239 protein-coding genes, 1 tRNA gene and 3 rRNA genes (2 of these 243 only partly in view) are annotated in these 220,880 nt (G+C 70.8%); 172 read left to right on the forward strand and 71 right to left on the reverse strand.

The window, feature by feature from the left end; genetic code table 11:
* From HEP81_RS22785 to HEP81_RS22800, 4 genes are all read left to right on the forward strand, one after another.
* On the forward strand, nucleotides 1-221 hold the 3' portion of the coding sequence (locus tag HEP81_RS22785; RefSeq protein WP_037653681.1) for a hypothetical protein. 124 nt of this gene lie to the left of the window's left edge; the window shows 221 of its 345 coding nt (coding positions 125-345); its start codon lies off the left edge, out of view; its stop codon occupies nucleotides 219-221.
* Nucleotides 218-715: a hypothetical protein gene (locus HEP81_RS22790; protein WP_051850038.1), complete on the forward strand. Its 498-nt coding sequence runs from the start codon at nucleotides 218-220 to the stop codon at nucleotides 713-715. The genes HEP81_RS22785 and HEP81_RS22790 overlap by 4 nt, the downstream gene beginning before the upstream one ends.
* On the forward strand, nucleotides 712-1,575 hold the full coding sequence (locus HEP81_RS22795) for a hypothetical protein (protein WP_037653680.1): 864 nt from the start codon (nucleotides 712-714) through the stop codon (nucleotides 1,573-1,575). Before HEP81_RS22790 ends, HEP81_RS22795 begins: the two co-directional genes overlap by 4 nt.
* Nucleotides 1,576-1,735: 160 nt before the next feature.
* Complete coding sequence (locus HEP81_RS22800) at nucleotides 1,736-2,536, forward strand: hypothetical protein (protein ID WP_207748331.1); 801 nt, start codon at nucleotides 1,736-1,738, stop codon at nucleotides 2,534-2,536.
* Nucleotides 2,537-2,628: 92 nt separating this feature from the next.
* On the opposite strand, the gene HEP81_RS22805 is transcribed toward HEP81_RS22800, so the two are convergent.
* A complete protein-coding gene (locus tag HEP81_RS22805; RefSeq protein ID WP_051850037.1) occupies nucleotides 2,629-3,912 on the reverse strand; it encodes a helix-turn-helix domain-containing protein in 1,284 nt (427 codons plus the stop codon).
* Nucleotides 3,913-4,164: 252 nt separating this feature from the next.
* On the opposite strand from HEP81_RS22805, the gene HEP81_RS22810 reads away from it, so the two are divergent.
* The 3 genes from HEP81_RS22810 to HEP81_RS22820 are packed head-to-tail and all read left to right on the forward strand — an operon-like array spanning nucleotide 4,165 to nucleotide 7,560.
* Nucleotides 4,165-5,187 (forward strand): dTDP-glucose 4,6-dehydratase, encoded by a 1,023-nt coding sequence (locus HEP81_RS22810; RefSeq protein WP_051850036.1) that lies wholly within the window; start codon nucleotides 4,165-4,167, stop codon nucleotides 5,185-5,187.
* Nucleotides 5,180-6,406 carry an ATP-grasp domain-containing protein gene (locus HEP81_RS22815; RefSeq protein WP_078967250.1) on the forward strand — a complete coding sequence of 409 codons (1,227 nt, stop codon included), beginning with the start codon at nucleotides 5,180-5,182 and terminating at the stop codon, nucleotides 6,404-6,406. Before HEP81_RS22810 ends, HEP81_RS22815 begins: the two co-directional genes overlap by 8 nt.
* On the forward strand, nucleotides 6,403-7,560 hold the full coding sequence (locus HEP81_RS22820; protein ID WP_037653677.1) for a DegT/DnrJ/EryC1/StrS family aminotransferase: 1,158 nt from the start codon (nucleotides 6,403-6,405) through the stop codon (nucleotides 7,558-7,560). The genes HEP81_RS22815 and HEP81_RS22820 overlap by 4 nt, the downstream gene beginning before the upstream one ends.
* Nucleotides 7,561-7,622: 62 nt before the next feature.
* On the opposite strand, the gene HEP81_RS22825 is transcribed toward HEP81_RS22820, so the two are convergent.
* Complete coding sequence (locus HEP81_RS22825; RefSeq protein ID WP_051850035.1) at nucleotides 7,623-8,834, reverse strand: UDP-N-acetylglucosamine--N-acetylmuramyl-(pentapeptide) pyrophosphoryl-undecaprenol N-acetylglucosamine transferase; 1,212 nt, start codon at nucleotides 8,832-8,834, stop codon at nucleotides 7,623-7,625.
* Between the two features lie 675 nt (nucleotides 8,835-9,509).
* Here HEP81_RS22825 and HEP81_RS22830 point away from each other — a divergent pair.
* Entirely contained in the window at nucleotides 9,510-9,770 is a 261-nt protein-coding gene (locus tag HEP81_RS22830; protein WP_157854382.1) for a hypothetical protein, read from the forward strand.
* 300 nt (nucleotides 9,771-10,070) lie between these two features.
* Here the strand turns inward: HEP81_RS22830 and HEP81_RS22835 are convergent, their stop codons facing one another.
* Nucleotides 10,071-10,412, reverse strand: a complete 342-nt coding sequence (locus tag HEP81_RS22835; RefSeq protein ID WP_051850034.1) for a hypothetical protein — start codon at nucleotides 10,410-10,412, stop codon at nucleotides 10,071-10,073.
* 186 nt (nucleotides 10,413-10,598) lie between these two features.
* Here HEP81_RS22835 and HEP81_RS22840 point away from each other — a divergent pair, with 186 nt between their 5' ends.
* The 14 genes from HEP81_RS22840 to HEP81_RS22905 all read left to right on the forward strand — a co-directional run bounded on the left by HEP81_RS22840 (nucleotide 10,599) and on the right by HEP81_RS22905 (nucleotide 17,332).
* Complete coding sequence (locus HEP81_RS22840) at nucleotides 10,599-10,991, forward strand: hypothetical protein (RefSeq protein WP_037653674.1); 393 nt, start codon at nucleotides 10,599-10,601, stop codon at nucleotides 10,989-10,991.
* Complete coding sequence (locus HEP81_RS22845) at nucleotides 10,988-11,137, forward strand: hypothetical protein (RefSeq protein WP_157854380.1); 150 nt, start codon at nucleotides 10,988-10,990, stop codon at nucleotides 11,135-11,137. Before HEP81_RS22840 ends, HEP81_RS22845 begins: the two co-directional genes overlap by 4 nt.
* Before the next feature lie 38 nt (nucleotides 11,138-11,175).
* A complete protein-coding gene (locus HEP81_RS22850) occupies nucleotides 11,176-11,373 on the forward strand; it encodes a hypothetical protein (protein WP_157854378.1) in 198 nt (65 codons plus the stop codon).
* Nucleotides 11,370-11,558 carry a hypothetical protein gene (locus HEP81_RS22855; RefSeq protein ID WP_037653670.1) on the forward strand — a complete coding sequence of 63 codons (189 nt, stop codon included), beginning with the start codon at nucleotides 11,370-11,372 and terminating at the stop codon, nucleotides 11,556-11,558. Before HEP81_RS22850 ends, HEP81_RS22855 begins: the two co-directional genes overlap by 4 nt.
* 17 nt (nucleotides 11,559-11,575) lie before the next feature.
* The gene (locus tag HEP81_RS22860; RefSeq protein WP_037653669.1) at nucleotides 11,576-11,782 is read left to right on the forward strand and encodes a hypothetical protein; all 207 of its coding nucleotides are present in this window, start codon (nucleotides 11,576-11,578) and stop codon (nucleotides 11,780-11,782) included.
* A complete protein-coding gene (locus HEP81_RS22865) occupies nucleotides 11,782-11,973 on the forward strand; it encodes a hypothetical protein (protein WP_037653667.1) in 192 nt (63 codons plus the stop codon). Before HEP81_RS22860 ends, HEP81_RS22865 begins: the two co-directional genes overlap by 1 nt.
* Before the next feature lie 93 nt (nucleotides 11,974-12,066).
* A complete protein-coding gene (locus HEP81_RS22870) occupies nucleotides 12,067-13,224 on the forward strand; it encodes a hypothetical protein (protein ID WP_051850033.1) in 1,158 nt (385 codons plus the stop codon).
* Nucleotides 13,224-13,364 (forward strand): hypothetical protein, encoded by a 141-nt coding sequence (locus tag HEP81_RS22875; protein ID WP_157854376.1) that lies wholly within the window; start codon nucleotides 13,224-13,226, stop codon nucleotides 13,362-13,364. Before HEP81_RS22870 ends, HEP81_RS22875 begins: the two co-directional genes overlap by 1 nt.
* A complete protein-coding gene (locus tag HEP81_RS22880) occupies nucleotides 13,361-14,053 on the forward strand; it encodes a nuclease-related domain-containing protein (RefSeq protein ID WP_037653665.1) in 693 nt (230 codons plus the stop codon). Before HEP81_RS22875 ends, HEP81_RS22880 begins: the two co-directional genes overlap by 4 nt.
* A 2-nt stretch (nucleotides 14,054-14,055) precedes the next feature.
* Complete coding sequence (locus HEP81_RS22885; protein WP_037653663.1) at nucleotides 14,056-14,235, forward strand: hypothetical protein; 180 nt, start codon at nucleotides 14,056-14,058, stop codon at nucleotides 14,233-14,235.
* Nucleotides 14,232-15,170, forward strand: a complete 939-nt coding sequence (locus tag HEP81_RS22890) for a hypothetical protein (protein ID WP_037653662.1) — start codon at nucleotides 14,232-14,234, stop codon at nucleotides 15,168-15,170. The genes HEP81_RS22885 and HEP81_RS22890 overlap by 4 nt, the downstream gene beginning before the upstream one ends.
* An 11-nt stretch (nucleotides 15,171-15,181) precedes the next feature.
* Nucleotides 15,182-15,652 carry a hypothetical protein gene (locus HEP81_RS22895; RefSeq protein ID WP_051850032.1) on the forward strand — a complete coding sequence of 157 codons (471 nt, stop codon included), beginning with the start codon at nucleotides 15,182-15,184 and terminating at the stop codon, nucleotides 15,650-15,652.
* Between the two features lies 1 nt (nucleotide 15,653).
* Complete coding sequence (locus HEP81_RS22900; protein ID WP_037653661.1) at nucleotides 15,654-16,766, forward strand: hypothetical protein; 1,113 nt, start codon at nucleotides 15,654-15,656, stop codon at nucleotides 16,764-16,766.
* Between the two features lie 314 nt (nucleotides 16,767-17,080).
* On the forward strand, nucleotides 17,081-17,332 hold the full coding sequence (locus HEP81_RS22905) for a hypothetical protein (RefSeq protein ID WP_037653660.1): 252 nt from the start codon (nucleotides 17,081-17,083) through the stop codon (nucleotides 17,330-17,332).
* Nucleotides 17,333-17,398: 66 nt separating this feature from the next.
* Here the strand turns inward: HEP81_RS22905 and HEP81_RS22910 are convergent, their stop codons facing one another.
* Nucleotides 17,399-18,010 carry a hypothetical protein gene (locus HEP81_RS22910; RefSeq protein ID WP_037653658.1) on the reverse strand — a complete coding sequence of 204 codons (612 nt, stop codon included), beginning with the start codon at nucleotides 18,008-18,010 and terminating at the stop codon, nucleotides 17,399-17,401.
* A gap of 165 nt (nucleotides 18,011-18,175) precedes the next feature.
* Between HEP81_RS22910 and HEP81_RS22915 the strand changes: the two genes are divergently transcribed.
* The 39 genes from HEP81_RS22915 to HEP81_RS23105 all read left to right on the forward strand — a co-directional run bounded on the left by HEP81_RS22915 (nucleotide 18,176) and on the right by HEP81_RS23105 (nucleotide 49,789).
* Entirely contained in the window at nucleotides 18,176-18,346 is a 171-nt protein-coding gene (locus HEP81_RS22915) for a hypothetical protein (protein WP_157854374.1), read from the forward strand.
* Between the two features lie 110 nt (nucleotides 18,347-18,456).
* Nucleotides 18,457-18,945 carry a hypothetical protein gene (locus HEP81_RS22920; protein WP_037653657.1) on the forward strand — a complete coding sequence of 163 codons (489 nt, stop codon included), beginning with the start codon at nucleotides 18,457-18,459 and terminating at the stop codon, nucleotides 18,943-18,945.
* Nucleotides 18,946-19,018: 73 nt separating this feature from the next.
* Nucleotides 19,019-19,783, forward strand: coding sequence for a PP2C family protein-serine/threonine phosphatase (locus HEP81_RS22925; protein ID WP_037653656.1), 765 nt, complete (start codon nucleotides 19,019-19,021; stop codon nucleotides 19,781-19,783).
* Nucleotides 19,784-19,926: 143 nt separating this feature from the next.
* A complete protein-coding gene (locus tag HEP81_RS22930; RefSeq protein ID WP_037653655.1) occupies nucleotides 19,927-20,280 on the forward strand; it encodes an SWIM zinc finger family protein in 354 nt (117 codons plus the stop codon).
* Nucleotides 20,281-20,291: 11 nt separating this feature from the next.
* On the forward strand, nucleotides 20,292-20,447 hold the full coding sequence (locus HEP81_RS22935) for a hypothetical protein (RefSeq protein WP_157854372.1): 156 nt from the start codon (nucleotides 20,292-20,294) through the stop codon (nucleotides 20,445-20,447).
* 20 nt (nucleotides 20,448-20,467) lie between these two features.
* The gene (locus HEP81_RS42185) at nucleotides 20,468-20,938 is read left to right on the forward strand and encodes a hypothetical protein (protein WP_037653654.1); all 471 of its coding nucleotides are present in this window, start codon (nucleotides 20,468-20,470) and stop codon (nucleotides 20,936-20,938) included.
* Nucleotides 20,939-20,960: 22 nt separating this feature from the next.
* Nucleotides 20,961-21,887: a hypothetical protein gene (locus tag HEP81_RS22945; RefSeq protein ID WP_037653653.1), complete on the forward strand. Its 927-nt coding sequence runs from the start codon at nucleotides 20,961-20,963 to the stop codon at nucleotides 21,885-21,887.
* A gap of 36 nt (nucleotides 21,888-21,923) precedes the next feature.
* The gene (locus HEP81_RS22950; RefSeq protein ID WP_037653652.1) at nucleotides 21,924-22,307 is read left to right on the forward strand and encodes a hypothetical protein; all 384 of its coding nucleotides are present in this window, start codon (nucleotides 21,924-21,926) and stop codon (nucleotides 22,305-22,307) included.
* A 150-nt stretch (nucleotides 22,308-22,457) separates the two neighbouring features.
* The gene (locus tag HEP81_RS22955; protein ID WP_037653651.1) at nucleotides 22,458-23,072 is read left to right on the forward strand and encodes a hypothetical protein; all 615 of its coding nucleotides are present in this window, start codon (nucleotides 22,458-22,460) and stop codon (nucleotides 23,070-23,072) included.
* A 117-nt stretch (nucleotides 23,073-23,189) separates the two neighbouring features.
* Nucleotides 23,190-23,819: a hypothetical protein gene (locus tag HEP81_RS22960; RefSeq protein WP_037653650.1), complete on the forward strand. Its 630-nt coding sequence runs from the start codon at nucleotides 23,190-23,192 to the stop codon at nucleotides 23,817-23,819.
* Between the two features lie 86 nt (nucleotides 23,820-23,905).
* The gene (locus tag HEP81_RS22965; protein ID WP_037653648.1) at nucleotides 23,906-24,436 is read left to right on the forward strand and encodes a hypothetical protein; all 531 of its coding nucleotides are present in this window, start codon (nucleotides 23,906-23,908) and stop codon (nucleotides 24,434-24,436) included.
* Between the two features lie 104 nt (nucleotides 24,437-24,540).
* Nucleotides 24,541-25,065, forward strand: a complete 525-nt coding sequence (locus HEP81_RS22970) for a hypothetical protein (RefSeq protein WP_037653647.1) — start codon at nucleotides 24,541-24,543, stop codon at nucleotides 25,063-25,065.
* Between the two features lie 112 nt (nucleotides 25,066-25,177).
* Nucleotides 25,178-25,435: a hypothetical protein gene (locus HEP81_RS22975; protein ID WP_037653806.1), complete on the forward strand. Its 258-nt coding sequence runs from the start codon at nucleotides 25,178-25,180 to the stop codon at nucleotides 25,433-25,435.
* A 56-nt stretch (nucleotides 25,436-25,491) separates the two neighbouring features.
* Nucleotides 25,492-28,239, forward strand: coding sequence for a DUF3560 domain-containing protein (locus HEP81_RS22980; RefSeq protein WP_051850031.1), 2,748 nt, complete (start codon nucleotides 25,492-25,494; stop codon nucleotides 28,237-28,239).
* 116 nt (nucleotides 28,240-28,355) lie between these two features.
* Nucleotides 28,356-28,643, forward strand: a complete 288-nt coding sequence (locus HEP81_RS22985; RefSeq protein WP_037653646.1) for a hypothetical protein — start codon at nucleotides 28,356-28,358, stop codon at nucleotides 28,641-28,643.
* A gap of 16 nt (nucleotides 28,644-28,659) precedes the next feature.
* A complete protein-coding gene (locus HEP81_RS22990; RefSeq protein WP_037653645.1) occupies nucleotides 28,660-29,130 on the forward strand; it encodes a hypothetical protein in 471 nt (156 codons plus the stop codon).
* 18 nt (nucleotides 29,131-29,148) lie between these two features.
* A complete protein-coding gene (locus HEP81_RS22995) occupies nucleotides 29,149-30,174 on the forward strand; it encodes a DUF3560 domain-containing protein (protein WP_051850030.1) in 1,026 nt (341 codons plus the stop codon).
* A gap of 151 nt (nucleotides 30,175-30,325) precedes the next feature.
* The gene (locus HEP81_RS23000) at nucleotides 30,326-30,721 is read left to right on the forward strand and encodes a hypothetical protein (RefSeq protein WP_037653644.1); all 396 of its coding nucleotides are present in this window, start codon (nucleotides 30,326-30,328) and stop codon (nucleotides 30,719-30,721) included.
* A 77-nt stretch (nucleotides 30,722-30,798) separates the two neighbouring features.
* Nucleotides 30,799-31,626 (forward strand): methyltransferase, encoded by an 828-nt coding sequence (locus HEP81_RS23005; protein WP_037653643.1) that lies wholly within the window; start codon nucleotides 30,799-30,801, stop codon nucleotides 31,624-31,626.
* A gap of 115 nt (nucleotides 31,627-31,741) precedes the next feature.
* Entirely contained in the window at nucleotides 31,742-32,038 is a 297-nt protein-coding gene (locus tag HEP81_RS23010; protein ID WP_051850029.1) for a hypothetical protein, read from the forward strand.
* 67 nt (nucleotides 32,039-32,105) lie between these two features.
* Nucleotides 32,106-33,209, forward strand: a complete 1,104-nt coding sequence (locus HEP81_RS23015; protein WP_051850028.1) for a hypothetical protein — start codon at nucleotides 32,106-32,108, stop codon at nucleotides 33,207-33,209.
* A gap of 28 nt (nucleotides 33,210-33,237) precedes the next feature.
* Nucleotides 33,238-34,125, forward strand: coding sequence for a Hint domain-containing protein (locus HEP81_RS23020; protein ID WP_037653639.1), 888 nt, complete (start codon nucleotides 33,238-33,240; stop codon nucleotides 34,123-34,125).
* A gap of 114 nt (nucleotides 34,126-34,239) precedes the next feature.
* Entirely contained in the window at nucleotides 34,240-35,124 is an 885-nt protein-coding gene (locus HEP81_RS23025; RefSeq protein ID WP_051850027.1) for a hypothetical protein, read from the forward strand.
* Nucleotides 35,125-35,240: 116 nt separating this feature from the next.
* A complete protein-coding gene (locus HEP81_RS23030) occupies nucleotides 35,241-37,037 on the forward strand; it encodes a DNA cytosine methyltransferase (RefSeq protein ID WP_106979878.1) in 1,797 nt (598 codons plus the stop codon).
* A gap of 119 nt (nucleotides 37,038-37,156) precedes the next feature.
* Nucleotides 37,157-37,429 (forward strand): hypothetical protein, encoded by a 273-nt coding sequence (locus tag HEP81_RS23035; protein WP_037653637.1) that lies wholly within the window; start codon nucleotides 37,157-37,159, stop codon nucleotides 37,427-37,429.
* A gap of 107 nt (nucleotides 37,430-37,536) precedes the next feature.
* Nucleotides 37,537-38,337 (forward strand): magnesium chelatase domain-containing protein, encoded by an 801-nt coding sequence (locus HEP81_RS23040; protein WP_037653636.1) that lies wholly within the window; start codon nucleotides 37,537-37,539, stop codon nucleotides 38,335-38,337.
* Nucleotides 38,338-38,452: 115 nt separating this feature from the next.
* On the forward strand, nucleotides 38,453-38,671 hold the full coding sequence (locus HEP81_RS23045) for a hypothetical protein (protein ID WP_037653635.1): 219 nt from the start codon (nucleotides 38,453-38,455) through the stop codon (nucleotides 38,669-38,671).
* Nucleotides 38,672-38,793: 122 nt separating this feature from the next.
* Entirely contained in the window at nucleotides 38,794-40,020 is a 1,227-nt protein-coding gene (locus tag HEP81_RS23050; RefSeq protein WP_037653634.1) for a magnesium chelatase domain-containing protein, read from the forward strand.
* A gap of 82 nt (nucleotides 40,021-40,102) precedes the next feature.
* A complete protein-coding gene (locus HEP81_RS23055; RefSeq protein WP_037653633.1) occupies nucleotides 40,103-40,834 on the forward strand; it encodes a hypothetical protein in 732 nt (243 codons plus the stop codon).
* Entirely contained in the window at nucleotides 40,827-41,171 is a 345-nt protein-coding gene (locus HEP81_RS23060) for a hypothetical protein (RefSeq protein WP_037653632.1), read from the forward strand. Before HEP81_RS23055 ends, HEP81_RS23060 begins: the two co-directional genes overlap by 8 nt.
* Before the next feature lie 100 nt (nucleotides 41,172-41,271).
* The gene (locus HEP81_RS23065; protein WP_037653631.1) at nucleotides 41,272-41,586 is read left to right on the forward strand and encodes a hypothetical protein; all 315 of its coding nucleotides are present in this window, start codon (nucleotides 41,272-41,274) and stop codon (nucleotides 41,584-41,586) included.
* Nucleotides 41,587-41,754: 168 nt separating this feature from the next.
* Nucleotides 41,755-42,918 carry a ParB/RepB/Spo0J family partition protein gene (locus HEP81_RS23070; RefSeq protein WP_037653630.1) on the forward strand — a complete coding sequence of 388 codons (1,164 nt, stop codon included), beginning with the start codon at nucleotides 41,755-41,757 and terminating at the stop codon, nucleotides 42,916-42,918.
* Between the two features lie 125 nt (nucleotides 42,919-43,043).
* On the forward strand, nucleotides 43,044-43,556 hold the full coding sequence (locus HEP81_RS23075) for a hypothetical protein (RefSeq protein WP_037653628.1): 513 nt from the start codon (nucleotides 43,044-43,046) through the stop codon (nucleotides 43,554-43,556).
* Between the two features lie 132 nt (nucleotides 43,557-43,688).
* Nucleotides 43,689-43,765, forward strand: a tRNA-Arg gene (locus HEP81_RS23080).
* 892 nt (nucleotides 43,766-44,657) lie between these two features.
* On the forward strand, nucleotides 44,658-46,115 hold the full coding sequence (locus HEP81_RS23085; RefSeq protein ID WP_157854370.1) for a putative antirestriction adenine methyltransferase: 1,458 nt from the start codon (nucleotides 44,658-44,660) through the stop codon (nucleotides 46,113-46,115).
* Nucleotides 46,079-46,942: a ParB/Srx family N-terminal domain-containing protein gene (locus HEP81_RS23090; protein ID WP_078967247.1), complete on the forward strand. Its 864-nt coding sequence runs from the start codon at nucleotides 46,079-46,081 to the stop codon at nucleotides 46,940-46,942. Before HEP81_RS23085 ends, HEP81_RS23090 begins: the two co-directional genes overlap by 37 nt.
* Nucleotides 46,943-47,075: 133 nt before the next feature.
* Nucleotides 47,076-47,765 (forward strand): hypothetical protein, encoded by a 690-nt coding sequence (locus HEP81_RS23095; RefSeq protein WP_063755212.1) that lies wholly within the window; start codon nucleotides 47,076-47,078, stop codon nucleotides 47,763-47,765.
* Nucleotides 47,762-49,348 (forward strand): hypothetical protein, encoded by a 1,587-nt coding sequence (locus HEP81_RS23100; RefSeq protein WP_037653625.1) that lies wholly within the window; start codon nucleotides 47,762-47,764, stop codon nucleotides 49,346-49,348. Before HEP81_RS23095 ends, HEP81_RS23100 begins: the two co-directional genes overlap by 4 nt.
* Nucleotides 49,349-49,519: 171 nt before the next feature.
* Nucleotides 49,520-49,789: a hypothetical protein gene (locus tag HEP81_RS23105; RefSeq protein WP_157854368.1), complete on the forward strand. Its 270-nt coding sequence runs from the start codon at nucleotides 49,520-49,522 to the stop codon at nucleotides 49,787-49,789.
* A gap of 23 nt (nucleotides 49,790-49,812) precedes the next feature.
* Here HEP81_RS23105 and HEP81_RS23110 read toward each other — a convergent pair whose 3' ends face one another.
* Nucleotides 49,813-50,016, reverse strand: coding sequence for a hypothetical protein (locus HEP81_RS23110; protein WP_037653624.1), 204 nt, complete (start codon nucleotides 50,014-50,016; stop codon nucleotides 49,813-49,815).
* 117 nt (nucleotides 50,017-50,133) lie between these two features.
* On the reverse strand, nucleotides 50,134-51,390 hold the full coding sequence (locus tag HEP81_RS23115; RefSeq protein WP_051850026.1) for a PIN domain-containing protein: 1,257 nt from the start codon (nucleotides 51,388-51,390) through the stop codon (nucleotides 50,134-50,136).
* A 354-nt stretch (nucleotides 51,391-51,744) separates the two neighbouring features.
* On the opposite strand from HEP81_RS23115, the gene HEP81_RS23120 reads away from it, so the two are divergent.
* From HEP81_RS23120 to HEP81_RS23145, 6 genes are read left to right on the forward strand one after another with little or no spacing between them, the layout of a single operon-like run.
* The gene (locus HEP81_RS23120; protein WP_037653622.1) at nucleotides 51,745-52,089 is read left to right on the forward strand and encodes a DUF1360 domain-containing protein; all 345 of its coding nucleotides are present in this window, start codon (nucleotides 51,745-51,747) and stop codon (nucleotides 52,087-52,089) included.
* Nucleotides 52,089-53,846, forward strand: coding sequence for a hypothetical protein (locus HEP81_RS23125; protein WP_037653620.1), 1,758 nt, complete (start codon nucleotides 52,089-52,091; stop codon nucleotides 53,844-53,846). Before HEP81_RS23120 ends, HEP81_RS23125 begins: the two co-directional genes overlap by 1 nt.
* 22 nt (nucleotides 53,847-53,868) lie before the next feature.
* Entirely contained in the window at nucleotides 53,869-54,066 is a 198-nt protein-coding gene (locus tag HEP81_RS23130) for a hypothetical protein (RefSeq protein ID WP_037653619.1), read from the forward strand.
* Nucleotides 54,059-54,544, forward strand: coding sequence for a hypothetical protein (locus HEP81_RS23135; RefSeq protein ID WP_037653618.1), 486 nt, complete (start codon nucleotides 54,059-54,061; stop codon nucleotides 54,542-54,544). The genes HEP81_RS23130 and HEP81_RS23135 overlap by 8 nt, the downstream gene beginning before the upstream one ends.
* Entirely contained in the window at nucleotides 54,537-58,406 is a 3,870-nt protein-coding gene (locus tag HEP81_RS23140) for a phage minor head protein (protein ID WP_037653617.1), read from the forward strand. Before HEP81_RS23135 ends, HEP81_RS23140 begins: the two co-directional genes overlap by 8 nt.
* Nucleotides 58,406-58,639: a hypothetical protein gene (locus HEP81_RS23145; RefSeq protein ID WP_037653616.1), complete on the forward strand. Its 234-nt coding sequence runs from the start codon at nucleotides 58,406-58,408 to the stop codon at nucleotides 58,637-58,639. The genes HEP81_RS23140 and HEP81_RS23145 overlap by 1 nt, the downstream gene beginning before the upstream one ends.
* A gap of 62 nt (nucleotides 58,640-58,701) precedes the next feature.
* Here the strand turns inward: HEP81_RS23145 and HEP81_RS23150 are convergent, their stop codons facing one another.
* Nucleotides 58,702-58,959 carry a hypothetical protein gene (locus tag HEP81_RS23150; RefSeq protein WP_037653615.1) on the reverse strand — a complete coding sequence of 86 codons (258 nt, stop codon included), beginning with the start codon at nucleotides 58,957-58,959 and terminating at the stop codon, nucleotides 58,702-58,704.
* Nucleotides 58,960-59,488: 529 nt separating this feature from the next.
* Between HEP81_RS23150 and HEP81_RS23155 the strand changes: the two genes are divergently transcribed.
* From HEP81_RS23155 to HEP81_RS23255, 21 genes are all read left to right on the forward strand, one after another.
* Nucleotides 59,489-61,120, forward strand: coding sequence for a major capsid protein (locus tag HEP81_RS23155; RefSeq protein WP_037653614.1), 1,632 nt, complete (start codon nucleotides 59,489-59,491; stop codon nucleotides 61,118-61,120).
* A gap of 85 nt (nucleotides 61,121-61,205) precedes the next feature.
* On the forward strand, nucleotides 61,206-62,045 hold the full coding sequence (locus tag HEP81_RS23160; RefSeq protein ID WP_037653613.1) for a hypothetical protein: 840 nt from the start codon (nucleotides 61,206-61,208) through the stop codon (nucleotides 62,043-62,045).
* Nucleotides 62,042-62,578 (forward strand): hypothetical protein, encoded by a 537-nt coding sequence (locus HEP81_RS23165; protein WP_243279558.1) that lies wholly within the window; start codon nucleotides 62,042-62,044, stop codon nucleotides 62,576-62,578. The genes HEP81_RS23160 and HEP81_RS23165 overlap by 4 nt, the downstream gene beginning before the upstream one ends.
* Nucleotides 62,579-65,707 carry a hypothetical protein gene (locus HEP81_RS23170; protein ID WP_037653611.1) on the forward strand — a complete coding sequence of 1,043 codons (3,129 nt, stop codon included), beginning with the start codon at nucleotides 62,579-62,581 and terminating at the stop codon, nucleotides 65,705-65,707.
* Entirely contained in the window at nucleotides 65,704-69,720 is a 4,017-nt protein-coding gene (locus HEP81_RS23175; protein ID WP_157854366.1) for a hypothetical protein, read from the forward strand. The genes HEP81_RS23170 and HEP81_RS23175 overlap by 4 nt, the downstream gene beginning before the upstream one ends.
* Nucleotides 69,720-69,962, forward strand: a complete 243-nt coding sequence (locus tag HEP81_RS23180; protein WP_037653608.1) for a hypothetical protein — start codon at nucleotides 69,720-69,722, stop codon at nucleotides 69,960-69,962. Before HEP81_RS23175 ends, HEP81_RS23180 begins: the two co-directional genes overlap by 1 nt.
* Complete coding sequence (locus HEP81_RS23185; protein WP_051850025.1) at nucleotides 69,962-70,612, forward strand: hypothetical protein; 651 nt, start codon at nucleotides 69,962-69,964, stop codon at nucleotides 70,610-70,612. Before HEP81_RS23180 ends, HEP81_RS23185 begins: the two co-directional genes overlap by 1 nt.
* A gap of 95 nt (nucleotides 70,613-70,707) precedes the next feature.
* Complete coding sequence (locus HEP81_RS23190; RefSeq protein ID WP_157854364.1) at nucleotides 70,708-71,259, forward strand: hypothetical protein; 552 nt, start codon at nucleotides 70,708-70,710, stop codon at nucleotides 71,257-71,259.
* The gene (locus tag HEP81_RS23195; protein ID WP_037653605.1) at nucleotides 71,259-71,948 is read left to right on the forward strand and encodes a hypothetical protein; all 690 of its coding nucleotides are present in this window, start codon (nucleotides 71,259-71,261) and stop codon (nucleotides 71,946-71,948) included. Before HEP81_RS23190 ends, HEP81_RS23195 begins: the two co-directional genes overlap by 1 nt.
* Entirely contained in the window at nucleotides 71,948-72,580 is a 633-nt protein-coding gene (locus HEP81_RS23200) for a hypothetical protein (RefSeq protein ID WP_037653604.1), read from the forward strand. The genes HEP81_RS23195 and HEP81_RS23200 overlap by 1 nt, the downstream gene beginning before the upstream one ends.
* Nucleotides 72,577-73,047 carry a hypothetical protein gene (locus HEP81_RS23205; protein ID WP_051850024.1) on the forward strand — a complete coding sequence of 157 codons (471 nt, stop codon included), beginning with the start codon at nucleotides 72,577-72,579 and terminating at the stop codon, nucleotides 73,045-73,047. The genes HEP81_RS23200 and HEP81_RS23205 overlap by 4 nt, the downstream gene beginning before the upstream one ends.
* A gap of 27 nt (nucleotides 73,048-73,074) precedes the next feature.
* Nucleotides 73,075-73,557: a hypothetical protein gene (locus HEP81_RS23210; RefSeq protein ID WP_037653603.1), complete on the forward strand. Its 483-nt coding sequence runs from the start codon at nucleotides 73,075-73,077 to the stop codon at nucleotides 73,555-73,557.
* Nucleotides 73,557-73,862 carry a hypothetical protein gene (locus HEP81_RS23215; RefSeq protein ID WP_037653602.1) on the forward strand — a complete coding sequence of 102 codons (306 nt, stop codon included), beginning with the start codon at nucleotides 73,557-73,559 and terminating at the stop codon, nucleotides 73,860-73,862. The genes HEP81_RS23210 and HEP81_RS23215 overlap by 1 nt, the downstream gene beginning before the upstream one ends.
* A gap of 86 nt (nucleotides 73,863-73,948) precedes the next feature.
* Nucleotides 73,949-75,877, forward strand: coding sequence for a hypothetical protein (locus tag HEP81_RS23220; RefSeq protein WP_037653601.1), 1,929 nt, complete (start codon nucleotides 73,949-73,951; stop codon nucleotides 75,875-75,877).
* Nucleotides 75,878-75,891: 14 nt separating this feature from the next.
* Nucleotides 75,892-76,158 (forward strand): hypothetical protein, encoded by a 267-nt coding sequence (locus tag HEP81_RS23225; RefSeq protein WP_037653600.1) that lies wholly within the window; start codon nucleotides 75,892-75,894, stop codon nucleotides 76,156-76,158.
* Nucleotides 76,159-76,163: 5 nt separating this feature from the next.
* Nucleotides 76,164-78,125 (forward strand): glycosyltransferase family 4 protein, encoded by a 1,962-nt coding sequence (locus HEP81_RS23230; RefSeq protein WP_037653599.1) that lies wholly within the window; start codon nucleotides 76,164-76,166, stop codon nucleotides 78,123-78,125.
* A gap of 111 nt (nucleotides 78,126-78,236) precedes the next feature.
* The gene (locus HEP81_RS23235; RefSeq protein ID WP_037653598.1) at nucleotides 78,237-78,938 is read left to right on the forward strand and encodes a hypothetical protein; all 702 of its coding nucleotides are present in this window, start codon (nucleotides 78,237-78,239) and stop codon (nucleotides 78,936-78,938) included.
* 2 nt (nucleotides 78,939-78,940) lie between these two features.
* On the forward strand, nucleotides 78,941-79,651 hold the full coding sequence (locus HEP81_RS23240) for a hypothetical protein (protein ID WP_106979876.1): 711 nt from the start codon (nucleotides 78,941-78,943) through the stop codon (nucleotides 79,649-79,651).
* Nucleotides 79,651-80,454: a hypothetical protein gene (locus HEP81_RS23245; RefSeq protein WP_037653597.1), complete on the forward strand. Its 804-nt coding sequence runs from the start codon at nucleotides 79,651-79,653 to the stop codon at nucleotides 80,452-80,454. The genes HEP81_RS23240 and HEP81_RS23245 overlap by 1 nt, the downstream gene beginning before the upstream one ends.
* Nucleotides 80,445-81,026, forward strand: a complete 582-nt coding sequence (locus HEP81_RS23250; RefSeq protein ID WP_037653596.1) for a hypothetical protein — start codon at nucleotides 80,445-80,447, stop codon at nucleotides 81,024-81,026. Before HEP81_RS23245 ends, HEP81_RS23250 begins: the two co-directional genes overlap by 10 nt.
* Nucleotides 81,023-81,400, forward strand: a complete 378-nt coding sequence (locus HEP81_RS23255; RefSeq protein ID WP_037653595.1) for a hypothetical protein — start codon at nucleotides 81,023-81,025, stop codon at nucleotides 81,398-81,400. Before HEP81_RS23250 ends, HEP81_RS23255 begins: the two co-directional genes overlap by 4 nt.
* 30 nt (nucleotides 81,401-81,430) lie before the next feature.
* Here HEP81_RS23255 and HEP81_RS23260 read toward each other — a convergent pair whose 3' ends face one another.
* Complete coding sequence (locus HEP81_RS23260; RefSeq protein ID WP_157854362.1) at nucleotides 81,431-82,228, reverse strand: hypothetical protein; 798 nt, start codon at nucleotides 82,226-82,228, stop codon at nucleotides 81,431-81,433.
* Nucleotides 82,229-82,359: 131 nt separating this feature from the next.
* On the opposite strand from HEP81_RS23260, the gene HEP81_RS23265 reads away from it, so the two are divergent.
* From HEP81_RS23265 to HEP81_RS23330, 14 genes are all read left to right on the forward strand, one after another.
* On the forward strand, nucleotides 82,360-82,914 hold the full coding sequence (locus HEP81_RS23265) for a hypothetical protein (RefSeq protein WP_037653593.1): 555 nt from the start codon (nucleotides 82,360-82,362) through the stop codon (nucleotides 82,912-82,914).
* Between the two features lie 26 nt (nucleotides 82,915-82,940).
* Nucleotides 82,941-83,156 (forward strand): hypothetical protein, encoded by a 216-nt coding sequence (locus HEP81_RS23270; protein ID WP_157854360.1) that lies wholly within the window; start codon nucleotides 82,941-82,943, stop codon nucleotides 83,154-83,156.
* 65 nt (nucleotides 83,157-83,221) lie between these two features.
* The gene (locus HEP81_RS23275; protein WP_051850023.1) at nucleotides 83,222-87,670 is read left to right on the forward strand and encodes a hypothetical protein; all 4,449 of its coding nucleotides are present in this window, start codon (nucleotides 83,222-83,224) and stop codon (nucleotides 87,668-87,670) included.
* The gene (locus tag HEP81_RS23280; RefSeq protein ID WP_037653591.1) at nucleotides 87,670-88,995 is read left to right on the forward strand and encodes a hypothetical protein; all 1,326 of its coding nucleotides are present in this window, start codon (nucleotides 87,670-87,672) and stop codon (nucleotides 88,993-88,995) included. Before HEP81_RS23275 ends, HEP81_RS23280 begins: the two co-directional genes overlap by 1 nt.
* A gap of 35 nt (nucleotides 88,996-89,030) precedes the next feature.
* Nucleotides 89,031-90,035, forward strand: a complete 1,005-nt coding sequence (locus HEP81_RS23285; protein ID WP_243279561.1) for a hypothetical protein — start codon at nucleotides 89,031-89,033, stop codon at nucleotides 90,033-90,035.
* On the forward strand, nucleotides 90,035-90,481 hold the full coding sequence (locus tag HEP81_RS23290; RefSeq protein ID WP_037653589.1) for a hypothetical protein: 447 nt from the start codon (nucleotides 90,035-90,037) through the stop codon (nucleotides 90,479-90,481). Before HEP81_RS23285 ends, HEP81_RS23290 begins: the two co-directional genes overlap by 1 nt.
* Nucleotides 90,482-90,595: 114 nt before the next feature.
* Nucleotides 90,596-91,264 (forward strand): glycine-rich domain-containing protein, encoded by a 669-nt coding sequence (locus HEP81_RS23295; RefSeq protein WP_243279564.1) that lies wholly within the window; start codon nucleotides 90,596-90,598, stop codon nucleotides 91,262-91,264.
* A gap of 363 nt (nucleotides 91,265-91,627) precedes the next feature.
* Nucleotides 91,628-92,302, forward strand: a complete 675-nt coding sequence (locus HEP81_RS23300; protein ID WP_157854356.1) for a hypothetical protein — start codon at nucleotides 91,628-91,630, stop codon at nucleotides 92,300-92,302.
* A 10-nt stretch (nucleotides 92,303-92,312) separates the two neighbouring features.
* Complete coding sequence (locus HEP81_RS23305) at nucleotides 92,313-92,678, forward strand: hypothetical protein (RefSeq protein ID WP_037653587.1); 366 nt, start codon at nucleotides 92,313-92,315, stop codon at nucleotides 92,676-92,678.
* Nucleotides 92,679-92,736: 58 nt separating this feature from the next.
* Complete coding sequence (locus tag HEP81_RS23310) at nucleotides 92,737-93,858, forward strand: peptidoglycan recognition protein family protein (RefSeq protein ID WP_243279567.1); 1,122 nt, start codon at nucleotides 92,737-92,739, stop codon at nucleotides 93,856-93,858.
* A gap of 3 nt (nucleotides 93,859-93,861) precedes the next feature.
* A complete protein-coding gene (locus HEP81_RS23315) occupies nucleotides 93,862-94,122 on the forward strand; it encodes a hypothetical protein (protein ID WP_037653586.1) in 261 nt (86 codons plus the stop codon).
* A gap of 2 nt (nucleotides 94,123-94,124) precedes the next feature.
* The gene (locus tag HEP81_RS23320) at nucleotides 94,125-94,409 is read left to right on the forward strand and encodes a hypothetical protein (protein ID WP_037653583.1); all 285 of its coding nucleotides are present in this window, start codon (nucleotides 94,125-94,127) and stop codon (nucleotides 94,407-94,409) included.
* A 252-nt stretch (nucleotides 94,410-94,661) separates the two neighbouring features.
* Entirely contained in the window at nucleotides 94,662-95,087 is a 426-nt protein-coding gene (locus HEP81_RS23325; protein WP_037653582.1) for a hypothetical protein, read from the forward strand.
* Between the two features lie 219 nt (nucleotides 95,088-95,306).
* The gene (locus HEP81_RS23330) at nucleotides 95,307-95,765 is read left to right on the forward strand and encodes a hypothetical protein (RefSeq protein ID WP_157854354.1); all 459 of its coding nucleotides are present in this window, start codon (nucleotides 95,307-95,309) and stop codon (nucleotides 95,763-95,765) included.
* A gap of 127 nt (nucleotides 95,766-95,892) precedes the next feature.
* On the opposite strand, the gene HEP81_RS23335 is transcribed toward HEP81_RS23330, so the two are convergent.
* The 3 genes from HEP81_RS23335 to HEP81_RS23345 form a co-directional block, all read right to left on the reverse strand.
* Entirely contained in the window at nucleotides 95,893-96,066 is a 174-nt protein-coding gene (locus HEP81_RS23335; protein ID WP_157854352.1) for a hypothetical protein, read from the reverse strand.
* A gap of 308 nt (nucleotides 96,067-96,374) precedes the next feature.
* Entirely contained in the window at nucleotides 96,375-96,914 is a 540-nt protein-coding gene (locus tag HEP81_RS23340) for a GNAT family N-acetyltransferase (protein ID WP_190276026.1), read from the reverse strand.
* Nucleotides 96,911-98,188 (reverse strand): NsdA family TPR-like regulatory protein, encoded by a 1,278-nt coding sequence (locus HEP81_RS23345; RefSeq protein WP_051850021.1) that lies wholly within the window; start codon nucleotides 98,186-98,188, stop codon nucleotides 96,911-96,913. Before HEP81_RS23345 ends, HEP81_RS23340 begins: the two co-directional genes overlap by 4 nt.
* Nucleotides 98,189-98,562: 374 nt before the next feature.
* Here HEP81_RS23345 and HEP81_RS23350 point away from each other — a divergent pair, with 374 nt between their 5' ends.
* The 14 genes from HEP81_RS23350 (at nucleotide 98,563) to HEP81_RS23410 (ending at nucleotide 108,203) form a co-directional block, all read left to right on the forward strand.
* Nucleotides 98,563-98,961: a hypothetical protein gene (locus HEP81_RS23350; RefSeq protein WP_157854350.1), complete on the forward strand. Its 399-nt coding sequence runs from the start codon at nucleotides 98,563-98,565 to the stop codon at nucleotides 98,959-98,961.
* A gap of 58 nt (nucleotides 98,962-99,019) precedes the next feature.
* Complete coding sequence (locus HEP81_RS23355; protein WP_157854348.1) at nucleotides 99,020-99,520, forward strand: ATP-binding protein; 501 nt, start codon at nucleotides 99,020-99,022, stop codon at nucleotides 99,518-99,520.
* 17 nt (nucleotides 99,521-99,537) lie between these two features.
* Nucleotides 99,538-99,984 carry a hypothetical protein gene (locus tag HEP81_RS23360; RefSeq protein ID WP_167739841.1) on the forward strand — a complete coding sequence of 149 codons (447 nt, stop codon included), beginning with the start codon at nucleotides 99,538-99,540 and terminating at the stop codon, nucleotides 99,982-99,984.
* A 42-nt stretch (nucleotides 99,985-100,026) separates the two neighbouring features.
* Nucleotides 100,027-100,884 carry an endonuclease/exonuclease/phosphatase family protein gene (locus tag HEP81_RS23365; RefSeq protein ID WP_037653577.1) on the forward strand — a complete coding sequence of 286 codons (858 nt, stop codon included), beginning with the start codon at nucleotides 100,027-100,029 and terminating at the stop codon, nucleotides 100,882-100,884.
* 20 nt (nucleotides 100,885-100,904) lie between these two features.
* Nucleotides 100,905-101,162 (forward strand): hypothetical protein, encoded by a 258-nt coding sequence (locus HEP81_RS23370; RefSeq protein ID WP_037653576.1) that lies wholly within the window; start codon nucleotides 100,905-100,907, stop codon nucleotides 101,160-101,162.
* Nucleotides 101,150-101,737: a hypothetical protein gene (locus HEP81_RS23375; RefSeq protein ID WP_157854346.1), complete on the forward strand. Its 588-nt coding sequence runs from the start codon at nucleotides 101,150-101,152 to the stop codon at nucleotides 101,735-101,737. The genes HEP81_RS23370 and HEP81_RS23375 overlap by 13 nt, the downstream gene beginning before the upstream one ends.
* Nucleotides 101,628-102,029: a helix-turn-helix domain-containing protein gene (locus tag HEP81_RS41620; RefSeq protein WP_243279568.1), complete on the forward strand. Its 402-nt coding sequence runs from the start codon at nucleotides 101,628-101,630 to the stop codon at nucleotides 102,027-102,029. The genes HEP81_RS23375 and HEP81_RS41620 overlap by 110 nt, the downstream gene beginning before the upstream one ends.
* The gene (locus HEP81_RS23380) at nucleotides 102,026-102,733 is read left to right on the forward strand and encodes a hypothetical protein (RefSeq protein WP_051850020.1); all 708 of its coding nucleotides are present in this window, start codon (nucleotides 102,026-102,028) and stop codon (nucleotides 102,731-102,733) included. The genes HEP81_RS41620 and HEP81_RS23380 overlap by 4 nt, the downstream gene beginning before the upstream one ends.
* A gap of 289 nt (nucleotides 102,734-103,022) precedes the next feature.
* Complete coding sequence (locus HEP81_RS23385; RefSeq protein ID WP_157854344.1) at nucleotides 103,023-103,430, forward strand: DUF6302 family protein; 408 nt, start codon at nucleotides 103,023-103,025, stop codon at nucleotides 103,428-103,430.
* A gap of 265 nt (nucleotides 103,431-103,695) precedes the next feature.
* On the forward strand, nucleotides 103,696-104,805 hold the full coding sequence (locus HEP81_RS23390) for a radical SAM/SPASM domain-containing protein (protein WP_037653574.1): 1,110 nt from the start codon (nucleotides 103,696-103,698) through the stop codon (nucleotides 104,803-104,805).
* Complete coding sequence (gene tmk, locus HEP81_RS23395; RefSeq protein WP_037653573.1) at nucleotides 104,802-105,416, forward strand: dTMP kinase; 615 nt, start codon at nucleotides 104,802-104,804, stop codon at nucleotides 105,414-105,416. Before HEP81_RS23390 ends, tmk begins: the two co-directional genes overlap by 4 nt.
* Nucleotides 105,413-106,225: an endonuclease/exonuclease/phosphatase gene (locus HEP81_RS23400; protein WP_037653783.1), complete on the forward strand. Its 813-nt coding sequence runs from the start codon at nucleotides 105,413-105,415 to the stop codon at nucleotides 106,223-106,225. Before tmk ends, HEP81_RS23400 begins: the two co-directional genes overlap by 4 nt.
* A gap of 21 nt (nucleotides 106,226-106,246) precedes the next feature.
* Nucleotides 106,247-106,576, forward strand: coding sequence for a MazG-like family protein (locus tag HEP81_RS23405; RefSeq protein WP_037653572.1), 330 nt, complete (start codon nucleotides 106,247-106,249; stop codon nucleotides 106,574-106,576).
* A gap of 739 nt (nucleotides 106,577-107,315) precedes the next feature.
* A complete protein-coding gene (locus tag HEP81_RS23410; RefSeq protein WP_037653571.1) occupies nucleotides 107,316-108,203 on the forward strand; it encodes a Bax inhibitor-1/YccA family protein in 888 nt (295 codons plus the stop codon).
* A gap of 76 nt (nucleotides 108,204-108,279) precedes the next feature.
* On the opposite strand, the gene HEP81_RS23415 is transcribed toward HEP81_RS23410, so the two are convergent.
* A complete protein-coding gene (locus HEP81_RS23415) occupies nucleotides 108,280-108,510 on the reverse strand; it encodes a DUF4287 domain-containing protein (RefSeq protein ID WP_037653570.1) in 231 nt (76 codons plus the stop codon).
* A 99-nt stretch (nucleotides 108,511-108,609) separates the two neighbouring features.
* Between HEP81_RS23415 and HEP81_RS23420 the strand changes: the two genes are divergently transcribed.
* Nucleotides 108,610-108,921 carry a hypothetical protein gene (locus HEP81_RS23420; RefSeq protein WP_078967244.1) on the forward strand — a complete coding sequence of 104 codons (312 nt, stop codon included), beginning with the start codon at nucleotides 108,610-108,612 and terminating at the stop codon, nucleotides 108,919-108,921.
* Between the two features lie 65 nt (nucleotides 108,922-108,986).
* Here the strand turns inward: HEP81_RS23420 and HEP81_RS23425 are convergent, their stop codons facing one another.
* The 3 genes from HEP81_RS23425 to HEP81_RS23435 form a co-directional block, all read right to left on the reverse strand.
* Nucleotides 108,987-109,766: a hypothetical protein gene (locus HEP81_RS23425; RefSeq protein WP_037653567.1), complete on the reverse strand. Its 780-nt coding sequence runs from the start codon at nucleotides 109,764-109,766 to the stop codon at nucleotides 108,987-108,989.
* Between the two features lie 306 nt (nucleotides 109,767-110,072).
* Nucleotides 110,073-111,293 (reverse strand): acetyl-CoA C-acetyltransferase, encoded by a 1,221-nt coding sequence (locus HEP81_RS23430; RefSeq protein WP_037653566.1) that lies wholly within the window; start codon nucleotides 111,291-111,293, stop codon nucleotides 110,073-110,075.
* Between the two features lie 153 nt (nucleotides 111,294-111,446).
* Nucleotides 111,447-112,466, reverse strand: a complete 1,020-nt coding sequence (locus HEP81_RS23435; protein WP_190276027.1) for an SGNH/GDSL hydrolase family protein — start codon at nucleotides 112,464-112,466, stop codon at nucleotides 111,447-111,449.
* 157 nt (nucleotides 112,467-112,623) lie between these two features.
* Here HEP81_RS23435 and HEP81_RS23440 point away from each other — a divergent pair, with 157 nt between their 5' ends.
* Complete coding sequence (locus tag HEP81_RS23440) at nucleotides 112,624-114,015, forward strand: cystathionine beta-synthase (RefSeq protein WP_037653564.1); 1,392 nt, start codon at nucleotides 112,624-112,626, stop codon at nucleotides 114,013-114,015.
* A gap of 60 nt (nucleotides 114,016-114,075) precedes the next feature.
* On the opposite strand, the gene HEP81_RS23445 is transcribed toward HEP81_RS23440, so the two are convergent.
* The 3 genes from HEP81_RS23445 to HEP81_RS23455 are packed head-to-tail and all read right to left on the reverse strand — an operon-like array spanning nucleotide 114,076 to nucleotide 115,288.
* Nucleotides 114,076-114,264: a DUF397 domain-containing protein gene (locus HEP81_RS23445; RefSeq protein WP_037653563.1), complete on the reverse strand. Its 189-nt coding sequence runs from the start codon at nucleotides 114,262-114,264 to the stop codon at nucleotides 114,076-114,078.
* A complete protein-coding gene (locus tag HEP81_RS23450; protein ID WP_037653561.1) occupies nucleotides 114,261-114,455 on the reverse strand; it encodes a DUF397 domain-containing protein in 195 nt (64 codons plus the stop codon). The genes HEP81_RS23445 and HEP81_RS23450 overlap by 4 nt, the downstream gene beginning before the upstream one ends.
* Nucleotides 114,452-115,288: a helix-turn-helix domain-containing protein gene (locus HEP81_RS23455; protein WP_037653560.1), complete on the reverse strand. Its 837-nt coding sequence runs from the start codon at nucleotides 115,286-115,288 to the stop codon at nucleotides 114,452-114,454. The genes HEP81_RS23450 and HEP81_RS23455 overlap by 4 nt, the downstream gene beginning before the upstream one ends.
* Before the next feature lie 121 nt (nucleotides 115,289-115,409).
* On the opposite strand from HEP81_RS23455, the gene HEP81_RS23460 reads away from it, so the two are divergent.
* Genes HEP81_RS23460 through HEP81_RS23475 form a run of 4 tightly spaced genes read left to right on the forward strand, consistent with a single transcriptional unit; the run spans nucleotide 115,410 to nucleotide 116,615 of the window.
* Entirely contained in the window at nucleotides 115,410-115,868 is a 459-nt protein-coding gene (locus HEP81_RS23460; RefSeq protein ID WP_037653559.1) for a hypothetical protein, read from the forward strand.
* The gene (locus HEP81_RS23465; protein ID WP_167739843.1) at nucleotides 115,868-116,017 is read left to right on the forward strand and encodes a hypothetical protein; all 150 of its coding nucleotides are present in this window, start codon (nucleotides 115,868-115,870) and stop codon (nucleotides 116,015-116,017) included. The genes HEP81_RS23460 and HEP81_RS23465 overlap by 1 nt, the downstream gene beginning before the upstream one ends.
* Nucleotides 116,018-116,028: 11 nt before the next feature.
* Nucleotides 116,029-116,202: a hypothetical protein gene (locus HEP81_RS23470; protein ID WP_157854342.1), complete on the forward strand. Its 174-nt coding sequence runs from the start codon at nucleotides 116,029-116,031 to the stop codon at nucleotides 116,200-116,202.
* A 35-nt stretch (nucleotides 116,203-116,237) separates the two neighbouring features.
* Nucleotides 116,238-116,615, forward strand: a complete 378-nt coding sequence (locus HEP81_RS23475) for a hypothetical protein (RefSeq protein ID WP_037653557.1) — start codon at nucleotides 116,238-116,240, stop codon at nucleotides 116,613-116,615.
* Here HEP81_RS23475 and HEP81_RS23480 read toward each other — a convergent pair.
* Nucleotides 116,605-116,802: a hypothetical protein gene (locus HEP81_RS23480; protein WP_037653556.1), complete on the reverse strand. Its 198-nt coding sequence runs from the start codon at nucleotides 116,800-116,802 to the stop codon at nucleotides 116,605-116,607. The two genes, HEP81_RS23475 and HEP81_RS23480, sit on opposite strands and share 11 nt — an antisense overlap.
* Before the next feature lie 2 nt (nucleotides 116,803-116,804).
* Between HEP81_RS23480 and HEP81_RS23485 the strand changes: the two genes are divergently transcribed.
* Nucleotides 116,805-116,948, forward strand: a complete 144-nt coding sequence (locus tag HEP81_RS23485; RefSeq protein WP_167739842.1) for a hypothetical protein — start codon at nucleotides 116,805-116,807, stop codon at nucleotides 116,946-116,948.
* A 306-nt stretch (nucleotides 116,949-117,254) separates the two neighbouring features.
* Here HEP81_RS23485 and HEP81_RS23490 read toward each other — a convergent pair whose 3' ends face one another.
* From HEP81_RS23490 to HEP81_RS23500, 3 genes are all read right to left on the reverse strand, one after another.
* Nucleotides 117,255-117,698, reverse strand: a complete 444-nt coding sequence (locus tag HEP81_RS23490; protein ID WP_037653555.1) for a hypothetical protein — start codon at nucleotides 117,696-117,698, stop codon at nucleotides 117,255-117,257.
* A 104-nt stretch (nucleotides 117,699-117,802) separates the two neighbouring features.
* A complete protein-coding gene (locus HEP81_RS23495; RefSeq protein WP_078967243.1) occupies nucleotides 117,803-118,456 on the reverse strand; it encodes a carbonic anhydrase in 654 nt (217 codons plus the stop codon).
* A 99-nt stretch (nucleotides 118,457-118,555) separates the two neighbouring features.
* Nucleotides 118,556-119,011 carry a MerR family transcriptional regulator gene (locus HEP81_RS23500; protein WP_051850018.1) on the reverse strand — a complete coding sequence of 152 codons (456 nt, stop codon included), beginning with the start codon at nucleotides 119,009-119,011 and terminating at the stop codon, nucleotides 118,556-118,558.
* A gap of 62 nt (nucleotides 119,012-119,073) precedes the next feature.
* On the opposite strand from HEP81_RS23500, the gene HEP81_RS23505 reads away from it, so the two are divergent.
* The 3 genes from HEP81_RS23505 to HEP81_RS23515 all read left to right on the forward strand — a co-directional run bounded on the left by HEP81_RS23505 (nucleotide 119,074) and on the right by HEP81_RS23515 (nucleotide 121,990).
* A complete protein-coding gene (locus HEP81_RS23505; protein WP_037653554.1) occupies nucleotides 119,074-120,291 on the forward strand; it encodes an MFS transporter in 1,218 nt (405 codons plus the stop codon).
* Between the two features lie 154 nt (nucleotides 120,292-120,445).
* Nucleotides 120,446-121,288: a MurR/RpiR family transcriptional regulator gene (locus tag HEP81_RS23510; RefSeq protein ID WP_190276028.1), complete on the forward strand. Its 843-nt coding sequence runs from the start codon at nucleotides 120,446-120,448 to the stop codon at nucleotides 121,286-121,288.
* A 147-nt stretch (nucleotides 121,289-121,435) separates the two neighbouring features.
* Nucleotides 121,436-121,990: a hypothetical protein gene (locus HEP81_RS23515; protein ID WP_037653551.1), complete on the forward strand. Its 555-nt coding sequence runs from the start codon at nucleotides 121,436-121,438 to the stop codon at nucleotides 121,988-121,990.
* Between the two features lie 15 nt (nucleotides 121,991-122,005).
* On the opposite strand, the gene HEP81_RS23520 is transcribed toward HEP81_RS23515, so the two are convergent.
* From HEP81_RS23520 to HEP81_RS23540, 5 genes are all read right to left on the reverse strand, one after another.
* Complete coding sequence (locus HEP81_RS23520; RefSeq protein WP_037653549.1) at nucleotides 122,006-122,380, reverse strand: roadblock/LC7 domain-containing protein; 375 nt, start codon at nucleotides 122,378-122,380, stop codon at nucleotides 122,006-122,008.
* 11 nt (nucleotides 122,381-122,391) lie between these two features.
* Nucleotides 122,392-122,880, reverse strand: a complete 489-nt coding sequence (locus tag HEP81_RS23525; RefSeq protein ID WP_037653548.1) for a roadblock/LC7 domain-containing protein — start codon at nucleotides 122,878-122,880, stop codon at nucleotides 122,392-122,394.
* Nucleotides 122,881-122,911: 31 nt separating this feature from the next.
* Nucleotides 122,912-123,793 (reverse strand): transcriptional regulator, encoded by an 882-nt coding sequence (locus HEP81_RS23530; protein WP_182787937.1) that lies wholly within the window; start codon nucleotides 123,791-123,793, stop codon nucleotides 122,912-122,914.
* Nucleotides 123,790-124,173 carry a hypothetical protein gene (locus HEP81_RS23535; RefSeq protein WP_037660931.1) on the reverse strand — a complete coding sequence of 128 codons (384 nt, stop codon included), beginning with the start codon at nucleotides 124,171-124,173 and terminating at the stop codon, nucleotides 123,790-123,792. The genes HEP81_RS23530 and HEP81_RS23535 overlap by 4 nt, the downstream gene beginning before the upstream one ends.
* 180 nt (nucleotides 124,174-124,353) lie before the next feature.
* A complete protein-coding gene (locus HEP81_RS23540) occupies nucleotides 124,354-125,727 on the reverse strand; it encodes a type III PLP-dependent enzyme domain-containing protein (RefSeq protein ID WP_037660930.1) in 1,374 nt (457 codons plus the stop codon).
* A 138-nt stretch (nucleotides 125,728-125,865) separates the two neighbouring features.
* Between HEP81_RS23540 and hutU the strand changes: the two genes are divergently transcribed.
* From hutU to hutI, 4 genes are all read left to right on the forward strand, one after another.
* Nucleotides 125,866-127,530 carry a urocanate hydratase gene (hutU, locus tag HEP81_RS23545; protein WP_037660924.1) on the forward strand — a complete coding sequence of 555 codons (1,665 nt, stop codon included), beginning with the start codon at nucleotides 125,866-125,868 and terminating at the stop codon, nucleotides 127,528-127,530.
* Nucleotides 127,531-127,637: 107 nt separating this feature from the next.
* The gene (locus tag HEP81_RS23550; protein ID WP_037660922.1) at nucleotides 127,638-128,837 is read left to right on the forward strand and encodes an allantoate amidohydrolase; all 1,200 of its coding nucleotides are present in this window, start codon (nucleotides 127,638-127,640) and stop codon (nucleotides 128,835-128,837) included.
* The gene (locus HEP81_RS23555) at nucleotides 128,834-130,168 is read left to right on the forward strand and encodes a formimidoylglutamate deiminase (protein ID WP_037660920.1); all 1,335 of its coding nucleotides are present in this window, start codon (nucleotides 128,834-128,836) and stop codon (nucleotides 130,166-130,168) included. Before HEP81_RS23550 ends, HEP81_RS23555 begins: the two co-directional genes overlap by 4 nt.
* A gap of 50 nt (nucleotides 130,169-130,218) precedes the next feature.
* Complete coding sequence (hutI, locus tag HEP81_RS23560) at nucleotides 130,219-131,394, forward strand: imidazolonepropionase (protein ID WP_037660919.1); 1,176 nt, start codon at nucleotides 130,219-130,221, stop codon at nucleotides 131,392-131,394.
* Between the two features lie 97 nt (nucleotides 131,395-131,491).
* Here hutI and HEP81_RS23565 read toward each other — a convergent pair whose 3' ends face one another.
* Nucleotides 131,492-132,388 (reverse strand): RNA polymerase sigma factor SigF, encoded by an 897-nt coding sequence (locus HEP81_RS23565; RefSeq protein WP_037660917.1) that lies wholly within the window; start codon nucleotides 132,386-132,388, stop codon nucleotides 131,492-131,494.
* Nucleotides 132,389-132,635: 247 nt separating this feature from the next.
* Between HEP81_RS23565 and HEP81_RS23570 the strand changes: the two genes are divergently transcribed.
* The 6 genes from HEP81_RS23570 (at nucleotide 132,636) to HEP81_RS23595 (ending at nucleotide 138,158) form a co-directional block, all read left to right on the forward strand.
* Nucleotides 132,636-133,022, forward strand: a complete 387-nt coding sequence (locus HEP81_RS23570) for an STAS domain-containing protein (RefSeq protein WP_037660945.1) — start codon at nucleotides 132,636-132,638, stop codon at nucleotides 133,020-133,022.
* Nucleotides 133,023-133,381: 359 nt separating this feature from the next.
* Nucleotides 133,382-133,975, forward strand: coding sequence for an ATP-binding protein (locus tag HEP81_RS23575; RefSeq protein WP_037660914.1), 594 nt, complete (start codon nucleotides 133,382-133,384; stop codon nucleotides 133,973-133,975).
* 245 nt (nucleotides 133,976-134,220) lie between these two features.
* On the forward strand, nucleotides 134,221-134,940 hold the full coding sequence (locus HEP81_RS23580) for an LPXTG cell wall anchor domain-containing protein (protein ID WP_037660912.1): 720 nt from the start codon (nucleotides 134,221-134,223) through the stop codon (nucleotides 134,938-134,940).
* Nucleotides 134,941-135,001: 61 nt separating this feature from the next.
* Nucleotides 135,002-135,844 (forward strand): hypothetical protein, encoded by an 843-nt coding sequence (locus HEP81_RS23585; RefSeq protein WP_037660911.1) that lies wholly within the window; start codon nucleotides 135,002-135,004, stop codon nucleotides 135,842-135,844.
* On the forward strand, nucleotides 135,841-136,896 hold the full coding sequence (locus tag HEP81_RS23590; protein ID WP_037660908.1) for a hypothetical protein: 1,056 nt from the start codon (nucleotides 135,841-135,843) through the stop codon (nucleotides 136,894-136,896). The genes HEP81_RS23585 and HEP81_RS23590 overlap by 4 nt, the downstream gene beginning before the upstream one ends.
* A 2-nt stretch (nucleotides 136,897-136,898) precedes the next feature.
* Nucleotides 136,899-138,158, forward strand: a complete 1,260-nt coding sequence (locus HEP81_RS23595) for a hypothetical protein (RefSeq protein WP_051850488.1) — start codon at nucleotides 136,899-136,901, stop codon at nucleotides 138,156-138,158.
* Between the two features lie 119 nt (nucleotides 138,159-138,277).
* On the opposite strand, the gene HEP81_RS23600 is transcribed toward HEP81_RS23595, so the two are convergent.
* A complete protein-coding gene (locus HEP81_RS23600; RefSeq protein WP_037660907.1) occupies nucleotides 138,278-139,783 on the reverse strand; it encodes a peptide MFS transporter in 1,506 nt (501 codons plus the stop codon).
* A gap of 499 nt (nucleotides 139,784-140,282) precedes the next feature.
* Between HEP81_RS23600 and HEP81_RS23605 the strand changes: the two genes are divergently transcribed.
* Both HEP81_RS23605 and HEP81_RS23610 read left to right on the forward strand, forming a co-directional pair.
* Nucleotides 140,283-140,960: a response regulator transcription factor gene (locus tag HEP81_RS23605; RefSeq protein ID WP_020940464.1), complete on the forward strand. Its 678-nt coding sequence runs from the start codon at nucleotides 140,283-140,285 to the stop codon at nucleotides 140,958-140,960.
* Nucleotides 140,961-141,001: 41 nt separating this feature from the next.
* Nucleotides 141,002-142,273, forward strand: a complete 1,272-nt coding sequence (locus tag HEP81_RS23610) for an ATP-binding protein (RefSeq protein WP_037660906.1) — start codon at nucleotides 141,002-141,004, stop codon at nucleotides 142,271-142,273.
* Nucleotides 142,274-142,328: 55 nt separating this feature from the next.
* On the opposite strand, the gene HEP81_RS23615 is transcribed toward HEP81_RS23610, so the two are convergent.
* On the reverse strand, nucleotides 142,329-142,835 hold the full coding sequence (locus HEP81_RS23615; RefSeq protein WP_037660905.1) for a GtrA family protein: 507 nt from the start codon (nucleotides 142,833-142,835) through the stop codon (nucleotides 142,329-142,331).
* Between the two features lie 218 nt (nucleotides 142,836-143,053).
* Here HEP81_RS23615 and HEP81_RS23620 point away from each other — a divergent pair, with 218 nt between their 5' ends.
* From HEP81_RS23620 to HEP81_RS23630, 3 genes are read left to right on the forward strand one after another with little or no spacing between them, the layout of a single operon-like run.
* Nucleotides 143,054-144,193, forward strand: coding sequence for a 5-(carboxyamino)imidazole ribonucleotide synthase (locus HEP81_RS23620; protein ID WP_037660899.1), 1,140 nt, complete (start codon nucleotides 143,054-143,056; stop codon nucleotides 144,191-144,193).
* Nucleotides 144,190-144,711 carry a 5-(carboxyamino)imidazole ribonucleotide mutase gene (gene purE, locus HEP81_RS23625; protein WP_078967599.1) on the forward strand — a complete coding sequence of 174 codons (522 nt, stop codon included), beginning with the start codon at nucleotides 144,190-144,192 and terminating at the stop codon, nucleotides 144,709-144,711. The genes HEP81_RS23620 and purE overlap by 4 nt, the downstream gene beginning before the upstream one ends.
* Before the next feature lie 5 nt (nucleotides 144,712-144,716).
* The gene (locus tag HEP81_RS23630) at nucleotides 144,717-145,895 is read left to right on the forward strand and encodes a dipeptidase (protein ID WP_037660939.1); all 1,179 of its coding nucleotides are present in this window, start codon (nucleotides 144,717-144,719) and stop codon (nucleotides 145,893-145,895) included.
* Nucleotides 145,896-145,967: 72 nt separating this feature from the next.
* Here HEP81_RS23630 and HEP81_RS23635 read toward each other — a convergent pair whose 3' ends face one another.
* Nucleotides 145,968-146,360 (reverse strand): VOC family protein, encoded by a 393-nt coding sequence (locus tag HEP81_RS23635; protein ID WP_037660895.1) that lies wholly within the window; start codon nucleotides 146,358-146,360, stop codon nucleotides 145,968-145,970.
* Nucleotides 146,361-146,385: 25 nt separating this feature from the next.
* Nucleotides 146,386-146,754 (reverse strand): VOC family protein, encoded by a 369-nt coding sequence (locus HEP81_RS23640; protein ID WP_037660894.1) that lies wholly within the window; start codon nucleotides 146,752-146,754, stop codon nucleotides 146,386-146,388.
* 89 nt (nucleotides 146,755-146,843) lie between these two features.
* Here HEP81_RS23640 and HEP81_RS23645 point away from each other — a divergent pair, with 89 nt between their 5' ends.
* Nucleotides 146,844-147,350 carry a CGNR zinc finger domain-containing protein gene (locus HEP81_RS23645; RefSeq protein WP_037660892.1) on the forward strand — a complete coding sequence of 169 codons (507 nt, stop codon included), beginning with the start codon at nucleotides 146,844-146,846 and terminating at the stop codon, nucleotides 147,348-147,350.
* Between the two features lie 148 nt (nucleotides 147,351-147,498).
* Here HEP81_RS23645 and HEP81_RS23650 read toward each other — a convergent pair whose 3' ends face one another.
* The gene (locus HEP81_RS23650) at nucleotides 147,499-148,842 is read right to left on the reverse strand and encodes a UDP-glucose dehydrogenase family protein (protein WP_037660889.1); all 1,344 of its coding nucleotides are present in this window, start codon (nucleotides 148,840-148,842) and stop codon (nucleotides 147,499-147,501) included.
* A gap of 199 nt (nucleotides 148,843-149,041) precedes the next feature.
* Here HEP81_RS23650 and HEP81_RS23655 point away from each other — a divergent pair, with 199 nt between their 5' ends.
* From HEP81_RS23655 to HEP81_RS23665, 3 genes are all read left to right on the forward strand, one after another.
* On the forward strand, nucleotides 149,042-150,199 hold the full coding sequence (locus HEP81_RS23655) for an acyl-CoA dehydrogenase family protein (protein ID WP_037660888.1): 1,158 nt from the start codon (nucleotides 149,042-149,044) through the stop codon (nucleotides 150,197-150,199).
* A gap of 152 nt (nucleotides 150,200-150,351) precedes the next feature.
* A complete protein-coding gene (locus tag HEP81_RS23660; RefSeq protein ID WP_037660886.1) occupies nucleotides 150,352-150,717 on the forward strand; it encodes a four-helix bundle copper-binding protein in 366 nt (121 codons plus the stop codon).
* Nucleotides 150,718-150,796: 79 nt separating this feature from the next.
* Nucleotides 150,797-151,645, forward strand: a complete 849-nt coding sequence (locus HEP81_RS23665; RefSeq protein WP_037660935.1) for a class I SAM-dependent methyltransferase — start codon at nucleotides 150,797-150,799, stop codon at nucleotides 151,643-151,645.
* Here the strand turns inward: HEP81_RS23665 and HEP81_RS23670 are convergent.
* Nucleotides 151,642-152,895: an LCP family protein gene (locus HEP81_RS23670; RefSeq protein WP_037660883.1), complete on the reverse strand. Its 1,254-nt coding sequence runs from the start codon at nucleotides 152,893-152,895 to the stop codon at nucleotides 151,642-151,644. The genes HEP81_RS23665 and HEP81_RS23670 overlap by 4 nt on opposite strands.
* A 119-nt stretch (nucleotides 152,896-153,014) precedes the next feature.
* Here HEP81_RS23670 and HEP81_RS23675 point away from each other — a divergent pair, with 119 nt between their 5' ends.
* Entirely contained in the window at nucleotides 153,015-153,572 is a 558-nt protein-coding gene (locus HEP81_RS23675) for an acyl-CoA thioesterase (protein ID WP_037660879.1), read from the forward strand.
* Nucleotides 153,573-153,659: 87 nt separating this feature from the next.
* Here HEP81_RS23675 and HEP81_RS23680 read toward each other — a convergent pair whose 3' ends face one another.
* Nucleotides 153,660-155,165: an LCP family protein gene (locus tag HEP81_RS23680; protein WP_172624760.1), complete on the reverse strand. Its 1,506-nt coding sequence runs from the start codon at nucleotides 155,163-155,165 to the stop codon at nucleotides 153,660-153,662.
* A gap of 126 nt (nucleotides 155,166-155,291) precedes the next feature.
* Between HEP81_RS23680 and HEP81_RS23685 the strand changes: the two genes are divergently transcribed.
* Nucleotides 155,292-156,317, forward strand: coding sequence for a glycosyltransferase family 2 protein (locus HEP81_RS23685; protein ID WP_037660873.1), 1,026 nt, complete (start codon nucleotides 155,292-155,294; stop codon nucleotides 156,315-156,317).
* A gap of 78 nt (nucleotides 156,318-156,395) precedes the next feature.
* Here HEP81_RS23685 and HEP81_RS23690 read toward each other — a convergent pair whose 3' ends face one another.
* The 4 genes from HEP81_RS23690 to HEP81_RS23705 form a co-directional block, all read right to left on the reverse strand.
* A complete protein-coding gene (locus tag HEP81_RS23690) occupies nucleotides 156,396-158,021 on the reverse strand; it encodes an LCP family protein (protein WP_051850486.1) in 1,626 nt (541 codons plus the stop codon).
* Nucleotides 158,022-158,156: 135 nt separating this feature from the next.
* On the reverse strand, nucleotides 158,157-160,001 hold the full coding sequence (locus HEP81_RS23695) for an LCP family protein (protein WP_037660871.1): 1,845 nt from the start codon (nucleotides 159,999-160,001) through the stop codon (nucleotides 158,157-158,159).
* Between the two features lie 232 nt (nucleotides 160,002-160,233).
* Nucleotides 160,234-161,412 carry an LCP family protein gene (locus HEP81_RS23700; protein ID WP_051850485.1) on the reverse strand — a complete coding sequence of 393 codons (1,179 nt, stop codon included), beginning with the start codon at nucleotides 161,410-161,412 and terminating at the stop codon, nucleotides 160,234-160,236.
* Nucleotides 161,413-161,511: 99 nt separating this feature from the next.
* Nucleotides 161,512-162,258, reverse strand: coding sequence for a TIGR03089 family protein (locus HEP81_RS23705; RefSeq protein WP_037660870.1), 747 nt, complete (start codon nucleotides 162,256-162,258; stop codon nucleotides 161,512-161,514).
* A gap of 183 nt (nucleotides 162,259-162,441) precedes the next feature.
* On the opposite strand from HEP81_RS23705, the gene manB reads away from it, so the two are divergent.
* Nucleotides 162,442-163,524 (forward strand): mannose-1-phosphate guanylyltransferase, encoded by a 1,083-nt coding sequence (gene manB, locus HEP81_RS23710; protein WP_037660869.1) that lies wholly within the window; start codon nucleotides 162,442-162,444, stop codon nucleotides 163,522-163,524.
* Between the two features lie 86 nt (nucleotides 163,525-163,610).
* Here manB and HEP81_RS23715 read toward each other — a convergent pair whose 3' ends face one another.
* From HEP81_RS23715 to HEP81_RS23730, 4 genes are all read right to left on the reverse strand, one after another.
* Nucleotides 163,611-164,639, reverse strand: a complete 1,029-nt coding sequence (locus HEP81_RS23715) for a DNA-3-methyladenine glycosylase family protein (RefSeq protein WP_172636947.1) — start codon at nucleotides 164,637-164,639, stop codon at nucleotides 163,611-163,613.
* A gap of 152 nt (nucleotides 164,640-164,791) precedes the next feature.
* A complete protein-coding gene (locus tag HEP81_RS23720; protein ID WP_037660863.1) occupies nucleotides 164,792-166,114 on the reverse strand; it encodes a coenzyme F420-0:L-glutamate ligase in 1,323 nt (440 codons plus the stop codon).
* Nucleotides 166,111-167,070, reverse strand: a complete 960-nt coding sequence (gene cofD, locus HEP81_RS23725; RefSeq protein WP_037660860.1) for a 2-phospho-L-lactate transferase — start codon at nucleotides 167,068-167,070, stop codon at nucleotides 166,111-166,113. The genes HEP81_RS23720 and cofD overlap by 4 nt, the downstream gene beginning before the upstream one ends.
* Nucleotides 167,071-167,104: 34 nt before the next feature.
* Nucleotides 167,105-167,623: a cysteine dioxygenase gene (locus HEP81_RS23730; protein WP_037660858.1), complete on the reverse strand. Its 519-nt coding sequence runs from the start codon at nucleotides 167,621-167,623 to the stop codon at nucleotides 167,105-167,107.
* 621 nt (nucleotides 167,624-168,244) lie between these two features.
* On the opposite strand from HEP81_RS23730, the gene HEP81_RS23735 reads away from it, so the two are divergent.
* The 3 genes from HEP81_RS23735 (at nucleotide 168,245) to HEP81_RS23745 (ending at nucleotide 173,957) form a co-directional block, all read left to right on the forward strand.
* Nucleotides 168,245-168,508, forward strand: coding sequence for a WhiB family transcriptional regulator (locus HEP81_RS23735; RefSeq protein WP_003975777.1), 264 nt, complete (start codon nucleotides 168,245-168,247; stop codon nucleotides 168,506-168,508).
* A 224-nt stretch (nucleotides 168,509-168,732) separates the two neighbouring features.
* On the forward strand, nucleotides 168,733-172,452 hold the full coding sequence (locus tag HEP81_RS23740) for a glycosyltransferase family 2 protein (protein WP_037660856.1): 3,720 nt from the start codon (nucleotides 168,733-168,735) through the stop codon (nucleotides 172,450-172,452).
* On the forward strand, nucleotides 172,449-173,957 hold the full coding sequence (locus tag HEP81_RS23745; protein WP_037660854.1) for a DUF5719 family protein: 1,509 nt from the start codon (nucleotides 172,449-172,451) through the stop codon (nucleotides 173,955-173,957). Before HEP81_RS23740 ends, HEP81_RS23745 begins: the two co-directional genes overlap by 4 nt.
* A gap of 94 nt (nucleotides 173,958-174,051) precedes the next feature.
* On the opposite strand, the gene HEP81_RS23750 is transcribed toward HEP81_RS23745, so the two are convergent.
* A complete protein-coding gene (locus tag HEP81_RS23750; RefSeq protein WP_037660852.1) occupies nucleotides 174,052-174,510 on the reverse strand; it encodes a MarR family winged helix-turn-helix transcriptional regulator in 459 nt (152 codons plus the stop codon).
* 98 nt (nucleotides 174,511-174,608) lie between these two features.
* Here HEP81_RS23750 and HEP81_RS23755 point away from each other — a divergent pair, with 98 nt between their 5' ends.
* Nucleotides 174,609-175,001, forward strand: coding sequence for a nuclear transport factor 2 family protein (locus HEP81_RS23755; RefSeq protein ID WP_037660846.1), 393 nt, complete (start codon nucleotides 174,609-174,611; stop codon nucleotides 174,999-175,001).
* A gap of 104 nt (nucleotides 175,002-175,105) precedes the next feature.
* Here the strand turns inward: HEP81_RS23755 and HEP81_RS23760 are convergent, their stop codons facing one another.
* On the reverse strand, nucleotides 175,106-175,561 hold the full coding sequence (locus HEP81_RS23760) for a metallopeptidase family protein (protein WP_078967597.1): 456 nt from the start codon (nucleotides 175,559-175,561) through the stop codon (nucleotides 175,106-175,108).
* Between the two features lie 294 nt (nucleotides 175,562-175,855).
* Between HEP81_RS23760 and HEP81_RS23765 the strand changes: the two genes are divergently transcribed.
* From HEP81_RS23765 to HEP81_RS23800, 8 genes are all read left to right on the forward strand, one after another.
* On the forward strand, nucleotides 175,856-176,278 hold the full coding sequence (locus HEP81_RS23765) for a DUF3499 domain-containing protein (protein ID WP_078967596.1): 423 nt from the start codon (nucleotides 175,856-175,858) through the stop codon (nucleotides 176,276-176,278).
* Between the two features lie 171 nt (nucleotides 176,279-176,449).
* Nucleotides 176,450-177,814, forward strand: a complete 1,365-nt coding sequence (locus HEP81_RS23770) for a phosphomannomutase/phosphoglucomutase (RefSeq protein ID WP_037660840.1) — start codon at nucleotides 176,450-176,452, stop codon at nucleotides 177,812-177,814.
* 112 nt (nucleotides 177,815-177,926) lie between these two features.
* Nucleotides 177,927-178,097 (forward strand): Trm112 family protein, encoded by a 171-nt coding sequence (locus HEP81_RS23775; RefSeq protein WP_007450268.1) that lies wholly within the window; start codon nucleotides 177,927-177,929, stop codon nucleotides 178,095-178,097.
* 119 nt (nucleotides 178,098-178,216) lie between these two features.
* Nucleotides 178,217-179,344, forward strand: a complete 1,128-nt coding sequence (locus HEP81_RS23780) for an SIS domain-containing protein (RefSeq protein ID WP_037660839.1) — start codon at nucleotides 178,217-178,219, stop codon at nucleotides 179,342-179,344.
* 123 nt (nucleotides 179,345-179,467) lie between these two features.
* Nucleotides 179,468-180,619, forward strand: coding sequence for a mannose-6-phosphate isomerase, class I (manA, locus tag HEP81_RS23785; RefSeq protein ID WP_037660837.1), 1,152 nt, complete (start codon nucleotides 179,468-179,470; stop codon nucleotides 180,617-180,619).
* Nucleotides 180,620-180,748: 129 nt separating this feature from the next.
* Nucleotides 180,749-181,729: a cation diffusion facilitator family transporter gene (locus tag HEP81_RS23790; protein ID WP_037660836.1), complete on the forward strand. Its 981-nt coding sequence runs from the start codon at nucleotides 180,749-180,751 to the stop codon at nucleotides 181,727-181,729.
* Nucleotides 181,730-182,025: 296 nt separating this feature from the next.
* Complete coding sequence (gene ahcY / locus HEP81_RS23795) at nucleotides 182,026-183,483, forward strand: adenosylhomocysteinase (RefSeq protein WP_190276029.1); 1,458 nt, start codon at nucleotides 182,026-182,028, stop codon at nucleotides 183,481-183,483.
* 184 nt (nucleotides 183,484-183,667) lie between these two features.
* The gene (locus HEP81_RS23800; RefSeq protein WP_037664591.1) at nucleotides 183,668-184,279 is read left to right on the forward strand and encodes a hypothetical protein; all 612 of its coding nucleotides are present in this window, start codon (nucleotides 183,668-183,670) and stop codon (nucleotides 184,277-184,279) included.
* Nucleotides 184,280-184,327: 48 nt separating this feature from the next.
* On the opposite strand, the gene HEP81_RS23805 is transcribed toward HEP81_RS23800, so the two are convergent.
* On the reverse strand, nucleotides 184,328-185,290 hold the full coding sequence (locus HEP81_RS23805; protein ID WP_037664590.1) for an RDD family protein: 963 nt from the start codon (nucleotides 185,288-185,290) through the stop codon (nucleotides 184,328-184,330).
* Nucleotides 185,291-185,434: 144 nt separating this feature from the next.
* On the opposite strand from HEP81_RS23805, the gene HEP81_RS23810 reads away from it, so the two are divergent.
* From HEP81_RS23810 to rrf, 4 genes are all read left to right on the forward strand, one after another.
* A complete protein-coding gene (locus HEP81_RS23810) occupies nucleotides 185,435-186,442 on the forward strand; it encodes a stage II sporulation protein M (RefSeq protein ID WP_037664588.1) in 1,008 nt (335 codons plus the stop codon).
* A 556-nt stretch (nucleotides 186,443-186,998) separates the two neighbouring features.
* Nucleotides 186,999-188,523, forward strand: a 16S ribosomal RNA gene (locus HEP81_RS23815).
* Between the two features lie 308 nt (nucleotides 188,524-188,831).
* A 23S ribosomal RNA gene (locus tag HEP81_RS23820) occupies nucleotides 188,832-191,953 on the forward strand.
* A gap of 71 nt (nucleotides 191,954-192,024) precedes the next feature.
* Nucleotides 192,025-192,141, forward strand: a 5S ribosomal RNA gene (gene rrf / locus HEP81_RS23825).
* Together the 16S, 23S and 5S rRNA genes form the textbook arrangement of a ribosomal RNA operon.
* A gap of 115 nt (nucleotides 192,142-192,256) precedes the next feature.
* Here the strand turns inward: rrf and HEP81_RS23830 are convergent.
* The 5 genes from HEP81_RS23830 to HEP81_RS23850 form a co-directional block, all read right to left on the reverse strand.
* Nucleotides 192,257-193,567: a DUF58 domain-containing protein gene (locus tag HEP81_RS23830; RefSeq protein WP_037661667.1), complete on the reverse strand. Its 1,311-nt coding sequence runs from the start codon at nucleotides 193,565-193,567 to the stop codon at nucleotides 192,257-192,259.
* A complete protein-coding gene (locus tag HEP81_RS23835; protein ID WP_037661666.1) occupies nucleotides 193,567-194,559 on the reverse strand; it encodes an AAA family ATPase in 993 nt (330 codons plus the stop codon). Before HEP81_RS23835 ends, HEP81_RS23830 begins: the two co-directional genes overlap by 1 nt.
* Nucleotides 194,556-195,752, reverse strand: coding sequence for a DUF4350 domain-containing protein (locus HEP81_RS23840; RefSeq protein ID WP_037661664.1), 1,197 nt, complete (start codon nucleotides 195,750-195,752; stop codon nucleotides 194,556-194,558). Before HEP81_RS23840 ends, HEP81_RS23835 begins: the two co-directional genes overlap by 4 nt.
* On the reverse strand, nucleotides 195,749-196,402 hold the full coding sequence (locus tag HEP81_RS23845; RefSeq protein WP_037661688.1) for a DUF4129 domain-containing protein: 654 nt from the start codon (nucleotides 196,400-196,402) through the stop codon (nucleotides 195,749-195,751). The genes HEP81_RS23840 and HEP81_RS23845 overlap by 4 nt, the downstream gene beginning before the upstream one ends.
* A 133-nt stretch (nucleotides 196,403-196,535) precedes the next feature.
* A complete protein-coding gene (locus tag HEP81_RS23850) occupies nucleotides 196,536-197,894 on the reverse strand; it encodes a DUF7847 domain-containing protein (protein ID WP_037661662.1) in 1,359 nt (452 codons plus the stop codon).
* 140 nt (nucleotides 197,895-198,034) lie between these two features.
* Between HEP81_RS23850 and mtnA the strand changes: the two genes are divergently transcribed.
* Nucleotides 198,035-199,177, forward strand: coding sequence for an S-methyl-5-thioribose-1-phosphate isomerase (mtnA, locus tag HEP81_RS23855; RefSeq protein WP_037661660.1), 1,143 nt, complete (start codon nucleotides 198,035-198,037; stop codon nucleotides 199,175-199,177).
* 227 nt (nucleotides 199,178-199,404) lie between these two features.
* Here mtnA and HEP81_RS23860 read toward each other — a convergent pair whose 3' ends face one another.
* From HEP81_RS23860 to HEP81_RS23920, 13 genes are all read right to left on the reverse strand, one after another.
* Nucleotides 199,405-200,610, reverse strand: coding sequence for a tyrosine-type recombinase/integrase (locus HEP81_RS23860; RefSeq protein ID WP_037661658.1), 1,206 nt, complete (start codon nucleotides 200,608-200,610; stop codon nucleotides 199,405-199,407).
* The gene (locus tag HEP81_RS23865) at nucleotides 200,610-200,798 is read right to left on the reverse strand and encodes a helix-turn-helix domain-containing protein (protein ID WP_037661656.1); all 189 of its coding nucleotides are present in this window, start codon (nucleotides 200,796-200,798) and stop codon (nucleotides 200,610-200,612) included. Before HEP81_RS23865 ends, HEP81_RS23860 begins: the two co-directional genes overlap by 1 nt.
* On the reverse strand, nucleotides 200,795-202,189 hold the full coding sequence (repSA, locus tag HEP81_RS23870) for a replication initiator protein RepSA (RefSeq protein ID WP_037661654.1): 1,395 nt from the start codon (nucleotides 202,187-202,189) through the stop codon (nucleotides 200,795-200,797). Before repSA ends, HEP81_RS23865 begins: the two co-directional genes overlap by 4 nt.
* Nucleotides 202,186-202,365 carry a hypothetical protein gene (locus tag HEP81_RS23875; RefSeq protein ID WP_037661652.1) on the reverse strand — a complete coding sequence of 60 codons (180 nt, stop codon included), beginning with the start codon at nucleotides 202,363-202,365 and terminating at the stop codon, nucleotides 202,186-202,188. Before HEP81_RS23875 ends, repSA begins: the two co-directional genes overlap by 4 nt.
* Nucleotides 202,362-202,544: a hypothetical protein gene (locus HEP81_RS23880; RefSeq protein ID WP_037661651.1), complete on the reverse strand. Its 183-nt coding sequence runs from the start codon at nucleotides 202,542-202,544 to the stop codon at nucleotides 202,362-202,364. The genes HEP81_RS23875 and HEP81_RS23880 overlap by 4 nt, the downstream gene beginning before the upstream one ends.
* A gap of 94 nt (nucleotides 202,545-202,638) precedes the next feature.
* On the reverse strand, nucleotides 202,639-203,184 hold the full coding sequence (locus HEP81_RS23885; RefSeq protein WP_037661649.1) for a GGDEF domain-containing protein: 546 nt from the start codon (nucleotides 203,182-203,184) through the stop codon (nucleotides 202,639-202,641).
* Nucleotides 203,185-203,188: 4 nt separating this feature from the next.
* Nucleotides 203,189-203,506: a hypothetical protein gene (locus HEP81_RS23890; RefSeq protein WP_037661646.1), complete on the reverse strand. Its 318-nt coding sequence runs from the start codon at nucleotides 203,504-203,506 to the stop codon at nucleotides 203,189-203,191.
* Between the two features lie 18 nt (nucleotides 203,507-203,524).
* Nucleotides 203,525-203,680 (reverse strand): hypothetical protein, encoded by a 156-nt coding sequence (locus HEP81_RS23895; protein WP_167739873.1) that lies wholly within the window; start codon nucleotides 203,678-203,680, stop codon nucleotides 203,525-203,527.
* Between the two features lie 18 nt (nucleotides 203,681-203,698).
* Nucleotides 203,699-203,887, reverse strand: coding sequence for a mobile element transfer protein (locus HEP81_RS23900; RefSeq protein WP_037661643.1), 189 nt, complete (start codon nucleotides 203,885-203,887; stop codon nucleotides 203,699-203,701).
* 17 nt (nucleotides 203,888-203,904) lie between these two features.
* Entirely contained in the window at nucleotides 203,905-204,579 is a 675-nt protein-coding gene (locus HEP81_RS23905; protein WP_037661640.1) for a DUF2637 domain-containing protein, read from the reverse strand.
* Nucleotides 204,580-204,624: 45 nt separating this feature from the next.
* Nucleotides 204,625-204,801, reverse strand: a complete 177-nt coding sequence (locus HEP81_RS23910; protein ID WP_167739872.1) for a hypothetical protein — start codon at nucleotides 204,799-204,801, stop codon at nucleotides 204,625-204,627.
* An 82-nt stretch (nucleotides 204,802-204,883) separates the two neighbouring features.
* Complete coding sequence (locus tag HEP81_RS23915) at nucleotides 204,884-206,224, reverse strand: FtsK/SpoIIIE domain-containing protein (protein ID WP_037661638.1); 1,341 nt, start codon at nucleotides 206,222-206,224, stop codon at nucleotides 204,884-204,886.
* 2 nt (nucleotides 206,225-206,226) lie between these two features.
* Nucleotides 206,227-206,556, reverse strand: a complete 330-nt coding sequence (locus HEP81_RS23920; RefSeq protein ID WP_037661636.1) for an SCO3933 family regulatory protein — start codon at nucleotides 206,554-206,556, stop codon at nucleotides 206,227-206,229.
* A 190-nt stretch (nucleotides 206,557-206,746) separates the two neighbouring features.
* Between HEP81_RS23920 and HEP81_RS23925 the strand changes: the two genes are divergently transcribed.
* Nucleotides 206,747-207,505, forward strand: coding sequence for a GntR family transcriptional regulator (locus HEP81_RS23925; protein ID WP_037661634.1), 759 nt, complete (start codon nucleotides 206,747-206,749; stop codon nucleotides 207,503-207,505).
* Here HEP81_RS23925 and HEP81_RS23930 read toward each other — a convergent pair whose 3' ends face one another.
* From HEP81_RS23930 to HEP81_RS23950, 5 genes are all read right to left on the reverse strand, one after another.
* Complete coding sequence (locus HEP81_RS23930) at nucleotides 207,506-208,075, reverse strand: nuclease-related domain-containing protein (protein WP_243279573.1); 570 nt, start codon at nucleotides 208,073-208,075, stop codon at nucleotides 207,506-207,508.
* 239 nt (nucleotides 208,076-208,314) lie between these two features.
* On the reverse strand, nucleotides 208,315-209,424 hold the full coding sequence (locus tag HEP81_RS23935; protein ID WP_182786078.1) for an IS630 family transposase: 1,110 nt from the start codon (nucleotides 209,422-209,424) through the stop codon (nucleotides 208,315-208,317).
* Between the two features lie 889 nt (nucleotides 209,425-210,313).
* Nucleotides 210,314-210,775, reverse strand: a complete 462-nt coding sequence (locus tag HEP81_RS23940; protein WP_078967645.1) for a hypothetical protein — start codon at nucleotides 210,773-210,775, stop codon at nucleotides 210,314-210,316.
* Complete coding sequence (locus HEP81_RS42190) at nucleotides 210,772-211,188, reverse strand: helix-turn-helix domain-containing protein (RefSeq protein WP_078967644.1); 417 nt, start codon at nucleotides 211,186-211,188, stop codon at nucleotides 210,772-210,774. Before HEP81_RS42190 ends, HEP81_RS23940 begins: the two co-directional genes overlap by 4 nt.
* Before the next feature lie 56 nt (nucleotides 211,189-211,244).
* Nucleotides 211,245-211,601, reverse strand: coding sequence for a type II toxin-antitoxin system RelE/ParE family toxin (locus HEP81_RS23950; RefSeq protein WP_063755278.1), 357 nt, complete (start codon nucleotides 211,599-211,601; stop codon nucleotides 211,245-211,247).
* 273 nt (nucleotides 211,602-211,874) lie between these two features.
* Between HEP81_RS23950 and mtrA the strand changes: the two genes are divergently transcribed.
* From mtrA to HEP81_RS23980, 6 genes are all read left to right on the forward strand, one after another.
* On the forward strand, nucleotides 211,875-212,564 hold the full coding sequence (gene mtrA, locus HEP81_RS23955) for a two-component system response regulator MtrA (protein WP_187279108.1): 690 nt from the start codon (nucleotides 211,875-211,877) through the stop codon (nucleotides 212,562-212,564).
* A 1-nt stretch (nucleotide 212,565) separates the two neighbouring features.
* Complete coding sequence (gene mtrB, locus HEP81_RS23960; RefSeq protein WP_078967643.1) at nucleotides 212,566-214,671, forward strand: MtrAB system histidine kinase MtrB; 2,106 nt, start codon at nucleotides 212,566-212,568, stop codon at nucleotides 214,669-214,671.
* Nucleotides 214,661-216,493 carry an LpqB family beta-propeller domain-containing protein gene (locus HEP81_RS23965; RefSeq protein ID WP_172636949.1) on the forward strand — a complete coding sequence of 611 codons (1,833 nt, stop codon included), beginning with the start codon at nucleotides 214,661-214,663 and terminating at the stop codon, nucleotides 216,491-216,493. Before mtrB ends, HEP81_RS23965 begins: the two co-directional genes overlap by 11 nt.
* Nucleotides 216,494-216,638: 145 nt before the next feature.
* Nucleotides 216,639-217,484, forward strand: a complete 846-nt coding sequence (locus HEP81_RS23970; protein ID WP_037661680.1) for a ComF family protein — start codon at nucleotides 216,639-216,641, stop codon at nucleotides 217,482-217,484.
* A gap of 314 nt (nucleotides 217,485-217,798) precedes the next feature.
* Complete coding sequence (gene hpf, locus HEP81_RS23975) at nucleotides 217,799-218,491, forward strand: ribosome hibernation-promoting factor, HPF/YfiA family (RefSeq protein WP_037661628.1); 693 nt, start codon at nucleotides 217,799-217,801, stop codon at nucleotides 218,489-218,491.
* Between the two features lie 205 nt (nucleotides 218,492-218,696).
* Nucleotides 218,697-219,452 (forward strand): response regulator, encoded by a 756-nt coding sequence (locus HEP81_RS23980; protein ID WP_037661626.1) that lies wholly within the window; start codon nucleotides 218,697-218,699, stop codon nucleotides 219,450-219,452.
* A gap of 14 nt (nucleotides 219,453-219,466) precedes the next feature.
* Here HEP81_RS23980 and HEP81_RS23985 read toward each other — a convergent pair whose 3' ends face one another.
* Together HEP81_RS23985 and HEP81_RS23990 are read right to left on the reverse strand one after the other, a co-directional pair.
* A complete protein-coding gene (locus HEP81_RS23985) occupies nucleotides 219,467-220,642 on the reverse strand; it encodes a winged helix-turn-helix domain-containing protein (protein ID WP_037661622.1) in 1,176 nt (391 codons plus the stop codon).
* A gap of 49 nt (nucleotides 220,643-220,691) precedes the next feature.
* Nucleotides 220,692-220,880, reverse strand: the 3' portion of a protein-coding gene (locus tag HEP81_RS23990; protein ID WP_037661678.1) for a GNAT family N-acetyltransferase. 384 nt of this gene lie beyond the right edge of the window; 189 of the gene's 573 nt are visible here — the last part of the coding sequence; the start codon falls outside the window, past its right edge; it ends in the stop codon at nucleotides 220,692-220,694.

Genomic DNA, 220,880 nt, shown 5'->3' on the forward strand with positions numbered 1-220,880 from the left:
GCAGCTACATCGCGTCGGCCGGGACGCACACGTGGGAGCAGCCGACCCGCGCGCAGGTCCTCGCCCGCATGAAGGCCCGCCGCACGGCCCGCCGTTACGCCCGTCGCATGGCGCCGATCCTCGCTGCGTTCGAGCGGGGCGCCGAACTGGTCGGCCCCCGGGAACGCCGCCGCCGCGACCGCACCGAACCCACCCGCCCGACCAGCGAGAGGACCGCATGAGCACCCAGGCACCGCCTCGGATCGTCGGCCACGCCGACCCCACGCCAGTGGAGTTGGCCGTCGTCGTCGGCGTCACCGCCGACCGAGACCCTGAGTCGTACGTCGCGTTCACGTTCTTCCGGCCCGGCGGCGGCGCCCGGCTCTGGTACGCGTGGACCGAAGGCGGCCACGCCCTCGGCGACCGGCTCGACGAGCTGGCGCTCGCGGGCGGGCTGGACGCGGCGGACTGGCTGCACATCGGGGACCGGCACCACCGCATCGAGTACCGCGGCCGGATCCGCATCGAGACGATCCCGCTGCGCGCCGCCCTCGCCGACGTCCAGGCCGGTGAGCGCTGCCTCGAAGACCGCCGGCACGGTCTGCAACGAGTCCTCGACTTCGCTGCCGTCCGGACCGGACGCACCGGCCCCGTCAGCCTGCCCCGCTGGGTCGGCTACGGGCCCACCCTCGTCAACCGGACGACCGCCATCCACCCCGCCCCGGAGATCCGATGACCGATCCCACCACGCCAGCGGACCGCCGTCCGGACAACGTCCGGACAACTGCGGGCAACCGCACAGCCCCCCTGGATGACGCCCTCGGCGCCCTCCTCGGCATCCCGCTGCGCGACCGCATCGACCGGCACCTCCTCGAAGGGCAGCGCGCCGAGGCCACCGTGCAGCGCGTCCGCCAGGTGCCCCGCCGACCCGAATCCCAGATGGACGCCGGGGCGTACGCGCGCGGTTGGGAAGCCTGCCGCAACGCCGTGGACCAGGCGCTCGCCGACCCGGACACCGCCGCGGCCGACGCCGACAGCCGGCCGTTCTCCGACCTGTCCCGCTCGGGCCTGCTGTGGCTGATCAACCACAGCCTGCTCCACCCCAGCGGGCTCGCCCTCACCCTGCACACCGACGACTTCGGCCACGCCATCGGTTGGAGCCTGGTCCGAAGCCCCGACGGCGGACCGTGGACGTTCAGCGACGCCATCGACGCCGACGGCGAACGACGTGCCCGCGCCACCCTCGACACCGCCCTGCGCTCCGGCCCGGACAGCGTCCGGACAGACCAGGACGACCGTCCGGGCGTGGGCGGGATCGTGACCGGGACGGCGCTCGTCGGCGGGACGGGGTGCGAGCTCACCAGCGCGGACACTGTCCGGACAGTGTCCGGGGGCACGCGTCCGGACAGTCCGGACACCGGCTCGTCCGGGTTCCGGTTCGAGTACCGCGCTCGGGTGTCCCGCGACCTCGCCGGCGCCGCGTTCGCCGAAGGATTCGCCGCCCTGCGCCAGGAGATCGACGCCGCCCAGATGCAACCCGGCGAGGACGCCGCGCCCGCCGTCCTGCCCGACACCGGCCCCTCGCATGCTGGGTGAAGGACCCCGGCCCCCTCCACGCCGTCACCTGAACGTAACAAGCCAAACGACAGCCCCCTTCGGGTCACCCCGGCGGGGGCTTCGCCGCATTGCAAGCCCCAACCAGCCACACATAGAGGAGACGTCTGCCGTGACGGACACCCGAGCGACTCAGGTCCAGATGCACGTTGATGACCTGCTGCTCCTGATGAACACGAGCCGGATCAAGAAGGACACGTTCGAGTACGGCGGCCGGGAGATCCGACTGCGCGCCTTCGACAAGGCCGAAGCGTTCAGCCTGGTCGACGCCACTCACGCCGACGTCGAAGAGAACGTCGACATCTTCACCGACGCGACGCTCGCCGACCTGAACCACCGTGTGGACTGCACGGTTCTTGGCGCGATCACCGAGGGCCGCTTCCAGGTCGGAGTCCGCCGGTACGTCACCGTCCGCCGCCCCCACTTGCCCCTGCCGAAGCTGACCCGGCACATCGTCGCCTCACAGCGGCTCATGCTCGACCGCAAGGAACAGGTCGGCTACACCTCAATCGTCTACTACGGCACCCACGGCGGAGGCCCTGAAAGCTGGGTCGACCTCGGTTCCGGGCGCCCGCTCGCCGAGGCCCATCCGGGGGAGTGGCGGGCGCTGCAGATCGCGCTCGGCATCCAGTTCAACCGTGACTACCTGTGGTACGTCCACCTCAAGCGGCCACAGGGCGAAGCCGGAGTGATGATCCCCACCACCCCGGCCGGCGCACACCAGCTGTTCCGGCTCCGCGACGTCGAGCCCGGAGAGACCCGTCGCCGCGCCCTGATCCACTGGGTGGCCGAGCACTCCCGCCGCATCCGCAAGGACACCGCGGACGAGACCCGCACCTGGGTGAAGGAGCACGTCCGCGGCGAGGTGAACTTCAACTGGGGCGACATCGCGGGCACGATCTTCCCGGCCCCCGCTGATCTGCGCAGGCTCCAGCACGGCTGATGCGGCGCCGGCCCCGGACAGCCACGAGGCCCTTCCCTGGACGGGGAAGGGCCTCGCCGCGTTGCGGTCGAGCGGGCGGGACACCCGAGCGGTCAGGCCGCCAGAGCACCGGTGCGGGCCGCGAACTCGCGGACGCCCTCGATGCGGGTCGGCCCGTACAGCAGTCCGGCCGTCAGCGCCCGCAGCGAGGGCCGCCGCACCTCCTGCGGAGCCTCCTGCTCCACCCGGCGCAGCGCGGTGAACGTCTGCTTGCCGTCACCGAGCGCGTTCCACATGCGGGCCACGTCGGTCCACGCCCGCGCCCGCCGCTCCGCCGTCGGCATCCGGTCCACGTTCAGCCGGGCCGCCACGCTCACCGCCTCGTCCGGCGTGCCCAGCGCGTTCAGCACACCGATCCGGTACACGTCGACCTGCGTCCGCGACGCCTCCACCGTGAAGAAGCCTTGTACCGCCGGTCGCCGCCCAGCCTCACGCTCGGCCTCCTCCAGCAGCGACAGAGCCATGGACCGGTCCCGGCCGGTGGCCGCCGAGTACGCCCCGGTCAGCAGCAGCGTCGTCCGCACAGCACCGGTGTGGTCGCGGGAGGCATCCAGGTCCTCGGCCTCCTTCGTGAGCAGGTGCACCGCGGCAGTGGAGCGGCCCGAGCGGCGCATGGCGATCGCCAGCTGCCGCGAGGCCTCGCCGACGGCCACCGGCATGCCGCTGCAGCGCGCGGCCGCCAACGCCCGGTCGGCCGCCACCCACGCCGCATCGGAGTGCCGCTTCGTCGCCAGCTCGGCCGCGAGCACGTAGGAGCGGGCCAGCGCCAGGTCGGCCTCCTCGCGCCTGCGGCCCGAGGCGGCGTCGCGCGTGGCGGTCGCCGTTGCGATCAGGCTGGGCAAGGTCTGCCCGAGCCGCGCGTACTGGGTGGCGCAGAAGTCGCGCCGCGCGGCGGCGACCTGTCCGACCAGATGGGGGAGCGCTACAGGCTCCGCCTCGGGCAGCCGGAACAGCGCCACTTCCAGATCGGCATCGACCGGTGTGGCAGCGGCGGAGGCCGGGCCGGCGCCGACGACAACTGTCGCCCCCGCTGCCACCACTCCCGTCAGCAGCTCCCTACGACGCACCTCGTCCTCCTCGTCCGACCGGCAACCTCCGGCCACCGTAGCGACATTGGTCATGCCGGGTACGGCAGACGCACGCAGCTGCTCCGGTGCGATACCGAGGAACGCCGCGAACTTCAGCAGGGTCGGATAGTCGACGCTCATCCGCCCGCCCTCGATGCGGGAGACCGCCGACGCCGAATAGCCACAGGCATCACCGACCTGTGTCTGTGTCAGGCGCGCGGCACAGCGCGCCCCGCGTAACAGAGCGCCGATCCGAGCATCCGCGCCCATGGGCACCTCCTTGGACCCGGTTGGGTGGGGGAGAACCTAGCGCCACTCGGAAGGTGTCGGCAGGGGCGTGCGGATGCACACCGTGTGCCGGATCCGCACACCGGTTGCCGATGCGCGCCCGCCGGCTCCGCACCGGTCTTGCAGCCGCCAAGGTGAGGACCGCACCCGGCAGCAGCCGGGCGTCTCCTCGACCGGCCCCCAACCTGCGGCACACCCATGCCGCCAGCCGGTCATCCTCATCGGAGGCACGACATGCAGCTGTTGGTTACCGGCGGCGCCGGTTTCATCGGCTCCCACTTCGTCCGGCGCATGCTGCGCGCCGACGACGTCGAGCGGGTCACCGTCCTCGACGCGCTCACGTACGCAGGCAGCAGGGGCAACCTCGGACAGGCCTTCCTCAACCCGAAGCTGGACTTCGTCGTCGGCAACATCTGCGACGCTGCCCTGGTCGAAGACCTCATGGCCCAGCACACCGCGGTCGTCCACTTCGCCGCCGAGTCCCACGTCGACCGCTCGTTCACGACCGCCGGGACGTTCGTGACGACGAACGTCATCGGCACGCAGACCCTCGCCGACGCCGCCATGCGGCACGGCATCACCAAGTTCGTGCACGTCTCCACGGACGAGGTGTACGGGCCGCTCCTGGAAGGCGCGGCCACCGAGGACTACCCGCTGCGCCCGACCGTCCCCTACGCCGCCTCCAAGGCCGCCAGCGACCTGGTCGCCCTCAGCTACTGGCACACGTACGGAGCGCCGGTCTGCGTCACCCGCTCCTCGAACAACTACGGGCCCTGCCAGCACCCCGAGAAGATCATCCCGTTGTTCGTGACCCGCCTGCTGCGCGGCGAGCAGGTCACCCTCCACGGCGAGGGCCAGCACATCCGTAACTGGCTGCACGTCGAGGACAACTGCGCCGGCGTCGAACTCGTTCTGCGCCTGGGCGCGCCGGGCGAGGTCTTCAACATCGGCGGCGGCACCGACCTGTCCAGCAAGGAGCTGGCAGGCGAACTGCTGCGGATCTGCGGCGCCGACTGGGACCGCGTCACCTACATCCCCGACCGGCTGTCCAACGACCTCCGCTACGCCATGAACTGGGGCAAGCTCGCCGCCCTCGGCTACAAGCCGGTCCACGACTTCGAGGCCGGACTGGAGGAGACCGCCGACTGGTACCGCTGCAATCCGGACCGGTGGGCGCCGCTCTCGCGCAGCCACCTCCCGGCCATGCCCTCCCCGCGCGTCGCCCCCGACACGACCCTGGAGCCGCAGCATGTCTGAGCAGTGGCCGCAGGACGCGCTGATCGTGCTCGGCGCGTCGGAGGAGCAGATCGCGCTGTACCAGGAGGCGCGGCGCCGGGGTATCCCGACCATCGCGGTGGACATGCGGTCGGACGCCCCCGCGCTTCCGTTCGCCGACACGGCTCTGCAGATCTCCACCCGGGACACCGACGCCATCGCCGATGCGCTGGGCGACGTCCACCCCGCCGGGCTCGTCTGCGGTGCGAGCGACGCCGCGCTGGCCAGCTGGCACGCCCTGGGCATGCGGTACGGCACCGCCTACGTGTACCCCAAGAGCGCACTCGCCGCCTGCGACAAAGCTGCCTTCCACGCGCTCGCCGCGTCCTGCGGCGTCGCCGGATACGGATGGGTCGCGTCGGACGACCCGGAGCAGGCCGTCGCCGAGGCCGCGGGGCTGCGCTTCCCCCTCGTGGTCAAACCGGCGGACGGATCAGGCAGCAAGGGCGTCACCCGCGTCACCCGCCCCGACGAGCTGCCCGCCGCCGTCGCCAACGCCCGCTCCCACTCCGCATCCCGGACGGTGATCGCGGAAGAGTTCGTCCAGGGCCGCCCGCTGACCATCGAGGTCTTCATGCAGGACGGCAGGGCGCTGATGACCTCCGTCAAGGACGAGGAGTTCGTCGACGGAACTCTCGTGCTCGGGCGGCTGCGCACTGCTCAGCTGCCCCCTGCGACGCGCGCCCGACTCGAAGCCACCGCCGAACGGCTGTGCCGTGCACTCGGCATCGTCAACGGGCCGGCGAACTTCGACGTCGTCCTCGACGAGGACGGCAAGGAACGCTTCATCGAGGCCAACGCACGCCTCGGCGGCGCCGGCATCCCCCGACTGCTCGCCGCCGCCTACGGCGTGGACGTCGTGCGTGCGCTCATCGCGCTCGTACTCGGTGAGCCGTTCGGCGGCCACCTGACGCCAACGCGCGCCGAGCATGCGGCGCTGGAGCTGATCGGCTCACCGCTCGCCGCTGAAGGCGAACTGGTCGCCTGGGAGGGCATCGCCGAAGCCCGCAGCGTCCCTGGAGTCACCGATGTCGAGCTGTATGCCAAGCCAGGCGACCACGTACGGCCTCATGACCAGGGCTCCCACAAGATCGGCCTGCTCGTCGCCGCCGGACCGTCGGCTGCGGACGCCGCTTTGGCCCTGGAGAAGGCCAGCGCGCTGATCCGACCGATCGTCCAGCCGATCACGGAGGCGAAGTGACCACGCACACCAGCTCGCCCAGCCCGGACGCCGGACGCAACGCCAGCCCGTACCTGTACGGGGAAGAGGCCGCCGCGGTCGCCGAGGTACTCCAGCGCGGACAGTACGGGCACACGGACGTCACCGAGCGGTTCGAGCAGAAGGTCGCCGAATTCCTCGGCGTCCGCGACGCCATCGCCGTCATGTCCGGCACCGCCGCCCTGCACACCGCGCTGCTCGCCGCCGGGGTCGGTCCCGGCCACGAGGTGGTCGTGCCGTCCATGACGTTCTGCGCGAGTGTCCAGGCGATCCTGGCCACCGGCGCCACTCCGGTCTTCACGGACGTCGACCCGGCCACCCTGTGCGTCACCGATCAGCTCGTCATGGAGGCCGTCACTGACCGCACTCGCGCCGTGATGCCGGTCCTGTTCGGCGGCCGGGCCGTCAACCTCTCCGGCGTCCGCAAGGAACTGGCCGGCCGGGACATCGCCATCGTGGAGGACGCCGCGCACGCCTTCGGCTCCCACAACGGCGCCCGCCGCGTCGGCGCCACCGGAGACCTGACCTGCTTCAGCTTCGGCCCGATCAAGAACCTCACCTGCGGTCAAGGCGGCGTCGTCATCCCGCGCAGCCTCCCCGAGGCCGCCACGCTCCGCCGCCTGCGCATGCTCGGCGTCGACCAGTCGCAGGCCGAACGCGGCCAGACCACCAGCTACGGCGTGGAGGGCTTCGGACTGCGCTACCAGATGTCCGGCATCAACGCCACGATCGGCCTCGTCCAGCTCGACCACTTCGACAAGGCCGAGACGACCCGCCGGATCCTGTGGCGCGCCTACCGGCGGGCCCTCGCCGCCCTGGACGGCGTGCGCCTGGTCGACGTCGATGTCGACCACTCCGTGCCGCACCTGTGCCAGATCCTCATCCCGAACAGGGACGAGGTACACAAGCAGATGAAGGCCCGCGGTGTCGGCGTGGGCGTCCACTACCCGCCGAACCACCTGCAACCCGCGTTCGCCCAGTGGCGCCGCGACTTGCCCGCCACCGAGCAAGTCGGGCGCGAGGTCCTGACGCTGCCGTTCCACCAGCACCTCTCCGAGAACGACATCGACCAGGTCGTCACCGCCCTCGGGCAGGCCCTCAAGACCGCGGGAGCCGCATCATGCGCCAGGCCCTGATCGGGAGGCGGCAAGGGAAACCGACGAGTCGGTGACCGCCGCCCGCCGGCACTGCGCGACCCTCATCGCGGCAGAGACGGCTCACCACGTCGGCCGACCCCAGCCGTGACCGGCCGGCCCGCCGCGGCGGCCAGGACCTCGTCCACGAGCCTGTCTGCCGCGTCCGGGCGGCCGTACGCACGGGCCCGCTCCGCCATGCGCCGCCGCACGTCGGCATCGGCCAGGAGCGGGCCCACCGCTGTCTGCAGCTGGGCCGCCGTCACCTCGCCGGTCAGCGCGACCGCCGCCCCGGCCTCCTCCAAGTGCCGGGCGTTGTGCACCTGCTCGTTCCCGGCCGAGGACGCCAGCGGCACGAACACGGCCGGCTTGCCCAGCGCGGTCAGCTCCGCCAGCGTCCCCGCCCCACTCCGTGACACCACGACGTCCGCGAGGGCCAGGACGTCGGGCAGCTCGCCGCTGACGAACCCGGCCAGGTGGTAGCGGGCCGCCAGTTCGGCCGGGAGCCCGGCCGCCCGCGCCCGCAGCCCCGCCTCGTTCGCCGGGCCGCACTGGTGGATCACGTTCGCCCGCTGCAACAGCCACGGCAGCGATTCGCCGACCAGCTCGTTGATCTGCTGCGAGCCCTGCGCCCCACCGGTCACATACACGGTCGGCAGTCGCTGGTCGAAGCCCCACAGGCCCAGCGCCTGGACGGCTTTGTCCGCCTGTCCGGACAGCACCTCGGGCCGCACCGGGTTCCCGGTCACCACCGCGATCGCGCGCGCCGACTCCGACAGCAGCCCGAGCGTCGACTCCGACGACACGCAGATCCGCGCCGCCGCCGACGCGAGCTTCCGGTTCGCCAGCCCCAGCCGCACCGTCTGCTCGTGCAACACGAGCGGCCGGTGGCACATCCGCGCCGCCAGCCCGGCCGGAACCGCCACGTACCCGCCTGTCGCGAGGACGACATCCGGCCGGAAACTGTCGATGGCCCGCCGCGCCTGCAACACGCCGAGCGGCACCCGGGCCATGTCCCGCACGTTCGCCGGCGAAGCCAGCTTGAGCGGGTTCTTCGAGCGGCGGATCTTGCCGGTCGCCACGGTGGTGAAGGCGATGCCCTCGGCCGGGGCGACGCGCGCCTCCAGACCGTCGGCCGTTCCGATCCACAGAGTCTCGAGCGCCCGCCCCTCGGCGGCGAGCCGAGCCTCCAGCGCGCGCACCGCGGTCAGCGCGGGATACGTGTGTCCACCGGTCCCACCGCCCGTGACGACGAGACGGAAAGGGGCGCTGTGCATCGGGACCGCTCCTCGGCGAAAGGGAGATCAGACGACGCCACGATAGCGGCTACGCGTGCCCCGCCCGCCCGGCTCGCACAAATCTACGCCACGCGGTCACCGCACCCGGGTCACTGTGCACACCGCGTGCCGCGTCGTCCCCGCCAGCACCTCCACCACGATGCCTGTCGCCGCCGCGGTGTAGGCGTCTCCCGCCGACGTCCTCGCCCGCCCCACCCCCGGGCCGCGACCCCGACCGATCACAGACTGGTGACGAGCGCCCCGTTCCCGCAGAAGGTTGGTCTCCTCGCCCCGCCAACCCGGCACCGCACGCTCTGAGCGAAAGCATTCAGCCAAAGTCCGCCAGACCGTCAGCGGCCTTTTCAACCTGCGGTTTTGATAGATCGTCAGTTTCTATAGGGTAGGTTCTAGGCCCTCTGACCTGCGGTTATCCCGGCACCGATCCGCGCCGATGGACGCCCGGGGTTGATCTCGCCCCTCGAAGATGGCCGACGGAAAACGCTAACGACGTCAAGGCCAGATCCCGTCGCATACCGTCGTACGACATCAAGCCACCGCGCCCTCTGCGCGACAAACGCTTGAGCCCCACCACGCAGGAGCGGGGACCGCCTCGCCCGGCGGCCCCCGCGGTGTCCTGCATCGAAAAACCTGGAAGTGATCCGGAAGGACATGTCTATGCAATCACAGGCCTGGCGGCCCCTGGGAGTCGTGTGGCGGCCCCCCGCCCCCGCCATCGTCTTCCTCGCCGCCGCAGTCTCCGCCCTGCTGCTCCATTCCTACGGACTCCGCATCGCGGCCGGCGCCTTCACCACCGCCGTTGCCCTCGACTGCATCCGTATCCCCAGAAAGAGGACGACCATCCCGCAGCAGCCCGTACCGGAAATTAACGGGACGATCCTCACGAAGCGCCTCCAGCGCGAGCGCCACAACTACTGACGCTGCTACGGTCCCCCGACCCCCCGGCGGCCGGGCGTCTACCTCCCCCCGTAGAGCCCGGACGCCCCCACCGCCACAGCGCCCCCGCATCCAAGAGCGGGGAGGCGGGGGCGCTGCACGGCGGACGCACACAGGGTGACCGCACTGCTACCGTAGGTGCTGGCAGCCTTCGGGAAAGCGCCGCAGCCGGTGACCGAGCAACCATCGGCGTCCACGCAGAAGCCCCCCGCCTGCACCGACGGGGGGCTTCCTGCTGCTTGGGCCGGCTCCTCCTTGCAGGTCACCGTCCGGCCGGCGGGCTCACTCGGTGGGCGGTTCGGGCGTCCCCTGCTTCTTCCGTGGGTTCTTCGCCTCGGGTCGCTTCGTGCCGCGCAGCCCCTTGCTGATCTGCTGGGCACGCTCCGGCGTCACCTCGCCGATGATGGCCGCAATCTCCGGCCAGGTCTTCCGTTGCTTCTGGCGGAGCGCATTCACGCGATCCTCCCGCAGCTGGCGAAGCTCCGAGTGCAGATCGGGCCACTCTCGCAGGGCCTCGGAGACGGCGGCCGTGCAGGCGGCGTCGTCCTCGATCAGGGCGAACGCCGCGATGGCCTCACGCAGTCTGGTCACCTCCTCGGGCACCTCCTTCGACTCTTCGGCCAACGCCCCGCTCCTTCCTCCCGCGCAGGCGCGACCGCGCGACACAAACCCTAGGGCTTGCTTTGGTGAAAGCCAAGCCCTAGGGTTTGTGTCTGCGAGGCCGCCTCCCGCTGTCTCGTACGTACAAGTCGGCCCCCGGTCGGGGCCTAGGAAACGCCGACCGGGGGCCACGTCAGATGGAGCTGACGCATGGCACAGATTACTGATCGACGCCTGGGTTCTCCCCAGGGTGTCGCCAGTGAACACGAGTCCAAGGCCGCCGAGGTCTTGGCGACGGTCGCGGGTGTGCTCGCGACGGAGGACCCGAAGGACGCCGTCGACTCGATCGAGTTTGCCGTCCTGGTCGGCGCGAAGGCGTACGCGCAGGCCGGCCGGTCCTGCTACGGCGGCGGGGTGAACGTCTCGCGCCTGGCGCTGCAGACGGTCGGTAGGGTCCCCGCGGGCGTGTCCCGTGAGGAGTTCTCGGTGGCCGTCGCGCAGGCCGCGCGGGCGCTGGGTTACGACTGGGCGGCCGACGACAACCGCAGGGTCATCCCGACGATCCCGGCTCCGCGTCCGGGGCAGGGGAGGGCCGCCCGGTGAGCGCGCAGAGCGAGCAGGCGCGGGCCCGGCAGGCGTACGCCGGGGGCCGGGAGCAGCGTGACAGCGGGAACGTGCAGCGGGCCCAGGACAACGCGCGCATCAACGGCGGTGCCACCGCAGGAAGCCAGAGCGGGGGTGCCCGGTGAGCGCGCGGTCGGGTAGTGCGGAGGAGATCCGCGCGAAGGTGATCGAGCTCGCGGACCGGCTTGAGCGGGACCAGCCGTCCGTGCCGCTGCTGGAGAGCCGGTTGCAGGAGCTGGTGGCGGAGCCGACGGGTGAGCCGGGCGTTGAGGCGCGGCTGCTGGGCGTCATGCCGAAGATCGCGGCCGGTGAGCTGCGCGAGGCCTTCGGCAAGCGTGTGCGGGAGGTGTGGGCCCGATGACGCGCCGCATCGACACGCATACGCCGAACAGCGTGGCGGCGGAGCCCGCGACGGTGGCGGCCTGCCAACGCGACCTGGGCAGCCCGCAGGACCGGGCCAACCGGGCGGACGCCGCAGCCCGGCAGTCCGAGGCCACGAGCAAGGCCATTGCGGAGCGCTCCGACGTCTGGGGTGGTCGCCAATGACCTGCTGTGGAAAGCCGATGCGCCGCGAGGGCCAGCGGTTCGTGTGTACGAAGTGCGGGAGCTACTTCGACCAGGGCGGCGTCGCGCCGACGCGGCGCCTGGTCGCCGCCGGGATCATCGCCCGCCGCACCGGCGGCCGGTCCCTGCGCCTGACCTGCACCCCGGCCGGGGTCACCGGCCACCTGCGCAGCGTGGCCCCGGCCGCCACCGGGAGGTGCTGCTGATGGACGCCGACGCTGTGGGGCGGTTCGTCCGCTCCCTCATGCCGGGTGACGACCAGGCGCTGGCCGACCGGGACTACCCCGGCCAGAAGTCCGCGAGCCAGGCGGGCCACGAGGCCCGCGTCGCGCGGCACCGCGCGGGGGTCGCCAAGCAGGCGGCCAAGACGCGGCAGGAAGCCACCCGCAGAAGGTAGTTGCCGCTCTGGACCGGCCCGGCCTCCCCGTCATCCCCCTTCGGGGGCGCCGGGCCTCTCTCCTGAACGATCACGAGCCCGAAGGGCACAGCCATGTCCCAGACACCCGAGACGCCGCAGCCCCGGCAGCCCGGCGTGCGCTACAGGAAGGTCACGCGGTACCGGGAGGAGACGACCGTCATCGACGGCCGCCCGTCCACCCGGCGCGTGCCCTATCTCGCGTACGTCCCGGTCCCGCCGCGCGACTGGGACGAGATCATTCGGCGCGGGGTCACGGGCGTAGCGATCGTCGTCACGGTCCTGGCCGCCGCGGGTACGACCGCCAGCATCGGCGGGCTGCTGTCCCGGATGCTGCACCCGGCCGTCGCGTACGCGGTCGGCGTCGTCTTCACGTCCTCGTGGCTGGCCTGCCTCGGGGTCGAGCACATCGAGCGAGTCGACGCCAAGCGAGCGCAGCGGGCCCGGGCCGGCGGCTGGGTGGCCTTGCTCATCAGCATGGGGTCGGTCATCACGTACGGCGACCAGCTGCACCAGCTGCCCGCCGGCGTCGTCGGCTCGTGCCTCGACCTGCTCGCCAAGGGCCTGTGGTTCCTGGTGATGGGCCTGGACCGCGTGAACCTCGACCCGGGCGTCGCGCACTGGGTCACCCAGGAGGAGCAGGCGCTTGCCGGGCGGTTCCTGCTCGGCACGCGCCTGGCCCGCCTGAACCGGCGGGCCGCCGCGATGCGGGCCGTGGAGACACCGGAGTTCCGAGCGGCCGAGGCGATCCTCAACGAGGCCGGGCAGGCGCGGCAGATCGCCGCGCCGGACACGTCCGGACAGGCGGCCGAGGTGTCCGGGCAGGCTGTCCAGACGCCGCCCGAGCCGCCGGTGCCGCCGCCGTCCGGACAGGGGCCGTCGCTGTCCAAGACGGTGACCGGACAGCCGCCCGCGCCGCCGGCGCCGGTGCCCCCGGCCGCACCGGTCCCGCCCGCCGCGCCGGTGGGCGCGGGCGCGCCGACCGGCCAGGCCACGCCGCCGCCCGCGCCACAGGCCGGGGGAGCGCACCCCATCGGCCAGTCGATCGCCGCGACCGTCCGCGACCTGCTCGACAAGAACCCGGCCTGGGCCGTCGACGCGCCGCTGGAAGAGGCCGAGCTGGAGGCGATGACGGACGCGGTGCGCCAGGCGCACGGCGACCGGAAGGGCCTGCAGGAGACGACCCGCCGCACCCGCGACCGCGAGCTGAAGAAGCGAAGGAAGACAGCCTGATGACGTGCCTGCTCGTGGCCGAAGGCGTTGTCGGCCTGGTCCTGGCTCTGCTGGCCCGTAACGGCCTCGTGCGCGCATACGGGCTGCTGATGCTGCTCATCGCGCTCGTCGCAGAGATGTCGGGAGTGGGGCCGTCGTGAAACCCCTGCTGCTGCTCGGGGCCGCGGCCGCCGCCTACTGGTGGTGGCGTTACCGCGGCCCCGGCCGCCAGATCACTGGCGCCGGTGCGTCGGCCGCCGCCCGGGCGCGGCAGTTACGCACCCCGCTGGTCCGCCTCGCGACCGCACTCGACATCCGCACCCAGGCGGAAGCCGACGCCAAGAACTGGGAGCACGGCGCCCAGGGGGAGCGGCTCGTCTTCAAACTCCTGCAAGATCTCGTCCGCGAAGGCTGGGTGTTCCTGCCGGACCGCGGCATCCCCGGCAAGCGCACGAACATCGACCTGCTCGCCGTCAGCCCGCGCGGCTGGCTGTACGTCCTCGACTCCAAGAGCTGGGACGCCAGCCGACGGCTGTCCATCCGGGCAGGCCGGCTCTACCGCGGCCGCCCCGGAGGCCAGCTGCAGGACGTGACCGACTGGCTGGGCGGCCTGCACCGCGGCGCCCGCGCCGTGGAAACCCTCCTCGGCGTCCGCCCCGAGGCCATCGCCGTCATGGACGGCCCCATGCGCAGCGGCGAGCGGCTGCAGTTCCAGGGCCTGCGCCTGGTCCCGGCCGCCGACATCTGCGCCGTCCTGCGCGCGACCGACCGCAAGAAGCTCCGCACGAACCGTGCCGCCCGGCTCGCCGACACCGCAGCCCGCGTGCTGCCCCCCTACCTCGGAGACTGACCGTGCTCACCAACCTCGACGTGCTGATCCTGACCATCCTCGGCGGCCTGTTCATCAACCCCCGCCGGTACCGCAGTTGCTGGACCGCCGTACTGGCCGCCCTGGCGACGGGAATCGCCACCGGCGCCGTCTACATGCTGGTCACCCGAGTCCTGCTGCCCTGGCTCGGAGTGACGCCGTGACGCCGCGCGAGCGCTGGCTTCAGCGCATGCTGCACGCGCGCGGTGTCCGCCCCGTCGGCCACGCCGACCCCGCCGATGAGGACCAGGACGACACGACCGTCCAGGCCGCCCCGGTTGTCCCCGTTCAGCCGAAGGCGCCCGCCCCGGGCTGGCCCCCGGCCGGCGCGCGCCGCGTCGTGAGTGCAGGAGGCGGCCGTCTGCCCGCCCCGGGACAGACGATCACCCTTGGCGACGAGGACGACGAGCAGGGCCCCGAGGTGCCCGTCGACGGCGAGGACCAGGTCGACGCGGACCCCGTCGAGGACGTCGCCGAAGAAGAGGCACCGGCCACTTCCCCGGCCCCGACCGAGCCTGTCGCGAAGGTCCCGGCCAACGCCAAGCCCGTCCGCAGCACACTCCAACGACGGGCCGGGGCGACGAAATCCGGGAAGTCCGGCAAGGACCTGACGGACGATCCCAGCCTGCGCATCGCTGTGTTCAACCTGAGCGCCGCGGCGGTCGGCTACATGCTGTCGCTCGCAGAGATCGTGAACACCTACCTTCGCGGCGCCGAGCATGCAGCGCGCGGCGTGTTCGCGTTCGTCCTCGCGGCCGCCGCGGCCCTCGGGGCCTGGTGGATCACCCGGCACCCGGCCGTGCGGCTCGTCCTGCCGTACGCGCTCGTCACCCGCCCCCTGGTCATCGCCGGGTGCGCCGAAGTGGGCCGCCGTATTGCGCCGGTCCCGGTCGCCTGGCTCAACCAGAACGGCGCGCGGTGGGGGCTCGGCCCGGACGCGGTCTCACTGCTGATCACCACGGGAGGGATCTCCTTCGCCCTGTGGTGGGGCATCGACCGCCGCCTCCGCCGCTTCCACTGGCTCGTGCGCTGGTTCTTCCGCATCCCCCTGGCGACCACCGTCGTCTGCACCCTCCGCTACGGCAACCCCATCCACTGAAAGGCACCGCAGTGCACGCGCACGCCCTGACGCTCGCGGCCGGACTCGGCGGGGGTCAGTTCCTCGGCTCGATCACCGTCGTCGGCATCGCCGGCGGTCTCACCCTCATGTTCATCGCTGGCCTCCGAGGCAGCGACACCATCAAGATCAACGACAAGAAGAAAGCGCTGATCTGGGGCTGCCTCATCGGTCAGCTCTGGGCGGCCGCAGGCGGCACCCTCGCTGAGATGGGCCAGGGAGTCCACCAGGTCAGCAACAGCGTGTTCGGCGGCTCCGGGCTGCTGGGTTCCTCTCCCGGGCAGGGAGGCGTGTGCTTCATCCTGTTCGCCATCGCCTACGCCTTCCGGTGGAAGCGCCTCGTCTGGCCCGCCCTGTGCGGCCTGGCGATCGGTATCGGCGCCGCCGAGGCCGGAGGCATCTGGTCCCTCGCCGCCAACGTGTTCCACATGCTCCTGGCCACCGTCGTCGGAAAGGTGGTGTGAAGTGGACGTCGTAGACGAGTTGCGCGAGGAGTTCCGCGAGGGATGGCGCGCGGGCGTCGAACGCGGCGGACTCCGCGACGAGCTTCACCGGCTCACCGCCTGGACCCGCCGCCAGCCGGGCAGCCTCGCCCGGTTCGCCCTCAAGCAGATGCACGCCCTGTGGCACGTCACCGTCTCCCTGATCCGTGACGCATTCCGAGGGACCCCGGTCCTCGCCGGGATCCTCGTCCGCGCCCTGGCCCGAGGGGTCCGGGCCGCGGTCCGCGCCAGCACGGGCGGGGGAGCGGCTGCCTCAGCGAAGCCGGCGGACCCGGCCGCCGCCGAAGAATGCCAGGAGCCCGCTCCCACCGAGGAGGCGCAGTTCACCGCCGACGCTCCGGCAGGACCGCCCTGGAAGCGCCGCAAGGGCGCGGCGCAGTCCCCCGGCAAGCAGGCACCGCCGACCGCGTCCTCGGCGCCTGCCAAGGTCGGCCCGGCGGACGCCCTCGAACGGGTCGCGATCGGCTTCCTCGTCCTCACCGTCGGCGCGACCTTCGGCGGGATGGCCCTCGGGGCCCTCGGCGGCCTCCTCGCTCCGTACGAGTCCGGGATCATCCTCGGTCTGGCCGTCGTCTGGTGCCTGGTCGCCGCGATGGTCGCCCCCCGCGACGAGGAGCCCACCGCCGACGTCGAAGAAGACGCTGACGACGAGGACCCCACCGAAAACGATCACGAGATGTCGGCGGGGGAGCAGGCCCACGAAGTAGACGCGTGGCCCACCCTGCGCGCGGCCATCCGGAATTGCGTCGAGCAGGAGGCCGCGGCCGGCGCCGGGGGATTCAAAGAGGCCAAGGGGAGGGGCGTCATCGTTGATGACCTCGTAGCCCCATTGCAGCGCAGGGGAGTTACACAAGCCACTGACCGGAAGGCCGTCATCGGCCTCCTCGAAAGCGCCGAGATCCGTTGGCGCGAGCAGATGAAATTCCGGATCGGCGGAAAGCAGAAAAACCGTCCCGGCGTCCACGTCGCCGACCTTGCGGAAGACCTCGGGAGGCGGCCCCGTCTCCCCGCCGAATTGGTGCCCGATCTCACCCCTCAGCCGGGCCCCTCCCGAGAGCTGAAATCCACCCTCTGACCGGCCCCGTTCGGCCCGGATTCCGGCCCCCGCCCAGGCCCCGCACACGGGCCCGTACGGGGGGCCCGTCATGGGTGCCGTTCGGCCGGCTGTAGGGGAGTGGTGCGGCCCCCTCCCCTCCCCCGCCCCGGAAGAGGCCCCGTACCCCTACTTACTACCGCCTACCTACCTCCCTACCGGGGTGAGGGGAGGGGTTGGCGGCCGCCCGAGTCCGTTCGATAACGCCTCGAAAATAAGCGGAGTTGATGCGTCGGCCAGGTCGCTGCCGCTACCGTGAAAACGTCCTAACCGTCCAAGTCCACCAGGAGAAGGCCGTGCTCGGCCCGTACCGCTACTTCTGCCCGGCGTGCAACCTGGAATCCGACCCGTACTTCTTGAAGCGCACGGCGGACGACGTCGGGGAAGATCACCGCCACAAAAGGCACGGCGGTCTGCACCCGGTGGGGGAATGCATTCTGACGTCCGGTGAACTCCGTGCCCCTCAGGGTGGCGAGCGTTCAGCCGTCGTCGCATTCGCCGTGATCATGCTCCTCGCATTCGGCGCGAAGATTCTCGGACTCGTCTGACGGCGCGAACGCCGAAGGGGCCGCACGCATTTCGCGTGCGGCCCCTTCGGCGTTCGCAGGTGTCCGTTACCGCTTCACGATGCTCGGGTCCGCGCCCGGCTGCTGGACGTACCAGTCGTACGGGACAACGACCGACTTCGGGCGCCCCTTGTCCTCGATCAGCTTGTGCTCCGAGCCCCGCTTACGGCGGCGCGGCACGTTGTGCGCGCGAGCGATGAGCCGCACCTGCTCCTCAGCCCACGGGACATGGTCCGCCATCTCCGCGTTGGTCAGGGTCGGGTTCGCCTTCAAGTCGTCGGCAATGGCCTCGTCCACCGCCGCGCGGGCCTTCTTCTCGCCGTCCAGGACCTGGTGCCAGTCGGCGAGCAGGTCGCGGAGCTGCTCGCTGGGCGTGTAGACCGGCGGGTCGCCCTCCTCCTTGCGGTGCCGCTCGCGCGGCGGCACGCCCCGGCCGGCCATCAGGAGGCGAATGTTCTCGTCTGACCACGGCAGGTGCTCGGCGAGCGTCGGCAGGTTCAGCCGCACGTTCTCCGTCAGCTCCCGCGCGATGCCCGCAAGCAGCGCCTCGCGGGCCTGCGGCTCCGTCTCGTCCACGATGGTCCGCCAGGCGGCGAGGCGTTCCCTGAGCCGGTCGCTGGGCTGGTAGCCGCTCGGGGGCGGGCTGTCGGTGGTGGCCATACCGCGAGTCTTGCACAAGGCCTCCGGGGTAAACACGGATGACCGACCAAAGGCAAGGTCAAACCCGGTTTGACGTGGCATTTTCTCGCCCAAATGAGGGTGGACAACGGTGGGTGGGGGAGGAATGAAGTACGACAAACAGCACGACACCCCAGGGAGGGACCGATGAGCGCCCCCATCATTGCGGCCACCACCGTCAGCATTCCGGCCATCCGGATCACCCAGCCGCTGCCGGAACTGCCCGACCTCGGCATGTGCGACTGCGGGCGCGAACTGGTCTGCCTCATCGACGGCAGCGGCATCGTCTTCTGCGAGCGCTGCGACCTGGGCGCCTGAACGGCCGTCAACCCACCACTTTTCGACCAACTTATTTGGGATAACGTCCACAATCCTGGTCCACATGGTCCAAGATGGGCAAGGAACACCCACCCACGAAGGAGCAGCCCATGTTCGAAGTCACCATCGAGCACCCCGGCATCGAGGACCGCACCTACTTCGCCGACCGCCAGGGCGAGCTGCGGAACATCGTCTGGGGCGTCGCCCGCGCTCAGGGCAAGCCCACCACCAACGACCGCGAGATGATCGCCATCGTCGGCGGCATCGCCTCGGACTGGGCCATCCGTGGCGAGGCCACGCTCAAGGTCCACGACGTCACCGTGATCGTCCGAGACCCCGCGGGCTGCGACGGTCACGCCGGCGAGGACGGCGTGCTCCTCGGTGGCCCCGAGACCTGCGACGGCTCGTGCAAACCCCGCCCCCGCTTCAGTCTGGCCGCAGCCGCCGACCTGACCTGTGCGCTCGACGACGCCGAGCTGGACGCGACCGGCGGCTGCGGCCCTTGCGGGTTGGAGGCCGGGCAGATGTGCGCGGGCTGCGGGAAGTGCAACTGCCACACCCACGAGACCTGCGTCCGCCCCGCCGGCGAGCGCGCCTGACCGAGCCGACGGCGCCGCGCGGCCACCCGGCCGCGCGGCGCCCCCTCACCCCTCACTGAACGGAGAACGATCCATGCGCAGTTACGCGACCGCCCAGAACACCGGCGGCAGGGGCCTCCAGTGCGACGCGGCAGCCGTCCGTACCGCCCCCGACGGCACCCGCGCCTACGTGGTCCTCGACGGCATCGGCACCTCCGAGGCGATCCGCGACTGGACCCGCCGGACGGCCGCCCGCCTCGCCATCCGGGCCGCCCGCCGCGGCGACGCCGAGAGCGCCCTGCGCTCCCTCTACGAGGAGATCGCGGCCGACCCCGACCGTCAGGACCCGTACACCCGGCGGTACATGCCCAGCGCGGCCGCCGTCGTCGCGGTCGCCGCCCCCGGCCGTTCCCTCGGCCTGGCCTGGGCCGGGGACTCCCGCGCCTACCTGCTCCGGCGCGGCATCGCCTACCGGCTGACCGACGACCACAACGAGCGCCGGGTCCTCCCGCCCGCCGCCACCAACCCCGAGGGCGGCAGCCGCAACGTCATCACCTCCTACCTGGGGGCCGTCTACACCGACCAGGAAGCCCTGGACATCTACGGCCACCCGGCGATCGAGGCCGCCGCCCGCCCGCTGGTCGACGGCGACCGCCTTGTCCTGGCCAGCGACGGCGCGTACGAGCCGCACGACGAGGCCGGGCATGACCTGTACGTGGAGCTGGACGACGGTGACCTGCGGGGCATCGCGCAGGGCTTCGTGGACCTGGCCGTGGAGACGTCCCGCAAGAGCCGGCCGGAGGGCGAGTGGAAGTACGTGGACAACGCCACGGTGCTGATCGCCGAGCTGACCGACTGAGGTGGGCGCCCCGCCGCTGACCTGCGGCGGAGTACTCATCCCTTGAAGATTCTTTGACCAAATAAACCAGGATAACACGGTAATCCCGGATTATTCGGTCAATGATGAATGCACGACACACCACCCACCCCAAGGGAGCCGCCATGGACAACAAGCCGGAGACCCGGTGCACGCGATGCCACACGCGGCTCCGCAACACCTCGCCCGACGGTCTCGGGCCCAAGTGCAGGCGGATGGTGCGCAAGGCCGGACGCTCCGAGCAGATCACCCGCCGCTACAAGACCCACCTGGTCGAGCGGGCGGTCGAGTTGCTGGAACAGGGCGGGATCATCCACCTCCGCGACACCGGCAAGAACCGCGTGTTCCTCGCGGTCAGCAGCGACGGCAGCACCGCCTACCGCACCACCCACTCCGCCTGCACCTGCCCGGCCGGACTCCGGTCGAAGTGCGACTGCAAGCACCGAATCGCCGCGCACATGATCGCGCTGGCCAGCTGAGAGGGCTCCCCATGCCGGATCAGACCAAGCCCCCCGAGATCCGAAACGCCATCGAGCAGCCCGAGCCGTCCCGCTGGCGCACCACCCGCTGCGACGGCTGCGGCGACCAGATCGAGGTCGACCAGTTCGGCTGGAAGACCGTCTGCTCCTGCCTCGCCTCCTACTGACCGACCACGGAAGGACCCCCGTGAACAAGCTGCCCCACCTCCACACCGTCCGGCGGGACTGGCCCGACCTGGCCGCCCCCGGTGACTTCCTGCCCGACGACCAGCCGGTGCCCGTCGACCAATGGCCGCCGCTGAACCTGCGCTGGTACGAGATCCGCCCCCAGCTCCTTCACTTCGACCAGCGCAACGGCGCTCTCACCGAGAGCCTGCTGGAGGCCGTGGGCGCCCCGGCCCCCGTCGCGCTCGTCTCCTACCGGCAGGAGCCCGGCAGCCGGCGCGGCCGGTGGATCTGGCGCTGCGAGGTCCACGTCATCACCGGCGAGACCGTCGCCGCCGACGGCTACAACTTCGACTGCCCGACCATCGGCCGCTCCTCCACCACCCGCGACGGAGCCCGCCAGGCGGCCTTCGACCACATCACCCGCCAGCACCCCGATGCCGCGGTGCCCTACCGCGGCCGCCGCCAGTCCGCCCTGCGCCGCTGGGCTTGACCACACCACCGGAAGGAGCACCGTGACCACCGCCACCGCCACCGCCACCGAGACCGTCGCCCGACGGCTGCGCATCCTCGCCGGGATCGTCCAGGACCGCGCCCACCACCCCGACCGCGCCTACATCGGCCGCCTCGTCGCCCACCTCCGCTTCGCCTCACTGACCGCACCGACCTACCCGATCGAGGACGGCCGCCGGCTGCCCGTCGAGACGCTGGAGGTTCTGCAGGAGGCCCGCGACCTCATGGAGGCGCATGACTTCCACCTCTCCCCGGCCGGTCTGGACTACGCGGTCGCCCCCGCCCTCGGCCAGGTCGGCGACCTCAAACCGCTCGGCGCGGTCAGCGAGAAGCTCGCCCGGGACGACTTCGAGCTCCTGAAGCGCCGCAACACCGTCATCCACAGCGGCGGGCTCGACTCGGACGACGACGAGGCCGTGGCCTGGGCGCTGCGCGCCCTGACCGCCATCCACTACAAGCGCGAGCAACTCGCGAAGGTGGTCGCCGTCGACAACGCCCGCCCGTGCAACCAGAGCGTGATCCCGTACCACCTGGCCGCGCAGCGCAGTTACGCCGAGAAGGCCGCCGCACGGGCCCGCACCCACGAGGGCGGGAAGCTCGTGGTCGCCCTCAACGAGTTCGGCATCCCGGCCTTCCTGCACGAGGACCGCGGCGTCTCCTGCGCCCTGGTGGCCGTCGACCGCAGCGCCGACGAGGGCGAGGCCCACACCGGGCCGCGCGTGCTGATCTCTTCCGGCGAGCACGCCATGCGGGCCGCCGGCGAGCACGACGAGCCATGGGCGGGCCACCTGTACGACAGCGACGGCGGCCACGTCGCCGAGGTCTTCGAGTCCCCGTCCGGGCTCAGCCTGGCCGCCGAGTGCGCGGAGGCCGCGCTGCGCCTGGCCATCTGGCTGGACGCCCACGCCGACCGCCACCTCCGCACCTGACCCCACCACCCCACCACCCCACCCGAAGGGACCGCCATGAACATCAACTGGATCCGCACCTACGAGCACCGCATCAGCACCCCGATGCAGTGCGTCCGCCACCTGCTGGGCGGTGAGAGCGTCGAGGCGTACCTGCTGGTGTACGCCAGCAGCGGCTACGGGCTCGCCACCTGCGACGAACACAGCGAGGCCACCGGCAAGGTCGTGCGCGAGCTGCTGGAGGACGACGACAAGCTGAAGGCCCTGTTCGCCCGCCACGGCGCGCCGGTCGAGGAGGCCGGGCCCGAGCAGGCGGAGCGGCAGCCCGAGCCGGACGACGAGCGCGGCCCCGGCGAGGGAGCGCTGTACGGGAAGCTGCCCGGCTCGGGCAGGCCGGGCCCGTCCGTGGCCGACGTCATGTTCGGCAAGCTGGACCGCTGACCAGCAGCTTCCTTGTCGATCCCTTGACCAAATCGGCCGGTGTAGGGAGGTTAACCGGTTGGGCTTGGTCAAGGATGAATGTACGACACACCACCCAGGGCTCGGCCACGGACCCGGCCGGGCCCACCCCGACAGCAAGGAGCGGCCACTATGTTCACCGAGACCGTCGACAGCGGCAGCAGCATCACCACCGGCAGCGTCAGTGAGCCCCACGCCCTGCTCCTCCTGCGCCGGGCCTGTAACCGCGGCTACGCCATCGAGCCCCAGCGCACCGGCGGCGCCGTCATCCGCTGGCGTCGGATCGACCCCGCCACCCGTGCCCGGGTCGTGCGCTCCATCACCCTCACCCCGCGGGTCCCCGCCGACCCCAGCGACTACGACTTGGCCAACCTGCGGGTCATCGCCTCCGTCCCCGCCGTCCGGCTCGTCGACTCCGAGCGGTACACGATGCCCGTCATCGCGGCCGGCTCGTACGAAATTCCGCCCAGCCAGGCCGACCGGCTCCTCGCGCAGGGCTTCCTCCTCAACGGCGACAACGAGCACCTGCGGCTCACCCTGTCTGCTCGCCTCAGCCTGGTGGCCGCCAAGCATCAGCGCATGGAATCCAGCGACCGCACGACCGCCTGGTGCTCGTGCGGCCTGGCCGCCCACGCCAAGAATGCCGAGCAGGCCGATGCTCGCCAGGCCGCCCACCTCGCGGCCGTCGGCGCGGACTTCGTCCAGTCCCTGGACGCCGCCTTCACCGCCGCCGCCACCTCGGTCTGACCGGCGGCTTCCTTGTCGACTTCTTGACCAAATCCATCGGGGTAATGAGGTTACCCCGATGGGTGGGGTCAGTGAAGAAGGTGTCACCACCCACCACCCCAGATCGGAGCAGCAGCCATGACCGCCACCCACTTCGAGCAGTTCCTCACCGACGGCACCAACGACGTCCACTACAACCTCCGCCTCGCCGACGGCCAGGTCATCAGCATCAAGGCCGCCTCCTGTGCGGCCACCGTGGACGTCTACCTGCCGAACGAGATCGGCACCCCCGACGGCGAGAGCTGGGAGCTGGAAGACCCGTGGGAGGCGTGGCTGACCGCCGGCGACGAGCCGGTCGACGGCCGCTACTTCTACGAGGTGGCCGTGGCCAAAGTCCGCACGCTCATCGAGGAGCACGGCGGCGAGCACGCCGACCAGAGCGCCCCCGTCACCGACCGCTTCGACCAGGCCGTCACCGACGGCACCGGCACCGGCCGCCGCCCGATGCTCCGCATCCGCCTGGCCGACGGCGAGGTCATCGCCATCAAGGCCGACGCCGGCGGCGGCTACGTGGACGTCTACCTGCCCGAGGCGATCGAACCGCCCGCCGATGACGCCTGGGAGCAGGAGGAGCGCGAACTCCAGCTGACCCGCCTCAACGGCCAGCCGCTCCCCGGCCGCCTCTTCTACGAGGTCCCCGCGGCCCACGTCCGCGCGCTCATCTGGAAGCGCGGCGGCGAGCACACCGACCAGACCAACTTCGCCTGACCCACTGTCCGGACGGCGTCCGGACAGTGTCCGCCCAGCTCAGCGGCCGCCGTCCGGACCCTCCTCCGCCCCCACGAAAGGCCGCCATGCAGGTCACCGAAACCACCATCCGGGGCGTCTACGCCGCCGCCGCCACCTACCTCCCCGACACCGACACCCAGGCCGCCCCCCGGCACCTCTTCCGCGCGCTGGACGACGCGATCCACCGCCGCTACGAGGACGAGCCGCTCACCCCGCTGGAACTGCGCCAGCTCCGCGAGGCCAGCGCCGAACGGCTCGGCTGGACGTCCACCTGGACCCTCCGCTCGCTCGCCGAGGAGCTGCGGGACCTCTCCCTCGAAGGGCTCGACCTCTCCGAGCTGGTCGGCATGCGCTACACCAACGTGGCCGGCCGGATCTGGTTCCACGGCGCATGGAGCGGGCGCAGGGTCCTCCCCGGCCGCCCGGTCCCACCGATGAACGGGCGCTCGATCTCCGGGCGGCCCTGGGTGCATCTGTGGGTGGACGACAGTTGGCGGCGCAACCCGATCGTTCTGCACGCGGACACCCGGCCGGACAGCGTCCGGACGGGATGTCCGGACAGTGTCCGCGCAGGTCACGCCGCCCTCATCTGGTAGCGGCCCCGCAGTGTCCGGACAGCACCCGGACTCCGTCCGGACAGCACCCGGACTCCGTCCGGACAGCATCCGGACACCCCTACACCGGCGAAGGAAGGACCCCGATGACCGGGAAGTACCTGGAGACGCCCGAGCGCTACGGCGGCGAGCCCCTGTACGGCAATCTGCCCGACGACTACCGGCAGGCGGAGCGGCCGTTCACCGTGACCGTCCGAGGCCCCGAGCGGCACGACTGCAGCGGCCGCAGCGGCAGCGCCACCCGGTACGTGCTCGACGCCTGCTCGACGGAGAAGGCGTGGGCGGCAGCGCTCGCCTGGCACATGGCAGGCGAGGAGACGCCCGACTGCTACGTGGTCGCCGACGAGTCGTACGAGGGTCTGCCTCAGGGGCAGCACGAGCTCGGGCACGTCGATCTGCGTCCCGAGCATGAACGGCGGCGCGGCCTCGATGAACTCGCTGACGACGCCACCGAGCTGTTGGGCCGGTACGACGGCCTCACCGGCACGTACACCCGAGGTGACGGCCGGGTCCCGCCCGAGTGGCAGGAGGCGTACGACAACACCCGCCGTTCCTTCTGGCGCGACGGCTGGGGGCTAGTCCGCCAGCTGGCGAGTCTCGACGGCCGCTGACCTGCCTATACTTGCCGACCTTTTGACCAAATCCATCGGGCTAACGAGGTTAACCCGATGGATGGGGTCAATGAAGAAGGTGTCACCACTCACCACCCCCAGGGAGCCGGACATGGACACCACCACCACCGACATGGTCTTCACCCTGGCCATCGGCGCCACCAGCTGGAAGCGCACCAACCTCGGCCTGACCACCACCGTCAGCCACGCCGGTTACACCTGGACCGTCCGCCTCCCCAAGGGCCACGGCAAGGCGTACATCGACGGCCGCGAGGGCTACGGCGGCTCCGAGTTCGCCCAGGCCGAGGCCAGCTGGGCCCAGACCGGCCTCATCGTGGACGCCGCGATGGCCGCCACCCGCGTCCACTGACCGCCCGGCCCGGCCCCCGCGGGGGCCGGGCCGCCCGCATCTCCGAAGGAGGAATCATGGCCACCACCCCACCCGCCAAGACGCCCAGCATCGCCATCGCCCGCGCCCTGCGGCGCCTCGGCCTCACCCAGGGCAAGGGCAAGGACTTCCGCATCGACGGCGACTACAACGGCGCCGGCGAGCGCATCCGGACCTACGTCCTCACCCTCACCGGGCACGCGGACGAGACGGTCGCGGCCCGCGCAGACGACATCGAGCGCTGGGCGCTCGAAGACGGCGGCTGGTCGTTCACCGTGTGCGTCCGGTACAGCGACAAGGGCCGCCCGCACTGCACGATCAGCAACGGGGCCGTCGAGAAGGTCCGCGAGGAACCGCCCGCCCAGCCCGCCACCGCCCCCGAGCCGGAGGAGCCCGCCGGTGAGACGGCGGTCCTCGAGGACCCGGCGCAGCCGGAAGAGGGCGAGCAGCCCCCGGCCGACGAGCCCCCGGCTGAGGAGCCCCCGACTGAGGAGCCGTCCTTCAAAGGCTCGCTCACCATCACCCACACCCGCGCGGACGGCACGCTCTTGGAGGGCTCCCGCAAGCACGACGGCGTCTGGGAGATCGTCCGCCCGATCGGCTTCCGCTCCTCCCGCAACCTCGGCGCGCTCTACATCCGCAACTCCCGCGACCGGGAAGCCGACCGCTTGCGCATCAACCGGGCGGTCAAGGCCCTGCGCGAGGCCGGGTGGGAGGTGACCGTCGACATCGACGAGACCCAGCGGCGCAGCTTCAAGGAGGCCGAGGCTGAGCGGCTGGAGCGGGCCGAGAATCGGGCCGAGCGGCACAGCGACTACGCCGGCCGCGCGGCCGCCCGCTCCGACGCCCGCCACAAGGCGGCCCTCGGGGCGCTCGACGGCATCGAGCCCGGCCAGCCGATCCTCGTCGGCCACCACAGCGAGCGCCGCCATCGCCGCGCCATCGAGCGCAGCGACAACAACATGCGGGCCTCGATCGAGGAACACGGCAAGGCCCAGTACCACAGCGACCGCGCGGAGGCCGCCGCGAAGTACGAGGCCCGCCGCTACGACCCGAACCGCACCCGCCGGCGGCTGGAGAAGCTGAACGCGGAGCTGCGCCAGCAGGAGCGCTGGAGGGACGAGCAGCTGGCCGCGGGCCGGGACGCGGGCCGGTACGAGCGGCGGATCGAGGACCTGACCGAGGAGATCGCCGGTTGGGAAAAGGTGGTCGAGGAGGCCCGCCAGAACGGCGTGAAGCTGTGGGAGGCCGACGACTTCGCCCCCGGCGACTTCGCGCTCTACAGCGGCACCTGGTACCAGATCAAGCGGGCCAACCCCAAGACGCTGTCCATCGCGTGGAATTTGAGGCTGGCGCCGAAAGCGGTGATGACGCTGGAGGACGCCACCGAAGGCGGCAGCACCTGGACCTTCGGCATGGACTACACGAAGATCCGGGCCCGCTGTCCGGAGGCCGCGATGATGGCCTTCCTCGCGGACGGCAAGGTGCCCGGCACGAAGTCGGCGGAGAAGGCCCACCTAGCGCAGCCGGCGAGCGAGGTCCGCGCCGCGCAGGCCGCGAAGCCGAAGACGAAGAAGCGCAGCGACCCGAAGATCCCGAAGAAGGTCAAGGTCGAGTGCGGGTGGGACGCCACCGAGGCGACGCTGACGTTCCTCGACGGCAAGGGCCAGCCGCACAAGCTGAGGCAGCCGGTCACCATCACGGCGCCCGAGGGCACGAAGTTCACGGACGCGGTCTACTCGGCGGCACTGAAGCGGGAGGTCTGGCGGCTCCTGGTGGCGGAGGGCTTCCGGTACCGGGGCAGCAACTGGAGCGGCAGCGTGGGAAGCGGCATCGTCCACGGCATCGAGCCCACCGAACCCACCGAGGCCGCGCCCGAGCAGCCCTCGGCCGACCAGGCCGCGCCGGTCGACCCCCCGGCCGAGGAACCCCCGGCCCCCGAGCCGCCCGCCGAGGTGGCCGCACCAGTCGACGAGCCCGAGCAGCCGGTCGACGAGCCCCCGGCCCCCGAGCCCGAGCAGCCGATCGACGAGCCCGCCCCGCCCACCGAGGACCCGAAGGAGCTGCGTCTGCAGCGCGAGCAGGCCGCCGCGCTCGGCTGGTCGACCGGCCAGGCCGAATTCGTCATCGCCGCGGCTGCCGGACGGCTCTACCTCCATCAGTTCGGCTCGCTGTACTGCCGGGACATCCCCGGCACCGCTGGCCGCCTGATGTCGGTCCACCGGCTGAGCGCCCTGCAGAAGGCCGGGTTCGTCACCGTCGGCGCGGCCGACGCCAACCGTGAGCGGCCGGTGCTGGTGACAGTCGACGGCCGCCGGGCGGTGGCCGTGTGGAAGCGGTGGAAGCCGCGCCCGGTGGAGAAGAACCGCGAGCAGGAATGCGAGAAGCTGCGTCCGCTCCTCCATGGGGTCCAGGCCCGCAGGCTCGCCGAACAGGCCGCCAAGGACGCGGCCGACCGGAAGGCAGCGAGCGCAGAGTTCCGGGAGGCCCACAAGCGGCTGATGGAGTGGGAGGACCGGGAAGACCGGCTCTGGGCGGCCTGGGCGAAGGTGCACGGCATCGTCTTCCGGCTCCAGCGGCGGCCGGCCGGATGGGTGCCGAGCGACGAGGAGATCGAGACGCACGATCTGGACGCCGCGGTAGTCGCCGAGCTGCGGGAGGACGCCGAGAACCCGCAGCCGCGGCCGGTGCTGCCGGACCTCAAGCAGAAGCCGATGGCGGAGCTGCCCCCGCTGGAGGCCGACGACCAGACGCCGGAACAGTTGGACCTGTTCGCAGTGGCCTGACCTGCGGTTTCCCTGACGATTTCTTGACCAAATCAATCAGGGTAGTGAGGTTACCCCGGAAGGTATCGGCAATGAAGAGGATGATGCCAACCACTACAAACCCCCAGGAGCCCGACATGGCCACCCCCGCCCACAAGCCCCTGACCGCCGACCAGATCGGCGAGGCCGTCGGCCGGATCGCCGGATTCGCAGCCCTCTCCCTCCATGAGTCGTTCCCGCACCTCAGCCTCGACGGCCTGGTGGAGACCTTCACCCGGGACAGCGCCACCGCGTTCCTCGCCAGCCGCTACCTCTCCGGACTCCACGACGGCAAGACCCCCGGCGAGGCCGCCGGCGAGGCCGGAACCGCCCTCATCCGGGCATGGGCCGACGCCCGCAACGCCGCCCACGCCGCCACCGCCTGACGGAAGGAACCGCAGCATGGCCACCCGACCCACCCCTGCCCAGACGAGGGGCCTTGCCCTCATCGCGGGCGGCCGAGTTCGCCTCACGGCGACCGGACTCGACGGCGCCCGAATCGACAGCCCCGACGGCCCTCTCGCAACCACCACCCTCGAAGTCCTGCTCCGTGAGGGCTGGGTGAAGGCCACCGGACCGCAGAGCCAGCCGCTCGGCCTCACGACCGCCGGCCAGTCACTCCTGCCCGACCGCACGCCGGAGGCCAAGGTGCCCACGAGCACCGGCGGCACCCTTGGCAACCGCGTCCTCGCGAAAGCGATGCGCAAGGCCGTCCGCAGCGGCGACATCGCCATCGACATGCACGCCAGCTGGATCGATTTCGTCGGCGGCGGCGACGACCTGCTGTACCGCCTGAGCGGCAGCTTCGGCACCGTCGCCGAACTGGCCAGATTCCTCGGCCTCGACCCCGCCGACATCACCGACGCCCGCTGAACCAGGAGGGAAACCGGCATGGCAGACATCACGATCACCCACACGCGGGCAGATGGCACCCTCGTCCACGGCTCCGAGCCCGGCGACGGCATCCTGGAACTGCTGAACCCGTGGGGCTTCCGCTACGCCCGCAGCGTCGGATTCATCTACCTGCGAGGCTCACGGGACCGGGCGGCCGACATGCGCCGGCTCCGAGGCGCACAGGCCGTCCTGGAGGCCGACGGACACGCGGTCACCCTCTCCATCGACGAATCCGTACGGCGCTCCTTCCAGGACGCTGAGTCCGAGCGGTACCGGCGGGCGGGGGAGCGGGCCGAACGGCTCGGCGCCCGAGCCGACCGCCTGCAGGAGTCCTCGGATGAGAAGTGGGCGGAGGGCCGCCGGATCGGCGCGAGCTACCAGGGCGAGCCTGTCAAGGTCGACCACTACTCGGCCGGACGGCACATCCGTGACCTGGAGCGGGCGCAGAAGCTGTTCGGCCAGTCCGTGACCGAGCAGCAGGAGGCGGACCGCTGCCGGAACCTGGCGGACGCCGCGGCCACCTTCGAGGACGGCCGCAAGCACGTGGGCACGACGCTGCGCCGGCTGGACCGGCTGCGGGCCGACCTCGGGCGCATCGAGCGGCAGATGGAATCCACTGTCCAGGCCGCCGTGCAGGTGGGCGGCACACGGCAGGCGGTGGACCCCGAGACGCTCGCCGACAACCTCGCCCGGCTGGACGCCGACCACCTCGACCTGTGTGAGCAGATCGCCGCGTGGGAGGCCCACATCGAGCGGGCCGAGGCCGATGGCGCGAAGGTCTGGCGGCCGGACGACTTCACGCCCGGTGACTACGTCGGGCTGGGCGGCCGCTGGTACCTGGTCCTCCAGGTCAACAAGAAGTCGCTGACCGTCCCGAAGTCGGTGGACTGGAGGGCCCGGGTCTACAACCGCGCCAACCAGCTCGGCAAGAAGACGAGCACCCTGCCCTACGACAAGGTCACCGGCCGGATGAGCGGCAACGAGATGGCCGCCCAACTCGCGGCGGAGGCCACCACCGCATAGCGGGCCGGGGCCCGCGCAGCGGACCACCGGCCGGGAGGTTCCGCTGGCGATTACTTGACCAAACTCAACAGGTTACGGAGGTTAACCCGGCGGGCGGGGTCAATGAAGAGGATGCGACACAACACGCCAAATCCCCCGGAAAGGGGCAGTAATGGACGCCAGTAGCAAGGTCATCCCCATCGAGATCGCCCAGCAGATCGCCAACCAGATCGACCAGGCCCACGGCACCCCCATGGTCGAGGCCCGGATCTACGGCCTCCTCGCCGACGCCGGATACACAGCCGAGGAGATCGGCCCCATGACCCGCGTCCACTGGGCCCGCGTCCTCAACCGGCTCGCGCTCCGCAAGCTCTCCGCCGGCGCCCAGGCCATGGTCGACCACGGCGCCCTCTCTGGGGACAGCGGCTATCACATCGCCCAGCTCGGCCCCGAGGGCCAGGCCGGCATGCTCGCCCGAATCCGCAACGGCGAGTTCGCCACCGACAACGACCTCCAGTGCGCGGCGCTCGACATCCAGGGCGACGAGGAAGCCGCCATCCCCGCCTGACCCGCCCCACCTCCTCAGCGCCCCGCCCTCAGTGGCGGGGCGCCCCCAGTTCTGCCCGCACGCGCGAAGGAGCACCGATGCAGATCCCGGCCGACGTCCTCACCGTCCTCACCGACTACCGCACGATCATCAGCGGCGACCGCGTAGCCGTCCCCTTCGAGCTCGACCGCGCTCTGTACGGCCGGATGAACCAGATGCTCAAGGACATTGGCGGCCGGTGGGACGGCCGCAAGGCGGTTCGAGCCCACGTCTTCCCCTTCCCGGTGGAGCAGTTCATGCGCGACTGCCTCGCGGCCGGCGAGTGGCCGTCGAAGTTCGAACAGGGCTGGTACCCGACCCCGCCCGCCGTGGTGTTTGACATGCTGGAGCACGCCTCGATCCGAGTCGGCCACACGGTGCTGGAACCGTCGGCCGGTGTCGGCTCGCTCGCCAAGCGGGCCGCCGAGGAGATGGGCATCGTGGACTGCGTCGAGATCGACCCCCGCCGAGCCCACGTCCTCCGGGAGCTCGGCATCGCCCGCCAGGTCGTCCAGGGCGACTTCCTCGACCTCGACCCGCTCGCCATCGATGAGCCGTACGACCGCATCCTGATGAACCCGCCCTTCGGCAACGCCACCGCCCACGTCATGCACGCCCTGGGCTTCCTGAAGGACGGTGGCACCCTCGTGGCCGTCATGCCCGAGTCGATCACCTGGCACCTCGACCGGCCCGCGCAGGAGTTCCGCAAGCTGATCGCCGACAACGAGGGCGAGATCGTCCCGCTGCCCGACGACGCGTTCAAGCCGTCCGGGGCGGACGTCAGGACCGTCCTCCTGTGCCTGGATGCCGACCCTGACGGCACCCTCCCCACCCACGGCTGGCACCAGCGCCAGCCGTTCCAGCTCGACCTGTTCGCGATGGCCTGAACCAGCGGCTTCATTGTCGATTCCCTGACCAAATCAACCGGGATATCGAGGTTATCCCGGCAGGTGGGGTCAATGAAGAAGGTGTCACCACCCACCATCACCCAGGGAGCCCGGCATGGCCACCATCACCGTCACCACCGAGGCCCAGGCAACGGCCGTGGCCCTGACCGGCTACGGCACGGTCGCCGGCGCCCGCGCCGACCTCCTCGGCTTCGGCTGCGAGAAGGAAGCGATGCGGGCGGCCGCCATCAAGGCCCACTCCCTGGCCCAGGCGCTGGAGCGGGGCGAGCACTTCACCCCCGAGCGGTTCGAGCTGCTCGCCCGCCAGATCGACGACGAGATGGCCTGGGCGGGCAAGGACACGCGCCTCCCGGCCCGCGCGAACGAGTGGCTGGCCCTCTTCACCGGCTGAACCACCCACGGCGCCCCGCCCGCCCGGCGGAGCCCCCACCATCCACCCCACGAGAGGTACCACCGTCATGACCAGCACGACCCCAGACGTCACCCAGACCGAACTGGCCGCAGCCCTCGTCATCGTGGCCCGGATCGCCCAGGCCCGCGCCATGCAGGCCACCGGCGACCCCAACGCCACCGTCCACCTCGACCGCAGGGTCTGCCTCCAAGCAGCCGCCGGCATGCCGCCCGCCGCCCGCTTCGACAGGCACGCCTGGATGAAGGCATGGCAGGCCGCCCGCGAGGACGGCAGCCTCCCGCACCGCAAAGCGCTCTACCGGCAGCTCTCCCGGACCCTGGCCGACGAACTCGACTTCGACGGCGACAGCTGGGAGGGGGAGCACCGGCAGGCCGAGATTTACCGGATCGCCTCCCGCCTCCGCACCGTCGACACCAAGGTCTGCATCGACGACACCCTCGGCCCCCTCGACGCCAAGGTCGACCCGCACAACCTCTGGAACGGCTTCGTCTCGCCCCGCTTCACCCTGGACGCCGCCCTCCAACTGGCCGCCCAGACCCAGCAGCTGGCCGAAGAGTTCAACGGCGACGGCGTCGACACCGTGCACGTCATCGACTGCGGCGCGAAGGACCACGACGGCAAGCCGCTGGCGTTCGTCCTGCGGGTCTCCTGGACGTACATGGAGGACGAGGGCGCCGAGCAGTCCACCCTCATCATCGAGCCCGACGACGAAGGCCGGTACAGCATCGGCGGTTGGGAGTGGTGCTGGAGCTACGCCCACTGGAACTGCGTGTGCGGCCGGTACTCCGACTGGCACGAGCGGTGCTGGTGCGGCCTCACCCGCGACCACCAGCCGACCGCACCCCTGGAGATCGCCCGCTGGACGGCCGCGGCCGCCCTGCGGCGGCTGGCCCCGTCGGCGACCTCGGCGCTGATCGACATCCACGAAGGCCGCCCCCACATCGTCCAGGTCTACGCCGGAGACACGGAGCTCGACACGGCCGACGACGGCGGCGTCTTCGACACCGAGACCCTCGGCGCCGCAGACGCCTACCTGCATCACGCCATCGACAGCAGCGAGCCGGCCGACCTGGCGGCGGCACCCGGCTGGGAGCACATCCCGGACGAGCGGTCCGCCAACGTCTACCGAATCACCTTCCCCACCCTCTGACCCCCGCCCGACGAGACAAGGACGCCACATGAGCAACCAGACCCCCCTGGAGCCCGCCCCCGAGGGCTTCGCCGCCGGAACGATGATCCTGACTCTGCGCGGCCTCACCCCCATCGAAACCGTCACCGCCGGGGATGAGGTGTTCACCCACGAGCGCCGGTGGCAGCCGGTCACCGAGACTATGAGCGCCATCGCCGACACTGTCCGCGTCCACTGCGCCACGCTCGCCACCGGCCTCGTCACGACGGCCGACCACCCGTTCCACGCGCGAACCGCGCCCGTCCTGCTGGACGGTGGCCCGGCCGGTGAGCTGTCAGCTGCGGGCTGGACCAGGGTCCGCGACCTGACCGACCGACACCGGCTGGCCTCACCCCTCCACTTCGGGGATCCGCTGGCGATCCCCGACCTGCCCGCCCCCCTCGCCGACGCCGACCCCGTGGACGTCTTCCGCACGGCCGGGGCCATGATCCGGCTCAAGGGCTCAGCCGCGGCGGCACTGCGGCCCGAGCTGGTCGACTGGCTCGCCGAGCACTTCGGCCAGTACGGGGCCGGACGCCGCTTCCCGGCCTGGGCGCTGACGATGCCCGAGACGCTGCGGATCGCGTTCCTCGTGGGCCTCGTCCACGGCGCCCCGCACCGTGAGCGGAACCAGGTGCGCATGCACTCCAAGGCGTTCATGGTCGGGCTGCGGCTGCTCGTCTGCTCGCTCGGGTTCGCCGGCGGGCTGAGCGACTCCAGCAAGCCGGGTTGGCCCGGATGGCAGCTGCACTGGCAGAACGAAGGCGGCCGACGGCCCGACTTCGACGGATACCGCTGGCACGGCGCCCTGCGCGCCGAGCGCGGCCCGAAGGCCGAGGTATTCGCCCTGCGTGTGGCTGACGGTGGCTCGTACCTGGCCGACGGCATCACGGCCTGACCAGCGACTTCCTGACGCTTCTTTGACCAAATCGGCCGGGGTAACGAGGTTACCCCGGATGGTGGGGTCAATGATCGAGGATGCAACACCCACCACACACAGAACGGACCCGGCATGGACCGCCAGCCCCCTTCTCGCCCCGCCTACGAACTGCCCGCCAGCAGCGCGCTCGGCGCAGCCGTCGACCAGGCCCTGAACGACAACCAGACCGCGCACGAGCAGCTCGGCCGCGTCATGCTCGTCGTCACCGCCGCGGCCGTCCGCGACATCCTCACCGGCCACCAGCCCGGCGCCCCCTTCGATGCCGCCCGCCTCGAACTGGTCGCAGGCGAGGACTCGCTGTTTCCCACCGGCCGCTACTGGACGACGGCCGGCGCCGAGCGCACCTTCACCGACGACGTCGGCCAGACCGAGGCCGGGAACGCCCTGCACGACCTCAGTGGCTGGACGGCATACCTGGACGACAACACCCGAGGTGTCTGGCGCCCACTGTGCGACGAACTGCCCGACCGCTACGGCCGACCCGCCTTCACCCTCGACCTCATGCGGGCCGCCTCCCTCACCCTCGACCCGCCCAGCCCGGCCGCCCCGGAAGCCGCCCCCGGCTCGATGGTCGAAGTCCTGGTGTGTGCCAACGACCGCGACCACTACCCGGCGCTCATCGACCCCGCTGACCAGCGCGACGGCTACGTGCGGCCCTGGCTCGACCTCCGCACCGTCCGCCGGATCGCCGCCGACACCCAGCGAGACGCCGCCAGGTACGGGCACGGCTCGATCGACACCGTTCACGTCCTGAGCGGCAGGGTCAACCGCACCCGGCACGCGGTCGTCATCGTCACCTGCTGGATGCACCTCGCCGGCGAGCGGCGCGAGCAGGCGGTCGAGGTCCTCCACCCCAACGCCGACGGCCGGTACGCCATCGGCGGCCACGAGTGGGGCTGGTACGCGCTCGACCGGGACCTTTTCCCCCTGATCCCGTTCCGGCCGGACGGCATCTGACCCGCGGCTTCACTGACGATTCTTTGACCAAACCCATCGGGATAACGAGGTTATCCCGAGGGGTGGGGTCAATGAAAGAGGACGACACACCCACCCACCCGGAAGGGACGGACCGAATGCCCTACATCTCCTCCACCACCCGCGCGATGGCCTCGGCCTCCAGCTCGGCCCAGACCTACGCCCTGCGCCGGCGAACCAAGGCGTACAGGCACGACGGCACCGAGCTGTCGGTCATGGACTGGTTCTGCGGGGCGGGTGGCTCCACCCAGGGCGCGGACGCCGTCCCGAACGTCAAGGTGACCCGGGCCGCGAACCACTGGCGGCGGGCGATCGAGAGTCACGAGCGGAACTTCCCCGGCGTCGCCCACTACATCGGCGACATCCGCAAGGCCCCGGTCTGGGCCTGGCCGATCACCGACATCCACTGGGGCTCGCCCGAGTGCACTCGGTGGAGCATTGCCCAGGGCAAAAAGCGGGACTTCGCCAAGGCCGTCCAGGGCGACCTGCTCGACCTGTACGCAGACCTGGAGGCGGATAAGTTCCAGACGGAGGACGAGAGGGACAGCGGCCCGACGGCGGAGGATGAGGCCAGTCGGGCGCTGATGGAAGAGATCCCGCTCTACCTGCGAGGCGTAATCGAGCGCGGCGGCCTGGTCAAGGCGGGCGTGGTCGAGAACGTGGTCGACGTCCGGCAGTGGGCCGAGTGGGACCGCTGGATCGCGGAGTTCCACAAGATGGGCTACCGGACCCGGCTGGTCGCGCTGAACTCGATGCACGCCGAGCCGCGCTCGGTGCACCGCGCCCCGCAGTCCCGCGACCGTCTCTACCTGGTCTACTGGCACCAGAGCCTCGGCCGCACCCCGAACTTCGAGAAGTGGCTCGCCCCCTCAGCGTTCTGCACCGGCTGCGACCAGATGGTCAAGGCCCGGCAGGTCTTCCGGAAGCCCGGCGTCGACATGGGCCGGTACAAGAGCCAGTACGACTACCGGTGCCCGAACACGAAGTGTGGCCACCAGATCGTGGAACCCGAGACGCTCCCCGCGGCGGCGGCCATCGACTGGTCGATCGCGGGCGGTCGGATCGGCGACCGCAAGACCCCGCTGGCCGAGAAGACGATGCGGCGCATCCAGGCCGGGCTGGACAAGTTCGCCCGCCCGCTGATGGTGCCCACCGGCGGCACCTGGCGGGACTCGGCCACCGACCTCCTCGACCCGATGCCGACCCGCACCACCCGCGAGAATGACGCGCTGGCGGTACCGCCGCTGCTCGTCCCGTGCGACGGCCGCGAAGGCAAGAACGCCCGCACGGTCTACGGGCCGATGCAGACCCAGACCGCCAGGGCCGAGGCCGGGCTCGCGTGGCTGCCGTTCATCACCGAGATCCGGGGCGGCAGCAGCGACGTCCGCGCGATCAGCGACCCGCTCGCGACGGTCTGCGCCAGCGGCAATCACCACGGCCTGGCCGCGGTCCCGATGCCGGGCATGATGATGCGGAACAACGGCTCCACCGGCGACGGCGGCGAGCACTGCACCGACCTGGCCGAGCCGATGCGGACCCTCACCACCACCGGCCACCAGTCCCTCGTCACCTGGGAACCCTTCCTGGCCCCGTACTACGGCAACGGGACCCCGCGCCCGGTCAGCGAGCCCGTCGGCGCGATCTCCACCCGTGACCGCTTCGCCCTGGTCCAGGGGGACATCAAGATCGAAGACGTCCTGTTCCGGATGCTCCAGCCGCACGAGATCCAGCGCGCGATGGCCTTCGCCGACGACTACGTGGTGCTGGGCTCGAAGCGCGACCGGGTGCGCCAGCTGGGCAACGCGGTCACCCCGAACGTCTCGGAGGTCCTGATCTGCATGCTCGCCGAGTGCATCACCGGCGAGGAGATCGACCGCTACGACCTGGCCGCCTGACCAGCGGCTTTCCTGACAATCCTTGACCAATTCAGCCGGGATAGCGAGGTTATCCCGGCTTGTTTGCGGAAAGATGAAGGCAGGACACACCACCACCCATCAGGGACGGAGCGCCAGACATGGACCAGACCCGGACCCCCCTCCTCCATCTGTACTGGGACCTGGAGGACAGCGACATCTCCGACGGGCTGTTCGAGGGCCCGTGGAACACCCGGACCCTGGCCTACGAGCTGGCTGCCACGTTCAGCCCGAACGCGGCGCACCCGAAGCGGCGCCAGTTCCTCGCCGAGTACGAGTCGGACGGCTGGGGCGGGTGGGTGCGCGGCAACATCTGCCGGGCCCTGGCCGCCGAGGGCGTCACCCTCCACACCATCAACCGCCGCAAGTCCTGACGGCCGGGCGGCCGGGCGGCTGCCTCCGGCGCAGGCGGCGCGACGGGCCCCGAGCCCGGTGCGCGCCGCCCGCCCCGGAACCGCCACCTCACCCCAGGGAGAAAGCCATGATCACCACCCGCACCCCCGAGTTCATCATCGTCGGCCGCAGGGACGCCGCCAGCTACACCCTGTGGGACATCGCCCCCGCGCCGGCCGACCTCATTCGCAGGCGCAGGGCGGTCGAGGAGCTGGACGTCGAAGCGGGCGACGCCCTCGGCCAGGTGGACATCATCCAGGGCGCCACAGGGGCCGAGGCCCTCGACAGCTTCATCGACGGCCTGCGGCGGGCATCCGGCAACCCCGACTACGCGCTCGCCCCGACCAGCAACCTCAGCAACCTGGCCGCCACCTCCGCCCACACCAACGGCGCCGCCAGCACCGGGATGGTGCTGGTCGAGGCCACGGTCTGGCCCGGCCCGGACAGCTTCCGGATCACCGGATGGCACACCTTCGACACCGCGCCGGAAGGGCGGATCCACGGCGCGATCGTCAGCAGCGGCTTCACCTTCCCCGACGGCGCGGTGACGGTCCGGATCAACGACCACCATAACGTGACCAGCACGCTCGACCTCGCGACAGCCTGCACCGTCCTCGCCGCCAGCGGCCAGCTCGACTCCCGCGTGCTCGGCCAGGTCGTGCTCCTCGGCGAGCTGCGCGGCTTCGACGGGGCGATCAACGGTCTCCCCGGCGTCACCGACGCGGCCCGCACCGCGCACATCAACGGCCACCGCACCGTCCTCGTCCCCGCCCGTCAGGCTCACGACGTCCGCGCCCTCGGCCTCGATCTCAACGTGATCGCCGTCCGAGACCTCGCTGCGGCGGTTACCGCCCTCCGGGCCCTGGCGGAGCTGGCGGGCCGGGCCTGACCAGCGGCTTTCCTGCCGCTTCTTTGACCAAACCCACCGGTGCAGGGAGAGTAAACCGGGAGGTTTGGTCAATGAATGAAGTGCGACACACCACCTCACCTCCAGGGAGCACACGATGGCGATCCTCCTCATCAGCAACAGCACCGGCTCGGTCACCGCGACGGTCAACGCCAGCCCCGCGCCCGTCCTCACCCCCGCAAAGCCGGTCACCACCCCCATCCCGGCAACGGGCCTCGGCGAGTGCGAGGACTGCAGGTCGGAGCTGGTGGCGCTCACCAACAACAAGGGGGAGGTGCGGACGGCGTTCTGCGAGTACTGCGAGTTCGGCTTCTGACCCGGCCGGGCGGCCAGCCGGCCGCCCCCGGAGCGGGCAGCGCGACGGGCCTCGGCCCGGTGCGCGCCGCCCGCCCCGGAGCCGCCACCCCGGCACTCCACAACCCACCGAGGGAATCGACCATGAGCTACGAGCCCCGCATGACCGACCGCCAGCCGCCGAGCTACACGCCGAGCGAGTCGATCACCGGCATCCCCGCCCGTCCACCGGTCCTGGCCACCGACCACTCGGCCCACACCACCCGGACCGACTCCACGACCGCCGCCCTCTCCCACGCCGCCAACAACGCGCTGGACAACGCCGCGCGCGCCCGCACCGTCCTCCACCGCAGGACCCTCGAATACGTCGCCCGCCTCATCCGCGAGGCCCTGCCCGACGCGACCACGATCACCGCAGACACCGAAGCATGCGAGCTGCACGAGGTCCGCGACGGCAACGGCAAGACCCTCTTCCACACCGACGACAGGTACCTCTCGACCAGCCCCCTCACCGACAGCTACGCCGACGACATCGACCACCTGCTCGCGGAGGCGTTCCCCTTCGGCGGCCTCCTCGCGGCCGGCTGGGAGGTCGCAGCCGAAGGCGAGCCGTACCGGTCGGTGACCCTGCCCACGGTCGACGTCACCGGCAGGCGCACCGCGGCCACCTCGTTCCCCACCCCCAGGGGCATGGCCTCGATCCGCGCCGAGTACCACCGGGGCGCCACCGCGGCCATCCAGATCACCGACAACCCGGCCTCCCCCTTCGTCCGCGAAACCCGCGACCAGGCCCGCGAGACCCGCGATCGCATCCGCGCGGCCATCGTCAACAGCGACCTGGGATGGGAGCCCGGCGCGATGGACATCGCAGCCGAGTGGCCGGCGCTGCGCTTCGGCTCCGCCTCCGACCTGGCGTTCGCCTGCACCGCACTCGCCGCCGCGGGCGCCTTCGACCCGGCCGCACTGAACGGGGTGGTCCTGATCGGCGAGCTGGGGCTCGACGGCCGGGTCCGCTACGTGGAGGACGTCACCGCCCTCATCCGCACCGCCCAGACCGCCGGATACCGGAAGTTCATCGTGGCCGCCGACGACTTCGACGAGGCCAGCCAGAACGAGGACGTCACCGTGGTCGGCGCGAACAACCTCGCGGCAGCGGTCGACTTCCTCGAGGAGATGCACGCCGACACCACCACCCCCGCAGACGAGGCCCGGCCGCACGGGACGCCGGGGGAGGACGCCGGCCCGTGCGCCCAGTGCGAGAAGCCGCTGATCTGGGACGGCACCGGCAACCGGCTGCACGACGAGTGGGGCGAGTACATCTGCACCGGCCCCAAGACGGCCAGCAGCAACGTCCACGTCCTGGCCAAGTAGCAGCCGCCGGCGGGCCGGGGAGCAGGCAGCGCTCCCCGGCCCGCTCTCATCCTCCACCCGACACCCAAGAAAGGGCGCACCGATGGACTGGAAGCCGCTCATCATCCGCCTCCCCGACGCCCACCTTCCCCGCGGCCTGGACGACGGGCCCACTTGCCGGTCCTGTGGCACCGCCTGGCCCTGCGCGACCGCCGCCGAGCACCTCACCGAAGGCCGCTGCCAGTGCGGCGCCCCCACCTGGTGGGAGAAACGCGGCCCCCGGAACTGGCACGTCGGCCCCAGCTGCTACACCGCCGCCGACGTTGTCATGGCCCAAGCCGCCGAACTGAGCGCAGCCCGCCCCGCCAGCTACCCGCCGAGCCACTTCTACCCGCCCAAGCCCAGTCGGCGCCGTCGGCAGGAGCCGCCCTACCAGTACACACCGGCCGGACCCGGCGACATCGCACCCGGCACGTGGGTCTGGGTGAAACCAGGTGGCCTACACCCCGGCTGGGGCGACATCCACCGCTTCGCCATGGTGACCGCCCTCGGCACCCCGAAGTGCGAGGTCTGGCTGCACTGCGACGGCACCGTGCACCAGGTGCTGGCCGATCACCTCATCCTCGAAGGAACCGCTGCCCGCCAGGCCGCCCGCGCGGCCGGGATGACGACGCTGTGCGGCCCCGCCCGGGACGGCCGCCCACTGCTCCCGGGATGGGAGTGGGTGGACTGGACGGTCGCCGAGCACCTGGTCCATGCCCGGCCCGCCGCAGCGGCGGCGCCCGAGCCGGTACAGGCCGAGCTGTTCGCCACGCTGGAGCCCGCCGATGCCTGAGACCCCGGCCGGACAGATCGCCCTCTTCGGTGCCGCGCCCGTCTCCCCGCTGGCCCCCCGGTTCGTGCCCGCGCCGGTCGGCGAGCTGGGCCGCCAGCAGACGGCGAGGCCCCGCCGCGAGCCCCGCCGCAGGACGACCGCCGCGGACCTGTCGGCCCGGCTCGGCGGCGCCACCCACCTGGCGGTCACGTTCGCCCCCGGCATCCTGTGGCCCTGGCTGGAGCAGCTGCGGCCCGAGCTGGTGCGGGCCGACGGGGACCCGTCACCCGTCCTGGAGCCCGGCACCCTCCACGTGCACGTCAACCGTCGCCCACCGGCTGACCTGCGGGTTTCCTGACGATCCTTTGACCAAATCCACCGGGACAACGAGGTTGGCCAGGTGGGCTGGCGGAAGGATGAATGCACGACATACCACCAACCCCCCCAGGGAGCGAGCGATGGACATCACGGCCCTCACCGAGGAAATCGAGCTGATCGCCGGCGCGGGCGACGCGGGTGACGCACTCGACCTCGTGAAGCGACTGCTCCGCACCGAGCAGGTGGAATGGGCGATCGAGATCCGCCGGAGCGTCCGCAAGGGCGAGCTGGACCACGAGAAGCTGATCGCCTCCGGTGAGACGCTCCGCCAGAGGGTCATCCAGCACCGCGAGCAGGCCCGCCGCGACCTGATGGCTGCCACCCGCGCCCTCCTCCGGGGTGGCGGCGACGACGTCATCACCCGCGGGGCCCTGGCGCTGGCCCCCTTCATCTAGCGAACACCCGGCCCGCGCCCTCTCGGCGTGGGCCTCCGGCAGGGCTCTGACCTGGGCACGCTTGCCAACTGTACGGCCAAATCCATTGGCACACCGAGGTTACCCCGAGAGCTTTGGTCAATGATGACTGCGCGACACACCACCCATCCACTCACCACGGAGGGCGCCATGACCGCCACCACCGCCACCATCAAGAAGGCCACCGCGAAGGCCCCCGCCAATAAGGACGCGGCGAAGAAGCCGACCACCCGCAAGGCCCCGACCAAGAAGGCGGCGGCCCCGGCCCCGGCGGCGCCGGCCGCGGTCAAGACGGCGTTCAAGACGGTCCCGCTCGACCGGATCGACCGCGACCCGAACCAGCCTCGCGAAGTCTTCGACCAGGAGAAGCTGGAGGAGCTGGCCGCCAGCATCAAGGAGATCGGCGTCCAGCAGGCGGTCAGCCTCCGCTACATCCGGGGCACCAAGCGGTACATGCTGATCGCGGGCGAGCGCCGGTGGAGGGCCTCCCAGATCGCAGGCAAGGCCGACATCCCGGCGATGGTGACCCACGGCCTGGAGGGCGGCTCGGAGACGCTGGAGGGCTTCGAGCGGTCGGTGGCGGAGAACCTCAGCCGCGAGAACATGACCCCGCTGGAGGAGGCGCGGGCCTTCAAGAAGCTGATGGACTTCGGGCTGACCCCCGAAGCGGTCGCCAAGCGGGTCGGCAAGAGCTGGAACTACGTGGACCTGCGACTCTCCCTCCTCAAGCTCGTGCCCGCCGTGCAGGAGGCGCTGCTCAAGGGCCACCTGCCGGTCGGCCTGGCCTGGTACGCCTCGCAGATCAGCCCGGCCAACCAGAACGCGTTCATCGCCCGCTGGACCCGCGGCCAGTTCAACAGCCCCCGCGAGGCCGAGATGTTCTGCACGAGGGTCCGCAACGAGGAGCAGGAAGCGGCCAGCCAGAGCGTCATGTTCGTCCTGGCCGAGGACGCCCCCGGCGCCGACAAGGTCGACGACAGCATGTTCCCCGAGCTGGCCGTGGACGTCGACAAGCGCGAGCAGATCGTGGCCGACCGCAAGAAGCTCGTCGGCAAGATCGGCAGGCTGGAGGACGCGGGCAAGATCCTCCAGGAGATCGCCGACCTGGATCCCGACACGCTGGCGCTCCTCCTCTCCGGGGCGCACGGTGGCATCCCCGGCAACAAGATGCGGATCGACCACCTGCGGCAGGTCGCCACGAAGGCCGCCCAGAACCTGGCCAAGGCCGCCACCGCGGCCACCGTCCTGGCGGGAGCGCTCCGGGTCGCCCCCGAGGCGGAGGCCACCAACACCCCCAAGACCAGCGCCTCCTGACGTAGTGGCGCAAGGGCCCCGCACCAGTCGGGGCCCCTGGGCCAAGCCAGTCGGGACACGAGGGTAAACCCGGCCGGTTGGTCAAGAATGAAAGCAGGACACACCACCACAGAAAGGCAAGACCAGTGATCGACCTCAAGAGCCTCGGCCTCGACGGGCCCGAACCGGACGTGGAACGCATCCAAGTCGCCCAGCCGCTGGAGCTGGTGACCAGCCGTTACCAGAACTGGCAGGAAGACGCCGGAATCCCTATCGGGATCACCGTGGGACGGCCCCGCTTCGTCCGCTACAACTTCATCCAGATCAAGGCCCTAGCCCCGTGGGAGCTGATGAAACCGCCCCTCAAGGGCATCGACAACATCCCCATCGAGCGCCGGGTGTACCGGCAGCGGCTCGTACGCCACGAGGCCGAAATCCTGGCCGCGCTGGACGAGGTCGCCCAGTCGTACCCGAACCTGCCCGGCGTCCTGATGTGCTTCGAGAACGTCAACGCCGGGGAAGCCTGCCATCGGCAGTGGGCGGCCGAGTGGTTCCAGCAGCGCTACGGCTGGGAGGTCCTCGAACTCCCCAACCCGGGCGGAACGCGCCGGCCGACGGCCCCGAAGCCGACGGCCACGCCACCACAGACCCTGTTCTGACCGCGGGGCACCGCACCGACCGAGGGTCGGGGGAGCATCACCTTCCCCCGGCCCTCGGTCACACCGCCGCCCAGAGGCCGCCAAGAGGGCATACCCGGCAGACCGGTTGAACTGCTACCATCCCCCCACTGTCCGCGAGCAGCTCGATTGGATGGAGCATCACCTCTCGAAGGTGAAGGTTGGAGGTTCGAGTCCTCCCTCGCGGTCCATATGGTTCGCCCCCTGTGACCCCGCTTCCGGGGCAGGGGGCGTTCGCATGCCCGGTAACGAGCCGGCCTGGATCGATGGAAGCCGGCAACCGAGACTAGAGCTTTCGATATGTAGCCAATTCTGATCGATTTTGATCCGATTATGGAACGGCTGTTGCCGCAACTTCCGGATGAGCACCGAAGATTGGGGATTCGTCCAGGCCGCGCTGTACATTGCTGCTTACTCCTTCAGGGGGATGACGGACCGCACCCGACACGTGGGGGCGCGACCGCGTCCCTTGTGGTGCCGGGGTAAACCCGGCTTCGCCGAAGGGAGCCGATCTTGAAGCTGTTTCGGTGGCTGAAAGATCGGTGGGAGAAACACGTACGTGCGCACGTCTCCTCGGAGCGTGTGAGCGCGAGCTGCGAGGTCTTCCTCGTGGTCGCGTGGCTCATCGAGCACCGTACGTGAAACGCGTGAGCCCCAGCTGAGCACTCAGCTCGGCCAGGGCTCACACCACCAAGCCAGGGCCTCGTCCTCGCGATCCGTAGGGTCGCAACCTACGGGAGGGCGGGGCCTTGGTCGTTTCACGGATTACGCATTCAGAAGACGTAATCAGGAAGTGCTTCCGAGACTACCGCAATTCTTGGAGACACGAGACAGTTGGTCGGGTGCGTAGTTTGCATCCAACTGCTGCACCGAAGACTGCGAACAGCATCGCGGATCTCATCCCGGAAACCATCACGGACTGGACCAGCCGAAACAACGACGGCTACTGGGGCACTCCGGCGAAGCTCGGGTGCAACATTGTCGCGAACCATGGCCACCAGCCCCTAGCAGGTCAGCGACTACCCTTGCCCGACGCTGCTGGTTGTGGGCCGAGCGATCCGCCACCTTCCCCCAGGGACAGGCATGCCCGCAGGATTCGCCGCACCCGGAGTGCTGTTCGCCGGCAACTCCTCAGCGCCAGACCGCGCCTTCTACCGGCAGGTCTTCAACAGGCTCCCCCGCGACCAGTACACCCGCTACGTCGAGGTCGGCGTGGGCTCGTTCGCCGCGGCGCTCGTCGCCGCCAACGCGGGCATCCCACCGTCGTGCATGGAGACGTCCGACGTCACCCTCTACACCGGCATCGTCGGCACCTGCGTGTCAGGCGGCGACCTCACGTCGCTGGGCATGACCCTGGACGGCGAGCCGGTCGAGCTGCCCGACGCCCCGATCGTGGAGCAGGCCGCGCACCTCCTGTACGTCCACTGGCTCGCGCGCATGCAGGCCAAGCCCGAGGTGGACTACTGGACGAACCTCGTCACCGACATGATCGAGCGGGAAGACGAGCACAAGGCCCGCCTGGTCGGCTCGCTCCAGCAGATCGCAGACCGTCTCCCCGGCGTCAAGTTCACCCCGAAGTGCATGTGGGACCACATCGCCGAGGCCGAGGACGACCCGCACGCGATCATCATCGCCGCCCCGCCGACGTACAAGGCCGGCTTCGAGAAGTTCTTCGACACCGGCGGCCGCGTCGAGTGGAACGAGCCCCCCTACTCGGTGTTCGACCCCGACGTCGACATGCAGCGGCTCGCCGACCACATGCGGGACAAGGCCGCCCTGCTGATGTTCCTGCAGGAGGAGCGCTCCGGCATCGCGGCCCACGAGACCCCGGTGTTCGCGCACCCGCTCGGCGACGTCGCCCGCGCCTTCGTCATCAGCAACCGGCCGGAGGAGATCTTCAAGCTCACCGGAGGGCCCAAGGTCGCCCTGGGCATGTCCCGGTCCACCGCGCCTACCTCTCTACCGATCATCCCCCCGGACCACCAGGTCACCGACCAGTCCCGCGTCGAGGTCGTCCCCGCCAAGGGCACCGAGGTGGACTACTACCGCGACCTGTGGATGCACCGGCTCGCCGCGGCGCCCGGCTCGTACAACATGCTCGTCATCGTGGACGGCTTCGTCGCCGGCGTCATCGGCTACGGCGCGGAGACGATGACCCGCCCGTACCCCGGCGCCACGAAGTACACGACGCACCTGCTGATGCGGTTCGCGTTCGGCGCCCCCCACTACGAGCTCCGCCTGACCCGCCTGGCGACGATGCTCGCGCTGCGCCGCGACAGCGCCAAGCTCGTGTTCACCGGCGCCTCGGAGATCCTGCTGGCAGCATCGAACGGCCTCGTCACCGTCGAGTACACCCGCCACCCCGAGGCCAAGGGCCTGCGCGGGCTCATGCAGCTGGAATCGCGGGCCAAGCACCCGGACGGCTACAAGCTGTCGTACCGCGCCGACTGGTCCACCACCGACATCCCCACCACCCTCACCGCGTTCATCACCAAGGAGCAGGCATGGCGCGCAAGCCGCAGCAAGGCGAAGAAGAAGTGACCACCCCGGCCCCCCAGGACCAGGAGCCGGCCCAGGCCCCGGACCCCGACCCGACCGGCATGTCCTGGAGCACCGAGAACCCGGCCCGCGACGTCATGCAGATCGGGGAGGACCTGTTCATCCGCTGGGTCGACGTCGCCTCCCTCCGTGAGCAGGACATCAACGCCCAGGTCATGCAGCCCCGCCACTTCGAGCGGCTCACCGGCAACATCCGCAAGCGCGGCATGGTCGAGTCCCTGCCCTACTGCCACCAGCCCGGCGGAACCGGCCCGATCGAGGTCATCTCCGGCCACCACCGCTCCCGCGCCGCACGCGCCGCCGGCCTCCAGCAGATCCCCGCCATCATCGACACCCGCACGATGCGCCGCTCCGAGGTCATCGCCAAGCAGATTGCCCACAACGAGCTGCACGGCGATCCCGACAAGGACGTCCTCGCACAGCTCGTCTCCATGATCGACAACGTGGACGACCTGATCGCCACCGGCCTGGACGAGAACCAGCTCCCCACCGTCGAACCCGACGACACCAAGCTGGCCATCCCACACGGCGAGTTCGACTGGCGCTCCGCCACCCTCATGTTCCTCCCGCACCAGATGGAGGACTTCAAGGACGCCATCACCGCCATCGCCAACGGCACCGACCTCGTCGGCGCCGCCCCCGTCGAGATGTTCGAGGACTTCGCCGCCGCGGTGTACGCCTTCGGCCGCTGCAAAGACGTCCGCAACTTCACCACCATGATCGCCCTCCTCACCGACATCGCCCGCCGCGAAGTCGAGCAAGCCGCCAAGGAAGCCGAGGAAGCCGCCAAGGCCGACACCACGGCCTAGCCACGCCCGACGCACCCACGCATGGCCACAGCCCGCAAAGCCCCCACCCCCACACCGGCTTTGCGGGCTCGCGCCTACCACCGGAGCACCCGCCCACCCCCCCCGGGCCGGGACAGAAGGACCGTGAGCACCCATGAGCGACCGCATCACCCTCGACCCCACCCTCGACCCGTGGGAGCGACAGCCCGGCGAGACCCCCAAGCGGCACTCCCGCTTCCTCGTCTTCCGCGACCTCGGCCTCACCAGAACCCTTGCAAAAGCGTCAGACCAGCTAGCACTTTCGTACAGCCACGTCCGAGCCCTCGCCGCCCAGTACCGCTGGCAGGACCGGGCCGCAGCCTGGGACGCCCACCAGCAGCAGCAGTACACCGCCGAGATGGAAGAGGAGCGCCGCAAGTCCGCCCGCGACGACGCGAAGATCCTGCGGATCATGACCGGCATGGTCGGCCAGGCGCTGCCCCACATCCAGCAGCAGGTCGGCTCGATGACCGTCATGGAGTTCACGCGGTTCGTGGAGACCACGATGCGGCTGCGCCGGAACCTGTTCGGCGACCCGACGGAGACGATCGCGGTCACCGGGCCCGGCGGCGACCCGCTGACGGTCCAGGTCGAGGAGTTCCAGAAGCTGCCCCCGGAGCAGCGGCGCGTACGGCTCGCCGAGCTGGCCGCGACGGTCGCCCGCCGCGCGCACGCCCTGGACGACACCGACGACGAGGATGACGGCACGTACGACCCCGGCGACGACCAGGACGACGACGAGCCAGGCGAGGCGGCCGGCGAGCGGGGCGCGGAGCCGGTGGACGAAGACAGCGGTGAGTCATGACCACGCTCGCCCCGGAGCTGGGCCACCTGAACGACGCCGCGGTGTACGCGCGGCTGCAGGCCGCGAAGCGGGCAGCCGCCCGGGACCTGCTGCGGGACCCCGCGACGCTCGCGCGCGGCCTGGACCCCAGCTACCGGATGCGCCCGCACCTGAAGGTCATCAGCGATGCGCTCGTGGACCTGGAGCGCGGCGAGTACGACCGGCTCCTCGTGATCACCCCGGCGCAGGTGGGCAAGAGCACCACGACGGCCGAGTGGTTCCCGTTCTGGTGGCTGTGTCTGCACGGCGAGGACCGGGTGGCGGTCACCTCGTACTCCGACGACCTGGCGCTGCGCCGAGGCAAGACGATCCGGCAGTACATCGGCGAGTACGGCGGCGAGTTCGGGCTGTCCCTGCTGCCCGGGTCGGAGGCCGCACAGGACTACGACACGAACCAGGGCGGCGGCGTCCGCTCGGTGTCCCTCGGCGCGGGCCTCACCGGCTTCTCCGTGAACCTGCTGGTCGTGGACGACCCGCACAAGGACCGTGCCGAGGCCGAGTCGAAGAAGATGCGCGAACGCGTCCACGACTGGTGGTCGTCGGCCGCGCTGAAGCGTCTGCAGCCGGACCGCAACGCGGTGGTGGCGATCCAGACCCGCTGGCACCCGGACGATTTCGCGGGCCGCCGGCTGGAGGAGGACGGCCGGCTGGAGGAGGGCGGCCGGTGGAAGGTCGTCCACCTCCCGGCGATCGCCAACCCATCGAAGTTCGGGCCGGATCCGCTCGGCCGGCAGGACGGCGACCCGCTGCCGCACCCGAAGATCCCCACGAGGAACCGGCGGGCGCTGCTGGCCTGGTGGAGCGACGTGAAGCGGACGTCGACGGTGCGGGACTGGCACGCCCTGTCGCAGGGCGACCCGCAGCCGTCCGAGGGCGCGCTCGTCTCCCGGGACCTGCTGCGGTCGATCCGCGACGGCATCACCGTGGTGGAGCCGCAGAAGATCGCCGTGTCGATCGACCCGTCCGGCGGTGGCCGGGACACCGCGGGCGTCATCGGCGGCTTCCTCGGCGCCGACAACCGGGTGTGGATCACGCACGACAAGACGAAGGCGATGTCGTCGGCCGAGTGGTCCCGCACCGCCTGCCTGCTCGCGCACGAGACAAACGCCGGCGTGATCTACGTCGAGTGGAACTACGGCCGAGACATGTGCACGTTGGCAATCAGCACCGCCTGGCAGGCGCTTCAGGATGAGGGCCGCATCCCCAAGGGCAAGCTGATGCCGATGATCGACGCCGTCAGCGCCAAGCAAGGCAAGTTGCTCAGGGCGGAGCCGATCGCCCAGCAGATGGTCGAGGACCGCATCCGGCTGCGCGGCGCGTTCGTGGACCTGGAGAACGAATGGGCGACGTGGCAGCCCACCGACTCCGACAGCCCTGGCCGGATCGACGCCTCCTGTGTCCTGGTGTACGGCCTGATCCCGGAGGTCAACCAGGGCGCTATCGTGCACGCCCCGCTGCCGACCGCGCCGCAGCCCGGCCAGTACGGGCGCACCGGCCGGCCGGGCGGCCCGGCCCAGGCGTACGGACGGAGGATCGGCAAGTGAGCATGACAGAACGCATCTACCGCCTGCTGCGAGACGTCCGCGACAGCTACCGCAGCGGGGCCGACTACCTGTGGTTCTGCCGCTGGATCCCGTAGAGGTACGCCGGCCCGCACGGGCCCGGGTGCCCGGTCTGCTGTACGCGGCAGGCCGGGCATCGGCACACTAACCGGTGTGAAACTGCCCCGAGTCCACTGCAGGGAGTGCCAGCGGCCGATCGCGGCCGGGCCGGTAGCCGGAAGTCTCAGCAAGGGCCGGCTGTGTCGGCACGACCCGCCCGACCGGCGCGCCCGCTACGGGGACTCCCTGGTGTCCTGCCCCGGCTCGTTGGCCATCGTGGACCTGCCGCGTCCGGCCGAGCAGCTGGAGTTCATGGAGGCCGGGGAGGGCCAGGAGCTGGACGAGATGCCGGTCGGCCCGTTGGGCACCGTGGCGCTGTTCTGACCCGGCGTACACCTGCCGGGTGATCAGCCCTTCTCAGCGTAGGGCTGGACCGCCAGTACATGCTTTTCGTGGCGGGTGAGGATGCTGTCCGCGAACTGCGAGGCGATCTTGACGTCGCCGTCGACCGTTATCTCCAGCACCTCGCCCACCTTCAGCTCGTCGCCCTCGGCGTAGTAGACCTTCTCGCCCTCGCCGAAGATGTTCTGTGCGATATCGCTGGCGGCCATGCAGGGTCCTTCCGCTGTGGTGGGTAGGTCGGAGTGCCAGTGTGAGGCAACGGTGACCGGCGGCAGTACCTGTGTGCGCTGCCACGCGACGGTCTGAGCCCGTGACACGCGCCCTGTTCAGCCTTCGTGGGTCTCGCCCATGTGGATGTCGGAGATGGCCGACAGCGGTTTGGAAAGTCCGGTGGTCAGCATCGTGGTAGCTGCCAGGACCCTCATCCACAGCTTCGTGTCCCCATCCGCGACGATCTTGGCGAGCGCGGCTTGGTCCACCCCCGTGCGTGCCCGCAACTCGTCCGCGCTCAGCAGAAAGTTCCACGTCAGTACGGGTTTCAGCTCGGTGAACTCGGCGTCCGTAGCGGGCTCGAAGGGGGAGTGGCGGAGGACCGTCAGGCGGGGGTCGTCATTGTCTGGAGCGAACAGAACCCGTGCCTCGAAGGCGCAAGCCGCCATCTTCGGGAAGCTGCCGAAGAGAGCGGTGCCATAGACAAGCCATCGGACGGTAGCCGTGCACCAGACATGATCGCCGACGCGGTACGACTCCACGTCGCTGATCGTGGTGGGCCGAGTCCTCAACGCATCGTGGAGCCAGCCGTCTGCGCTGACGTGAATGGGCTCCTGATTCTCATCAGCCACCTTGCACGGGAACGCGCTGCCGCCGATCGCCTGGAGCCAGGCAGTGCTCTTCCCGCCGCCTCCAAGGGTGTGCGCGAGACGACTGATGGCGCTGAGGGCAGCCTCGGACTCCACGGCGCGCTGGATGACGTCTTGCTCGACGGTCGTGGATTCCGTGAATCGGTCGATGACCTCGCCCAGGCCGGTCAGGTGGACGAACCGCTCCCCAAGTTCGGCGATGTCAGTGCGCATCGGATCCGCGTAGCTCGTGCCGTCCCCGAAGTCCCGGGTGTTGTCGCTGACGAAGTAGACGGTCTGATCCGCGTGTTCCTTGGCGTACTCGACGGCCGACAGCCATATGGCCGCGTCCCGTGCCCCGGTCTTTCTCCCGTCGTCCCTGCAAGGAGCCAACCCGTTCGCCTCGCGGAACGCCCCCTCCCGAAGCGCGGCTTCGCTGGTGGGGATCACATCGACAACGCTCGACCACTGCTTACGCCAGTGCTCCCGGAGTCGGTCAAGGTCCATGTCCGGCATCGGGTAGCCCAGCCCCCACGGCGTCAGCTTGCCCAGGGACTCGATCGCCTGTGCCGCCGCCTCGTACTGCTTGCGGTACTTGATCGCCTGCTGCGCGGAAAGCTCCTCCATGACCATCCACGGGACCGCGACGCCCTCGACACCAGCAGTGCGTATGGCCCGCAGGACATCCGTGCTGCTGCTGTTCAGGCCGGATCCGCGAAGAATGCACGCATCAAGAATGATCACGCTTCGGCTCCTGTCCACCTCGTGACTCAGCACGAAGGATCCCAGGAAAGCCCAGGTGACTGTACGGAAATTGACTACGCGAGCGGATGTGTGAAGAGGGCGTCGGCGGCTGGGGTTGCGCGACACCTGCCGTCCGGACGCTGTAGCGGCATAGCCGCCGACGCCCGTGAACGTCACTCCCGGCCGAGGAGGACGGAGGCCGAACCGTAGCAGAGCAGACAGACCGGCACGGGATGTATAAACCTGGCTGATGATCAAAGTATTGCGGTGGAAGATCAGTTTTAGAGCAGGATTTACGGCGTATGCCTATAGTGAGCCGCCGCATTCCGAAGGATCTTCAGCAAGGGGTTGGGAATGATCGGCGTTCCGGAGCTAGTCGTCCTCGCTGCCGCCGGGTACCGGGCAACGCAGCTGGCCGTCCACGACGCCATCCTGGAACCGGCGCGCGGCGCCGTCTTCGACTGGCAGACCCGCAAGCCCGACAGCAAGCCCCGCGAGTGGGTCGTCTCCCTCATCAGCTGCGTGTACTGCATGGGCTGGTGGATCAGCGGCGCCACCCTCGTGACCTGGCTCCTCGCCTCCGGTCAGTGGGACGACAGCCCGCTGCTCGTCCACGGCCTGGAGTGGCTGGCGGTCGCTGGCGCCTCCGTCTTCCTGAACCGCGTGGACGACACGCTCGGCGACCTCACGGCCCGCTGATGCGCGGCGAGATCGCAGCGGCAGCGTCCCGCTACATCGACAGGAAGGTCGGACGCGGCAAGGCCACCGCCACCGACCAGGGATGGCAGAACCGCGCCTGGGACCTGTACCACCTGGTACCCGAAGTCCGGTTTGCCGCCAACTACATCGGCAACGCCATGTCCGGCGCCGTCCTCTACGCTGGCCGCCGCGCCGAAGACGGCTCGATCGAACGCGCCCCCGACAACCACCGCGCCTCGGAGATCGTTGCTCAGATCGCGGGCGGCCCCGACGGACAGTCCAAGCTCCTCGGCACGTTCGGCAAGCACCTGACCGTGCCCGGCGAAGGCTGGATCGTCATCCGCCCGAACGACGAAGTCCTCTCGCCGGACTCGCCCGAGGACGGCCATGACTGGCGGGTGCTGTCCACCCGCGAGATCCGCCAGCAGTCCGGGAAGCTCACCGCCGAAGTCGACGGCGACGACATCGTGATTCCGGCCGGCGACCCCGAGAACCTCGACCCGGACGGCCCCGTAGCCCTCCGCGTGTGGGAGCCCGACCCCGAGCGGGCCATCGAAGCCGACAGCCCCGTCCGCTCCAGCCTCGACCTGCTGGAAGAACTGCTTCTGCTGAACGCTGCCGTCAAGGCGATCGCCCGCTCCCGGCTGACCGGGCGCGGCATCCTCCTCGTCCCCAAGGGCACCAGGTTCCCGACCACCCCGACGCAGAACGACGCCGAGGACGACCTGATCGAGATCCTGATGACGGTCGCCGAGACCGCCATCCGCGAACCCGAGTCGGCCGCCGCCACGGTCCCGATCGTCCTTGAGGTCCCCGCCGACTCGATCGCCGACTTCAAGCTCCTCACGTTCGAATCGAACTTCGATGAGCTGGCGCTGAAGCTCCGCGAGGAAGCCATCAAGCGGTTCGCGAACTCGCTGGAGATCCCCGCCGAGATCCTCCTCGGCCTCGGTGACGCCAACCACTGGGGCGCCTGGATGCTCACGAGTGAAGCCATCCGCATGGGCATCGAGCCCAAGCTCGCCACCGTCTCCTACGCGCTGACGCAGCAGTGGCTGCGCCCGCTCCTGCAGGCCGAGAACATCGACGACTGGCATCGCTGGCTGGTCTGGTTCGACACCGCCCCGCTGCGCGTGCGCACCAACCGCTCCGAGACGGCCCTGCAGGCCTTCGACCGGGGCGTCATCTCCGCCGACGCCCTCCGCCGGGAGACCGGCTTCACCGACGACGACGCCCCCACCCCGGAGGAGATCGCCGCGCGGCAGAAGCAGACCGCCGACCAGACACAGCAGGACCAGCAGCAGGGCCAAGAGCAGAACCCGCCGACCAGGCCGGACCTGCCGGTGGACGAGACCGCCGACGAGCCGGGCACCCTGCCCGCTTCGGCCGCAGGCCGCCCCCGCGAGGGCCTCCTCGCCGCTGCAGACGGCCTGATCTGGGCCGCCCTGTCCTCAGCGGGGGAGAAGCTGATGCGGACTCCCGTCTGCCCGCGCCCCGAGCGGGCGAGGGCCCGGGACCTCCAGCCCGCCGCCCTCCACACCGTGTGGAAGGTCGAGCCCGGCCAGGTCGAGCAGTACCGGCTCCTGGACGGCGCATGGCGGCGCGTCCCCGAGATCGCCGCACGATACGGCCTCAGCCCGGACTGCCTGACCGCCTCGCTCGACTCCTACGCCCGGGAGCTGATCGCCGCCGGTATCGAGCACTCCTACGACGTGGTGCCCGGCGTCCTCACCTCGTGCCTGGGGCTGGCCGCATGACCGCCGCGCAGGGAGACCCGCCATGCCGCAACCGGCACCGCTCACCGTCGCCATCGACCCCGGCACGCCACGCGAGGACTGGTGCCCGGCCTGCAAGGCCTACACCCGCCTCGTGGGCCACGTCGTGGTCCTCACCGCTGACGGCGTCTCCACGGTCGGCGACTGGTCGTGGTGCGAGATCTGTTCCGATCCCGACGACCGAGAGGTGAGCCGTGGCTGACCCCCAGTACCAGGCGCCGCTCGGGCACTCGGTGGCCTCCCACCGCGTGCACGGCTGGTGCTCCCACTGCCCGGGCCGCTACCCGGTTGAGGAGATGGCCGCCTGGCGCCACCACGAGAACGACCGCTACGAGGTGTCGAAGCACGTCGTCACGCCCGCCCCGGAGACAGACGTCACCGTGGCCCACGAGCAGCTGTGCCCCGAGTGCGGCCGTGAAGCCCTCATGGTCGTCACCGCGCAGGTCCGTGACGACGACGGGCCCAAGCCGGCCGGTGGCTGGGCGGTCTGCCTGCACTGCGACGCCCTGCCGCACCCGTGCTGGGAGCACGCCGGCCTGATCGCCGCCGTCGCCCGTCTGCGGGCCCTGCACACGGACGACTTCGGCGGCTGCGCGCACTGCACCCGCGAGGACTTCGTGCCGTACCCGTGCCCGACCATCACCGCCCTGGACGAGTTCAAGGAGTCCGATCGTGGCTGACCTGCATGCGCTCCTCGACCAGGCGGAGGAGGACGTCGCCCAGGAGGTGAGCGCCGTCCTGACCGAGGTGGCCGACGAGTTCGCCCAGCAGCTCGCCGACGCCACCGAGCTGGTCGCGGCCCGCTTCTCCGTCTCCCGGATCGCCCGCATGTTCACCGACCGGATGCCGCGCATCGTGCGCCGCCTCCTGCGGGTCTCCGAGACCGCCGCGCAGCAGGCCGCCGACGACACCGGCGGCGAGCTGCCCGAGGAGTGGAACGACCTGCCAGGCCGGTACGACGACGGCCGCGGCCTGCCCCCGGCCATGTCCAGCTACGTCACGACGACCGAGCACCTGATGCGCGCGGTCGGTGACCGGCTGGCCGAGGCCGCCCGCCAGGAGCTGGCCGCCGGGGTCGACGCCGGCGACAGCATCGAGCAGCTGCGGGCCCGGCTGCGGGAGCGGTTCGCCCGCGAGGGCGCGCAGCTCGGTGACGCCCGCGAGGAGCGCATCGCCCGCACCGAGGCCGGCCGGGCGTGGAACACGGCCACGCTCGGAGCAGCACGGGCCGTGACCGGCACGGACGCCCCGATCGTGAAGCAGTGGATCAGCCAGCGCGACGACCGCGTACGGCACGCCCACAAGGAAGCGAACGGGCAGATCCGCCTCCTCGACGAGCAGTTCACCGTCGGCGGTATCCCGATGGATGCTCCGCACGACCCGACCGCCCCGGCCAATCAGGTCGTCAACTGCCGGTGCGTCCTCGCCGTCCACCCGCAGGTACGCGCCTCCGCCTTGGAATCGCAGGACAGCCCGCGCGGCGAAGTCTTCGATTTGAAGGCAATGGGGCGGATTGTGCAGGATGCCGTGCGCCGCGCCATGTCCACGACCCGTGCCGACTACGAGCTGGTGCCCAGCGGGCCCGAGACGGTCACCGCGGCGGGCGGCCACACCGGCGCGATGATCGCGCTCGTCCCGTCCGACGCAGACCTGGCCCGCCTCGCCGTCGACGGCGGCGAACCCGCCGAGGAGCTGCATTGCACGCTGTACTTCCTCGGCAAGGCCGACGCCTTCCCCGCCCACCAGCAGGCCAGCCTCATCGACCTGCTCCGCCAGGAGCTGCAGGACCGCGGGCTCGGCCCGGTCCCCGGCCGGATCTTCGGCGTGAACCGGTGGAACGGCAACGGCGACGAACCGTGCTGGGTGTGGGCCGTCAGCGACGACACCGGCGACGACCGGCCCGAGGCCAGCCCGTACCTGCACGAGGTGCGCAACGTCGCCGGGTACGCCATCCGCCAGAGCGAGCTGGACGACGAGCAGGTCCCCGCCCAGCACTCCCCGTGGGTCGCCCACGTCACCGCCGCGTACGGCGACGGCGACCTGCTCGCCGAACTCGAAGACCGCCTCGGCGCAGTCACCTTCGACCGTGTGCGGGTCGCCTTCGCCGGCGAGTACACGGACATCCCTCTCGGCCCCCAGCAGGAGGAAGACACCATGCCCGCAACCGCTCAGGCCGACGTCATGGCCGAGCCGATCACGACGCGTGCGTGGTCGACGCCCGGTGATACGGCCATCGCGTTCGAGAACGAGCAGACCGGCGACGGCCGCGTGTTCACGCCCGGCTCGCTGTACTGGGACCGCGATCCCAAGCCGCTGCAGTACGCCGAGGAAATGGGCATGGGCCATGACGGCGCCGAGCTGTGCGGCGCCATCAACACGGTCATGCGCGACGGCAACCGGATCACGGCGGCCGGGGTCCTGTACCTGAACCGGCACACCGGGCAGGACGCGGTAATGCTGCTGGAGCAGGAGGCACCGCTCGGCGTGAGCGTCGACCTGGACGACGTCGACGTGGAGTTCGTGGACAAGACCCTCACCCCGGAAGACGCCGACTGGCTGTTCGCCTCCGCGCACCTCGCCGAGGCGAGCGTGCTGCGCATGGAGGACGGCTCGATCATGCTGTCCGGCGCCACCCGCCCCGAGTGGACCGCCTCGACCGGCGGCCACATCGCCCGCAACCGGTTCGACCTGCAGGTCATCACCGGCCCCGGCGGCGTCGTCAACGCGGCCACGATCCGCACCGCGTTCGCCCGCTCCGGTGCGCTCACCGCGGCGGCCGGCGACCCCGACAACCCCGACGAGGGCCTGGTCGTGCACTCGGAGAAGTCCGGCGACTTCCTGATCCGCATCACCAAGGCCAGGCTGCGCGGCGCCACCCTCGTGGCGATGCCGGCCTACAACCGGGCCCGGATCGTCCTCGACCCGGTGCAGGAGGCGGCGTCGGCGGCCCCGGCGGTCGTCCTCACAGCGGCCTCCGAGACGCACGAGCGGGTCGTCACCTACGTGTGCACGTCCCCGGTCGCGGTCGGCGCCCGAGAGGTCGCCAACGCCCTGGACATCAGCATGCAGTCGGCGCGCGGGCACCTCGGGCGGGCCGCGAAGAACGGGCGGATCGTCCGGCTCGCGCCCGGCCAGTACGTCGGCGCCTCCGACCTGCCCGAGGGCGAGGTCAGCGCGGCCGTCTCGGGCAGCACCGACCTGCCGGTCCACGAGGACCGCGAGGCGAAGTGGGAGGGCGACCAGGCGCGCAGCCGCGTCCTGGACTGGGCCACCGACGACCAGGGCAACGTCGATGCGGACAAGCTCGGGTCGGCGTTCCTGTACCGCGACCCGGAAGGCGACCCCGCCACCGCCGACGCGTACAAGCTGGGCTACGCCGACGTCTTCGACAACGGCGGCAGTCCGCGCCTGGAGATCGTCGCCAACGGCGTGTACGCGGCCGCCGGTGTCCTGCAGGGCAGCATGGGCGGCGCCGACATCCCCGAGGACGAGATCCCCGACCTGCGCGACCAGGCGGACAAGCTGTACGCGGCACTCGCCAAGGCGTACAAGGACGACTCGATCCGCCCGCCGTGGGCCGACGAGACCGCCTCGCTCGGCCTGCCCCCGGAGATCGAAGCCTCGGCGTGGCACGCCCTGCAGCAGATGCCGCCGATGCCCGCCGCCTGGTTCCAGGAGCCGACCGTCGAGGAGCTGCCCGACGGCTCCGGAGGCGTCCACTACAAGGACGGCCGCGTGTTCGGGTTCGTGGCCACGATGGACGAGCCGCACGCCGGCTACCCCGGCAAGAACCTGACCGTGCGCAAGCTGTCCGCGCAGGGCCTGGACCTGACGCACTTCCTGCGCGCCAAGAGGCAGCTGGACGACGGCACCACCGTGCGCGTCGGTGCGATGACCATGAACGTGGGCCATCACAGGGACGGGGCCGAATGCGAGACCGCGTCCTGCCAGTTCGATGACACGAGGACCGTCGGGGCGATCGTCACGGTCGGCCTCAGCTCGCGCGGCCTGTGGTTCTCGGGCGCAGCGGCGCCGTGGCTGTCTGAGTGGGACCGGTCGGTGTTCGCGGCCTGCCAGCCCAGCTACCACCTGAAGCAGGGCCGGGACGGCAAGTGGCAGCTCCGCGCGGTCCTGACGGTGCCGGTGCCCGGCCACTCCACGCCGCTGCTCGCCGCGATGCACGCCGTTGCCGAGCGCGCCGAACTCGCCCTCGCCGCGTCGGCCGCCGGCCTCCTGCCCGCCACGGACACCGTGCCCGGACAAGATCAGGACACCGCCCGGACAGCGTCCGAGCCCGGCCCGGACAACGGCGTTGACCTGCCGGGACAGCGTCCGGACAGCGTGTCCGGACAGCCGCCGGCCCCGACCGGTGACGAGCTGGCCGCAGCCCTGCTGACCGACTCGTTCGTGGACCGGCTCCTCGACGCGATGGCCGAGCGGGAGGCGGCCCGCCGCGCCGAGATCGAAGCCCTGCAGGCCTCCCTCGCCATCACCCCCGAAGAGATCACCGCAAGCGCCGCGACACCGAAGGAGAACGACTGATGGGATGCAACTGCGGCAAGAACCGCCAGGCCCGCCAGAACGGCGACACCAGCAGCGTGCCGAAGCCCGAGATGTTCGAGGCCGTCATCCCCGGCGGCAAGGTCGTCTTCAAGCACTCCAACGTCGAGACCGTGAAAGCCATCGCCAACCGGTACCTGGACGCGCAGGTCCGTGAGCAGTCCAGCGGTCGCATCGTGCACACCTCGACCAAGCAGTCCGCCACCACGCAGTGAGTGGGCCGGCTACGCGGTGAGGGGCTGAGGCGTGGCGTCCGAGCCCCTCACCGCGGGCGGTGCTACTTACCGAGGGCGACGCCGCCCGGACCCGAGCCGGGGCCGCGGCGCATCACGAGCGCCACGACGTACGCAGCCGAGCTGCCGACCTTGGACAAGGCGGTCGCCTCGTCCGGGGTGACGGCGTGAACGACCACGCAGAAGCCGAGGCCCAGACCGGCCGTGGAGACGGCTGCAGCAGCGAGGAGACGCCGCCGGCCCGGAGTGAGCCGCGTCTCGTGCCCTTTGCGCTCGGAGCGGTCGCTATTACGGTGGAACACGGGTTACCTGACCTTCTTGGTCTCGCGCAATGACCCGGCGGCCCCCTGTGCCATCAGGGGGCCGCAGTCATGCCAGGGGCACGACTGCGGCTAAAAGCCTGTGGGAGAACCCCGGTTGGGGCGCTGGAACAAGTGAGGCACTTCGGCCATTTGACAGGCAACAAAGGTGATCTCGGCCACAACGCCTTGAGGGCAGTACCGAACCCCGGGCGTGTCGCCGTTTCTTGACGTCCCGTCGGGCGGTGTGCGGCCTCTCCGAAGTGCATCGATGCCCGCTCGGTCAACAGGTGGCGTCTCGGTAGAGTCGGCAAGCCCTAGCACCTTGCAAGAGCGTTCCGTGTGACCGAGTACACACGCTCGTGGAATTCGGGTGGGGGCCAAGTCACATGCTCCGTCCCGGTCCGCCGGCCGGATGACCGTACGTAACGACACCGGCAGCGCGTACTGATCCATGGCTATGCTGTGCTATCAGCGCGCTGCTGGTTTTGGGCCGAGCGACTCCAAGATCGATCTTTTGGAGCCCGGCCCCATGGACGAGTTCTCCCTTCCCGAGGACATCACCGCCCTCAGCGACGAGGAACTGGACACCCTGCTCGACGGCGCCGTGAAGGCCTTCGACGCCAAGGCGGGCAGCAGCACCGTCACCACCGACGACCTCGCCAAGCTCCGCGAGCTGGCGACCGCCGTCAACGACATCCGCGCGGAGAAGGCCGAGCGCATCGAGGCCGCCGAGCAGGCCGCGGCCGAGATCGAGCAGCTGGCCGCCGCAGTGCGCGGCGACGACGGCGAGGAGGCCACCGCCGCGGCGACCGAGCCGGAGGAGCCGGCCGAGCCCGAGCCGGCCGTCGAGCCCGAGCCCGAGAAGCCGATCACCGCTTCAGGTGCGGTCGCCAAGTCCCGTGCCCTCGACCTGTCCCGCGTCCGCGTGCACCAGCCGCGTGTACTGCCCCCGGACCCGAACCCGCGCCCCGAGATCACCGCGTCCGTCGACGTGCCCGGCTACCAGCCCGGCCAGCCGCTCGACATGGAGGGCGTCACCGAGGGCATCATCCGCCGCGCGAACGCCCTCAAGACCGCAGGCGGCGGCGTCGGCCTGTGCGCCTCGTACCGGCTGCCGTTCGACAACAACCTCATCATCAACGACAGCTCGTCGGGCACCGAGGGCACCCGGGCGGTCCTGCTGGCCGCCGACCAGTCCCGCCTGCCGCAGGGCAACATCGTCGCCTCCGGCGGCTGGTGCGCCCCGTCCGAGACCGTCTACACGCTGACCGACATCGCGTGCCCCGAGATGCTGTGGGACGCGCCCGAGATCCAGCTCGCCCGTGGCGGCCTGCGGTTCTTCAAGATCCCGTCGCTGGACGTCGGCTCGATGACGTTCGTCCACACCGAGGCCGACGACATCTCCGGTGCGGTCAAGCCGTGCTTCAAGATCCCCTGCCCGGAGCCGGACGAGATCCGCTGTGACGCGGTCGGTGTCTGCCTGGAGGCCGGCATCCTGACCCAGAGGCATTTCCCCGAGCTGGTCGCCTGGTACCAGCGGAACACGATGGTCGCCCACGAGCTGCGCGTCCGTCAGGTCCTCTTCGACCAGGCCGTGGCCGCGTCCACGCCGGTCACCATCGCCAAGACGTTCGGCGCGTTCTCCGCGATCTTCGCGGCGGTCGCCCTGCAAGCCGCCGACATGGTCGAGCGGCACTCCCTGTGTGAGTCGATCTCGATCGAGGTCGTCTTCCCGTGGTGGAGCAAGGCGATGTTCCTCGCCGACATCGCCCGCCGTAACGGCGTCGCCTGCGACGAGATCGACGAGTCCTGCATCATCAACGCGTTCGCCACCCTCGGTGTCCGCGTGCAGTGGGCGCGCGGCCTGTCGCCGAACGTCCCGACCCAGATCGGCGGCCCGACCCCGGCCACCGACTGGCCGGACAGCATCCCGTTCCTGATCCACCCGGCGGGCACGTTCCAGATCGGCCGCGGCGGCGAGATCTCGCTGGGCGTGATCCACGACTCGACCAAGTTCCAGACCAACGACTACACGGCGGCCTTCTCCGAGGAGTGCGTGGCGCTCATCGCCCGCGGCCCCGAGTCCCGCGTCGTGACCGTCCCGGTCTGCCCCGACGGCCGCACCGGCGAGCAGCTCGGCATCGCCTGCCCGATCGCCTGACCCACACCCGCCCCAGCGCCGAGACCCGCCCCCGGCGGGCTCGGCGCGCACAGTATGAGGAGGTGGGCAGGTGCCACCCGCCGGCATGCGACGCCGCGTCGAGGCCATCCCAGGCACGCCGTTGCCGTACGGGATCCTCGGCGGCTGCACGAACGTCATCGACGTCACCGACGAGCACGAGCTGCTTGGTGTCGAGTGGATGGCACTGGGCTGCTCCCCAGTCCGTGACACCGACTGGTGCCCGCCCGGCGAGTCCCCCGGTGACCAGTCCCCGGGCGAGTCGCCAGGCCCTCTACCGGGCCAGAAGGAGTTCTATCCGCCGATCCACGAAGAGGCCGATCCGGTCACGATCTACGCCGGGGCGATCTGCTCGACCATCGGCTGGTCGTACCAGGAGGCCATCGACCACGTCCGGATGTCGCTGGAGCTGGGGGAGCAGCAGGCCGTCGAGTCGGCGTTCATGCGGTACACCCTCGCCCCGCGCGCGATCGACCTGACCCCCTCGCAGGGGCCGGTGTCGATCGCGCAGGGCGTGGCCGCGCTGGAAGGCTGCCTCGCCGAGATCTACGGCGGCATGGGCACTCTCCACGTCCCGACGGGCGCAGCCGCGCTGCTGGGCTGCTGCAACATCGCCTACGTCGACGGCAACCGGCTGTCCACGCTCGCCGGGAACTGCGTCGTGGTCGGCTCCGGATACTCGGCCGCGAACTCCGGGCCCGACGGAACGCCGGCCCCGCCCGGCACGGCCTGGCTGTACATCTCCGGGCCCGTCGTGGTGCGCCGCGGCCCGATCGACCTCATCCCCGACAACGCGGGCGCCTCCATCGACCGGAGGGTCAACACCCGGCGCGTACTCGCCGAGCGCACCTACGTACCCGCGACCACCTGCACCGTGTGCGCGGTGCTCGTCACCACCTGCCCGTGAGGACCGCCATGCCACCCGAGCTGATCCGTGTCCAGCCCACCGCCGCGCTGCGCCGCGAGTTCGCCCTATGGGCGGTCGCCCAGAACCCGAAGGTGCGGACCGCGTCGCACTACGACTTCGCGGTGCCAGCCGACCAGTTCATCCACATGCCCGAGCACCTGCTGATCGGCTCCGTCGTGGACGGCCACCGCTACGTCAGCCCCGACGAGGACCAGGCGCAGAAGGAGCCAGCCGACAGCGGCGGCGCCGAACTTCTCGGCGTGGGCCTGCCGGAGCGGGAGGGGATCCCCGGCGAGCCGCTGCCCGAGGTGCCCGCCGAGGCGTACCCGGCCGGCGCTGAGCCGACCCCGGCCGCCGACACCACGGCGCTCGAGGACGCCCAGCCGGGCGAGGGCAGCGACTCAAGCGACCAGGCCGACGGCAACGACGACCAGGGCGACGGCGGCGAGTTCACCTGCGACGTCTGCAGCCGCCCCTTCAAGTCCGAGCGCGGCCGGGACACCCACCGCCGCCAGGCACACCCGGAGGCGTAAGTGCCGGTCGAGCCGATCCCCTGCGCGCCCGGCGAGGGAGGCACGCCAGGCACCTGCGCCTGCGCGCCGTCGATCGCCTCCGCGCCACTGTGCCGCGACGACGGCACGACCGTTCTCCTCGTCATCCGCTCCGAATGCGCCACCTGCGGCAGCCCGGCCGCCGATCCGGCCGTCGTCGGCTGGATCGACCCGGCGACCGGCACCTACACGCCCGGCGCGGCACCGGCCGACGCCGGGCCGTGCACGCTGGGCTGCAGCTGCTCGCCGTCCATCACGACGGCGCCGCTGTGCCGGGCGGACGGGACGACGATCCTGGTCGTGGTCCGGTCGGACTGCGCGGACTGCGACACCCAGGCTCCGGACCCGGTTGTCGTCGGATGGGTCAACCCGCTTACGGGCATGTTCATGCCGGGACCGGCCCCGGCTGACGCGGGCCCCTGCACCACCGACTGCATCGACACCGTCTGCCGCCAACGCTGCGACGACACCGACGGCGACGGCGTAGCAGACGCCACCTACAGCGAGCTGTGGTGCATCAAGGCCGACGGCACCGCCACCCTCGTCCTCACCTACCAGGACGACCCGTCCGTCCCGTACACGCCGACCTCGCCGGTCGACTGCACCTACGACTGCCCCCAGTCCGAAACGGTGATGCTGTGCGACGACAGCGGCCCCTTCCTGCGCCGGTACACCTTCCTCGCCGGGACAGCCTCCTACGAGGACGTCGCAATCGACGGGCAGACCCCGCACGTCGTCACCGGCACCGTCGGCGCATGCAGCGGTAGCGGCGGCCCCGCTCGAGACGCCTGCTGCGCCCCCTCGATCACGTCCACCGCGCTGTGCCGCGCCGACGGCACCACCGTGCTCCTGGTCGTCCGCTCCGGCTGCGCCGACTGCGGCTCGACCCCCGCCAATCCGGTCATCGCCGGATGGCTCGACACCGCGGGCGTGTTCACCGCCGGCCCGCCCCCGGCCGACGCCGAGCCGTGCACCGCGGGCTGCGTCGACACCGTGTGCCGCCAGCTGTGTGACGACACCGACGGCGACGGCGTAGCGGACGCCGCCTACAGCGAGCTGTGGTGCATCAAGCCGGACGGCAGCGCCAGCCTCCTCCTCACCTACCAGGACGACCCGTCCGTCCCGTACACGCCCGTCGCCCCGGTCGCCTGCACGCTGGGGTACGCCGACACCGAGACGGTGACCCTGTGCGACGCCAGCGGCCCCTTCCTGCGCCGCTTCACCTGGGTCAACGGCGCAGTCACCTACGATGACGTCGCCCTGGACGGCCAGACCCCGCACGTCATCAACGGCACCGTCGGGGTGTGCACCGGCGACGGAGGCAGCCCCGCCACCCCGTGCGCCGAGCAGACCACCCCGGCCGCCACGCTCGGCCTGTGCCTCGCCGACGGCACACCGATCGCCGTGGTCGTCACCCGCGACTGCGACGGCACGCTCACCCAGGACGGCTGGCTCAACCTCGCGACCGGCGCCTACGCGGCCGGTGACCCGCCCGCCGGGACCACCGCATGCGGCGACAGCCGCTCCATCCAGGTGTCCGGCACTTTCTGCGATGTCGACCCGGCCACCGGCGATGTCCTCGGCCTGGTCCTGGTCGAGTACTCCTACGCCGCCGACGGCTCGATCGCTTCCGTACGCCTGGTCGACGCCACCACCGGCACCACCTACACCCCGCAAGGCGAGGTGACGACCTGCCCGGCCGGAATCGCCCAGCCCGAACGCGACCTGGTGCAGCTCTGCGACGTCGCAGCTGACGGCACCTCCACCCCGTTCGTACGGGACTTCGCCCGCGACGAGCACGGCACGATCACCGGCCACAGCGACTACCGCCTCGACGGCACCCCGTACACGCCGGCCGGCACCGTCGGAGTGTGCGCCTCCCCACCCGAGCCGTGCCGCAACTCCAGCTCGCTGCTGCTGTGCGACCTGCCCACCGACGGCGCCCCGGCCCCGACCGTCACGGACACCCCCGGCGGGCCGTACTACCCGTACACCACAGGCGTGGCCACCCCAGGGGCGCAAGCCCTGTGGGATGGCGGCACGTTGAACCTCCCGGCCGCAGCAGGCCCGCAGCCGGGCACGGGCGGCACCGTACGAACCGCCGCGGCGGTCATCCAGGCCCCGCGGCCCGCCTGTGACGCCGGCACCGCGCACGTGAAGGTGCAGGTCGACGTCACCCAGCTCGGCCCCGACGCCGGATGCCGTGCCACCGGGTTCCTCGGCCTCTACAACGGCCCCGGCGACGCCAACCGGGTGGCCCTCGCGCTGGCCCCACCCGACACCCCCGTCGGGTGGGCCGGAACGCTCACCGCCGAGGCCGACGTCCCGGCCGCCGATCTCGCCGCCGGGCACATCGTTGTCGTGGTCGCGTTCGACGCCTACGACGACAGCGGCGCGACCTGCCCGCCGCCGCGCCACACCGCATGGCAGCTGTCCGCCTTCACCGCGACGACGGTCTACGACCAGACCGGATGCGCACGCCAGTTCCTCCGCAACGTCATCACCGACTGCGAGACCGGCGCCGTCACCGCCGTCACCGACACGACCCTGGACGGCCAGCCGTACACGGTCACCGGGCAGGCCGGCCAGTGCACGGCGGTCGGGGGCGGCGCCTGCTGCCCCGAGCAGCCCTGCCCGGCGCAGAACGTCATCGAGGTCTGCCGGTGCGACGACACCGACGGCGACGGACTGCCGGAAGTCGGCTACGTCGAAATCCTCGGCGCCGACTGCACCGGCGCCCTGACCAGCCTCGGCACCTACACCGAGGATCTCGCCGCCCCGTACACGCCGGTCTCCCCGGTCGACTGCAGCACGCTGGACGACACCGCGGGCGCTCCGCCCGCGTTCGGTGTCCAGGCTCACCGCGTGGAACTGACAGGCGGTGGCACGTGGACGGCCGACTCGTGGCCGACTCTCCAGTCCGTCACCGCGGTCGCCCACAGCGGCACTGGCCGCATCACGACCGGCGACGGCTCCTCGACCTTGCACCAGGGCGAAGCCGCCACGTGGAGCATCGCGCGGGACGACGACGCCCGCCTCATCGGCCCGCTGGCCATCACGCCGGACACCGGCACCGTAACCATCACCTTCACGACAGGAGTCCAGCTGTGAGCGGATGCTGCGGGCAGGGGCCCGTGATCGTCAGCTCGGCCGCCGTACCGACCGCCCGCGTGGACGTCGAGCCGCTGCTCCTGTGCGACGTCCTGCCGGACGGTACGGTCGCCGGGGTCGCGCAGGTCGAGTCCATCTACGACGCGAACACCGGCGCCCGGCTGAGCACGCGCATCGTCAACCCGACGACGGGCGCCACCTACACGCCGACCGGCACGCTCACCGTGTGCCAGCCGCCGGCCGACTGCGCCCGGCAGGTCACGCAGGTGACCCGCTGCGACGACACGACCGGTGACGGCGTCGGTGACACCGAGTACGTCGAGGTGTGGTCGCTGGACCCGTGCGACGGAGGCGCACCCCAGCTGGTGGGCACCTACCTCGCCGGGGACTTCACCAGCTCCTACACGCCGACCTCGGCCGCCCCGTGCCCTGTCGACGCCCCGGACACCCCCGTCGTCCTCGGCACCGTCTGCTACACGGCCAGCGGGGGCGGCACCAGCACCGCGGCGGTCCTGAAGTGCCAGGCATGCGCCGACCCAGCCGTCACCTACGTCGACCTCGCCACCGGGGCCGTGCTGACCGCGCCGACGATCGTGCCCTGCCCGGTCGCCGCCGACCGCTCGGCCCAGCTGCTGTGCGACGTTCAGGCCAACGGCACCAGCACGCCGTTCCTGCGGACGTTCGCCACCGACGACACCGGCACCACCCACACCGACACCCAGCTGGACGGTACGACCGCCTACACCCCGACTGGCACCGTCGGTGCCTGCCTGCCCGTCAGCGACTGCGCCTCACCGACCACCCCGACGGCCACCATCGGCCTGTGCCTGCCGGACGGCACTCCGATCGCCGTCACCGTCGTCCGCGACTGCAACGGCACGGTGACCTCCGAGGGATGGATCAACCTCCAGACCGGCGCCTACAGTGCGGGCGCGCCGCCGGTCGGCACCGTCGCCTGCGGCAACTCCCAGTCCGTGCAGGTCTCGGGAACGTTCTGCGACGTCCTGGCGGACGGCACAGTCGCCGGCCTGGTCCTGATCGAGTACAGCTACGCCGCTGACGGCACGATCGCGTCCGTCCGCCTGGTCGATGCCACCACCGGCGCCACCTACACGCCGACCGGAACCGTCACCACCTGCCCGGTCGGCGTCGAGCAGCCGGAACAGGACGTCGTCCAGCTCTGCGACACGGCCGCAGACGGCACTGTCACCCAGATGGTGCGCGACTACCGGCGGGACGAGACAGGCGCCATCGTCGGGCACTCCGACTACCTCCTGGACGGCTCTCCCTACACGCCGACCGGCACCGTGGGCGACTGCCAGCCCGTGCCGCAGCCGGAGCGCGATCTGACGGTCCTGTGTGACGTCCAGGCGGACGGCAGCGTGACGACGTTCCTTCGGGATTACCAGCGCGACGTGGCTGGCACTGTCACCGGCCATGCCGACTACGTTCTCAACGGCTCCGCCCCGTACACCCCGACGGGCACCGTGGGCGTCTGTCAGCCCAAGCCGTGCAAGGACTGCGAAACGCTGGTGCTGTGCGACCTGCCCACCGGCGCACCCGTCACCATCAGCGGGACCGCCGCATCCGGCACCCTGTCCAACGGCGTCGGCTGGACGTCCACCGGCGCCACGAACAACACGGCGATGGCGGCCAACCTCAGCAACACAGACGGCTCCTGGTGGGGGCTGCACTCCTTCCCCCACTCCGTCACCGCGCCGACGAAGTGGACGTTCTCCCGGCCCTCGACCGTCGAATTCTCCGTGTACGTCCGCTACTTCGCGCCGGACCCGACGATCAGCCACGCGCAGCTCCCGCCAGGGCTGGACGTCGTGAGCCTGCCGGACGGCTACACCTACGACGAGACCACCGGAGTCCTCACCCGCACCTCGGACGCCGCACCGATCGACCCGTGCTCGTACGTCACGGACCCGCGGATCGCGAGCAGCGCCCGGTTCCGTACCGCCGGCCCGGTCACCACGTTCACCACCGCCCCGGCAGCAAACAGCCGCATCGCCTCGTGCGGGACGTTCTTCACCTACTGGGCCGGCGCCGTGTCCGTGGTGCCCGGAGGCCCGTTCCTGCGGCAGATCTGCCGCTCCTGTGACGGCACCGCCACCGTCACGGACACCCTCCTGGACGGCATCACCCCCTACACGGTGGCCGGGACCGCCGGGGTGTGCGACTCGTCCGAACCGCGACAGTGCGACACAACGGTCATGGGCGAGTGCGTCTACTCCCTGCCCGACACCATGACCGGCTTCGACACGGCCAACACCGGCTTCCCAGACTGCTGGCTCGGCACCGCCACGAACCCGACATACACCTTCGGCGACCGCGTCACCTCCTGGGAAGGCACCTACCAGTCGAGCACGGGCACCCCGTCCGACATGGGGTTCACCAGCCCGGACCTCGGCGGCGCTATCTCCTTCGCCGCCTTCACGCCGGCCATGCCGGCCTCCCCGACGCCGACGCCCCCGCCCTACGTCGGCACGGCCACGTTCAACGGCGTCACGGTCACGCTGCGCGTGCTTGCCGGTGACGGCGTGATCAACCAGGGCACACAGGTAGCCGTGAGCCCGGGGGACCGCTTCAGGATCGAGTTCTCCACGCCGGTCCGGCTGGCCGTCACGACGACGAACTTCGCTGACCCGCCGACCCCGCACATGGAGCGGCTGTGCGGCGTCGTCGCCGAAACGGTGCCGTGGACGGCGCTCAAGCTGGCGGACTGCGAGGGCGCCATCACCACCGTTGACGCGGACACACGGGCGCCGCTCCCGGCGAACGCGACCGTCACGTGCGATGACGACTGCTGCCAGCCGGTCCAGGTCTGCATCCAGCAGGACACCACCCAGAGCGTCGAGTTCATCTCGAATGAGGGTCACCTCAACGACAACTCGGTGGATCCGGTGTGGAAGTGGACGCCGAACCTGAGCGTGGCCAACCCGCCCTGGTACGACATGTACGAGTTCCAGTACTCGACGGCCTGGTCGGTCGTGGACTCCGACACCGCCCGCCCCGCCTGGTGGGTCTCGCCGCACCCGTCCGGCGCCTCGGCGCAGTCGAGCCCGGCCAGGCCGAATGAGGGGCCGTCGCTCCTCAACGCCCACTGGTTCCCGCGCGCGTTCTTCGACCTGCCGGACAACGCCGACCCCGCGACGATCAAGATTCAGGCCACCGTACTCAACGCCGACCAGATCGGCAGGGCGTTCCGGCTCAACGGCGGTGCCTGGCAGAGCCTCCCGGCGACGGCCACGCACAACGGGACGACGTACACCTTCGGTCCCGCCACCATCCCGGGCGCCCAGGCCGGGCGGAACTTCCTCTACCTCGACGTGGAGGAGACCGTCGGCGGCGGCTCCGGCCTGATGGTGCACCTCAAGGTCACGTACGAGGTCATTCCCGAGACCCGCTCGTGGACGCGGATGATCTGCTGCGACGGCACGATCTACTACCTGGACGAGGACGGGGCGCGTCAGGACGCCATCCCGGAGGGCTGGCACCTGGCGCCGTGCGGCGGAGAGGCAGGCAGCAGCAAGTCGTGCGCCAAGCAGGTGGTGGAACGGTGCGGCTGCGATGACACCACCGGCGACGGCGTCGGCGACGTCCAGTACACCGAGCTGTGGGCCGTCGACCCGTGCAACGGCGCCGCCCCGACCCTGCTGGGTACCTTCCTCGACGGTGACCTCACCCAGCCGTACACGCCGGCCGCGCCAGTCGACTGCACTGCGGCAGAGCTGCTGCCGAGGCCGCTGAGCACCGGCGTACGGGCGGTGACCGGAACCGCGGCGCAAAACATCGCGAGCAGCTTCCCCGGCGTCCAGAGCGTCAGCCTCACCGTGCTCGCCGGCGCGGTCAACGTCACCATGTCGGACGGCGCGGCCGTCCCGGTCCCGGCCGGGGTCACGATGACGTGGTCCGTCGCCCAGGACAGTGACACCGCCCTCGCCGCGGCCTCCTTCGCCGGGGCAACGGCCGCAGCGAGCTACCTCCTGAACTGGACGTACCGCTGATGGCCGTCCCCCTTCCCCAGACCGCCGACCAGGAGGCGCTGATGAGCGACGACAAGACCGAGGCCACGCCCGGCCCGCGCTACTTCACGAAGGAGGGCGAGGGCGTGCAGGTCGTCTACAACCTGCGTGACGACGCCCCGTACCTGGAGCTCGGCTACACGGAGGTGGACGAGGCTGCCTACCTCGCGAGCCTGCCGGACGTCTTCGCCTCGCCGCTCCCCACCGCCCCGGAAGGTGACTGATGGCGGGGAGCTGCTGCGGGTCCGCCCGGGTCGTCCCGCGCCTGGACCCGGCACCGTGCAACGCGCTCACACAGGCGGCGGCCGGGCTCCTCGTCCCACACGCCGAGGTCGCCGGAATCGCCCCCGGTGGCGCGGTCTCGGCGACCCGCTCGGTCGACGTCGACGTACAGGCGCCGGCCGCCGGCGCCTGCCCGGCGACCTGGACAGTCGGGGCGCGCCTCACCCCCGTCAGCGGTGAAGTGTTCGGAGCAGATGCGAACCTGCAAGCCGTGGCCTCCGGAACCTGGGTGGCGACCAGCGCCCAGGCCGTGCTTCCCGAGGCCGGGACGTACGCCCTGTCCGCCGACTTCTACTCCCACATCAACGCGACCACGCCGTGGGCGGTGGCGATCAACGCCCGCCTGTTCAACGTCACCGCAGGGGCACCCGTGCCCGGCACCAACCGGCGCATCCAGTTCGGCAACATCAACGATCCCGGCGGTGGCACGGTCATGTCGCTGCAGAACGCTGGCAGCCTCAGCACCTTCCTCACCGTCACCGGGCCGACGACGATCCGCGTGGAAGGCCTGCGGCAATACGTCGGCTTCAACGACTCCACCCAGGCGGTCCTCGGAAGCCCACGCCTCGGTTTCGTGAAGGTGAGCGACTGATGGCCGGTAGCTGCTGCGGTCGTACGTACCGCGTCGACGCGCCCCTGGACCCTGCGCCGTGCAACGCCCTCACCCGCACGGCAGGCGGGCTCCTCGTGCCGCACACCGTCCTTCAGGGCGTCGCCCCCGGCGGCGCGGTGTCGGTGCAACGCTCGGTCGACATCGACGTCACGCCGCCCGCCGCCGGGGCGTGCCCGGAGACATGGCAGGTCGGCGGCCGGCTCACTCCGGTGAGCGGGCAGACGTCCGGCGCTGTCGGCATTCAAGGTTCCCCGTTCGACACGTGGATTCCCGTCACCGGGGCGCAGTTGACGCTTCCGGAGGCGGGCGTCTACGAAGTGATCGCCGACTGTCAAGGCGGCGTGATCATGAACGGCAGCGTCTCCAACGCGATCATCCAGGCGCGGATCTTCGACGTCACCGCCAACGCCGTCATCCCGCTCACCACGCGGACCATCCTGCTATTCGCCGCGACACCCGCCGCCAGCGTCCACACGCTTCAAGCCACGGCCTCGGCCTCGGCGCTGTACCAGGTGGCAGGGCCGAGAACGATTCGAGTCGAGGGCCTGAAGCACGTCGACAGCGGGACCACGAGCGGAGAAGCCGTCTGGGCACAGAACTTCCGCTTCAAGAAGGTGGCCGACTGATGGCCGGGGCCTGCGGGCGTACGTACCGCATCGACCCGAAGCTGGACCCGGCAGCGTGCAACAGCCTGTCGCAGACCGCGAGCGGCCTCCTCACGCCGCGCACCGAGGTCACGGGCATCGCCCCCGGAACGGCGGTCGGCACCGAGCGGTCCGTCGACGTGGACGTGACACCCCCGGCCACCGGGGCGTGTCCGGCGAACTGGACGGTTGGGGCGCGGCTCACGCCAGTGTTCGGGACCCGGAACGCCGGCATGGCGGACCTGCGGACGTCGGCTCAGGGGCAGCAGGTGGTGTTGCCGTTCAGTCAGGTGCTGTTGCCCGAGCCGGGCGTCTACCGGCTCACCGCCCACCTGTTCGGCATCGCCACCTGGAACTTCAGCGGCAGGCACATCGCGTCCATCTCGGCCCTGTGGGTCAACACCACGACGAATGCCTTCGTACCCGGCAGCCCGCGGTGGGTGCTCCTCCACGACGAGCCCGGCACGGTGAACTCGGACACCGGCCTCAAGAGCATCGGCGGGAACGCGGTCTGCGAAGGGTTCGTCACCATCGCCGCCCCGACCACGTTCGAGATCCGAGCCCTGCGGGCCACCGGCGACGGGAGCACGCTCGCCAACGCCAACCTCCAGCACTACCTGACCGGCGGCATTCCCCAGCAGGGAATTCTCTGGCAGAAGGTGAGCGACTGATGACTGGAACGGCAGCCGGTATCGGCACCCGGCCCGATCCTGCTCCGTGCAACGCGCTGACCGCTTCGGCCAGCGGCCTCCTGGTGCCGGGCGTGCTGATCCAGGTGGACCCGGGCCTCACCGTCACGCCACCGGCCGCAGGGGCCTGCCCGCAGGTGTGGCGGATCGGCGTGGACGCGGCATGGGTGCAAAACGGCACGCTCAACTTCCTCCACACGCTCACCGGGGCACTCCGGGCGTGGGAGACCGTGCCCGAGGTGCCTTTGCTGACCATCCCGCGCGCCGGCGTATGGGAGGTCAACTTCCAGGTGCGCGGTGTCGCGTCGCTCCCAGCGCCCGGCGCGGCGGCCACCGACACAGGCGTCGTGGTCGGCATGTACAAGAACGGGGCCCTCGTGCCCGGCACAGAGGCCATGGTCATCTACCACAGCGAGGCGGCAGGCGACCAGGGCAAGCAGATCCAGGCGACGGGCTCGCGGCAGTTCATGCACACGTTCGCCGCCGGGGACACGGTGGGCCTCGGCGCCTACCGCCTCGGCACGTCCGGCAGCGCCGCGGTGGTCAGCAACGGCGACGGCCGCACATACATCTCGGCCCACTGGGTCGCCCCGGAAGGAGACAGCCCAGCATGACCGGAACCGCCGCCAGTATCGATACAGGCGGTAGCGGCTTCGCTGCCCTACCGGCAGGCGTCGACCTCACGTCGGCCGCTTCCGGCGCATGGGTTGATCTCGGGCTGTCCCTCGCGCTGCCCGCGGCTGGCACCTACCACCTCGACGCGGTCGTCCGGGGAAACATCGGCAGGATGAGCACGGGCGAGAACGCGCTCATCACCGCCCGACTGTGGGACGTCACCGCGGGCGCCATCGTCCCCGACAGCCAGGCCATCGTCGTACAGATCGCCGAGTTCGCCACGGGTGCCGCGACCGCCTTGCAGTGGAACAGCTCCGCCGCGATCAGCGTCGAGTACAAACCCACTTCACCGAGGACGATCCGGCTCGAAGCCGCCCGAACCGACATCGCGGGCACCACCGAGGTTGCCGGGATCGGCTCCGACACGCTCCAACGCACCACCCTGCGATACGCGCGCGTCGCGTAACCCCTCACCCCTCTCGGAGGTCTCCCCATGTCCGGAACCAGCGGAAGCGTCTCGGCAGCAGCCGCGGCCGATGCCGAGTACGAGATCCTGTGCGACGTCCAGGCCGACGGCACGAGCACGCCGTTCCTGCGGCACTACACCACCAGCGGCACCGGCGCCCCGTCCGTGTCGGACACTGCGCTGGACGGAACCACGCCGTACGCGCCGAACGGCAGCGTCGTACGGTGCGGCACCAACCCGAACCCGCAGATCGACAGCAAGGCGCAGAGGCAGACCGGCGCGGGCACCGTCACCATCGCCGCGGGGGCGAGGTCGGTGACGCTCCTCGTGTTCGCCGGCGCCCCCACCGTGGCCATCGGCGGGGACCCGGCCGTCGCCTTCCCGGCCGGCAGCACGGGCACCTGGTCCGTCGACCAGGGCGGCAAGAACGGCGAGAAGCTCGCCGACGCCTTCGTGGTCACCGGCGTCGCAGGGGCGGACTTCATCGTCCTGTCCACGCGCGAGATCTGATGGCCACCACCGGCGGCTACACGGCGCCTGCGCCCCGAGTGGAGCGCCAGACCGTGGTGACGGACGCCAATGGCAACGCGGTCTTCAACTGGCCCGCTGGCGCGTTCGCCGCTCCGCCGGTCGTCACCATCGGCGTCCAGGGAGGCACGGCGTTCCGCTCCCACGCGATCACCGCGAACACCGCGGCGTCGACCACGGTCAACGTTCTCGTCGCGGCCGGCGTGACCCTGCTCGGCATCGGCGTCCTCGCGGTCGGCGCGCCCGCTGCCGGGATCACCGTTCACGCGCACGCTGTCGCCCCGTAGCGGCGGCCGTAACCACCTAAACTCGCTATGTCGCCGCTGGTTGTGGGCCGGGCGTCTCCTCCCTCGCATCGAGCCAGGAGCGCCCCATGAGCAAGTGCTGCGGCGTCAGCCCCTGCAACTGCCGCGTCACCGCTGGGACGGGAACGACCGTCACCGGCAACGGCAGCGCCGCCAACCCGTACGTCGTCTCGGCGGCCGGAGGCGGCGGCGCAACCGCGATCGCCGTCACCGACAGCGAGACGATCGACTTCGACCTGACGGGCACCGGCACGGCCGGCGACCCGTACGAGATCACCGGCAGCGTCATCCTCGACCCCGCGCCGCCCGGTGGTGGCAGCAACCTCCTCCACGAGGGCCCGAACGGCGTGTACGCCGAGTGCGCTGACGTCCGGACCTGCTTCTCAGCCACCGATGGCGCGACCTACGACGCGTCTACCGGCGAGATCGGCGCCAAGGTCTCCACCGACGCCGGGAACCAGACGAGCATCGGCAGCGACGGCGGGATTTACACCCCCGCGGGCTCCCCCCTCGTCCAGGCGCAGGACTCCACGACGGTCGACGTCACGGTGTCCGGCACCGGAACCGCCGCCGACCCGTACGAGGTGGGCGCGGCCGTCATCCTCGATCCCACCCCGCCGCAGGGCGGTACGAACCTGATCGGGTCGGGGCCCGAAGGGCTGTATCTGGAATGCGCCGACGTGCGCGGCTGCATCTCGGCAGGGGAGGGCGCGAGCTACGACCCGGCGACCGGCGTTGTCGAGGCCCGCCTGTCGACAGATGCCGGGAACTCCGTCTCCTTCGGCAGCGACGGTGGCCTGTACGCGCCGCCGGCGAGCGGCGGCGGGACGACCATCGTCCAGGCGAAGGACTCGCCGACCGTGGACGTCACCGTGAACGGCACCGGCAGCGCGGCCGACCCGTACAAGGTGAGCGCGGCGGTCATCCTCGACCCCACCCCGCCGCAGGGCGGGACGAACCTGATCGGGTCGGGCCCCGAGGGCCTGTACCTCGAATGCGCGGACGTCCGGGGGTGCTTCACCGCCGGTGACGGCATCACCTACGACCAGGCCACCGGCGAGATCGCCGCGAAGATCAGCGGTGATGCGGGCAACCAGACGAAGATCGGCACGGATGGTGGGATCTTCACGCCGGCCCCGGCCGCGACGGTGGTCCAGGCCGCCGACACCACGACGCTGAACGCCACGGTGACCGGCACCGGGACCGCCTCGGACCCGTATGTCGTCTCCGGTGACGTCATCGTGGCCCCCGAGCAGAACGGCGTCGAAGCCTCCCCGTCCGGCCTCCTCGTCGCCCCGTCATCGGACACGGGCAACCGGCTGGCGTTCGGAGCCGACAACCGGCTATACGTGCCGCCGGACACGGTCGGCTGCGGCCTCCAGGGCGACGGCAGCGCGGCCAATCCGCTGCGCGCCAAGCCCGCCGCGGGGTCCGCCGCCTGGGCAGCTACCTGGTCCTGCGCCGACAGCCAGTACTCGACGCTGAAGTGCGACCCGAACACGGGCTCGCTGTGGACGCCGCCCGAGCACTACACGGCAGCCGACCACCTCTACCAGGAGCACATGAACCCGGTGGTCTCCAACATCGGGCCCACTGGCGGCTGGGCGATCCTCACGCCCGGCGGCAACCCGGCCGTGGTCGCGTTCGATGTCCCCGCGAACTTCCTCGGCAACCAGTGCCGCCAGTGGTCGTACACGTCACACGTCCACGCCTCCATCGACGTCAGCGCCAGCTCGACCGCGACGTTCGAACTCGGCTACATCTACCAGGAGGACGGCGGCGCCCTCCAGACCCGGCCCATCGAGGGCGTGCTGACGGCGTTCGGGTCTGCCCGGCGTGAGCGCTACGCCGGCAGCGTCTCGGAGGCCGGTTTCGGCAAGCCGGCCTCGTCCACCTTGGCACTGCACTACTTCGTCGCGGTCCGGGTCATCGCCGGGACCATCACGATCAACAGCTGGACGTCGGACGCGACGATCCACACCACCACGCAAGGCTGACCTGGAGGCCACCCATGACGCGCTACTTCACAGACGGCACGGGCGGGTTCCAGACCCGCAGCGACGGCCCGCTCTCGCCCCCGGAGGGCTGGGAGGAGATCACCGCCGAGGAGTACCAGACGCAGATCGCGGAGGCTCGCACGGCGGCCGACGCCCACGCGGACGAGTTCTTGGCCGCTGACGGCGAGCTGCCGCCCCCGCCCGAGGGGACGCCACCCCCCGTCATCCCGGTCGACGAGCTACCGATCGGCGGTAGCGACCAGCCCGACGGCGGCAAGTAGGCGGCGTGCACATCCTGGCCCTGCTGCCCGTCTACGGGCCCACGCCGACCGGCGCCCACGTCACCACCCGCGAGTACCTGGGCGCCCTGGTCGCCGCCGGCCACCAGGTCGACGTCGTCACCACCAGCAGCGGCCAGCCCGCCGCCGTCCGCACCGAGGACGGCGTCAGGATCTGGCCGCTCGGCTACTGGTGGCGTGCCGCGCAGACCAGCCGACCCGATCTCGTCATCTCCCATCACGGCGACCGCCGCGCACCCGCCATCCAGGCCCAGGTGCGCGGTGTGCCGCACCTGCTCCTCGTCCACGGCATGTCCGCGAACCGGCACCTCGGCCGGCCGACGCTCGCCTGGTTCCCGTCGCAGGCATGCCGCGACCACTACCTGGCCTACCGCGGGCCCTCGCTCGTCCTGCCCCCGCCGATCGACCCGGAGCGGTACCGCGCCACGCCCGGCCGGCTCGTCACCCTGAACGGCTCCACCGCGGGCAAGGGCGCCGACGTCCTCGCGGCCGTCGCCGAACAGCTGCCCGAGACACGGTTCCTGATGGTCCGGTCGGACGGGCACACGGGTGGCCCCGTCCTGCCGAACGTCGAGCTGGTCGACCGGATGGACCCGCGCGCCCTGTACGGGCGGACCCGCATCCTGCTGATGCCGTCAGCCAGGGAGTCCTACGGCCGCGTCGGCGTCGAAGCGATGCTGTCGGGCATCCCCGTCATCGCCGCCCCGCTGCCCGGCATCCACGAGGCGCTCGGCGACGCCGCGGTGTACGTCCCCCGCGACGACACCGCCCAGTGGGCCGCCGAACTCCGCCGCCTGGACGACCCGGGCGCGTACACCGCGGCGGCCACGGCCGCCCGCGCTCACGTCCGAGCCCTCGACTACGACGGCAACCTGCGCGCGTTCACCGGAGCCTGCGAGGACCTGCACGCCGCGCACCCGGTGCCCGCCCACCGAAGGCCCGCCCCGCCTCCGCTGCAGCGGCCGGACGTCGTGGCCTGGGTGCACTACACCGTCCCGTACCGGCGCGCGGGCTCCGAGACCATGCTGCAGACGATGATGCGCGCCCTGCAGACCGCCGGGCTCCGAGTCCTCGTCATCGCCTCCCAGATGCCCGAGGCGCCCGCCTCCTGGGACGTCGATGGCGTCCCGCACCGCAAGGCGGACCCGGCATCCGCGACGGCCCTGATCCGCTCCCTGCGGCCGAAGACGGTCGTCTCCCACCACGGGTTCGCCGAGCGCTCCATCACCCTGGCCCGCCGCATCCGCGCCCGGTCGGTGCTGCTGCTGCACTCCGACTTCGAGAGCAACGCCTGCGCGCTGCGCCTGCGTCCGGACCTGGTCGTCTACAACACCCGGTGGATCGTCGGCTCGCTGGCACCCGGCTACGCCGAAGTCGGCCGCATTCCGTCGCTGATCGTCCACCCGCCCGTCATCCCCGACGAGCACCGCGCGCCGGCCACCGGCGACCACGTCACCCTCGTCAACCTCAACCAGGACAAGGGCGTCGACACCTGGCACGCCGCCGCCGAACGGCTCCCGCAGCTGCCCTTCCTCGGCGTCACCGGCTCCCACGGCCCGCAGATCCTGCAGCCGCACCCGGCGAACGCCCGGATCATGGGCCAGACTTCGGACATGCGCGGCGACGTGTGGGCCAAGACCCGCACCTTGCTCGCCCCGAGCATCTACGAGTCGTACGGCATGGCCGCCGTTGAGGCCCTCGCCTCCGGCATCCCGGTCATCGCCCACCCCACGCCCGGCCTGCGCGAAGCCCTCGGCGACGCCGGCCTGTTCCTCGACCGCCAGGACGTGAACGCGTGGGCCGCCGCCATCGAGGAGCTGCACGCCGACGGCAAGCGCCGCACCCAGGCCACCGCGGCGGCGCTCGCGCGCAGCGCGTTCCTCGCCGACCAGGCCGACAGCGAGCTGAAGGCGTGGGTGGAAGCCGTGCAGGACCTGGTGACTGGCTGATGGCACCGTGCGATAGGCCGGTGTTGCGGCGCTGCCCCGTGGCTATGCTGGTGGAGTAGCGCCGCTGGTTGTGGGCCGGGCCTCTCTGCATCAGGGGAGGTTTGACGCCCAATGACATGTCCGCTGATCAGCAACCTGGACACGGTCAGGGTTACCAGGGTCGACCAGTGCGGTCGTCCCGTGTGTGGTGACGACAACGCGTTCGTCTTCGACTGCCTGGCGTCCGTCGCCCTCAAGCCGGACACGGACGACGGCGACGACATCAAGTACAAGGCCGCGAACGGCAAGGTGTGCGGCTTCAAGAAGGGTTGCCCCACCCTGAACTCGTTCGGCGTGGAGATCAACTTCTTCAGCGTCTCGCCCGAGTTCCTGGAGATCACCACCGGCAACCCGGTCGTGTACGGCTTCGACGGCAAGCCGATCGGCTACGACGACTGCAGCATCGCCTGCCGGACCGGTTTCGCGCTGGAGTTCTGGGCGGAGGTCCTCGGTGACGACGTCTGCCAGACCGACGGCACGGGCGGCGCCTGGCTGTATTTCTTGTTGCCCTGGATCACCAACGGAATCCTCGGCGACGTGGAAATCGGCTCGGAGGCGGTCACGCTGCAGATGACCGGCAACACCCGCACCGGCGGAGGCTGGGGCGTCGGTCCGTACGACGTCATGCCGATCGACGCGGCCGGCACCGCGGGCCCCATGCTCACCCCGATCGGCTCGAACTGCCACAAGCGCATGTTCCTGACGAACGTGGCGCCGCCTGAGCCGACGTGCGAGTACTCGACGGTCGCCGGCGACCTCTGCCTGGCGTCCTGACGGTGGAGGTCCCCGACCTTGTCGTGCCGGTGCGGGAGGGCGCGGTCAACCAGCAGCTCAGGTACGCCCTGCGCTCCTGGGAGGCCCACCTCCCGCACCGGCGCGTCTGGCTTATCGGCTACCGGCCGGCGTGGGTGGGCGGCGTCGGCTTCGTCCCGACCCTGCAGACGGGCGGGACGAAGTTCGCGAACACCACGCTGGCCATGCGGCATGCCTGCCAGAGCGCGGAGATCAGCGACCCGTTCCTGTGGGCGAACGACGACATGTTCGTCATGGAGCCGCTCGACCGGATGCCGATGCTGCACCGCGGGCCGGTCCGCGACGTCGAGCGGCAGTACGCCGAGCATGCCTCGGGCGTCTATCTGCGGGGGATGCGGGAGACGAGGGAGCTGCTCGCTGAGTACGGGCACGAGGACCCGCTGTCGTACGAGCTGCACGTGCCGATGGCGATCGGCAAGCAGGGGATGCTGTCCGCCTTGGAGGTCGGGCAGCGCCTGGACGTGCTGCACAAGCGGACCGCGTACGGGGTGCTGAGCCGGGTCGGTGGCGAGCAGATCCGGGACGTGAAGGTCATGCACCGCGGGCCGCGCTTCGACCGGTCGACGCCGTTCCTGTCGACCATGCCGGACTCGTTCGACAACGGCGAGGTCGGCCGGCTGATCCGTGCCCAGTTCGCGAAGCCGTCGGCGTACGAGACGACCAGGAGGCTCTGATGCCAATCCAGACAGGCCCGTGCGAGGCGTGGCCGACAGAGCTGTGCTGTGACACCTCCTCGGCCGATCCGGCGGCCGTGGAGCGCTGGACGCTCGTCGCTTCACAGATCCTGTGGGGCTTGTCAGGCCGCCGGTATGGCCCGTGCCTGGTCACCGTGCGGCCGTGTCGCCGGGCCTGTCTGGAGTCCGCCCCGTTCATCTCCTTCCAGGCCGGTGTCACGACGGGTCCGTGGATCCCATACATCGGCGCGGACGGGGCATGGCGCAACGCTTCGGTGTGCGGCTGCCAGTCGGACTGCTCCTGCGGCGAGCTGTGCGTGGTGTACCTGCCGGGCCCGGTGTACGACGTGACCGAGGTCAACGTCGACGGTCATGTCCTCCCGGCCGGCGCCTACCGGGTGGACGCGCCCGGCAAGCTCGTCCGCACCGACGGCGGGTGCTGGCCGGACTGCCAGGACATGGCGGCGGCGCCCGGGCAGCCGGGGACGTTCACCGTCACGTACCGGTGGGGACTGCCGCTCGACGAGGCGGCGATCGCCGCGGTGTCCGAGCTGACCTGCCACCTGTTGCAGGGCTGCGGCGGCGGCTCGTGCGGCTGCCGGGCGAACCGGAACATCACGCGGCTGTCCCGGCAGGGCGTCGACCTGGACTTCGGGGACCCGACGGTCATCTTCAAGGAGGGTCGGACCGGGCTGCCGCTGGCCGACCTGTGGCTGAGCGTGGTGAACCCGTACCGGCTGACGTCGCCGTCGCGAGTGTACTCGCCGGACTTCAAGAGGCCGAGGGTGCAGCAATGGCCCTGAGTCCGCTGATCGTTGACGACATCGCGCAGATGCTACTCGCCTGCGTGTGCGCCGAGCTGACCACGATGGCCGAGCGGGTCGACGGCCAACCCGGCTGCCCGTGCGTGGCGTGCGTGGTGCCCGGCAAGCCGGCCTGGGACAACTGCACAGGCGACTGCTCGGGCGCGCAGACCGTCGGCCAGCTCACGGTCAACCTGGACCGGATCTATCCGACGTCGGCGTTCCCGACGGAGACGAAGGACGTCATCGGCAGCCGGAACTGCGCGCCCGTCCGCCAGGCCGCCGACTACGTCATCACGCTGCTGCGGTGCGCGCCGACCTACACCGAGCAGGGCTGCCCGCCCTCGTGCGAGGAACAGGCGGCGGCGGCCCGCGTCCTGCACGTGGACGCTGCCAGCGTGACCAACGCGCTGCTGTGCTGTTTCCCGCAGACCAGCGACGCCCGGCGCGGCCAGCAGTTCGTGATGGGCCAGCTGCGGACCCTCGGCCCCGAGGGGCAGTGCGTCGGCATCGAGCAGCGGCTGACCGTGGCCCTGCCGTTCTGCGGCTGTGCCGCTGGAGGTGAGTCATGAGCGTGGACGTGCGAATCGACCCGGGCCGTATCGCCCGGATGCTGCGGCTGCGCGGCGGGATCGTGGAACGCCGGCTGGCGGCCCGCACTCGACGTGTGGCGGACATCGCCCGCAGTCTGGCGCCCGGGTCGATGCCCGACTACATCAACTGGCACATCGAGGAGGGGCCGCGCGGCCTCCAGGGCGTGGTCACCTGCGACCACCCGGCGACGCTGTACGTCCTCGAGGGCACTCGCCCGCACGTCATCCGGCCGCGCCGCGCGAAAGTCCTGCGGTTCGAGGTCGACGGGCGGCCGGTATTCGCGAGCGTCGTCCACCACCCGGGAACGCGCCCCAACAATTTCCTGGGGCGAGCTTTGCGTCTCGGGCGATGAGGCGGCTGTATCGCCGTGGTCTCATTCTGCTCAACCGAGCGTCCTGCGCGCGGCTTGAATAAATACACTCTTCGACAGGGTGCATTCGCGCATCTCTTCGGACGGGTTGTGCTGAAGCTTGAAGGTGCCTTGGAGCAGGTCCCGTTCTTCGCTCATGGTGAACGTATCGGCAGGTAGGCGCATGAAAGCCAGTTGCGCCTGTCCGAACGCTTCCGCCACTTCGTCGGGTAGTGGGCTGTCGAGTGACTCGATTTCGAAGGGGGCGGGCCCTTCCCAGTGGCAGGTGTAGATGGTCCCACGCAGAGTGTCGAGTGCGCTTTGCAGTGCGGATAACCCGATCCTTGCGGGGGTGTCTTCTCGAATCAGAGTCCTCAACTTCTGTTCAGCCTGCGCAATTGAGACGTATTTCCGGCGACTGGCACTGAACCGGTTAACTGCCGAAGCGAGGTTACGCGCAGCCTCGGCCACCGCATCAGGGCCTTCGAGTTCAACTACTGTGAGTTTCGCTTCCAGTTCGTCTCGCAAACGACTAAGTTCCTCGAATGCTGTGGTTAACGTAGTTGCGGTGATAGGTCTAGTCCTCATCATGCGTTCTGTCTTGATGTGGAGTTGCGTCGACGCCAGAAGGAAAGTGCTGTAACTGTCTCGTCGCACACTCCTGCGCCACTGTTTGTCCGTGTTTTGCGATGTTTCCAGAGCGGCTTTGTAGGTGGCTTCAGCCTGAGCAAGCGCGCCGCGCGTCGACCATCGGCCAGTTACTAGGGCGGCAGGCACCGCGAGAGCTGCAACAGCGGCAGCGGCTACAGCTCCGACACCTTGGAGGTCCATGCTGTGATCTTGCATAGGGTTGGGCGACTGCGGTAGTGGTTCGCCGCGCCATTTGCGCCCGTGCACGGCTACCCTTGCCCGGCACGCCGCTGGTGTTAGGCCGGGCGTAGCGCGGGAGATTGGGCACACCCGTGGCAACACGCGACTTCGCAGTCCGTACCGAGAACCACGTCGCGAACCTGGGCGAGCTGGGCAAGCTCGAATTCGTCCCGGAGGTCTTCGGGGACGAGTTCCTGGAGGGCTACAGCCAGGTTCAGGAGGCGCAGAAGGCGCTCGGGGAGGACACCGACCTGACCAAGATGGACCCGGCCGTCCTGCGCGGCGTGTACGGGGCGATGCGCCAGTTCCTGGCGAAGCTGATGATTCCGGAGTCCGCCGACCGGTTCCTGCGGTTCGAGGTCATCAAGGGCGGCAAGTCCGTGGCGCACTTCCGGACCCGGGCCGAGGCCGACAAGCACGCCGCCGAGCTGACCGGCGCGGTCCGCGTCGAGGACAGGAGCATGCGGCTCCCGGACCGGGTGCTGATGGAGCTGCTGGAGTGGACGACCGAGTTGTACGGGGGTGGCGACCGCCCTACTACGTCGTCCAGCGGATCCTCGCGAGCGTCGCGGAGGGCTGGGACGCCTGGGAAGGGCAGCTCGCGCTCCAAGGGGTCGACCTCCACCGCTGGACGCTCCGCACGTTGATCAACGCGGCGGAGCAAGCCATGTACATGAGTGCCGAGGATGAGACCGAGCGGAAGCGGCTCGAGGCGCGGCTGTACGCGGTGCCGGTGTCGCTGCGGCGGCCTCGTCGACGGACTCGCGCGGCCGCACCGCCACAGCCCCAGCAGCCGCAGCAGGTGCAGCGGGGGGTGATGACGATGGCGGACGCGCAGGCCCTGATGGCGCAGTGGGGCGCGACGGACGCCCAGCTCGGGGCGGGGTGAAGCGACTAACCTGAGATCGCCGCTGGTTTTGGGCCGGGCAACCACACGAGCTGTGAGGTTGCCCAGTGGCCGGCGAGGACGTCGATTTCGGCTCGGCGCACATCACCATCGATCTCAACGATGGGAGCACGGACGCCCAGGCCCGCCAGACGGGCGCCCAGATCCAGCGGGCGTTGCTGAATGCGACGCGCCGCATCGGCGACCAGATTCGCCGCCAGATCCAGCGCGGGCTGAACGCCCAGGCGGTCACCGTCCGCGTCGAGCCGGACCTGCGCTGGTTCGACGCGCAGCTCCTCAACGGGCTCCGCTCGGTCGACTCGCTGAACATCCCGGTGGCGCCCGACGTCACCGGGTTCGTGGAGCGGCTGCGCGCCCTCCTCGCCGACGTTGAGATCCCGATCCGGGTCGTCCCCGACCTGGACGAGCTGGACCGCCGTATCCGGGCGCACAACGCGCCGGACGTCCGGGTCAATGCGAACGTCAACGTCGACAACGACCGCCTGACCCGGTCCCTGGCCGGCCTCGGCAGTGCCGCACTGAGGGTCGGCAAGGTCCTGGGGACTGGCCTGAAGTTCGGCGCGTACGGGATCGCCGCGGCGGGCGCCGCCAGCGGCGTCGCGAAGCTGACGGCCGCACTCGCACCGGCGGCCGGGGCCATCGCCGCCGGCCCGGCCGCCATCGCCGGGTTCCAGACGGCGCTCGGCACCCTGAAGCTGGCGGTCCTGGGCGTCGATGACGCCTTGTCGGCTGCGCTGTCCGGCGACGCCGACGCGTTCAGCAAGGCGATCGAGGACCTGGCCCCGGCTGCGCAGAAGGCCGTCACGGCGATCCGGAATCTGCAGCCGCAGCTGAAGAAGGTCCAGCAGTCGGTCCAGCAGTCGTTCTTCAAGCAGTTCTCGGGCGACGTCACCGCGGCGGTCAGGAACCTGCTGCCGCTCGGCTCTGGACTCGACAAGATCGCGGCCGGGTTCGGCCGGGCCACCGACCAGGGGCTGAAGTTCGCGACGTCGAAGACGGCGTTCAACGGTCTGCAGGGCATCGTCAAGGGCACGTCGGACGCGGTCGGCGGTCTGTCCACGGCGGTTCAGCCGCTCGCGCGGGGCCTGCTGTCCGTCGCGAGCAGCGTCGCCACGGCGTTTGGTGCGCAGGTCGGCCAGGCGATCGGGGACGTCGGCACGCGGATCGGGAACTTCCTGACCCGGCTCGGCGACAGCGGTCGGGCGGTGTCCCTGGTCAGGGGCGCGCTCACGGTCTTCCAGCAGCTCGGGGCGATCGCGCAGAACGTCGGCAGCATCCTCGCCAACGTTTGGAGGGCGGCCAACGTCAACGGCGGGGGCCTCCTCAACAACCTCAAGCAGATCACCGGCGCGTTCGCCCAGTTCGCCCAGACCGCAGCCGGTCAGACCGCGATCGGCAACGTCTTCAAGACGGTCGCCCAGATCGCGGCGCAGCTCGGGCCGATCCTGTCGGCGCTGGTCACGCAGCTCGGGGCCATCGCGCCGGCCCTGGGCCCGGTGTTCGTCGCCCTGGGCCCGGCGATCACCGGGTTGATCAACGCGTTGGGGCCCGCGCTGGCGGCGATTGCCCCCGTTCTGCAGGAGGTGGCGAACGGGCTCGCTGCCGCCTTCGCGGTGATCGGCCCGGCGCTCGGACCGGTCGGTGCCGCGGTCGGCCAGGTCCTCTCGGCGCTGACGCCGCTGCTGCCACTGGTCGGGCAGGTGGTGTCCGTCCTGGCGGGCGCCCTGGCGCCCGTCCTGCAGCTGCTGACCGGGTTGTTCGAGCCGATCATCCAGGAGCTGGTCGCAGCCCTGATGCCGGTCCTGCCGCCGCTGGCTCAGGCGTTCGCGGTGCTGGTGCAGGCGCTGACGCCGCTAGCGACCGGCATCGGTCAGGCCATCGGGCAGCTGCTCGCCGCTCTGGCCCCTCTGTTCACGACGCTGGCGGGCGCCCTGGGCCAGGTCGCTGCCTCCCTGGCCCCGGTGATCACAGCGCTGGTCAACGCCCTGATGCCGACGCTTCCCGGGCTGGTCTCGGCGTTCTCGGCGATGGTCCAGGCGGTCCTGCCGCTGCTGCCGTCCCTGGCCGGGCTAGTCGCTTCGGTCGCTCCGCTGGCCGTGCTGCTCCTGCGGATCGTCGGGCCGATCGCGCAGATCGGCGCCGCGTTCGACACGTGGCTGGCGATCAACCTGGTCGTGCCGATCATCCAGGGCGTCGTCAGCGTCCTGACCGGCCTGATCTCCGGGATCACGTCGGTGATCACGTTCATCGCCCAGCTGCCCGGGATGATCGTCTCGGGGCTGTCGGCGCTGGGCTCCATGCTGGCCTCGTTCTTCACCGGCCTGTTCACGTCGATCGGCCAGTTCGTGGTATCCGGCTTCCAGACGGTCGTCGGCTTCTTCGCCCAGCTGCCAGGGATGATCCTCGCCGGGCTGCAGGCGCTGCCCGGACTCCTGCTCAACCTGTTCACCTCAGCGGTCGCCGGCATCGCGATCGCCCTGCTGACGCTGCTCGCGGGCATCGTCTTCACGTTCACCGAGCTGCCGGGCCGGATCGCGAGCGCCCTCGCCTCGCTGGGCACGTTCCTGCTGAACGCCTTCGTCTCCGGGTTCAACGCGGCGACGTCGGCGATCTCCTCGTTCCTGTCGTCGGCGGCGTCGTTCTTCTCCCAGCTACCCGGCCGGATCGGCTCCGCGCTGGCCGCGCTGCCGGGCCGCGTCTCCAGCCTGTTCCGGTCGGCCGGCTCGTCGGCGCTGAGCGCGGCCAGCTCCGCCGGGTCGGCGGTGGTGTCGTTCTTCTCCGGGCTGCCCGGCCGGATCGGTAGCGCGCTGTCGTCCGTGGGCTCCAGGATCGCCGGCGCCTTCCGGTCGGCGGCCAGCTCCGCCAAGAACGCTGTGTCGAGCCTGATCTCGGGCGTCGTCTCGCTGTTCTCCGGCCTGGGCTCGCGGATCGTCGGCGCGATCGGCAACGTCGGCGGCCAGATCATGAGCAAGATCAAGAGCGGGCTGCCGAGTTCGGTCAGGAAGTACCTGCCGTTCGCCTCCGGTGGCATCGTCTACGGGCCGACCCACGCCCTGATCGGCGAGGCCGGACCGGAGGTGGTCATTCCGCTGACCCGGCCGAAACGGGCGGCCGAACTGGCGGCCCGCTCCGGGCTGCTGGACATGCTCGGCGTCGGCCAGGCCCGCACGCTCGCCGCGACGACCGCTACGGCCGCCTCAGCGGGCGGCTCGGCCGCTAGCAGCGTGCTGTCCAGCCTGAGCGCGGCACTCTCCGGCATCGCCAGCCTGCTGAACACGGTCGGCGCCCAGGTCGTGCAGGGCATGGTCGACGGCATCCGCCAGAACCAGGGGCTGGTCGCGGCGGCCGCGCAGGACATGGCCGGCACAGCCGTCACCGCGGCGGAGACCACGCTGCAGATCGCCTCGCCGTCCAAGGTGTTCGCCAAGATCGGGCAGCTGGTCGGCGCGGGCTTCGTCAAGGGCCTGACCGGCACGGCGGCGCAGATCAAGTCCACGACGGACGCGATGGTCAAGGCCATCACCGACGCCTTCAAGGGCAAGAAGACGCGGGTCGATGACCAGCTCGTCGCCATGCTCAGCTCGGGCAACACGAAGCTGCAGAAGCTCGCCACCCAGCGCGACGCACTCGTGAAGCGGATCACCGACGCGCGAAAGTTCGCCGCCGACACGACGAACACGGCGCTACAGGCGTTCTCGTTGCAAAGCCTGACCCAGGGCGCCGACAAGGTCACCGCCTCGACCCTGACGGCCGGCCTGCAGAGCGCGGTGAACCAGGTGAAGACGTTCACCGCCGAGGTGAACCGGTTGGCCAAGCGGGGGCTGTCCAAGAGCCTGCTTCAGCAGGTCATCGGCCTCGGTCCCGAGCAGGGCGCCAGCATCGCCGCCGCGCTGTCGTCGGCGACGTCGGATCAGCTGAAGCGGCTCAACAACCTGCAGGGCCAGCTGTCGAAGGCATCCACGACGCTGGGCAACACCGGCGCGGACCTGCTGTACGACTCGGGCGCCCAGGCCGCGAAGGGCTTCTTGGCCGGGTTGAAGGGCCAGCAGAAGGCCATCGAGAAACTGATGCTCGACATCGCGAAGGGCATGCAGACCGCGATCAAGGCGGCCCTGCACATCAAGAGCCCGAGCCGCGTGTTCATGCACATCGGCGACATGACCGGCCTCGGCCTGCACATCGGGTTCCTGCGGCGGCTGGCCGGCTTGCAGGACGCCTCGCGGGTGGCGGCCCGCAACCTCGCCGACGGCGTGACCGCCCAGCTGACCGGGCTCGGCGGGCGCGGCGGGGACGGCGTGGTCATCCCGTTGACCCGGATGCAGCGCGCCCGCCAGGCCGCCGCCGACGGCACCGCGGCGGCCACCGCGCGCGGCGCCCGGGCGGCCGGGGGCGGGCTGCAGATGACGAACTACTGGACGATCAACGAGGTGGGCGACGCGCACATGACGGCACACCGGGTGCTGAACCGCCTGGTCCTCGCGGCGGGAGTGAGCTGATGGCGGTCGACTGGTACATGGAGTACGGCGGGGTGGAGCTGGTGAACCACGCCCGGCTCAACACCTACCTGGAGACGGTCGGGTCGCCGCTGACCGGCTGGAGCGGCTGCGGATGCCCCACGTTCGGCTACGAGGTCCTGGAGCAACTGCCGTACACCACGCCCGGCGATCCGGCGTCGCCGGCGCCCTGGTACGACGCGGACGTGCCCGAGTCGGCGGAGTTCACCGGGCTGATGGTGCTGGATGTCGCCGGTATGGAGGATCACCCGGTGCAGCGGTCGGTGACCGGCGGCATCGCCGGGGGCGGATCCATCGGTCCGGCCCGCGCGATCCCGCGCACGATCACCGTGACCGCGCTCGTCCTCGGCTCCACCTGCTGCGGCGTGGACTACGGACTGCACTGGCTGTCGCAGGTCTTGCAGGGCTGTGCCAGCGGCGACTGCGACGGCGACTGCCTGGTGACGTACAACTGCTGCCCCGGCGAGACGGACCTGACCCCGGCCCAGTTCAACGCCAAGCACCGGCGCACCCTGCGCAGGGTCGCCCTGACCGAGGGTCCGAAGGTGACCGCGCGGGCCGGTGACGGCTGCAGCGCGGGTCAATGCCAGTCCGGCGCCGACATCTTGACGGTTGAATTCGTGCTGACGGCCGCGGTGCCGTGGCTGTACACCGACCCGATGCCGGTGCTGGAAGTCGTGCCGCCGATGGACCTGGACGGCTCGTGTGTCGGCTGGTGCCTGCACCCGGCCGGGTCCACGGAGCAGTGCCCCGGCGGCTGCCGGTTCGCGGCCTGCGTCGACCCCGCCGCGGCGTGCGCCGACACCCGGTGCGCGCCAGCGCAGCCGCCGCTGCCGGGGGCGCCGTTGAACACCTGCTACTGCCTGCCGCTGGCCACCGAGCGGACCTGCTACACGGTGGACCTGACGAGCCGGCCGACCTGGTCGTCGGACGTGCCGGTCGTCACCGTCCGGTCCGGGTCGACGGACCTGCGGAATCTGACGATCGAGATCTACGAGCAGACCGAAGTCGGCATGACCTGCGAAGACCTCGCCGACTTCAAGCGGTGCGATCCGCACAGCTACTGGCATGTGGGCTTCGTCCCGGCCGGAGGTGCGGTCACCCTGGACGGCCAGACCGGGCGAGCCCTCGTCGAGTGCAACGGTGTCTGCGAGAGCTCGTCCGACGTCTACGGCATGGACGGCATGCCGGTGTCCTTCAACGTGCTGGACTGCGCGAGCTACTGCGTGTGCCTCAGCACGGACGTGGAGAACCCGCCGGCCATGGATGCACTGGTGACCATCAACGTGTCGGGACGGGGACGGTAATGGCCGTAGCGGGGTGCGGGACCCACACCGCCCAGGTGGTCGACAGGAGCGGCGCCATCGTTGCCGTCGCCAACGTGCTGACCCAGGTCGAATGGAACCGGGTTCTGGACGGCGTCAGCACGGCGCGGGTGGTCATCAACCCGGACGGCGACTGCTGCGGGCGCCTGGGTCGGGTCTCCAGCTGGAGGAACCGGCTGGTGCTGTTCCGGGACGACAAGTACGTGTGGGACGGCCCGATCACGAACATCTCATGGGCGCTCGACGGGATCGAGCTGAACGCCAAGGACGTCCTCGCCTGGCTGGACCGGCGCGTCATCCACGAGACGAGAACGTTCACGAACGTCGACCTGATGGATGTTGCCGAGTGGCTCATCGATGACGGGTTCCGCCCCGACGACCCGGGCCACACCGTCCAGGTCATCGGCCAGGCCGGGGTGTCGGGTTCGCGGTCGTACAGCCAGGACATCGGGCAGACCGGCGACTGGCTGCGGCAGCTCGCCGAGGCCGGCCTGGACTACACGGCGATCGGGTCGAAGATCCTGCTGCTGCCCGAGACGTACACGCAGAGCGTGGGCCGCCTGTCGGACGCGGACCTTCCCGACGGCCTGCAGGTCGCCGAGGACGGCGACTCACTGATCACACGGTGGATCGTCGCCGGGAGCGACACCAGCGGAGCGATCGGCGAGGCGGGCGGCACCGACGCCTTCTACGGGCTGCACGAGCGGTACATCGAGCAGACCGAGATCACCGACAACGCGTCGGCCGAGCAGTCCGCGCAGGCCCGGCAGCGGACCTCGGCGACAGTCCCCGTGTTCATCGACACGCAGGAGGTGACGATCTCCCCGGAGGCCGCCATCGACGTGCCCAGCCTGGTGCCGGGCTGGTCACTGGACGTGACAAGTATGGAGACGTGCCGGAAGGTCACGCAGCGGCTGAAAATCGTCGGGGTGAAGGTCTCGGAGACGGGCGGTGACGAGAACACGCCCGGCCGGGAGTCGGTGCAGGTGCAGGTGGCGGCGTCCGGGGCGGAGGCAGCCTGATGGCGATGCGTGGATCACCGGCGCGGCGGGTCGTCGGCAACCCGCTGGCCGGGGTGCTCGGCCACCTCGACCACCGTGCGCGGACGGCAGCGCGACGGCGTACGTCCGGCCAGCCGGTGGAGGAGGACCCGCCGCCGCACGAGGCGCCACCGATGGAGCCCGCCGGGCCGGTTGGGACGGTGCTGCTCACCGACGAGGACGGCCGCGCCCGCTGGACGTTCCCTACGGCGTACGGGTCGGCCCCGGCGGTCACCGCGGTGGCGGTCGACCCGACGCCGGATGAGGACGACCGCACGGTGACCGTGGCGCTCGAAGAGGTCACCGCCTGGTGCGTGACCGTACGGGCCTGGCGCACGCGCGGGCGGCGTGGCAGCGGCGTCGCCGAGCCGGCCGGGCCGGACGTGCTGGTCCACGTGATCGCCTTGGACGCGGGCCGGCCGGGCTAGTCTCGTTGTCGCGCCGCTGGTTCTGGGCCGGGCTCACTTCACACCCGAGGGGTGAGTCCGATCGCGTCTGTATGCGTTTGCTCCGACTACTTCACCGTCGGCGATGACGGCCGCTTGTGCCTGATCCCAGGTCAGCAGGGCCTGCGCCAGGTCCTCACGTTCGGTACGACTGGCTCGTACACGTTCAAGAAGGCGGATTACCCGTGGCTCGCCAGGGTCCGCGTGATGGTTCAGGCGGGCGGTGGCGGTGCCGCGGGTGCGAGGGCGAGCGCCGGCCAGTTGGTGGCGCAGCCAGGCGGGTCCGGCGGCGGCTACTCGGAGCGGCTGATCGATGTCTCCGTGCTGGGGGCGACGGAGTCCATCGTGGTCGGCGCGGGCGGCGCAGCGGGTACGGCCACCACCGACGGCGGCAACGGCGGCAACTCCTCGTTCGGTGGCTTGTGCACGGCGAACGGTGGTGCGGGCGGGCAGGCTGTGATGCCCTCCGGGAACACTCCGATGTGTCTTTCCGGTACGCCTGGCCCGGCCGCGGGCATCGGTGACATTGCCCAGGGTGGTGGCCCTGGTGGTGGGGCGTTGCGGATCAGCGGCAACGAGGGCCAGTCGGGGGAGGGCGGCGAGTCGTGGATGGGGCACGGGGGTTGGCAGCGGTCTTCGACCGGTGGCGGCGGCGCCGGCCGGGGCTGGGGTGGTGGCGGGGCGGGCGGTTTTGCGCGGGACGGTGACACGACGAACGGGACCGGGGGAGGCAGCGGCATCGTGATCGTGGAGCTGTGGGGCTGACTCCTGGTCCGGATCTTGTCCGGGCACCGTGTCCGGACAGTGTCCGCGCAGGCCGGCGCATGGGCGGGCGGGGTGTCCGGGAGCTGTCCGGACAGGCGTCCTGATCTTGTCCGGACACTGTCCGGGCGGCACGTCGATAGACTCGGGGGCGCGCCGCTGGTTCTGGGCCGGGCCCGAGCACAACCCCCGAGGACGGTGGGAGCAGTGGCGCGCTGTGGGTGCGGCGGAGGTCAGTGCAGTTGCACGGTTCAGGCCGGCACGAACACGTCGGTCAGCGGCTCAGGTTCAGCGGCCAACCCGTATGTCATCTCGGCCGAGGTGCCCTGCGCGGCGGTCCGATCCTGCTTGTCGGCCGGGCCGGGCGTGAGCTACGACCCGGCGACCGGTGCCATCGGTGCCAAGGTGTCCGGGCAGGCCGGGAACAACCTCGTCACGCGGCCGGACGGATCTCTGTACGTGCCGACCGGTGCCGCCACGGTGAGTACGGGATGCGGCCTGTCCGGCAACGGCTCGGGCAGCACCCCGCTCAAGGTGGCCACCGGCACCTGGCCCTACCCGTGCAGCGTGGACAGCGCTGGCGGTGTGGTGGCCTGTGACAGCAACGGCGTGCTGCGCAGCGAGCCGCGCGGCAAGGCGTCGCTGACCAACTACTTCGAGAACCGGTCATACAACGACGTCCCCGTGCCGACCTCGGGGCTGACGACCGTGGACACCTACTCGGTGACGGTCACGAACCCGGACACATGCCGCCCGGCCCTGGTGCTCGCTGAGCAGGAAGTGGACATCTGGCTCGTCGTGCCCGCCGGCGGAGCGGCCGCCACCGGATTCGACGGTGACGAGATGCAGTACATCCGCAACACGGGCAGCTCCACGATGAGTGGCATCCACACCCAGCACACCAAGCTCCTCGGCCGGGGGACGCTCGCCGCAGGCTCCTCGATGCCGGTCGGGTTCGGGGCGGGAGTCGGCCGCGGGGCGGCCAACGCCTACTACTACGCGATCTACTTCACCCTCCGTGTCCTGCTGATCAGCCTGTGAGGAGCGCGCCATGCTGGACTCCCTGCCCTGGCCGTGGCCGGGCGACGACGGCGGCGACCAGCCCGCGCCGCAGCCGCGCAACTTCTGGGCGGTGTACGACGACGGCGTGATTTCCCAGCTCACCGTCACCGGCGACGGCATTGATCCGGTGCTGTCCCGCCCCGGCCGGCTGATCTCCGAGGCGGAGTACCTGACCTTGCAGGCCAAGATGCTGGCCGACCAGGAGGCGCGTGTGGCGGGACTGCTGGCGGCCGAGGCGGCGCAGAAGATGCAGGACTACACCGCGCTGCTCACAGTCGGCATCCCGGAAACGGTCGCCCGCCGCCTGTCCAGTTACACCGGGCAGGCGCAGGCCGTCAGCAGCGGGGAAAGCTAGACTCCAAGAGCGATACGCCGCTGGTTCTGGGCCGGGCAAGGATCCTCACTTCTTCGGAGTGGTCCCCTTGTCCGACCCGATGACGCCCGACCAGTGGAGAACAGCCCTCAAAGCGGAGGGCGTGCGGTTCACGGAGTACAGCGGATGGACGACCCGCGGCCGTGATGCCGTCACCGGCAAGGTCTTCGGCCCCGTGCACGGGGTGTTGAACCACCACACGGCCGGGTCGAACAGCCTCGCCGCGGTCGCAGTGGACGGGGCGCCGAACTTGCCCTCGCCGCTCTGTCATGCGTTCTTGCCGAAGACGGGCGTGGCCGTACTGGTGTCCTGCCACCGCGCCAACCATGCCGGGCTGGCGGCCGTGAACTCGTACAAGGCGATCCTGAACGAGAAGCCGATCCCGAAGCCGGACAAGAGCACCGGCACCGTCGATGGCAATGACGTGTTGTACGGGATCGAGGTGGAGAACCTCGGCAACGGCAAGGACGTCTACTCGCGCGCCCAGTACGACTCGTGGGTGCGGTGGAATGCCGCGATCTGCCGCCATCACGGCTGGGGGGCCGGGAGTTGCGCCGGCCACCTGGAGACCAGCGTCGAGGGCAAAATCGACCCCCTTGGGCCCGTCGAGGGCTACGGCACGCGCGGGCGCTTCCAGTTCACGATGACCCAGCTGCGCGCGGACGTCGCCGAGCGGCTGAAGCACCCGGCGAGCTGGAGCCCCGACACCGCGAGCCCGCCGCCGCCCAGGGAGGTCAAGTTGACCGGTCCCGCGTACATCAACCTCGGCCTGGTGCGCTCCTACCCTCTGGCGCCCGGCAACTGGGAAGACATCCAGTTCACGCAGGAATGGGACGACGAAGCCGGAGACCACGCCGCCAGCGGCGAGACGTTCGCCGCCGGCGCCGCGCGGTTCACAGGCTCCCTGTCGCTCCGCTTCGAGGGTCTGCCCGTCGGCGACGTCGTCCAGGTACGCATGAGCGAGTGGGAAGGCGACGTCCTCAAGGCCGTCCACCCGATCCACGAGGTGGTCGGCACTCCCGGCGGCACGTATGGGTTCGTGCCGCTGGTCAAGCGGATCGGCGCAGGCCGCTCCATGCGGGTCCGGCTGCTCAACCAGAGCAAGTTCGACATCGAGGTGGCCAGCGCGGTGCTGACGGCGCTGGCCTGGAAGGAGTCCTGACCCATGAGCAGCAGCTTCCAGCTCCCCGACGGAGGGGCCGTTCTGCGCACCGCCGAGACGTACGCCAAGGACCTGGTGGAGCGGGCCGTCACCAGCGCCGCGTTCGGCTTCGCCGCGGCGTTCGTCCCGGCCGAGGCCACTCACGCCAGCATGTGGTACTCCGCGCTCGGCGCCGGGGTGGGCGCTGGCCTGGCGCTCATCAAGGGCATGGTCGCCCGCGCGTTCGGGGACCCGAACTCGGCCAGTCTGTCCAGGAAGGTCTAACCATGACGACGTCGGAGCCGGTGGTCGCCGTAGAACTGGAGCGGCTGCGAGGCACGGTCAGCACCGGGTTCGCTGAGGTGAAAGGGTCGCTGAGCGTTCTCATGGAACGCTCGACACGCACGGAGGCGGACTTGGCGCGGCTCCGCGACGAGACCGATAGGTCGATCGCCATGCTGTCGGCGGAGGTCGAAGCGCTGAAGCTCAGGCGCTGGCCGTTGGGCGTGGTCGGGGCCGTCGCTGGGGTCGCCGGCGCAGCAACAGGGGTGATCTCGCTGTTCGCTCGCTGACGACTCCTTCTCGAACGGACGGCCGCCCTAGCTCCGGGGGCGGCCGTTCTCGTTTGTGGCATCCTGTGCGGCCGCCGAAACAGGAGGTGTGCTGTGGCGGTTGGGCGTGGCCGCCGTGGCGTCCGGAGTCGGCCCGGCTGTCGGGGCGATACGGAATGCTGGATTCCTGTCTGCCTCCTGACCGGTTGCTGTCACACTGTCGTCAGGCCCCGCTGCCCCCCGTCGGCGGGGCCGCTTCCATGGAGGAGCACCGTGCCCGATCTGAAGGACCTCGACGGTTGGCTGGCTTCCCTGCTGAAGCCGACTCCCGCTGAGCAGTTCGCCGAGCTGGAAGCCGTCCGCCGCGCGGCGCCGGAGGCGCCGCCACCGGAGCCGAGCATCATCCCGCCGTTCGTCTCCCCGTACCCGCTGAACCACCCGAGGGCCGGGGTGCTGCGGTTCCCGTGTGCGCTGGCGTGTGGCTGGTTCCACGAGGAGTGGCCGGGTGCCGAACCGCTGGCGCTGCCGCCGATCCCGGTGAGCGCGGGCACCGTCGAGCGCTCGCGCATCTTGACCGAGCACGCGACGGCCTGTGAGGACGAGCGTAAGCAGCGGATCGAGGATGCGATCCGCGCTCACTTCAACGAGACCCACCCAGGCCAGGAGCCGCCCGCGCGGACTTGTTGGGGGGCATCGTGAGGCCGTACACGAGGGGCAACCGGCGCTCGTATCCCGACGCTGGGCGGGCGGCCCGCCAGATCCGTCGTGCCGCGCACGCCGAGCCGTTCCCCGACGAGGAACACCCCATGGGGGCGCGGGCGACCGGTACATCGTGACCGGGGCCGGAGTCGGCAAGGCGAAGTACCACAAACGCGGATGGGCGAACGACCCGTACGTGACTCTTGACGGGAGCCTCTGATGCGCTATTTCAGAACGTCGATGCAGAACACTATGGGGCTCTGCCAGTACAACGTGACGCCTTTCACCGGCCCCGAGATCGACGCCATCGAGGAGTACGACGACCAGGTCACCCTCCGCGCGCACTTCGATCTGGACACCCTGCTGGCCGACGTCGATGGCGACACCGAGGACGCCTTCCGGCGGCGGGCCGAGGAACTGACCCGCTGGCACGACGCCCTCGCCCGGCTCCTCACCGACCCCCGGCTCAAGACCCCCGGCGGCGGCGACGACCAAGAGCCCTACAGTCCCGCCGTCCGGCGGTTCCTGAAATTCGCCGCCGACGACTACCACCGTCACCGGCAGGGGTACGAATACGCGGTCACCGTGTGGGCTCTCGGGCTCCAGGCCCCGACGGGCTACCCGCCGGAGACCCGGCATCTGAAGCTGGCGAGCCGGGAACTCAGGCTCTGGGACTGACCGGGCACCTTCGCTAGTCGAGGCCGGTGTCGGAGGGCGCCGTTAGGCTGGTTCCCGATGCGCTCAGGCGTCCCGCCTGGTGAGTGCCCGTGCCCCCGCCGGATTCCGGTGGGGGCACGGGTGCGTCTCAGGCCGCCTCGGGGGCCTCGTCGCCGAGGCAGCCTGCCCACGCGAGCAGCGCGCGGTAGTAGCGGTCGGAGCGCTGCCTACTGGGTTCCTGGTCCATGAGCTGCCGGATCTCTTCGTTGAGTTGGTCCCGCGCAGGGGCGTCCTGGCCATGAGGCCGAGAGGGACGGGGCATGCCTCTACGTTACGAGGCGTCACTGACAGTCAAAGCGCCAGAGTCGTTCTATTCTGTTCGAATGGCGGTGGTGCCTTCCGCCAGGAACAGGACCAGCCCGATGAGCGATCTGAGAATGCCCCCGCCCCCGGTGATCGAGCCGGACCCTTCGGCCGCGCGAGCGCCCGGCCTGACCGGACAATGCTCCGGATGCCAGCGGATGACGCACCGGTACGGGGCCGGCGGTCGCCCGCTGTGTCAGTGGTGCATGGCCCCCGTGGCCGAGCGGTACGGCAGCAGCGTCCGCTACGTGAGCACCCGGTAGAACGTCAGCGGGTGGCGCGGATCATCACGGTGAGCAGCGGGGAAGCCGGTGAGGGCTGGCTCTGCCCGATGTCCTCGTACCCCCACGACCGGTAAAGCGCATGGACCTTCCCGTCGCCGGCGGCCCTGTTGACCATGAGCGTCACGTACGGCTCGTCGCGGGTGAAGAGCAGCGCGTCGTGGATGCGTCGTGCGGAGCCGGTACCGCGCCACTCGGTTCGGACACCGATTTCTTTCAGCGCGACGGCAGGCTGCTGGGTGTACTGGTCGGCTGGTGGCGGGGTGGTGCGCTGCCAGTACCGGTCTCCGTACTCGATCCGGTTGGCGTAGGCATAGCCGATCGGCTGGCCGTCCGCGTATGCGAGGACGGCGATGAAGCCGGGCTCGGCGCCGTGGCGGTCCAGGCGCTCCCCGAAGGCGGTGATGGCGTAGTTCGGCAGGTGGAGCAGGGGAGCGCGTACCTCGGCGTACACGTCGAGGAGGTCGCCGCGGACGGCGTCGAGGGTGGTGAACGTGCGGAGTTCGATGGCGGGGGCCGTGGTCATGCGCTGGTCCTCCAGGCGGCGGTGTGCTCAGTCCAGATCTGCAGGGTGGAGCTGCCGCGCGCGGTGGCGCGCAGGGCGGCTCCGAACTCCTGAAGCATGCGCGATACGCGGGCGTGTTGGGTAGCTGCGGAGGTCGGGACCATCATCGCGGAGGCGACCGCGGCATCGGCATCCCCTTGCGCGAGCTGGGCGTGCGCGAGGCGGGTCGTCGCGATGGCCCGGGATCGGGCCATATAGGGGCGAAGGGCGGAGAGGCACTGGTGAGCATGTGCCTCCGCTGTCGGGTATTCGCCGAGGGCCAGGTGCGCCGAGAGGGCAAGGGAGTTCAGCTCGGCCTGGTCGTAAAAGGCGGTGAGCCACAACGGGCGGGGAGCTTCAGGGTCTGCCCGGTCCAGGGCGCCCTGTGCCTGGTCGAACGCGCGGCGGGCGCTGGTGCGGTCCTGCGCCGCACCGTGGATGGCTCCCTGGCGGGCGAGTCCGAGGGAGGCGAACAGCGGATCTCGGCGGGTGAGGTGCAGGCTGCGCGCGACGTCGTTGGCGGCGAGGGCGTCACCGGGGCGGCCCAGGTGCCGGTACATGGTCCCGGCGTGGCTCCAGATGCGGAACTTGATCGCCTGGTCACCGGACATCTCCGCGAGGGCCTGAGCCTCGCGCATGTGCCGCTGGGCCTCGTCGTAGCGGCGACCGTCGATTGCCGCCCACATGGCGGAGGACCGGAAGCTGGCCGCGCACGCGTACAAGCTGCTGCGTACACGCTGGGTGGCGGTGCCGGAATTCTGGAGATTCAGTGCTTCGTCGGCGAGTGCGGCGGCGCGCTGCTCGATACCGAGCTGCCCGCCGTGGCGGTGGTCGCTTGCGATGATCTCCGCAAATCGTCCCTGGAGGCGTTCGACGTCGCTCATGCCGATGCGGCGGGGAGCCGTGCCAGGGGCGGCTGCGACGGCTGCGGCAGCAGCGATGCCGCCGACGAGGTTACGGCGCTTCATGTCGGGGTCCTCCTGCTGGGGCACGGGGGCGGACTGAGCCCGGCCGCGTGGCACGAACCCTAATTCGGCGGCGGGTAGGCCGGTGACGATCTCCAGAGCCTGGCGGGTCACCGCTTTCGGCCATCGGACGCGGCCGGACTTCCAGTCACGCACGGATGATCCGTCATGGCCGCCGGGTCGCCCGGTCAACTGCCCGATAGCCGTGTTGACCGCTTCTGCCAGGAGATTTGAGCTGTATCCGTGGTTCTTCATCCACGCCTCGATAACAGTGTTGCGCGTGGTCGTCATGCGCGCACCGTAGCGCCCGGAATCGGCACCGTCAGGTAAATGGCGGGTCAATTCCCCCTAGGGAGCCCGCCCGGATTCCAACGGCATCGCCCTAACCGGGCCGGAACGAGCAGGAGTTGTCTGGTCATCAGGCATTCACCGCATGTGCGGGAGGCCAGAGATAGCCAGGCCCCGGCCCCGAGCGCTGCGAGGGGCAGAGCGGGGTGCCCCAACTCTTCAGAGGCAAGGCGATGTCCAAAGCAACCACGCAGAACAGCGTTCCAGGGGTTGGAACCGAAGCCGGGTCCACCGATCGCCACCGCGCAGTGCGTCAGTGGCTGCTGAGGGCCGCTGCCGACGCGGGTAGGGCGGAGCAGGAGTGGCGTGATGAGGGTGTGGCGCTGCTGCGGTCCGGCAGCCTGTGGGGCGTCGTCTACATCGACGGTGCCCTCGTCTACGCCGCAGCAGGCACCGACGACCCTGTCGCAGCGGACCGATACCTGGCGGAGGTTCTGCACGGCCCGGTCTTCGCGAACCTGATGCGGCGGGCCTACTTCGTGCTCACGCCGACGAGCACGGCGCATCGCGCGGAGTGGGCGCGGCCCCGCGATGACGCCGAGTACATGGGCTCTGGTCACTACCTGAGCGTGCCGGCTCCCGGCCGGACCGATCCAGGCCAGCGCCGCTACTGGTGCGTAGAGGCGGCCCGCCCCGGTGCCCTGGCGACCGCCGACGCGGTGGCCCGACTTGTCCAGGCTGGGCGGGACCGGCTCGTCACCGAGCAGGACGACTGACGTGCGTACGCGACGCGGCGCGCGGGCGGGGTCGTATGTGGACGAGGCGGGTAGGCCCGTGGCGACGGAGACGTTCGACCGCGTGCGGGCCTCCGTCGCCGACGCTCGGTCCTTCGCGGTGGACGCCCTGGCGGGGTGGCGGATCGGGGACGCCGCAGACAGGGTCGAACTGGTGGTCTCCGAGCTGGCCACCAACGCGGTCTTGCACGCCAGGCGAGAGGCGTTCCGTGTCACCCTCCGGCCCCTCGGTGACCGGGTGCGGGTTGAGGTTTGTGACTTCAGCCGGGACATGCCCGTGCTGGTCTCGGCGGACGCGGACGATGTCCACGGCCGGGGGCTGGCGCTCGTTGAGGCGTTCTCGTGGTCATGGGGCGCGGATCGTCTCCCCTGGGGGAAGCGGGTCTGGGCCGAGGTGGAGCGTGAGACCGGCGACCCGTGCGGCGCCGGGCCCCAGTCGGGCGACAGACCGGTGTGGGCCACACGTAGATCGCAGACGCTCTATATGGCTGTCGTCCTGGTCCTCATGGGGACGCTCGCGTATGGGGTGATGTCCGGATGACCCCAAGGGCCGTGCTCGTGAAGTGGATCCTCGGAGACTGCTGGCGGTGCGACGGGACCGGCCTGCTCGTGACGTGGGTGGGGCCCGCGCAAATCGACGGGCAACATGCCCCGATCTACCTGTGCCATTGCTGCCTCGCTGCGATCGAGCAGCGGGCCCTCCAGTACTTCCTGGCGCACTACCCAGACGACGCGTTGCCCCCCGTCGTCGTGCACCCCTACCTGCCCCCGGCTCCCCCGGAGAGGAAACCCATGGACCAGCAGAACCGACCGGCCCAGCCCCTCCAGGTCGTGGCCATCACCCTGAGCAGCTTTGGTATCCGCGCGAGCGCCAACGGGCGCACCGGCCTGGACGCCTGGCGAATCATCCGCAAGCGGCACCCGCGAGTCACCTGGGTGGCTGGCGCATACGCGCTGCTGTTCACCGGGCTGGTCGTCTTGGCAGCGGCCCGCCTAATGACCTGACCTGACCCGCCCCGACACCCGCCACTGCCTCTGGAGAAACTGTTGACTGACCCAACCAAGCCGTTACGCGCCGTCACCTACAACACGTACTGCGGTGGCCTGGACAGCGGCGACGACGCGCGTCTGCGTCGTCAGGTGGAGATGCTCCGCAACCTGAAGCCGGACCTCTTGTGCATCCAGGAGGCCCAGGGGTGGACCAACCGGCACCTGTGCCAGGTGGCTGACGCGGTCGAGATGGTGCCCGTCACCATGGCGCCCTCGCGCGTCCGCAGGGACCCCGGCCCGCCCAACGGAACCGTCGTGCTCTACGCCCCGTCGGCCCTCCAGCTGATGGACTGGTGTGTCGTGGGTAAGGAAGCCTTCCACCACGCACTGATCCAGGCACGACTGCGACCGCGCGGAGCCAAGGACGATCAGCGTGACTTCGTCGCCTTCGGCACACACCTTGCCTGGTCGGACGGCGACCGCCGGCTGGCCGAAGTCCGGTTCATCAGCGACTACGGCGGCACCTTTCCAGGTGCGCCGGGCGGGGCGGTCCTCTTGGGGGACCTGAACACCCCGGACCGGGAGCCGCCGGACTGGTCGCTCATCCCGAGCAATCTGCACTCCAGGTACAGGCTGGTCGGGCCCGGCGGCGAGTTCGGCGGGGCCGACCGGCGCGCCGTCCAAGTCCTGCTCGAAAGCGGGTGGCAGGACCCGCAGAGGAAGTTCGGCGACCCCGCGGCCGCCACCGTGGGGTACTTCTACCGCAACGAGCCGGTGTTCTGGCGCCTGGACTATGTCCTCACCTCCGGCTACGTGAAGCCGGTCGAGTACTTCATCTGGGACACGGCCGCAGCTCGCAAGCTCTCGGATCACCTCCCCGTCGTGTGCGACGTGACGCTGGGACTGGCCGCATGACGTGCCACGGAGACAACGCGGTGAACAGTGAGCCGGAGAACACCAGCGGCCAGGACGAAGGCCAGACGCACGCAGAGGCCGAGCCACCTGCGTGCCCCTTTCATCAGCTGTTCGACGTGACGGTCTATCTCGACGCTGACGGGCAGTGCCACAGATGCGCCGCTGCCCCGACCGACGCCGACAACGAAGCCGACGACCGGTATCGCGAGATCGGCTACGACCTCCCGGACAGCCCAGGGCGGGGCGAGCGCACCGAAGGAGACCGATGGAACTCGTAAAGTGGCCCCCAGCGGAGCCGTGCCCCGGTCCGGCGGATGAGGAAGCCTGGATCAACCGGTTGCTCTCGCTCCACGAGATGCCCGTCAGCAGCACGCTGAACAGTGAGCAGTGTGCCGGTACCCAGTGCATGTGGTGCGCGGCCGGTGCGCCGGCTGTGCTGCTTCCGCTGGAAGGGATGAGCGCCAGCTGGCCCCCGCGTGCCTGCACCGGATGCATCGAGGCGCGGAAAGCGAAACTCTCGACGTACCTTGCCTGGTGGGGGCACCTCGTGGGTTGCGAGGAGTGCCAGCGCACCGGCCGGTGCGCCGCTGCCGAGCCGCTGGCGCAGGCCCATGCCGCAGCCGTTGAGGCCGCGACCGGCAGCCGACTCGTCACCTGCATCCGCTGCCAGGCGACGGAAGACGTGAGCACCCCCCACCTCACCCCTCTCGCCTGGCTCGGCGACGCGTCTTCCTACCACAGCTATGCGCACATTCCGCAATGCCGCGCCCGACGCAGAGAGAGGGGCACGCTGCGATTTATCCCGGCCCCCCTGGGTCTCGACAGTGAGGCGGAAGGCGGCAGCCGTGCCTGACGATCACATCGACTGGCCTCCGCACGGGCGGCCACTCAGGCCCGAGCAATGGGAACCCGCAGGCAGGTGGCTCAAAGGGCGGTACGAGAGTGGCGCGTCGATCCGCCAACTCGCCGCGGAGATCGGGCGCTCGTACGGCTTCGTACACCGTTACCTGACGCTGGCCGAGACGACCTTTCAGCCGCGTGGCGGTAGCAGGGCCAAGGCCGCGCCCGGCAGCGACGGGGCAGATGAGAACACCGCTCGTACCCCTGGTGGTCGAAAGCCGTCGGGCTTGGAGGAAGAAGGATGACGACCGCCACCCACCCGCCTCAGGAGTTCCGGGGGTTACCCCCGGCGCCGCCCGGGATCGTGCCGTACATCGCGGGCTACAGCCTGGAGAGGGCCGAGAAGCCCAGGCTCATCGAGCACCCGCGGGGAGGGCTCGCGTACCAGGACGAGACACCGCACGATCGGGACCCGTGGGGCACGCTGTGGGTGCGGCCGCCCATCGTCCCGCGGCGGGCCCGCGGGCGCCCGCTGCTGAAGACCGTCCACGCGTACCGGCAGCGACGGGTGATGCGGGACATGCTCTGCCAGGTCTGCACTCAGCCACCCGCCGTCCCCGAGGGCCCGTACCTCTTCATCGGTCACAGCGCTGCCGGGCCGATCCGAGAGGGGGAGCTGACGCCGAGCCCACCGGTGTGCGTGCCGTGCGCCGGGATCTCCGTGCAGCTCTGTCGTCCGCTCCAGCACGGCCGATGGACAGCGGCCTGGGTGGAGTACCCCGGCCTCTGGGGGGTGATCGGGGACACCTACGCCCCAGGGACACTCGACCTGGTCGACCAGGGGTGCAGGATCCAGGCCGACACGCGCGAGGCCCGCTGGACCGTCGCCAGCATGTCGGTGGTCCAACTCCATGGCGTCACGCCGGCAGACCTGGACGCCGAATGGGCCGCCCTCGGCCGCGAGCGCTTGGAGGCCGAGTTCGCGCGGGTGGCGGAGCTGGCCGCCTGACCCAAGACCCCCGCTCCGGGCCGGATGGTAGCCGCAAGGGCCGCTGCTGCCTCCGGGCCCGGCCCGGAGTGGGCCAAGCTCCCGGTCCGCCCGCACCCCCGAGACGAGCGGGCCGGGCCACCCTTCTGCCGGTGTCGCCTCAGGCGGGCGATCCTCACGTGGGGGGCAACGAATGTGCGGCAGAAGGCCCCGTGAAGCAGCCGTGTCGCGAGAATCAACGGCCGCGTCGGCTGCCCCGGTCCGATCCCGGGCACGGGACTCCCCCTCTTACACGATCAGGAGACAAGACGTGAAGCGAACTCCGACCGTCGAAGTGCGGCCGCCTGACCGGCGCGACGAGTGGGCGGCGTCCTGGTACCGCGAGCGGCTGGACGACCCGACACTGCTCGACGCCGCGGTCGTCCTCGTCCTGGACGGCCCCGGGTCCATGGCGGTACCGAGCGGAGGACGGCGCCTCGGCGGCTACTTGAGCGTCGATGACGACGTGACGGTGCTCCGGGCGATGCGCGACGCGCTCGACGGACGGGAGGGCTTCCCCCACGTCCGCGTGCGCCTGTCGGAGCACCCCGAGGTGTGCCATCGCGTCGAGTGGGGGCCGGCGCCGCCCGAGTGCGGCGACCACGCGCTGCGCGGCCGGTTCTACGGCTACAGCGAGCAGGCGATCGTCGCGTACGTCGATGAGGCGCGCGAAGAGTGAGCGCCCTGCCGAGCCTGATGGCCTGACGAATCTCGCCGACTGCGCCTGATCCGCACGGGGCAGGGCGCGCGGTGCTGCCCCCCGCGCCCTGCCCGCCAGACCCGCTCCGGTCGGTCGCCGACGGTTCCCCCCCGGCCGGAGCGTCAACGCCCGCCCGCTTCCTGAACGCTGCTCGTCACACAGCCCGGAAGCGGGCGGGCCCCCGGAGGGCCCAAGCTGCCCCTGTGCGGGGCCCTCTCCGTCTCACAGATTCCGGGAGGCTCCCTTGACCGCTCGCACGCTCATCACGCCAGAGCAGGCGACCTCGTGCTACTTCCGCACGTCCGTCGACCACCCGTACCGCAAGGCCCTCATCCAGATCGAGGAGAAGTGCAACGAGACCTGCAAGCATTGCTTCGTCTCCGCGACGAAGCGTGGCGACACCATGCCTCTGGACCTGGTGCGGGGGCGTCTGATCCCGCAGCTGGCCGAGGCCCGAGTCAACCGGGTCACGCTGACGGGGGGTGAGCCGTTCATGCACTCGGACGTGATCGAGGTCGCCGCCGCATTCCGCGACGCCGGTATGGGCGTCGGCGTGTGCACGAACGCCACCCTGGTGACGGACGAGCAGATCACCGCGCTCACCGAGCTGGACGCGCACATGAACGTCAGCCTGGACGGCTTCTCCGCCGACAGCCACGGCGTGTTCCGGGGCCGCCCGGAGGGGTTCGAGGAGACCGTCGAGACGGTGAAGCGGTTCGCGCGGGCGGGCATCCTGCAGGGCCTGCTGTGCACGCCGAACAACCTCGCCGAGGACAGGGAGTACGCCGAGCTGTGCGCCTTCGCCAAGGAGCAGGGCGCCAAGTACGTGCTGATGAACCCGCTCGGCGAGATGGGCCGCGGCGCGGCGAAGGGCGCGCAGAAGCTCCGCCGGCCGGACGACCATATGCGGCACATCGCCGAGCTGACGATGCCGTTCGCCGATGAGGACCTGGAGCTCGTCCACATCCGGTTCCCGAACGACGGCAAGCCGCTCGCCGGCTGCGAGGCCGGCACGATCATCTACGTCTTCACGAAGGGCGAGGTCACCGTCTGCCCGTACTTGGTGTTCGCCGCGCGCACGCGCGTCAGCCAGCACCCGGACACGGACTTCATCGTCGGCAACGTCTGGGAGCACGACGACATCGCGGCCCGGCTCGACGCCTACCGCTTCCACGAGCGGTGGACGGTCGGCGACAACCCGACCTGCGGGTCCTGCGCCCTGAACAAGGGGTGCGGCAAGGGCTGCCCGGCCGCCGTCGTCGCCTCCGGGCAGCGGATCGGCGCCGTCGACAGTGAGCTGTGCCCTGTCGTGCCCCGGCAGACCCGCATGCTGCCTGTGGTCGGTGTGTCATGAGCGGCCAGTTCGTCACCATCGACGGGCCAGGCGGGGTGGGGAAGTCCACCGTCGTCGCCGCGGTCGTCGACTTACTGCGCGCCGAGGGCCAGTCCGTGCTCGGGACGCGGGAGCCGAGCAACAGCCCGATCGGCCAGCTCGCCCGGCACGGCACGGAGGAGTACCGGGGGATGAGCATGGCGTGCCTGATCGCAGCCGACCGGTACCGGCACGTTGAGCAGGTGATCCGGCCGGCGCTCGCCCGTGGTGAGATCGTCGTCTGTGACCGCTACATCGCCTCCTCGTTGGTGCTGCAGGTGATGGACGGCGTGCCGCGGGACTCGGTGTGGGAGCTGAACAGACATGCCGACATGCCGGACCTGGCGGTCATCATCAATGCCCGGGTCGACGCGATCGAGAAGCGGCTCGGGGCGCGCGGTCCGCACAGCCGGTACGAGCGCGAACCGGGCGGTACCGAGCGGGAATGCGGCTACTACTACGAGGCCGCTAGGTTCCTGATGACCGCCGGCGTACCGGTGATGCAGCTGGACGCGTCGACGGCCGACGCGGAAGACGTCGCCCGCGCTGTCGTCGCGGGGATCAAGGAACGATGGACGAAGGGCCGCGCATGAACACCCTGGACGTGCTGACGTTCAACCTGAACAATCCGAGCCGCGAGCGCGCCGAGCGCCAGCTCGCCTACCTCGCGGACCGCCCGGAAGCCGTGCTGGTGCTCACCGAGACCGCCGACAGCGCGGGCTGTGCATTCCTTGCGACCCGCTTCGCGGCGGCCGGGTACGACGTCGAGTTCCAGCTCCCCGGCAGCCGCGGGGAGCGCGGCGTGATGATCGTGTCCAAGCTCGCGACCCGGCCCGGCCCCACCACGCTCGGCTACCTGCCGCACCGCTGCGTCTCCGTCACGGTCGACACCGACGCGGGCCCCCTCGACGTCATCGGCCTGTACGTGCCCTCGCGGGACGCGTCAGAAGAGAAGAAGCTCAGGAAGCGGTCGTTCCTGGAACAGTGCCGCCGCGGCATCCCGGAGGCCGGGAACCGGCAGCGCCTGGTGATCGGCGACTTCAACATCCTGGAGCCCGCGCACACGCCTCGGTACCGGTTCTTCCAGCCGTTCGAGTACGCCTTCTACGAGTGGCTCGGCGAGGTGGGCTACCAGGATGCCTTCCGCCGGCTCTACCCGCAGGTCCTCGAATACTCGTGGGTGGGCCGCACTGGCGACGGCTACCGCTATGACCACGCGCACGCCTCCAAGGCCCTGGCCGACAAGCTCCGCGAGTGCGCGTACGTCCACGAGGTGCGCACCGGCGAGGACCGGCTGACGGACCACTCCGCCCTCACGGTGTCACTGGCCGTCCAGCCGGCGATGCCGAACCACGTGACCAGCGTCGAGCGGGCCGCCGAGGCGGCACCCGCACTGTTCTGACAATCGAACGAGGAGAGACCCATGGGAGACCGCACCTGGGAGCAGGTTGGCCGTCTGCGGCAGTGGCTGGACGACGAGGCCGCTGAGGCGAGCCCGGCCGACGTTCGGTTGCTGCGCACGCTCAAGATCGGCGAGGAGTTCGGCGAGGTCGCCGAGGCTCTGCACGGGGTGATGGGAGCCAATCCGCGCAAGGGCCGCTCTCACGACTGGAACGACGTTCAGAAAGAGCTGGCGGACGTCATCGTGACCGCCATGGTCGCACTGGACACGATCGCCCCCGACGGCCGCCACGTCCTGGAGGAGCGTCTGGACCATCTAGTGGCGCGGGTGCTGCCCGAATCGGAGGTCTGACGCGGCCTCGCTGCGCCCGACCGGCCGCACCGGTTCACTCGTGTGGGTGAGTTCTTGCGGTACGCGGCCGGGTATCTGGAGGTAACAGCTCGAACTGAGCCGCCCCGCTGGCAAGTGCCCTCGACATGTGCATGGTGTTTTCAGATTTACCTAGGCACGGGTTGCGCCGGATGGGTTAAATGGGTCGGGCGGGGTTCGGCCAACAGCCCCTCAAGAACCGCTGCCGGCCGCGCTGTTGGCGTGGGCAGCAGCAGGGCGGCCCGCTTCCATGCTCCGCAAAGCCGGGAGTCGGGGCCGCTGCGTGGGCCCGGCGGGCTTGTCGCCGGGCCCACTGCTATCTAGTACGTGCGCCGACGACTGTTCAGATGCTCAAGGCTGAATAAATTTCGGCCGCGTTCCCGGCCGTTTTCCCACGGGAACACATCCCGCCAGCGGCTGCACCTGATTGCGCCCGGTTACGTGAGATCGGCGGCGATTCGCGCAGGTCAGAGGAAAGCCGCAGGTCAGATAGGGCGGCGGGTCGGTTTCAAGTCCGGCTCCGGGCACCACTCACTCCACGCGCTCGGTCAGGTAGCAAGTTCGTCATGGAAGGCGATCACCCATGGCCGGGACGCACTCCTCCGCGTAGCGTGTGGGTCAACACGGCACGGGAAAGATCCTCCTCAAGTACCACGATCGACCCTTTGCCAATCCATTACGCTTGAGCCAAGGCTGCGCGAGGCAGCCATGGAGGAGTGAGATGAGGAGCAGCAACCCGGTCTTCTCGCGACGGGGCTTCAGCCGCGACAACGGCTACGCCGGCTTCAACGCCGCACCACAGGCCGGGTACGCAGGCGGCAACCCGTACGCGCAGAACCCCTACGCGCAAGGTGGCCAGAACCCGTACGCGCAGCAGGGCGGTTACGGACAGCCCGGCGTCCAGTACGGCGCCCCGCCGCAGGCCCCGGCCACCACCGGCCGGATGACGATGGACGACGTCGTCGTCCGCTCGGCCCTCACGCTCGGTACGGTCGCCCTGGGCGCCGTCCTGGCCTGGGCCCTGCTCCCGGTCTCGCCCACGAGCTACGGCCTGGCCGTCGGTTCCGCGCTGATCGCGTTCGTCCTGGCGATGGTGCAGAACTTCAAGCGCACCCCGGTGCCCGCGCTGATCCTCGGTTACGCGGCCTTCGAGGGCGTCTTCCTCGGCGTCATCAGCGAGATGTACAACAGCCGCTGGCAGGGCGCCCCCTTCCAGGCGGTGCTCGGCACCATGGCCGTCACCGGCGCCACCCTCCTTGTCTACAAGGCCGGCTGGATCCGCGTCACCGCGCGCTACGCCCGTATCGGTCTCGCCATCGCGATGGCCTTCATGGCCGTCATGGTGGTCAATCTGCTGCTGGTCGTGTTCGGCGTCGCCGAGGACGGCGGCCTGCGCAGCTTCGGCCCGCTCGGCGCGGTCGTCGGCATCATCGCGATCCTGCTCGGCGCGTTCTTCCTGACCCTCGACTTCAAGCAGATCGAGGACGGCATCGCCTACGGCGCGCCGCGCAACGAGTCCTGGCTCGCCGCGTTCGGTCTCACCGTCACCCTGGTGTGGATCTACCTGGAGATGCTGCGTCTGGTGGCGATCTTCACCAACAACGACTAGCGCGCGTACGGCGCGCAGTTCGGCCAAGGGCCCCGGGCTTCCCGTCCGGGGCCCTTCGCCGTCCGGGGCGGGTGTCTCAGAGCAGCTTGCGGGCCGCCCTGCGCAGGTCGTACTCGTGCACGATGGCCTTGGCGTGGCCGTACGCCAGGTCGTACTCGTGCCTCAGCCAGGTGACCTTCTCCTCGAAGCGGAACAGGGCGGGGCCTTCTTCGACGGTGCGCAGCCAGTCGGAGACCTCACGACCGGTGCAGTGCGGGATGCGGGCGAGCATATTGCGATGGGTCTCCTCGGAGAAGACTTGGGACATCGGCACCTCCGGGCGCAAAGGGGATGTGGGCCGGTCCTTCACGTCACCGTGCCCGAGGGTTCGCCTCTTGGCAACAGTGCGGCGCGTTACGCTCGGCGCGTGGTTGATACGACACCCCTGACCCAAGCAGTGGATCACTTCGCCGACCGGCTGCGTGCCGCGCCGCAGAGCAGGCTTCAGCGCAGCGCCGCCGGGGCCGCGCTGGAACTGGCCCGGGAGTTGGCCCGCCGGGCACAGGCGGTGGAGGAGCCGGGCACCGAGCCGCGGGAGATGCCGGACGCGGGGATGTTCGCGGTGGCCGATCAGATCGTGGTGGCCGCGCACGACTTGGCGCTGGTGCTGAAGAACGACGACGAGGTCGGCGAGGCGGTACGGCTGGTCGAGGAGGCGCGGGGGCGGGCGGGGGTTTGAGCGCGCCGCCCGGGTTTCGAACGGGATCGGGGGCCAAGGCGCCGTGAGCCGGCGCCGCCGTCCCGCTACAGGGACGCGATGACGCGGTCCGCCAGGATGTAGATCATGTCCTTGCCGCAGGTGAAGGTGAGCGTGTAGGCGCCGGAGACACCCGAACCGCCCAGCAGATAGGGGGCCTCGCCCGCCTCCACGGCCCGCGCGAGGCGCTCGGCCGTCTCCCGGTGACCCGGCGTCATGCACAGCGTGGTGCCGTCGGCGAAGACATAGACGTCCAGGGTGCCGAGCGGACCGGGGCGCACATCGGCCAGCTCCACGCGCTCGTCGGCCAGATGCTCCAGCGTGGTGGCCGTGCGCTCATGGTCGCCCGCGGCCGACTGGGCCGGGACGAAGTCCGGGTGGGAGGGGTGCCGGCGGCGGGCCGCGGCCAGCTCCGGGGACTCCCCGGCGAACTCGTCGGTGTCGGCGGCGGACTCCGCCACCGGCTCCAGGCCCGCGAAGTCGGACTGCCGCGGCAGGAAGGGCTCATGGTCGGGCAGGCCGAGCACCGAGGGCGCGTCGGAGGCGTCCCGGGCCTCCTGCGCGGCCCAGAAGGCGCGTGCCTCGGCGAGTTCCCGCTCCCGCTCCTCGGCGAGCGCCTCGGCCACGGCCGCGCGTATCCGCTCGGTGTCGGCGTGGGTGCGGGCGTGCGGCAGCAGCGCTTGCGTCGCCGCGGACTGGTTCTCCGCGAGCTGTGCCTGAAGCTCCGTGAGCTGACGGCGCAGCTTCAGCACGGTGCGCAGGACGGCGACGCCCACGGCGCCCGTGGCGGCCGTGGTGAGCAGCAGGGCGATCGGCATGGCGCTCACTGACGTACTCCCAGGTTCAAAGTCGACCCCCGACTTCCTACATCAGCTTGAAGGGCGGACTACCCAGCTGTCAGTGCGTAACGTCACGAAACGGACAGTTCTTTGGTCTCGCGATCACTTGCGGCGGTCTGCCGTCCGGTGCTGACCTGCGCCGATGCCCGAGTGGGGGAGATAGGTCACATCCTGGGGGAGATTGGATCACAGAAAGGCCCAGAACCCGGTGGTTTTGCGGGTTCTGGGCCGATCCCTGACGTAAAGTGCGCGATTCGCTACGGACGGTTGGTCAGCCGGTGCGGGCGGACCGGATCAGCTGAGGCGCTCGATGACCATCGCCATGCCCTGGCCGCCGCCGACGCACATTGTCTCCAGGCCGAACTGCTTGTCGTGCCACTGGAGGGAGTTGATCAGGGTGCCGGTGATCCGGGCGCCGGTCATGCCGAAGGGGTGGCCGACGGCGATCGCGCCGCCGTTGACGTTCACCTTGTCGAGGTCGAAGCCCAGCTCGCGGTAGGAGGGGATCACCTGGGCGGCGAAGGCCTCGTTGATCTCGACCAGGTCGATGTCGTCCGAGGTCAGACCGGCCCGGCGCAGCGCCTGCTTGCTGGCCTCGACCGGGCCGAGGCCCATGATCTCGGGGGAGAGGGCGGAGACGCCGGTGGAGACGATGCGGGCGAGCGGGGTCAGGCCCAGCTCGCGGGCCTTGGTGTCGCTCATGACGACCAGGGCGGCGGCGCCGTCGTTGAGCGGGCAGCAGTTGCCGGCCGTGATCAGGCCGTCGGGGCGGAAGACCGGCTTCAGGCCGGAGACGCCCTCCAGGGTGACGCCGGCGCGCGGCCCGTCGTCCTTGCTGACGACGGTGCCGTCGGGCAGCGTGACCGGGGTGATCTCGCGCTCCCAGAAGCCCGCCGCGATGGCCTGCTCGGCGAGGTTCTGCGAGCGGACGCCGAACTCGTCCATCTCCTGGCGGGTGATGCCCTTCCAGCGGGCCAGGTTCTCGGCGGTCTGGCCCATCGCGATGTACGCGTCCGGGACAAGACCGTCCTCGCGCGGGTCGTGCCAGCTGGTGCCCTCCTGCCGCGCGACGGCCTCGGTGCGGGCCTCGGCCTCGGCGAAGAACGGGTTGTGGCTGTCCGGGAAGCTGTCGGAGCTGCCCTTGGCGAAGCGCGAGACCGTCTCGACACCGGCCGAGATGAAGACATCGCCCTCGCCGGCCTTGATGGCGTGCAGGGCCATCCGGGAGGTCTGGAGCGAGGAGGAGCAGTAGCGGGTGATGGTGCAGCCGGGCAGGTGGTCCATGCCCATCTGCACGGCGACGATCCGGCCGAGGTTGTTGCCCTGCTCGCCGCCGGGCAGGCCGCAGCCGAGCATCAGGTCGTCGATGTCCGTCGGGTCCAGCTCGGGCACCTTGGCGAGCGCGGCCTGGATGATCGTGGCGGCGAGGTCGTCGGCGCGCAGATCCTTGAGCGACCCCTTGCCGGCGCGGCCGATGGGGGAGCGGGCGGTCGAGACGATCACGGCTTCGGGCATCGGGGCTCCAGATGAACGGGGTGTTGTGCAGGGCCGGTCTGGAAGTTACCCGGCCGTAGTTGACAGGTCATCGGTGTGGGGGTGTGACTCTGACCGCAGTTTCTAAGCGCTTGCTTGGCCACGGATGCCGTGAGCGCTCCCGGCCAGGTGCCGTCAGGGGGACGGCGTCGCCGCCTCGGGCTCCGGGACCCGGCGGCGATGGCGCCGCTTGAGCAGCGCCCAGGGGCCGCGCGGCCCCGTCGGCATCGCGGCCGTGACCTCCGTACCGGCCTCCGACGCGGCCTCGGCCGCCGCCCGGGCCACCGGCATGAACCCCTCGCGCCGGGTCAGGTCCGGCCGGTCCTCCTCCGCCGGCCACAGGCCCAGCGCCGCGCACACCGTGGGCAGCACGGCCATCGCCGCCGTGGCGTAGCCCTCGGCCGAGGGGTGGTAGTTGTCCGGGCCGAACAGCTCCCGGGGATTGGCCGCGAACTCGGGGCCCAGCAGATCGCCCAGCGAGACCGTGCGCCCGCCCTGCTCAACCACCCCGATCGTCTGCGCCGCCGCCAGCTGCCGCGAGGCCCGCCGCGCCAGCCAGCGCAGCGGCTGCTGCACCGGCTCGATGGTGCCGAGGTCGGGACAGGTGCCGACCACCACCTCCGCGCCGGCCGTGCGCAGCCGCCGTACGGCCGCCGACAGATGCCGTACCGAACGCGTCGGCGGCATCCGGTGCGTCACATCGTTCGCGCCGATCATGATCACGCAGATGTCCGGGGCGGGCGGCCCGGCCGACAGCACCAGCGCGACCTGGCGGTCCAGATCGTCGGACTGCGCCCCGGTCAGCGCCACGTTCCGCAGCTCCACGGGGCGTTCCGCGACCGCCGCGAGTCCGGAGGCCAGCAGCGCGCCCGGCGTCTGCCCCGACCGGTGCACGCCCTGCCCCGCGGCCGTGGAGTCGCCGAGCATCACCAGGCGCAGCGGCGGCTCGCCGGGTACGTCGTACACCCGGCCGTACGTCCCCTCCGCGCCCGGTACCCGCTCGCCGGTGCCGTTGCCCACATGGCGGCGGGCCAGCCGCACCTCCGCGAGCAGCAGTCCGACCGCGGCCGCTCCGACCAGCCCGGCCCCGCCCCCGCCGTACGCCGCCCCGGCCGCGATCCGCCGGGCCACCCGCGCCCTCGACATGTTCGTCATGCGTCGCCGCCACCTCCTCGTAGCCGTACACCCACTCCTTGCCCCGTACAGGGCGTGCGTCAATCTCGACGGGGAGTGAACGACCGCCCGAGCCGTGCCGGTGGCCGTAGGCTGACGGCACCACTACGACCACTTTTTGCAGCGACCGGAGACAACGGTGCGATTCCACGACTCGATGATCAGCCTCGTCGGCGACACCCCGCTGGTGAAGCTCAACAACGTGACCAAGGGCATCCAGGCGACCGTCCTGGCCAAGGTGGAGTACTTCAACCCGGGCGGTTCCGTGAAGGACCGCATCGCCCTGCGCATGATCGAGGCCGCTGAGGAGAGCGGGGAGCTCAAGCCCGGCGGCACCATCGTGGAGCCCACCAGCGGCAACACCGGTGTGGGTCTGGCGATCGTGGCCCAGCAGAAGGGCTACAAGTGCATTTTCGTATGCCCTGACAAGGTGAGCACCGACAAGATCAACGTGCTGCGTGCCTACGGCGCCGAGGTCGTCGTCTGCCCGACCGCCGTGGACCCCGAGCACCCGGACTCGTACTACAACGTCTCCGACCGCCTGGTGCGCGAGACCCCCGGCGCCTGGAAGCCCGACCAGTACTCCAACCCGAACAACCCGCTGTCGCACTACCACTCCACCGGCCCGGAGCTGTGGGACCAGACCGAGGGGAAGATCACCCACTTCGTGGCGGGCGTCGGCACCGGCGGCACCATCTCCGGCACCGGCCGCTATCTGAAGGACGCCAGCGACGGCAAGGTCCAGGTCATCGGCGCCGACCCGGAGGGCTCCGTCTACTCGGGCGGCTCCGGGCGCCCGTACCTGATCGAGGGCGTCGGTGAGGACTTCTGGCCGACCGCCTACGACCGCACCGTCGCCGACGAGATCGTGGCCGTGTCCGACAAGGACGCCTTCCAGATGACCCGCCGCCTCGCCAAGGAGGAGGGCCTGCTGGTGGGCGGCTCCTGCGGCATGGCCGTGGTCGCCGCGCTGCGCGTCGCCGAGCGGCTCGGCCCGGACGACGTCGTCGTGGTGCTGCTCCCGGACAGCGGCCGCGGCTACCTCTCGAAGATCTTCAACGACGAGTGGATGGCCGACTACGGCTTCCTGGAGGACGAGGGCCCGAGCGCCCGCGTCGCCGACGTCCTGAAGGACAAGGCGGGCGCGACCATCCCCTCCCTGGTGCACATGCACCCGGAGGAGACCGTCGGCCAGGCCATCGAGGTGCTGCGCGAGTACGGCGTCTCGCAGATGCCCGTCGTCAAGCCGGGCGCGGGTCACCCGGACGTGATGGCCGCGGAGGTCGTCGGCTCGGTCGTGGAGCGCGAGCTGCTCGACGCCCTGTTCTCCCAGCGCGCCTCCCTGGAGGACCCGCTGGAGAAGCACATGTCCGCTCCGCTGCCGCAGGTCGGTTCCGGTGAGCCGGTCGGCGACCTGATGCAGGTGCTCGGCACGGCGGACGCGGCGATCGTCCTGGTCGAGGGCAAGCCCAAGGGCGTCGTCAGCCGCCAGGACCTGCTGTCCTTCCTGGCCAAGGGCGGCACCAAGTAGTCCCAACGACACGGGCCCCTTCCCGGCTGGGAGGGGGCCCGTTCTGGTGTCCGGGTGCGTTCAGGCGCTCTGGTGAGAGGCGAACTGGACGAACGTGGACCAGGAATCGGTGCCAAAAGTGAGGGTACCGGCGTCACGGTCCTTAGTGTCGCGTACGGGGACGGTGCCGGGGACGTTGGTGGCGACTTCCACGCAGTTGCCGCCGTTGTCGCTGTAGGAGGACGTGAACCAGCGGGGGAAGTCCGTCACAGGGTGTCCTCCTGGGAGGCGAACTGGACGAAGGCGGACCAGGAGTTGGTGCTGAAGGTGAGGGTGCCGGCGTCGCGGTCCTTGGTGTCGCGTACGGGCACGATGCCGGGGACGTTGGCGGCGACCTCCACGCAGGCGCCGCCGTTGTTGCTGTAGGAGGACGTGAACCAGCGGGGGAAGTCGGTCGTCACGGGGTGCCCTTTCGTACCTCATGGATCATGGCCACCGATGCCGCCTGGGGCAGAGCTTCGGCCTGCAACTGATGGTAGGCCGATAACAGGGGGAGTACGGCTGTCGTTTCGCGATCCACGTGTCCTCGCAATTGGGACTCCGCGTATGCGACCACGGACAGGTCCGGCATCGTCAGCAGGTACATAGGGAGGTCAAACGTACGACGCTCCCCTATGTCGTACGGAGCGACTTGGAGCACAGTGTTCGGTAGTTCGGCGAACTGTGCCAGCCGGTCGAGCTGAGCGCTCATGACTTTGGAGCCGCCTACCAGTCTGCGAACGCAGCTCTCGTCCATCACCACGAGGATCATGGGCGGCCGGGGTCGCTCCAGGGCGGCCTGCCGCTCCGCGAGGAACGCAACGCGCTCATCGGCCTGTTCGGGTGTGATGGCGCCTCGCCGCACCGCGCTGTTCGCCAGCACCCGCGCGTACTCCGGCGTCTGGAGCAGTCCAGGGACGATCCCGATCTCGTACAGCCGGATCTCCGCCGCCCGCCCCTCGTACTTGATGTACTCCGGGAAGCCCTCCAGCAGGTTGCCGTGCTTGATCTCGCGGTACTCGCGCTCGAACGACTCCGCCGTGTCCGCGATGCCGAACGCCCAGTCAGCACTACGCGAAAAGCGGAGGGTTGGAGGCTTCCGACCAGTTTCGATGGCCGAGATATGCACGCTGGAATATTCCGTGAGGGTGGCCAGATCCTCCTGGGTCCAGCCGCGTGTCTCGCGCTTGCTGCGCATACGCGCCCCGAAGGCCGCCTGAGGCGAGGCGTCGGGGTTCAACTCCTTGCGGTTCAAGAGTCGTTCGACGTCCTTCCGTTCCAGCCTGACCAGTTGAAGGGGTTTCCACTGTAGGTCACTCTGAAGGCGCTCGGTAGCGACTCCGCTACACAGAGGAGTGGTTGAGAAAGGCTGGGCGATGCACCCCCACACCAGCACGGCCATCGAGGTCGCGGAGATCACCAACTCTCTGGCTGCGGTTTTGAACGACGCGGCCATCAAACTCCCCCAGTTCCACGCACGGTTGGCGCCGAACGAGGGCCGGGATTTCGTCATCCGACTGGGTGACTGCAACGTACGGCAGGGACGTGCCCTGCTCTACCTGCTGCTCGACGGACTGCTCCTGCGGCAGCGCTACCCCTCCGAGTTGCCGACGTGCGCTCCGGTGAGATCCGCGGAGTGCGGGCTGCGGCCGGACGACATGACGGCCCGGCTGAAGTGCGCCTTCAGTCAGGCCGGTTGGCTGGTCGACGTGGACGTCGTCCAGACGGCCTCGGGGCCCCGCCTCGCCTTCCGCAACGGTCTGCGGCTGGACCACGTGGAGGAGCTGATTCTGACGGTGGAGGCCGGCGTCAGGGCCAGGGTGATCAAGGTTTGATGACCCTCGCCGTGTACCGGGTGGACCGCCAGGGGAACCGGCACGTGGTGCGGAAGGCGCACGAGGTGACCCCCCTCAAGCGGCCCGAGTTCTCCAGCGCCTGGCCGCCGTGCCGATGCCTGCGGCACCGCGACAGCAACCGCCCGTGAGGGCCCGGCCTTTGACACGGGGCCTCTGCCTCCTGTGCCGCCACACCAAGTACGTCTTCTGGATCGGTCCGGTCGAGCACGACGGGCAGCGCGCGCCGGCCTACGCCTGCGAGGACTGCTGCGCGTTCGTACGGACCTACATCCACCAGTGCAACCAGCGGTGGGACCAGCGTCCCGCCACCTGACCGACCTTCACCGCAACCGCGCCCGGGAGCCCACGATGTTCCGATGCAAGGCCACGACCGCCCTGGACGACGCCGTCCTCGCCCTCGCGATGCGGATTCCGTCTCCGCGAGCGGACATCGACTGGGCGGCGTCCCGCTCGCTGCGGTGCCTGCTCGAAGACGTTCCGCACGACCACCACGCGGCGTTCCTCCGCACCGGCGCGAGCGCGGCCCCGGACTCCGATGTCTTCGTGTGCTGGCGCGACGGGGCGGCCGAGCAGTGGTTCGAGGACATCGAGTGCTGCATGAACAGGCCGACCCCGCTGGCCCCGGGCTGCACCCTCTTCACGGGACACCCCGGCCGGTGCGACTGGCAGTACGCCGACCCCGAGGACACGGTCATCCAGGAGGCCGCCGAGCGCCTCACCCTGTGAGGCGGCCACAGATGCCGATGCCGATGCCGATGCCGACGCCGCCTTCATGCCCCGCCTGCCCGGACTCGCGGCCGCTGTGGAAGGACGTCACCCAGATCACTGAGCGCATGCCGGACAACTGGTTCTGGTACTGCGCGAACTGCGAGCGGCTCTGGCGCCCCAGCGCGGAGCACAAGGAGGTGTTCACCCATGGGCCACCAGGAGGATCAAGCGGTTCCGTGCGGCGCGACCCCCGGATGCCCCGGGACTAAGAGCACGGTGTACACCTACGACGACCACGGGAACTGCGTCTCCCAGCAGTCCTTCGCGTGCAGCGTCTGCGGCAAGCAGTAGCCCTCGGCCGCCTCGCCCACGAGCCCGTGACCTCGGCGAACTCGCGGTGACCAGGGGCGTTCGAATCGCCGCGCAAGTGGTACGAGGGTGTCACGTGTACGCAGCACCGTCTTAACACGCGTCCGGCAGATTAGGGGTTGTCGGCGTCACGGACCTCCGGAGCGGCTCCCGGACCTCCATGGACGCCAAGGATGCGCGGCCCGGCCCTGACCCGGCCCGCATCCCCCGCGGGGACCGCCGTCGTCCCGCCCCCCGGCAACGGGGGTGCGGCGGTCCCCGCGCAAATCTCTTCCGCGGCCCGGGATCTCAGTCGTCACCGCCGGAGCGGCGCCGCCCCGACAGCAGTTCGGGGTGCTGGCGTATCGCCTGGGTCGCGTTGACCCCGACGATCCCGATCCAGGTGGCCACCATTCCAGAGAGTCCGGCGAGGGCGCCGGCGATCGCGGACAGCGGGACGGCGAGGACCAGGGTGAGCAGGGCGAAGCCGTACCGCTCGCCCCAGGAGTCCACCGGGTTCCGTCGCCCGGCGGCGCCGCGCGCGGCGGCCATCTGCTGCTCGGCCACCTGTCGCCGCACCCGCCGGTCCACCGCGCCGTCGAGCCGCTGCTCGACCTTCTCCAGGAAGGACTCGACCAGGGCGGAGTCATAGTCGTCCCCCAGGTCCCGGCGGGCCCGGACGGTCGCGTCGAGGTCCTTCCGCAGCTCGGCGTCGCCCTTGAGTCCGACGTCCTGCGGGTCACGTGCGCTCATGCCCTCACCCTAGAAAACGCCGGGCCCCCACCGCACTGGGGAAAGCCCCCCTCTTGAGGTGGTGCGAACCCCTCAGGGCGGACTCGGAGCGGCCTCGGGCGACCTCAGGGCAGCAGCGACACCAGCCCCGGCCCGGCGTCCACCCGTGCGGCCACCACCCGGGCCGCCCCGAACGCTGGGTCGGCCCGGATCGCGTCCCGCACCCAGGTGGTCTGGGCCCGCAGGGTGTGCTCCGCCCAGTCGCCGGGCCGGTTCCGGGTGCGGCGGGCGGCGGGGGCGATCTCCTCCACCAGCAGCTCCAGATGGCCCGGCACCGGCGCCCCGGTGCGCAGCCGCTCCAGCGTGGCGGCCACCGCGGCGCACCGCTCGTGTCCGAGGACCAGCACGAGCGGCGCGCCGAGTTCCTGCACGCCGTACTGCACGGACGCCAGCACGGCCTCGTCCAGGACCAGCCCGGCGGTACGGACGCACAGCAAGTCCCCGAGCGGCTGGTCCAGGACCAGCTCCGGCGGTACGGGCGCGTCCACACAGCCGATGACCACCGCGCACGGCCGCCGCCCGGTGGGACGGACGTACGGCTGCCGGGGGAGGCCGCCGGTGGAGCGGGCGTTGCCGGCGAGGAGTTCGTCCAGGACGGCGGCGGCGGTGGGCCGTGGCTCGTCCGCGCCGGGTGGGGGGACGAGCGAGGGAAAAGGAGGACAGGGCGGACGGGGAGCGGGCGCGGTCGGCGTCCGTAAGGCCCGGTGGGGGGTGGCCATGACGCTTCCTCGGTGTTCGTGCCAGTAGTGTTCACCGTAGGCACGCGAACCATCACTCAGGGTGGCGATTTAACGACACTTGGCCGTTTCCGCGCCGGATCATCGCCGCCCGGATACCGCCCCTTGAACGGCGTCGTCCTGGACGGCGGCGTCTTGAACGGCGCCGTCGCAGGAAACCCCCGACGCGCCGCGCGCCTGGTTCACGCGGACCGCCTCGACATAGTCGGAGATGGCGTCCCGGCTGCGCAGCAGGCACTCGATGCGCTGGGTCATCCGGTCCCGCTCGCGCTCCAGCGTCGCCATCGTCTCGGGCGTGGCGTCCGTGACGTGGATCGCCCGGGGTTCCTTGAGGCAGGGCAGGATCTGCTTGATGACGCGGGTCGGCAGTCCGGAGTCGAGCAGCCCCCTGATCTGGAGGACCCGGTCCACACAGGGCTCGCCGTACTCCCGGTAGCCGTTCGCCGCGCGGTCCGAGACGAGCAGCCCCTGGTCCTCGTAGTAGCGCAGCATCCGGCGCGGTGTGCCGGTGCGTTCGGCCAGTTCCCCGATGCGCATGACGTCGTCTCCTCGGACCGGCTTGACCTTCACATAAATGTGAGGGTTGAACCCTAACAGTCATGTCAACGTCTCAGGCATCCCCGCACACCGCTGTTCTGCCGGCCCCCGCCGCCAAACTGCCCCTTTCGGCGCTGCTCGCGCTGGCCGCGGCGGCCTTCATGGCCATCCTCACCGAGGCGCTGCCCGCCGGCGTCCTGCCGGAGATGGCCCGTGACCTCTCCGTCGGCGAGGCCGCGGCGGGCCAGACCCTGACGGTCTACGCGCTCGCCACGGGCCTCTCCGCGATCCCCGTGTCCCTGGCCACCGCGACCTGGCGCCGCAAGCGGCTGCTGCTGCTCGCGGTCCTGACCATCACCGTCGCGAACGCCGTCACCGCCCTGTCCTCCAGTTACCCGCTGACCATGGCCTTCCGGCTGGCCGCCGGGGTGGCCGCGGCCGTGATCTGGGCCGAACTCGTGGGCTACGCCCGCCGGCTGGCGCCCTCGCGGCTGGTGGGCAGGTCCATCGCGATCACCATGGGCGGGGTCCCGCTGGCGCTCTCCGTGGGCATCCCCGTCGGCACCTTCCTCGGGGCGGCGATCGGCTGGCGGGCGACCTTCGGGCTGACGGCCCTGGTCTCCGTGCTGCTGCTCGGCTGGATCACCGTCTCGGTGCCGGACCACCCCGGCCGACGGCCCGGAAGGGGCGCGTCGATCCTCGGCGCGCTCCGGCTGCCCGGTGTGCTCCCGGTGCTGTTCGTGGTCGCCGCCTACGTCCTGGCGCACAACATCCTCTACACCTACATCGCCGCGTTCCTCGACCGGCACGGCATGGGCGGCTCCCGCGATCTCGTGCTGCTGGTCTTCGGCATCGCCTCCGTGGCGAGCATCCTCGTCACCGGCGCCCTGGTCGACCGCAGGCTGCGGGTCCTGACCATCGCGGGCACCGCGCTCTTCCTGGTGGCGGCCGTACTGCTGCTCACAGGGGCAGGCAACGCCATCGCGGTGTACGGCGCGACGGTGCTGTGGGGGCTCGGCTGGGGCGGCATGGGCGCCCTGCTCCAGACCGCGGTCACCGACGCCGGTGGCGACCGGGCGCAGGCGCTGCTGGTCACCACGTGGAACTCGTCCATGGCCGCCGGCGGCGCGGCCGGCGGCCTGCTGCTCGACACCCTCGGCCCCGACTCCTTCCCATGGAGCACGCTCGCCCTACTGGCCCCCGTCCTGGCCGTCGTACTCGGAGCCCGCGCGCACGGCTTCCCCGTCGAGCGCCCCGGGCGGCGGGCCTCGGCGTCCTGACGTCGGGGTTCGTTTGGCGCAGGGGCGCGGCGGACCGGGTCCACGCTGTATAACGGTATACAGCGAAACCTTGTCTGAATATCGGTCCGTGTTCGGTGCGGCCCCGGCGCTGTACTCTCCCGGGGCGGTGAGGACAAGCGAGGGGGAGTACGTGATGAGCGTGACCGACAGCCCGGCCAACCGGTTGCAGGCGCTCTTCGAGGGCCACCGGCTCACGCCGACCCAGCGCCGCATCGCGCACAGCATGGTGCGGCGCGCCGCCGACGTGCCCTTCCTGTCCAGCGTGGAGCTGGCCGAACTGGCCGGGGTCAGCCAGCCGTCGGTGACCCGGTTCGCGGTCGCCCTCGGCTTCGACGGCTACCCCGCGCTGCGCCGGCACCTGCGCGAGGTGGTGCCCGCCGAACCGGCCCCCGAGAACGGTGTGCACAACGAGTACCAGCTCGCCGTCGAGGCCGAGATCGAGAACCTGCGCCACCTCGCCGAGCTGCTCGCCGACCCGCGCCCGGTGCAGCAGGCCGGGCGGATCCTCGCCGCCTCCCGCCCGCTGCCGGTGCTCGGTCTGCGCGCCGCCGCCTCCCAGGCGTACGGCTTCGCGTACTTCGCCGCCAAGGTCCACCCGGACGTCCGGCTGCTCGACGAGGGCGGCACGATGATCCAGGACCGCATCGACGCGGCCGTCCGCGCGGGCGCCAGCGCCCTGCTCTGCTTCGCGCTGCCCCGCCATCCGCGCGAGGTGGTCGACACCCTCGCCCACGCCCAGGACGTCGGCCTGACCGTCGTCACCGTCGCCGACTCCGCGTTCGCGCCCGTCGCCAAGCACTCCGACCTGCTGCTGCCCGCCAGCGTCGGTACCGGCCTCGCCTTCGACACCGCGTGCGCGCCGATGCTGCTGGGCCGGGTGCTGCTGGAGGCGGTCTGCGACGATCTGCCGGACGCGCAGGCCCGCCTGGAGGAGTTCGACGCGAAGGCCGCCGCCCGGGGGCTCTTCGTGGAGTGAGTCCCGGTGCTCTCAGGTCTGTCTCACGTTCGCCCGCTAATGTCCGCGCCGGACAGAGGCAGTGCGGGACTCGTGACACGGGAGGGTGACGTGGCGCGCGGAGAGCGTGGCGAGGGCAGAGAGCGCGGCGGCCGGGGACTGGCCCGGGTGGCCGTCGTCGTACGGGCGGGAGCCGCCCCGCTGTGGTGGTTCGGGGTGGTCGCCGCGGGCGTCGGCGCCGCGCCCGAGGGCTGGACGGGACGCCGGATCGGGGTGTTCGCCGGGGCCGCGCTGTTCGTCGTCGCCGCCGCGGTGGTGGCGCTGACCCGGCGGCGCCGCTACGACGCCCTCGCCCGGGGCGCGAGCCGAGCGGGCAAGTACGACGTGCTCCAGGACCGCGCGGTGACCGTGCGCAACTGGCGCCGCGGACACCGCTGGTGGCTGGCGCTGGCCTGGGCGCTCGCGCTCGGGTCCGCCTTCGCGGTGCCGGTGGCCGGCGGGCTGCTGCTGGCCGGGTGCGGCACCGGGCTGCGGCTGAAGGCCGGCTGGCTCGGGCGGCGCGAACGGGCCCTGGACAGCCTGCTCTGGGTGCGGGTCGACTGGCTCGACGGACGCGGCGGCCGCCCGGCGGGCAAGGCGGTCAAGGGCCTGCGCGGTACGGGCATCGCGGCCGGCGACGCGGCCCCGGGCGGGACCCGCCGCCGTACCGCGGCCCTCGTCTGATCCGAAAGGGAGGTCCTAGACCTCCAGGCTCTCCTCGATCCGCTTCAGCTGGTGGCGGGCCATCGCCAGGTTGGCGCGGGTCGAGTCCAGGACCAGGTAGAGGAACAGGCCGTTGCCGCCGCGCCCCTGGAGCAGGCGGATCAGGTGGTACTGGTCGGAGAGCGTGATGAGGATGTCCTCGATCTCGCTCTTGAGCCCCAGCATCTCCATCGTGCGCATCTTGGCGCGGATCACATCGGTGTTGCCGGCGGCGGCCACGTTCAGGTCGAAGGTCTTGCCGCCGCCCATCGTGCCCAGCGCCATCCCGCTGGTGTAGTCGACGAGCGCGACGCCGGTGGCGCCCTCGATCGAGGTCAGCGCCTCTTTGAGGGCGGTCTCGGTGTTGGCCATGTCGGGTCCTCTCAACTGTCGGTTGTGGTGCGTGCGGTGGTCGTGCGCGGGGTCCGCGTGGCGCGGGCGCGCGGCGGCGCGGTGGCCTGGCGTGCGGGCGCGTTCCGGGCGGCCGCGGCCTCGGCGGCGTCCAGGACCTCGCCGATCCGGGCGCCGGAGCGGCGGCCCTCCAGATGCAGCCGGCCGACGTTGACCCGGTCCTGCGCGAGCAGGGTCAGTACGGCGCTGCGGCCGGCGGCGTAGGTGGCGACGTAGCCGCGCTCGCCGCGCACCAGCAGTTCCCGCAGGCCGCCGTTGCCGGTGGCGTCGGCGACCCGGACGGAGACGCCGAGCGCGGCCGCGGTGAGCGCCGCGAGCCCGTCGGGGTCGACGCCGGGCGTGTCATGGGCGACGACGAGTCCGTCGACGCCGGCCGCGAGCGCGCCGGTGAGCTGCGGCACCCGGGTGCGCAGCCGGTGCAGCTCCTCCAGGACGGTCCGCAGGTCGTCCTCGGACACCATCAGCTCTCTCCTCTCGGCGGGGCGTGGCCGTTCAAAGGGCCTCCAGCGCATCCCTGAGCCTCTTCAGCAGCGCGATGTCGGGGTCGGTGACCGGGGGCAGCGGCGGGGGAAGGTTCCGGGCCTGCTCCGGTGCGGTCGGGGGCGGCGCCGGGGGGACGGGCACGACCGGCGCCAGGGGTCTGAGGTGCCCGGCCGCCGCCAGCCTGCGCACGTCGACCAGCGTGTGGAACGCCTGCCTGCCCAGCTCCCGGGCGATGTCGGCGGCCGTACGGGTGCCGTCCACGCGGTCCAGGACGGCGCGCTGGCGGGGGGCGAGGGGGGTGCGGCGGGCGGGCCGTGCCGGTGCGGCGGGTGCGGGCCCGGTGTCCCGGAGGAGGGGGTCCGCGCGGATCAGGGGCGCGGTGTCCGCGGCCGGGTCGGGCCACAGGCGGTGCAGTTGCAGCCGGCGGCGCAGGGTCTCGCGTTCCAGCGCGACCACCGGGACCGAGGGCAGCGTGCCGGTGCGGGGCGCGCCGTCGTAGTGGAACCGGCCCGGGGTGCTGCTCGGCGCCAGGGCGAAGTACCCGGCGTCGTACAGCGCGTCCAGATGGCATAGTTCCAGCGCGCCGGCGGGTAACAGGCCGGACTCCAGCAGGAGTTCGGCCGCCCGTAACGGGCCCTCGGCCGCGGCGGCGGCCCGCTGCCAGGCGGCGGTCGCCAGGGTGCCGTGGGCCGTGAGGAGCACGTCGAGACCCGGGGCGAGGGGGCTCTCGGCGTGCACCACCCGGCCCTGCGCGAGGTGCAGGGTGCCGTGCTCGCGGACCAGGACGCCGGTGGCCCGTTCCTCGGCCAGCCGGTTCAGCATCGGGGACAGCGCGCGGGCGGCGGCCTTGTCCCGTACCGGCAGTGGCGGCGGCGTACGGACCATGGTCATCCCAGCACCAGGCGGGCGGCCATCTCGCCGAGCCGGATCCGGGCGAGCGCGAGATTGCCCTCCTCGCGCCCCAGCCACAGATGCAGGAACACGCTGCTGTCGAAGGAGGTGTCGATGAAGCGCAGCAGGTGGTAGCTGTCCGCGTTGCTGACGATCACGTCCTCCACCGGTGGCCGGTCCGCCCCCTGGGCCGTGAACGTGCCGTGCTCCGCGGCCAGTCGGGCCAGCTCGGCGGCCTCGGCCGCGGCTGTCTCATGGTCGCCGCCGGGCGCCTCCCCGACCGTGCCGAGCGCGAGGCCGCTCGTCCAGTCCACCAGCGCGGCACCCCGGGCACCGGGCAATCGCATCGCTTCCAGCAGGCACTCGTCGATTCCGGGCACCGCGTGGCTCCCCTCCCGCCTGGGACTCCGGATGAGTGACCCCGACACTACGCAACGTGTGGGGGAGGGGTGAGCCGTTTGGCATTTTCCAGTGGAACATGCGTCCGACGTACTAGAGTTGGGCAACTGACGTGTGTGTCACCGGAGTTGATTCATTTGTTCGAGTGAAGCGGGGGCGCGTCAACGGCTCCCGGGCGCACACAGGGTGGTGAGCGCCGAAGCGTGCGCGCCCCCGGACTCCGCCACCACCTCCGCGATCGTCTGCGGCTCCCGTACGGTGGCGAAGGCCACGCCTCCCGCGCCGTCCGGCGCGAAGCCGTAGATCCCGGGCCGGGCCAGGGAGTTGTAGGCGTAGTGGTGCGCGAAGTAGTACGCGCCCGTGTCCAGCGCCGCCGCGTAGTCCCCCTGCTCCAGCGGGGGCAGCGCGCGCCCCTCGGCCAGCAGGTCGCCCGAGAAGCAGGCCGGGCCCGCCACGTCCTGCACCACCTCGGGCCCCGGCTTCGGCCGCCCCTTCGCGTCGTACGCGGCGATCCGCAGCGGCCACGCCCCCGGCGCGTACACCGTCCGCGTCGCCACCTGCACGCCCGCGTGCGTCACCGCGATCCGCCGCCCGCCCGAGCGCTTGGCGTACTCCACCCGCGCCACCACCGTGCCGTGCTTGGCCAGCAGTGACCGCCCGAACTCGGTCACCAGTCCGTACCGCCCCGCGCACAGCCCCGGCACCTGCTCGGCCAGCAACCGCGCGTAGCGCGCGTACGTCGGCGCCGTCGCCTCGCCCGCGAAGTTCACCGGCAGGCCGCCGCCGATGTCGAGCGTGTCGATCTGCCGCCGCCCGACCCGCGCGTTGATCTCCTCCGCCAGCGCGTACGTCTCCGCCACGCCCCGAGCCAGCAGCTCCAGCGGAATGCCCTGCGAGCCGGTGTGCGCATGCAGCCGGGTCAGCCACGGCCGCTCCGCGTACGCCCCGACGACCCACTCGCGCGCCCCCTCGTCGCGCAGCGCCACCCCGAACTTCGAGGTCTCGGTCGCCGTCGAGGTCGCCCCGATGCTGCCGCCGCCGATCTGCGGATTGACCCGGATGCCCAGCGGGGAGCGGGTCGGCGCGGACCGGACCAGGGCGTCCAGGCGGTCCAGCTCCTGCGGATTGTCGGCGTTCACGGCGACGCCCAGCGTCAGCGCCTCGCGCAGCTCCGCCGGGGTCTTGGCGGGCGAGTCCAGCACGGTGTGCGCCGCCGGTACGCCGGCCGCGCGCGCCAGCGCCAGCTCGCCCGGGCTCGCCACCTCGGCGCCGATGCCCTCCTCGTGCAGCAGCCGCAGCACCGGCACCAGGGGGGACGCCTTCACCGCGAACGCGTGCAGTACCGGGGTGCCGGGCGCGAGGACCGCCTCGAACGCAGTCCGCAGCGCCGCCGCCGACTCCCGGATGCCGCTCGCGTCGAGCAGCCCGACCACCGCCGCGTCCGGGCCGAGCAGGCCCTGTTCCACGGCCGCGCGCACCGCCTCGTCCCGGCGCCAGGACCGCTCCCGTGCCTCGGCCTCGACCTCGTGGTCCACCGCGATTCCCTCCTGTCGGACGTCAGCTGCTTCCAGCCAAACACCCAGGACGCGCGGACGGGGCCGCCCCGATGTATTGACTAGTTCTATTCATGCAGCCAGGATGTGAATAGACGCAGCAACAGCAGGAGGCAGACGATGTCGGGACCCCGCCCCGTACGAGCACCGCGCGGCACGGAACTCAGCGCCCTGGGCTGGCAGCAGGAGGCCGCCCTGCGCATGCTCCAGAACAACCTCGACCCCGAGGTGGCCGAGCACCCCGACAAGCTCGTCGTCTACGGCGGCACCGGCAAGGCCGCCCGTGACTGGCGCTCCTTCGACGCGATGGTGCGCACCCTGCGCACCCTCAAGCAGGACGAGACCATGCTGGTCCAGTCCGGCCGCCCGGTCGGCGTGATGCAGACGCACGAGTGGGCGCCGCGCGTCCTGATCGCCAACTCCAACCTGGTCGGCGACTGGGCCAACTGGGAGGAGTTCCGCCGCCTGGAGGCCCTCGGCCTGACCATGTACGGCCAGATGACCGCCGGGTCCTGGATCTACATCGGCACCCAGGGCATCCTCCAGGGCACCTACGAGACCTTCGCCGCCGTCGCCGCGAAGAAGTTCAACGGCACCCTCGCCGGGACCATCACCCTCACCGCGGGCCTCGGCGGCATGGGCGGCGCCCAGCCGCTCGCCGTCACCATGAACGACGGCGTCGCCATCTGCATCGACTGCGACCCGCGCGCCATCGACCGCCGCATCGAGCACCGCTACCTGGACGTAAAGGCCGACAACCTCGACCACGCGCTCCAGCTCGCGACCGAGGCCCGCGACGCCCGTCGCCCGCTGTCCATCGGCGTCCTCGGCAACGCGGCCGAGCTGGTGCCGCAGCTGCTCGCGATGAACGCCCCCATCGACATCGTCACCGACCAGACCTCCGCCCACGACCCGCTGGCCTACCTGCCGGTCGGCGTCGCCTTCGAGGACATGGCCGACGCCGCCGCGAAGGACCCGGCCGGGTTCACCACACGGGCGCGCGAGTCCATGGCCACGCATGTCGAGGCCATGGTCGGCTTCATGGACGCCGGCGCCGAGGTCTTCGACTACGGCAACTCCATCCGCGGCGAGGCCCAGCTCGCCGGGTACGACCGCGCGTTCGCCTTCCCCGGCTTCGTGCCCGCCTACATCCGGCCGCTGTTCTGCGAGGGCAAGGGCCCCTTCCGCTGGGCCGCGCTCTCCGGCGACCCGGCGGACATCGCCAAGACCGACAGGGCGCTCCTCGAACTCTTCCCCGAGAACGAGTCCCTCGCGCGCTGGATCAAGATGGCCGGCGAGCGGGTGCACTTCCAGGGCCTGCCCGCGCGGATCTGCTGGCTCGGCTACGGCGAGCGGGACAAGGCCGGCGAGCGCTTCAACGACATGGTGGCCTCCGGTGAGCTGGCCGCGCCGCTCGCCATCGGCCGCGACCACCTCGACTGCGGCTCCGTCGCCTCGCCGTACCGCGAGACCGAGGCCATGCTCGACGGCTCCGACGCGATCGCCGACTGGCCGCTGCTGAACGCCATGGTCAACGTGGCCTCCGGCGCGTCCTGGGTCTCCATCCACCACGGCGGTGGCGTGGGCATGGGCCGCTCCATCCACGCCGGACAGGTCACCGTCGCCGACGGCACCAAGATCGGCGGCGAGAAGATCCGCCGGGTGCTCACCAACGACCCGGGCATGGGCGTCATCCGGCACGTGGACGCGGGCTACGACATCGCGGAGTCCGTCGCCGCGGAGCGAGGCGTCCGGGTGCCGATGCGTGAGGGTGACGAGGCGTGACACTGGGTTCTGGCGAGGACGGCAGCCCTTCGGCGGGGGTGCGGGGTTCGTCGCCGACTGCGGGTCCGGCCGCCCACACGGCCCGGAGCGGCGCCTCCTTCCATGAGATGTGGCGGGAGCTGCTGCCCGTCGGCCGGGACGCCGACTCCGGTGGATACCGGCGCTACGCCTGGACCGGGCCCGACGCCGAGTGCCGGGCCTGGTTCAAGGACCAGGCCCAGGGCCGCGGGCTCGCCTACGAGGTCGACCGCAACGGCAACCAGTGGGCCTGGCTCGGCGACCCCGCCGCCGGGGACGCCGTGGTCACCGGTTCGCACCTGGACTCGGTGCCGGACGGAGGGGCCTTCGACGGGCCCCTCGGGGTGGTGTCCTCCTTCGCCGCGCTCGACGAACTGCTGCGCAGGGGGGGCCGGTTCACCAAGCCCCTCGCCATCGTCAACTTCGGCGACGAGGAGGGCGCCCGGTTCGGCCTCGCCTGTGTCGGGTCCCGGCTGACCTCGGGCGCGCTGACCGTCGCGGACGCGCACCGGCTCACCGACGGGGACGGCGTCAGCCTGCCCCGCGCCATGGCGGCCGCCGGATACGACCCGGAGGCCATCGGGCCCGACCCCGAGCGGCTGGCCAGGATCGGCGCCTTCGTCGAGCTGCACGTCGAACAGGGCCGCGCGCTGGACCTGTCCGGCGACCGGGTGGGCATCGCCAGCGCCATCTGGCCGCACGGCCGCTGGCGGTTCGACTTCCGGGGCGAGGCCAACCACGCCGGCACCACCCGGCTGGCCGACCGCCACGACCCGATGCTGTCCTACGCCGAGACCGTGCTCGCCGCCCGCCGCGAGGCCGAACTCGCCGGTGCCGTCGCCACCTTCGGGAAGATCGCGGTGGACCCCAACGGCGTCAACGCGATCCCCTCGCGGGTGCGCGGCTGGCTCGACTCCCGCGCCGCCGACCAGGAGACCCTGGACACGGTGGTCGGCGGCATCGAGAAGGCGGCCCGGGAGTACGCGGACGCGCACGGCGTGGACCTGGACGTCGTACGGGAGTCCTTCACGCCCGTCGTGGAGTTCGACCACGCGCTGCGCGACGAACTCGGCCGCATCCTGGGCCGGGACACCGGACTCACGGTGCCCGTCCTCGGCACCGGCGCCGGACACGACGCCGGGATCCTCTCGGGGAGCATCCCCACTGCCATGCTGTTCGTGCGCAACCCCACCGGTGTCTCGCACTCCCCGGCCGAGTCCGCAGCCGAGGACGACTGCCTGGCCGGGGTGGACGCGCTCGCCGACGTACTGGAAGGGCTGGCCTGTTGACCAGGGCGACGTACTGGCTGGAGCACGCCTGGCTCGGCGACCGTGTCGAGCCGGGGGTGCTGGTCGAGACCGACGGCGGGCGGATCGGTGCCGTGCGCACCGAGGTGCCCGCCCCGCCGCCCGGCGCCGAGGCGCTGCGCGGACTGACCCTGCCCGGACTGGCGAACGCCCACAGCCACGCCTTCCACCGGGCACTGCGCGGCACCGTCCAGGTCGGCTCCGGGACCTTCTGGACCTGGCGCGAGGTGATGTACTCCGTCGCCGACCGGCTGACCCCGGACACCTACCACGCGCTCGCCCGCGCGGTGTACGCCGAGATGGCGCTGGCCGGCATCACCTGCGTCGGCGAGTTCCACTATGTGCACCACGCCCACGGCGGCACCCCCTACGCCGACCCCAACGCCATGGGCGAGGCGCTGATCGCGGCCGCCGCGGAGGCCGGCATCCGGATCACCCTCCTGGACACCTGCTATCTCGCGGCCGGTTTCGACCAGGCGCCCAACACCCACCAGCTCCGCTTCTCCGACGGCAGCGCGGAGGCCTGGGCCGAACGCTGTGCAGTTCTCAAGGAACGGGATAACGCACGGATCGGGGCGGCGATCCACTCCGTACGGGCCGTGCCCGCCGGCCAGTTGGCGACCGTGGCCCGCTTCGCCGAGGAGCGGCGGGCCCCGCTGCACGTCCACCTCTCGGAGCAGACCGCCGAGAACGACGCCTGCCTCGCCGCGCACGGCCGCACCCCCACCCGGCTGCTCGCCGACCACGGCGTCCTCGGACCACGCACCACCGGAGTGCACAGCACCCACCTGACCGACGAGGACATCGCCCTGCTCGGCGGCTCGCGCACCGGCACCTGTATGTGCCCGACCACCGAACGGGACCTCGCCGACGGCATCGGCCCCGCCGTCGCCCTCCAGCGGGCGGGCTCCCCGCTCTCCCTCGGCTCCGACAGCCACGCCGTCATCGACCTGCTCGAAGAGGCGCGGGCCATGGAGCTGAACGAGCGGCTGCGCACCCGCACCCGGGGCCACTGGACGGCCGCCGCCCTGCTGCGGGCCGCCACCGCCGACGGGCACGCCGCCCTCGGCTGGGACGAGGCCGGCCGCATCGAGCCGGGCGCGCTCGCCGACCTGACGACGATCGCCCTGGACTCGGTCAGGACCGCGGGCCCCGAGCCCCGGCTGGGCGCCGAGACGGCCGTATTCGCGGCGGGCGCGGCCGATGTACGGCATACGGTCGTGGGTGGCCGGCAGGTCGTACGCGACGGCGCGCACACGCTCGTACCGGATGTGCCCCGCGCGCTGGCCGCGGCCGTCGAAGCCCTGCGCTGACCGCGCCGGTCCCCGCGCCGACCCCCATCGCCCCCCACGAGGACGACACCATGAGCAGCAGCACCGCCATCACCAACATCGCCGCACTGGTCACCAACGATCCCTCCCTCGGCGACGGCTCCCCGCTCGGTCTGATCCAGGACGCGGCCGTCGTCATCGAGGGCGACCGCGTCACGTGGACCGGTGAATCAAGCAAAGCACCCGCCACCGACAATCGGGTCGACGCGGGCGGCCGTGCGGTGCTGCCGGGGTTCGTGGACTCCCACTCCCACCTGGTCTTCGCGGGCGACCGCACCCAGGAGTTCAACGCCCGGATGTCCGGCCGCCCCTACTCGGCGGGCGGCATCCGCACCACCGTCGCCGCCACCCGCGCCGCGAGCGACGCGGAACTGACCGCCAATCTGACCCACTACCTGGCCGAGGCCCTGCGCCAGGGCACCACCACCTTCGAGACCAAGTCGGGCTACGGCCTGACCGTCGAGGACGAGGCCCGCGCGCTGCGCATCGCGGCCGAGCACACCGACGAGGTGACGTACCTCGGCGCGCACATCGTCTCCCCGGACTACGCCGACGACCCGGCGGCCTATGTCGCCCTGGTCACCGGCGAGATGCTGGACGCCTGCGCGCCGCACGCCCGCTGGATCGACGTGTTCTGCGAGAAGGGCGCCTTCGACGGCGACCAGGCCCGCGCGATCCTCACCGCGGGCAAGGCGAAGGGCCTGCACCCGCGCATCCACGCCAACCAGCTCTCCTACGGCCCCGGCGTCCAGCTGGCCGTGGAGCTGGACGCGGCCAGCGCCGACCACTGCACCCACCTCACGGACGCGGACGTCGACGCCCTGGCGAGCGGCGACACGGTGGCCACGCTGCTGCCCGGCGCCGAGTTCTCCACCCGCGCCGAGTGGCCCGACGCCCGCCGGCTGCTGGACGCGGGGGTCACCGTCGCCCTGTCCACGGACTGCAACCCGGGCTCGTCGTTCACCTCCTCCATGCCCTTCTGCATCGCCCTGGCCGTCCGCGACATGGGCATGACCCCCGACGAGGCGGTCTGGTCCGCCACGGCGGGCGGCGCCGCGGCCCTGCGCCGCACCGACATCGGCCGCCTCGCCCCCGGCGCCCGCGCCGATCTGACCCTCCTCGACGCCCACAGCCACGTCCACCTCGCCTACCGCCCGGGCGTGCCCCTGGTCAGCGGGGTGTGGCGGAGCGGCGTACAGGTGGTGTGAGCCCCGGACGCACGACGACACGCCGAAGCGGCCCGGACGGGGAGTCCGGGCCGCTTCGGCGTATCCGATTCCGGAGAGAGGACGAGTGCCCCGGAAGTCACTCCTCCACGGTCAGACCCTTGCGCAGCCGTACCAGCGTGCGGGACAGGAGGCGGGACACGTGCATCTGGGAGATGCCCAGTTCCTCGCCGATCTCCGACTGGGTCATGTTGGCCACGAACCGCAGCGAGAGGATCTTCCGGTCGCGCTGGGGCAGCCCGGCGATCAGGGGCTTGAGCGACTCGATGTACTCGATGCCCTCGATCCCGTGGTCCTCGTACCCGATGCGGTCCGCGAGCGCGCCCTCGGTCTCGTCCTCCTCGGGCTGGGCGTCCAGCGACGAGGCGGTGTACGCGTTCGAGGCGGCCATGCCCTCGACGACCTCGTCGTTCGAGATGCCCAGGCGCTCGGCCAGCTCCGCCACGGTCGGCGCGCGGTCCAGCTGCTGGGCCAGCTCGTCCCCGGCCTTCGCCAGGTCCAGACGCAGCTCCTGGAGCCGGCGCGGTACGCGCACGGACCACGAGGTGTCACGGAAGAAGCGCTTGATCTCGCCGATGATGGTCGGCATCGCGAAAGTGGGGAACTCGACACCGCGTGAGAGCTCGAAGCGGTCGATCGCCTTGATCAGGCCGATGGTGCCGACCTGGATGATGTCCTCCATCGGCTCACTGCGGGAGCGGAAGCGGGAGGCGGCGAACTTGACGAGCGCGAGGTTCAGCTCGACGAGGGTGTTGCGGACGTACGCGTATTCGTGCGTCCCTTCCTCCAGCGCTTCCAGGCGCCCGAAGAGGGTCTTGGACAGGGCCCGTGCGTCGACGGGGCCGACCTCGTCGTACGGGGGGATCTCCGGGAGTCCCTCGAAGGGGTCATGGAGATCGATGGGATGATCCAGTTGTACCGGTGGGGGTGTCGACGTCGCGGTCGGGGCAGGCGAGGCGTCGAGCCGGGGTGACATGGGTGTCCTCCATCGTTCTCGGCATACGGCTGCCGAAGCCATCAGGTGCACTACGGAGTGCGGCGCCTCCAAAGCCGGCGTGTAGAAGTACGTGTCTTTACTAGCCCTATCGGCTTTGCCTGAGCGATCGCAAGTGCGTTCTGTTGGAGTATGTCCGATTATGCGAGGTTGTTCGGGTGCCAGACTGCGCCAGGAAGGCGTAATGTTCGAGGGCATCAGCAAGCCACGACCTCGGGAGAGAGACGGCATGGACCACGGGATGGTCGGCAGCGCACAGTCGGGCCGGCTTCTGGTGGAGGTGCGTGAAGAGGGCGCCAGCGCGGTTGTCACACCGGCGGGTGAGCTTGACCACCACACCGCCGATCTACTGCGCGAGCCCCTCGACGACCTCCTTGGCAAGGGATTCTCGCGGCTCGTGGTGGACTGCTCACGCCTGGAGTTCTGCGACTCCACGGGGCTGAACGTCCTTCTCGGGGCCCGCTTGAAGGCGGAGGCCGCCGGTGGCGGTGTCCATCTGGCGGGAATGCAGCCCGTAGTCGCTCGCGTGTTCGAGATCACCGGGGCCGAGGCGGTCTTCACCGTCCATGACTCCGTTGCGGACGCCCTGGCCGGGGAGGGTGACGGCGCCGACTGAGCCCGCGATCGTGTGCGGCCGGGTGCGGTACCCCTGTGTCCCACGGAAGACGGGGGTGTTCCGGCGCCCGGGTCGGGCAGGAGAGATGCTGACGGCCATCCACCACCAAGGCGGCGTCGCCGCGCTCCAGGTGTGACGTATCCGTGGGTGTGCGACCGGCTCGAACGGGCAGGAGCCTGCCCGGACGGGACGACCGTGAACAGGAGTGCGAGACGTCACGCGATGGGTGGACGGGGGCTGATGTGCGGATGACGGGACGTACGGCGGGGCTGCGGCGCCGACGACGGACGGACCGACCGGTGCCGGAAAGTACCGGACTTTTCCATCGTGAACTGGTGATTCGGTGAGGTGAAGCGCTGATGAGCACCACCCGGCCCTACCCGCCGGGCGACCGCGGCCACGAGCCCAGCGGCGCTTCCGGGGTGTCCGCGTCCTCGGAGGAGGACGCGCCGGCCGGCGCTGCCCTGGCATCCGCGACGGGCGCGGCCGCCTCGTCCGCGCCACCGTCCGGGACGGACGCGGGCGCAGCGGAGACGCCGCGGGGCCGGCAGGTCCGCAGACTCGGCCTCGAAGGGGCCAGCGGTGTCGTCCCGCTCGCCCGCGACTTCACCCGGCAGGCGCTGTACGACTGGGGCTGGCTGCCCGCCGAGGGCGCGGACCAGCGGGCCGCCGCGGAGGACGTGCTGCTCGTCGTCTCCGAGCTGGTCACCAACGCCTGTCTGCACGCCGAGGGCCCCGACGAGCTCGCCCTCGCCTGTGACAACAAGGTGATCCGCCTGGAGGTCACCGACCGCGGCACCGGCCAGCCGGCCCCCCGCACCCCCCATCGCGCGGGCCGCCCCGGCGGCCACGGCATGTTCATCGTCCAGCGCCTGTGCCTGGACTGGGGCGTGGTGCGCGCCGAGGGCCGCCCCGGCAAGACGGTGTGGGCGGAACTGGGCGCTCCGGCCTGACGACGCCGTTCGGCACGCCGGGCGACGGTCTGCCCGGCGAGCGACGACATACCGGGCGGCCCCGACTCCGGGGCCGCCCGCGCGCCCGCGCACAACCCCGGCCGTCCGGCCGCACCGCGTCACCCCCGCCCCCACACAACCCCCGCCGGTACGTGTCTTCCTTCCTCGGGGTCCCAGGCGTACCTTGACGGCTTACCTGATGCACCGTCAGGTATTCGCCGGGAACGAATTGGGGTGGACCGATCGTGTCGTACCCGAAACGAACCGCCGCGTTCGCGTCCGCCGCGGCGCTGGCCGGAGCGGCCGTGGTGCTGACCGCGCCGGTCGCCCAGGCCGACGTGGTCGACGTCAACTACAGGTGTGAGACGCCGATCGGCGTCAAGAGCGCCGTCTCGCCGATCGACATCAAGGGCGTCCGCAGCGGCGCCGGCTACAAGGTCACGATGTCCTGGCAGAAGGGCGTCTCCTCCAGCCCCGTCGAGCTGGGCAAGGGCGCGATGAGCCCGAGCGCCACCATCAAGCTGGGCGGCGCGGACAGCGGCACGATCCCGGTCAGCGGGCCGCCCAACACCGCCGCGATCCCCGCCAACACCCCCATCAAGATCAGCGACTTGAGCGGCACCTACACGCCCGAGAAGTCCGGCAAGGTCACCCTCACCGCGGGCACGCTCACCATCAAGGCGCTCGGTACGACGACGACCTGCACCCCCACCAACAACCCGGGCCCCTCCCTGACACTCGACGTGACCGCGCCCGGCGGCGGTTCGACCGGCGGCTCTTCCGGCTCCTCCGGTACTACCGGCTCCACCTCGGGCTCCACCGGCTCCGCGCCCGGCGGCACCCTCCCGCAGACCGGCCCCGACGACTCCGCCATCGCCCTCGGCACGCTCGGCGGCACCGTCCTCCTCACCGGCGCGGCGGGCGCCCTCTGGCTGACCCGGCGCGGCACCGCCGTACGCCGCTGAACTCCGCCGCCATAAGCCGCCGTACGCCGTCGAAACCCGGTCACCAGCGCTGGAGCCGCCCATGCCGTCCGCCGTACGCGCCCTCGGACCGCCCCTGCTGATGATGCTGACGCTGCTGGGCACCGCGTCACCCGCCGCGGCACGCCCGGCCGGCTGGTCCCTCGCGCCCGCCGGCGGTTCCCGGCCGTCCTTCTACGCCGAGGGCGCCCCCGGCACCGCCCTCCAGGACACCGTCGCCGTGGCCAACCCGGCCCGCACCCCGGTGACGGTACGGCTGCGCGGCACCGGCCTGCCGGTCGTCCTCGCCAGGGCCACGCTCACCGTCCCGGCCCGCACCCGCGCCGAGGTGCCCTTCACCGTGACCGCGCCGCCCGGCTCCGCGCCCGGCGACCGCTCCGGCGCGATCGAGGCGCGCGACGGCACGGGCCGTACGGCGAGCGTCCCGGTACGGCTGCGGATCGCCGGGCCCCGGCTCGCCGCGCTGACCGTCGAACACCTCGCCGTCCACCCCGACGGCATCACGTACCAGCTGGTCAACCGGGGTACGACCGTGCTCGTACCGACCCTCGCGGTGCGCGCCGACGGCACCTTCGGGCGGGTCCTGGACCGGGCTCCGCGCCCGCTGCCCGTCCGGCTGGCCCCGGGCACCCGCCGCACCCTCGGCGAACCGTGGCACGGCCGCCCGTTCCTGGACCGCGTCGACGTACGGCTGACGGTGACGGCGGACGGGGCGCACGCCACGGCGGCCATGTCGGCCACCTTCGTGCCCTGGGGCACGCTCGGCGTCCTCGCCGGGCTCGCGGCGACGGCGGCGGTCACGTTCCTCGTCCGGCGACGTGCCCGTCGTACCAGAGAGAGCGAAACCCCGTCCCGCGAGCCCGAGTTGACGGGAGCGGTGGCGTGAGGCGGATCGGGGTCCTGGCGGTCGCCGTACTGCTCCTGCTGCCGCTCGCCGGGGTCGCGGCGGCGGACGGTCCTGCCGTACGGCTGTCCGCGGTGCAGGCCGGCACCGGCGGCTCGGTCACCGTGCACGGCTCCGGCTGGCGTCCGCGCACCCTGCTGATGCTGCTGGTCTGCGGCCGGGCGACCCCGTCCCGGGGCGTCATCGGCGGCACCAACTCCTGCGCCAACGCCGACGGTCGCGCCGTCACCACCGACGCCCGGGGCGCCTTCGCCAAGAAGCTGCCGGTCGCCGAGCCGCCGGTGCCCTGCCCCTGTGTGGTGCACGTGGCCACGGTCACCGGCACCCCGGCGCAGGCGGACGCCGTCCTCGATGTCGCCGGGCACCCCGTCGCCCCACTGCCCGCCGAGCCCTCCGGGGGGCGCCTGGCGATCCTCTCCGACACCCGGCTGACCGGCTCCGGCTCCCCGCTGACCTGGTTCGGCGCCCCGCCGAGCCGCACCCTGGTCTTCACCGCGGGCAACCTGGGCACCACGCCCGTCAAGGACCCGGTCTTCCAAGTCGGCACGGCACACGGCGTGTTCGCCCCCCAGTGGGACGACCGGCAGTGGCACGGCACCCTCGCGCCGGGCGGGAAGGCGCAGATCGAGCTGCCGGTGGAACTGTCCGCCGGGGCGCACGGCGACTACACCGTCTCCCTGAGGTACGGCGGCAAATCGCTCGCCGAACAGCCCTGGGACGTGGGCCGGCCCTGGGGCGTGACCCTCTTCTGGATCCTGCTCTGCCTGGTCGTACCGGCAGCGTTGTTCCGCGCCGGGATGGCGGTGGTGGACCGGGTACGCCCCCGCCGCCCGGCCGCCCCCCGCCCCTCCCACCTCCGCCGCACGCGCCCCGCCCCACGCGCCCGGACCCGGCCCGCGAAGCCTCCGCCCGCCGATTCTCCCGCCGCCCTCCCGTGGTTCGCCCCCGGCGAGGCACCCGGCGGCCCGCGCTCCGCACCGGGCGACGACAGCCCGACGAGTCGTACGACCCCCACCAGGAAGGGACCCACGTGAGCATGCGAAGGAGAGGTACGGCGGTGGGCGCCGCGCTGGTGCTGAGCGGTGCGGGTGCCCTGCTGGGCCTGGCCGCGACGCCCGTGCAGGCGGCGACCGTGGCGTACGCCACGCACTGTGTGCCGCCCGCCGGCATCAGCCCCGTCGACGGCACCACGAAGGTCGAGATCACCGCGCCCGCGACGGCGAAGGTGGGCGACACGGTGGACATCGGGTGGAAGTTCGTCCAGGCCGCGTCCAAGAACCCGGACATCATCGACCTGCCCGCGAACTCGGTGCAGCCCTCGGGCGTGCTGAAGGCGGCCGGCGCCCAGAGCGCCGACATCGCGATGCAGGGGCCGCGGCAGAACCCCGCGATCCCCAAGGGCGCCCAGATGGTGCTGTCCGGCATGAAGGGCAGCGTGAAGCTGACGGCGCCGGGGGAGGTGACGCTGACGCCGGACGCGTACACGGTGAACGCGATGTCGACGGACACGAAGTGCACGCCCAAGGAGCCGGTCCAGCAGTCGGCGACGATCAAGGTCACGGCGGCGGGCGGCACATCGACGCCCACCCCGACGCCCACGCCTACCCACACCGCCACCCCGACCCCCACGCCGTCCACCTCGGGCGGCACCGGGCAGGCCGACTTCACCGGCAAGGAGGTGCAGATCCCCTACGCGTGCAAGACCCCGATCGGCGACAAGAACGCCACCTCACCGGTGCAGATCGACGCGAGGAAGAACGGCGGGGACTACGCCCTCACGGTGCGGTTCAAGAAGTCGGTGATGGACAGTCCCGCCGACATCCCCGCGGGCTCCGTGAAGCCGTCCATGGCGGTGGTCGTCGGTGGCGCGGACAAGGGCACGGTCCAGGTGGCGGGCCCCGCCAACGCGGCCCCCATCAAGTCCGGCGACCCCATCGCGATCCCGGACCTCACCGGCACCTACAAACCCGGCGCGACCGGCTCCTCGACCCTCTCCCCTGGCGTCCTGACGGTCAACGCCCTGGGCACGACGACCACCTGCACCCCGACCAGGACGCAGGTCTCCCTCACTCTGGACACCACCGGCCAGGCGGGCGGCACTTCGGGCGGCACTTCGGGAGGAACGGCCACCTCCGGCGGCTCGACGGGCGGCACGAGCGCCTCCACCTCCGGCGGCCTGGCCGACACGGGCGCGAGCGACCACGGCACCCTGAAGGCCCTGGGCCTGGTCGCGGGTACGGCGATCCTGCTGGGCGGCGCGGTGTTCACCTTCATGCCACGATCCCGCCGGCGCTAGCCGACCTGTCTTCGTCCGGGGGCGCGGGGATTCGCGCGAACAACCACGACGCGCAAAAAGGACGAGGGCCGTCCCACCCACCCGGGGTGCGACGGCCCTCGTCGGCCAGGTCCCAGCGACTAGCGCACGTCGCCCATCAGCTTGTTCACCTTGCCGCGGTACATCCACACCGCCGCACCGGCGATCACCGCGAGGACGGCCTCCAGCATCACGAAGCCCATCTTGTCGAGGTTGACCCCGCCGACGGCCGGGTTCGACAGCAGCGCCGTGATGGAGTCGCCCGCGGTGACCGCGAGGAACCACACGCCCATCATCTGCGAGGCGTACTTCTTCGGCGCCATCTTCGTCGTCACCGACAGACCCACCGGCGACAGCGTCAGCTCACCGACGGTCTGAAGGAAGTAGATGCCGACCAGCCACATCGCCGCGGCCTTGTGACCGTCCTGCGCGATGGACAGCGGGGCGAGGAACACGAAGAAGGAAGCGCCGACCAGCACCAGGCCGGAGGAGAACTTCACGATCGTGCTCGGCTCCTTGCCGCTCCGGTTCAGCCACAGCCACAGCCAGGCGAAGACCGGCGCGAGGGCCATGATCATGACCGGGTTGACCGACTGGTACCAGGAGACCGGGAAGTTCCAGCCGAAGATCGTGTTCTTGGCGTTGGCGTCCGCGAACAGCGACAGGGTCGAACCACCCTGGTCGTAGATCATCCAGAAGACCGCGGCGGCCACGAAGAACCAGACGTACGCGCGGACCTTCGAGCGCTCCTCGCCGTCGAGGTCCTTGTCGCGCAGGATCCGGCCGATGACCAGGATCGGCACGATGAGACCGATGACGGTGAGCGGGATCAGCGCCCAGTTGAGGGTGAAGTGACCGGTGAAGCCGACGATGCCGTAGAAGACCGCGGCGATGACCAGCCAGATCAGGCCCTTGCGCAGGGTGGTGGCCTTCTCCTGGGCCGTCATCGGCGTCGGGACGACCTTGCTCTGCTCGCTCAGGTGGCGGCCGCCCAGCAGGTACTGGGCCAGACCCAGCGCCATGCCGAGCGCGGCCAGCGCGAAGCCGAAGTGCCAGTTGACGTTCTCACCGATGGTGCCGATGACCAGCGGAGCGACGAACGCGCCCAGGTTGATGCCGATGTAGAAGAGCGTGAAGCCACCGTCGCGGCGCCCGTCCTTCGGGCCGTCGTACAGATGGCCGACCATCGTGGAGATGTTGGCCTTCAGCAGACCGGAGCCGATCGCGACCAGCACCAGGCCGACGAAGAAGCTCGCGGCGGCCGGCAGAGCCAGGCACAGATGGCCCAGCATGATGATCAGACCCGCGACCGCGACCGTCTTACGGGGGCCGAGGAGCCGGTCGGCGACCCAGCCGCCGGGCAGCGCGAGCAGGTACACGAGCGACAGGTAGACGGAGTAGATCGCCGTCGCCGTGCCCGCGGACAGGTGCAGGCCGCTCGGGGCCACCAGGTACAGGGGGAGCAGGGCCCGCATGCCGTAGTAGGAGAACCGCTCCCACATCTCGGTCATGAACAGAGTGGCCAGGCCGCGGGGGTGGCCGAAGAAGGTCTTCTCGGTGCCGGGGGTGCCCGGGTGGACCGAGTCCTTCGTCAGGCTGGACGCCATGGTCGTTCCTTGCTGGTCGGGACGCGCGGTGGAGCGTTGCGCGCCCGGTGGGGGTAGCGGCCGGCACCGGCGGGGTCGGTCGTCCGCCCCCCAACGCCCCGGGGGAGTCCGCTCCGGATCACGAAGCGGTGGACGGCGACCACCGGGATCCACGCTCCGTGACGCGACAATGCGTCCGGAGCCCGGCCAGAGGTCATTCCTTTCAAGGCCGGTCGGACCCGACCGGCCCGCACACAAGAAGGACCTTCAGCGTCAATGTCCGCCAAAGGTCCCCGGGTGTACTACAGGCGTTCACGTCACTGTACGTCAGGACACCGCCCGGTATGGAAGGACTTGAGACGCGGATCACAGGTGTCGAGGGAACCGCGCGACGGATTTCGAAGGCCCCTTCTACGATCGCATCCCACAGGTGATGGTTCGTACCAGTGGACACCCCGGGTAAGAATCCCGGGAACCGATCACACCCCAGCACCACATGCGGGCGGTCTACCATCACCTCATGACCCGTGTACTGCTCGCCGAGGACGACGCGTCCATCTCGGAGCCGCTGGCCCGCGCCCTGCGCCGGGAAGGTTACGAGGTCGAGGTGCGCGAGGACGGACCCACCGCGCTCGACGCCGGAATGCAGGGGGGCGTCGATCTGGTCGTACTCGACCTGGGCCTGCCCGGCATGGACGGCCTGGAGGTCGCCCGCCGGCTGCGCGCCGACGGCCACACCGTGCCGATCCTCATCCTGACCGCGCGGGCCGACGAGGTGGACACCGTCGTCGGCCTGGACGCGGGCGCCGACGACTACGTCACCAAGCCCTTCCGCCTCGCCGAACTGCTCGCCCGCGTACGGGCCCTGCTGCGCCGCGGCGCCGCCGAGCCGCAGCAGCCCCCGGCCACGCACGGCGTGCGCATCGACGTGGAGTCGCACCGCGCGTGGATGGGCGACGAGGAACTCCAGCTCACCGCCAAGGAGTTCGACCTGCTGCGGGTGCTGGTGCGCGACGCCGGCCGCGTGGTGACGCGCGACCAGCTGATGCGCGAGGTCTGGGACACCACCTGGTGGTCCTCCACCAAGACCCTCGACATGCACATCTCCTGGCTGCGCAAGAAGCTCGGTGACGACGCGGCCAACCCCCGCTACATCGCCACGGTCCGGGGTGTGGGCTTCCGCTTCGAGAAGAGCTGAGCCCCGCACCGGGGGCCGGCGGTCACCTCAGGTAACGGAACATGCGTCGACGTCTCATTCAATCCACCCTCGCCGTCGTCCTCGTGGTGATCGCCGTCTTCGGCGTCTCCCTGGTGATCGTCGAGACCCGGACCATCACCAACAGTGCCCAGGAGCGGGTGGAGTCCGAGGCGGTGCGGCTGGCCAGCATCGTGGACAGCCGCATCCTGGCCGCGGAGAACGTCAACGCCGACGCGCTGCGCAATCCGGTCAGCAAAGAGCAGTACGCGGTGATCGAGATGCCCGGCCGGACGCCGATCGAGATCGGCACCCGGCCCGTCGGCGATGTCATCCGCGCCACCCAGCACGGCGAGGAGGGCGAGACCGTCACCGTGCAGGAGCCGCGCTCCGCGGTGACCCGCGAGGTCGGCCGCACCCTGTTGATCATCGGCCTGGTCGCGCTGCTCGCGGTGGTCGCGGCCGTGCTGCTCGCGGTGCGCCAGGCCAACCGGCTCGCCTCCCCGCTGACCGACCTCGCCTCCACCGCCGAACGCCTCGGCTCGGGCGACCCGCGCCCGCGGCACAAGCGGTACGGCGTCCCCGAGCTGGACCGGGTCGCCGATGTGCTGGACTCCTCCGCCGAGAAGATCGCGCGGATGCTGACCGCCGAGCGACGCCTCGCCGCCGACGCCTCCCACCAGCTGCGCACCCCGCTCACCGCGCTGTCCATGCGGCTGGAGGAGATCACCCTCACGGACGATCCGGACATCGTGAAGGAGGAGGCGAACGTCGCGCTGACGCAGGTCGAGCGGCTCACCGACGTGGTCGAACGGCTGCTGACGAACTCCCGCGACCCGCGCACCGGCTCCGCCGTCACCTTCGACCTGGACGAGGTCATCCAGCAGCAGCTCGCCGAGTGGCGGCCCGCCTACCGCAGCATGGGCCGGGCCATCGTCAGCTCCGGCAAACGGCACCTCCAGGCGGTGGGCACCCCGGGCGCGGTCGCCCAGGTGCTGGCCGCGCTGATCGAGAACTCGCTGATGCACGGCGGCGGCACCGTCGCCCTGCGCACCCGGGTCACCGGCAACCAGGCTGTGGTCGAGGTCACGGACGAGGGGCCCGGGGTGCCGGCCGATCTCGGGGCGCGGATCTTCGAGCGGACCATCAGCGGCCGCAACTCCACGGGCATCGGCCTGGCCGTCGCCCGGGACCTCGCCGAGGCCGACGGCGGCCGGCTGGAACTGCTCCAGGCCCAGCCCCCGGTCTTCGGCCTGTTCCTCTCGCGCACGCCCCCGGCCCGCAAGACGGACGAGGAACTGCCGACCGTCCGCTGAGCGGCACGGCCGGCAGTTCCTCTCGTTGGTTACGGTCCGCTGAGCCGGGCAGCGGTCAGGGCACCCGCTGCGTCCTCGGCTCGGGCTCGCTAGGGGAGCGGCGCGACTCCGCCGCCAGGATCGACTCGGCCTCCTGCGCGGGCAGCGCGCGGAACACCCAGGTGCGGTACGACCAGAACCGGAACAGGGTCGCGATGCCGATGCCGAGGAACTTGAAGACGTTGCTCTCCAGCGGGCTGTCCCAGCCCAGGCCGTAGGTGGCCAGGAAGAGCACGCCGTTCTCGATCACCAGGCCGATCGCGCTGAAGAACAGGAACAGCGTGAGTTCCTTGGTGCGGCCGCTGCGGTCGCGGTCCCGGTACGTCCAGTAGCGGAAGCCGACGTAGTTGAAGACGATGGCGACCACGGTCGCGATGATGCTGGCGCGCACCACCGGCAGGGTGGAGACGTGCCGGACCAGGTTGAACACGCCCAGATTCACCAGGACGCCGGCGCCGCCTACGGCACCGAACTTGGCCATCTCGCCCACGAGCCGTTGCAGCCCCGAGGAACGCTGTTCCATGGCGTTGCAGCTCCCGTCGGTAGGTTTTGGTCAACCCGGCCATGCTATCGGCGCCCGGGGCCCGATGCCTGAGGACCAGGCCAGTACGGGGAAACAGGTCGGAAAGAGGCCGGAAAGCGGCGGGTAAGAGCCGGGAACCGGTGGGGGAACACCCGCCCGAGGGGTCAGCCCGGAGGGAGGCGATCCGGCCGGTGCGCGGTGGCCGATACGCTGTAGGTGTGACGTTCCCGGTAGTCGGCATGGTCGGCGGCGGTCAGCTCGCGCGTATGACGCACGAGGCAGGCATCCCGCTGGGCATCAGGTTCAAGCTCCTCAGTGACACCCCTCAGGATTCCGCGGCGCAGGTCGTGAGCGATGTCGTCATCGGCGACTACCGCGATCTGGACACGCTGCGTGAGTTCGCGCGCGGTTGTGACGTGATCACCTTTGATCACGAGCACGTGCCCACCGAGCACCTCAGGGCCCTGGAAGCGGACGGCATCCCCGTCCGCCCGGGCCCCGACGCGCTCGTGCACGCCCAGGACAAGGGCGTGATGCGGGCACGGCTCGACGCGATCGGCATCCCGTGCCCCCGGCACCGGATCGTCGCGGATCCGGAGGATGTCGTCCGGTTCGCGGGCGAGGGCGACGGTTTCCCCGTCGTCCTGAAGACCGTCCGCGGCGGCTACGACGGCAAGGGCGTGTGGGTCGTCGACTCCGCCGAGGAGGCCGCCGAGCCGTTCAGGGCGGGCGTGCCGGTCCTCGCGGAGGAGAAGGTCGACTACGTCCGCGAGCTCGCCGCCAACGTCGTACGCTCCCCCCACGGCCAGGCCGTCGCCTACCCGGTGGTGGAGTCCCGCCAGGTGGGCGGCGTGTGCGACACGGTCATCGCCCCGGCCCCCGACCTGGCCGAGGACCTCGCGCTGCACGCCGAGCAGCTGGCCCTCACCATCGCCAAGGAGCTGGACGTCGTCGGGCACCTCGCCGTCGAGCTGTTCCAGACCCGCGACGGCCGCGTCCTCGTCAACGAGCTGGCGATGCGCCCGCACAACTCCGGGCACTGGACCCAGGACGGCGCGATCACCTCGCAGTTCGCCAACCACATCCGCGCGGTCCTCGACCTGCCCCTCGGCGACCCGCGCCCGCGCGCCAAGTGGACCGTGATGGTCAATGTGCTGGGCGGCGACTACCCGGACATGTACTCCGCGTACTTGCACTGCATGGCCCGCGACCCCAAGCTCAAGATCCACATGTACGGCAAGGACGTGAAGCCCGGCCGCAAGGTGGGACACGTCAACACCTACGGCGACGACCTGGACGACGTGCTGGAGCGCGCCCGTCACGCAGCCGGCTATCTGAGAGGCACCATCACCGAATGAGCCCCGTTGTTGGCATCGTCATGGGGTCGGACTCCGACTGGCCCGTCATGGAAGCCGCCGCCAAGGCCCTGGACGAGTTCGAGATCGCCTACGAGGTCGACGTCGTCTCCGCGCACCGGATGCCCCGAGAGATGATCACGTACGGCGAGCAGGCCGCCGACCGCGGGCTCAAGGTGATCATCGCCGGGGCGGGCGGCGCCGCCCACCTGCCGGGCATGCTCGCCTCCGTCACCCCGCTGCCGGTCATCGGCGTGCCGGTGCCGCTGAAGTACCTCGACGGCATGGACTCCCTGCTGTCGATCGTGCAGATGCCGGCCGGCGTACCCGTGGCCACGGTCTCCGTCGCCGGTGCCCGCAATGCCGGGCTGCTCGCGGCCCGCATCCTCGCCACGCACGACGAGGACCTGCTGCACCGCATGCGCGACTTCCAGCACGACCTGAACGAGCAGGCCACCGAGAAGGGGAAGCGGCTGCGCTCCAAGGTCGAGGGCGCCGGCGGCTTCGGCTTCGGGAAGTGAGCGCCGTGACGAACCTGGACGAGGCCCGCGCCCTGCTGCGCGAGTTCCCCGTGGTCGACGGTCACAACGACCTGCCCTGGGCGCTGCGCGAGAAGGCGGGTTACGACCTGGACCGCCTGGACATCGCGGGCCACCAGCACGGACACCTGCACACCGACATCCCCCGGCTGCGCGAGGGCGGCGTCGGCGCCCAGTACTGGTCGGTGTACGTGCCGGCCGAGCAGCCGGACCCGGTCGCCGCGACGCTGGAGCAGATCGACTGCGTACGGCAGCTCCTCGACCGCTACCAGGCGGACCTGGCGCCCGCGCTGACCGCCGCCGACATGGAGGCGGCGCGCGGTGAGGGCCGTATCGCCTCCCTGATGGGCGCCGAGGGCGGCCACTCCATCGCCAACTCGCTGGGCACCCTGCGCGGTCTGTACGCGCTCGGCGTGCGCTACATGACACTCACCCACAACTCGAACGTGGACTGGGCGGACTCGGCGACCGACACCCCGAAGGCGAACGGCCTGACCGCGTTCGGCCGCGAGGTGGTCCGCGAGATGAACCGGCTCGGCATGCTGGTCGACCTCTCGCACGTGGCGCCGTCCACGATGCGCGACGCGCTGGACGCGAGCACCGCCCCGGTGGTCTTCTCGCACTCCTCGGCCCGAGCGGTCTGCGACCACCCCCGCAACATCCCGGACGACGTCCTGGAGCGGCTGCCCGCCAACGGCGGTGTCGCGATGGTGACGTTCGTGCCGAAGTTCGTGCTCCAGGCGGCCGTGGACTGGACGGCCGAGGCCGACGAGAACATGCGCGCCCACGGCCTGCACCACCTGGACACCACCGCCGAGGCGATGAAGGTGCACCGCGCCTTCGAGGAGCGCACCCCGCGCCCGATCGCCACGGTGCCGGTGATCGCCGACCACCTGGACCACATGCGCGAGGTCGCCGGCATCGACCACCTCGGCATCGGCGGCGACTACGACGGCACGGCCTTCACCCCGGACGGCCTCAGCGACGTCTCCGGCTACCCGAACCTCCTGGCGGAGCTGCTGGACCGCGGCTGGTCCAAGGCGGACCTCGCCAAGCTCACCTGGCAGAACTCGGTACGGGTGCTGGGCGCGGCGGAGGACGTGGCCCGCGACCTGCGGTCGAAGCAGGCGCCGTCCAACGCGACGATCGAGTCGCTGGACGGCTGACGCGCGGTACGGCATGCGAAGGGGCGGGTGGCCGATCGGCCACCCGCCCCTTCGCATGCCGGCGGGCGCGCCCTACCGGTGGTCGATCCGGCACAGGCAGAACGGATGCCCCGCCGGATCGGCGTACACCACGAAGTCCTTCTTCTCGCGGTCCTCCTCGTCCAGCGGGCGGGCGCCGAGCGCCAGGACCCGCTCATGGGCCGTGTCCATCTCCGCCCAGGTGCTGCCCGCGTCGAAGTCCAGATGGAGCTGCTGGCCGTTGTGGTCGGCGCGGGGCCACTCGGGCGGGGTGTGGCCCTCGGCCCGCTGGAAGGCCATCCGGGGGCCGCCGGGGACCTGGAGGACGACCCAGGTGTCGTCCTCGGCCACGGGCGTGCCCCCGCCCACCGCCGCGTAGAAGGCGGCCAGGGCGTGCGGGTCGGGGCAGTCGAGCACGACGTTGCGGAAATGGGCGACGGACGCCATGTTTTCTCCTCCTCGGGGGACGGTCTCAGCAGGCGCAGAGGCAGAACGGGTGCCCGGCAGGGTCGGCGTACACCCTCCAGGACCGGCCCGGCTCCCCGGCGTCCAGGAGCGTCGCGCCCAGCTTCAGCACGCCCTCCTGCGCCGCGTCCAGGTCCGGCACGGTCAGGTCCAGGTGGAACTGCTGGCCGTCGCTCCCGGCGCCCGGCCAGCGCGGCGCGATGTACCCCTCGGCCCGCTGGAAGGCCAGCGCCTGCCCGCCGGGCAGCGCCAGGTCCACCCAGTCGCCCGTCTCGTCGCGCTCCACGGTGCCGCCGAGCACCTCGCAGTAGAAACCGGCCAGCGCGTCGGGATCGGGACAGTCCAGGACCACCACACCGAGCTCGGCGAGAGCCATGACGACCTCCTTCTGTTACCCATAGAAGCGGGTAACCGGTAACGGCGACGGTGACCTCATACTCCTAGACAAGGGGTAACGTCGCAACCATGAATGAGAGATCGGCCGCTCCCGGGGGTCTGGCCCTGGTGGAGTCCCTGGTCAACACCGTGGACCTGGCGGACGGCGCCGACTCGCTGGACACCGAGGAGGGGCGCGCCCGCCTCGGGATCCCCGCGGGGGAGCTCGCCGAGGCGCGGGAGCTGCGGGAGTCGCTGCGGGCCGCCCTGCTCGCCCACGCCGGGCATCCGCCGCACCGGGCCGTCACCCCGCTCGGCGAACTGCTGGCCCGCGCGCCGCTGTACGTCGCGGTGGACGCGGTGGACGGCTCGGCGGCCCTCGCCCCCGCCGGTGCCACCGCCCTGCTCTCCCGGGTCGCCGCCGCCGTCGCCGAGGCGCTGCTGGCGGGCACCTGGATGCGGCTCAAGGCGTGCGAGGCCGTGACCTGCCACTGGGCGTACTACGACCGCAGCCCCGCCGGACGCGGCCGCTGGTGCTCGATGCGGGTCTGCGGGGCGCGGGAGAAGATGCGGCGCTACCGGGCCAAGGGGGCGTAAAGCGCGGGAAGCCGGGGCCCCGGGGCACAGGGGGCTGGGGCAAAATGCGGAACGGCGCCGGTTCGGCCGACTGAGCCTCGGCCGAACCAGCGCCGTTTCCGTGTGCGCCGGACCGGCGCCGAATCCGTGTCCCTCGGGCGTTCGCCCGTCAGGCGGTGGGCCGCCCCATCGCCCGGTACCGCCAGCCCGCCCGGCGCCACAGCTCCGGGTCGAGGGTGTTGCGCCCGTCGAGCAGCACCCGGGCCGCCGCGGCCGCGCCCAGCTCCGCCGGGTCCAGCTCGCGGAACTCGCGCCACTCGGTCAGATGCAGCACCACGTCCGCGCCGCGCACGGCGTCCAGGGCCGACTCCGCGTACCCCAGCGTCGGGAAGACCCGCCGGGCGTTGTCCATGCCCTTCGGGTCGTACACGGTCACCTGACCGCCCTGGAGGTGTATCTGGCCCGCCACGTTCAGCGCGGGCGAGTCGCGGACGTCGTCCGAGTCGGGCTTGAAGGTGGCGCCGAGCACCGCGACCCGCTTGCCGAGGAAGGAGCCGCCGCCCAGCGCCTCGCGGGCCATCTCCACCATCTGGCCGCGCCGGCGCATGTTGATGGAGTCGATCTCCCGCAGGAAGGTCAGCGCCTGGTCCGCGCCCAGCTCACCGGCGCGGGCCATGAACGCCCGGATGTCCTTGGGCAGGCAGCCGCCGCCGAAACCGATCCCGGCGCGCAGGAACTTGCTGCCGATCCGGTCGTCGTGCCCGATCGCCTCCGCCAGCTTGGCCACGTCGCCGCCGCCCGCCTCGCAGACCTCCGCCATCGCGTTGATGAAGGAGATCTTGGTGGCGAGGAAGGAGTTGGCGGCGGTCTTCACCAGCTCGGCGGTCGGGAAGTCGGTGACGACGAAGGGGGTGCCCTCGCCGACCGGCGTCGCGTACACCTCGCGCAGCAGCTTCTCGGCCCGCTCGCCGCGCACCCCGACCACGATCCGGTCCGGGTGCAGGGTGTCCTCGACGGCGAAGCCCTCGCGCAGGAACTCCGGGTTCCAGGCCAGCTCGGCGTCGCCGCCCGCGGGGGAGTGCTCGGCGAGGTAGGCGGCCAGCCGTTCGGCCGAGCCCACCGGCACCGTGGACTTGCCGACCACCAGGGCGGGGCCGCGCAGATGCGGGGCGAGGGAGGCGATCGCGGAGTCGACGTACGACATGTCGCAGGCGTACTCGCCGTGCTTCTGCGGGGTGTTCACACACACGAAGTGCACATCGCCGAAGGCGCCGATCTCGGCCCAGTCGGTGGTGAAGCGCAGCCGTCCGGTCGACCCCTCGAGCCCGGCCACATGCCGGCGCAGCAGCTCTTCGAGCCCCGGCTCGTACATCGGGGTCTCGCCACGCTCCAGCATGGCGATCTTCTCGGGTACGACATCCAGGCCCAGCACCTCGAATCCCAGCTCGGCCATGGCCGCGGCATGGGTGGCGCCGAGATACCCGGTGCCGATCACGGTGATCTTCAGGCTCATGGACGCGCTCCAGCTCGGGGATTCTCTCGTGCGGGCCCGAGCATAGCCGGGCAGCTCGGGGGGCAACTTTCCCGCTGTCGCCAACCTCACGTAGGCGTCCTGGGGCCGGGGCTCTAAAATTTGAGTTACTTAACGGTAGTTAGCGTTTGTAATGTCCGTGATGCGTCACCATCACTGCGTCTTTGGAGCGTGAGAGACCTTGGCCGGATCGGCTGACTTCGACCTGTACCGCCCGTCCGAGGAGCACGACATGCTCCGCGACGCCGTCCGCTCCCTGGTCGAGGCGAAGATCGCGCCGTACGCCGCCGCGGTGGACGAGGAGGCCCGCTTCCCGCAGGAGGCCCTCGACGCCCTGGTCGCCAACGACATGCACGCCGTGCACGTCCCGGAGGAGTACGGCGGCGCCGGCGCCGACGCGCTCGCCACGGTCATCGTGATCGAGGAGGTGGCCCGCGCCTGCGTGTCCTCCTCCCTGATCCCCGCGGTGAACAAGCTGGGCTCGCTCCCGGTGATCCTCTCCGGCTCCGAGGAGCTGAAGAAGAAGTACCTGGGCCCGCTGGCCAAGGGTGACGCGATGTTCTCGTACTGCCTCTCCGAGCCGGACGCCGGTTCGGACGCGGCCGGTATGAAGACCAAGGCGGTCCGCGACGGCGACCACTGGATCCTCAACGGCGTCAAGCGCTGGATCACCAACGCGGGCGTCTCCGAGTACTACACGGTCATGGCCGTCACCGACCCGGCCAAGCGCTCCAAGGGCATCTCCGCCTTCGTGGTCGAGAAGTCGGACGAGGGCGTCTCCTTCGGCGCCCCCGAGAAGAAGCTCGGCATCAAGGGCTCCCCGACCCGCGAGGTCTACTTCGACAACGTCCGCATCCCCGCCGACCGCATGATCGGCGAGGAGGGCACGGGCTTCATGACGGCGATGAAGACCCTGGACCACACCCGCATCACCATCGCCGCCCAGGCGCTCGGTGTCGCGCAGGGCGCCCTCGACTACGCCAAGGGCTACGTCCAGGAGCGCAAGCAGTTCGGCAAGGCGATCGCCGACTTCCAGGGCATCCAGTTCATGCTCGCGGACATGTCGATGAAGATCTCCGCCGCCCGCGCCCTCACCTACCAGGCCGCCGCCGCCTCCGAGCGCGGCGACGCCGACCTCACCTACCTGGGCGCCGCCGCCAAGTGCTTCGCCTCGGACGTCGCCATGGAGGTCACCACCGACGCCGTCCAGCTCCTCGGCGGCTACGGCTACACCCGCGACTACCCGGTCGAGCGCATGATGCGCGACGCCAAGATCACCCAGATCTACGAGGGCACCAACCAGGTCCAGCGCATCGTCATGGCGCGCAACCTGCCGTAGCCCGTCAGCGGTACCGGAAGGCGCCCCGCGGGGCGCCTTCCGTGCGTTCCGGGGCCTTACGACCGGTCGGTCACATGCGGGGGCGGGGCGGGCGACGTAGGACGGAAGCACACGGGACCCGCTCCCGGGTCCCCCTGCTCCGAGGAGGAGCCATGGCCCAGCCCGGAACGACGATGACCGCCATGACCAAGCAGATGCAGGACTGCATCGAGGCCTGCATGAACTGCCACAGCATCTGCGAGGAGACCATGAGCTCCTGCATGCAGCAGGGCGGGCAGGCGCAGATGCAGATCATGCGCGCGCTCATGGACTGCTCCGAGACGACCCGGATGTGCGCCGACATGATGATGCGCCGCTCGCCCATGTCGGGCGAGATGTGCGCGATGTGCGCCAAGGCGTGCGACATGGCCGCCGAGGCGTGTATGTCCATGCCGGACGACAAGCAGCTGATGCGTTGCGCGGACGCGTGTCGCAAGTGCGCCGAGATGTGCCGCGCGATGGCCGGCGCCCGGATGTGACCTGGGCACCGTGACCTCGTTCAAGGGCACCTCCGGGGTGCCCTTGAACGTGTGCCGCCGGCTGCGGCAGGGTGCTCGCATGATCACTTCCGGGGCGACCGCGGCCTTCGACGCCGCCGAGCGTGCCATGTGGGCGGGGCGGGCACGGGCGTACGAGGCGAGCTTCGGGCGGCTGTGCGCCCACCCGGTGCCGCGGCTGCTGGACGCGGCGCGGGTCGCGGCCGGCACCAAGGTGCTGGACGTTGGCACCGGCACCGGCACCGCCGCCCGCGCGGCACGGGAACGGGACGCGCGGGTACGGGCCGTGGACGCCGACCCGGACATGGTGGCGCGGGCCCGCCTGCACGGCATCGCCGCCGAGGTCGCCGTACTGCCCGAACTTCCCTTCCCGGACGGAGAGTTCGACGCCGTCGTCGGCAACTTCGTGCTCAACCACGTCGGCCGCCCGCGCGCCGCCCTCACCGAGCTGCGCCGCGTGCTGCGCCCCGGCGGCCGGATCGCGCTGACCCTGTGGGGCACCCGGCGCGGCGCGGGACAGGACCTGCTGGGCCGGGCCTGCGCCGCGGGCGGTGCCGTACCGCCCGCGTATCTGCCTCGTCTCGACCCCGCCGAGGACTTCTCCCGCACCCCCGACGGACTGGCCGCGCTGCTCGCCGAGACCGGGTTCGACGCGCCCCGGGCCGCCGAGCTGGAGTGGGACCACCGGGCCGGTGCCGAGGAGTGGTGGGGCGGGGCCGCGAGCGGGATCGCCACCATCGGGCTGGTCCTCGGCGCGCAGGACGCCGGGACCGTCGTACGGATCCGGGCGGAGTACGACCGGCTGTGCGCGGAGTTCGCCCGGGACGGCGAAGGGCGGCTGGCCCTGCCGCACGTGGCACTGCTCGCCCGTGCGACGGCCCGGCCGCCCCTGTCGCGTCGTCCTGGCTAGCTGCCGGTGACGGTGATCTTCTGGTCGTTGTTCAGCTCGTTCACCAGCGTCTTGACCTTCGCCTTGTCCCAGACGAGGTTGCCGCCGGTGGAGCCGGAGATGGGCATGTTCATGGAGGTGCCGTCACCGCCGTTGACGCCCTTCATGGCCCAGAACATCGAGGCCAGGCTCCACAGGGACATGTCCTTGTCCACGATCAGCGAGTCCAGGCCCGCGCCCATGGTCGGGTAGAACTTGAACGGGTTCAGCACGGTCGAGGGCGTCGCCACCTCATGGGCCAGGGCGGCCAGGAACTTCTGCTGGTTCTTGGTCCGCTGGAGGTCGGAGGCGGCGAAGGCGTGCCGGGTGCGCACGAAGGCGAGCGCCTGCTGGCCGTTCAGGGTCTGCTCGCCGGCCTGGAAGTCGGCGCCGGACCACTTGTCCTTGAAGCCCTTGTCGATGTTGATCTGCACCCCGCCGACCGCGTCCACGATGTTCGCGAAGCCCTGGAAGCCGATCTCCACGTAGTGGTCGATGTGCAGCCCGGTGTTGTACTCGATCGTGCGCACCAGCAGCGTCGGCCCGTCCTCGGCGTAGGCCGCGTTCAGCTTCTCCTGGCGGCCCGTGGCGGGGTAGACCTTCCCGGACGTCGAGCCCTTGTACGACGGGATCTCCACGTTCGAGTCACGCGGCAGCGAGATGAGCGTGTCGCCGTTGTCGCCGACGTGCAGGATCATCATCGAGTCCGTGCGCTTGCCCTCGGCGGCGCCGGTGTGCAGCTTCTTCTCGTCCGCCTTGGTCATACCCTCACGGCTGTCCGAACCGACGATCAGATAGTTGGTGCCGGACCCCGACTGCGGCCGGTCGATCACCTTGGAGAGATCGACCTCGCGGCGCAGCTTGGAGTCGGCCCAGAAGTAGGTCGCGACCGAGGTGACGATCAACACGGTCACCAGCGTGATCGCGGTCCACTTGATCCGCCGCCGCCAGTTCGGCGCGGGTCTCTGTCCGGGCCCCGGCGTCCCACCGGGGCCGTCGCCGCCAGGGTTCCCGTAGACCTGTCCGGTGTTGTAACCGCTGTCGTACGCGTCGTCATAGCCGCCGTTCGCGTACGACGGCTGCTGCGGAACGCCGGCCCCGTACTGCGGTGCCGCCGGGCCGCGCCGCACCTGCCGCATCGCGCGGGCGCCTTCGGGCTGCGCGCCGCCACTACCGCGTCCGTAGCGGGGGCCCCGATTGTCGTCGGACCATGCCTCGGGCCAGTCATTCATGCGGACCAGTGTGCAGGGCTCCGCCGTGTGGCTTACAAGGCCTGTCGGAAAATAGGGGCGGCGCTGTTGCGAAGCTGACACAAATTCCGCGAATGCGGCTTCGGCATAAGGTAGAGGGCATGACAGACCAGGCCACGGAGTCGGAAGCAGTGGAACCGGACATCCCGGGCAAACCCACGTCCGCCTCGCGCACCACGCTCAGCCACATCATGACCCACAACGACACCAACCTGCTGGGTACGGTGCACGGCGGGGTGATCATGAAGCTGGTGGACGACGCGGCGGGCGCCGTGGCCGGCCGGCACTCCGGCGGCCCCGCCGTCACCGCGTCCATGGACGAGATGGCCTTCCTCGAACCGGTCCGCGTCGGTGACCTGGTCCATGTGAAGGCGCAGGTCAACTGGACCGGCCGGACCTCCATGGAGGTCGGCGTACGGGTCCTCGCCGAGCGCTGGAACGAGTCCGACCCGCCCACCCAGGTCGGCTCGGCCTATCTGGTCTTCGCGGCCGTGGACGCCGACGGCAAGCCCCGCCAGGTCCCCCCGGTGATACCGGAGACCGACCGCGACCGCCGCCGCTACCAGGAGGCGCAGATCCGCCGCACCCACCGGCTGGCCCGCCGCCGCGCCATCCGCGAGCTGCGCGAGCAGCGGGTGGCGGAGGGGTTCCACGACTAGACCTGGACGGCCGGACCCGGGCGGCCGGGCCCGGGCGACTGGATCCAGGCGGCCGGGCCCGGTTGGCTGCACCCGGGCGGCGTCCGCTCAGGCGTCCCCGGAGCACACCACCTCGTTGCCGCGCACCACACTCGCGGCGCCCTGGTCCTGATGTCCCGGGTCCTCGAAGCGCACGGCTCGTACGCCCTTGAAGCCGGCGCCCGCGGTCACCTTCAGCACCGGCCCCTGGCCCGGCGCCGCACGCAGCTCGCTGCCCGGCAGGGCCGCGGCCAGGGTGTGCGCGGAGCGGTCCCAGCGGGGGTCGTACGTGATCACTGTGGTCGGCAGCTGGGCGGGCGCGGTCACCGGCTCGTGGGTGGTGGCGAAGCCGGTCGCCGCGAGCTCGGTGTCGATCCGCTTGGCGAGCCCGGCCGTGCCGGTGCCGTTCGCCACCTGGACCCGGATGCCCCGGGGGTCCGTCTCGACCGGCGTCGGGGCGGACGCGGAGCGCCGGCGGGCCGCGGTGAGCGGCTTGTCGTCGCGCAGTGCCTGGAACAGCTGGGCGGAGCGGGCCGGGTCCCATTTCAGGGTCGAGCCGATGCCCTTGACCGGGAAGTCCATCTGCCCGATGGGGACGGTCGTGAACTCGGAGGACGAGGGTGAGAAGTTCCGCATCGCCCGCCCGAGGTCCAGCAGCTCATCGGTGCCGAAGCCGATGTCGGCGCGCACCGAGCCGAGCACCGCCCGGGTCACATCGCGAAAGCGCATCGGGTTCAGCAGCACGCCCGAGGACGTCGCCCGCTCGATCAGCGCGGCCAGGAAACGCTGCTGCCGCTTCATCCGGCCCAGGTCGCTGGCGCCGTCCAGGTGCCGCGAGCGCACGTACTGGAGGGCCTGTCCGCCCAGCAGGGTGTGGGTGCCGGGGGTGAGGTCGAGCCCGCTGTAGCTGTCCTTCAGCGGCGTCGCCGTACAGATCCGGACCCCGCCGAGGACGTCCACGGTCTTCATGAAGCTGGTGAAGTCGATCTCCAGATAGTGGTCGATCTTCACCCGGGTCATGTCCTCGACCGTGCGCACGGTCAGCTGGGGCCCGCCCTCGGCATAGGCCGCGTTCAGCTTCAGCGGATGCGCGCCGAGCTGCCGGCCGGTGGTCTGGTCCCGGTGCGCGGGGATCTCGGCGAAGGAGTCGCGCGGCAGGCTCACCACCGTGGCCCGCTCCCGGTCCTCCGAGATGTGCACGATCATCATCGTGTCGGTGCAGTGGCAGGGCTGTCCGCCCAGGTGGAAGGCGCGCCGCTGACCCTCGGTGATCTTGTCCCGGCCGTCGGTGCCGACCAGCAGGATGTTCATCCCGTGGCCCGCCTGCGGCCGGTTCTTCATGTCCTTGAAGGCGTCGACCCGGGAGATCCCGGCGTCCAGGCTGGTGACCACCGCGTGGCCGATGCCCGCGGAGGCGAGCACCACCACCGACAGCGTGGTCATCGCCCGCATGGCCCAGCGCGGCCGCCGTCGTCGGCGCAGGGGCCGAACCGGCCGCTCGGGCGGGGGCGGCAGCCGGCGGGGCGGCTGCGGGCGGCGCTGGGGTCGCGCCGGGGACCGGGGCGGGCTGGCCAAGGGACACCTCCGGACGAGGCCGTACGTGGGATCCGTGAGCACAGTAGGCCGATACGATCTCCATCCCGCGTCAGAGCCCCGGCGGCGCGCACCGATGTCCCCCGTTCGCGGTAACGTGAGGCCCCTATGAACGCCAAGCCCGACGTGCGGTTCCCCGCTGTATCCGTGATCATGCCCGTCCTCAACGAGGAACGGCATCTGCGCGGGGCCGTCCAAGCGATCCTCGCGCAGGAGTACGGCGGCGACATGGAGGTCGTGATCGCCCTCGGTCCGTCCACGGACCGCACGGACGAGATCGCCGCCGAACTCGTGGCCGAAGACCCCCGCGTCCACACCGTGCCGAACCCGACCGGCCGCACCCCCGCCGCGCTGAACGCGGCGATCAAGGCCTCCCGGCATCCGATCGTGGTCCGTGTCGACGGCCACGGCATCCTCTCCCCGAACTACATCGAGACCGCCGTACGGCTCCTCGCGGAGACCGGCGCGCAGAACGTCGGCGGCCTCATGCACGCCGAGGGCGAGAACGACTGGGAGCACGCGGTCGCCGCCGCGATGACCTCCAAGATCGGTGTCGGCAACGCGGCCTTCCACACCGGCGGCGACGCGGCCCCCGCCGAGACGGTCTACCTCGGTGTCTTCCGCCGCGAGGCGCTGGAGCAGCAGGGCGGCTACAACGAGGAGTTCATCCGCGCCCAGGACTGGGAGCTGAACTTCCGCATCCGCGAGGCGGGCGGCCTGATCTGGTTCTCACCGGAGCTGAAGGTGTCGTACCGCCCCCGGCCCTCGGTGCGGGCCCTGGCCAAGCAGTACAAGGACTATGGCCGCTGGCGCCATGTCGTCGCCCGCTACCACTCCGGCTCCATCAACCTGCGCTACCTCGCCCCGCCGACCGCGGTGTGCGCGATAGCCGCGGGAATCGTGGTCGGCGTGGCTCTGACCCCCTGGGGTCTGGTGATCCCCGGCGGCTACCTCGCCGCGATCGCCGTCGGCTCCCTGCCCGCCGGCAAGGGCCTGCCCCTCAAGGCCCGCCTCCAGATCCCCGTGGCCCTCGCCACCATGCACATGTCCTGGGGCTGGGGCTTCCTGACCAGCCCGAAGTCCCTGGCGAAGCGGGTCATCGCGTCGCGCCGCCCGGCGGTGCAGAACGCCTGACGGAGCCCGATCGTCCGCACCGAACGAGGCGGGGCCCCTCCTTCCCGGAGAGGCCCCGCCTCGTTTGCCGTTACCGCGTCACCACCGGTACGGCCCGTACACCTCCATGCAGCCGCCCTTGTCCGCGCCGTTGATGGCGTCGGCGTTGGACGGGACGTCGCCCGCCTTCGGCTTGGACTGCTTCGGGAAGGTCGTACCGGTGCGCCAGTCGGCGCCGAGCAGCAGGGTGACGCCGGAGACCGACGTGGTCTGCTTCACCGCGGACGCCGGCAGACCCAGTGCCTTGGCCACGCCCTGGGCGTCGCCCTGGAGATCGGCGCTGGGGTACTCGATGACCGTCTTGTCCTGCGACGGCGGGGGCGTGGTGTCGGCCGTCGCCCTGCTGTAGCCCTCGCTCACCAGCGCCTCGGCGATGGTGCGGGCCCGGCCGGGGACCGCCGCCTGGGAGGAGGAGCCGGTGCCGTTCTGGACGAGGACCCCGAGCCTGGCCGGAGCGGTGGAGGGCGACTTCGCCGGCTGGGGCTTGTCCGCCCGCTTGGCGTCCGAGGACCCGCCGTTCTTGTCGAGCGGGATGTCGTCCCGGAGCATCTCCCAGAGCTTGCTCGCGTCCGCCGTGTTCGGGACGACGTGGTTGTCGGGGTCCCGCGGATCCGGGAGGTTGGGCATCGTCACGCTCGTGATGCGGTCCGACGGCACGGACTTCATCTCCATGCCGAGGTCGTAGAGCTTCTTGACCGTGCCGATCTCCTCGGAGACCTTGAGGGAGTTGACGGCCGAGTCGGCCAGGTCCATCAGGCGCCCGGTGTCGGTGAACACGTTCTGCGACTTGAGCGTGCGGAGCATGGAGTTGAGGTACATGTGCTGGGCACGGGCCCGCAACGGGTCGCTGCCCCAGGCGTGCCGGGTGCGCAGCCACTGGAGCGCCTGCACGCCCTTGATCTTGTGCGTACCGGCCGTCAGCTTCAGCCCGGAGCCGCCGCGCTGGGCCGCGGTCGGGCGGTCCCATACGTTCTGCTTCACACAGACGTCGACGCCGCCGATGGCGTCCGCCATCTTCACCACGCCCGCGAAGTCGATCGTCATCCAGTGGTCGATGTAGACCCCGGTGAGGTTCTCCCAGGTGGCCAGCGTGCAGCCGGCGCCGCCCTCGCCGAGGGTGGTGTTGATGATGTCGTTGGTCGCCGGATAGACCTTGCCGGTGTCCGGATCCGTGCACCTGGGGATGTCGACGCGCGTGTCGCGGGGGATGCTCACCATCGCGGCGCTCTTGCGGTCGGCGGATATGTGGATGAGCATCTGCACGTCCCCGAGCGGGGGATCGCCGACGCTGCTCTTGCTGCCGCCGAGCTTCAGGTTCTCCGCCGAGTTACGGCTGTCCGAGCCGATCAGCAGGATGTTCAGCGGGGTCTGTCCCGCCGCGTTCGGGGCGGTCTTCTGCGCCTTGGCGTCACCGCTGCTGCGCTCGCCCTTACGTATGCTGGCGTTCAGATGCTGGTAATAGAGGTAACCGGCGCCCGCCGTGCCGAGTATGACCACCGCGAGGATCGTCGCCGACCAGCGCAGCGCGCGCCGTCGGCGCCGCCGACCGGTCGTGGAACCTCCGGAACCACCCGAGCCCCTTGAGCCCGAGCCCCCCTTGCGCCGGCCGCCGCCGTGCCGTCCGGCCCCGGCTTCCGGGTCCGTCGTCCGCGGGTTGAGCGCCATCGTGTCATCCACGTCGGCAGCGTCACCCCGCACTTCGCTCTGCGCCACTCTCCCTGCCCTCCCCGCCCTTTTGCGCCATGCGACGGGCCCGTCCCGCGCCGAGTAGTTAGACGCACGACGGGCCCGCAGGGTTACCTATGAGGCGCACTTAACCTCGTTGGCCGTTGACTTGTCGACCTTCGGTGCCGTGTCCGGGGCGGCGATCGGCGTGCCCGCGCCCTTGAAGTCCTTGCCCAGGGTCAGCGTCATCGCGGGCAGCCCCTGGGAGTTGACGACGCTCGAACCCGGCTTGAGCGCCGAGCCGGGCAACCCCATCAGGGCGGCCAGCTCCCGGGCCTGCGCGGCCTGGTCGGGCGCGTACTCCAGGGTGGTCTTCTGAAGCCCGGCCGGCGCGTTGCCCGCGTTCTCCGACTTCAGCACGCCCTCGGTGTTCTGGAGCCAGTCGAGGGCCGCCTGTGCGCTGCCCGGTGCCGCCTCGCTGTTGAGGATGCGCACGCGTACGTCGCCGGGCGCGGACTTGCTGCCCTTGAGCCGGGCGGCCTGCGCGTCCTTGGCGGCCTTCTGCTTGCGCTTGACGTCGGTGAAGGACACGTCGTTCTGTATCGCCTGGAAGACCGAGGGCGCCGCCGACTGGTTGAGGACGACCGTCGCGTGGACCTTCTCGGCGGGGTTGTCCACCACCGGCACCGTGGTGAAGGTGATGTTCTTCGGCGGCACCTTCTTGAGCTCAAGCGCCATGTCCTTCAGCGTGTTGATGCTCTTTATGCCGGTGTCGACGGTCAGTGCCTTGGTGGCCGCCTCCGCGAGGTCCATCAGCTTCGAGGGGTCGCTCAGGGTGTCGCCGGAGGACATCTTGCGCATCAGCGAGCCCAGGAACTGCTGCTGCACCTTGATGCGGTCCAGGTCGCCCTGGTTGCCGAAGCTGTGCCGGGTGCGCACGAAGGCGAGGGCCTGCTCGCCCTCCACCATCGACTTGCCCGCGGGCAGCTTCAGGTGGGACTCCTTGTCGTTCACCGGGTGCGCGACACACACCTCGACCCCGCCGACCGCGCTGGTCAGCGTCTTCACCGCGTTGAAGTCGGCCATCATGAAGTGGTCGACGTGTATGCCGGTGACCGCTTCGACGGTGCGCATGGTGCAGCCCGGGTCACGGCCGTCCTGGCCGAGGCTGGTGTTGAAGCGCACATTGTCGGTGCCCTGGACGACCTTGGTCGAGCCGTCCGGCTGCTTGGTCGGGCAGTCCGGCACGTTCACGATCAGGTCGCGCGGGATGCTCAGCGCGGTCGCGTTGGTCCGGTCCTTGGAGACGTGCAGCAGGATGTTGGTGTCCGCGTGCCCGACGCTGCCGGAGTCGCCGTAGCCCTCGTTGCCCTTGCCGGTGCGCTTGTCGGTACCGATGATCAGCAGGTTGAAGGCCTCGTCCTTGCTGAAGCCCTTGGAGCCCGCGTCCCCGACATCGGTGGAACTGATGTTGCCCTCAAGGTGCTTGAGGTACAGATACCCGGCGGCGCCGACCGCGATCAGCGCGAAGGCCGTGCCGCCGGCGGTCCACGCCAGCACCTTCTTCGCCTTCGACTTCTTCTTCACCGGCCGGCGGCCCCGCCGTCCCGGCGCGCCCTCGGGCTCGGTGGTACGACGCCGGGAGGTCCGCGGCGGCGGCACGTCCCCGGCGCGCGCCTTGTCCCCGGCGCGGGAGCCGTCCCGGGTACGGCCCCCTTCCTGGGTGCGCGTGCCGCCCCCCTCGGGCCCGCCGTCCTGCGCGGGCACCTGGCTCATCTCACGGGTCTCACCGGGCGCCATGTCATTGCGCCGGCGGCGCCGGGCGCCCTCGCCGTCCTGGGCGGACGGCCTGCGCGGACCGGGAACCGATTGCGTTCCGGAAGGAGGCAGTCGCAGTTCGTATTCGCCGGTGTTCGGATTGAGCACCCACTGGTCTGCGGGATCGATGTTGTCCGCCCGCCCACGGCCTTGCGCGTCCACGGTTGTCCGAATCCTCCGTCGGGGCCACGCGGCGCCTTCCCCCTCAAAGGCGCTCGGGTCTCGGTGAAACAGTGCACGACCCCAGGTCGGACCTCGTGGCCGGGTGCACCGGAGCGCTCACACTATCCGCCCAGTTCAGCGTCTAGGGACGCCGGTGACAAATCCGTCGTCCCTACAACTGGGCAATCCGCCTCATTTTCTGAACGGAAGTCGGGCGGCCTTGGCGAACGCCTTACGCGCAACCCTGTTCGGCGGCGGTGTTCCCGGTGTAGGTGGGCGCGGGAGAAGGACCGCCGTTTGTGCCCTTTTGCGGCGCCTGCGGCTTCTCGGGCACCTGTCCTTCCACCACCACCGGCTGGTCCGCGCGCAACCGCTTGAAGAGCTTCTCGGCCTCGGGCTCCACGAGTTGGTCGCGGTTGGCGTCGTAGACGTACTGCTCTCTCGGCACCGTCAGGAATTGCATATGCCGGGTGGGAATGTCGTGCAGCGTTCGCACCAACCGGTACAGATCACCCAGATTCGCCAGTCCGGGATCGGTGGTGAGGGAGGACGTCGCCGCATCCAGTACGGCATACAGCCGCAAGGGGTTCAGCAGTACGTCATTGCCGCGCACCCTGGTGACCAGCGCGCCGAGGAATCGCTGCTGGCGCCGCATCCGCTCGGTGTCGCTGCCGTCGCCCAGCGACTCGCGGGCCCGTACGTAGCCGAGGGCCTGCTCCCCGTCGAGCGTGACCTCGCCCGCCGGCAGTCTGAGCTTCGCCGCCTTGTCGTCCACGGGCTCCTTCAGACAGACCCGCACCCCGTCGACGGCGTCCACCATGTCCTTGAACCCGCTGAAGTCCACGACCATGTGGTGGTCGACGCGGATGTCCGTCAGCTTCTCGACGGTACGGACCGTGCACGCCGAACCACCCAGCTCGAAGGCGTGGTTGAACATCGCGAACACCGGTCGGCCCCGGGTGCCGTCGCCCTGGAGGCAGCCGGGGATGTCCACCATCAGGTCCCGGGGGACGGACACGGCGGTGGCGCTGCGCCGGTCCGCCGCCAGATGCAGCAGGATCGTCGTGTCCGAGCGCTGGCTGCCCAGGTCCCGCCCGTAGCGGGCGTTGCCGCTCCCGGCCCGGCTGTCGGACCCGATCAGCAGGATGTTCCGGGCCCCGGGCGCCAGGACCGCGGGCCGCTCGCGCGCGTACCGGTCGAGCTCGGCGGCCGCCGCGTCATCGGGCCGGATATTGGCACTGAGCCGGGCGTACGCCGTCCACCCCGCCCCGACGGCCACCGCCACCAGGACCACCGCCCCGAGCCCGGCCCCCTTGGCCCACCGCCGCCGGCGCCGCCGCGCCAGCCCCGCCCCGGACGCGGACGAACCGTCGACGGAGGGAGGGGAGTCGGTCACGGTGTCAGGCCCCATGGTCGTAGAAGGTGTCCCTACGACCATGGGGCGCGGGCCGGGAGGAGGCGCCCTGTACTACTCCAAGAGGGGGGCCGGGCCTGCCGGATCAGGCGGGGTTCACCGCCGTACCGCCGTCACCTTCTCGCTCTCGATCCGCTTCGCCAGCGCCTCCTCGTCCAGGCGCTCCAGATTCCGGCAGAGCACCACCGAACCCCCGCTGGCCAGCGGCGCGAACAACCCCGCGCTGAGCCCCTCCCAGGTGTCGTACGGCAACCCGGACAGCAGCCGCGAGCCGGGCCCCGTCAGGTCCAGCTCGGCCGAGTCGGCGAGGGCCTTCTGTACGACCTCGGCCCCGCTGAACTCCGCGCCGGCCACGATCAGCGCCGACTCCCCGCCGTACGGCGAGGTGAACCGGTCGCCCTGGCCCGGGACCTCCACGGCGTAGTCGAGGAACCCCTGCGGCGACTGCGGGAACCGTCCGCCGAGCGGCCGCAGGGCCAGCGCGACCCGCTCGCCCCGGCACGCCCGCGCCGCCTCCAGCGTGTCCGGCCCGCTGACCACCACATCGGCCGCCGCCGGATCCCCGGCCACATCCGCGACCGCGCCCACCGAGGCGCAGGCCAGCAGCCACACCGCCGTCTGCCAGTGCGCGGGCAGCAGCAGCGCGACCCGGTCGCCGGGTTCCACGGAGAGGTCGCCCTGGAGGAGGTTCGCGGTCTTGGCCACCCAGTTGGCGAAGGTGGCGACCGAGAGTTCGACGCGTTCGCCCGTGGCATCGTCGTAGAAGGTCACCAGCGGGCGGCCGGGATCCGCGGCGAGGGCGGAAGTCAGCAGGTCGGCGGGGGTGCGATCGGTGGCGTTCACCCGGCACAGGGTACGCGCGCGAGGGCGCGCGACGGGGGCGCGTCTCTCACTGATCTCACACCCGTCTCACGGCAAACCGCGTGGCCGTCACGGCCTTCGTCGCTACGGTCTGCATACACTGACCGGCCGATACGAGTAGAACGAGCCAGTTCGGCCGGTCCCGGCAGGAAGCAGAGACGACAGGTGACAGAAGCGATCCTCCTGGTCGGCGGCAAAGGCACCCGGCTGCGCCCGCTCACCGTGCACACGCCCAAGCCCATGGTCAGGGCCGCGGGCGTGCCGTTCCTCACCCACCAGTTGGCGCGGGCGAGAGCGGCGGGCGTCGAGCACATCGTCCTTGCCACCAGTTATCTGGCCGAGGTCTTCGAGCCGTACTTCGGCGACGGCTCGGCTCTGGGCCTCCACCTCGAGTACGTCACCGAGGAGGAGCCCCTCGGCACGGGCGGCGCGATCCGCAATGTCGCCTCGCGGCTGCACTCCGGGCCCGACGAGCCGGTGCTGATCTTCAACGGCGACATCCTGACCGGCCTGGACATCCGGGCCCTCGTCGACACCCACGAGTCGACGGGCGCGGATGTCTCGCTGCATCTGACGAAGGTGTCCGACCCGCGGGCCTACGGCCTGGTGCCGACCGACGAGACGGGCCGGGTGCTGGCGTTCCTGGAGAAGCCGCAGACGCCCGAGGAGATCGTCACCGACCAGATCAACGCGGGGGCGTACGTCTTCCGGCGCTCGGTCATCGACACGATCCCGGCGGGCCGGCCGGTGTCGGTGGAGCGCGAGACGTTTCCCCAGCTGCTCGCGGCCGGGGCGCACCTTCAGGGCATGGTCGACTCCACGTACTGGCTGGACCTCGGCACCCCGGCGGCGTTCGTGCGGGGCTCGGCCGACCTGGTGCTCGGGCGCGCGCCGTCGCCCGCGGTGCCGGGGCGCTGCGGTGACCGGCTGGTGCTGCCGACGGCGCAGGTGGCGCCGGACGCGAAGCTGACCGGGGGCACGGTGGTGGGCGAGGGCGCGTTGGTCGCGGAAGGCGCGCGGGTCTTCGGCTCGACGATCCTGCCGGGCGCGGTCATCGAGCCCGGCGCGGTCATCACCGACTCCCTCATCGGCACCCGCGCCCGCGTCGGCACCCGCTCCGTCCTCACCGGCACGGTCATCGGCGACGGCGCGGTGATCGGCCCCGACAATGAGCTCCGCGACGGGGCGCGGGTGTGGTGCGACGCGCGTATTCCGGCGGGGGCGGTGCGGTTCTCTTCCGACCAGTAGGAGTGCGGTGCGGGGGGCCGGGGGCGAGGGGGGCTTGCCGCGGTGAGCCGAACCCGTCCCCGCCCAGCCCCAGCCTCAGCCCGGGTTCAGAGCAACCCGATGTCCACCCGAGGCATCTTCGGAACCCGCCGGGCAGGGATGAGTCCGCTCAACAGGATCAGCCGGGCGGCACGGTGCCGCTGCCCGGCGTACGGCTCCAGCAGACGCAGCATCTCGGAGTCGTCCGCGTGCCGGTCGCCCGCCAGTGCCCACCCCACGATCCCCGGCAGATGCAGATCCCCGACCGTCACCTCGTCCGCCGCCCCATGGCTGCGCTGCACCACCTCGGCCGACGTCCACACCCCCACCCCCGGCACGACCTCCAGCCGCGCCCGGGCCTCCCCGGGCGGCATCCCCACGGCCTGTTCCATCCGCGCGGCCACCCGGACCGCCCGCAGAATCGTGGACGCGCGCTTGTCGTCGACCCCGGCCCTATGCCACTCCCAGGAGGGAATCAGCGCCCAGGCCCGGGCCGCGGGCATGACGAACATCGGCCGCTCACCGAACCCCGCGGGACCCGGCGCGGGCTCCCCGAACCGCCGTACCAGCAGCCGCCACGCCCGGTACGCCTCGTCCGTGGTGACCTTCTGCTCCAGCACCGACGGGATCAACGACTCCAGGACCAGCCCGGTCCGTGTGAGCCGCAATCCCGGTCGCCGATGCCGCGCCAGCGCCACGACCCGGTGCCGGGGCACGAACGCCTCCGGATCGTCGGCCGCCCCGAGCAGCGCGGGCAGACCGTCGAGCAGCCACTCGGCCCCCGGCCCCCACGCCTCGCCCAGCACCTCGCCGCCGTACGCCCGTACGCGCAGCGTGCCGGGCCCGGCCGGGGTGCGGCACGCCCGCCACACGGACCCGTCCGCCGTGGCCCGGAACGTCGGATCGGCGGGCCCGCGCCGCAGCGGCCCGAGCACCAGACCGAGATCGAGCGGCCCCTCGGGCACCCAACGCCGCACCCGCGCGGCCGCCGCGACCTGCCGCGGTATCCCACCCCCACCTGTACCGCCCGCGGACACGCCGGCCTGCCCGCCGCGCACAGCCGTACGCGTGGGCCGCTGAACGAAACGTCCTGCCACGGATCAGATCCTCGGGTCGCCGGTGCGGCCGGATGCCGCGGTGCCGTCCTTCGAGACTAGGGCCTCTCGTTTGGATCATGCCGCGCTCGCGGGCCCTGATCCGGCCTGATCCAAACGAAAGACCCTAGGCGGGACCGGGTCCCGCTCCCGTCTCACCGCACCTCGATGAACGCCTCCGCGTCCCGCTCCGCCCGAGGCCTCGGCGCCTGGGCCGGACGCCCGATCGCCACCGCGCCCATCGGATCCCACTCCGGGGGCAGCCCGAGCGTCTCGCGCACCACGTCCCGGCAGAACATCGTGGACGACACCCAGGCCGAGCCGAGGCGCTCCCCGGCCAGCGCCACCAGGAAGTTCTGCACGCCCGCGCCCATGGCGACGACGAACATCTCCCGCTCGGCACCGTCGCGCCGCGCGTCCCCGTAGTGGTGCGAGCCGTCCATGACGAGGCACGGCACCGCGAGGTAGGGCGCGTCGCGCAGCACCTCGCCGCGCCGGACCCGCTTGGCGATGGACTCCTCGCTCTTGCCGTCCCGGCGCAGGTCGGCGATCCAGGCGTCCCGCATCGCGTCCAGCAGTTCGTTCCGCGACTCGGCGGTCTCCAGCAGCACGAACCGCCAGGGCGTGGTGTGGTGCGGGGCGGGCGCCGTCACGGCTGCCGCCACCGCCCGCCGTACCGCACCCGGGTCCACCGGATCCTCGGTGAACGCCCTTACGGTGCGCCTGAGGGTCACGGCCTCGCGGACCGCCTCGGAGGTGCCAAGGCGGAACATGTCGTCGGCCGCGGCGCGCACCAGCGCCCGCGCGCCCGCGCCCGCCTCACCGGCCTGTTCCACCACCCGGGACAGGCCCCGCACCACCGCGACCGGCCGCCCCTCGGCCTTGCCCTTGACCAGGTCACCGGCGGCGGCCAGCTCATCGGCCGTGGCCACCACGGTGGCGCTGAGCGGATTGCCGTGCGCGTCCGTGCCCCCGCGCAGATCGTCCAGCACCCGCACCCCGGCGGCGCCGATCGCCACATCCGTGAGCCCCGCGCGCCAGGGTCGCCCGAAGGTGTCACTGACGATGACCCCGACCTCGACCCCGAGGACATCCCGCAGGCCGTCGCGGATCGCCCGGGCGGACGCGTCCGGGTCCTCGGGCAGCAACAGCACGGTCCCGGCAGGGGTGTTGGAGGCGTCGACCCCGGCCGCGGCCATGACCAGGCCCTGCCGGTTCTCCACGATCCGCAGGGTGCCCCGGCGGGCCACCACACGCACCGCCTCCGCGTCGATCGCGGCCTCCCGGTCGGTGGCCCGGACGATCCGGCCCTCCGCCTTGGACACGATCTTGGAGGTGACGACCACCACGTCCCCGTCGGCCAGGCCGGGCTCGGCGACGGCGATCAGCTTGGCGAGGTCGTCGCCCCGCTGCACCTCGGGCAGCCCGGCCGGCGCCCAGACCTGGAACGCGGGAGCCTCCGCGCGGTCCGCACTCACGCGCCCCGCACCTCCTCGGCCAGCGTCAGCGCCTCCCGCGCCATCTGCGCGGTCGCGGCCACGTCGGTCATCATCAGCGGTACGGCACGGCAGCGGATGCCGTCGGCCTCCACGCGCTCGACCACCGCCGCGTCCACGGTGTCGACCAGCCAGCCGTCCAGCAGGCCGGAGCCGTAGTGCTCGGCGACCGCGGCGGCCGTGGACTCCACACCGACCGCGGCGAGCACCTTGTCGGCCATCCCGCGCACCGGTGCGTCGCCGACGATGGGGGACAGGCCGACCACGGGCACGCCCGCGTCCGCGATGGCCTCCCTGATGCCGGGGACCGCGAGGATCGTGCCGATGGACACGACCGGGTTGGACGGCGGGAAGAGGATGACGTCCGCCTCGGCGATCGCCTCCAGGACGCCGGGGGCCGGCTTGGAGTGCTCGGCGCCGACCGGGACCACGGCCTCGGCGGGCACCCCGGCCCGCATCCGCACCCAGTACTCCTGGAAGTGGACCGCCTTGCGCTCGCCGTCGACCTCGACGGCCACATGCGTCTCCACCCGGTCGTCGGTCATCGGGATCAGCTTCACGCCCGGCTTCCACCGGTCGCACAGCGCCGCGGTGACCGCGCTCAGCGGATAGCCCGCGCCGAGCATCTGCGTCCGCACGATGTGCGTGGCGAAGTCCCGGTCGCCGAGCCCGAACCACTCGGGGCCGACCCCGTAGGCCGCCAGTTCCTCCTTGAGATGGAAGGTCTCCTCGGACCGCCCCCAGCCCTGCTCCTCGTTGATGCCGCCGCCCAGCGTGTACATCACCGTGTCGAGGTCCGGGCAGACCTTCAGCCCGAAGAGGTGGATGTCGTCGCCGGTGTTGCCGATCACCGTGACGTCCGCGTCCGGCGCGGCCTGCCTGAGACCACGCAGGAACCGAGCACCACCGATACCGCCTGCCAGAACCACAATGCGCATGGGAACCAGTCTTGCAGGAGGGTCCGACAACGCGTCAGGCAGTCACCGGACGCGCCGCGCAGGAGGGGGAGGCGTGAGCCCCGGCGTGCGCCGCGGGGTACATGGGCATCTCGGTAAGACCCGGGTAGTAAATGTGCAGGCTGACCGCCGGTTCCAGCGCGTCGTTGACGACCTCGTGGACGTACCCCGGCGCGAACACGTGCTGCGCGCCGGGCGTGAGCGTCCTGGCGCCGCGACGGGTGTGCTCGGTGAGCGAGCCCTCCAGGACGGTGAGGACACCGGAGGAGCGGCCGTGATCGTGCCGCCCGGTGCCCTGCCCCGGCACCCAGGACAGCAGCCAGACCTCGTAACCGGGGCCGGTGCGCAGCCGGTGGTACCAGCGGGTCGTGGCGTCGTAGCGCACGAGGTCCGCCCACTGGGCGCGGTCGGCGGCGATGGCGCGGGCCAGGCCGGCGAACTCGGCGACGGTGGCCGGGTGCTCGCGCGGCGGCTGGAGCAGGTGCGGGACCTCAAGCAGGTCACCGGCGATCTGGAGGTCGTTGTCGCTGTTCATGGGGGTGTGCTGGTTCCTCGGCGGAGAAGAGCGGAAGCCCGGCGGAGGGGGCTGCGAAGGAAGGACGACCGAGCCGCGGAAGGACGAGGCGTCGGCGACAGCCGGAGCGGAGACCCGAAAGAAAGAGGAAGAGGCCGGCTCAACAGCTGGAACAGCGACAACAGCTACAGCGGGCCCGGGCAGCACCGTGGGACCCGGCGGTGCGGGTCGAGGTGGGTACCGAGTTCGCGAGCATGCCCCCTAGGACAACGGTTCACACCAGCGCTGTCAACTCGATGACCGCCATGTGGGACACATTTCACCCCATCCGGGTCATCTGCCGAGCAGGAGGTTTGCAGCTCGGGGGACCGGGACACATGGGGCACATCCGAGCGCGCGACGAGCGGTGCAACGCGATCGAACGTCAGGACGTCTTCCTTCATGGAGCGGATGGGTGTCGTGCTTTATGCCGATTTGAACACTTTCCGCATGGCCTTGGTTCCGCAGAGTGAATAACGGGCTCAATAGCAGATCTCGGCTTGACTCGCCCGGAGCAGCACACTTGTAATTTCACTCGTGTCGTTCAGCCGAAATCGGTAACGGCGTACGCACGGGGACGCGAAAGACAGACGAGGGGCGCACATGACCGAGCTGGTGCAGCAACTGCTGGTCGACGACGCGGACGAGGAACTCGGCTGGCAGGAGCGCGCGCTGTGCGCCCAGACCGACCCCGAGTCCTTCTTCCCCGAGAAGGGCGGCTCCACCAGAGAGGCGAAGAAGGTCTGCCTCGCCTGCGAGGTCCGCTCCGAATGCCTTGAGTACGCCCTCGCCAACGACGAGCGCTTCGGCATCTGGGGCGGTCTGTCCGAGCGGGAGCGCCGCCGTCTGAAGAAGGCCGCCGTCTGACCGCGAGCCGGCGCCGCGGGCACCCGGTACATACCCGCGCCATATCCGCGAAAACATCACGAACGGCCCGTGGCCCGTGGGTTATCCACAGGCGGCGGGCCGTGGTCGTGGGCAGCCGATAGTGTGGTCGCTCGTCCGAGACGACCCGCTGTCCCCGCGAGCCCATCGAGGCCCGGGGACCGCAGGTGTCCACCGCAGTCCAGCGAACCGGGGCCCGTACCTCGATGTCCGTGCACAGCCATACGGCAGCCCAAGACCCGGCCGCCGCAGCAGCGTTCGACCCAGCCCGCCAGGCGGCGTTCGACCCGGCCCGCCCGCCCGAGTTTCCGCGTCATGTCGTCACCGCCGTCCTCGTCTCCCACGACGGCGCGCGCTGGCTGCCCGACGCGCTCGCCGGGCTGCTCGGCCAGGAACGCCCCGTCCAGCACGCGGTGGCCGCCGACACCGGCAGCGCGGACAACTCCGCCCAGTTGCTCGGCGAAGCCCTCGGTGACGCGGGCGTGCTGCACCTCGCCCGCCGCACCGGCTTCGGCCAGGCCGTCGAGGAGGCGAGCCGCACCGTCCCCGTCCTCACCCCGGACGAGCTGCCCTACCTCAAGCGCCCCAGCGGCTGGGACCCGGCCACCCGCACCTGGCGCGACGACGCCTACGACCTCCCCGAACTGCCCTACGGCGAACCGGTCCAGTGGCTCTGGCTGCTGCACGACGACTGCGCCCCCGAACCCGACGCCCTCGCCCAGCTGCTCCGGGTCGTCGAGAACGAACTCGAACTGGGCCGCGACGACGTGGCGATCGTCGGCCCCAAACTCCGCGGCTGGTACGACCGCAGGCAGTTGCTGGAGGTCGGCGTCTCCATCGCCAACTCCGGCCGCCGCTGGACCGGTCTGGACCGCCGCGAGCAGGACCAGGGCCAGCACGACCACGTCCGCACCGTGCTGTCCGTCTCCACCGCCGGCATGCTGATCCGCCGCGACGTCTTCGAACAGCTCGGCGGCTTCGACCGCCGGCTGCCCCTGATGCGCGACGACGTGGACCTGTGCTGGCGCGCCCACCTCGCCGGCCACCGCGTCCTGATCGCCCCCGACGCGGTCGTACGACACGCCGAGGCCGCCTCCCGCGAGCGCCGCGCCGTGGACTGCGTGGGCCGCACCGCCGCCTCCCCGCACAAGGTCGACAAGGCCGGCGCCGTCCACACCCTGCTCGCCAACACCCGTACCGCCGCGCTGCCCTGGGTGCTGCTGCGGCTCGTCCTCGGCACCCTGCTGCGCACCGTCGCCTATCTGGTCGGCAAGGTCCCGGGCCAGGCCGTCGACGAGATCCGCGGCCTGCTGGGCACCCTGCTGCGGCCCGAGCGGATCATCGCCGCCCGGCGCCGCCGCGGCACCCCGCAGATCGGCAAGGACGAACTGCGCCCCCTCTTCCCCCCGCCCGGCGCCACCATCCGCGCCACCGTGGAGCAGTTCGCGGGCAACTTCACCAGCGGCTCCGACACCGACACCACCTCGGCCGGCCGGCACGGCGGCGCCGTGGAGTCCGGGCCCGGCGGCGACGACGCCGACTTCCTGGAGGTCGAGCAGTTCGTCCGCCTCAAGCGGATCGCCCGCAGGCCCGGCCCGGTGCTCTTCCTCGCCCTGCTGGTCATCTCCCTGGTCGCCTGCCGCGCCCTGCTCTCCGGCGGCGCGCTCGGCGGCGGTGCCCTGCTGCCCGCCCCGGCGAGCGCGGGCGAACTGTGGTCCCGCTTCGCGGACGTCTGGCACCCGGTCGGCACCGGCGGCACCCCCGCCGCACCGCCCTACCTCGCCCTCGTCGCCACCCTGGCCACCCTGCTGTTCGGCTCCGCCGGAGTCGCCGTCACCGTGCTGCTGGTCTGCTCGGTGCCACTCGCCGGATGCACCGCCTACTTCGCCTCCCGGCCCCTGGTCACCTCCCGGCTGCTGCGCGCCTGGGCGGCCATCGCCTACGCCTTCCTGCCCGCCACCACCGGCGCCCTGGCCGGCGGCCGCATCGGCACCGCCGTACTCGCCGTACTGCTGCCGCTGATCGCCCGCGCGGGTGTCGCCGCGAGCGGCCTCACCAGCCGCACCGGTGCCCCCGGCAGCTGGCGCGCCACCTGGGCGTACGCACTGCTGCTGACCATCACCACCGCCTTCACCCCGATCGTCTGGCCCCTCGCGCTGATCCTCGGCCTCGGCGTGCTCGTGCTGCGCCGCGCGGACCTGATCGCCCACGGCCTGCGCCTGCTCGTGCAGCTCGGCACCCCGCTGCTGCTCCTCGCCCCCTGGTCGCTGACCCTGCTGCCGACCGGCTTCTTCAAGGAAGCGGGCCTGGCCTACGGCGCCTCGTCCGCCTCCGCGCTCGACCTGCTCGGCGCCAGCCCCGGCGGCCCCGGCACCACGAGCGGTCTGCTGCTGCTCGGCATCGTGCTCGCCGCCCTCGCCGCCCTGCTGCGCTCCGAGCGGCGGTTGGGCATCCGCACCGCCTGGGTCGTCGCCCTGATCGGCCTCGTCCTCGCGGTCCTCGCCAACCGGTCCGCCTGGGCCGGACCGGCCACCCTCGTCTACGGCATCGCCCTGCTGGCCGCCGCCGCCCTCGGCGCCGACGGCGCCCGCGCGCGCGTGGCCGAGCAGAGCTTCGGCTGGCGCCAGCCGGTGGCCGCCCTGATCGCGCTCACCGCGGCCGTGGGCCCGCTGCTGCTCGCCGGCGCCTGGATGTTCCGCGGCGCCGACGGCCCCGTGCAGCGCCGCGACCCGGCCCAGGTGCCCGCGTTCGTCGCCGAGGACTCCACCACCGGCGACCGGGCCCGCACCCTCGTCCTGGACAGCGACTCCACCGCGCACGTCGGCTACACCCTGGTGCGCGGCGCCGGCGCCCGCATGGGAGACGCCGAATTCGCCGCCACCGACGGCCAGAACGCCCGCCTGGACAAGGTCGTCGCCAACCTGGTCGCCGGCTCCGGCGCCGACCAGGCCGACGAACTCGGCGGCTTCGCCGTGCGCTACGTCCTCGTCCACAAGGGCGCCCCCCGCGACATCACCCGCGTCCTCGACGCCACCCCCGGCCTCGCCCGGCTCAGCCAGCAGAACGGCAACGCCCTGTGGCGCGTCGACCAGGAGGTCTCCCGCGCGGTCATCCTGCCCGCCGGCGCCTCCGACTCCGTCGACTCCGGCAGCACCCGGCCGGTCGAGGCCGGGCCGGTGGACATCCACACCACCGTCCCGTCCGGCTCCGACGGCCGCGTGCTGCGTCTCGCCGACAGCGCCGCCCCCGGCTGGACCGCCACCCTCGACGGCAAACCGCTCACCCGCACCACCGTCGACGGCTGGGCCCAGGGCTTCCGACTCCCGTCCAGCGGCGGCCGGTTGGACGTCACCTACGACGCGCCGCTCACCCACACCGCCTGGCTGTTCGCCCAGGGCGCGCTCGCCGTCGTCCTGGTCGTCCTCGCCCTGCCGGGCCGCCGCCGTGACGTGGACGACGACCTCCCCGAGGAGGAGCCGCTGCCCGCGGAGATCCCCACGGGCGAGGGCCGCCGCGCCCGCCGCCTGCGCGCCCAGGCCGAGGAGGAGTCCGCCGCGGAGACGCCCGTAGGGGAGGCCCCGGAGGCGCCCCCGGCCGAGCCGCAGATCCCGCACCAGCAGCCGTACGACCCCTCCTACGACGAGTCGTACGCCACCCCCTACGCGAACACCCCGTACCCCGGCTACGGCAACGACCCCTACCAGGGCGGCTACGACCAGCAGGCGTACCAGGGCGACCCCTACGGCACGGCTCCGTACGACCCGTACGCCTACGGCAGCACCGAGCAGCACCAGCAGCCGTACGACCCGGCGGCGTACCAGCAGCAGGTCTACGACCCGGCGTACGACCCCGCCCAGCAGGGCTACGACCCCGCCCAGCCGCCCCATGGCACCGGCAGCGAGCGCCCCGACGGGAGCCAGCAGTGAACCGCACCACCCTGTCCTTGATCGCCGGCACCACCGCGCTGGCCGCCGTCACCGCGGTCGCCGCGCTGGCCACCCCGTCCGCGTCCGGCACGCCCGCACCGGGCGCCGCCGCCCAACTGCCCGTGCAGCGCACCGGTCTGCTGTGCCCGGCGCCCAGCGTGTCGGACATCGCGGACACGACGTACACCTCGTTCACGCCCGTCACCCAGGGCGCCCCGAGCAGCGGCAAGGCCCAACTCCAGGCCGCCCCCGAGCAGTCGGCGGACGGCACCCAGCCGAGCAAGGGGAAGGGCAAGAGCGGCAAGAAGTCGACCGCCGACCTGCCGGCGCTCACCCCGAAGGCGCCCGGCACCCCGGTCACCGGCGACACCTCCGGCGCCGACACGCCCGCGCTGATCGGCACCGCGGACGGGAAGTTCGCGCCCGGCTGGACCGTCCAGGAGACCACCGAGATCGCCGCCGGCACCGGCCGCGGCCTCCAGGGCGTCACCTGCACGCCCGCGGACACCGAGTTCTGGTTCCCGGGCGCCAGCACCGCCGCGAGCCGCACCGACTACGTGCATCTGACCAACCCGGACGACTCCGCCGCCGTCGTGGATGTCGAGCTGTACGGCAAGAACGGCGCGATCAAGTCGCCGCTGGGGGAGAACCTCACGGTCAAACCGCACAGCAGCGAGCCGATCCTGCTGTCCACGCTGACCGACGAGCGGCAGGACGACCTGACCGTGCATGTCAGCGTGCGCAGCGGGCGGGTCGGCGCGACGGTGCAGGCGCTGGACGACAAGTCGGGCGGCGACTGGCTGGCCGCGGCCGCCGACCCGGCCGGCAGCCTGGTGCTGCCCGGTATCCCCAAGGACGCCACCGACGTCCGCCTGATCGCCTTCACACCCGGCGACGCGGACGCGGACCTCAAGATCCGCCTCGCCTCGCCCGACGGTCTGATCACCCCGGCGGGCAATGAGGAACTGCACGTCAAGTCCGGCATGACCACCTCGGCCGACCTCGGCCCGCTCACCCGCGGCGAGGCCGGTTCCCTGGTCCTGACCCCCACCGACCAGTCGGTGCCGGTCGTCGCCGCGCTGCGGGTGGTCCGGGGCAAGGGCGCGAACCAGGAGACGGCGTTCATCCCGGCCACCGCCCCCGTCGGCGCGCGTGCCACCGCGGCCGACAACAGCGCCAAGAACACCACCCTCGCCCTGACGGCGCCCACCGCCACGGCCAAGGTCAAGGTCACCGCCTCGGCGGGCAGCGACGGCGGCACGGCGGTCACCAAGACCTACACGATCAAGGCCGGCACCACCCAGGACATCGACGCCCCGGTCCCCTCCGGCGCCAAGGGCACCTACGCCCTGACCATCGAACCCCTCACCGCCACCCCCCTCTACGCCTCCCGCACCCTCACCTCCTCCGACCCCTCCGGCTTCACCGTCCAGACCCTGCCGAACGACAGGGGTCTGGTCTCGGTCCCGAGGACGAGCGAGGACCTCTCGATCCTCCAGAAGTAGAGGGCGCCCGGTCAGGGCACCGCGTCCGCGACCCCTGACCCGCCCGGTCCGCCCGTCGGACGAACGTGTCGGGCCGACGCGTCAGGCCGACGTGTCAGGCGAACGGACCCTCCTGCGTGAAGCGGTGCAGCCCCCGGGCGAAGGCCTCGGCCTCCCCCGGGGGCCATGCCGACAGGCTCGCCATGATGTGGGCGGCCAGCCGCTCGCGCAGCTCGGCCACGGCCCGCAGGCCCGGCTCGGTGAGGACCAGCAACTGGGCGCGCTGATCGGCGGGATCGGGCTCGCGCCGTACGAGACCGGCGTCCTGCAACCGGGAGGCCCGGCGCGTGACCCCGGAGCGGTCCAGGCCCACCTCGGGTGCCAGCTCGGCCGCGCTACAGGGGCCGATCCGGGCGAGGGCGCTGAGGACGGGATAGGTCAGCTCGTCCACCGCCTCACCCATGCCCTCTGTCAGCTTCTGGTGCAGCCGGGTGCGGGTGGTGCGCCGCAGCAGCACCCCCAGGGCGTCCGCGATCTCCTGCCCGACTGCGTTTTCCGTGTGCGATGACTCCATGCCCGAAGAATAGCGTGCGCTGCGCACGCATCTGGTGCTACAGTCATGGCGAAGCGTGCGCGACGCACGCATCTCGGATTCCTTGAGAGGACCCTGCCGTGACCCGCACTCGCATCGAAGCCGCCCTGACCGACCTGCTCTTCAACGAGGAGCTGACCCTTCAGGAGGCCGCCGACCGCCACTTCGCCCCGGAGTACCGCCAGCGCACGGACGGGGAGTGGGCGGACCGTGGCGAGTTCCTCGACCACATCGCCCACCTGCGCACCCTCGTCGCCGACGGGCACGTCGAGGTCCACGAGGAGCTGAAGGACGGCAACCGGTACGCCGACCGGCACACCGCCCACATCACGAAGAAGGACGGCATGACCGTGCGGATGGAGGTCTATGTCTTCGCCGACCTGGCGGCCGACGGCCGGTTCAGCCGCATCGAGGAGACCACCCTGCTGCTCCAGGGCTCCAGCGCGGACCGCGACCTGGGCAGCGCCCGCTAGGACCTCTCGTCCGGATCAGGCCGGATCAGGCAGGCTCAGGCCGGATCGTCCGGATCAGGCCGGGCTCGCGGGCCGGGGGCCTTTCGACGGGCCCCGGCGCCGCCCTATTCCTCGCCGTAGCGCGGATCCACCGTCTCCGGCGTCAGTCCGAGCAGCTCCGCGACCTGCTCCACGACCACCTCATGGACGAGCGCCGCCCGCTCGTCCCGCCCCTTCGACCGGATCTCCACCGGGCGCCGGTACACGACCACCCGCGCCCGCCGCCCTTCCCGCGCCGGCATGATCCCACCGAGCGGCACCGCCTCGTCCCCCCACAGGGCGACGGACTCCTGCCCCTCCAGCCGGGGCACCTCCAGCACCAGGAACTCCACCTCGGCCAGCTGCGGCCACCGCCGCTCCAGCCGTTCCACGGAGTCCTGCACGAGATCCGCGAACACCTCCGCCCTGCTCGCCGCCAACGGCACCTGCGGCGGTGCGATCGGCCCCCGCATGCCCCGCCCGTGACGATCACGGCGACGGGGTCCGGGGCCTGCGGCTCGGGGCGGTACACGGTTGTCCATCACTGGTGAAGCGTAGTCCTCGGCCGCCGGGCCCGCCCGGCCGCACGCGCCAACCGGCCACCGGTGAATTCCTGTCGCGGGACGACCGTTCCGGCCAAGGGCCGACTCTTTTCGGCAACTTCCCACGAATCCCTCAAGTCCCGGAAACTCAAGGCAATTGACCGTTTTTGTACTGACTCATGACCGGAAACAGTCCTTCCCGGACGCCCCGCAGCTCCCCTCCGCGCAGCTCAACAGGGCCTGTTCTCACGGGTATGTGGGGCGTCTCACAGCACGACACGGGGGAGTGACCTGGTGGAGAGTCGTCGCGGCCCGCTCAAGAGTGCGGTACCGTCCAACGTCGTGAGCCCTGTACGTCGCTGTTCGCGCACCGCCTGCGGCCGACCCGCCGTCGCGACGCTGACGTACGTCTACGCCGACTCGACCGCGGTCCTCGGCCCGCTCGCCACCTACGCCGAACCCCACTGCTACGACCTGTGCGCCGAGCACTCCGAGCGCCTCACCGCCCCGCGCGGCTGGGAGGTCGTCCGTCTCCTGGACGGCTCCGCCCCCGCCCGCCCCAGCGGTGACGACCTGGAAGCACTCGCCAACGCCGTGCGCGAGGCCGCCCGCCCCCAGGAGCGCGCGGCCGAGGCCGGCGGCGGAGCCCGCACCGCGGACCCCATGGAGGTGGCCCGCCGCGGCCATCTGCGGGTCCTGCGCTCCCCCGACAACTGACGGACGCCCGTAGGGGGATGACCGCTGTCCCCCGTAGGGGTGCCCTGAGCGCCACCCCGCCCCCGCCACCCCTCCCGGTGGCGACCGCGCGCCCTGCCGGTGTCCGCACACCTCCCCCTTACCGCGGACGGGTAGTTTGTGGGGGTCCAGAGAACCTCAGGAGGGCCGGCCGTGACTGCTGATCTGTCGCAGATCGTGAAGGCGTACGACGTACGCGGAGTGGTCCCTGACCAGTGGGACGAAACACTGGCCGGGCTCTTCGGCGCCGCCTTCGCGCAGGTGACGGGCGCGTCGGCGATCGTCGTCGGCCACGACATGCGGCCCTCGTCCCCCGGCCTGTCCCGCGCCTTCGCGCGCGGCGCGGCGGCCCGCGGCGTGGACGTGACCGAGATCGGCCTGTGCTCCACGGACCAGCTCTACTACGCCTCCGGCGCGCTGGACCTGCCCGGCGCGATGTTCACCGCCTCGCACAACCCGGCCCAGTACAACGGGATCAAGATGTGCCGCGCCGGCGCCGCCCCCGTCGGTCAGGACACCGGCCTCACGCAGATCCGCGAACTGGTCGAGAAGTGGCTGGAGTCGGGCGCCCCCGAGCCGGCCGCCGAGCCGGGCACCCTCACCTCGCGCGAGACGCTGGACGACTACGCGGCGCACCTGCGCGCACTGGTCGACCTGAGCGCGATCCGCCCCCTGAAGGTCGTGGTCGACGCGGGCAACGGCATGGGCGGCCACACGGTGCCCACGGTCTTCGCCGGCCTGCCCCTGACGCTCGTGCCGATGTACTTCGAACTGGACGGCACCTTCCCGAACCACGAGGCCAACCCGCTCGACCCGGCCAACCTCGTGGACCTCCAGAAGCGGGTCCCGGCGGAGGGCGCCGACCTCGGCATCGCCTTCGACGGCGACGCCGACCGCTGCTTCGTCGTGGACGAGAACGGCGACCCGGTCTCCCCCTCCGCGATCACAGCCCTGGTCGCCGCGCGCGAACTGGCGCGCAACGGCGGCGAAGGCATGATCATCCACAACCTGATCACCTCCCGCACGGTCCCCGAGGTCGTCCGCGAGAACGGCGGCACCCCGGTGCGCACCCGGGTCGGCCACTCCTTCATCAAGGCCGAGATGGCCCGCACCGGCGCGATCTTCGGCGGCGAGCACTCCGCGCACTACTACTTCAAGGACTTCTGGAACGCCGACACCGGCATGCTGGCCGCCCTGCACGTCCTCGCCGCCCTCGGCGGCCAACAGGGCCCGCTGTCCTCGCTCGTCGCCCAGTACGACCGCTACCCGGGCTCCGGCGAGATCAACTCCACCGTCGCCGACCAGTCCGCCCGCCTCGCCGCGATCCGCGCCGCCTACGCGGGCCGCCCCGACGTCACCCTGGACGACCTCGACGGCCTCACCGTCTCCACCCCCGACTGGTGGTTCAACGTCCGCCCCTCCAACACCGAGCCCCTCCTGCGCCTGAACGCCGAGGCCAAGGACGAGCCCACCATGGCCAAGATCCGTGACGAGGCCCTGGCGATCATCCGGGCCTGACCCCGGTCGGCTCCGGCGGGGCGAGGGCGGTACCGCGACCCCCGCCCCGCCCTCCCCACAGCGGTACGCTGACCAGCGGTCCAAGAAACCTCGCCCCGAAGGGACACACCCCATGCCGCTCGAAGCCGGCCTCCTGGAGATCCTCGCCTGCCCGGCCTGCCACGCCCCCCTCAAGGAGCAGGACGCCGAGCTGATCTGCACCGGCCAGGACTGCGGTCTCGCCTACCCGGTCCGCGACGGCATCCCGGTCCTCCTCGTGGACGAGGCCCGCCGCCCCGAGTGACGCGGTCCGGCCCGTCGTACCCGCGAGGACACCGCCGTACCGTCGGAGACCGCGCACCCCGAACCCCGTAGCGTCGTAGATCGTCGTAGCCACTCCCCGGCCATCGGAGGCTGCCGCCCATGTTGGACGAATCGCTGCTCGACAGCCCGGAGGGCCTCGCCGAGGCCGACCGCCGGGGCCTGCTGCGCGGTGCCGCCGAGGCCGGCGCCCGCGTCCGTACCGCCGCCCGGCACGCCGCCGAGGCCGGTGTCGGCAACCTCAAACCCGACGGCCGCCCCCGGGCCGTACTGATCGCGGGACCCGGCGCCGCCGCCACCCACACCGCCGACCTCCTCGGCACCCTGGCGGGACCCGGCAGCCCCGTGGTCCGCCTCGCCCCCACCGGCGTCGCCCCCGCCGCGGGCGCCCTGCGCTGGGAACTCCCCGGCTGGGCCGGCTCGGTCGACCTCCTCCTGATCACCACCCCGGACGGCACCGAACCCAGCCTCGCCCTCCTCGCCGAACAGGCGTACCGCCGCGGCGTCACCGTCGTCGCCGTCGCCCCGGCCGGCACCCCCCTCGCCGAGGCCGCCGGCGTCAGCCACGCACTGTTCGTACCGATGGCGACGGCGCCGTACGACCATGAGGAACCGCTCGCCGCGTCCTCGCCCGGCGTCTTCTGGGCCCTGCTGACCCCGCTGCTCGCGCTCCTGGACCGGATCGGCCTGCTCACCGCCCCGCCCGAGGCCCTGGAGAAGGTCGCCGACCGCCTCGACCGGATCGCCGAGCGCTGCGGCCCCGCCATCGTGGCCTACAGCAACCCCGCCAAGACCGTCGCCGCCGAACTCGCCGACACGCTCCCCGTGGTGTGGACCGAGGGCGTCTCCGCGGGCCCCGCGGGCCGCCGCTTCGCCGCCGCCCTGGCCGAACTCGCCGGCCGCCCCGCCGTCGTCGCCGAACTCCCCGAGGCGCTCGCCGCGCACGGCGCCCTGCTTGCCGGCCCGCTCGCCGCCAGCGCCGACCCGGACGACTTCTTCCGCGACCGCGTCGAGGAGGCGCCCGCGCTGCACGCGCGCGTGGTGCTGCTGCGCGACCGCCCGAGCGGTGGCCTCTCCGCCGCACCCACCGCCCGTGACCTGGCCCTCAGCCACGACACGCCGATCAGCGAACTCGAACCCGAGGAGGGCGGCGAACTGGAGACCCTCGCGGAACTGATCGCCGTCACGGATTTCGCCGCCGTTTACCTGGCGCTCGCTTCCGGGGCCTGATCTGGCTACGGGCCGGTCCGCACCGGCCCCGGGCCCGCCCTTCCACGGCCCGCACCCCGCCGCCGCGCCCCGCGCGAGGCCCGCCGGCCGAGCAGCGCACGCACGGAAGACAGAGAAGAACACATGGACCGCCTCGACAACACCGTCCGCCCCTACGCCTGGGGTTCCCCCACCGCAATCCCGCACCTGCTCGGCGTCGAGCCGACCGGCGAACCCCAGGCGGAGATGTGGATGGGCGCCCACCCCGGCGCCCCCTCGCGCACCGCGCGCGGCACGCTCGCCGAGGTGATCGACGCCGACCCGGAGCGCGAACTGGGCAAGGAGACGGTGGCCAGGTTCGGCCCGCGACTGCCCTTCCTGCTGAAGCTCCTCGCCGCCGGCGCGCCCCTGTCCCTCCAGGTGCACCCCGATCTGGAGCAGGCCAGGGAGGGTTATGCCGACGAGGAGCGCAGAGGCGTCCCGATCGACGCGCCGCACCGCAACTACAAGGACGCCAACCACAAGCCCGAACTGATCTGCGCCCTCACCGAGTTCGACGGCCTGTGCGGCTTCCGCGAACCGGCCCACGCCGCCGAACTGCTCGCCGCCCTCGGCGTCGACTCCCTCAAGCCGTACGTCGACCTCCTGGGCGCCCACCCCGAGGAAGCGGCCCTGCGCGAGGTCCTCACCGCGATCCTCTGCGCGGACCGCGCCGACATGGCCCGTACGGTCGCCGAGGCCACCGCGGCCTGCGCCCGCCTGGGCGGCGACCACGCCCCGTACGCCGGCCTCGCCCATCAATTCCCCGGCGACCCGGGCGTCATCGCGGCCATGCTGCTCAACCATGTCCGCCTCCAGCCCGGCGAGGCCCTGTTCCTGGGCGCCGGTGTCCCGCACGCCTATCTCGACGGCCTGGGCGTCGAGATCATGGCCAACTCCGACAACGTCCTTCGCTGCGGTCTGACCCCCAAACACGTCGACGTGCCCGAACTCCTGCGCGTCGTCCGCTTCGAGGCGGGCGACCCCGGCGTACTGCGGCCGGAGGCCGCCCCGGACGGCGAGGAGGTCTACGAGACGCCGATCGACGAGTTCCGGCTCTCCCGGTACGCCCTGGCCGAGGGCGGCGCCGCCCACGACCTCACCCGGGACACCCCGCAGATCCTGCTGTGCACGGCCGGCTCCGTCCGCGCGGGCGAGCACGAACTGGGCCCCGGGCAGTCGGTGTTCGTCCCCGCGGGCGAGCAGGCCGTGATCTCGGGTGCGGGTACGGTCTTCCGCGCCACCGTGCGCGTCTGACGGATCGTATGACCGGGGCTGTGGATACCTGACGCATCGGGTCCTGGCCGGGCTGCAAGAATGGCCCACCGGCAAAGGCCGGGCAAAGGCGCAGAGACCGAGCAGAGACCGAAGGGACAACGCGGACACATGAGCGCGTCAGGCGGTACCAGGGCGATCGTGGCGGCACTCGGCGCCAACCTCGCGATCGCGGCATCGAAGTTCGTGGCGTTCGCCTTCAGCGGCTCGTCCTCGATGCTCGCCGAGGGCGTCCACTCGCTCGCCGACTCCGGCAACCAGTTCCTGCTGCTCGTCGGCGGCAAGAAGGCCCAGCGCGAGGCCACCCCGCAGCACCCCTTCGGCTACGGCCGCGAGCGGTACATCTACGCCTTCCTCGTCTCGATCGTCCTCTTCTCCGTCGGCGGCATGTTCGCCATCTACGAGGGCTACGAGAAGGTCTCCCACCCGCACGCCCTGGAGAACTGGTACTGGCCGGTGGGCGTCCTCATCTTCGCGATCCTCGCCGAGGGCTTCTCCTTCCGCACCGCGATCAAGGAGTCCCAGGAACTGCGCGGCTCGCTGTCCTGGTCGCAGTTCATCCGCCGCGCCAAGGCCCCCGAGCTGCCCGTCGTCCTGCTGGAGGACTTCGGCGCGCTCATCGGTCTCGTCCTCGCCCTCGGCGGCGTCGGCCTCTCCCTGCTCACCGGCGACGGCGTCTGGGACGGCGTCGGCACCATCTGCATCGGTGTCCTGCTCGTCTGCATCGCCCTGGTCCTGGCCGCCGAGACCAAGTCGCTGCTGCTGGGCGAGGCGGCCGGCCTCGACGTGATCAAGAAGATCGAGGCCGCGACGGTCGACGGCGCCTCCGTCACCCGCATCATCCACATGCGCACCCTCCACCTCGGCCCCGAGGAACTGCTGGTCGCCGCCAAGATCGCGGTACGGCACGACGACACCGCCGCCGAGGTCGCCGCCGCCATCGACGCCGCCGAGGACCGCATCCGCACCGCCGTCCCGATCGCCCGTGTGATCTACCTCGAACCCGACATCTACAGTGAGGCCGAGGCCGCCAAGGGCCCGGACCCGCTGGCGACCCCCGGCGGCCCGAACCCGCACGTCGGCGGCCACTGACCCGGCACCGCCCACCGCGTCCCGGACCGCGCGGCCGCCTCGGATACGGCTTGAACCATGCGGACGCGGACTGTGGGCGACCGGGCGGTCCGGTGTAGCTTGGGACGGAGCCAGACGTCGCTGCTGATGGCGGTCGGGCGGTCCCATCACGGATCGTCCGAGGGAGAGAGGGCCTCCGACGGACTGCGCTGCGCGCACGTGGGCATGCCCATGTCCTCTTCCCGGGCATCCGTATGTCCGCCGCCGCGCAGACCAGCCGTATCCACCCTCGCCCCGATTCCGAGGAGCAGCTCGTCATGACGACTGTCGACAACCGACAGGACTTCAAGGTCGCCGATCTCTCGCTGGCCGAGTTCGGCCGCAAGGAGATCACCCTCGCCGAGCACGAGATGCCCGGCCTGATGGCGATCCGCAAGGAGTACGCCGAGACCCAGCCGCTGGCCGGCGCCCGCGTCACCGGTTCCCTGCACATGACCGTGCAGACCGCCGTGCTGATCGAGACCCTGGTCGCCCTCGGCGCCCGGGTCCGCTGGGCCTCCTGCAACATCTTCTCCACCCAGGACCACGCGGCCGCCGCCATCGCCGTCGGCCCGAACGGCACGCCGGACAACCCTCGGGGCGTCCCGGTCTTCGCCTGGAAGGGCGAGACCCTGGAGGAGTACTGGTGGTGCACCGAGCAGGCGCTGACCTGGCCGGACAGCCCCACCGGCGGCCCGAACATGATCCTGGACGACGGCGGCGACGCCACCCTCCTCGTCCACAAGGGCGTCGAGTACGAGAAGGACGGCAAGGTCCCCGGCCTGGAGACCGCCGAGTCCGACGAGCACCGCGTCATCCTCGAACTGCTGCACCGCACCATCACGGACGGCTCGCAGAAGTGGACCCAGCTGGCCTCCGAGATCCGCGGCGTGACCGAGGAGACCACGACGGGTGTGCACCGTCTGTACGAGATGCAGCGTGACGGTGTGCTGCTGTTCCCGGCGATCAACGTCAACGACGCGGTCACCAAGTCGAAGTTCGACAACAAGTACGGCTGCCGCCACTCCCTGGTGGACGGCATCAACCGTGCCACCGACGTCCTCATCGGCGGCAAGACCGCCGTCGTCTGCGGTTACGGTGATGTGGGCAAGGGCTGCGCGGAGTCCCTGCGCGGTCAGGGCGCGCGGGTGATCGTGACGGAGATCGACCCGATCTGCGCGCTCCAGGCGGCGATGGACGGCTACCAGGTCACGACGCTGGACGAGGTCGTCGACAAGGCCGACATCTTCGTCACCACGACCGGTAACAAGGACATCATCATGGCCTCCGACATGGCCAGGATGAAGCACCAGGCGATCGTGGGGAACATCGGCCACTTCGACAACGAGATCGACATGGCCGGTCTGGCGAGGATCCCGGGCATCGTCAAGGACGAGGTCAAGCCCCAGGTCCACACGTGGACGTTCCCGGACGGCAAGGTGATCATCGTGCTGTCCGAGGGCCGCCTGCTGAACCTGGGCAACGCCACCGGTCACCCGTCGTTCGTGATGTCGAACTCGTTCGCGGACCAGACGCTGGCCCAGATCGAGCTGTTCACCAAGCCCGACGAGTACCCGACCGGTGTGTACGTGCTGCCCAAGCACCTGGACGAGAAGGTCGCCCGCCTCCACCTGGACTCCCTCGGCGTCAAGCTGACGACGCTGCGCCCGGAGCAGGCCGCGTACATCGGTGTCGAGGTCGAGGGTCCGTACAAGTCGGACCACTACCGCTACTGACCGACCCCGAGCCGCGTCACCGCGTCTCGGCCAGGTCCGCAGAGGCAGGCCCCCGCACCCCCGTGCCGGGGGCCTGCCCCTTTGCCGGCCGGTCCGGTCCGGCCCTCACGCACCCGTCCGGCGCGTCACCCACCCCGGACCGACGTACCGCGGTGACCCGAGCCCGTCACGACCCAGGACCCCCATGCCCCGCGGCCGCTATTCGCTCCACGATCCGCACGATCACACCCCCCTCGGTGAAGAGCACTTCCAGTGCGCCCCCGGCCCGTCCGGCTGGCGCTATGTCTCCCGGCTGACGACCCCCGCAGGCGACCAGCGCGGTTCGGTCGATCTCGCCCTGGACGACCTCGGCCGTCCCATCCGCCTCGAACTCCACGCGGGCGGCTGGCAGGTACGCGGTGCCGCCCTCGACGGCGTCACCTGGGTCCGCACGGACCCCACCGGAACCCATGCCACCGAAGGCAATGTGCGCGCCCACGCCTTCACCGGCACGTCCCCCGCGTTCCTCGTCGCCACCGCTCGTCTCCTGCGCCTCACCCCCTCCTCCGCGACCCGCGTACGACTCGTCGCCCTCACGGACCCGGTCCTCGCCCCCCGCACCGTGGACCAGTCCTGGGCACTGGTGAACAGCGAAGCACACGCCACTGACAACGGCCCCCTGACCGTGGAGGAATACCAGGTCAGCGCCCTGGACACGGGCGAACAGCACACCGTCCACATCGCCGGCGACGTGGTCCTGGCCGCACCCGGGATCGAGCTGGAGGACCTGGAGTCACCGCCGTCGACGTTCCGCTGAGCAGCGCGGGGGAGCCGGAGCCGGGAAGGCCGCGCTCCGCACCCGGCGCTACGCGGGCGGCGCGAACCCGGTGGCCGGCCGCTCACCCGACTGCTCCCGCGGGACGGGCGCGACCGGCGGCACAGCGGGCATCTCCGGCTGGACCGGCGCCGGAGCCGGGCCCGCCGTCCAGCCCCCGGCTCCCCCCTCCGGCTCGGCACCCGGACCCACGTCCATCCGGGTCGCGAACGGGACTTGACCCGCGACGAACCCGTCCTGACCGGACGGCCGCCCGGCCTGCCGCACCTCCCGCGACTGACGCTCATGCACCACGGCGGCCAGGAAGACGGCCGGAGGAAGATCGACGGGCAGCGGAGCCCCTGTACGCGCCGCGAGATCGCCGGCGAGCCGCTGCGCCATCTCCGACGACACCCCGGGATCCAGCTGCCGCATCCGCGTCAGGTACTGCCGTACGGCCAGCCACAGCCCGTCCGGCACGGCCGACAGATCAAGGCCGGTGAACCGCTGCGCGAGATGCGGCGGCGGAGGCGCGACAAGGCCGGTCTGCCCCACCGGGATCCGCTCCCGCACGACGAGGGTCCCCGCGAACACATCCCCGAGCCGCCGCCCCCGCGCCGAGACCAGCGACGCGATGGACGCGATCGTCCCGAACGTCATGAGGATCTCGACCACACCGATCGAACCCCGCACCAGCGCGTGCCGGAACCGGATCGGCCCGCCGTCGTCCCGTACCACCCGAAGCCCCAGCGCCAGCTTTCCGAGCGAACGGCCGTGGCTCAGCGTCTCCACCGCGATCGGCCCCCCGATGGGTACCAGCAGGAACGTCGCGATGCCCAGCGCCGTCTGCGCGGCGGTGTCCAGGGAGGACGTCGACACCACGAGCACCATGGTGACCGCGATGTACGTGACCATCGCCGCCGCCAGGTCGAGCAGTACGGCCAACGCCCTGCTCGGAAACTTCGCCGGCAGCAGTTCGAGCGCCACCGCCTCACCGGTCACCAGCTCGCTCACGCCCGCCCGTCCTTCCCCTGGTCCGCCCCTGGGCGGCAAGTCTGCCAAGCTGTGGGCGCGTCGCGCGCCAGTACGACAAGCTGACAGCAAACACGATCATCGACGACGATCAGTCGGCGACCGGCCGAGGAGCAGGCAGACCCGATGGACCTGGACGTCTTCGTCTCCGCACACCGAGCCGAATGGGACCGCCTCGACGCCCTGCTCAGCCGCCGGCGCCGCCTCGACGGCGCCGAGGCCGACGAACTCGTCACCCTCTACCAGCGCACCGCGACCCACCTCTCGCTGATCCAGTCCAGCGCGCCCGACCCGCAGCTCACCGGCCGGCTCAGCCAGCTCGTGGCCCGCGCGCGCAGTACCGTCACCGGGGCCCGCACCGCCTCCTGGCGCGATGTGACCGGCTTCCTGACCCGGGGGTTCCCGGCCGCCGTCTATCGCTCGCGCCGCTGGTGGATCCCCACGGCACTCGTCTCCACGGCCGTCGCGATCCTCCTGGGCTGGTGGATCGGCGCCCACCCGGAGGTGCAGTCCTCCATCGCCGCCCCCGCCCAGCTGCGCCAGATGACCCGCCCCGGCGGTGAGTACGAGACCTACTACTCCAGCCACCCGGCGGCCTCCTTCGCCGCCCAGGTGTGGACGAACAACGCCAAGGCGGCCGCGATGTGCCTGGTCCTGGGCGTCTTCCTGGGACTGCCGGTCCTGTGGATCCTCTTCGAGAACATGCTCAACCTCGGTGTCGGCTTCGGCCTGATGTCCTCCGCCGGCCGCCTCGACACCTTCCTCGGCCTGGTGCTGCCGCACGGCCTGCTGGAACTGACCGCGGTCTTCGTCGCCGCCGGTACGGGGCTGCGCCTGGGCTGGACTCTGATCGACCCCGGCCCCCGCACCCGGCGGGCCGCCCTCGCGGAGGAGGGGCGAGCCGCGGTCGGTATGGCGATCGGCCTCGCCCTGGTCCTGTTCGTCTCCGGCGCCATCGAAGGGTTCGTGACACCGTCCGGCCTGCCCACCTGGGCCCGTATCGGTATCGGTGTGGTGGCCGAGGTGGCGTTCCTGACGTACGTCTACGTCCTCGGGGGTCGCGCGGTACGTGAGGGCGAGACGGGTGATCTCGACGCGGCGGACCGCAGTTCCTCCGTGCCCACCGCCGCATGATGTGCGTCCGGCCTCTCTGAGCTGCTAGTCTCCTCTTCGCCCACAAGAGCCGTTGACACGGGTCGTGTGGGGAGGTAGATTCAAACAGTTGCCTAGAACTGGACACGTCCGGTGGCGACCGCTAGACTCTACTAGCTTCCAAGAAGTCGCTATCGACATTCAAAAGAAGCATCCTCCCGATTACTCAGAAATGAGCGGCCGGTTCAGACCGGCCAAGAGCTTCTGATAAAGTCGGAACCGCCGGAAAGGGAAACGCGAAAGCGGAAACCTGGAAAGCGCCGAGGAAATCGGATCGAGAAAAGATCTGATAGAGTCGGAAACACCGAAGGGAAGCCCGGAGGAAAGCCCGAGAGGGTGAGTACAAAGGAAGCGACCGTTCCTTGAGAACTCAACAGCGTGCCAAAAGTCAACGCCAGATATGTTGATACCCCGTCTCCGGTCATCACGACCGGGACGTGGTTCCTTTGAAATAAACACAGCGAGGACGCTGTGAACGGTCGGACTATTCCTCCGACCGTTCCGCTCTTCAGTTTGTGCACCGGATTACCGGTAAACATTCACGGAGAGTTTGATCCTGGCTCAGGACGAACGCTGGCGGCGTGCTTAACACATGCAAGTCGAACGATGAAGCCCTTCGGGGTGGATTAGTGGCGAACGGGTGAGTAACACGTGGGCAATCTGCCCTGCACTCTGGGACAAGCCCTGGAAACGGGGTCTAATACCGGATATGACCATCTTGGGCATCCTTGATGGTGTAAAGCTCCGGCGGTGCAGGATGAGCCCGCGGCCTATCAGCTTGTTGGTGAGGTAATGGCTCACCAAGGCGACGACGGGTAGCCGGCCTGAGAGGGCGACCGGCCACACTGGGACTGAGACACGGCCCAGACTCCTACGGGAGGCAGCAGTGGGGAATATTGCACAATGGGCGAAAGCCTGATGCAGCGACGCCGCGTGAGGGATGACGGCCTTCGGGTTGTAAACCTCTTTCAGCAGGGAAGAAGCGAAAGTGACGGTACCTGCAGAAGAAGCGCCGGCTAACTACGTGCCAGCAGCCGCGGTAATACGTAGGGCGCAAGCGTTGTCCGGAATTATTGGGCGTAAAGAGCTCGTAGGCGGCTTGTCACGTCGATTGTGAAAGCTCGGGGCTTAACCCCGAGTCTGCAGTCGATACGGGCTAGCTAGAGTGTGGTAGGGGAGATCGGAATTCCTGGTGTAGCGGTGAAATGCGCAGATATCAGGAGGAACACCGGTGGCGAAGGCGGATCTCTGGGCCATTACTGACGCTGAGGAGCGAAAGCGTGGGGAGCGAACAGGATTAGATACCCTGGTAGTCCACGCCGTAAACGGTGGGAACTAGGTGTTGGCGACATTCCACGTCGTCGGTGCCGCAGCTAACGCATTAAGTTCCCCGCCTGGGGAGTACGGCCGCAAGGCTAAAACTCAAAGGAATTGACGGGGGCCCGCACAAGCGGCGGAGCATGTGGCTTAATTCGACGCAACGCGAAGAACCTTACCAAGGCTTGACATACACCGGAAAGCATTAGAGATAGTGCCCCCCTTGTGGTCGGTGTACAGGTGGTGCATGGCTGTCGTCAGCTCGTGTCGTGAGATGTTGGGTTAAGTCCCGCAACGAGCGCAACCCTTGTCCCGTGTTGCCAGCAGGCCCTTGTGGTGCTGGGGACTCACGGGAGACCGCCGGGGTCAACTCGGAGGAAGGTGGGGACGACGTCAAGTCATCATGCCCCTTATGTCTTGGGCTGCACACGTGCTACAATGGCCGGTACAATGAGCTGCGATACCGTGAGGTGGAGCGAATCTCAAAAAGCCGGTCTCAGTTCGGATTGGGGTCTGCAACTCGACCCCATGAAGTCGGAGTCGCTAGTAATCGCAGATCAGCATTGCTGCGGTGAATACGTTCCCGGGCCTTGTACACACCGCCCGTCACGTCACGAAAGTCGGTAACACCCGAAGCCGGTGGCCCAACCCCTTGTGGGAGGGAGCTGTCGAAGGTGGGACCAGCGATTGGGACGAAGTCGTAACAAGGTAGCCGTACCGGAAGGTGCGGCTGGATCACCTCCTTTCTAAGGAGCACTTCTTACCGGGCTCTGCTCGGTCAGAGGCCAGTACATCAGCGAATGTCTGATGCTGGTTGCTCATGGGTGGAACGTTGACTACTCGGCCGGATTATTCGGGTCGGGGGCTTGCCAGTACTGCTCTTCGGAGCGTGGAACGCATGATCCTCGGACGGATTCTGGCCGGGCACGCTGTTGGGTGTCTGAGGGAATGATCTTCCTTCAGTTACCGGCCCCGGTAAAGCATCGACGTAAGTTGGTGTGTGACGGGTGGCTGGTCGTTGTTTGAGAACTGCACAGTGGACGCGAGCATCTGTGGCCAAGTTTTTAAGGGCGCACGGTGGATGCCTTGGCACCAGGAACCGATGAAGGACGTGGGAGGCCACGATAGTCCCCGGGGAGTCGTCAACCAGGCTTTGATCCGGGGGTTTCCGAATGGGGAAACCCGGCAGTCGTCATGGGCTGTCACCCGCTGCTGAACACATAGGCAGTGTGGAGGGAACGAGGGGAAGTGAAACATCTCAGTACCCTCAGGAAGAGAAAACAACCGTGATTCCGGGAGTAGTGGCGAGCGAAACCGGATGAGGCCAAACCGTATGCGTGTGAGACCCGGCAGGGGTTGCGTGTGCGGGGTTGTGGGATCTCTCTTCTACGGTCTGCCGGCCGTAGGGCGAGTTATAAACCGTTGATGTAGACGAAGGACATGCGAAAGGTCCGGCGTAGAGGGTAAGACCCCCGTAGTCGAAATGTCAGCGGCTTGCTTGAGAGACACCCAAGTAGCACGGGGCCCGAGAAATCCCGTGTGAATCTGGCGGGACCACCCGCTAAGCCTAAATATTCCCTGGTGACCGATAGCGGATAGTACCGTGAGGGAATGGTGAAAAGTACCCCGGGAGGGGAGTGAAATAGTACCTGAAACCGTGTGCCTACAAGCCGTGGGAGCGTCGGATGCAGCTTGCTGTATCTCGTGACTGCGTGCCTTTTGAAGAATGAGCCTGCGAGTTTGCGGTGTGTTGCGAGGTTAACCCGTGTGGGGAAGCCGTAGCGAAAGCGAGTCCGAACAGGGCGATTTTAGTAGCACGCTCAAGACCCGAAGCGGAGTGATCTAGCCATGGGCAGGTTGAAGCGGAGGTAAGACTTCGTGGAGGACCGAACCCACCAGGGTTGAAAACCTGGGGGATGACCTGTGGTTAGGGGTGAAAGGCCAATCAAACTCCGTGATAGCTGGTTCTCCCCGAAATGCATTTAGGTGCAGCGTCGTGTGTTTCTTGCCGGAGGTAGAGCACTGGATAGGCGATGGGCCCTACCGGGTTACTGACCTTAGCCAAACTCCGAATGCCGGTAAGTGAGAGCACGGCAGTGAGACTGTGGGGGATAAGCTCCATGGTCGAGAGGGAAACAGCCCAGAGCATCGACTAAGGCCCCTAAGCGTACGCTAAGTGGGAAAGGATGTGGAGTCGCACAGACAACCAGGAGGTTGGCTTAGAAGCAGCCACCCTTGAAAGAGTGCGTAATAGCTCACTGGTCTAGTGATTCCGCGCCGACAATGTAGCGGGGCTCAAGCGTACCGCCGAAGTCGTGTCATTGCAGCAATAGCCCCAACGGGTGCTGTGATGGGTAGGGGAGCGTCGTCTGCCGGGTGAAGCAGCACCGGAAGGTAGTTGTGGACGGTTGACGAGTGAGAATGCAGGCATGAGTAGCGATACACACGTGAGAAACGTGTGCGCCGATTGACTAAGGGTTCCTGGGTCAAGCTGATCTGCCCAGGGTAAGTCGGGACCTAAGGCGAGGCCGACAGGCGTAGTCGATGGATAACCGGTTGATATTCCGGTACCCGCTGTGAAGCGTCAAACATCGAGCATCGTGATGCTAAGGCCGTGAAGCCGCCCTGATCTCTTCGGAGTTGAGGGGAGTGGTGGAGCCGCTGAACCAAGCGGTTAGTAGGTGAGTGATGGGGTGACGCAGGAAGGTAGTCCATCCCGGGCGGTGGTTGTCCCGGGGTAAGGGTGTAGCCCGAGTGGTAGGTAAATCCGCCATTCATATAAGGGTGAGACCTGATGCCGAGCCGATTGTGGTGAAGTGGATGATCCTATGCTGTCGAGAAAAGCCTCTAGCGAGTTTCATGGCGGCCCGTACCCTAAACCGACTCAGGTGGTCAGGTAGAGAATACCGAGGCGTTCGGGTGAACTATGGTTAAGGAACTCGGCAAAATGCCCCCGTAACTTCGGGAGAAGGGGGGCCACACCTGGTGAGAACACTTGCTGTTCGAGCTGGGGGTGGCCGCAGAGACCAGCGAGAAGCGACTGTTTACTAAAAACACAGGTCCGTGCGAAGCCGTAAGGCGATGTATACGGACTGACGCCTGCCCGGTGCTGGAACGTTAAGGGGACCGGTTAGCTCCATTTCGGTGGGGCGAAGCTGAGAACTTAAGCGCCAGTAAACGGCGGTGGTAACTATAACCATCCTAAGGTAGCGAAATTCCTTGTCGGGTAAGTTCCGACCTGCACGAATGGCGTAACGACTTCTCGACTGTCTCAACCATAGGCCCGGTGAAATTGCACTACGAGTAAAGATGCTCGTTTCGCGCAGCAGGACGGAAAGACCCCGGGACCTTTACTACAGTTTGATATTGGTGTTCGGTTCGGCTTGTGTAGGATAGCTGGGAGACTTTGAAGCTCATACGCCAGTGTGGGTGGAGTCGTCGTTGAAATACCAGTCTGGTCGTGCTGGATGTCTAACCTGGGTCCGTGATCCGGATCAGGGACAGTGTCTGATGGGTAGTTTAACTGGGGCGGTTGCCTCCTAAAGGGTAACGGAGGCGCCCAAAGGTTCCCTCAGCCTGGTTGGTAATCAGGTGTTGAGTGTAAGTGCACAAGGGAGCTTGACTGTGAGACCGACGGGTCGAGCAGGGACGAAAGTCGGGACTAGTGATCCGGCGGTGGCTTGTGGAAGCGCCGTCGCTCAACGGATAAAAGGTACCCCGGGGATAACAGGCTGATCTTCCCCAAGAGTCCATATCGACGGGATGGTTTGGCACCTCGATGTCGGCTCGTCGCATCCTGGGGCTGGAGTCGGTCCCAAGGGTTGGGCTGTTCGCCCATTAAAGCGGTACGCGAGCTGGGTTTAGAACGTCGTGAGACAGTTCGGTCCCTATCCGCTGTGCGCGTAGGAGTCTTGAGAAGGGCTGTCCCTAGTACGAGAGGACCGGGACGGACGAACCTCTGGTGTGCCAGTTGTTCTGCCAAGGGCATGGCTGGTTGGCTACGTTCGGGAGGGATAACCGCTGAAAGCATCTAAGCGGGAAGCCTGCTTCGAGATGAGGACTCCCACCCACTTGATGGGGTAAGGCTCCCAGTAGACGACTGGGTTGATAGGCCGGATCTGGAAGCCAGGTAACTGGTGGAGGTGACCGGTACTAATAGGCCGAGGGCTTGTCCTCAGTTGCTCGCGTCCACTGTGTTGGTTCTGAAACCACGAACAACCATTTGCTGGTTGATAGTTTCATAGTGTTTCGGTGGTTATAGCGTTAGGGAAACGCCCGGTTACATTCCGAACCCGGAAGCTAAGCCTTTCAGCGCCGATGGTACTGCAGGGGGGACCCTGTGGGAGAGTAGGACGCCGCCGAACAATTTTTAGGGAGACCCCCGCACCTTTGGTGCGGGGGTTTTCTGCGTTCCGGGACAATTTCAGAGGCAATATCCGGCACGGGGGACGCCCCGAAGGGCAGCGAATCGGCGCCCGCTTACAGCCGACCCGCCGCCTTCAGGGCCAGATACGCGTCCGCCAGGGCCGGCGCCAGATTCTCCGGGGTCGCGTCGACCACGGTGACACCGTGTCGGCGCAACTTGTCCGCGGTGCGCTGACGTTCGTTCTGCGCCTGGGCCGCTGCCGCAGCCTCGTACACGGACTCCGCACTGCCCCGGGCCTTCGCCATGTGCGCGATATAGGGGTCGGCCACCGCGGCGACCAGGACCGTATGGCGGTGCGTGAGCTGGGGGAGCACCGGGAGCAGTCCCTGTTCCACCGGTGCCGCGTCCAGCGTGGTGAGCAGGACGATCAGGGAACGGCGGGGCGCCGTGCGCAGGGCCATGGAGGTCAGGCCCCGGCTGTCGGTCTCCACGAGCTCCGGTTCGAGCGCGGCCATCGCGTTGACGAGGGAGGGCAGCAGCTCGTTGGCGGAGCGGTTCTGGACCAGAGCGCGTGCCCGGCGGTCGTAGGCGAGCAGGTCCACGCGGTCGCCGGCCCGGGAGGCGAGCGCCGCGAGCAGCAGCGCCGCGTCCATGGCGGCATCCAGCCGAGGGGCGTCGCCCACCCGGCCGGCCGAGGTGCGACCGGTGTCCAGCACGAGAAGGATGTGGCGGTCGCGTTCGGGGCGCCAGGTGCGCAGGGCGACCGTGGTCTGCCGGGCGGTGGCCCGCCAGTCGATCGAGCGGGTGTCGTCGCCGGGGACGTACTCGCGGAGGCTGTCGAATTCCGTTCCCTCACCGCGCGTCAAAACGCTTGTACGACCGTCGAGTTCACGCAATCGAGCGAGTTTCGACGGAAGATGCTTTCGGCTCGTGAACGGGGGCAGAACCCGTACAGACCAGGGCACCCGGTGGGCGCCCTGGCGGGAGAACAGCCCGAGGGGGCCGTAGGAGCGGATCGTCACACGATCGGCCTGGCGGTCACCCCGGCGGGTGGGGCGTAGCCGGGTGGTGACCCGTCTGCGCTCACCTGAAGGCACGGTCAGCTGATGCCGGGACGACTCGACCTCCGTCCCGGGCAGCCAGCTGCTGGGCGGCCAGCCGTCCCGGAGCTTCGCCCGCAGCACCCGGCGCGACGGGTTGGCGACCGTGAGCGTCACCTCGGCGGTTTCACCGAGCCGGGCGGTGGTGTCGCCCGAGCGGTTCAGGATCAGGCGTCGTACGGGCGCGGCCAGCGCGAAGTCGCAGGCGCAGGCCAAGGCAAGCGGGCCGTTGACCGCGAGGATGCCCGTCCAGCCCGGTTCCAGGATGCCGACCGGGAGGGAGCCGAGGGCCGCGAGCAGGGCGGCGCGTCCGGTGAGCGCCATCAGCGGGGAACCGGGACATGGGCGAGGACGGCGTTGATGACCGAGTCGGCCGTCACTCCCTCCATCTCCGCCTCCGGGCGCAGTTGGACGCGATGGCGCAGGGTTGGCAGGGCGAGGGCCTTGACGTCGTCCGGGATGACGTAGTCCCGGCCGGTCAGCCAGGCCCAGGCGCGGGCGGTGGACAGTAGGGCCGTGGCCCCACGGGGGGACACGCCCATGGTGAGGGAAGGGGATTCGCGGGTGGCACGGCAGATATCGACGACATAGGCGGTGATCTCGGGGGAGACGGTCGTCGCGGCGACCGCGGCACGGGCCGCGTCGAGGTCGGCGGGGCCGGCGACGGGACGTATGCCCGCGGCGCGCAGATCACGGGGGTCGAAGCCCGAGGCGTGGCGGGTGAGGACGTCGATCTCGTTCTCACGGGAGGGCAGCGGGATCGTCAGCTTCAGCAGGAACCGGTCCAGTTGGGCCTCGGGGAGGGGGTAGGTGCCCTCGTACTCGACGGGGTTCTGCGTCGCTGCGACGAGGAACGGCTCGGGGAGCGGACGGGGGGTGCCGTCGACCGTGACCTGGCGCTCCTCCATGGCCTCCAGGAGGGCGGACTGGGTCTTGGGCGGGGTGCGGTTGATCTCGTCCGCGAGCAGGAGGTTGGTGAAGACCGGGCCGGGCTGGAAGGAGAACTCGGCGGAGCGGGTGTCGTAGACGAGGGAGCCGGTGATGTCGCTCGGCATCAGATCGGGGGTGAACTGGACGCGCTTGGTGCCGAGTTCGAGGGCGGATGCGAGGGCGCGCACGAGCAGTGTCTTGGCGACTCCGGGGACGCCTTCGAGCAGGACGTGCCCGCGGCACAGGAGGGCGACGACGAGGCCGGTCACGGCGGGGTCCTGGCCGACCACGGCTTTGGCGATCTCGGCGCGCAGGGATTCCAGGGAGGCGCGGGGGTCGCCCGCGAGCTTGGTCAGCCCGGCGTTGTCGGTGGTCGGGTCCGTCATGAACGGCGTACCTCTCTTTCGAGGGCGTCGAGTTGGTCGGTGAGTGCGATCAGGGCCGTGTCGTCGCCGGGTGGCGGCCCGAAGAGCAGGGGGCGCAGGTCCTGGCCGTCTCCGGGGAGATGGGCGGACAGCGCGGGGAGCAGGGCCTCGGGCGCGTGCGCCTGGGCGACGGGCACCCCGACGAGCGGGGCGAGGCGGGTGCGGGCGGCGGAGCGCAGCGCGGCGGCGGCGCGGTCGCGGGCGTTGGCCTTGCGGTAGAGGCGGGCGCGGCCTTCGGCGGTCTCGGAGGCGCGGATCGCGACGGGGAGCCGTTCGGGCACCAGGGGGCCGAAGCGGCGTCCCCGCCAGAAGGCGGCCAGCACGGCCGCGATGAACAGCTGGAGGGTGGCCCAGGGCCAGCCCGAGGGGATCAGGTCGAAGAAGCTCTTGTCGTCGCCGGCGGCGGCGGGGGTGTCGGAGAGCGAGGGGAGGTACCAGACCAGATGGGGGCGGGAGCCGAGGAGTTGCAGGGCGAGCGAGGCGTTGCCCCGCTTGTCGAGGCGGTCGTTGTAGAGGATGTCGGGGGCGCCGAGCACGACGGTGTCGCCCCCGGATGCGGCCGGGACGCGCAGCAGGGTGGCGAGCCGTGCGCTGGGGTAGCAGGAGTCGGCGTCGAGCCGGGTGGTGGTGTAGCGGACGCCGCCGGTGTCGGCGCTGCCCGCGCGCCGGGCCTCGGGCAGGGCGCAGGCGGGGGCCAGGGCGGAGCCGACGCTGTCTGCGGGGTCGGCGCTGACCCCGGGGGCGAGCCGGCCGACGGACCAGCCGCTCGCCCCGACCAGGACGGTGCGCCCGCCGGAGGGCGCGGTCGCCCGGTGCAGTTCGCTCTGCTGACCCTTGGTGAGCCGGTCGGGGACGGCGACCAGGAGGGTGGTGTCGGGGCCCGCGGCGGTGCGGGCGGCGCGCAGGGAGGTGACCACGCGCGTGGTGACCCCGCGGTCGGCCAGCAACTGGGCGACGGCGCGGCTGCCGTAGGGGTCGGCCGAGCGCGGGTCCAGCTGGCCGTGCCGCTCGGTGGAGCGTACGGCGGCGATGGCGACGGCCGCGGCCAGGAGCAGGACGGCGGCGAGGACGATGCCTCGCGTCCGGGTCCATACCGTGCGGGCCGTGGGCGCGGTGGAGGTGGAAGCGGTCGGCGCCGCGGCCTCGGTGGTCACTCGGCGGCCCCCTGGCTGGTGCTGTGCGCTGTGCCGGCCGCGCTGTCGGCGTGGGCGGGCCTGGCGCGTTCCAGGTCGCGGTCGAGTTCGGCGAGGCGCTGGTACGACTGCCCGCTCGCGGCGCGTCCGCCGTATGTCACATCGTCGAACTCCCGGGCGGCGGCGCGCAGTCGGCCGGTGTGCGCGGGCAGGATGCGGCCGGCCTCGGCGGCTGCCTCGTCGGCGGTGCGGCCCGGCCGGATGTCGAGCACGGCGCGCTCCTCCAGGGAGCGGACGACGGCGCGCATGCGTTCCTGGACGGCCTGGCTCCAGTGGCTCTGGGCCGCGTGTGCCTCGGCGGCCGCGCGGTGTTCGGCGGCGCTGCGTGGGCTGTCGTCGAACAGGACGGCGGCGGTGCGGGCCGGGCGGCGGCGCGGGGTGCCCAGGCGCCACCACAGGGCGGCCAGCACGGCGAGGACGAAGAGGATCACCACCAGCAGGCCGACCGCGCCGCCGGGGGTCGGTCCGGCAGCGCTGCCGAACAGATCGCCGAGCCAGTTCCAGAACGCCTTCAGGGCGCGCTCGAAGAGGCTGGGGTCGTTCTCGTGGTACATGCGCTTGGCCAGTTCGCGCCGGGCCGCCTCGCGGGCGGGGTCGCGCGGGATGGTCACCGGTGGCGTGTCACCGGGGCCGCCGGCCGCGAGGACGGATGTGCCCGAGGCGCGCAGCAGGCCGTGTACGGCTGTGGCCACGGCGCCGGGCGAACCCGGCGCCGTGAACGATCCCCCCGTCAAGAGCACCCGGTCAGCTCCCCGGGACCGGGCCGGGGGCGCCGGCGGGTGCGGGGGTGCCCTGGACACCGGCGGCGCGGGCCAGTTCGAGATCGAGGCCCTCGCGCCGGATGCGCTGGTCGATGTAGAGGAACACGGTGACGCAGGCGGACATCGGCAGGGTGATGGTGGTGCCGATCACCGCGCCGATGCCGACGATCATCAGGAAGGTCCAGCTGAGGTGTCCGCCGCCTTGGCCCAGCAGGCTGGTCAGGCCGTCGTCGCTCGTGATCAGGGCGATGACGGTGAAGGGGATCGAGATGACCACCCTGACCACAGCGACGATGAGTCCGGCGAGCAGCTGGATGCCGAGGATGCGCCACCAGGAGCCGTTCACCAGCTTGGCGGAGCGGCGCAGGGAGTGCATGATGCCCTGCTTCTCCAGCATCAGCGCGGGCGCGGCCAGCGAGAAACGCACCGTCAGCCACACGAGGACGACCATCCCGGCGCCGAAGCCGAGGACCAGGAGCGCGACTCCGGCGACCCGGCTGCCGGCGAGGAAGCCGATGACGCCGGGCCCCGAGGCGACCAGCATGACGCCGAAGCCGAGGAGACCGAGCAGGAGCATCTGGCCGAACAGCTTCAGCAGTTGCGGGCGGGCCTGCCGCCATGCCTCGCCCAGGGTGGCCGGCCTGCCCAGGACCGCGCGGCTGGTCACGCTCGTCAGCATCGCGGTGGCGACGAGGGTGCCGATCAGGGTGATCAGGCCCAGGATGATGGAGCTGAGGAAGGACTCGCCCATGACACGCAGCGCCTCGGCGGGCGGCATGGTCGGGTCGCCGAGGGACGTCCTCTCGACGGTCCTGTTCAGGAAGTAGCCCTGGACGAGGACCACGATGACCTCGGTGACCACCGCGAGCGCGAGGGATATGCCAAGGACCGTGCGCCAGTAGGTGCGCAGGGTGGAGACGGCGCCGTCGAGGATCTCGCCGACGCCGAGCGGGCGCAGCGGGATGACGCCGGGCTTGGCCGCGGGCGGGGGGCCGCCCCAGCCGCCGCCCCAGGCTCCGTAGCCGTGGGGCGCCCCGTAGCCGGGAGCGCCGTAGCCAGGGGGGCCTCCGTAGCCGCCGCCGGGTGCCCCGGGCCGGGGTCCGCCCCAGCCCGGGCCGGGCGGCGGGGCCTGGCCCGGGGCACCGGTGGGCGTGGACCACTGGCCGGGTGGCGGCTGCTGGCCGGACCACTGCGCGCCTGGGCCCTGCGGCTGCGGGCCCGGCTGCGGCGCGGGTGCGCCGGAGCCGTTTGCGGGCTGGTCGGCGGTGTCGGACGCGCCGGGTTCCCGTCCCTCGGGCGTCGGGTCGGATCCGGGCGAGGCCCAGCCCGGAGTGTCTGTCATCGAAGCTCCTTCTCGGTGCCCGTCCGCGGTCGCGGCGGCAGGTTGGTGGACATCGTGCCATGGCGCGGTCAAGTCGGGTCCGGGCGAGGTACGGGCCGGATGTCTTCAGTTGGCCGCGGTGTCCGGGGCAGACTGACGGCATGGCTGATCATCAGGCACGAAGCGGCGGGGACGAACGGCCGTCCGGAATACCGGCGATCCGATGGGAGGAACCACCCGAAGGTCCCGTACTGGTCCTTCTCGATCAGACAAGGCTTCCCGCGGAGGAGGTCGAGCTGGTGTGCACGGACGCGCCGGCGCTGGTGGAGGCGATCCGTTCGCTCGCCGTGCGCGGGGCGCCGCTGCTCGGTATCGCGGGGGCGTACGGCGTCGCGCTCGCCGCCGCGCGAGGCTTCGACGTGCCCGAGGCGGCGCGCTCCATCGAGGAGGCCCGGCCCACCGCGGTGAATCTGTCCGTCGGTGTGCGCCGGGCGCGGGCCGCGCACGAGGCGGAGCTGGCCCGCGGCGGCGACCCGGCCGCGGCGGCCGCCGCGGCGCTGGCCGCCGCGCGGGCGCTGCACCGGCAGGACGCCGAGGCCAGCGCCCGGATGGCGGCCCACGGTCTGGCGTTGCTGGACGAGCTGCTGCCCGGCGGCGGGCACCGGATCCTCACCCACTGCAACACCGGGGCGCTGGTCTCGGGCGGTGAGGGCACGGCCTTCGCGGTGGCGCTCGCGGCGCACCGCGTGGGGCGGCTGCGGCGGCTGTGGGTGGACGAGACCCGCCCGCTGCTCCAGGGCGCACGCCTGACGGCGTACGAGGCGGCCCGCAACGGGATGGCGTACACCCTGCTCACCGACAACGCGGCGGGCTCGCTGTTCGCGGCGGGCGAGGTGGACGCGGTGCTGATCGGGGCGGACCGGATCGCGGCGGACGGCTCGGTGGCGAACAAGGTGGGCAGCTACCCGCTCGCCGTGCTCGCGCGCCACCACGGGGTGCCGTTCATCGTGGTGGCGCCGCTGACCACCATCGATCCGGACACCCTCGACGGCGCGTCCATCGAGGTAGAGCAGCGTCCCGGCTTCGAGGTGACCGAGGTGGTGGCACCGCAGGCGCAGATCACGGGCCCCGGCGGCGGGATCCCGGTGGCACCGTTGGGGACGCAGGCGTACAACCCGGCGTTCGATGTGACACCGCCCGAGCTGGTGACGGCCATCGTCACCGAGGAGGGTGCCGTCACGCCGGTGTCGGGCGAGGCACTCGCGGGGGTCTGCAAACGGGCGCGCGAGGCGGCGGCCGGCTGACCGGACCGCGGCGCCGGACCCGGATCCGGCGCCGCGGGTCGCCCCGCGAGACGGCCGGGGGCAGACAGTGACTGCCCCGTACGACTATCGTCACAGGCCAGTGAGCCTGCTCACCTGCGCCTCTGCCGTCGTTACGAGAATGGGATGCTCCCAGCCTAATCAACGGCAACGGCCCCTCTACCAGCGACGATGCGCGGGGAGAGGGGCCGTGACATCAGCGGCTTACATCAAGCGGCGGATTCCAGGGCCGAGGAGGCTTCCAGTTCCCGCAGGCGAGCCGGCTGCCGAAGTAGGCGATCGAGCTGCCCCACGGCCTCAACGACGTCCGGGTCCAGAGCCTCAGCGTAGATGTCCATGGTCGTCGCGATCCGGCTGTGCCGAAGGATCGCCTTGACGATGCGCGGGTGAACCCGGAGGTGGACCAGCAAGGTGCCACAGGACTTGCGAAGCCCCTTCGGATTCATCTTGCCCAGCCCCTCTGCCCTGACTATCCGTTGCAGCACCAGGTAGAGGTGATCCGGCGAGAGCGGCCGACCGGTGCGCGTGACGAAGACGTGGCCGTCGGGATCCTCGAACCAGAACCTTCCCCTGCTGATTGCCCGCTCCCGCAGCATGGCCGTGCGCATCCGTGTCCAGCGCAACGGCGCAATGCACTGTGCGGGCAGGGGCAGGGGGGCCTTGGACGTGTCGGTCTTGAGGTCCGTGTCGATCGTGCCGGCGCTGGCTCGTTGCCGCTGCTGTTCCACCCAGATGGTTCGGTTGTCCAGGTCGACGTTCTCCCAGCGAAGCCCGCACACCTCGGCCCGGCGTAGGCCGAGGAGACAGAGCAGGAGGAACGTCGGGTAGTACGGGGTAGAGCGCCGGGCGGCTGCCAGGAAGCGCAGCACAGTCACGGCGTCCCAGCTCTTACCGCTGTCCGCGGAGGCGCGCACGTGGACGAGCTTCGTCACATTACGGGTCAGGCCGATGTCCTCGACCATCGCGGCCGTGAGAGCCGCTGAGAGGACCCGCAGCGTGCGCTTGGCGGTCTTGGCCCCCTGGTCCTCCGCGAGCGCCTGTATGACCCCGCGCAGTTCCTTGACGCCGAGCTTGACCATGACTTTGGAGCCCAGGCGCGGACGCAGGTGGTGACGCACGGCAGTCTCGTACGCCCGATAGCTGTTCACCGCGAGGTTCGGTTTCACGACGACTTCGAGCCAATAATCGAACCACTGACCCAAGGTCATGTCCCGCGTCGGGGTGGGGATTCCCCCGTTGGACCGGTCGATCAACTCACGGCGCTTGGCATCACATTCGTCATAGGTCTTGCCATACGCGTACTTCCGCTTCGTGGTGCCGTCCGGCTGGGGGACGTACACCGCCGCTTGGTACCGGCCGTCAGCGCGCTTCGTGACGGTTCCTGATCCGTTGGGATTCCGCTTGCGAGGAGGCACTACGAGCCCCCCTCAAGCTGTGCGCGGATGTACTCCCGAAGGGCACTCTCGGGGATACGCCTGCACCGCCCCTCGGTGAACGACGCGAGACGCTTCGAGCGGATCAGGTCGTACACCTTCGAGCGGCTGAAACGAAGTCGCGCCATGACCTCCGGCACGGTCAGCAGCTCGGGCGTGGCGGTGGTCATGCGGTGGCCCCTTCCAGGTGGAGCAGGGCCGGTAGTTCCTCGCGGGCGGTTTCGCGGTTGTGTTGGATGTCGCGGCGGATGTTGGCGGCAAGCCAGGATTCGCCGGGGGTGTGGCCGTGGCCGGCGTAGGTCCAGTGGGCGAGGGTGAGGGTGGTGGCCTCGGTGTCGTCGTCAGGGTCGTGCAGGCCGAGGGCGGCTCGTTGCTGGGCGGCGCGGTAGTCGGTGCGGACCTGGCGGAGGGCGCCCAAGGTGGTCGAGTACTGGCGGGACTTGGTGGAGAAGTGGCCGCGGAAGCCGAGCATGTGGGCCCAGTCGCGGAGTTTCCGGTCGGGGTAGAGGGCGTGGAGGTCGAGGCAGGCCGCGATGAGCCGGGCCGGGTGGTCGGGGACGCCGAGCAGGGCGAGGGCTTCCTTGTTGCCGATGCGGCGGTCGACGGTGCCGGTGGTCTCGGCGGCTTTGGTGGCGTACTTGGCGACGTAGGAGGCGACTGCCTGTTCGGTGATCTCGGAGCCGTCGCCGAAGGCGCGGATCGGGCGGACGTCGAGTTGGGTGCCCCAGGTGAGGGTGCGGGCCGGCTGGTCCCCGGCGGGGTCGACGTCGAGCGCGACGCGGGCGGCTGCGGCGTGGATGGCGTCGGTGAGCAGATCGGGGGTGGCCCAGGGCGGGGGCGGGCTGTCGGGTCCCTTGGGGCCGTCGAAGCGGATGACGGCGTGGAAGTGGACGGCACCGCGCTTCTGGTACTCGGCGACCTTGCCGAAGGACACGCGGGACTGTTCGCGGGCGGCTTTCTGGGTGAGGCCGGCGCGGCGGGCGATCTCGCGGCGCAGGTAGATCGTGAAGTAGCGCCACAGCTCGGAGGCGTGGTTGTTCCACAGCACCGCGCCCGCGTAGTCGTAGGACTCGGGGTCGAGGGGGGTGCCGAGTTCGGGTGCGTCCTCGGGGTGGCGGGTGCCGCAGCGGCAGGGCCGGTTGCCGGGCCGGTTGTGGACCGGGCCGAACGAGGGAGCGGTGAGGGTGGCGAAGACGCGGGGGTGATCCCGGATCGTGTGCGGGGTGCCTTTGTCGGGGTCGCCGGTGAGGCCGGCGCGGATGAGGTGGTATGTGTCGCCGGCGTAGGTCCAGGCGCAGGAGGGGCATCGGGAGGCGCGGCGGTTGCCGCAGGCGATCCGGAGACGTCCGTCGGGCTCGGTGTCGGTCGAGTACCGGTGCAGGACGTGGCGGGTGTGTGCGTCGCGGACGACGACGGAGCCTTGCAGGTGGATCGGGTCGGAGCAGCCGCCGGTGCGGCGGATCTGGTCCTGGATGCGGTCGAAGCCGGTGGACCCAGCCAGCCTCAGCACATCAGCGAGGGTGGCCGGGTCCAGGCCCGCCGCGGTGGCGGTGTCCGTCAACGCTCGTCCCCCTTCTCGGGGTGGGCGTCGATCCACTGCTCGGCGCACACCTTGTGGACGGGTTTGCCGTTGTCGGAGCGCAGCGGGGTGGGCTTGGTGCAGATGACGCACGGCTTGTCGCCGGAGGCGTCGAAGTGGTCGGCGGAGCGCCAGTCGAGGAGGGCCACGGCGGTCACTTCCCGGCGTGGGCGAGGCCGGCGGCGGGGGTGGTGTGGCCGGTGCCCTTGCAGCCCGAGCAGGTGACACGGAGGGTGGTGCGGGTGCCGTCGGTGTTGCGCGTGCCGGTGGTGATCGCGGCGGTGGAGAAGCCGTCACAGTCACGACAGATGGGTGTGTTCAGGGCGCGCTGGGGCATGATGAGGCTTGCCTTTCGGGTCCGTTGGATCTGGAAGGTGGGAAGGCGCCCGGAGCGGCGGAAGTTTGGCGACCGAGGCCGCTCCGGGGGCCGCTTAGCGTGTGTTGCGCCTGCCGTGGCCCTTGGCCGCGTACATCGCCGCGTCAGCGGCGGACAGGGCGTCGGTGAGGGACGGCACGGGCAGGTCCGTGCGGCGGCAGGAGCCGACCGAGGCGGAGACCGGCAGGGTGCGCCCGCCGTGTTCGACGGGCTGAGCCAGAACCTGGCGAAGGGCGTCGAGGCCGACCGTGTGGGCGGGGCTGGTGACGATGGCGGCGAACTCGTCGCCTCCGAGACGGGCGGCGATGCCGTGAGGGCCGCACCAGGTGCTCAGGCGGCGGGCGGTCGCGGTGAGGACCGTGTCGCCGACGCCGTGGCCATGGGTGTCGTTGACGGCCTTGAAGTCGTCCAGGTCGACCAGGATCACCAGGGCGCCGGGGTGCTTGGCGAGCAGGTGTTCGGCGCGGGTGGTCCAGCCGGCGCGGGTGTGGAGTCCGGTCAGGGGGTCGCGGCGGGCGGTGGCCAGGCGGCGCAGGAGCATTCCGCCGTGCACGGCCCAGCCCAGCGACGGTAAGCCTGCCGCGATCAGGTGGGTGTCCATGCGGTCACCGCTCCTTGTGGAGGTCTTTGACGAGCAGACGCAGAACGATCGCGACCAGGGCGACGGAAACCCCGGTGACAGCGACGGCGAGGAGCATGGAGACGAGGACCGTGCCGACGACGAGGACGGCGGCGCCTCCGCCGGCGACGAGGGCGAGGGTGCTGCCGGGGGTGAGCTGGATGGTCGGCCGGTTCGAGGCCGGGGCCGGCGGGGCGACCGGGACCGGGACGTGGGTCCGGGTGGGGGCCGGGGTGAGGGGCTGCGGCTGGATGACGGTCGGGGTCGGGGCGGTGTCGTGGGGCGGGTACTTCGGGGTGAACACAGCGGTTGTCCCTTCGGGTTAGTTGATGAAGGAGCCGACGATGGGGCCGAGGGTGCTGTGGGCGACGAGGTAGCCGCCGAGGAGGAGCAGGGCCACGAGCCACCACGGCGGGCGGACGTGCTTGATGCCGAGGTAGCCGATCGCGGCGATGGCGAGCCAGAGCGGAACGCTCATGACGGGATCTCCCCTTTTTCAGATCTGGCAGCGGTGGGTGCGGGCGGCGAGTTCGGCGGCGGCGCGGCTGTCGTAGTCGGCGGAGAAGCCGCAGCGCGGGGCGGTGCAGGCGGCGGTGTGCTTGTCGCGGCCATGGCCGTCGTAGGAGGTGGCGACCTGGACGGGGCCGATACGGATCACGTCGCGGAAGCGGCGGCGGGCAGTCACGGCGATCCCCTTTGCAGTCAGGTGAGTTGGAGTTGGGCGGTGATGGATCGGGTCATGTCCTCGGGCAGGCCGAGGCGTGCGGAGAGCACGTTGGCGGGCATCGGGGAACCGGTGGAGGCGCGGTGGGCTTCGGTGAGCTTGCGGGCGTGGTCCAGGAGGGCTGCTGGGACGACCGGGGCAGGGACCGCGGGCGGCACGGGTGCCGGTTCCGGCGCGGGAGCCAGCTCCGCAGGCGACGTGGGCACGGGCTCGTCGGAACGCTCGACCTCGACGTCCGGCACCACCGGTTGCTCGGCTTCCGGTTCGGCTGGAGCAGGGCCGGGGGCCGGGGTGGGTGAGTGGACGAGGAGGGTGCCGCCGAGGAAGGCCAGGGCGGGCCAGCCGGCCACGAGAATCCGGAGCCAGGCGGGCACTTGGTGCAGGTCGAGGAGTCCGGCGGTGGCGATGTTGGCGCCGAGCGAGGCGCCCAGGGCGATGACGAACCAGGTCCAGGCCGAGCGGTCACGCCGGGCGTTGCGCAGCCGGCGCCACGCGGCGACCAGCAGGAGATCGACGGAGACCGGATAGGCCCAGGCTTTCCACCCGGACTGACCGGCTGCTCCGGCCAGGTCGTGCAGGTGGGCGAAGGACAGCGCGCCGGCGATCACGGCCTGAACGAGAACGGCGTCCGGGCGGAGGGACGAGCGGGGCATGAAAGGCACCTCCCTTCACGGGGGTCGGGCCCTGAACGGGCGGGATCAGACGGGGCTTTGACCGGTGCCGAGGCAGGTGAGGCAGAGGGCTTCCTGTCGGTCGTCGCTGACTCGCTTGCGACGGCCACCGACCTGGAAGGACTCCGAGGTCTGCCCGCCCCGGCAGTCCGGACACGGCTCGGGCGTGGTCTTGCGGACGGTGGTCTTGCGGCGTGAGGCCATGGCGTCCTCCATCGGGCATGGCGGTGGTAGGGACGTGGCGCGAGAGACGGCGGCGCCGGCCGTGGAACAAGGGAGGGGAGGGTCAGTCGGTGACCGGTCGCGGTCTGACCAGCGACGGGCCGTCCGCCGGCGCCTCAGCGGGCGCCCAGGGGCGGAAGGGTTCGAGGAACGGTAGGTCAGGGACCATGTGCGCGAAGTCGCGGCAGACGGCGGTCACTTCGTCACGGGTGATGGCCGGGGTGCGGATCTTCGACCAGCCACCAGAGGTGTCCACCGCGACGGCGGTGCCGGGGCGTTCCATCGGGATCAGACTCGCGGCCGGGACCGCGTCCGGGGCGACGTCGGCGAGACCCATCTCAGCGGTCTGCTTGTCGTTGACCCGGTGCACGACACGGCCAGTGAGCTGGGCACGGAGCATGGTGGCCCCCTTGCCCAGATCGGAGCCGAACCGCTGACCGCAAATCTCCAGGTAGATCCCGACCGCACGAGCCATCTGCGCCAGACGGATCAGCGAAGTCACGATCCGCTCGCGACGCTCCTCGTCCTTCTTCGAGGAGATCAGGAACAGTTCCGCAACCTCATCCACGAGGACGATCACGGGCACCGGCCGCTGCGGAGCGGGCAGGTCCCAGATCTCGGAGGCACCTGCCGTGCTCAGCAGGTCGAAGCGGTCCTCCATCTCCGCGACCAGGAACCCGAACAGGGAAGCGGCGTCGTCCGGATTGGTGACCAGGGCCGACAGGCGCGGCGCGTAGCCGGACTGTTCGACACCGCGCTTGCAGTCCACCCCGACCAGCGCGACCGGGAGTTGGGCCAGGCCCTTGATCAGGTTGCGCTGGTACATGGACTTGCCGGACTGGTTCGCGCCCAGCGTGAGGGCCATCGGAGCCTTGCGGTAGTCCCGCTCGAAGGCAGTCCCGTCCTCCCGCAAAGCGACCGGCACGACCATGCCGTGCGGCACCGCCGTACGAGGCATCCGCACCCGGCGCAGCACGTCATAGCCGGTCATCCGCAGTTCCAGGAACCCCGGCTTCGTCTCCGCCACGGTCACCGAGTGCACACCCCACGCGTGCCGCAGCCGTTCGGACGCGGCGGCCACATCGGCGGGCTCCAGACCGGCCGGAAGCCGCAGGGTCACCCGCAGCCCGGTCGACGTGCCCCGCACCCGGCGGATCTTCGGCGGAATGGGCTGCACCTCACGCCGGGCCACGTTCCGGGCCATGAACGCCCGCAGACCCGACGGCTGCACCGTCAGCCCGCACACATCCATTGTCGACCGGTACGAGTACCCGAACCGCACCAGCGCCGACGGCAGACCCACCAGCGCCCAGTACGCACGAGGAGCACGCACCTTCGCGAACCCGACACCACCAACGGCCGCTAAGCCTGCGGTGGCCTCCAGAGCCATGGACAGATCCGTCATGGTCAGACCGCCGAGGTGATCGCGACCGCGCGAAACGAGATGCCGTGCCGCTTCTGCCCGTTGAACTCGTTCTCCCAGTCCCGCGCCTTCAGGCCCACGACCTTCACCGGCATACCCGGCGCGAGACCCTCGGGAAGACCCGTCTCCGGGATCGTCACCTGGTACAGGTTTCCCTCTCCCTCGTCCGAGACCAGCAGCCCCACCGTCGACAGGCCCGCACCGGTCTCCCGGTCCATTGCACGCTCACCCGTCTTCGCGTTGGCCAGCTTCGGCGTCGGCGCGGTCGCCACGAACACCACAGCGGTCGAAACGTCGATCTTGAACGACGGCATAGCTGTCCCCTCACCTTTGAGGCCGCTCCCTTATGAGCAACCTCTCTAGAGATGGCTCCATAGAACTGCACCTCTCTAGAGATGTCAACACGTCTCTAGAGAGGTTTCGGATGGGCTACAGAGGCGAGCCGCCGGTTGGGGCGAACGTGCGAACGCCCCTAAGGTGTCTAGAGAGGAAAGGAGGGATCACATGGCCACCCAGGGCAGCGGACGCCAGCCGAAGTACCAGCGCATCGCGGACGAACTGAGGGAAGCGATCCAGGCCGGCGAGTATGGCCCAGGTGATCGGCTACCAGGAGAGAACGACCTCATGGCCACGTACGAGGTGGCCCGCATGACCGCCCGGCAGGCGCTCGGTGTGCTCCAGAACGAGGGTCTTGCCGAGTCCCGCAAGGGCGCTGGCGTGTTCGTCCGCGCCTTCAAGCCGCTCAGACGGCGAGGCATTCAGCGGCTGTCCCGCGATCAGTGGGGTTCGGGACGGTCCATTTGGTCGGCGGACATCGAGGACCGCACCTTGGTGGTCGACCAGGTGCAGGTCTACGAGGCGGCATCACCCGAACGGATCAGTCAGGTACTTGGCGTCGAGGCCGACGCACCCGTGTGCGTACGTAGCCGCCGCTTCGTCCTGGATGACAAGCCCGTCCTGCTGTCCACGTCCTACCTGCCTGCTGATCTTGTAGCGGGTTCGGCGATCACCCAGGAGGACACCGGACCCGGCGGGACGTATGCCCGGCTGGCCGAGCTGGGCTACAAGCCCGTGCACTTCCGCGAGGAGATCCGGTCCCGGATGCCGTCTCAGGAGGAGGCGAGCCGCCTTCAGCTCTCCATGGGGACGCCTGTGATCATGATTTGCCGCACGGCGTTCGCGGACGAGGGGCGCCCGGTCGAGGTGAACGAAATGACTCTCGACTCCGCCGCCTACGTACTGGAGTATGACTTCGACGCCTGATTAGCCAGCCCAGGTCCGGGCATCTCGCGCCACGCTGTAGATACGCACAACCTGGTCAGGCGGGAGCGTCGGCGACAGTCCAGATAGGACCCGACCGAGGTGTTCGACCGCCAGGACGAGCACCGGCGGGTTAGCACCCTTGACCGTGAGCTTCGCCGCGTGCACCACGGAGATCACGGGGCGGACGGGAACGTCGACTTCACAGCGCGCGGACAAGGCCCGCGAGACACGCCGGGCCTCGGATTGGCTGGCCGCGATGTGACGGGTCGGGGAGCCGTTCACCGTGACGGCGGTATCGCCGTACCAGACGGTCTTCCCGCGGTGCCGCTTGGAGTTGATGGAGAAGACGCCGGCGGGACCGATGGCAAGGTGGTCGATGTCCGCACCGCTCGGCCATTGGATCGCGTGGAGGGTGAACCAGCCACGGCGGCGAAGCTTGCTCAACTGGCGTCCAGTGAGGCGTTCCCCGGTGAGCCCGTCCGCCCAACTACGGATGTCCGAGCCGGGGCGCCGGCGGTCGATCAGCCTCAGCACCGGGTTCGGCTGCAACTTCCGGATCTTGCGGCGCACCGCGTCGCCCGGCCGGTTCCGTGCCAAGTCATCCGATAACGGCTGCACCCTGCCCCCTCGCGCGTGCCCTCTGATCCCAGACCATCACGGAGGCGTGAGCAGCGCCAAGGACCGTATCGGCCATGAGCTGTTACAGGTTTCTCTACCTCATCAAGCCCCGCCCTCTCGGGCGGGGAAGGGGGAGGGGGCGTCCGAGGTGCCTTCCCGAGCAGTGCTCGAAGCGGATGCACGACAACGTCCTAGTGTCCTGAGTCTTTGATCCGTCGGCAGTAGCTGGCGAGGGATTCGAGGATTTGATCGGCGGTCTTGGTCCAGACGTATGGGCGAGGGTTGTCGTTCCAGTCGGCGACCCAGGCCCGGATGTCTCGTTCGAGGGCCTGGACGGAGCGGTGGACGCCGCGGCGGAGCTTCTTGCTGGTCAGCTCGGCGAACCACCGCTCGACCAGGTTCAGCCAGGACGAGCCGGTGGGTGTGAAATGCAGCTGGAAACGGGGATGGGCCAGCAGCCATTTCTTGATCGTCTCGGTCTTGTGAGTGGCGTAGTTGTCCAGGACGAGGTGCACCTCCAGGCCGGTCGGGATCTCGCGCTCCAGCTTGGCCAGGAACTTCTTGAACTCGGCAGTGCGGTGGCGGCGATGCAGTGAGCCGATGACTTTGCCGGTGGCCGTGTTCAGAGCGGCGAACAGCGTCGTGGTGCCCGCGCGCACGTAATCGTGGCTGGCCCGTTGCGGGACACCGGGCATCATCGGCAGCACAGGCTGAGAGCGGTCCAGTGCCTGGATCTGGGACTTCTCGTCGACGCAGAGCACCAGTGCCCTTTCGGGCGGGTCGAGGTAGAGCCCGACCACGTCGTGGACCTTGTCGACGAAGAATGGATCGGTGGACAGCTTGAATGACTCGGCCCGGTGGGGCTGAAGGCCGAAGGCCCGCCAGACCCGGGAGACGGTGGACTGGGACAGGCCGACCCGCTCGGCCATCGAGCGTGTCGACCAGTGCGTGGCGTTCTTCGGCTTCGTCTCCAGCGTCATCCGGACCAGCTCGGCGACTTGCTCATCGGTGACCGTCCGCTCCCGGCCCGGGCGGGGCGCGTCACCCAGGCCGTCCAGCCGGTCTCTGAGGAAACGGCCCCGCCACTTGGATACCGTCTCCGTGGTCACCCCGGCGGCAGCGGCCACCGAACTGGCCGACCGGGGCAGTCCATCAGGCTCCATTTCGGCGCACGCCAGCACGATTCGGGCCCTCAACGCCAGAGCCTGCGGCGTCGATTGCCCCCGCACCAACCCACCGAGCACCCGCCGCTCGTGATCCGACAACACCAACTCGGCCAGTCTCGGCCCAGGACGTCCCATGTCCTGACCAACGATGGATCAAGGACTCAGGACACTAGTGGCCTGCCACACCAAGGCAGCCGCGGCGGCGACAGCCCAGTTCCCACCCACACCTTCATCGCAACGGCAGGTCCACGGCCATCGGGGCTCTTGGTCCGGTAGGTGAGCGGGGTGGGGGCTCTTGCCCCCTTCGGGCATCCGGCGCGCTGGCCAATCGGCTTTCCATCCGCCGCTACGAGATCACACCCCGCAGGCCCGTCCTACGGGCCTGCGCGGGCTCGGGGCTCGGGGCTCCGCTCCTGCCTCCGGCCCGCGCCGCCCCGGCCCCGGCCCCGCGCCACCAAGTTGCCCCGAGGTGATCCCGCTTCACGCTTTGACCCGCCAGGGACGATGCGCCGGACCGAGCGCTGGCACCCACCCCTCCACCAACCGAAACCATGCCCCCAGCCGAACCACCGACCGGAAAGACGGCAGAACACGAAGACGAGCCACAAGGCACCAGAGGCGGAGGAACCGTCGTTGGCGGTGTCCGACGGGGCCAGGCGGACGACGTGATGGGTCGGGGTGCTGCGGAGGCGGGGTGCGGTCAGAACAGTGCCTCCGGCGGGGGATCGGCCGGCACCGGGATGGAGGGGGCGCCGCCGCCGACTGCGGGCCCGCTGTGGCGGAGGTGAGGGGCTCCCATCCCGCACGCCATCGACCCAGGCAGAGCCGAGCAGACGCGGCCCCTGGCGTCCAGGTCGTTCGTACAGTGGCGCGCTCCACCTGGACGCCAGGAACCACGCCCGCTCCACGGTGTGTGGGTCGACGGCGTACGGGATGGGAGCTGAGGCAGGCGGCTACGTTGCATCGGCAGCCGCTGACGCTAGTCAACAGACTGCTAGCGCCTCGGTTGAGAGTGTGCAGCGCATCAAGAACTGCTGGTGTCGGTGTGCAGCTTTTCTAGCGACTGTGCGATTAGCGACAGGATGGGGGGTTCTACTCCTAGCCTGCGCGCGAGATCGTGCACGGCTTCCCTCAGGTAGGGGTACACAACCGCTACTCCGATGCGTTGCGTGAAGCCTGCTTGCACGCCCTCGTCGGTGGGTAGCTCCCCGGTTATCACAAAAGCAGCCGCAGCATCGGCCCTGAACTGCGCTTCTGACGTGCGAAGCTCAAGCCGGCAGCGAACCTGGATCTGATCGCTGTCAGCACGGAACCACACCTTCATGGTGGTGCCGTCCGGGGGAGGCAACTTGGACACGTCATCGACGCCGAGCCTGGCCCCGTGCAACTCCAAGAAGACAACGTCCTGCAACTCGGCGTTGTCGATCAGTGTGCCAAGCTCGGGTCCTTTGATGGGCTGTTTGGCTCTCTCTTGCTTGCGTGTCACCGAGCCCCCACGGCTCCCTCTGTTGCGGTCCACGGAGCGAGTACAGGCGAGTGTGCAGCCGACCTATGGGCCAGACGCACAGGCAGCTCGGCTGCCTTGCGCCACGTCGGGGCAAGGTTCGCTCCGGACGCGTCAAGCATTGTGCAGAGCCGAGCGCCCACGGCCCTTGCGTAGCGCTGGAGTGTTGAGTACCGGGCATTGCCGCCGACTCGCTCAAAGTCGGACACTACGGACTGACTCGTCTCCATATAGGCCGCTACGTCTTGCTGGGTCAGACCCCGACGCTTGCGCAGCACCACCAGCGACTCGACAAGAGCTGCGTATGCCTCAGCGTCCTCGATCTCAGTGGCAGTCCTGGGGTCGTCCGGGTCGATGCCAAGCAGCTCATCCAGTGCAGGCGCCATCGCATCCATCTCCCCTCGGCGTGTAGCTACAGTATCGCCCAAACCCGATACTCGTGAACCCTGTATCAAGCCTCTGTGCGTCTCTTTCGCCACTCTTTGAGGCGGCGATTCGCGGTGAGTTTCTGGACGGGTGGGGTGGCTTGCGTCTTCTTCTGGAAGAAGCTGAGACCCAGGAGGACCAGCCCATCCTCGACCTCTGCGTACAGCAGTCGAAAGATCCTATGATCGCCGTCTAGGCGAACTTCCAAGAGGTCTCCTCCCAGGTTCTTGACATCACCCGAGAGGGTCTGGCGAAGGCGCACGCGCTCCATCAAGGTGCGGAGCTTGGCCTTCTCGGCCTTGTTGAGCTTGCACTTGGCGATGTCCTTCTGCACTGGACAGGCGCCACTCTCAGTGGTGTAGAAGTCCCACTTGCGTGCCAAGGCCCACCCCGTTCACACCCGCTCCCCATGCGTATCCACGAAGGCTACCGGGCTACCGAGTGGGTGCGCGATGCTCCGGTGCACGTTAGTCGCGTCTGCCAGCATCGTGGTGTCGCCGACGGTGCCGACCACGCTTCTTCAGGGCGCTCAGGTGACATCCGCCCCTGACATCAACGCCCACGGACAGGGGCAGACAGTGACGGTCCCGTACGACTATCGTCACAGGCCAGTGAGCCTGCTCACCTGCGCCTCTGCCGTCGTTACGAGAATGGGATGATGTCGTTTATGAAGGGACGAGTCCTTGTCGTCGACGACGACACCGCACTGGCCGAGATGCTCGGCATCGTGCTGCGTGGTGAAGGTTTTGAGCCGTCTTTCGTAGCCGACGGCGACAAGGCGCTGGCCGCGTTCCGTGAGAGCAAGCCCGATCTGGTGCTGCTGGACCTGATGCTGCCCGGACGGGACGGCATCGAGGTGTGCCGGCTGATCCGCGCCGAGTCCGGCGTGCCGATCGTGATGCTCACGGCCAAGAGCGACACCGTGGATGTCGTGGTCGGCCTGGAGTCGGGCGCGGACGACTACATCGTCAAGCCGTTCAAGCCGAAGGAGCTGGTGGCGCGGATCCGGGCGCGGCTGCGGCGTTCCGAGGAGCCGGCACCCGAGCAGCTGACCATCGGTGACCTGGTCATCGACGTGGCCGGGCACTCGGTGAAGCGGGACGGGCAGTCGATCGCGCTGACCCCGCTGGAGTTCGACCTGCTGGTCGCGCTCGCCCGCAAGCCCTGGCAGGTCTTCACCCGCGAGGTGCTGCTGGAACAGGTGTGGGGCTACCGCCACGCCGCCGACACCCGCCTGGTCAATGTGCATGTCCAGCGGCTGCGCTCCAAGGTCGAGAAGGACCCGGAGCGGCCGGAGATCGTGGTGACCGTCCGTGGTGTCGGTTACAAGGCGGGACCGAGCTGACATGTCCGGGGACAGTGTCGCTTCGGGGTCCGGCATGCCCGGGGACCGTCCGAAGCGGCCTGTCGGCCGGACGGCGGCGGGTACACGCTTGAGGCGCCTCTTCGAGGGCGGACTGCTTCAGGGCGGGGTGCAGGGCAGCCCGGTCCTGCGGCTCTTCCTGCGCTGGGTGCGCCGTCCGCTGCTGCCGGTGATGCGGCTGTGGCGGCGCAACATCCAGCTCAGGGTCGTCGCCACCACGCTGCTGATGTCACTGGGCGTCGTCCTGCTGCTCGGCTTCGTCGTGATCGGGCAGGTGCGCAACGGCCTGCTGGACGCGAAGGTGCGGGCCTCGCAGAGCCAGGCCACGGGCGGTTTCGCGGTGGCCAAGCAGCGCGCCGACGAGGCGGCGGGCACCAACGGCACGGGCACCGCTACCGCCGACGGCAGCACGGACGGCACCGCGGGCCCGGACGGCCGGTCCACGCAGAACGTCATCCAGTGGATGAGCGACCTCGTGGAATCGCTGTCCAGCGGCGGCGCGGGCGCCTTCGACGTGGTGACGCTGCCCGTCGACGACGACAGCGGCGGCGGCCGCAGCCCGCGCGGCTCCGGCAACGTCAACCCGACCTCCAGCATCCCCTCCGACCTGCGTGACCGGGTCAACAACGGCACGACGGCCGCCCAGAGCTACACCCGGATCATCTACTCCAACGGCAAGGACGCGCAGCCCGCGCTGGTCATCGGCAAGCAGGTCAACGACCCGAACGGGCGGCCGTACGAGCTGTACTACCTCTTCCCGCTCACACAGGAGGAGAAGTCCCTCAGCCTGGTCAAGGGCACCCTGGCGACGGCAGGGCTGTTCGTCGTCGTACTGCTGGGCGCCATCGCCTGGCTGGTGGTGCGGCAGGTCGTCACACCGGTGCGGATGGCGGCCGGGATCGCCGAGCGGCTGTCCGCCGGTCAGCTCCAGGAGCGCATGAAGGTCACCGGCGAGGACGACATCGCCCGGTTGGGCGAGGCGTTCAACAAGATGGCGCAGAACCTCCAGAGCAAGATCCAGCAGCTGGAGGACCTGTCGCGGATGCAGCGCCGGTTCGTCTCGGATGTCTCGCACGAACTGCGCACCCCGCTGACGACGGTCCGGATGGCCGCCGATGTCATCCATGAGGCCCGCGAGGACTTCGACCCGGTGACCGCGCGCTCCGCCGAGCTGCTTGCCGACCAGCTGGACCGCTTCGAGTCGCTGCTCGCGGACCTGCTGGAGATCAGTCGCTTCGACGCGGGAGCCGCGGCCCTGGAGGCCGAGCCGATCGACCTCAGGGAGGTCGTACGGCGCGTGGTGGGCGGTGCCGAGCCGCTCGCCGAGCGCAAGGGCACCCGGATACGGGTGGTCGGCGACCTCCAGCCCGTGGTCGCCGAGGCCGACGCCCGGCGGGTGGAGCGGGTGCTGCGCAATCTCGTCGTCAACGCCGTCGAGCACGGTGAGGGCAAGGACGTCATCGTCAAGCTGGCCTCGGCCGGCGGCGCGGTCGCCGTCGCGGTGCGCGACTACGGCGTCGGGCTGAAGCCGGGCGAGGCGACCCGTGTGTTCAGCCGCTTCTGGCGGGCCGACCCGGCCCGCGCCCGCACCACCGGCGGCACCGGCCTCGGGCTGTCGATCGCCCTGGAGGACGCGCGGCTGCACGGCGGCTGGCTCCAGGCATGGGGGGAGCCGGGCGGCGGTTCGCAGTTCCGGCTGACGCTTCCCAGGACCGCGGACGAGCCGCTGCGGGGCTCGCCGATACCGCTGGAGCCCAAGGACGCGCGCCGCAGGCGCCGCCCCGACGACTCGGGGACGCCCTGCACGGAGAAGCGGGCGACCGTTCCGGCGCAGCAGCGCGGCGGCCATGCGCCCGCGCTGCCCCCGCGCGCCCCCGTCGCGCCCACCGCCGACCCGACCGCGCTGCCGGGCAACGGCAATGGCACGCGCGTGGTGCCCCGGACCACGGGGCCGGTACGGCGCCCGGAGGAACGGCCCGCCGCGGATCCGGGGGCGGACAGCGGGGCCGTACGACCGGGATCCGATCGGCGGGGGACAGCGCGGCCGGAGGATTCGACCGAGGCAGGGGAGGCATTTCGTGGGCGCTGACCGCGAGGGGGGCGCCCGGCGGAAGTCGTGGCGCGCGGCGGCGTACACCGCCTTGGGGGTCGTTCTGCTGGCCGGGTGCGCCTCGATGCCCGACAGCGGTGATCTGCGGGACGTGGAGTCCACGCCCCGGCAGGACACCGGGGTACGGGTGTTCGCCATGCCGCCTTCCGAGGATGCCAAGCCGGGCGTGATCATGCAGGGCTTCCTGGAGGCGCTGACCAGCGACGACCCGGCGTACGACACCGCCCGCAAGTACCTGACGGACGACGCCGCGCGCACCTGGCGGCCGGAGGAGTCGACCACGGTGCTCGCGAACGGGCCGAGCATCGAGACCGACTGCCGCCAGGGCAGCCGGGAGACGGCCAAGAGCGTCACCTGTGTGCTGAGCGGCACCCAGGTGGCCACCGTCGACTCGGAACAGGCTTACGAGCCCGCGGCCGGCACCTACCGCAAGAAGGTGCATCTGAGCCAGGACAGCAAGACCGGGCAGTGGCGCATCGACGAGCTGCCCGACGGCGTGGTCATGGGCAAGTCGGACTTCCAGCGCAACTACACGTCCGTCGACAAGTACTACTTCGCCTCCGGTACGGCGGTCGGGTCGGCCGGGGAGCCGGTGGCGGTCGCCGATCCGGTGTTCGTGCGCAGCAAGGTCGACGCGATGACGCGGATGATCCGCTCGGTGCTGGAAGGACCGTCCGAATGGCTCGGTCCGGTGGTGCGCTCCAGTTTTCCGACCGGTACGGCCCTCCAGAAGGGCGTGTCCGGGTTGGCGCCGGACGACCAGAACCGGCTGACGGTGCCCCTGAACCTCAAGGAGTCGCGGGTCTCGGCGTCCAAGTGCACCGAGATGGCCACCCAGCTGCTGTTCACGCTGCGGAACCTGGCGCCGACCCTGGAATCCGTCGAGTTGCAGGGCACCGGCGGCCACCGGCTGTGCGATCTGACCGAGCAGCGCGCCGAGTCCGCCGCCTGGCACGGCTCGTCCAAGCGGCCCGAATACCTGTACTACGTCGACGGCAAGCACCGGCTGGTGCAGATGCCGACCGGGAGCACCGGCACCGGGGCGGTGCAGGTTCCGGGCGCGCTCGGCGAGGGCGACAAGACGCTCCAGTCGGTGGCCGTCTCGCGGGACGAGCGCAGCGTGGCCGCGGTCGACGACTACGGCGCGACGCTGCGCGTGACATCGCTGACCGCGGACGGCTCCCTCGGCAGCGCGCTGGTCACCAGCAAGGGCCCGACGCCCGCCGACCGGCTGACCACACCCAGCTGGGACGCGCGCGGCGACCTGTGGGTGGCCGACCGCGACCCGCAGGCCACGGGTCTGTACGTCGTGGAGCACGGCGTCGCCAAGGCGGAGAAGGTCACCGTCCCGTCCCTGCCCGGCCGGATCAAGGACGTCCGGGTGGCCGCCGACGGAGTGCGGATCGCGCTGGTCGTGGAGAAGGACGGCAAGCAGTCCCTGCAAATCGGCCGGATCGAGCGCGAGGACCGGCCCGGAGAGGCGCCCTCGGTGGTCGAACTCCGTCCCGCCGCGCCCGACTTGGAGCAGGTCAGCGCCATGACCTGGGCCGGGGACAGCCAGCTGCTGGTGGTCGGGCAGGAACAGGGCGGTGTGCAGCAGATGCGCTACGTCCAGGTCGACGGCGCCACGCTCGACGGTCCGGCGCCCGGCGCGCTGCCCGGAGTGAAGGCGATCGCCGCCTCCGAGGACGACCGGGTGCCCCTGGTGGCCTACTCGGACGACGGGATCGTCCGGCTGCCGACCGGGACGCAGTGGCAGAAGGTCGACAAGGACGGGACGGCACCGGTCTATCCGGGCTGACACGGCTGACAGGGCCGACGGCGCTGGTCGAAAGAGCCTGGCCGAGGACGCCGGCCCCAGCCCGGCAAACGGCCCGTGCGAGTTATCCACAGGCCGTTGTCCACAGGGGTGGTGGGCCGGCTCCGGCCTTGGCACAGTGGTGGTCATGCGGGGGTGGTGGCGGGACCTCACCGACCTGGTGCTGCCGGCCGACTGCGCGGGCTGTGGAGCACCTCGTACGACGCTCTGCGCGCGCTGCCGGACCGCGCTGGCCGGAGGCGCGCCCCGGCGGGTGCGGCCGCAGCCGGAGCCGGCGGGGCTTCCCTCGGTGTACGCGTCGGCGCCGTACGCGGAGGCGGTGCGCGCGCTGCTTCTCGCACACAAGGAGCGGGGCGCGCTGACGCTCACGGGAGCGCTGGGTGCGGCCCTGGCGGCGGCCGTGCGCGCGGGCCTCGACACGTCGGCCGGGACCGGGACTTCGGGGACCGTCGTGCTCGTGCCGGTGCCCTCCGCGCGGTGGGCCGTGCGGGCGCGGGGGCACGATCCGGTACGGCGGATGGCGCTCGCGGCGGCCGGGGAGCTGCGGCGTACCGGGACACCGGCCCGGGTGGCGGCGGTGCTGCGCCAGCGCAGGCCCGTCGCCGACCAGGCGGGGCTGGACGCGCGGCGGCGACTGGCGAACATGGCAGGCGCGCTTGCGGTGACGGCGGGCGGCGACCGGCTGCTCGCCGGGGGCCGGGTCGTGCTCGTCGACGACCTCGTCACCACCGGCGCCAGTCTGGCGGAGGCGGCACGGGCCCTGCGAATCGGAGAGTCAAGAGCTGTGTACAAGAACGCAACTCGGGAAGGAAGGGAGGAACGAAGTACCGGAGGGCCGGAGAAGGCGAACTGGGAGACAGGGAAGTGGGTGCATGGTGCAGCGAAAAAGACCGCGGCGAGCGCTCTCGGACCACCGCTGCGTGCGGCCGTGATCGCCGCTCCTGCGGATTCTTTCGAAATAAACAGGAACTGACCGCCGACCTGCATCGTTGCAGGTAGTGAGAGGGTTTATTCACCTGAACGGAGGTACGCCGCAGTAGAGGGTGACGACATCCGTCCGGGCGAGATATGTTCGGTTGTGAGGAAAGAGGCGCAGGCCACACCTCTCATATCCGAATGCCGTGCTGCGGGTTTTGCGCAATCACCCGCGCCGGTGGGGTGGAGATCACGCCCTTGGGGGAGGAGGAGGTGGACGTCACCGAGTCCGAGGTCCGGTGCTCACCGGGCCTGGTGCAAAAGGGAAATGCTCCGCCGAAGCAGCGGAGCGATCCGGGAACGGAGTTCTGCGTGGACATCGTCGTCAAAGGCCGCAAGACCGAGGTGCCCGAGCGGTTCCGCAAGCACGTGGCCGAGAAGCTGAAGCTGGAGAAGATCCAGAAGCTCGATGGCAAGGTGATCAGCCTCGACGTCGAGGTGTCCAAGGAGCCCAACCCTCGACAGGCCGACCGCTGCGACCGGGTGGAGATCACGCTCCGCTCCCGGGGCCCGGTGATCCGGGCGGAGGCAGCGGCCAGCGACCCGTACGCGGCACTCGACATGGCGGCGGAAAAGCTGGACGCGCGACTGCGCAAGCAGCACGACAAGCGGTTCTCGCGCCGCGGCGCACGGCGGATCTCGGCGGCGGAGGTCCCCGACCACGTCCCGGGCGTGGCGACGCTGAACGGAAACGGCGTCCCGGTGGCGGAGGACGAGACGGACGGAGTGCCGACCACGAGGATCGGCTCGCTGGAGGTCAAGGGTGAAGGTCCCCTCGTCGTCCGCGAGAAGACCCACGTCGCCTCCCCGATGAGCCTGGACCAGGCCCTCTACGAGATGGAACTGGTCGGCCATGACTTCTACTTGTTCGTCGACTCCGAGACGAAGGAGCCGAGCGTCGTCTACCGGCGCCACGCCTACGACTACGGCGTGATCCACCTCAGCACGGATCCGATGGTCGCCGAGGCGCAGCCCCCAGCGGCAGGGGGCACGCTGGGCGGCTGACCGCCCGGGATCGAAGCCCGACCGGTGCCCCTGGAGCGCGTGTGCGCCCCCGGGGCACCAGTGTGCGACCACTTCGCGCCGCGCACGGCGCCTCGGTGTCGTTCCGGCATGAAATCATGGCCGCAAGGGCCCAACCGGTGGGCCGCTGCCTTGGGTTGGCGATGGCACGGGACCACACAGGCCACAGCCTTCAGGGGGAGGAACGATGGCGGACACCTTCGGACCGATGCGGAGCGAGGAGGCCGACGACACCGACGACGGTGTACTCGGCAGGTGCCTCGACGGGGGCTCTTCGCGGGATGAACCGATCAGAGTCCTGGTGGTGGACGACCACGCGCTCTTCAGACGCGGACTGGAGATCGTGCTCGCGGCCGAGGAGGACATCCAGGTCGTCGGCGAGGCGGGCGACGGCGCCGAGGCCGTGGACAAGGCCGCCGATCTGCTGCCCGACATCGTGCTGATGGATGTCCGGATGCCCCGGCGCGGGGGGATCGAGGCGTGCACCTCCATCAAGGAGGTCGCCCCCAGCGCGAAGATCATCATGCTGACGATCAGCGACGAGGAGGCCGACCTCTACGACGCGATCAAGGCGGGGGCCACCGGATATCTGCTCAAGGAGATCTCCACCGACGAGGTGGCCACCGCCATTCGCGCGGTCGCCGACGGGCAGTCGCAGATCAGCCCGTCCATGGCGTCGAAACTCCTCACCGAGTTCAAGTCGATGATCCAGCGCACCGACGAGCGTCGGCTGGTGCCCGCGCCCCGGTTGACCGACCGTGAACTGGAAGTCCTCAAACTCGTCGCCACGGGGATGAACAACCGGGACATCGCCAAGGAGTTGTTCATCTCCGAGAACACCGTGAAGAACCACGTCCGCAACATCCTGGAGAAACTCCAGCTGCACTCCCGGATGGAGGCCGTGGTCTACGCGATGCGGGAGAAGATCCTGGAGATCCGCTAGCCGCCGGCACCCCCTCAGCCGAGGGCGCGGGCGAGTTCCGCGGTGAGCTGGCCGCGCAGAGCGGGGTCGTCCACGCGTTCCACCCGGACGTTCGTGCAGTTCACCCAGGTGGCGGCCTCCAGCAGCGCCTGGGCGACCGCGGGGGCCGCCCTGGGGCCGTCCAGGGTGACCTGCCGGGCCACCAGGGTGCGGCCCTCCCGAGCCGGGTCGACCCGCCCGACAAGACGGCCGCCCGCGAGCACCGGCATGGCGAAGTAGCCGTACACCCGCTTGGGCTTGGGGGTGTACGCCTCCAGACGGTGGGTGAAGCCGAAGATCCGTTCCGTGCGCGCCCGTTCCCAGATCAGCGAGTCGAACGGCGAGAGCAGGGTGGTGCGGTGGCGGCCGCGCGGCGGGGTCGCCAGGGCCGCCGGATCCGCCCAGGCCGGCTTGCCCCAGCCCGCCACCTCGACCGGCACCAGACCCGAGTCCGCGAGCACCGCGTCCACCTGCTCGCCCCTCAGCCGGTGATAGTCGGCGATGTCCGAGCGGGTGCCCACGCCCAGGGAATCGCCGGCCAGCCGGACCAGGCGGCGCAGGCACTCGGCGTCGTCCAGCTCGTCGTGCAGCAGCGCGGTGGGGACGGCGCGCTCGGCGAGGTCGTACACCCGCTTCCAGCCGCGGCGTTCGACGCACACCACCTCGCCGTACATCAGCGCCCGTTCGACCGCGACCTTGGTGCCGGACCAGTCCCACCACTCGCTGGTGCGCTTGGCGCCGCCCAGTTCGGTCGCGGTCAGCGGGCCCTCGGTGCGCAGTTGCTTGACGACCTGCTCGTAGACCCCGTCCGGGAGTTCGTGGTTCCAGTGCGGGCGGTTGCGGTAGGCGCGGCGGCGGAAGGCGAAGTGCGGCCACTCCTCGACGGGCAGCAGACAGGCGGCGTGCGACCAGTACTCGAAGGCGTGCGTGTCCTTCCAGTAGGCGTCCTCCACCGTGGTGCGGCGGACGGCGCCGAGGCGGGCGTACGGCACCAGTTCGTGCGACCGGGCGAGGACGGAGATCGTGTCGAGCTGGACCGCGCCGAGGTGGCGCAGCACCCCGCGCACCCCGGCCCGCCGGTCGGGCGCGCCCAGCAGGCCCTGGGCCCGCAGGGCGATACGGCGGGCGTCGTCCGCGGTGAGCGTGATGGTCGGGCGCGGCAGGGTCGTCATGCCCCGGACGATAGAGGGTGCCACTGACAGTCCCGTCCTGAGGTGCGGTTCACCGAGCCGGCCCCGGCAGGTAGGGGGCGGTGGACGGCAGGCCGAGGTCCGAGGGCAGCAGGGAGGCGATCCAGCAGTCCCGGCGCACCCCCTTGTTGTTGATGGCGGAGCGCAGGGTGCCCTCCAGGGTGAAGCCCGCGCGTTCGGCGACCCCGCGCGAGCCGTGGTTGCCGACCTCGGCGCGCCA

It is taken from the genome of Streptomyces griseofuscus (assembly GCF_014673495.1).
Classification (GTDB): domain Bacteria; phylum Actinomycetota; class Actinomycetes; order Streptomycetales; family Streptomycetaceae; genus Streptomyces; species Streptomyces murinus.

What these genes read in the sequence shown, in the direction of transcription:
- HEP81_RS23155 (WP_037653614.1), top strand. Translation starts at nt 59,489, where the DNA reads ATGGACGAGTTCTCCCTTCCCGAGGACATCACCGCCCTCAGCGACGAG.
- HEP81_RS22790 (WP_051850038.1), top strand. Translation starts at nt 218, where the DNA reads ATGAGCACCCAGGCACCGCCTCGGATCGTCGGCCACGCCGACCCCACG.
- HEP81_RS23925 (WP_037661634.1), top strand. Translation starts at nt 206,747, where the DNA reads ATGGCCACCCAGGGCAGCGGACGCCAGCCGAAGTACCAGCGCATCGCG.
- HEP81_RS23750 (WP_037660852.1), bottom strand. Translation starts at nt 174,510, where the DNA reads ATGGAGTCATCGCACACGGAAAACGCAGTCGGGCAGGAGATCGCGGAC.
- HEP81_RS22840 (WP_037653674.1), top strand. Translation starts at nt 10,599, where the DNA reads ATGGCACAGATTACTGATCGACGCCTGGGTTCTCCCCAGGGTGTCGCC.
- HEP81_RS22825 (WP_051850035.1), bottom strand. Translation starts at nt 8,834, where the DNA reads ATGCACAGCGCCCCTTTCCGTCTCGTCGTCACGGGCGGTGGGACCGGT.
- HEP81_RS22920 (WP_037653657.1), top strand. Translation starts at nt 18,457, where the DNA reads ATGTTCGAAGTCACCATCGAGCACCCCGGCATCGAGGACCGCACCTAC.
- HEP81_RS23970 (WP_037661680.1), top strand. Translation starts at nt 216,639, where the DNA reads ATGCGGGGGTGGTGGCGGGACCTCACCGACCTGGTGCTGCCGGCCGAC.
- HEP81_RS22950 (WP_037653652.1), top strand. Translation starts at nt 21,924, where the DNA reads ATGAACATCAACTGGATCCGCACCTACGAGCACCGCATCAGCACCCCG.
- HEP81_RS23270 (WP_157854360.1), top strand. Translation starts at nt 82,941, where the DNA reads ATGAGTGCCGAGGATGAGACCGAGCGGAAGCGGCTCGAGGCGCGGCTG.
- HEP81_RS23015 (WP_051850028.1), top strand. Translation starts at nt 32,106, where the DNA reads ATGACCAGCACGACCCCAGACGTCACCCAGACCGAACTGGCCGCAGCC.
- HEP81_RS23920 (WP_037661636.1), bottom strand. Translation starts at nt 206,556, where the DNA reads ATGCCGTCGTTCAAGATCGACGTTTCGACCGCTGTGGTGTTCGTGGCG.
- HEP81_RS23195 (WP_037653605.1), top strand. Translation starts at nt 71,259, where the DNA reads ATGGCCGGGGCCTGCGGGCGTACGTACCGCATCGACCCGAAGCTGGAC.
- HEP81_RS22960 (WP_037653650.1), top strand. Translation starts at nt 23,190, where the DNA reads ATGACCGCCACCCACTTCGAGCAGTTCCTCACCGACGGCACCAACGAC.
- HEP81_RS23740 (WP_037660856.1), top strand. Translation starts at nt 168,733, where the DNA reads ATGTCCGTGCACAGCCATACGGCAGCCCAAGACCCGGCCGCCGCAGCA.
- HEP81_RS23340 (WP_190276026.1), bottom strand. Translation starts at nt 96,914, where the DNA reads ATGACCACGGCCCCCGCCATCGAACTCCGCACGTTCACCACCCTCGAC.
- HEP81_RS23565 (WP_037660917.1), bottom strand. Translation starts at nt 132,388, where the DNA reads ATGTCACCCCGGCTCGACGCCTCGCCTGCCCCGACCGCGACGTCGACA.
- HEP81_RS23665 (WP_037660935.1), top strand. Translation starts at nt 150,797, where the DNA reads ATGATCACTTCCGGGGCGACCGCGGCCTTCGACGCCGCCGAGCGTGCC.
- HEP81_RS23040 (WP_037653636.1), top strand. Translation starts at nt 37,537, where the DNA reads ATGATCACCACCCGCACCCCCGAGTTCATCATCGTCGGCCGCAGGGAC.
- HEP81_RS23160 (WP_037653613.1), top strand. Translation starts at nt 61,206, where the DNA reads ATGCGACGCCGCGTCGAGGCCATCCCAGGCACGCCGTTGCCGTACGGG.
- HEP81_RS23045 (WP_037653635.1), top strand. Translation starts at nt 38,453, where the DNA reads ATGGCGATCCTCCTCATCAGCAACAGCACCGGCTCGGTCACCGCGACG.
- HEP81_RS23110 (WP_037653624.1), bottom strand. Translation starts at nt 50,016, where the DNA reads ATGGCCGCCAGCGATATCGCACAGAACATCTTCGGCGAGGGCGAGAAG.
- HEP81_RS22830 (WP_157854382.1), top strand. Translation starts at nt 9,510, where the DNA reads ATGCAATCACAGGCCTGGCGGCCCCTGGGAGTCGTGTGGCGGCCCCCC.
- HEP81_RS22875 (WP_157854376.1), top strand. Translation starts at nt 13,224, where the DNA reads ATGACGTGCCTGCTCGTGGCCGAAGGCGTTGTCGGCCTGGTCCTGGCT.
- HEP81_RS23880 (WP_037661651.1), bottom strand. Translation starts at nt 202,544, where the DNA reads ATGCCCCAGCGCGCCCTGAACACACCCATCTGTCGTGACTGTGACGGC.
- HEP81_RS23685 (WP_037660873.1), top strand. Translation starts at nt 155,292, where the DNA reads ATGAACGCCAAGCCCGACGTGCGGTTCCCCGCTGTATCCGTGATCATG.
- HEP81_RS23380 (WP_051850020.1), top strand. Translation starts at nt 102,026, where the DNA reads ATGACGACCGCCACCCACCCGCCTCAGGAGTTCCGGGGGTTACCCCCG.
- HEP81_RS23280 (WP_037653591.1), top strand. Translation starts at nt 87,670, where the DNA reads ATGGCGGTCGACTGGTACATGGAGTACGGCGGGGTGGAGCTGGTGAAC.
- HEP81_RS23180 (WP_037653608.1), top strand. Translation starts at nt 69,720, where the DNA reads ATGGCCGTCCCCCTTCCCCAGACCGCCGACCAGGAGGCGCTGATGAGC.
- HEP81_RS23510 (WP_190276028.1), top strand. Translation starts at nt 120,446, where the DNA reads ATGAGCGTGACCGACAGCCCGGCCAACCGGTTGCAGGCGCTCTTCGAG.
- HEP81_RS23595 (WP_051850488.1), top strand. Translation starts at nt 136,899, where the DNA reads ATGCGAAGGAGAGGTACGGCGGTGGGCGCCGCGCTGGTGCTGAGCGGT.
- HEP81_RS23775 (WP_007450268.1), top strand. Translation starts at nt 177,927, where the DNA reads ATGCCGCTCGAAGCCGGCCTCCTGGAGATCCTCGCCTGCCCGGCCTGC.
- HEP81_RS23225 (WP_037653600.1), top strand. Translation starts at nt 75,892, where the DNA reads ATGACGCGCTACTTCACAGACGGCACGGGCGGGTTCCAGACCCGCAGC.
- HEP81_RS23570 (WP_037660945.1), top strand. Translation starts at nt 132,636, where the DNA reads ATGGACCACGGGATGGTCGGCAGCGCACAGTCGGGCCGGCTTCTGGTG.
- hutU (WP_037660924.1), top strand. Translation starts at nt 125,866, where the DNA reads ATGTCGGGACCCCGCCCCGTACGAGCACCGCGCGGCACGGAACTCAGC.
- HEP81_RS23320 (WP_037653583.1), top strand. Translation starts at nt 94,125, where the DNA reads ATGACGACGTCGGAGCCGGTGGTCGCCGTAGAACTGGAGCGGCTGCGA.
- HEP81_RS22865 (WP_037653667.1), top strand. Translation starts at nt 11,782, where the DNA reads ATGGACGCCGACGCTGTGGGGCGGTTCGTCCGCTCCCTCATGCCGGGT.
- manA (WP_037660837.1), top strand. Translation starts at nt 179,468, where the DNA reads ATGGACCGCCTCGACAACACCGTCCGCCCCTACGCCTGGGGTTCCCCC.
- HEP81_RS23605 (WP_020940464.1), top strand. Translation starts at nt 140,283, where the DNA reads ATGACCCGTGTACTGCTCGCCGAGGACGACGCGTCCATCTCGGAGCCG.
- HEP81_RS23315 (WP_037653586.1), top strand. Translation starts at nt 93,862, where the DNA reads ATGAGCAGCAGCTTCCAGCTCCCCGACGGAGGGGCCGTTCTGCGCACC.
- HEP81_RS23255 (WP_037653595.1), top strand. Translation starts at nt 81,023, where the DNA reads ATGAGCGTGGACGTGCGAATCGACCCGGGCCGTATCGCCCGGATGCTG.
- HEP81_RS22990 (WP_037653645.1), top strand. Translation starts at nt 28,660, where the DNA reads ATGGCCACCCGACCCACCCCTGCCCAGACGAGGGGCCTTGCCCTCATC.
- HEP81_RS22980 (WP_051850031.1), top strand. Translation starts at nt 25,492, where the DNA reads ATGGCCACCACCCCACCCGCCAAGACGCCCAGCATCGCCATCGCCCGC.
- HEP81_RS22800 (WP_207748331.1), top strand. Translation starts at nt 1,736, where the DNA reads ATGCACGTTGATGACCTGCTGCTCCTGATGAACACGAGCCGGATCAAG.
- HEP81_RS23245 (WP_037653597.1), top strand. Translation starts at nt 79,651, where the DNA reads ATGCCAATCCAGACAGGCCCGTGCGAGGCGTGGCCGACAGAGCTGTGC.
- HEP81_RS23185 (WP_051850025.1), top strand. Translation starts at nt 69,962, where the DNA reads ATGGCGGGGAGCTGCTGCGGGTCCGCCCGGGTCGTCCCGCGCCTGGAC.
- mtrA (WP_187279108.1), top strand. Translation starts at nt 211,875, where the DNA reads ATGATGTCGTTTATGAAGGGACGAGTCCTTGTCGTCGACGACGACACC.
- HEP81_RS23550 (WP_037660922.1), top strand. Translation starts at nt 127,638, where the DNA reads ATGTGGCGGGAGCTGCTGCCCGTCGGCCGGGACGCCGACTCCGGTGGA.
- HEP81_RS22975 (WP_037653806.1), top strand. Translation starts at nt 25,178, where the DNA reads ATGGACACCACCACCACCGACATGGTCTTCACCCTGGCCATCGGCGCC.
- HEP81_RS23085 (WP_157854370.1), top strand. Translation starts at nt 44,658, where the DNA reads ATGCCCGCAGGATTCGCCGCACCCGGAGTGCTGTTCGCCGGCAACTCC.
- HEP81_RS42190 (WP_078967644.1), bottom strand. Translation starts at nt 211,188, where the DNA reads ATGGATGCGATGGCGCCTGCACTGGATGAGCTGCTTGGCATCGACCCG.
- HEP81_RS22985 (WP_037653646.1), top strand. Translation starts at nt 28,356, where the DNA reads ATGGCCACCCCCGCCCACAAGCCCCTGACCGCCGACCAGATCGGCGAG.
- HEP81_RS23400 (WP_037653783.1), top strand. Translation starts at nt 105,413, where the DNA reads ATGAACACCCTGGACGTGCTGACGTTCAACCTGAACAATCCGAGCCGC.
- HEP81_RS23525 (WP_037653548.1), bottom strand. Translation starts at nt 122,880, where the DNA reads ATGGTGTCCGAGGACGACCTGCGGACCGTCCTGGAGGAGCTGCACCGG.
- HEP81_RS23125 (WP_037653620.1), top strand. Translation starts at nt 52,089, where the DNA reads ATGCGCGGCGAGATCGCAGCGGCAGCGTCCCGCTACATCGACAGGAAG.
- HEP81_RS22805 (WP_051850037.1), bottom strand. Translation starts at nt 3,912, where the DNA reads ATGGGCGCGGATGCTCGGATCGGCGCTCTGTTACGCGGGGCGCGCTGT.
- HEP81_RS23250 (WP_037653596.1), top strand. Translation starts at nt 80,445, where the DNA reads ATGGCCCTGAGTCCGCTGATCGTTGACGACATCGCGCAGATGCTACTC.
- hutI (WP_037660919.1), top strand. Translation starts at nt 130,219, where the DNA reads ATGAGCAGCAGCACCGCCATCACCAACATCGCCGCACTGGTCACCAAC.
- HEP81_RS23690 (WP_051850486.1), bottom strand. Translation starts at nt 158,021, where the DNA reads ATGGCGCTCAACCCGCGGACGACGGACCCGGAAGCCGGGGCCGGACGG.
- HEP81_RS23465 (WP_167739843.1), top strand. Translation starts at nt 115,868, where the DNA reads ATGACCCTCGCCGTGTACCGGGTGGACCGCCAGGGGAACCGGCACGTG.
- HEP81_RS23530 (WP_182787937.1), bottom strand. Translation starts at nt 123,793, where the DNA reads ATGACCATGGTCCGTACGCCGCCGCCACTGCCGGTACGGGACAAGGCC.
- HEP81_RS23910 (WP_167739872.1), bottom strand. Translation starts at nt 204,801, where the DNA reads ATGGCCTCACGCCGCAAGACCACCGTCCGCAAGACCACGCCCGAGCCG.
- HEP81_RS23215 (WP_037653602.1), top strand. Translation starts at nt 73,557, where the DNA reads ATGGCCACCACCGGCGGCTACACGGCGCCTGCGCCCCGAGTGGAGCGC.
- HEP81_RS23100 (WP_037653625.1), top strand. Translation starts at nt 47,762, where the DNA reads ATGACCACGCTCGCCCCGGAGCTGGGCCACCTGAACGACGCCGCGGTG.
- HEP81_RS23290 (WP_037653589.1), top strand. Translation starts at nt 90,035, where the DNA reads ATGGCGATGCGTGGATCACCGGCGCGGCGGGTCGTCGGCAACCCGCTG.
- HEP81_RS23520 (WP_037653549.1), bottom strand. Translation starts at nt 122,380, where the DNA reads ATGGCCAACACCGAGACCGCCCTCAAAGAGGCGCTGACCTCGATCGAG.
- HEP81_RS22955 (WP_037653651.1), top strand. Translation starts at nt 22,458, where the DNA reads ATGTTCACCGAGACCGTCGACAGCGGCAGCAGCATCACCACCGGCAGC.
- HEP81_RS23585 (WP_037660911.1), top strand. Translation starts at nt 135,002, where the DNA reads ATGCCGTCCGCCGTACGCGCCCTCGGACCGCCCCTGCTGATGATGCTG.
- HEP81_RS23000 (WP_037653644.1), top strand. Translation starts at nt 30,326, where the DNA reads ATGGACGCCAGTAGCAAGGTCATCCCCATCGAGATCGCCCAGCAGATC.
- HEP81_RS23735 (WP_003975777.1), top strand. Translation starts at nt 168,245, where the DNA reads ATGACCGAGCTGGTGCAGCAACTGCTGGTCGACGACGCGGACGAGGAA.
- HEP81_RS23810 (WP_037664588.1), top strand. Translation starts at nt 185,435, where the DNA reads ATGGACCTGGACGTCTTCGTCTCCGCACACCGAGCCGAATGGGACCGC.
- HEP81_RS23575 (WP_037660914.1), top strand. Translation starts at nt 133,382, where the DNA reads ATGAGCACCACCCGGCCCTACCCGCCGGGCGACCGCGGCCACGAGCCC.
- HEP81_RS23035 (WP_037653637.1), top strand. Translation starts at nt 37,157, where the DNA reads ATGGACCAGACCCGGACCCCCCTCCTCCATCTGTACTGGGACCTGGAG.
- HEP81_RS23675 (WP_037660879.1), top strand. Translation starts at nt 153,015, where the DNA reads ATGACAGACCAGGCCACGGAGTCGGAAGCAGTGGAACCGGACATCCCG.
- HEP81_RS23800 (WP_037664591.1), top strand. Translation starts at nt 183,668, where the DNA reads ATGCCCCGCGGCCGCTATTCGCTCCACGATCCGCACGATCACACCCCC.
- HEP81_RS23065 (WP_037653631.1), top strand. Translation starts at nt 41,272, where the DNA reads ATGGACATCACGGCCCTCACCGAGGAAATCGAGCTGATCGCCGGCGCG.
- HEP81_RS23865 (WP_037661656.1), bottom strand. Translation starts at nt 200,798, where the DNA reads ATGACCACCGCCACGCCCGAGCTGCTGACCGTGCCGGAGGTCATGGCG.
- HEP81_RS23405 (WP_037653572.1), top strand. Translation starts at nt 106,247, where the DNA reads ATGGGAGACCGCACCTGGGAGCAGGTTGGCCGTCTGCGGCAGTGGCTG.
- HEP81_RS23485 (WP_167739842.1), top strand. Translation starts at nt 116,805, where the DNA reads ATGGGCCACCAGGAGGATCAAGCGGTTCCGTGCGGCGCGACCCCCGGA.
- HEP81_RS23640 (WP_037660894.1), bottom strand. Translation starts at nt 146,754, where the DNA reads ATGGCTCTCGCCGAGCTCGGTGTGGTGGTCCTGGACTGTCCCGATCCC.
- HEP81_RS23055 (WP_037653633.1), top strand. Translation starts at nt 40,103, where the DNA reads ATGGACTGGAAGCCGCTCATCATCCGCCTCCCCGACGCCCACCTTCCC.
- HEP81_RS23415 (WP_037653570.1), bottom strand. Translation starts at nt 108,510, where the DNA reads ATGTCCCAAGTCTTCTCCGAGGAGACCCATCGCAATATGCTCGCCCGC.
- HEP81_RS22925 (WP_037653656.1), top strand. Translation starts at nt 19,019, where the DNA reads ATGCGCAGTTACGCGACCGCCCAGAACACCGGCGGCAGGGGCCTCCAG.
- HEP81_RS23985 (WP_037661622.1), bottom strand. Translation starts at nt 220,642, where the DNA reads ATGACGACCCTGCCGCGCCCGACCATCACGCTCACCGCGGACGACGCC.
- HEP81_RS22855 (WP_037653670.1), top strand. Translation starts at nt 11,370, where the DNA reads ATGACGCGCCGCATCGACACGCATACGCCGAACAGCGTGGCGGCGGAG.
- HEP81_RS23030 (WP_106979878.1), top strand. Translation starts at nt 35,241, where the DNA reads ATGCCCTACATCTCCTCCACCACCCGCGCGATGGCCTCGGCCTCCAGC.
- HEP81_RS23610 (WP_037660906.1), top strand. Translation starts at nt 141,002, where the DNA reads ATGCGTCGACGTCTCATTCAATCCACCCTCGCCGTCGTCCTCGTGGTG.
- HEP81_RS23345 (WP_051850021.1), bottom strand. Translation starts at nt 98,188, where the DNA reads ATGACGACCACGCGCAACACTGTTATCGAGGCGTGGATGAAGAACCAC.
- HEP81_RS23490 (WP_037653555.1), bottom strand. Translation starts at nt 117,698, where the DNA reads ATGAGCGCACGTGACCCGCAGGACGTCGGACTCAAGGGCGACGCCGAG.
- HEP81_RS23375 (WP_157854346.1), top strand. Translation starts at nt 101,150, where the DNA reads ATGGAACTCGTAAAGTGGCCCCCAGCGGAGCCGTGCCCCGGTCCGGCG.
- HEP81_RS23730 (WP_037660858.1), bottom strand. Translation starts at nt 167,623, where the DNA reads ATGAACAGCGACAACGACCTCCAGATCGCCGGTGACCTGCTTGAGGTC.
- HEP81_RS23005 (WP_037653643.1), top strand. Translation starts at nt 30,799, where the DNA reads ATGCAGATCCCGGCCGACGTCCTCACCGTCCTCACCGACTACCGCACG.
- mtrB (WP_078967643.1), top strand. Translation starts at nt 212,566, where the DNA reads ATGTCCGGGGACAGTGTCGCTTCGGGGTCCGGCATGCCCGGGGACCGT.
- HEP81_RS23335 (WP_157854352.1), bottom strand. Translation starts at nt 96,066, where the DNA reads ATGCCCCGTCCCTCTCGGCCTCATGGCCAGGACGCCCCTGCGCGGGAC.
- HEP81_RS23200 (WP_037653604.1), top strand. Translation starts at nt 71,948, where the DNA reads ATGACTGGAACGGCAGCCGGTATCGGCACCCGGCCCGATCCTGCTCCG.
- HEP81_RS23660 (WP_037660886.1), top strand. Translation starts at nt 150,352, where the DNA reads ATGGCCCAGCCCGGAACGACGATGACCGCCATGACCAAGCAGATGCAG.
- HEP81_RS22935 (WP_157854372.1), top strand. Translation starts at nt 20,292, where the DNA reads ATGCCGGATCAGACCAAGCCCCCCGAGATCCGAAACGCCATCGAGCAG.
- HEP81_RS23090 (WP_078967247.1), top strand. Translation starts at nt 46,079, where the DNA reads ATGGCGCGCAAGCCGCAGCAAGGCGAAGAAGAAGTGACCACCCCGGCC.
- HEP81_RS23095 (WP_063755212.1), top strand. Translation starts at nt 47,076, where the DNA reads ATGAGCGACCGCATCACCCTCGACCCCACCCTCGACCCGTGGGAGCGA.
- HEP81_RS23260 (WP_157854362.1), bottom strand. Translation starts at nt 82,228, where the DNA reads ATGGACCTCCAAGGTGTCGGAGCTGTAGCCGCTGCCGCTGTTGCAGCT.
- HEP81_RS23635 (WP_037660895.1), bottom strand. Translation starts at nt 146,360, where the DNA reads ATGGCGTCCGTCGCCCATTTCCGCAACGTCGTGCTCGACTGCCCCGAC.
- HEP81_RS23330 (WP_157854354.1), top strand. Translation starts at nt 95,307, where the DNA reads ATGCGCTATTTCAGAACGTCGATGCAGAACACTATGGGGCTCTGCCAG.
- HEP81_RS22915 (WP_157854374.1), top strand. Translation starts at nt 18,176, where the DNA reads ATGAGCGCCCCCATCATTGCGGCCACCACCGTCAGCATTCCGGCCATC.
- HEP81_RS23220 (WP_037653601.1), top strand. Translation starts at nt 73,949, where the DNA reads ATGAGCAAGTGCTGCGGCGTCAGCCCCTGCAACTGCCGCGTCACCGCT.
- HEP81_RS23475 (WP_037653557.1), top strand. Translation starts at nt 116,238, where the DNA reads ATGTTCCGATGCAAGGCCACGACCGCCCTGGACGACGCCGTCCTCGCC.
- HEP81_RS23790 (WP_037660836.1), top strand. Translation starts at nt 180,749, where the DNA reads ATGAGCGCGTCAGGCGGTACCAGGGCGATCGTGGCGGCACTCGGCGCC.
- purE (WP_078967599.1), top strand. Translation starts at nt 144,190, where the DNA reads ATGAGCCCCGTTGTTGGCATCGTCATGGGGTCGGACTCCGACTGGCCC.
- HEP81_RS23060 (WP_037653632.1), top strand. Translation starts at nt 40,827, where the DNA reads ATGCCTGAGACCCCGGCCGGACAGATCGCCCTCTTCGGTGCCGCGCCC.
- HEP81_RS23760 (WP_078967597.1), bottom strand. Translation starts at nt 175,561, where the DNA reads ATGGACAACCGTGTACCGCCCCGAGCCGCAGGCCCCGGACCCCGTCGC.
- HEP81_RS22995 (WP_051850030.1), top strand. Translation starts at nt 29,149, where the DNA reads ATGGCAGACATCACGATCACCCACACGCGGGCAGATGGCACCCTCGTC.
- HEP81_RS23210 (WP_037653603.1), top strand. Translation starts at nt 73,075, where the DNA reads ATGTCCGGAACCAGCGGAAGCGTCTCGGCAGCAGCCGCGGCCGATGCC.
- HEP81_RS23645 (WP_037660892.1), top strand. Translation starts at nt 146,844, where the DNA reads ATGAATGAGAGATCGGCCGCTCCCGGGGGTCTGGCCCTGGTGGAGTCC.
- HEP81_RS23020 (WP_037653639.1), top strand. Translation starts at nt 33,238, where the DNA reads ATGAGCAACCAGACCCCCCTGGAGCCCGCCCCCGAGGGCTTCGCCGCC.
- HEP81_RS23895 (WP_167739873.1), bottom strand. Translation starts at nt 203,680, where the DNA reads ATGAGCGTTCCGCTCTGGCTCGCCATCGCCGCGATCGGCTACCTCGGC.
- ahcY (WP_190276029.1), top strand. Translation starts at nt 182,026, where the DNA reads ATGACGACTGTCGACAACCGACAGGACTTCAAGGTCGCCGATCTCTCG.
- HEP81_RS41620 (WP_243279568.1), top strand. Translation starts at nt 101,628, where the DNA reads ATGCGCACATTCCGCAATGCCGCGCCCGACGCAGAGAGAGGGGCACGC.
- HEP81_RS23670 (WP_037660883.1), bottom strand. Translation starts at nt 152,895, where the DNA reads ATGAATGACTGGCCCGAGGCATGGTCCGACGACAATCGGGGCCCCCGC.
- HEP81_RS23600 (WP_037660907.1), bottom strand. Translation starts at nt 139,783, where the DNA reads ATGGCGTCCAGCCTGACGAAGGACTCGGTCCACCCGGGCACCCCCGGC.
- HEP81_RS23120 (WP_037653622.1), top strand. Translation starts at nt 51,745, where the DNA reads ATGATCGGCGTTCCGGAGCTAGTCGTCCTCGCTGCCGCCGGGTACCGG.
- HEP81_RS23905 (WP_037661640.1), bottom strand. Translation starts at nt 204,579, where the DNA reads ATGCCCCGCTCGTCCCTCCGCCCGGACGCCGTTCTCGTTCAGGCCGTG.
- HEP81_RS22970 (WP_037653647.1), top strand. Translation starts at nt 24,541, where the DNA reads ATGACCGGGAAGTACCTGGAGACGCCCGAGCGCTACGGCGGCGAGCCC.
- HEP81_RS23235 (WP_037653598.1), top strand. Translation starts at nt 78,237, where the DNA reads ATGACATGTCCGCTGATCAGCAACCTGGACACGGTCAGGGTTACCAGG.
- HEP81_RS23495 (WP_078967243.1), bottom strand. Translation starts at nt 118,456, where the DNA reads ATGGCCACCCCCCACCGGGCCTTACGGACGCCGACCGCGCCCGCTCCC.
- HEP81_RS22795 (WP_037653680.1), top strand. Translation starts at nt 712, where the DNA reads ATGACCGATCCCACCACGCCAGCGGACCGCCGTCCGGACAACGTCCGG.
- HEP81_RS23500 (WP_051850018.1), bottom strand. Translation starts at nt 119,011, where the DNA reads ATGCGCATCGGGGAACTGGCCGAACGCACCGGCACACCGCGCCGGATG.
- HEP81_RS23050 (WP_037653634.1), top strand. Translation starts at nt 38,794, where the DNA reads ATGAGCTACGAGCCCCGCATGACCGACCGCCAGCCGCCGAGCTACACG.
- HEP81_RS23650 (WP_037660889.1), bottom strand. Translation starts at nt 148,842, where the DNA reads ATGAGCCTGAAGATCACCGTGATCGGCACCGGGTATCTCGGCGCCACC.
- HEP81_RS22860 (WP_037653669.1), top strand. Translation starts at nt 11,576, where the DNA reads ATGCGCCGCGAGGGCCAGCGGTTCGTGTGTACGAAGTGCGGGAGCTAC.
- HEP81_RS22930 (WP_037653655.1), top strand. Translation starts at nt 19,927, where the DNA reads ATGGACAACAAGCCGGAGACCCGGTGCACGCGATGCCACACGCGGCTC.
- HEP81_RS22910 (WP_037653658.1), bottom strand. Translation starts at nt 18,010, where the DNA reads ATGGCCACCACCGACAGCCCGCCCCCGAGCGGCTACCAGCCCAGCGAC.
- HEP81_RS23460 (WP_037653559.1), top strand. Translation starts at nt 115,410, where the DNA reads ATGCACCCCCACACCAGCACGGCCATCGAGGTCGCGGAGATCACCAAC.
- HEP81_RS23885 (WP_037661649.1), bottom strand. Translation starts at nt 203,184, where the DNA reads ATGGACACCCACCTGATCGCGGCAGGCTTACCGTCGCTGGGCTGGGCC.
- HEP81_RS23145 (WP_037653616.1), top strand. Translation starts at nt 58,406, where the DNA reads ATGGGATGCAACTGCGGCAAGAACCGCCAGGCCCGCCAGAACGGCGAC.
- HEP81_RS23305 (WP_037653587.1), top strand. Translation starts at nt 92,313, where the DNA reads ATGCTGGACTCCCTGCCCTGGCCGTGGCCGGGCGACGACGGCGGCGAC.
- HEP81_RS23435 (WP_190276027.1), bottom strand. Translation starts at nt 112,466, where the DNA reads ATGACGAACATGTCGAGGGCGCGGGTGGCCCGGCGGATCGCGGCCGGG.
- HEP81_RS23130 (WP_037653619.1), top strand. Translation starts at nt 53,869, where the DNA reads ATGCCGCAACCGGCACCGCTCACCGTCGCCATCGACCCCGGCACGCCA.
- HEP81_RS23010 (WP_051850029.1), top strand. Translation starts at nt 31,742, where the DNA reads ATGGCCACCATCACCGTCACCACCGAGGCCCAGGCAACGGCCGTGGCC.
- HEP81_RS22965 (WP_037653648.1), top strand. Translation starts at nt 23,906, where the DNA reads ATGCAGGTCACCGAAACCACCATCCGGGGCGTCTACGCCGCCGCCGCC.
- HEP81_RS23615 (WP_037660905.1), bottom strand. Translation starts at nt 142,835, where the DNA reads ATGGAACAGCGTTCCTCGGGGCTGCAACGGCTCGTGGGCGAGATGGCC.
- HEP81_RS23410 (WP_037653571.1), top strand. Translation starts at nt 107,316, where the DNA reads ATGAGGAGCAGCAACCCGGTCTTCTCGCGACGGGGCTTCAGCCGCGAC.
- HEP81_RS23205 (WP_051850024.1), top strand. Translation starts at nt 72,577, where the DNA reads ATGACCGGAACCGCCGCCAGTATCGATACAGGCGGTAGCGGCTTCGCT.
- HEP81_RS23980 (WP_037661626.1), top strand. Translation starts at nt 218,697, where the DNA reads ATGGCGGACACCTTCGGACCGATGCGGAGCGAGGAGGCCGACGACACC.
- HEP81_RS22815 (WP_078967250.1), top strand. Translation starts at nt 5,180, where the DNA reads ATGTCTGAGCAGTGGCCGCAGGACGCGCTGATCGTGCTCGGCGCGTCG.
- HEP81_RS22870 (WP_051850033.1), top strand. Translation starts at nt 12,067, where the DNA reads ATGTCCCAGACACCCGAGACGCCGCAGCCCCGGCAGCCCGGCGTGCGC.
- HEP81_RS23430 (WP_037653566.1), bottom strand. Translation starts at nt 111,293, where the DNA reads ATGCCCGAAGCCGTGATCGTCTCGACCGCCCGCTCCCCCATCGGCCGC.
- HEP81_RS23070 (WP_037653630.1), top strand. Translation starts at nt 41,755, where the DNA reads ATGACCGCCACCACCGCCACCATCAAGAAGGCCACCGCGAAGGCCCCC.
- HEP81_RS23935 (WP_182786078.1), bottom strand. Translation starts at nt 209,424, where the DNA reads ATGGGACGTCCTGGGCCGAGACTGGCCGAGTTGGTGTTGTCGGATCAC.
- HEP81_RS23915 (WP_037661638.1), bottom strand. Translation starts at nt 206,224, where the DNA reads ATGACGGATCTGTCCATGGCTCTGGAGGCCACCGCAGGCTTAGCGGCC.
- tmk (WP_037653573.1), top strand. Translation starts at nt 104,802, where the DNA reads ATGAGCGGCCAGTTCGTCACCATCGACGGGCCAGGCGGGGTGGGGAAG.
- HEP81_RS23505 (WP_037653554.1), top strand. Translation starts at nt 119,074, where the DNA reads ATGTCAACGTCTCAGGCATCCCCGCACACCGCTGTTCTGCCGGCCCCC.
- HEP81_RS23835 (WP_037661666.1), bottom strand. Translation starts at nt 194,559, where the DNA reads ATGACGGACCCGACCACCGACAACGCCGGGCTGACCAAGCTCGCGGGC.
- cofD (WP_037660860.1), bottom strand. Translation starts at nt 167,070, where the DNA reads ATGCGCATTGTGGTTCTGGCAGGCGGTATCGGTGGTGCTCGGTTCCTG.
- HEP81_RS23780 (WP_037660839.1), top strand. Translation starts at nt 178,217, where the DNA reads ATGTTGGACGAATCGCTGCTCGACAGCCCGGAGGGCCTCGCCGAGGCC.
- HEP81_RS22810 (WP_051850036.1), top strand. Translation starts at nt 4,165, where the DNA reads ATGCAGCTGTTGGTTACCGGCGGCGCCGGTTTCATCGGCTCCCACTTC.
- mtnA (WP_037661660.1), top strand. Translation starts at nt 198,035, where the DNA reads ATGGCTGATCATCAGGCACGAAGCGGCGGGGACGAACGGCCGTCCGGA.
- HEP81_RS23700 (WP_051850485.1), bottom strand. Translation starts at nt 161,412, where the DNA reads ATGGGGCCTGACACCGTGACCGACTCCCCTCCCTCCGTCGACGGTTCG.
- HEP81_RS23850 (WP_037661662.1), bottom strand. Translation starts at nt 197,894, where the DNA reads ATGACAGACACTCCGGGCTGGGCCTCGCCCGGATCCGACCCGACGCCC.
- HEP81_RS23830 (WP_037661667.1), bottom strand. Translation starts at nt 193,567, where the DNA reads ATGGCGCTCACCGGACGCGCCGCCCTGCTCGCGGCCCTCGGCTCCCTC.
- HEP81_RS23025 (WP_051850027.1), top strand. Translation starts at nt 34,240, where the DNA reads ATGGACCGCCAGCCCCCTTCTCGCCCCGCCTACGAACTGCCCGCCAGC.